Source organism: Enterobacter sp. PL1 (genome assembly GCF_945957325.1).
Lineage (GTDB): Bacteria > Pseudomonadota > Gammaproteobacteria > Enterobacterales > Enterobacteriaceae > Enterobacter > Enterobacter roggenkampii.
In genome coordinates, this window is the sequence record NZ_CAMFKT010000002.1 from 57,672 (window position 1) to 288,357 (window position 230,686).

211 protein-coding genes, 3 tRNA genes, 2 pseudogenes, 1 riboswitch and 1 other annotated feature (2 of these 218 only partly in view) are annotated in these 230,686 nt (G+C 56.5%); of the genes and pseudogenes, 107 read left to right on the forward strand and 109 right to left on the reverse strand.

Going from position 1 to position 230,686, the window contains the following annotated elements:
• On the reverse strand, positions 1 to 1,297 hold the 5' portion of the coding sequence (gene hrpB / locus N6P30_RS02080) for an ATP-dependent helicase HrpB (protein WP_023293243.1). 1,133 nt of this gene lie to the left of the window's left edge; only the first 1,297 of its 2,430 coding nucleotides appear in the window; it begins with the start codon at positions 1,295 to 1,297; the stop codon falls past the left edge of the window.
• Positions 1,298 to 1,370: 73 nt separating this feature from the next.
• Here hrpB and thpR point away from each other — a divergent pair, with 73 nt between their 5' ends.
• From thpR to panD, 9 genes are all read left to right on the forward strand, one after another.
• Positions 1,371 to 1,925 (forward strand): RNA 2',3'-cyclic phosphodiesterase, encoded by a 555-nt coding sequence (gene thpR / locus N6P30_RS02085; RefSeq protein WP_023293244.1) that lies wholly within the window; start codon positions 1,371 to 1,373, stop codon positions 1,923 to 1,925.
• Positions 1,915 to 2,619 (forward strand): DNA/RNA nuclease SfsA, encoded by a 705-nt coding sequence (gene sfsA, locus N6P30_RS02090; protein WP_021240498.1) that lies wholly within the window; start codon positions 1,915 to 1,917, stop codon positions 2,617 to 2,619. Before thpR ends, sfsA begins: the two co-directional genes overlap by 11 nt.
• A 176-nt stretch (positions 2,620 to 2,795) precedes the next feature.
• Positions 2,796 to 3,251, forward strand: coding sequence for an RNA polymerase-binding protein DksA (gene dksA, locus N6P30_RS02095; RefSeq protein WP_001155232.1), 456 nt, complete (start codon positions 2,796 to 2,798; stop codon positions 3,249 to 3,251).
• A gap of 59 nt (positions 3,252 to 3,310) precedes the next feature.
• Positions 3,311 to 4,201 carry a tRNA glutamyl-Q(34) synthetase GluQRS gene (gene gluQRS / locus N6P30_RS02100; protein WP_023293246.1) on the forward strand — a complete coding sequence of 297 codons (891 nt, stop codon included), beginning with the start codon at positions 3,311 to 3,313 and terminating at the stop codon, positions 4,199 to 4,201.
• 42 nt (positions 4,202 to 4,243) lie between these two features.
• Complete coding sequence (pcnB, locus tag N6P30_RS02105; RefSeq protein WP_072203850.1) at positions 4,244 to 5,641, forward strand: polynucleotide adenylyltransferase PcnB; 1,398 nt, start codon at positions 4,244 to 4,246, stop codon at positions 5,639 to 5,641.
• On the forward strand, positions 5,638 to 6,117 hold the full coding sequence (folK, locus tag N6P30_RS02110) for a 2-amino-4-hydroxy-6-hydroxymethyldihydropteridine diphosphokinase (RefSeq protein WP_021240500.1): 480 nt from the start codon (positions 5,638 to 5,640) through the stop codon (positions 6,115 to 6,117). Before pcnB ends, folK begins: the two co-directional genes overlap by 4 nt.
• Before the next feature lie 123 nt (positions 6,118 to 6,240).
• Positions 6,241 to 7,032: a 3-methyl-2-oxobutanoate hydroxymethyltransferase gene (panB, locus tag N6P30_RS02115; protein ID WP_023293249.1), complete on the forward strand. Its 792-nt coding sequence runs from the start codon at positions 6,241 to 6,243 to the stop codon at positions 7,030 to 7,032.
• 11 nt (positions 7,033 to 7,043) lie between these two features.
• Complete coding sequence (gene panC, locus N6P30_RS02120; RefSeq protein ID WP_008501942.1) at positions 7,044 to 7,895, forward strand: pantoate--beta-alanine ligase; 852 nt, start codon at positions 7,044 to 7,046, stop codon at positions 7,893 to 7,895.
• 34 nt (positions 7,896 to 7,929) lie between these two features.
• Positions 7,930 to 8,310 carry an aspartate 1-decarboxylase gene (gene panD / locus N6P30_RS02125; protein ID WP_003856284.1) on the forward strand — a complete coding sequence of 127 codons (381 nt, stop codon included), beginning with the start codon at positions 7,930 to 7,932 and terminating at the stop codon, positions 8,308 to 8,310.
• A gap of 3 nt (positions 8,311 to 8,313) precedes the next feature.
• On the opposite strand, the gene N6P30_RS02130 is transcribed toward panD, so the two are convergent.
• From N6P30_RS02130 to N6P30_RS02145, 4 genes are all read right to left on the reverse strand, one after another.
• Positions 8,314 to 9,561, reverse strand: coding sequence for a polysaccharide deacetylase family protein (locus N6P30_RS02130; protein ID WP_008501943.1), 1,248 nt, complete (start codon positions 9,559 to 9,561; stop codon positions 8,314 to 8,316).
• A 64-nt stretch (positions 9,562 to 9,625) separates the two neighbouring features.
• The gene (locus N6P30_RS02135; RefSeq protein WP_023293250.1) at positions 9,626 to 10,066 is read right to left on the reverse strand and encodes a PTS sugar transporter subunit IIA; all 441 of its coding nucleotides are present in this window, start codon (positions 10,064 to 10,066) and stop codon (positions 9,626 to 9,628) included.
• A 104-nt stretch (positions 10,067 to 10,170) separates the two neighbouring features.
• Positions 10,171 to 10,941, reverse strand: coding sequence for an ABC transporter permease (locus N6P30_RS02140; RefSeq protein ID WP_008501945.1), 771 nt, complete (start codon positions 10,939 to 10,941; stop codon positions 10,171 to 10,173).
• The gene (locus N6P30_RS02145; protein ID WP_008501946.1) at positions 10,938 to 11,864 is read right to left on the reverse strand and encodes an ABC transporter ATP-binding protein; all 927 of its coding nucleotides are present in this window, start codon (positions 11,862 to 11,864) and stop codon (positions 10,938 to 10,940) included. The genes N6P30_RS02140 and N6P30_RS02145 overlap by 4 nt, the downstream gene beginning before the upstream one ends.
• A gap of 107 nt (positions 11,865 to 11,971) precedes the next feature.
• Between N6P30_RS02145 and can the strand changes: the two genes are divergently transcribed.
• Positions 11,972 to 12,634 carry a carbonate dehydratase gene (gene can / locus N6P30_RS02150; protein ID WP_008501947.1) on the forward strand — a complete coding sequence of 221 codons (663 nt, stop codon included), beginning with the start codon at positions 11,972 to 11,974 and terminating at the stop codon, positions 12,632 to 12,634.
• Between the two features lie 91 nt (positions 12,635 to 12,725).
• Here the strand turns inward: can and hpt are convergent, their stop codons facing one another.
• Positions 12,726 to 13,262, reverse strand: a complete 537-nt coding sequence (hpt, locus tag N6P30_RS02155) for a hypoxanthine phosphoribosyltransferase (RefSeq protein WP_008501948.1) — start codon at positions 13,260 to 13,262, stop codon at positions 12,726 to 12,728.
• Between the two features lie 208 nt (positions 13,263 to 13,470).
• Here hpt and N6P30_RS02160 point away from each other — a divergent pair, with 208 nt between their 5' ends.
• Positions 13,471 to 15,861 carry a glucose/quinate/shikimate family membrane-bound PQQ-dependent dehydrogenase gene (locus N6P30_RS02160; protein WP_023293268.1) on the forward strand — a complete coding sequence of 797 codons (2,391 nt, stop codon included), beginning with the start codon at positions 13,471 to 13,473 and terminating at the stop codon, positions 15,859 to 15,861.
• Between the two features lie 86 nt (positions 15,862 to 15,947).
• Here N6P30_RS02160 and cueO read toward each other — a convergent pair whose 3' ends face one another.
• The gene (cueO, locus tag N6P30_RS02165; RefSeq protein WP_032676832.1) at positions 15,948 to 17,516 is read right to left on the reverse strand and encodes a multicopper oxidase CueO; all 1,569 of its coding nucleotides are present in this window, start codon (positions 17,514 to 17,516) and stop codon (positions 15,948 to 15,950) included.
• A gap of 145 nt (positions 17,517 to 17,661) precedes the next feature.
• Between cueO and N6P30_RS02170 the strand changes: the two genes are divergently transcribed.
• The 3 genes from N6P30_RS02170 to speD all read left to right on the forward strand — a co-directional run bounded on the left by N6P30_RS02170 (position 17,662) and on the right by speD (position 19,789).
• Positions 17,662 to 18,009: a YacC family pilotin-like protein gene (locus N6P30_RS02170; protein WP_014882582.1), complete on the forward strand. Its 348-nt coding sequence runs from the start codon at positions 17,662 to 17,664 to the stop codon at positions 18,007 to 18,009.
• A gap of 115 nt (positions 18,010 to 18,124) precedes the next feature.
• Positions 18,125 to 18,994 carry a polyamine aminopropyltransferase gene (gene speE / locus N6P30_RS02175; RefSeq protein ID WP_008501952.1) on the forward strand — a complete coding sequence of 290 codons (870 nt, stop codon included), beginning with the start codon at positions 18,125 to 18,127 and terminating at the stop codon, positions 18,992 to 18,994.
• Positions 18,995 to 19,789 carry an adenosylmethionine decarboxylase gene (speD, locus tag N6P30_RS02180; protein WP_008501953.1) on the forward strand — a complete coding sequence of 265 codons (795 nt, stop codon included), beginning with the start codon at positions 18,995 to 18,997 and terminating at the stop codon, positions 19,787 to 19,789.
• Between the two features lie 31 nt (positions 19,790 to 19,820).
• Here the strand turns inward: speD and yacL are convergent, their stop codons facing one another.
• Together yacL and acnB are read right to left on the reverse strand one after the other, a co-directional pair.
• The gene (gene yacL / locus N6P30_RS02185) at positions 19,821 to 20,183 is read right to left on the reverse strand and encodes a protein YacL (protein WP_008501954.1); all 363 of its coding nucleotides are present in this window, start codon (positions 20,181 to 20,183) and stop codon (positions 19,821 to 19,823) included.
• Between the two features lie 190 nt (positions 20,184 to 20,373).
• The gene (gene acnB, locus N6P30_RS02190) at positions 20,374 to 22,971 is read right to left on the reverse strand and encodes a bifunctional aconitate hydratase 2/2-methylisocitrate dehydratase (protein ID WP_023293270.1); all 2,598 of its coding nucleotides are present in this window, start codon (positions 22,969 to 22,971) and stop codon (positions 20,374 to 20,376) included.
• A 398-nt stretch (positions 22,972 to 23,369) separates the two neighbouring features.
• On the opposite strand from acnB, the gene N6P30_RS02195 reads away from it, so the two are divergent.
• Positions 23,370 to 24,923 (forward strand): DUF3300 domain-containing protein, encoded by a 1,554-nt coding sequence (locus N6P30_RS02195; protein ID WP_023293271.1) that lies wholly within the window; start codon positions 23,370 to 23,372, stop codon positions 24,921 to 24,923.
• A 10-nt stretch (positions 24,924 to 24,933) separates the two neighbouring features.
• Positions 24,934 to 25,725 (forward strand): DUF2950 family protein, encoded by a 792-nt coding sequence (locus tag N6P30_RS02200; protein WP_032676834.1) that lies wholly within the window; start codon positions 24,934 to 24,936, stop codon positions 25,723 to 25,725.
• A 53-nt stretch (positions 25,726 to 25,778) separates the two neighbouring features.
• On the opposite strand, the gene lpdA is transcribed toward N6P30_RS02200, so the two are convergent.
• The 4 genes from lpdA to pdhR all read right to left on the reverse strand — a co-directional run bounded on the left by lpdA (position 25,779) and on the right by pdhR (position 32,816).
• On the reverse strand, positions 25,779 to 27,203 hold the full coding sequence (gene lpdA, locus N6P30_RS02205) for a dihydrolipoyl dehydrogenase (protein ID WP_003856313.1): 1,425 nt from the start codon (positions 27,201 to 27,203) through the stop codon (positions 25,779 to 25,781).
• Positions 27,204 to 27,378: 175 nt separating this feature from the next.
• Positions 27,379 to 29,250 carry a pyruvate dehydrogenase complex dihydrolipoyllysine-residue acetyltransferase gene (gene aceF / locus N6P30_RS02210; protein ID WP_023293273.1) on the reverse strand — a complete coding sequence of 624 codons (1,872 nt, stop codon included), beginning with the start codon at positions 29,248 to 29,250 and terminating at the stop codon, positions 27,379 to 27,381.
• Positions 29,251 to 29,264: 14 nt separating this feature from the next.
• Positions 29,265 to 31,928 (reverse strand): pyruvate dehydrogenase (acetyl-transferring), homodimeric type, encoded by a 2,664-nt coding sequence (gene aceE, locus N6P30_RS02215; RefSeq protein ID WP_008501959.1) that lies wholly within the window; start codon positions 31,926 to 31,928, stop codon positions 29,265 to 29,267.
• A 123-nt stretch (positions 31,929 to 32,051) separates the two neighbouring features.
• The gene (gene pdhR, locus N6P30_RS02220; RefSeq protein ID WP_008501960.1) at positions 32,052 to 32,816 is read right to left on the reverse strand and encodes a pyruvate dehydrogenase complex transcriptional repressor PdhR; all 765 of its coding nucleotides are present in this window, start codon (positions 32,814 to 32,816) and stop codon (positions 32,052 to 32,054) included.
• Positions 32,817 to 33,079: 263 nt separating this feature from the next.
• Here pdhR and N6P30_RS02225 point away from each other — a divergent pair, with 263 nt between their 5' ends.
• From N6P30_RS02225 to N6P30_RS02240, 4 genes are all read left to right on the forward strand, one after another.
• Positions 33,080 to 33,307: a hypothetical protein gene (locus N6P30_RS02225; protein WP_023293274.1), complete on the forward strand. Its 228-nt coding sequence runs from the start codon at positions 33,080 to 33,082 to the stop codon at positions 33,305 to 33,307.
• Positions 33,308 to 33,353: 46 nt separating this feature from the next.
• Positions 33,354 to 34,724: an aromatic amino acid transporter AroP gene (gene aroP / locus N6P30_RS02230; protein WP_008501961.1), complete on the forward strand. Its 1,371-nt coding sequence runs from the start codon at positions 33,354 to 33,356 to the stop codon at positions 34,722 to 34,724.
• 164 nt (positions 34,725 to 34,888) lie between these two features.
• Positions 34,889 to 36,286: a glycoside-pentoside-hexuronide (GPH):cation symporter gene (locus tag N6P30_RS02235; protein ID WP_023293275.1), complete on the forward strand. Its 1,398-nt coding sequence runs from the start codon at positions 34,889 to 34,891 to the stop codon at positions 36,284 to 36,286.
• Positions 36,287 to 36,296: 10 nt separating this feature from the next.
• Positions 36,297 to 37,247: a family 43 glycosylhydrolase gene (locus tag N6P30_RS02240; protein ID WP_023293276.1), complete on the forward strand. Its 951-nt coding sequence runs from the start codon at positions 36,297 to 36,299 to the stop codon at positions 37,245 to 37,247.
• An 18-nt stretch (positions 37,248 to 37,265) separates the two neighbouring features.
• On the opposite strand, the gene ampE is transcribed toward N6P30_RS02240, so the two are convergent.
• On the reverse strand, positions 37,266 to 38,120 hold the full coding sequence (gene ampE / locus N6P30_RS02245) for a beta-lactamase regulator AmpE (protein WP_008501964.1): 855 nt from the start codon (positions 38,118 to 38,120) through the stop codon (positions 37,266 to 37,268).
• 9 nt (positions 38,121 to 38,129) lie between these two features.
• Complete coding sequence (ampD, locus tag N6P30_RS02250; RefSeq protein ID WP_021240513.1) at positions 38,130 to 38,681, reverse strand: 1,6-anhydro-N-acetylmuramyl-L-alanine amidase AmpD; 552 nt, start codon at positions 38,679 to 38,681, stop codon at positions 38,130 to 38,132.
• Between the two features lie 87 nt (positions 38,682 to 38,768).
• Here ampD and nadC point away from each other — a divergent pair, with 87 nt between their 5' ends.
• From nadC to hofC, 4 genes are all read left to right on the forward strand, one after another.
• Positions 38,769 to 39,662 carry a carboxylating nicotinate-nucleotide diphosphorylase gene (gene nadC / locus N6P30_RS02255; protein ID WP_021240514.1) on the forward strand — a complete coding sequence of 298 codons (894 nt, stop codon included), beginning with the start codon at positions 38,769 to 38,771 and terminating at the stop codon, positions 39,660 to 39,662.
• Positions 39,663 to 39,836: 174 nt separating this feature from the next.
• Positions 39,837 to 40,274, forward strand: coding sequence for a prepilin peptidase-dependent pilin (ppdD, locus tag N6P30_RS02260; RefSeq protein WP_023293279.1), 438 nt, complete (start codon positions 39,837 to 39,839; stop codon positions 40,272 to 40,274).
• A 10-nt stretch (positions 40,275 to 40,284) separates the two neighbouring features.
• Positions 40,285 to 41,667 (forward strand): type II secretion system protein GspE, encoded by a 1,383-nt coding sequence (gene gspE / locus N6P30_RS02265; protein ID WP_023293280.1) that lies wholly within the window; start codon positions 40,285 to 40,287, stop codon positions 41,665 to 41,667.
• On the forward strand, positions 41,657 to 42,841 hold the full coding sequence (gene hofC / locus N6P30_RS02270; protein ID WP_023293281.1) for a protein transport protein HofC: 1,185 nt from the start codon (positions 41,657 to 41,659) through the stop codon (positions 42,839 to 42,841). The genes gspE and hofC overlap by 11 nt, the downstream gene beginning before the upstream one ends.
• Positions 42,842 to 42,882: 41 nt before the next feature.
• Here the strand turns inward: hofC and N6P30_RS02275 are convergent, their stop codons facing one another.
• Positions 42,883 to 43,926 (reverse strand): GMP reductase, encoded by a 1,044-nt coding sequence (locus N6P30_RS02275; RefSeq protein ID WP_023293282.1) that lies wholly within the window; start codon positions 43,924 to 43,926, stop codon positions 42,883 to 42,885.
• A gap of 228 nt (positions 43,927 to 44,154) precedes the next feature.
• Here N6P30_RS02275 and coaE point away from each other — a divergent pair, with 228 nt between their 5' ends.
• The 3 genes from coaE to yacG are packed head-to-tail and all read left to right on the forward strand — an operon-like array spanning position 44,155 to position 45,722.
• On the forward strand, positions 44,155 to 44,775 hold the full coding sequence (coaE, locus tag N6P30_RS02280) for a dephospho-CoA kinase (RefSeq protein WP_023293283.1): 621 nt from the start codon (positions 44,155 to 44,157) through the stop codon (positions 44,773 to 44,775).
• Complete coding sequence (zapD, locus tag N6P30_RS02285) at positions 44,775 to 45,518, forward strand: cell division protein ZapD (protein WP_008501972.1); 744 nt, start codon at positions 44,775 to 44,777, stop codon at positions 45,516 to 45,518. Before coaE ends, zapD begins: the two co-directional genes overlap by 1 nt.
• Positions 45,519 to 45,527: 9 nt before the next feature.
• Positions 45,528 to 45,722 carry a DNA gyrase inhibitor YacG gene (gene yacG / locus N6P30_RS02290; protein ID WP_021240519.1) on the forward strand — a complete coding sequence of 65 codons (195 nt, stop codon included), beginning with the start codon at positions 45,528 to 45,530 and terminating at the stop codon, positions 45,720 to 45,722.
• A 25-nt stretch (positions 45,723 to 45,747) separates the two neighbouring features.
• On the opposite strand, the gene mutT is transcribed toward yacG, so the two are convergent.
• From mutT to leuO, 23 genes are all read right to left on the reverse strand, one after another.
• The gene (gene mutT, locus N6P30_RS02295; protein ID WP_021240520.1) at positions 45,748 to 46,149 is read right to left on the reverse strand and encodes an 8-oxo-dGTP diphosphatase MutT; all 402 of its coding nucleotides are present in this window, start codon (positions 46,147 to 46,149) and stop codon (positions 45,748 to 45,750) included.
• 57 nt (positions 46,150 to 46,206) lie between these two features.
• Entirely contained in the window at positions 46,207 to 48,912 is a 2,706-nt protein-coding gene (gene secA / locus N6P30_RS02300) for a preprotein translocase subunit SecA (protein ID WP_260629926.1), read from the reverse strand.
• A gap of 58 nt (positions 48,913 to 48,970) precedes the next feature.
• Positions 48,971 to 49,474, reverse strand: coding sequence for a secA translation cis-regulator SecM (secM, locus tag N6P30_RS02305; protein ID WP_072207144.1), 504 nt, complete (start codon positions 49,472 to 49,474; stop codon positions 48,971 to 48,973).
• Positions 49,475 to 49,752: 278 nt separating this feature from the next.
• On the reverse strand, positions 49,753 to 50,670 hold the full coding sequence (lpxC, locus tag N6P30_RS02310; protein ID WP_008501977.1) for a UDP-3-O-acyl-N-acetylglucosamine deacetylase: 918 nt from the start codon (positions 50,668 to 50,670) through the stop codon (positions 49,753 to 49,755).
• A 101-nt stretch (positions 50,671 to 50,771) separates the two neighbouring features.
• Positions 50,772 to 51,923 (reverse strand): cell division protein FtsZ, encoded by a 1,152-nt coding sequence (ftsZ, locus tag N6P30_RS02315; protein WP_008501978.1) that lies wholly within the window; start codon positions 51,921 to 51,923, stop codon positions 50,772 to 50,774.
• A gap of 63 nt (positions 51,924 to 51,986) precedes the next feature.
• On the reverse strand, positions 51,987 to 53,243 hold the full coding sequence (gene ftsA, locus N6P30_RS02320; protein ID WP_006173845.1) for a cell division protein FtsA: 1,257 nt from the start codon (positions 53,241 to 53,243) through the stop codon (positions 51,987 to 51,989).
• A complete protein-coding gene (gene ftsQ, locus N6P30_RS02325; protein ID WP_023293285.1) occupies positions 53,240 to 54,082 on the reverse strand; it encodes a cell division protein FtsQ in 843 nt (280 codons plus the stop codon). Before ftsQ ends, ftsA begins: the two co-directional genes overlap by 4 nt.
• A 1-nt stretch (position 54,083) precedes the next feature.
• Complete coding sequence (locus N6P30_RS02330; protein ID WP_023293286.1) at positions 54,084 to 55,004, reverse strand: D-alanine--D-alanine ligase; 921 nt, start codon at positions 55,002 to 55,004, stop codon at positions 54,084 to 54,086.
• Complete coding sequence (gene murC, locus N6P30_RS02335) at positions 54,997 to 56,472, reverse strand: UDP-N-acetylmuramate--L-alanine ligase (protein WP_023293287.1); 1,476 nt, start codon at positions 56,470 to 56,472, stop codon at positions 54,997 to 54,999. Before murC ends, N6P30_RS02330 begins: the two co-directional genes overlap by 8 nt.
• Positions 56,473 to 56,528: 56 nt before the next feature.
• On the reverse strand, positions 56,529 to 57,593 hold the full coding sequence (gene murG / locus N6P30_RS02340; protein WP_023293288.1) for an undecaprenyldiphospho-muramoylpentapeptide beta-N-acetylglucosaminyltransferase: 1,065 nt from the start codon (positions 57,591 to 57,593) through the stop codon (positions 56,529 to 56,531).
• A complete protein-coding gene (gene ftsW, locus N6P30_RS02345) occupies positions 57,590 to 58,834 on the reverse strand; it encodes a cell division protein FtsW (protein WP_023293289.1) in 1,245 nt (414 codons plus the stop codon). Before ftsW ends, murG begins: the two co-directional genes overlap by 4 nt.
• Complete coding sequence (murD, locus tag N6P30_RS02350; RefSeq protein ID WP_023293290.1) at positions 58,834 to 60,150, reverse strand: UDP-N-acetylmuramoyl-L-alanine--D-glutamate ligase; 1,317 nt, start codon at positions 60,148 to 60,150, stop codon at positions 58,834 to 58,836. Before murD ends, ftsW begins: the two co-directional genes overlap by 1 nt.
• Positions 60,151 to 60,152: 2 nt before the next feature.
• The gene (gene mraY, locus N6P30_RS02355) at positions 60,153 to 61,235 is read right to left on the reverse strand and encodes a phospho-N-acetylmuramoyl-pentapeptide-transferase (RefSeq protein ID WP_008501985.1); all 1,083 of its coding nucleotides are present in this window, start codon (positions 61,233 to 61,235) and stop codon (positions 60,153 to 60,155) included.
• A complete protein-coding gene (murF, locus tag N6P30_RS02360) occupies positions 61,229 to 62,587 on the reverse strand; it encodes a UDP-N-acetylmuramoyl-tripeptide--D-alanyl-D-alanine ligase (protein ID WP_023293291.1) in 1,359 nt (452 codons plus the stop codon). Before murF ends, mraY begins: the two co-directional genes overlap by 7 nt.
• Entirely contained in the window at positions 62,584 to 64,071 is a 1,488-nt protein-coding gene (murE, locus tag N6P30_RS02365) for a UDP-N-acetylmuramoyl-L-alanyl-D-glutamate--2,6-diaminopimelate ligase (protein ID WP_023293292.1), read from the reverse strand. The genes murF and murE overlap by 4 nt, the downstream gene beginning before the upstream one ends.
• Positions 64,058 to 65,824: a peptidoglycan glycosyltransferase FtsI gene (locus tag N6P30_RS02370; protein WP_008501988.1), complete on the reverse strand. Its 1,767-nt coding sequence runs from the start codon at positions 65,822 to 65,824 to the stop codon at positions 64,058 to 64,060. The genes murE and N6P30_RS02370 overlap by 14 nt, the downstream gene beginning before the upstream one ends.
• Positions 65,825 to 65,839: 15 nt before the next feature.
• Positions 65,840 to 66,205 (reverse strand): cell division protein FtsL, encoded by a 366-nt coding sequence (gene ftsL, locus N6P30_RS02375; protein ID WP_008501989.1) that lies wholly within the window; start codon positions 66,203 to 66,205, stop codon positions 65,840 to 65,842.
• Positions 66,202 to 67,143, reverse strand: a complete 942-nt coding sequence (rsmH, locus tag N6P30_RS02380) for a 16S rRNA (cytosine(1402)-N(4))-methyltransferase RsmH (protein ID WP_021240527.1) — start codon at positions 67,141 to 67,143, stop codon at positions 66,202 to 66,204. The genes ftsL and rsmH overlap by 4 nt, the downstream gene beginning before the upstream one ends.
• 2 nt (positions 67,144 to 67,145) lie before the next feature.
• The gene (mraZ, locus tag N6P30_RS02385; RefSeq protein ID WP_021240528.1) at positions 67,146 to 67,604 is read right to left on the reverse strand and encodes a division/cell wall cluster transcriptional repressor MraZ; all 459 of its coding nucleotides are present in this window, start codon (positions 67,602 to 67,604) and stop codon (positions 67,146 to 67,148) included.
• Between the two features lie 600 nt (positions 67,605 to 68,204).
• Positions 68,205 to 69,212, reverse strand: coding sequence for a catabolite repressor/activator (cra, locus tag N6P30_RS02390; protein ID WP_008501993.1), 1,008 nt, complete (start codon positions 69,210 to 69,212; stop codon positions 68,205 to 68,207).
• Between the two features lie 179 nt (positions 69,213 to 69,391).
• A complete protein-coding gene (gene ilvN, locus N6P30_RS02395) occupies positions 69,392 to 69,883 on the reverse strand; it encodes an acetolactate synthase small subunit (protein ID WP_008501994.1) in 492 nt (163 codons plus the stop codon).
• Between the two features lies 1 nt (position 69,884).
• Complete coding sequence (ilvI, locus tag N6P30_RS02400) at positions 69,885 to 71,609, reverse strand: acetolactate synthase 3 large subunit (protein ID WP_023293293.1); 1,725 nt, start codon at positions 71,607 to 71,609, stop codon at positions 69,885 to 69,887.
• Positions 71,610 to 71,989: 380 nt separating this feature from the next.
• Positions 71,990 to 72,934, reverse strand: a complete 945-nt coding sequence (gene leuO, locus N6P30_RS02405; protein ID WP_025912169.1) for a transcriptional regulator LeuO — start codon at positions 72,932 to 72,934, stop codon at positions 71,990 to 71,992.
• A gap of 606 nt (positions 72,935 to 73,540) precedes the next feature.
• On the opposite strand from leuO, the gene leuL reads away from it, so the two are divergent.
• From leuL to leuD, 5 genes are all read left to right on the forward strand, one after another.
• Positions 73,541 to 73,627, forward strand: coding sequence for a leu operon leader peptide (leuL, locus tag N6P30_RS24610; RefSeq protein WP_071530973.1), 87 nt, complete (start codon positions 73,541 to 73,543; stop codon positions 73,625 to 73,627).
• A gap of 91 nt (positions 73,628 to 73,718) precedes the next feature.
• Positions 73,719 to 75,290 (forward strand): 2-isopropylmalate synthase, encoded by a 1,572-nt coding sequence (gene leuA, locus N6P30_RS02410; protein WP_021240530.1) that lies wholly within the window; start codon positions 73,719 to 73,721, stop codon positions 75,288 to 75,290.
• Positions 75,290 to 76,381 (forward strand): 3-isopropylmalate dehydrogenase, encoded by a 1,092-nt coding sequence (gene leuB / locus N6P30_RS02415; RefSeq protein ID WP_021240531.1) that lies wholly within the window; start codon positions 75,290 to 75,292, stop codon positions 76,379 to 76,381. The genes leuA and leuB overlap by 1 nt, the downstream gene beginning before the upstream one ends.
• Before the next feature lie 2 nt (positions 76,382 to 76,383).
• Positions 76,384 to 77,784 carry a 3-isopropylmalate dehydratase large subunit gene (gene leuC / locus N6P30_RS02420; protein WP_058673393.1) on the forward strand — a complete coding sequence of 467 codons (1,401 nt, stop codon included), beginning with the start codon at positions 76,384 to 76,386 and terminating at the stop codon, positions 77,782 to 77,784.
• Between the two features lie 10 nt (positions 77,785 to 77,794).
• Complete coding sequence (leuD, locus tag N6P30_RS02425; RefSeq protein ID WP_023293295.1) at positions 77,795 to 78,400, forward strand: 3-isopropylmalate dehydratase small subunit; 606 nt, start codon at positions 77,795 to 77,797, stop codon at positions 78,398 to 78,400.
• A 58-nt stretch (positions 78,401 to 78,458) separates the two neighbouring features.
• Here the strand turns inward: leuD and N6P30_RS02430 are convergent, their stop codons facing one another.
• Positions 78,459 to 79,637 carry a sugar efflux transporter gene (locus N6P30_RS02430; protein WP_023293296.1) on the reverse strand — a complete coding sequence of 393 codons (1,179 nt, stop codon included), beginning with the start codon at positions 79,635 to 79,637 and terminating at the stop codon, positions 78,459 to 78,461.
• 120 nt (positions 79,638 to 79,757) lie between these two features.
• On the reverse strand, positions 79,758 to 79,910 hold the full coding sequence (gene sgrT, locus N6P30_RS02435; protein WP_008502002.1) for a glucose uptake inhibitor SgrT: 153 nt from the start codon (positions 79,908 to 79,910) through the stop codon (positions 79,758 to 79,760).
• Positions 79,911 to 79,998: 88 nt separating this feature from the next.
• Between sgrT and sgrR the strand changes: the two genes are divergently transcribed.
• The 4 genes from sgrR to thiQ all read left to right on the forward strand — a co-directional run bounded on the left by sgrR (position 79,999) and on the right by thiQ (position 85,074).
• Positions 79,999 to 81,654 carry an HTH-type transcriptional regulator SgrR gene (gene sgrR, locus N6P30_RS02440; RefSeq protein ID WP_023293297.1) on the forward strand — a complete coding sequence of 552 codons (1,656 nt, stop codon included), beginning with the start codon at positions 79,999 to 80,001 and terminating at the stop codon, positions 81,652 to 81,654.
• Between the two features lie 36 nt (positions 81,655 to 81,690).
• Positions 81,691 to 81,791: riboswitch (TPP riboswitch) on the forward strand.
• 31 nt (positions 81,792 to 81,822) lie between these two features.
• A complete protein-coding gene (thiB, locus tag N6P30_RS02445) occupies positions 81,823 to 82,806 on the forward strand; it encodes a thiamine ABC transporter substrate binding subunit (RefSeq protein ID WP_023293298.1) in 984 nt (327 codons plus the stop codon).
• Entirely contained in the window at positions 82,782 to 84,392 is a 1,611-nt protein-coding gene (gene thiP / locus N6P30_RS02450) for a thiamine/thiamine pyrophosphate ABC transporter permease ThiP (protein WP_023293299.1), read from the forward strand. The genes thiB and thiP overlap by 25 nt, the downstream gene beginning before the upstream one ends.
• Positions 84,376 to 85,074: a thiamine ABC transporter ATP-binding protein ThiQ gene (thiQ, locus tag N6P30_RS02455; protein ID WP_023293300.1), complete on the forward strand. Its 699-nt coding sequence runs from the start codon at positions 84,376 to 84,378 to the stop codon at positions 85,072 to 85,074. Before thiP ends, thiQ begins: the two co-directional genes overlap by 17 nt.
• Positions 85,075 to 85,102: 28 nt before the next feature.
• Here thiQ and N6P30_RS02460 read toward each other — a convergent pair whose 3' ends face one another.
• Both N6P30_RS02460 and araC read right to left on the reverse strand, forming a co-directional pair.
• Entirely contained in the window at positions 85,103 to 85,870 is a 768-nt protein-coding gene (locus N6P30_RS02460; protein WP_008502007.1) for a DedA family protein, read from the reverse strand.
• Positions 85,871 to 85,998: 128 nt separating this feature from the next.
• Positions 85,999 to 86,844 (reverse strand): arabinose operon transcriptional regulator AraC, encoded by an 846-nt coding sequence (araC, locus tag N6P30_RS02465; protein ID WP_023293301.1) that lies wholly within the window; start codon positions 86,842 to 86,844, stop codon positions 85,999 to 86,001.
• Positions 86,845 to 87,181: 337 nt separating this feature from the next.
• On the opposite strand from araC, the gene araB reads away from it, so the two are divergent.
• The 7 genes from araB (at position 87,182) to N6P30_RS02500 (ending at position 101,148) form a co-directional block, all read left to right on the forward strand.
• Positions 87,182 to 88,891 (forward strand): ribulokinase, encoded by a 1,710-nt coding sequence (araB, locus tag N6P30_RS02470; protein WP_260629927.1) that lies wholly within the window; start codon positions 87,182 to 87,184, stop codon positions 88,889 to 88,891.
• Between the two features lie 10 nt (positions 88,892 to 88,901).
• Positions 88,902 to 90,404, forward strand: a complete 1,503-nt coding sequence (araA, locus tag N6P30_RS02475; RefSeq protein WP_023293303.1) for an L-arabinose isomerase — start codon at positions 88,902 to 88,904, stop codon at positions 90,402 to 90,404.
• A gap of 88 nt (positions 90,405 to 90,492) precedes the next feature.
• Complete coding sequence (gene araD / locus N6P30_RS02480; RefSeq protein WP_023293304.1) at positions 90,493 to 91,188, forward strand: L-ribulose-5-phosphate 4-epimerase; 696 nt, start codon at positions 90,493 to 90,495, stop codon at positions 91,186 to 91,188.
• Between the two features lie 74 nt (positions 91,189 to 91,262).
• Positions 91,263 to 93,620 carry a DNA polymerase II gene (gene polB, locus N6P30_RS02485; RefSeq protein ID WP_023293305.1) on the forward strand — a complete coding sequence of 786 codons (2,358 nt, stop codon included), beginning with the start codon at positions 91,263 to 91,265 and terminating at the stop codon, positions 93,618 to 93,620.
• Between the two features lie 128 nt (positions 93,621 to 93,748).
• Positions 93,749 to 96,655, forward strand: a complete 2,907-nt coding sequence (rapA, locus tag N6P30_RS02490) for an RNA polymerase-associated protein RapA (RefSeq protein WP_021240544.1) — start codon at positions 93,749 to 93,751, stop codon at positions 96,653 to 96,655.
• Positions 96,656 to 96,667: 12 nt separating this feature from the next.
• Complete coding sequence (gene rluA / locus N6P30_RS02495; protein WP_008502014.1) at positions 96,668 to 97,327, forward strand: bifunctional tRNA pseudouridine(32) synthase/23S rRNA pseudouridine(746) synthase RluA; 660 nt, start codon at positions 96,668 to 96,670, stop codon at positions 97,325 to 97,327.
• 308 nt (positions 97,328 to 97,635) lie between these two features.
• Positions 97,636 to 101,148: an autotransporter outer membrane beta-barrel domain-containing protein gene (locus N6P30_RS02500; RefSeq protein ID WP_023293306.1), complete on the forward strand. Its 3,513-nt coding sequence runs from the start codon at positions 97,636 to 97,638 to the stop codon at positions 101,146 to 101,148.
• Between the two features lie 60 nt (positions 101,149 to 101,208).
• Here the strand turns inward: N6P30_RS02500 and djlA are convergent, their stop codons facing one another.
• On the reverse strand, positions 101,209 to 102,024 hold the full coding sequence (gene djlA, locus N6P30_RS02505) for a co-chaperone DjlA (protein ID WP_008502016.1): 816 nt from the start codon (positions 102,022 to 102,024) through the stop codon (positions 101,209 to 101,211).
• Positions 102,025 to 102,263: 239 nt separating this feature from the next.
• On the opposite strand from djlA, the gene lptD reads away from it, so the two are divergent.
• Genes lptD through apaH form a run of 6 tightly spaced genes read left to right on the forward strand, consistent with a single transcriptional unit; the run spans position 102,264 to position 109,017 of the window.
• Positions 102,264 to 104,639 carry an LPS assembly protein LptD gene (gene lptD / locus N6P30_RS02510; RefSeq protein WP_023293307.1) on the forward strand — a complete coding sequence of 792 codons (2,376 nt, stop codon included), beginning with the start codon at positions 102,264 to 102,266 and terminating at the stop codon, positions 104,637 to 104,639.
• Positions 104,640 to 104,692: 53 nt separating this feature from the next.
• Complete coding sequence (gene surA, locus N6P30_RS02515; RefSeq protein ID WP_008502018.1) at positions 104,693 to 105,979, forward strand: peptidylprolyl isomerase SurA; 1,287 nt, start codon at positions 104,693 to 104,695, stop codon at positions 105,977 to 105,979.
• Positions 105,979 to 106,965: a 4-hydroxythreonine-4-phosphate dehydrogenase PdxA gene (gene pdxA / locus N6P30_RS02520; protein WP_008502019.1), complete on the forward strand. Its 987-nt coding sequence runs from the start codon at positions 105,979 to 105,981 to the stop codon at positions 106,963 to 106,965. The genes surA and pdxA overlap by 1 nt, the downstream gene beginning before the upstream one ends.
• The gene (rsmA, locus tag N6P30_RS02525; protein ID WP_008502020.1) at positions 106,962 to 107,783 is read left to right on the forward strand and encodes a 16S rRNA (adenine(1518)-N(6)/adenine(1519)-N(6))-dimethyltransferase RsmA; all 822 of its coding nucleotides are present in this window, start codon (positions 106,962 to 106,964) and stop codon (positions 107,781 to 107,783) included. The genes pdxA and rsmA overlap by 4 nt, the downstream gene beginning before the upstream one ends.
• A 3-nt stretch (positions 107,784 to 107,786) precedes the next feature.
• On the forward strand, positions 107,787 to 108,164 hold the full coding sequence (gene apaG / locus N6P30_RS02530) for a Co2+/Mg2+ efflux protein ApaG (protein WP_008502021.1): 378 nt from the start codon (positions 107,787 to 107,789) through the stop codon (positions 108,162 to 108,164).
• 4 nt (positions 108,165 to 108,168) lie between these two features.
• The gene (apaH, locus tag N6P30_RS02535) at positions 108,169 to 109,017 is read left to right on the forward strand and encodes a bis(5'-nucleosyl)-tetraphosphatase (symmetrical) ApaH (RefSeq protein ID WP_021240549.1); all 849 of its coding nucleotides are present in this window, start codon (positions 108,169 to 108,171) and stop codon (positions 109,015 to 109,017) included.
• Positions 109,018 to 109,058: 41 nt separating this feature from the next.
• On the opposite strand, the gene folA is transcribed toward apaH, so the two are convergent.
• From folA to kefF, 3 genes are all read right to left on the reverse strand, one after another.
• Positions 109,059 to 109,538, reverse strand: coding sequence for a type 3 dihydrofolate reductase (gene folA, locus N6P30_RS02540; protein WP_008502023.1), 480 nt, complete (start codon positions 109,536 to 109,538; stop codon positions 109,059 to 109,061).
• A 114-nt stretch (positions 109,539 to 109,652) separates the two neighbouring features.
• Complete coding sequence (gene kefC / locus N6P30_RS02545) at positions 109,653 to 111,518, reverse strand: glutathione-regulated potassium-efflux system protein KefC (RefSeq protein WP_023293308.1); 1,866 nt, start codon at positions 111,516 to 111,518, stop codon at positions 109,653 to 109,655.
• Positions 111,511 to 112,041: a glutathione-regulated potassium-efflux system oxidoreductase KefF gene (gene kefF / locus N6P30_RS02550; RefSeq protein ID WP_260629928.1), complete on the reverse strand. Its 531-nt coding sequence runs from the start codon at positions 112,039 to 112,041 to the stop codon at positions 111,511 to 111,513. Before kefF ends, kefC begins: the two co-directional genes overlap by 8 nt.
• A 716-nt stretch (positions 112,042 to 112,757) precedes the next feature.
• Between kefF and N6P30_RS02555 the strand changes: the two genes are divergently transcribed.
• Positions 112,758 to 115,265, forward strand: a complete 2,508-nt coding sequence (locus N6P30_RS02555; RefSeq protein WP_032664605.1) for an autotransporter outer membrane beta-barrel domain-containing protein — start codon at positions 112,758 to 112,760, stop codon at positions 115,263 to 115,265.
• A gap of 48 nt (positions 115,266 to 115,313) precedes the next feature.
• Here N6P30_RS02555 and N6P30_RS02560 read toward each other — a convergent pair whose 3' ends face one another.
• The 10 genes and pseudogenes from N6P30_RS02560 to N6P30_RS02605 all read right to left on the reverse strand — a co-directional run.
• Entirely contained in the window at positions 115,314 to 115,547 is a 234-nt protein-coding gene (locus N6P30_RS02560) for a YgdI/YgdR family lipoprotein (protein ID WP_021240552.1), read from the reverse strand.
• A gap of 139 nt (positions 115,548 to 115,686) precedes the next feature.
• Positions 115,687 to 118,911: a carbamoyl-phosphate synthase large subunit gene (gene carB, locus N6P30_RS02565; protein ID WP_023293310.1), complete on the reverse strand. Its 3,225-nt coding sequence runs from the start codon at positions 118,909 to 118,911 to the stop codon at positions 115,687 to 115,689.
• A gap of 18 nt (positions 118,912 to 118,929) precedes the next feature.
• Positions 118,930 to 120,078, reverse strand: a complete 1,149-nt coding sequence (gene carA / locus N6P30_RS02570; RefSeq protein ID WP_010427050.1) for a glutamine-hydrolyzing carbamoyl-phosphate synthase small subunit — start codon at positions 120,076 to 120,078, stop codon at positions 118,930 to 118,932.
• A 454-nt stretch (positions 120,079 to 120,532) separates the two neighbouring features.
• Positions 120,533 to 121,354, reverse strand: coding sequence for a 4-hydroxy-tetrahydrodipicolinate reductase (gene dapB, locus N6P30_RS02575; protein ID WP_023293311.1), 822 nt, complete (start codon positions 121,352 to 121,354; stop codon positions 120,533 to 120,535).
• Between the two features lie 205 nt (positions 121,355 to 121,559).
• Positions 121,560 to 122,510, reverse strand: a complete 951-nt coding sequence (gene ispH, locus N6P30_RS02580) for a 4-hydroxy-3-methylbut-2-enyl diphosphate reductase (protein ID WP_023293312.1) — start codon at positions 122,508 to 122,510, stop codon at positions 121,560 to 121,562.
• Position 122,511: 1 nt separating this feature from the next.
• Entirely contained in the window at positions 122,512 to 122,961 is a 450-nt protein-coding gene (gene fkpB, locus N6P30_RS02585) for an FKBP-type peptidyl-prolyl cis-trans isomerase (RefSeq protein WP_003856450.1), read from the reverse strand.
• A 117-nt stretch (positions 122,962 to 123,078) separates the two neighbouring features.
• Entirely contained in the window at positions 123,079 to 123,579 is a 501-nt protein-coding gene (gene lspA / locus N6P30_RS02590) for a signal peptidase II (protein ID WP_008502034.1), read from the reverse strand.
• A complete protein-coding gene (gene ileS, locus N6P30_RS02595; RefSeq protein ID WP_023293313.1) occupies positions 123,579 to 126,395 on the reverse strand; it encodes an isoleucine--tRNA ligase in 2,817 nt (938 codons plus the stop codon). The genes lspA and ileS overlap by 1 nt, the downstream gene beginning before the upstream one ends.
• A gap of 45 nt (positions 126,396 to 126,440) precedes the next feature.
• Complete coding sequence (gene ribF, locus N6P30_RS02600; RefSeq protein ID WP_021240557.1) at positions 126,441 to 127,367, reverse strand: bifunctional riboflavin kinase/FAD synthetase; 927 nt, start codon at positions 127,365 to 127,367, stop codon at positions 126,441 to 126,443.
• Between the two features lie 7 nt (positions 127,368 to 127,374).
• Positions 127,375 to 127,581: pseudogene (locus N6P30_RS02605) on the reverse strand (DUF2575 domain-containing protein); the annotation flags it as partial.
• 115 nt (positions 127,582 to 127,696) lie between these two features.
• Here N6P30_RS02605 and rpsT point away from each other — a divergent pair.
• Positions 127,697 to 127,960 (forward strand): 30S ribosomal protein S20, encoded by a 264-nt coding sequence (rpsT, locus tag N6P30_RS02610; RefSeq protein ID WP_008502037.1) that lies wholly within the window; start codon positions 127,697 to 127,699, stop codon positions 127,958 to 127,960.
• A gap of 59 nt (positions 127,961 to 128,019) precedes the next feature.
• On the opposite strand, the gene nhaR is transcribed toward rpsT, so the two are convergent.
• The 4 genes from nhaR to dnaK all read right to left on the reverse strand — a co-directional run bounded on the left by nhaR (position 128,020) and on the right by dnaK (position 133,472).
• Positions 128,020 to 128,919 carry a transcriptional activator NhaR gene (nhaR, locus tag N6P30_RS02615; protein WP_023293314.1) on the reverse strand — a complete coding sequence of 300 codons (900 nt, stop codon included), beginning with the start codon at positions 128,917 to 128,919 and terminating at the stop codon, positions 128,020 to 128,022.
• A 58-nt stretch (positions 128,920 to 128,977) separates the two neighbouring features.
• Positions 128,978 to 130,153: a Na+/H+ antiporter NhaA gene (nhaA, locus tag N6P30_RS02620; protein ID WP_023293315.1), complete on the reverse strand. Its 1,176-nt coding sequence runs from the start codon at positions 130,151 to 130,153 to the stop codon at positions 128,978 to 128,980.
• A gap of 172 nt (positions 130,154 to 130,325) precedes the next feature.
• The gene (gene dnaJ, locus N6P30_RS02625) at positions 130,326 to 131,471 is read right to left on the reverse strand and encodes a molecular chaperone DnaJ (protein ID WP_008502040.1); all 1,146 of its coding nucleotides are present in this window, start codon (positions 131,469 to 131,471) and stop codon (positions 130,326 to 130,328) included.
• Between the two features lie 87 nt (positions 131,472 to 131,558).
• Positions 131,559 to 133,472 carry a molecular chaperone DnaK gene (gene dnaK / locus N6P30_RS02630; RefSeq protein ID WP_008502041.1) on the reverse strand — a complete coding sequence of 638 codons (1,914 nt, stop codon included), beginning with the start codon at positions 133,470 to 133,472 and terminating at the stop codon, positions 131,559 to 131,561.
• Between the two features lie 296 nt (positions 133,473 to 133,768).
• Between dnaK and satP the strand changes: the two genes are divergently transcribed.
• Positions 133,769 to 134,335, forward strand: a complete 567-nt coding sequence (satP, locus tag N6P30_RS02635) for an acetate uptake transporter (protein ID WP_008502042.1) — start codon at positions 133,769 to 133,771, stop codon at positions 134,333 to 134,335.
• Here satP and N6P30_RS02640 read toward each other — a convergent pair.
• The 3 genes from N6P30_RS02640 to tal form a co-directional block, all read right to left on the reverse strand.
• On the reverse strand, positions 134,312 to 135,634 hold the full coding sequence (locus N6P30_RS02640) for an MFS transporter (protein ID WP_023293316.1): 1,323 nt from the start codon (positions 135,632 to 135,634) through the stop codon (positions 134,312 to 134,314). The two genes, satP and N6P30_RS02640, sit on opposite strands and share 24 nt — an antisense overlap.
• Before the next feature lie 122 nt (positions 135,635 to 135,756).
• Positions 135,757 to 136,344: a molybdopterin adenylyltransferase gene (gene mog, locus N6P30_RS02645; protein WP_008502044.1), complete on the reverse strand. Its 588-nt coding sequence runs from the start codon at positions 136,342 to 136,344 to the stop codon at positions 135,757 to 135,759.
• 110 nt (positions 136,345 to 136,454) lie between these two features.
• The gene (tal, locus tag N6P30_RS02650; protein WP_008502045.1) at positions 136,455 to 137,408 is read right to left on the reverse strand and encodes a transaldolase; all 954 of its coding nucleotides are present in this window, start codon (positions 137,406 to 137,408) and stop codon (positions 136,455 to 136,457) included.
• Positions 137,409 to 137,670: 262 nt separating this feature from the next.
• Here tal and N6P30_RS02655 point away from each other — a divergent pair, with 262 nt between their 5' ends.
• Both N6P30_RS02655 and yaaA read left to right on the forward strand, forming a co-directional pair.
• Positions 137,671 to 139,101: an alanine/glycine:cation symporter family protein gene (locus N6P30_RS02655; protein ID WP_021240561.1), complete on the forward strand. Its 1,431-nt coding sequence runs from the start codon at positions 137,671 to 137,673 to the stop codon at positions 139,099 to 139,101.
• A 66-nt stretch (positions 139,102 to 139,167) separates the two neighbouring features.
• Positions 139,168 to 139,941: a peroxide stress protein YaaA gene (gene yaaA / locus N6P30_RS02660; RefSeq protein ID WP_023293317.1), complete on the forward strand. Its 774-nt coding sequence runs from the start codon at positions 139,168 to 139,170 to the stop codon at positions 139,939 to 139,941.
• 32 nt (positions 139,942 to 139,973) lie between these two features.
• On the opposite strand, the gene N6P30_RS02665 is transcribed toward yaaA, so the two are convergent.
• From N6P30_RS02665 to yjjY, 7 genes are all read right to left on the reverse strand, one after another.
• On the reverse strand, positions 139,974 to 140,255 hold the full coding sequence (locus N6P30_RS02665) for a DUF2502 domain-containing protein (protein WP_023293318.1): 282 nt from the start codon (positions 140,253 to 140,255) through the stop codon (positions 139,974 to 139,976).
• Positions 140,256 to 140,563: 308 nt separating this feature from the next.
• Positions 140,564 to 141,850 carry a threonine synthase gene (thrC, locus tag N6P30_RS02670; protein WP_023293319.1) on the reverse strand — a complete coding sequence of 429 codons (1,287 nt, stop codon included), beginning with the start codon at positions 141,848 to 141,850 and terminating at the stop codon, positions 140,564 to 140,566.
• A gap of 3 nt (positions 141,851 to 141,853) precedes the next feature.
• Entirely contained in the window at positions 141,854 to 142,783 is a 930-nt protein-coding gene (gene thrB / locus N6P30_RS02675) for a homoserine kinase (RefSeq protein ID WP_021240567.1), read from the reverse strand.
• A gap of 1 nt (position 142,784) precedes the next feature.
• Positions 142,785 to 145,247, reverse strand: a complete 2,463-nt coding sequence (gene thrA / locus N6P30_RS02680) for a bifunctional aspartate kinase/homoserine dehydrogenase I (RefSeq protein ID WP_023293320.1) — start codon at positions 145,245 to 145,247, stop codon at positions 142,785 to 142,787.
• Positions 145,248 to 145,271: 24 nt separating this feature from the next.
• Positions 145,272 to 145,389: a sequence feature (Thr leader region), on the reverse strand.
• Positions 145,328 to 145,396: a thr operon leader peptide gene (gene thrL / locus N6P30_RS02685; protein WP_015572623.1), complete on the reverse strand. Its 69-nt coding sequence runs from the start codon at positions 145,394 to 145,396 to the stop codon at positions 145,328 to 145,330. Its footprint overlaps the feature before it by 62 nt.
• Positions 145,397 to 145,607: 211 nt before the next feature.
• Positions 145,608 to 146,294 (reverse strand): tRNA/rRNA methyltransferase, encoded by a 687-nt coding sequence (locus tag N6P30_RS02690; RefSeq protein WP_023293321.1) that lies wholly within the window; start codon positions 146,292 to 146,294, stop codon positions 145,608 to 145,610.
• 399 nt (positions 146,295 to 146,693) lie between these two features.
• On the reverse strand, positions 146,694 to 146,834 hold the full coding sequence (yjjY, locus tag N6P30_RS02695) for a protein YjjY (protein WP_085928893.1): 141 nt from the start codon (positions 146,832 to 146,834) through the stop codon (positions 146,694 to 146,696).
• A gap of 95 nt (positions 146,835 to 146,929) precedes the next feature.
• Between yjjY and arcA the strand changes: the two genes are divergently transcribed.
• Positions 146,930 to 147,646: a two-component system response regulator ArcA gene (arcA, locus tag N6P30_RS02700; protein WP_003856501.1), complete on the forward strand. Its 717-nt coding sequence runs from the start codon at positions 146,930 to 146,932 to the stop codon at positions 147,644 to 147,646.
• 46 nt (positions 147,647 to 147,692) lie between these two features.
• Here arcA and creA read toward each other — a convergent pair whose 3' ends face one another.
• Positions 147,693 to 148,166, reverse strand: a complete 474-nt coding sequence (gene creA / locus N6P30_RS02705) for a protein CreA (RefSeq protein WP_023293322.1) — start codon at positions 148,164 to 148,166, stop codon at positions 147,693 to 147,695.
• A gap of 211 nt (positions 148,167 to 148,377) precedes the next feature.
• Between creA and robA the strand changes: the two genes are divergently transcribed.
• Positions 148,378 to 149,247, forward strand: coding sequence for an MDR efflux pump AcrAB transcriptional activator RobA (gene robA / locus N6P30_RS02710; RefSeq protein ID WP_008502056.1), 870 nt, complete (start codon positions 148,378 to 148,380; stop codon positions 149,245 to 149,247).
• Here robA and gpmB read toward each other — a convergent pair.
• On the reverse strand, positions 149,244 to 149,891 hold the full coding sequence (gpmB, locus tag N6P30_RS02715) for a 2,3-diphosphoglycerate-dependent phosphoglycerate mutase GpmB (RefSeq protein ID WP_008502057.1): 648 nt from the start codon (positions 149,889 to 149,891) through the stop codon (positions 149,244 to 149,246). The genes robA and gpmB overlap by 4 nt on opposite strands.
• A 50-nt stretch (positions 149,892 to 149,941) precedes the next feature.
• Here gpmB and yjjX point away from each other — a divergent pair, with 50 nt between their 5' ends.
• Positions 149,942 to 150,457 carry an inosine/xanthosine triphosphatase gene (yjjX, locus tag N6P30_RS02720; protein WP_008502058.1) on the forward strand — a complete coding sequence of 172 codons (516 nt, stop codon included), beginning with the start codon at positions 149,942 to 149,944 and terminating at the stop codon, positions 150,455 to 150,457.
• Here yjjX and trpR read toward each other — a convergent pair.
• Together trpR and sltY are read right to left on the reverse strand one after the other, a co-directional pair.
• Complete coding sequence (gene trpR / locus N6P30_RS02725; RefSeq protein ID WP_021240574.1) at positions 150,454 to 150,780, reverse strand: trp operon repressor; 327 nt, start codon at positions 150,778 to 150,780, stop codon at positions 150,454 to 150,456. The two genes, yjjX and trpR, sit on opposite strands and share 4 nt — an antisense overlap.
• Before the next feature lie 55 nt (positions 150,781 to 150,835).
• Positions 150,836 to 152,773 carry a murein transglycosylase gene (gene sltY / locus N6P30_RS02730; protein ID WP_023293323.1) on the reverse strand — a complete coding sequence of 646 codons (1,938 nt, stop codon included), beginning with the start codon at positions 152,771 to 152,773 and terminating at the stop codon, positions 150,836 to 150,838.
• A 227-nt stretch (positions 152,774 to 153,000) separates the two neighbouring features.
• On the opposite strand from sltY, the gene ettA reads away from it, so the two are divergent.
• Positions 153,001 to 154,668, forward strand: coding sequence for an energy-dependent translational throttle protein EttA (ettA, locus tag N6P30_RS02735; protein ID WP_021240576.1), 1,668 nt, complete (start codon positions 153,001 to 153,003; stop codon positions 154,666 to 154,668).
• A 92-nt stretch (positions 154,669 to 154,760) separates the two neighbouring features.
• Here ettA and N6P30_RS02740 read toward each other — a convergent pair whose 3' ends face one another.
• On the reverse strand, positions 154,761 to 155,660 hold the full coding sequence (locus tag N6P30_RS02740) for a LysR family transcriptional regulator (RefSeq protein ID WP_021240577.1): 900 nt from the start codon (positions 155,658 to 155,660) through the stop codon (positions 154,761 to 154,763).
• A gap of 108 nt (positions 155,661 to 155,768) precedes the next feature.
• Between N6P30_RS02740 and N6P30_RS02745 the strand changes: the two genes are divergently transcribed.
• Positions 155,769 to 156,770 (forward strand): zinc-binding alcohol dehydrogenase family protein, encoded by a 1,002-nt coding sequence (locus N6P30_RS02745; protein ID WP_023293324.1) that lies wholly within the window; start codon positions 155,769 to 155,771, stop codon positions 156,768 to 156,770.
• A gap of 53 nt (positions 156,771 to 156,823) precedes the next feature.
• On the opposite strand, the gene nadR is transcribed toward N6P30_RS02745, so the two are convergent.
• The 3 genes from nadR to serB all read right to left on the reverse strand — a co-directional run bounded on the left by nadR (position 156,824) and on the right by serB (position 160,520).
• A complete protein-coding gene (gene nadR / locus N6P30_RS02750) occupies positions 156,824 to 158,056 on the reverse strand; it encodes a multifunctional transcriptional regulator/nicotinamide-nucleotide adenylyltransferase/ribosylnicotinamide kinase NadR (protein ID WP_006810194.1) in 1,233 nt (410 codons plus the stop codon).
• A gap of 35 nt (positions 158,057 to 158,091) precedes the next feature.
• Entirely contained in the window at positions 158,092 to 159,477 is a 1,386-nt protein-coding gene (gene radA, locus N6P30_RS02755) for a DNA repair protein RadA (protein WP_023293325.1), read from the reverse strand.
• Between the two features lie 74 nt (positions 159,478 to 159,551).
• Positions 159,552 to 160,520 carry a phosphoserine phosphatase gene (gene serB / locus N6P30_RS02760; RefSeq protein ID WP_021240580.1) on the reverse strand — a complete coding sequence of 323 codons (969 nt, stop codon included), beginning with the start codon at positions 160,518 to 160,520 and terminating at the stop codon, positions 159,552 to 159,554.
• Between the two features lie 117 nt (positions 160,521 to 160,637).
• Here serB and N6P30_RS02765 point away from each other — a divergent pair, with 117 nt between their 5' ends.
• Together N6P30_RS02765 and lplA are read left to right on the forward strand one after the other, a co-directional pair.
• Positions 160,638 to 161,282: a YtjB family periplasmic protein gene (locus tag N6P30_RS02765; RefSeq protein ID WP_008502067.1), complete on the forward strand. Its 645-nt coding sequence runs from the start codon at positions 160,638 to 160,640 to the stop codon at positions 161,280 to 161,282.
• Positions 161,283 to 161,321: 39 nt separating this feature from the next.
• Complete coding sequence (gene lplA / locus N6P30_RS02770; protein WP_023293326.1) at positions 161,322 to 162,338, forward strand: lipoate--protein ligase LplA; 1,017 nt, start codon at positions 161,322 to 161,324, stop codon at positions 162,336 to 162,338.
• A 54-nt stretch (positions 162,339 to 162,392) separates the two neighbouring features.
• Here the strand turns inward: lplA and deoD are convergent, their stop codons facing one another.
• From deoD to deoC, 4 genes are all read right to left on the reverse strand, one after another.
• Entirely contained in the window at positions 162,393 to 163,112 is a 720-nt protein-coding gene (gene deoD / locus N6P30_RS02775; RefSeq protein ID WP_003856538.1) for a purine-nucleoside phosphorylase, read from the reverse strand.
• A gap of 103 nt (positions 163,113 to 163,215) precedes the next feature.
• On the reverse strand, positions 163,216 to 164,439 hold the full coding sequence (deoB, locus tag N6P30_RS02780) for a phosphopentomutase (RefSeq protein WP_014882457.1): 1,224 nt from the start codon (positions 164,437 to 164,439) through the stop codon (positions 163,216 to 163,218).
• A gap of 53 nt (positions 164,440 to 164,492) precedes the next feature.
• Positions 164,493 to 165,815, reverse strand: coding sequence for a thymidine phosphorylase (gene deoA, locus N6P30_RS02785; protein ID WP_021240582.1), 1,323 nt, complete (start codon positions 165,813 to 165,815; stop codon positions 164,493 to 164,495).
• 101 nt (positions 165,816 to 165,916) lie between these two features.
• Complete coding sequence (gene deoC / locus N6P30_RS02790) at positions 165,917 to 166,696, reverse strand: deoxyribose-phosphate aldolase (protein WP_023293328.1); 780 nt, start codon at positions 166,694 to 166,696, stop codon at positions 165,917 to 165,919.
• 262 nt (positions 166,697 to 166,958) lie between these two features.
• On the opposite strand from deoC, the gene N6P30_RS02795 reads away from it, so the two are divergent.
• Positions 166,959 to 168,506 (forward strand): YjjI family glycine radical enzyme, encoded by a 1,548-nt coding sequence (locus N6P30_RS02795; protein ID WP_023293329.1) that lies wholly within the window; start codon positions 166,959 to 166,961, stop codon positions 168,504 to 168,506.
• Entirely contained in the window at positions 168,481 to 169,341 is an 861-nt protein-coding gene (locus tag N6P30_RS02800) for a YjjW family glycine radical enzyme activase (RefSeq protein ID WP_023293330.1), read from the forward strand. The genes N6P30_RS02795 and N6P30_RS02800 overlap by 26 nt, the downstream gene beginning before the upstream one ends.
• Here N6P30_RS02800 and N6P30_RS02805 read toward each other — a convergent pair.
• The 8 genes from N6P30_RS02805 to N6P30_RS02840 form a co-directional block, all read right to left on the reverse strand.
• The gene (locus N6P30_RS02805; RefSeq protein ID WP_072207142.1) at positions 169,336 to 170,118 is read right to left on the reverse strand and encodes a TatD family hydrolase; all 783 of its coding nucleotides are present in this window, start codon (positions 170,116 to 170,118) and stop codon (positions 169,336 to 169,338) included. The genes N6P30_RS02800 and N6P30_RS02805 overlap by 6 nt on opposite strands.
• Positions 170,115 to 171,167, reverse strand: a complete 1,053-nt coding sequence (locus N6P30_RS02810) for a patatin family protein (protein WP_023293332.1) — start codon at positions 171,165 to 171,167, stop codon at positions 170,115 to 170,117. Before N6P30_RS02810 ends, N6P30_RS02805 begins: the two co-directional genes overlap by 4 nt.
• Positions 171,168 to 171,287: 120 nt before the next feature.
• The gene (locus N6P30_RS02815; RefSeq protein ID WP_003856556.1) at positions 171,288 to 171,449 is read right to left on the reverse strand and encodes a DUF1328 domain-containing protein; all 162 of its coding nucleotides are present in this window, start codon (positions 171,447 to 171,449) and stop codon (positions 171,288 to 171,290) included.
• A 127-nt stretch (positions 171,450 to 171,576) separates the two neighbouring features.
• Positions 171,577 to 172,194 carry a molecular chaperone OsmY gene (osmY, locus tag N6P30_RS02820; RefSeq protein ID WP_008502075.1) on the reverse strand — a complete coding sequence of 206 codons (618 nt, stop codon included), beginning with the start codon at positions 172,192 to 172,194 and terminating at the stop codon, positions 171,577 to 171,579.
• A 299-nt stretch (positions 172,195 to 172,493) separates the two neighbouring features.
• On the reverse strand, positions 172,494 to 174,083 hold the full coding sequence (gene prfC, locus N6P30_RS02825; protein ID WP_008502076.1) for a peptide chain release factor 3: 1,590 nt from the start codon (positions 174,081 to 174,083) through the stop codon (positions 172,494 to 172,496).
• Positions 174,084 to 174,174: 91 nt separating this feature from the next.
• Positions 174,175 to 174,852, reverse strand: a complete 678-nt coding sequence (yjjG, locus tag N6P30_RS02830; protein WP_008502077.1) for a pyrimidine 5'-nucleotidase — start codon at positions 174,850 to 174,852, stop codon at positions 174,175 to 174,177.
• 20 nt (positions 174,853 to 174,872) lie between these two features.
• Positions 174,873 to 175,316: a ribosomal protein S18-alanine N-acetyltransferase gene (gene rimI / locus N6P30_RS02835; RefSeq protein WP_008502078.1), complete on the reverse strand. Its 444-nt coding sequence runs from the start codon at positions 175,314 to 175,316 to the stop codon at positions 174,873 to 174,875.
• A complete protein-coding gene (locus N6P30_RS02840) occupies positions 175,285 to 175,698 on the reverse strand; it encodes a DNA polymerase III subunit psi (RefSeq protein WP_008502079.1) in 414 nt (137 codons plus the stop codon). The genes rimI and N6P30_RS02840 overlap by 32 nt, the downstream gene beginning before the upstream one ends.
• Positions 175,699 to 175,800: 102 nt before the next feature.
• Here N6P30_RS02840 and rsmC point away from each other — a divergent pair, with 102 nt between their 5' ends.
• From rsmC to N6P30_RS02860, 4 genes are all read left to right on the forward strand, one after another.
• Entirely contained in the window at positions 175,801 to 176,829 is a 1,029-nt protein-coding gene (rsmC, locus tag N6P30_RS02845; protein WP_023293333.1) for a 16S rRNA (guanine(1207)-N(2))-methyltransferase RsmC, read from the forward strand.
• A 172-nt stretch (positions 176,830 to 177,001) separates the two neighbouring features.
• Positions 177,002 to 177,088: transfer RNA gene (locus tag N6P30_RS02850), tRNA-Leu, on the forward strand.
• 28 nt (positions 177,089 to 177,116) lie between these two features.
• Positions 177,117 to 177,203, forward strand: a tRNA-Leu gene (locus tag N6P30_RS02855).
• A gap of 42 nt (positions 177,204 to 177,245) precedes the next feature.
• A tRNA-Leu gene (locus N6P30_RS02860) sits at positions 177,246 to 177,332 on the forward strand.
• Between the two features lie 40 nt (positions 177,333 to 177,372).
• On the opposite strand, the gene N6P30_RS02865 is transcribed toward N6P30_RS02860, so the two are convergent.
• Entirely contained in the window at positions 177,373 to 177,642 is a 270-nt protein-coding gene (locus tag N6P30_RS02865; RefSeq protein ID WP_072207143.1) for a DUF1435 domain-containing protein, read from the reverse strand.
• Between the two features lie 215 nt (positions 177,643 to 177,857).
• On the opposite strand from N6P30_RS02865, the gene N6P30_RS02870 reads away from it, so the two are divergent.
• Together N6P30_RS02870 and fhuF are read left to right on the forward strand one after the other, a co-directional pair.
• Positions 177,858 to 178,922 (forward strand): GGDEF domain-containing protein, encoded by a 1,065-nt coding sequence (locus N6P30_RS02870; protein ID WP_023293335.1) that lies wholly within the window; start codon positions 177,858 to 177,860, stop codon positions 178,920 to 178,922.
• Positions 178,923 to 179,017: 95 nt separating this feature from the next.
• A complete protein-coding gene (gene fhuF, locus N6P30_RS02875; RefSeq protein WP_021240589.1) occupies positions 179,018 to 179,806 on the forward strand; it encodes a siderophore-iron reductase FhuF in 789 nt (262 codons plus the stop codon).
• Between the two features lie 83 nt (positions 179,807 to 179,889).
• Here the strand turns inward: fhuF and N6P30_RS02880 are convergent, their stop codons facing one another.
• The gene (locus tag N6P30_RS02880) at positions 179,890 to 181,236 is read right to left on the reverse strand and encodes a PTS cellobiose transporter subunit IIC (protein ID WP_008502084.1); all 1,347 of its coding nucleotides are present in this window, start codon (positions 181,234 to 181,236) and stop codon (positions 179,890 to 179,892) included.
• Positions 181,237 to 181,564: 328 nt separating this feature from the next.
• Here N6P30_RS02880 and N6P30_RS02885 point away from each other — a divergent pair, with 328 nt between their 5' ends.
• Complete coding sequence (locus N6P30_RS02885) at positions 181,565 to 182,023, forward strand: YbaK/EbsC family protein (RefSeq protein ID WP_008502085.1); 459 nt, start codon at positions 181,565 to 181,567, stop codon at positions 182,021 to 182,023.
• A gap of 38 nt (positions 182,024 to 182,061) precedes the next feature.
• Here the strand turns inward: N6P30_RS02885 and bglJ are convergent, their stop codons facing one another.
• Positions 182,062 to 182,697, reverse strand: a complete 636-nt coding sequence (gene bglJ / locus N6P30_RS02890) for a DNA-binding transcriptional activator BglJ (protein ID WP_032622978.1) — start codon at positions 182,695 to 182,697, stop codon at positions 182,062 to 182,064.
• Positions 182,694 to 183,431: a helix-turn-helix transcriptional regulator gene (locus tag N6P30_RS02895; RefSeq protein WP_008502087.1), complete on the reverse strand. Its 738-nt coding sequence runs from the start codon at positions 183,429 to 183,431 to the stop codon at positions 182,694 to 182,696. The genes bglJ and N6P30_RS02895 overlap by 4 nt, the downstream gene beginning before the upstream one ends.
• Before the next feature lie 431 nt (positions 183,432 to 183,862).
• Between N6P30_RS02895 and N6P30_RS02900 the strand changes: the two genes are divergently transcribed.
• The 17 genes from N6P30_RS02900 (at position 183,863) to N6P30_RS02980 (ending at position 198,681) form a co-directional block, all read left to right on the forward strand.
• A complete protein-coding gene (locus tag N6P30_RS02900) occupies positions 183,863 to 184,639 on the forward strand; it encodes a threonine/serine exporter ThrE family protein (RefSeq protein ID WP_021240591.1) in 777 nt (258 codons plus the stop codon).
• Complete coding sequence (locus tag N6P30_RS02905) at positions 184,630 to 185,103, forward strand: threonine/serine exporter (protein WP_020885295.1); 474 nt, start codon at positions 184,630 to 184,632, stop codon at positions 185,101 to 185,103. Before N6P30_RS02900 ends, N6P30_RS02905 begins: the two co-directional genes overlap by 10 nt.
• A 67-nt stretch (positions 185,104 to 185,170) precedes the next feature.
• Positions 185,171 to 185,812, forward strand: coding sequence for a TetR family transcriptional regulator (locus N6P30_RS02910; protein ID WP_008502090.1), 642 nt, complete (start codon positions 185,171 to 185,173; stop codon positions 185,810 to 185,812).
• Between the two features lie 41 nt (positions 185,813 to 185,853).
• Complete coding sequence (locus N6P30_RS02915; protein ID WP_023293337.1) at positions 185,854 to 186,306, forward strand: MarR family winged helix-turn-helix transcriptional regulator; 453 nt, start codon at positions 185,854 to 185,856, stop codon at positions 186,304 to 186,306.
• Between the two features lie 84 nt (positions 186,307 to 186,390).
• Complete coding sequence (locus tag N6P30_RS02920; protein ID WP_008502092.1) at positions 186,391 to 186,819, forward strand: organic hydroperoxide resistance protein; 429 nt, start codon at positions 186,391 to 186,393, stop codon at positions 186,817 to 186,819.
• Positions 186,820 to 186,967: 148 nt separating this feature from the next.
• Positions 186,968 to 187,513 carry a primosomal protein DnaT gene (dnaT, locus tag N6P30_RS02925; RefSeq protein WP_021240595.1) on the forward strand — a complete coding sequence of 182 codons (546 nt, stop codon included), beginning with the start codon at positions 186,968 to 186,970 and terminating at the stop codon, positions 187,511 to 187,513.
• A complete protein-coding gene (gene dnaC, locus N6P30_RS02930; protein ID WP_008502094.1) occupies positions 187,510 to 188,247 on the forward strand; it encodes a DNA replication protein DnaC in 738 nt (245 codons plus the stop codon). The genes dnaT and dnaC overlap by 4 nt, the downstream gene beginning before the upstream one ends.
• Before the next feature lie 83 nt (positions 188,248 to 188,330).
• Positions 188,331 to 188,813 carry a DUF2501 domain-containing protein gene (locus N6P30_RS02935; RefSeq protein WP_021240596.1) on the forward strand — a complete coding sequence of 161 codons (483 nt, stop codon included), beginning with the start codon at positions 188,331 to 188,333 and terminating at the stop codon, positions 188,811 to 188,813.
• A gap of 270 nt (positions 188,814 to 189,083) precedes the next feature.
• Positions 189,084 to 191,375, forward strand: coding sequence for a phosphatidylglycerol--membrane-oligosaccharide glycerophosphotransferase (gene opgB / locus N6P30_RS02940; protein WP_023293338.1), 2,292 nt, complete (start codon positions 189,084 to 189,086; stop codon positions 191,373 to 191,375).
• Positions 191,376 to 191,555: 180 nt separating this feature from the next.
• Positions 191,556 to 192,194 (forward strand): EAL domain-containing protein, encoded by a 639-nt coding sequence (locus N6P30_RS02945; RefSeq protein WP_023293339.1) that lies wholly within the window; start codon positions 191,556 to 191,558, stop codon positions 192,192 to 192,194.
• A gap of 178 nt (positions 192,195 to 192,372) precedes the next feature.
• Positions 192,373 to 192,867, forward strand: a complete 495-nt coding sequence (locus tag N6P30_RS02950) for a spore coat U domain-containing protein (protein ID WP_023293340.1) — start codon at positions 192,373 to 192,375, stop codon at positions 192,865 to 192,867.
• Positions 192,868 to 192,869: 2 nt separating this feature from the next.
• Positions 192,870 to 193,646 (forward strand): molecular chaperone, encoded by a 777-nt coding sequence (locus N6P30_RS02955; RefSeq protein ID WP_023293341.1) that lies wholly within the window; start codon positions 192,870 to 192,872, stop codon positions 193,644 to 193,646.
• The gene (locus N6P30_RS02960) at positions 193,567 to 195,855 is read left to right on the forward strand and encodes a fimbria/pilus outer membrane usher protein (RefSeq protein ID WP_225828773.1); all 2,289 of its coding nucleotides are present in this window, start codon (positions 193,567 to 193,569) and stop codon (positions 195,853 to 195,855) included. Before N6P30_RS02955 ends, N6P30_RS02960 begins: the two co-directional genes overlap by 80 nt.
• Complete coding sequence (locus N6P30_RS02965) at positions 195,846 to 196,802, forward strand: spore coat U domain-containing protein (RefSeq protein ID WP_023293343.1); 957 nt, start codon at positions 195,846 to 195,848, stop codon at positions 196,800 to 196,802. The genes N6P30_RS02960 and N6P30_RS02965 overlap by 10 nt, the downstream gene beginning before the upstream one ends.
• 126 nt (positions 196,803 to 196,928) lie before the next feature.
• Positions 196,929 to 197,669 carry a transcriptional regulator gene (locus tag N6P30_RS02970; RefSeq protein WP_023293344.1) on the forward strand — a complete coding sequence of 247 codons (741 nt, stop codon included), beginning with the start codon at positions 196,929 to 196,931 and terminating at the stop codon, positions 197,667 to 197,669.
• Positions 197,670 to 197,671: 2 nt separating this feature from the next.
• Complete coding sequence (locus N6P30_RS02975) at positions 197,672 to 198,145, forward strand: hypothetical protein (protein WP_025912120.1); 474 nt, start codon at positions 197,672 to 197,674, stop codon at positions 198,143 to 198,145.
• Between the two features lie 29 nt (positions 198,146 to 198,174).
• Positions 198,175 to 198,681 carry a GNAT family N-acetyltransferase gene (locus N6P30_RS02980; protein ID WP_032664635.1) on the forward strand — a complete coding sequence of 169 codons (507 nt, stop codon included), beginning with the start codon at positions 198,175 to 198,177 and terminating at the stop codon, positions 198,679 to 198,681.
• A gap of 318 nt (positions 198,682 to 198,999) precedes the next feature.
• Here N6P30_RS02980 and tsr read toward each other — a convergent pair whose 3' ends face one another.
• On the reverse strand, positions 199,000 to 200,664 hold the full coding sequence (gene tsr / locus N6P30_RS02985; RefSeq protein WP_023293346.1) for a methyl-accepting chemotaxis protein: 1,665 nt from the start codon (positions 200,662 to 200,664) through the stop codon (positions 199,000 to 199,002).
• 83 nt (positions 200,665 to 200,747) lie between these two features.
• Positions 200,748 to 201,188: a homoprotocatechuate degradation operon regulator HpaR gene (gene hpaR, locus N6P30_RS02990; RefSeq protein WP_008502106.1), complete on the reverse strand. Its 441-nt coding sequence runs from the start codon at positions 201,186 to 201,188 to the stop codon at positions 200,748 to 200,750.
• A gap of 270 nt (positions 201,189 to 201,458) precedes the next feature.
• Here hpaR and hpaG point away from each other — a divergent pair, with 270 nt between their 5' ends.
• The 14 genes from hpaG to yjiA all read left to right on the forward strand — a co-directional run bounded on the left by hpaG (position 201,459) and on the right by yjiA (position 216,388).
• The gene (gene hpaG, locus N6P30_RS02995; protein ID WP_023293347.1) at positions 201,459 to 202,736 is read left to right on the forward strand and encodes a 4-hydroxyphenylacetate degradation bifunctional isomerase/decarboxylase; all 1,278 of its coding nucleotides are present in this window, start codon (positions 201,459 to 201,461) and stop codon (positions 202,734 to 202,736) included.
• On the forward strand, positions 202,733 to 204,199 hold the full coding sequence (gene hpaE / locus N6P30_RS03000; RefSeq protein WP_023293348.1) for a 5-carboxymethyl-2-hydroxymuconate semialdehyde dehydrogenase: 1,467 nt from the start codon (positions 202,733 to 202,735) through the stop codon (positions 204,197 to 204,199). Before hpaG ends, hpaE begins: the two co-directional genes overlap by 4 nt.
• Positions 204,200 to 204,201: 2 nt before the next feature.
• On the forward strand, positions 204,202 to 205,053 hold the full coding sequence (gene hpaD, locus N6P30_RS03005; protein ID WP_008502109.1) for a 3,4-dihydroxyphenylacetate 2,3-dioxygenase: 852 nt from the start codon (positions 204,202 to 204,204) through the stop codon (positions 205,051 to 205,053).
• Between the two features lie 9 nt (positions 205,054 to 205,062).
• Positions 205,063 to 205,443, forward strand: coding sequence for a 5-carboxymethyl-2-hydroxymuconate Delta-isomerase (locus N6P30_RS03010; protein WP_023293349.1), 381 nt, complete (start codon positions 205,063 to 205,065; stop codon positions 205,441 to 205,443).
• A 106-nt stretch (positions 205,444 to 205,549) separates the two neighbouring features.
• Positions 205,550 to 206,353, forward strand: a complete 804-nt coding sequence (gene hpaH, locus N6P30_RS03015) for a 2-oxo-hept-4-ene-1,7-dioate hydratase (protein WP_023293350.1) — start codon at positions 205,550 to 205,552, stop codon at positions 206,351 to 206,353.
• Positions 206,354 to 206,362: 9 nt separating this feature from the next.
• Positions 206,363 to 207,160: a 4-hydroxy-2-oxoheptanedioate aldolase gene (gene hpaI / locus N6P30_RS03020; RefSeq protein ID WP_023293351.1), complete on the forward strand. Its 798-nt coding sequence runs from the start codon at positions 206,363 to 206,365 to the stop codon at positions 207,158 to 207,160.
• Positions 207,161 to 207,181: 21 nt separating this feature from the next.
• The gene (hpaX, locus tag N6P30_RS03025) at positions 207,182 to 208,534 is read left to right on the forward strand and encodes a 4-hydroxyphenylacetate permease (protein ID WP_023293352.1); all 1,353 of its coding nucleotides are present in this window, start codon (positions 207,182 to 207,184) and stop codon (positions 208,532 to 208,534) included.
• The gene (gene hpaA / locus N6P30_RS03030; RefSeq protein WP_008501306.1) at positions 208,506 to 209,396 is read left to right on the forward strand and encodes a 4-hydroxyphenylacetate catabolism regulatory protein HpaA; all 891 of its coding nucleotides are present in this window, start codon (positions 208,506 to 208,508) and stop codon (positions 209,394 to 209,396) included. The genes hpaX and hpaA overlap by 29 nt, the downstream gene beginning before the upstream one ends.
• Before the next feature lie 195 nt (positions 209,397 to 209,591).
• Entirely contained in the window at positions 209,592 to 211,154 is a 1,563-nt protein-coding gene (gene hpaB, locus N6P30_RS03035) for a 4-hydroxyphenylacetate 3-monooxygenase, oxygenase component (protein ID WP_008501307.1), read from the forward strand.
• Between the two features lie 17 nt (positions 211,155 to 211,171).
• Positions 211,172 to 211,684 (forward strand): 4-hydroxyphenylacetate 3-monooxygenase reductase subunit, encoded by a 513-nt coding sequence (locus N6P30_RS03040; RefSeq protein WP_021240611.1) that lies wholly within the window; start codon positions 211,172 to 211,174, stop codon positions 211,682 to 211,684.
• A gap of 177 nt (positions 211,685 to 211,861) precedes the next feature.
• On the forward strand, positions 211,862 to 212,779 hold the full coding sequence (locus tag N6P30_RS03045; RefSeq protein ID WP_008501309.1) for a helix-turn-helix transcriptional regulator: 918 nt from the start codon (positions 211,862 to 211,864) through the stop codon (positions 212,777 to 212,779).
• Positions 212,780 to 212,970: 191 nt separating this feature from the next.
• A complete protein-coding gene (locus N6P30_RS03050; RefSeq protein ID WP_023293353.1) occupies positions 212,971 to 215,124 on the forward strand; it encodes a carbon starvation CstA family protein in 2,154 nt (717 codons plus the stop codon).
• Between the two features lie 96 nt (positions 215,125 to 215,220).
• A complete protein-coding gene (locus tag N6P30_RS03055; RefSeq protein WP_003856610.1) occupies positions 215,221 to 215,424 on the forward strand; it encodes a YbdD/YjiX family protein in 204 nt (67 codons plus the stop codon).
• A 10-nt stretch (positions 215,425 to 215,434) separates the two neighbouring features.
• Complete coding sequence (yjiA, locus tag N6P30_RS03060; RefSeq protein WP_023293354.1) at positions 215,435 to 216,388, forward strand: GTPase; 954 nt, start codon at positions 215,435 to 215,437, stop codon at positions 216,386 to 216,388.
• Between the two features lie 69 nt (positions 216,389 to 216,457).
• On the opposite strand, the gene N6P30_RS03065 is transcribed toward yjiA, so the two are convergent.
• A complete protein-coding gene (locus N6P30_RS03065; RefSeq protein ID WP_023293355.1) occupies positions 216,458 to 217,816 on the reverse strand; it encodes an esterase-like activity of phytase family protein in 1,359 nt (452 codons plus the stop codon).
• A gap of 411 nt (positions 217,817 to 218,227) precedes the next feature.
• Here N6P30_RS03065 and N6P30_RS03070 point away from each other — a divergent pair, with 411 nt between their 5' ends.
• Positions 218,228 to 218,773 carry a YfaZ family outer membrane protein gene (locus N6P30_RS03070; protein WP_008501313.1) on the forward strand — a complete coding sequence of 182 codons (546 nt, stop codon included), beginning with the start codon at positions 218,228 to 218,230 and terminating at the stop codon, positions 218,771 to 218,773.
• A complete protein-coding gene (locus N6P30_RS03075; RefSeq protein ID WP_008501314.1) occupies positions 218,773 to 219,093 on the forward strand; it encodes a hypothetical protein in 321 nt (106 codons plus the stop codon). Before N6P30_RS03070 ends, N6P30_RS03075 begins: the two co-directional genes overlap by 1 nt.
• 44 nt (positions 219,094 to 219,137) lie before the next feature.
• Here the strand turns inward: N6P30_RS03075 and N6P30_RS03080 are convergent, their stop codons facing one another.
• Entirely contained in the window at positions 219,138 to 220,508 is a 1,371-nt protein-coding gene (locus N6P30_RS03080) for an NAD-dependent succinate-semialdehyde dehydrogenase (protein WP_023293356.1), read from the reverse strand.
• 151 nt (positions 220,509 to 220,659) lie between these two features.
• Here N6P30_RS03080 and N6P30_RS03085 point away from each other — a divergent pair, with 151 nt between their 5' ends.
• Positions 220,660 to 221,403, forward strand: coding sequence for a helix-turn-helix transcriptional regulator (locus N6P30_RS03085; protein WP_023293357.1), 744 nt, complete (start codon positions 220,660 to 220,662; stop codon positions 221,401 to 221,403).
• Between the two features lie 47 nt (positions 221,404 to 221,450).
• A complete protein-coding gene (locus tag N6P30_RS03090; protein ID WP_023293358.1) occupies positions 221,451 to 222,089 on the forward strand; it encodes a LysE family translocator in 639 nt (212 codons plus the stop codon).
• A gap of 30 nt (positions 222,090 to 222,119) precedes the next feature.
• On the opposite strand, the gene N6P30_RS03095 is transcribed toward N6P30_RS03090, so the two are convergent.
• Both N6P30_RS03095 and N6P30_RS03100 read right to left on the reverse strand, forming a co-directional pair.
• Positions 222,120 to 222,422, reverse strand: a complete 303-nt coding sequence (locus N6P30_RS03095) for a BrnA antitoxin family protein (RefSeq protein ID WP_023293359.1) — start codon at positions 222,420 to 222,422, stop codon at positions 222,120 to 222,122.
• Positions 222,409 to 222,696 carry a BrnT family toxin gene (locus N6P30_RS03100; RefSeq protein WP_025912099.1) on the reverse strand — a complete coding sequence of 96 codons (288 nt, stop codon included), beginning with the start codon at positions 222,694 to 222,696 and terminating at the stop codon, positions 222,409 to 222,411. The genes N6P30_RS03095 and N6P30_RS03100 overlap by 14 nt, the downstream gene beginning before the upstream one ends.
• A gap of 168 nt (positions 222,697 to 222,864) precedes the next feature.
• Here N6P30_RS03100 and N6P30_RS03105 point away from each other — a divergent pair, with 168 nt between their 5' ends.
• Entirely contained in the window at positions 222,865 to 224,136 is a 1,272-nt protein-coding gene (locus tag N6P30_RS03105) for a DUF445 domain-containing protein (RefSeq protein ID WP_023293360.1), read from the forward strand.
• Here the strand turns inward: N6P30_RS03105 and N6P30_RS03110 are convergent.
• The 7 genes and pseudogenes from N6P30_RS03110 to N6P30_RS03140 form a co-directional block, all read right to left on the reverse strand.
• A complete protein-coding gene (locus N6P30_RS03110; RefSeq protein WP_023293361.1) occupies positions 224,133 to 225,209 on the reverse strand; it encodes a DUF2955 domain-containing protein in 1,077 nt (358 codons plus the stop codon). The two genes, N6P30_RS03105 and N6P30_RS03110, sit on opposite strands and share 4 nt — an antisense overlap.
• Positions 225,199 to 226,266, reverse strand: coding sequence for an HlyD family secretion protein (locus N6P30_RS03115; RefSeq protein ID WP_085930304.1), 1,068 nt, complete (start codon positions 226,264 to 226,266; stop codon positions 225,199 to 225,201). Before N6P30_RS03115 ends, N6P30_RS03110 begins: the two co-directional genes overlap by 11 nt.
• Entirely contained in the window at positions 226,263 to 226,733 is a 471-nt protein-coding gene (locus N6P30_RS03120; RefSeq protein WP_008501325.1) for a MarR family winged helix-turn-helix transcriptional regulator, read from the reverse strand. The genes N6P30_RS03115 and N6P30_RS03120 overlap by 4 nt, the downstream gene beginning before the upstream one ends.
• A gap of 145 nt (positions 226,734 to 226,878) precedes the next feature.
• Positions 226,879 to 227,574, reverse strand: coding sequence for an ArsR/SmtB family transcription factor (locus N6P30_RS03125; RefSeq protein WP_023293362.1), 696 nt, complete (start codon positions 227,572 to 227,574; stop codon positions 226,879 to 226,881).
• A pseudogene (locus tag N6P30_RS03130) lies at positions 227,567 to 227,683 on the reverse strand (amino acid-binding protein); the annotation flags it as partial. The gene N6P30_RS03125 and the pseudogene N6P30_RS03130, both read right to left, overlap by 8 nt.
• Positions 227,662 to 227,991, reverse strand: coding sequence for an antibiotic biosynthesis monooxygenase family protein (locus N6P30_RS03135; RefSeq protein WP_023293363.1), 330 nt, complete (start codon positions 227,989 to 227,991; stop codon positions 227,662 to 227,664). The gene N6P30_RS03135 and the pseudogene N6P30_RS03130, both read right to left, overlap by 22 nt.
• A gap of 151 nt (positions 227,992 to 228,142) precedes the next feature.
• A complete protein-coding gene (locus N6P30_RS03140; protein WP_023293364.1) occupies positions 228,143 to 229,558 on the reverse strand; it encodes an aldehyde dehydrogenase family protein in 1,416 nt (471 codons plus the stop codon).
• Positions 229,559 to 229,658: 100 nt separating this feature from the next.
• Between N6P30_RS03140 and N6P30_RS03145 the strand changes: the two genes are divergently transcribed.
• Positions 229,659 to 230,561 carry a LysR family transcriptional regulator gene (locus N6P30_RS03145; RefSeq protein WP_023293365.1) on the forward strand — a complete coding sequence of 301 codons (903 nt, stop codon included), beginning with the start codon at positions 229,659 to 229,661 and terminating at the stop codon, positions 230,559 to 230,561.
• Here N6P30_RS03145 and N6P30_RS03150 read toward each other — a convergent pair.
• On the reverse strand, positions 230,548 to 230,686 hold the 3' end of the coding sequence (locus N6P30_RS03150; RefSeq protein WP_023293366.1) for a carboxymuconolactone decarboxylase family protein. The gene runs 341 nt beyond the window's last position; only the last 139 of its 480 coding nucleotides appear in the window; the start codon falls outside the window, past its right edge; it ends in the stop codon at positions 230,548 to 230,550. The genes N6P30_RS03145 and N6P30_RS03150 overlap by 14 nt on opposite strands.

The window sequence follows — 230,686 nt, forward strand, 5'->3', positions numbered from 1 at the left end:
TCTCATCTTCCCCCTGCGCGGCCACCAGCATCGCGGCCAGACGCGGATCGTTGCCCAGTGCCGCCATTTTCTGGCCGCGTACCGTCAGACGTTCGCCTTCCAGCGCACCAAGCTGGGTCAACAGGTTGCGCGCAGCGGTGAGGTTCACGGCTGGCGGGGAATCAAGCCAGGTAAGCTGTCCAGGATCCGGGCAGCCCCACTGCAGCAGATCCATCACCAGGCCAGACAAATCGCTTTGTAAAATTTCCGGTGTGCTTTGCTGCGCCGCGCGTTCCGCCTGCTCTGCGCTGGTCAAATGCAGGCAGATACCCGGCTCAAGTCGCCCCGCGCGGCCCGCGCGCTGCACCATTGATGCCTGGCTGATGCGCTGCGTCAGGAGTTTAGTCAGCCCGGTGCGCGGGTCAAAGCTTGCCACCCTCTCCTGCGCGCTATCGACCACCAGGCGAATACCTTCGATGGTCAAACTGGTTTCAGCAATATTGGTTGCCAGTACCACCTTGCGCTGTCCAACCGGGGCAGGAAGGATAGCTTTACGCTGCTCCTGCAGCGACAGCGCGCCGTAGAGCGGGCAGAGCAGTACATCACCGCCTACGCGAGAGGAAAGCTGCTCCTGCACGCGCTGGATCTCCCCGACGCCCGGCAAAAACAGCAGCAGCGAGCCGGGTTCCTGACGCAGCAGTTCTGCGGTGGCAATGGCGACCGCTTCGTCAAAACGCTGATGGGAGGGAAGCGGTTGATAGCGGCGTTCAACTGGAAACGCCCGCCCTTCAGAGCTGATGACAGGCGCATCGGGTAACGCCTGCCGTAGCCGCGCATTGTCCAGCGTGGCCGACATTATCAGCAGCCGGAGATCGTCACGCAGTCCCTGCTGAACGTCCAGCAACAGCGCGAGGGCCAGATCCGCCTGCAGGCTGCGCTCGTGAAATTCATCCAGGATCACCAACCCGACGCCGGTCAGCTCCGGATCGTTTTGCAGCATGCGGGTGAGAATGCCCTCGGTGACCACCTCAAGGCGCGTTGTCGGACCCACGCAGGTCTCGGCGCGCATCCTGTACCCTACCGTTTCGCCCGGTTTTTCATTTAGCAGTTCCGCGAGGCGCTGCGCTACGTTGCGCGCGGCCAGCCTGCGCGGCTCCAGCAGGATAATTTTCCCGCTGATGTTCCCCTCTTTCAGAATCTGCAGCGGCAGCCAGGTGGACTTACCCGCCCCCGTCGGGGCATTCAGCAAAACCTGCGGGGAATAGCGTAAGGCAGCGAGAAGGTCAGGAAGAACAACGGCGACCGGCAATGAGGACACTAACAGCTCCAGAGGGTTAACATTCGTCGGCGTACATTGTAGCATCGGCGCATATCATTACCGAGTCCTCCGTATGCCTGAGTCGAAACGGCTGTTTTTTGCCATTGAATTGCCCACCCCCTTACAGCGTCAAATTGTTCGCTGGCGCGCTGACCACTTCCCGCCGGAGGCCGGACGCCCTGTCGCGGCGGCCAACCTGCACCTGACGCTGGCCTTTTTGGGCGACGTCAGTGCCGAAAAACAGCGGGCGCTAGCCGCCATGGCAGGGCGTATTGCCCAGCCGGAATTTACGCTGCACCTCGACGACGCGGGCCAGTGGCTGCGTTCGCGCGTGGTCTGGCTGGGTACGCGACAGCCTCCGCGCGGATTATTACAGCTGGCGAACATGCTGCGCGCGCAGGCGGCGCGCAGCGGCTGTTATCAAAGCCCACAGCCGTTTCATCCGCACATCACCCTGCTGCGCGATGCCGGTCAGGCCGTTGCCATCCCGCCGCCGGGTTTTCACTGGGCCTTTCAGGTCAACACATTCGCGCTTTATGAATCCGTCTTTATTCAGGGACGCACCCGCTATACGCCGCTACAGCGCTGGACGCTGGGCGACACCGAAAGGAATTCTGATGAAGTTTAGTCCTCCCCTGCAGCACGCTACGCTTGTCCAACGCTACAAACGCTTCCTCGCCGATGTGATCACGCCAGAAGGCGAACAGCTCACCCTGCACTGCCCCAATACCGGTGCCATGACGGGCTGTGCGACGCCGGGTGACAGGGTCTGGTATTCCACATCAGAAAATACTAAACGCAAATATGCTCATACCTGGGAAATGACCGAAACCCAAAACGGGGCATTTATTTGCGTTAATACCCTGCGCGCCAATCAGTTAGTTAAGGAAGCGCTGACCCATGGCGTTATTCCCGAACTGGTTGGTTATGGCACGCATAAAAGCGAAGTGAAATATGGCGATGAAGGCAGCAGAATTGACTTCATGTTACAGGCGGAAGACAGGCCGGAGTGCTATATTGAAGTAAAATCAGTGACGTTAGCGGAACAGGAAAATGGCTACTTCCCGGATGCGGTAACGCTACGTGGCCAGAAGCATCTGCGAGAGCTAATGAGTGTTGCGGCGGCGGGCAAACGCGCCGTATTGCTGTTTGCGGTATTGCATTCAGCCATTGAACGTTTCTCCCCTGCCCGCCATATTGATCCTAAATACGCGCAATTGTTGAATGAGGCACAAAAGCAGGGGGTAGAGGTTTTCGCTTATAAAGCGGAACTTTCTGCCGATAATATGACTCTGAGATCCTCTCTTCCCATTGTCTTATAAGGGATTAGACGATTGACTATTAAGTGTTCTGGCCGCGTGCGCAAATACGCTTTTCCTCACAGGCTTGTCAAGTGTTACGTTTAGATAATTGCCATACGGAAAAGCATCTGCTATTTATAGCGACCTGATTTTTCCCCCAACACGGGGATCGATAGTGCGTGTTAAGGAGAAGCAACATGCAAGAAGGGCAAAACCGTAAAACATCGTCCCTGAGTATTCTCGCCATCGCTGGGGTGGAGCCGTATCAAGAGAAACCGGGCGAAGAGTATATGAACGAAGCCCAGCTGTCGCACTTCAAGCGTATTCTTGAAGCATGGCGTAATCAACTCAGGGATGAAGTCGATCGCACCGTTACTCATATGCAGGATGAAGCTGCTAACTTCCCGGATCCGGTAGACCGTGCCGCTCAGGAAGAAGAGTTCAGCCTCGAACTGCGTAACCGTGACCGCGAACGCAAACTGATCAAAAAGATCGAGAAAACGCTGAAAAAAGTCGAAGACGAAGATTTTGGCTACTGCGAATCCTGCGGTGTTGAAATTGGCATTCGTCGCCTGGAAGCGCGTCCAACCGCCGATCTGTGCATCGACTGCAAAACGCTGGCCGAAATCCGCGAAAAACAGATGGCCGGTTAACACCAGCGCTGTTTACACACTCCAAAGGCGGGAGTCTCTCCCGCCTTGTTACTGTTGATATGTCTGAATCACACTATATTGGGCGCTTCGCGCCATCTCCTTCCGGTGAATTACACTTCGGCTCATTAATTGCCGCGCTCGGCAGCTACCTGCAGGCTCGCGCCCGTCAGGGAAAATGGCTCGTCCGCATTGAAGATATTGACCCTCCGCGTGAAGTTCCCGGTGCAGCAGAGACGATTCTGCGTCAGCTGGAACATTACGGTCTTCACTGGGATGACGAGGTTCTGTGGCAGTCGACACGTCACGAGGCGTATCGGGAACGTCTGGCCTGGCTTCGCGCTCAGGGGCTTTCCTATAACTGCACCTGCACCCGCGCGCGTATCCAGAGCGCAGGCGGCGTCTATGACGGCCACTGCCGCACGTTGAACAACGGTCCTGAAAATGCCGCCGTGCGAATACTGCAGCGCTCACCGGTGACGCGCTTTCACGATTTACTCTCCGGTGAGATTCATGCCGATGAACGTCTGGCGCGTGAGGATTTTATTATTCACCGTCGCGATGGCCTGTTCGCCTACAACCTGGCCGTGGTGGTGGACGATCATTTCCAGGGCGTGACGGAAATTGTGCGCGGGGCGGATCTGGTCGAGCCGACCGTACGGCAAATCTCGCTGTATCACCAGTTTGGCTGGACGGCACCGGACTACATTCATCTGCCGCTGGCGGTGAATACGCAGGGCTTAAAATTATCAAAGCAGAACCACGCCCCGGCCCTGCCAGACGGCGATCCGCGTCCTGTTTTGATCGACGCGCTGCGTTTTCTCAACCAGAATGTAACCAACGAATGGCAGGATCTGCGTATTGACGAACTGCTGAAAATGGCCATCGCCAACTGGACGCTCAGGGCTGTGCCAAAAATCCAGCATTCTCAAATGCGTTGCGCTGAGCTATGATTAGCCGCTTTTTTCATAACAAAACACACTACGAGGTGTACCATTTTTACCCGAGTCGCTAATTTTTGCCGTAAAGTGCTAAGCCGTGAAGAGAGCATGGCGAATGATGCTATTGCACAGCCACACATGTCGGTTATTCCGCGTGAGCAGCACTCTATTTCCCGCAAAGATATCAGTGAAAATGCCCTCAAGGTACTCTATCGTCTGAATAAAGCGGGCTACGAGGCCTATCTCGTCGGCGGTGGGGTGCGTGATTTACTGCTGGGCAAAAAACCGAAAGATTTCGACGTGACGACCAGCGCCACGCCTGAGCAGGTGCGCAAATTATTCCGCAACTGTCGTCTCGTTGGCCGCCGCTTCCGTCTGGCTCACGTGATGTTTGGGCCGGAAATTATCGAAGTGGCGACCTTCCGCGGCCACCACGAAGCGGGCGCATCCGATCGCACCACGTCGCAGCGCGGCCAGAACGGTATGCTGCTGCGCGACAACATCTTCGGCTCTATCGAAGAAGATGCCCAGCGTCGCGACTTCACCATCAACAGCCTCTATTACAGCGTGGCGGATTTCACCGTGCGCGATTACGTCGGCGGCATGCAGGACCTGAAAGAAGGTCTGATCCGCCTGATCGGCACGCCGGAAACGCGCTACCGTGAAGATCCCGTACGTATGCTGCGCGCCGTGCGTTTTGCCGCCAAGCTCAATATGCGCATCAGCCCGGAAACGGCCGAGCCGATCCCGCGTCTGGCGACGCTGATTAACGACGTGCCGCCTGCTCGCCTGTTCGAAGAAGCGCTGAAGCTGCTGCAGGCCGGCCACGGCTTTGAAACCTATAATCTTCTGCGCGAATACAACCTGTTCCAGCCGCTGTTCCCGACCATTACCCGCTACTTCACCGAAAACGGTGACAGCCCAATGGAGCGGATGATTGCGCAGGTGCTGAAGAATACCGATACCCGCATTCGCAACGACATGCGCGTGAACCCGGCGTTCCTGTTTGCCGCGATGTTCTGGTATCCGCTGCTGGAAACGGCCCAGCGCATTACCCAGGAGAGCGGGCTCGCCTATTACGATGCGTTCGCGCTGGCCGCCAACGATGTGCTGGACGAAGGCTGCCGCACGCTCGCCATTCCGAAACGTATTACCACTCTGGTGCGCGACATCTGGCAGCTTCAGCTGCGCATGTCCCGTCGTCAGGGCAAACGCGCCTGGAAGCTGATGGAGCATCCTAAGTTCCGTGCCGCCTTCGATCTCCTGTCGCTGCGCGCTGAAATTGAACGCAACCAGGAGCTGCAGCGTCTGGCGCAGTGGTGGGCTGAATTCCAGGTCTCCGCCCCGCCAGAGCAGAAAGATATGCTGACCGGGCTGGATGAAGAGCCGGAACCGCGTCGCCGTCATCGTCGCCCGCGCAAACGCGCGCCGCGTCGTGAAGGGACAGCATGACCCTCGCGTATATCGCCATCGGCAGCAATTTAGCCTCACCGCTGGAGCAGGTGAATGCTGCCGTAGAGGCGCTGGGTGAGATCCCGCAAAGCCGCATCGTGGCGGTCTCCTCGTTCTATCGCACCCCGCCGCTGGGGCCGCAGGATCAGCCAGACTACCTCAACGCCGCCGTGGTTCTTGAGACTGAGCTGGGTCCCGAAGCGCTGCTGGACAATACCCAGCGTATTGAGCTTCAGCAGGGCCGCGTACGCAAAGCCGAACGCTGGGGGCCGCGCACGCTTGATCTCGATATTATGCTGTTCGGCCATGAGGTGATTAACACTGAACGCCTCACCGTACCGCATTACGACATGAAAAATCGCGGGTTTATGCTCTGGCCACTGTATGAAGTTGCCCCTTCCCTTACCTTCCCTGACGGGCTCTCGCTAAAGGCCGTTCTCAACAGTCTCGGTGCGGAGAAACCCGCCCGCTGGTAAGGCTGTTTTTTTGGCGATTAACCATAAAATATTTATGGTTAATCGTTTACCTAAAATCATTGTTCCCTCGAATGTTACTGTTAGAATGCGCAAAGATTCGCTTTTGGGCTATCAGGAAACAGTATGAAACCAACCACCATCTCCTTACTGCAGAAATGCAAACAGGAAAAAAAACGCTTCGCCACCATCACCGCGTATGACTACAGCTTCGCCAAACTGTTTGCCGAAGAGGGGATCAACGTCATGCTGGTCGGGGACTCGTTAGGGATGACGGTACAAGGACATGATTCCACCCTGCCGGTAACGGTTGAGGATATCGCTTACCATACCCGCGCCGTGCGCCGTGGCGCCCCAGCCTGCCTGCTGCTTTCCGATCTGCCGTTTATGGCCTATGCCACGCCGGAACAGGCATTCGAAAACGCGGCGGCAGTGATGCGTGCCGGTGCCAATATGGTCAAAATTGAAGGCGGCGCCTGGCTTGTGGATACGGTGAAGAGGCTCACCGAGCGCGCCGTGCCGGTGTGCGGGCATTTAGGCCTGACGCCGCAGTCCGTCAATATCTTTGGCGGCTATAAGGTGCAGGGCCGTGGCGATGCAGCCCAGACGCTGCTGGATGATGCCCTGGCGCTGGAAGCCGCAGGTGCCCAGCTGCTGGTGCTGGAGTGCGTGCCGGTTGAGCTGGCGAAACGCATCACCGACGCGCTGTCCATTCCGGTGATTGGTATTGGTGCAGGCAACGTCACCGACGGTCAGATTCTGGTGATGCACGACGCCTTCGGTATCACCGGCGGACACATCCCGAAATTTGCCAAAAATTTCCTCGCCGAAGCGGGCGACATGCGCGCTGCGGTCAGGCAGTATATTGCCGACGTTGAATCCGGTGTTTACCCGGGTGAAGAACACAGTTTCCATTAAGGAGTCTCGTTGTGCTAATCATTGAAACCCTGCCGCTGCTTCGCCAGCATATCCGCCGCGCGCGACAGGAAGGTAAACGTATCGCACTGGTCCCGACCATGGGCAATCTGCATGACGGCCACATGAAGCTCGTCGACGAAGCCCGTGCACGAGCAGATATCGTGGTGGTCAGTATCTTCGTGAACCCCATGCAGTTTGACCGCGCAGACGATCTGGCACGCTACCCGCGTACCCTGCAGGAAGATTGCGAGAAGCTCAAAAAACGCCACGCGGATATCGTTTTCTCACCTGCACCGGCGGATGTTTACCCGCAGGGTACCGAAGAGGCAACCTACGTTGACGTCCCGGGCATTTCCACCATGCTCGAAGGCGCGAGCCGCCCGGGCCATTTCCGCGGCGTTTCCACCATCGTCAGCAAGCTGTTCAACCTGGTACAGCCGGACGTAGCCTGCTTTGGCGAGAAAGATTTCCAGCAGCTGGCGCTGATCCGCAAGATGGTTGCGGATATGGGTTACGATATCGAGATTGTCGGCGTACCGATTGTACGCGCCAAAGACGGTCTGGCACTCAGCTCGCGAAATGGCTACCTGACTGCCGAACAGCGTAAAATCGCGCCGGGCTTAAGCAAGGTCATGAACACCATGGCAGAGCAGATGCTGGCAAAAGAGTTAACAGCAGAAGAAATTATCGCCCTTGCCGAGCAGGCGCTTAACGATAAAGGCCTTCGTGCTGACGACGTACAAATTCGTGATGCTGATACGCTGCTGGAATTAACCCAGAACAGCAAGCGCGCAGTCATCCTGGTGGCGGCCTGGCTAGGTCAGGCGCGTCTGATCGACAATAAAGTGGTTGAGCTGGCGTAGTTCCCTTCACCCCTGATAATGATAGGTAAACGTAATGATTCGCAAAATGCTGCAAGGTAAGCTTCACCGTGTGAAAGTCACGCAGGCCGACCTGCACTATGAAGGCTCCTGCGCCATTGACCAGGATTTCCTTGATGCAGCAGGTATCCTCGAAAACGAAGCGATTGATATCTGGAACGTGAACAACGGCAAACGCTTCTCTACCTACGCGATTGCCGCCGAGCGCGGGTCCAAAATCATCTCCGTTAACGGCGCAGCCGCGCACTGCGCGGACGTGGGTGATATCGTGATCATCGCCAGCTTCGTGATGATGTCTGACGAAGAAGCGCGCCGCTGGCAGCCTAAAGTCGCCTACTTCGAAGGCGACAATGAAATGAAGCGCACCGCAAAGGCGATTCCGGTTCAGGTTGCATAAGCACTACCCCTGCGGCTGATTGCTGATCAGCCGCGACATCGTCTCCAGCGAATCCGTTCTTAAGATGTACAGGCGTTTCAGTAAGAACGGATTATCCCCCGGCTTCACCTTTCCTTTCACCGTCGTCACCGCCAGATGGAAACCGGCATCATTCGCCGCCTTTATCGCTTTATTGTCGTAGCCGCCGAAGGGGTAAGAGACATACAGCACGCGCGGGTTAAACTGCGCCAGCGCGCGACGCGAGCGTTCAAAATCAAACAAAATCACGTGATAGCTGCGGCTCAGTAAAATCGGATGCTTATTGGCATCCACGCGGTGCAGGAAGTGGGTATGAGACTGAATATCGAACACATCCTGAATCCCCTTAATCTCCTGCACGCTCATAAACTGCAGGGATTTAGGATCCCACTTCTGCGGATGGCCTTTTATGCGGGAAGAGATAATAAACGCGGTAGCCTTGAAGCCGTACTCTTTCAGCACAGGATAAGCATAGCGGCTGACAGATTTCAGGCCATCGTCAAAGGTTATCACCACCGATTTCGCAGGCAGGTTCATTTTGTTACGCACGTACCCTTCCAGCTGGTACATCGTCAGGGTGGTATAGCCCTGATCGCGAAGCCATGCCATCTGGTTATTGAACGCACGTACGCTGGTCGTCGTGGACGTATGTCGAAAGCGCGTGTTTTCTTCATCGCGCAAAATATGATGGTAGGTCAGAACAGGAAGGCCGTTATCTTCCTGCGCATCCAGGCTGCTGATCCACGCCAGACGATTACCGATGCGGATCTGAAACCAGGTCTGGTTTAAACGGTCTTTAAGTTTGTTCAGGATCGGATAGCGAAGATTGGCGCTTAAGGTGCCGAAGGGTGCGCTGCCGTTGTTCGGGGCGTTATAAACGGGCGTGTCTTTCCACGTTATCAGGTTTTGATTGCTCAGCGGTTTGTTCAAATCCCCCAGGCCATCCTCGACGCGCTGTTTGCCCTGAACCGGCTCCAGATGCCCCTTGTCGATAAAGCCCGTGCCAAATCCGAAGCGAAATTCATAGTAGTCCGCCGCCGCAGGCACCACCGCGAGGATCTGCCCTGCCCGCACGTTGCCAACGTTAATGACGCTGTTGCCGATCTGCGCCCAAATCGCCGCATCTTCGGTGGTTTGCATATATTGAGCAGGCAGTCTTTGCTGACTTAATAAACTGGCAGAAACAGTGCCGGACACGAACATCAATAGCAGGAAAACAATACGCGTGAACATGAGGGTCTTATTCGAAGCGGAAATACTTACGCCATTGTAGCAAAAGCGACATCAATACCAATGTTTAATTCTTATACAGGTCATGCAGCAGGACAAAGGGAGGATTTTTTTGCTGTTGATGCCACAAGCTGCTGACGCCCGGGGTACCCAGCGAAACGATAGCGTTACGGAACGCTGCGCTGGTTAAGGTCTCGCGATGGGGATACATCATTTCAAGCAGTGGAAAGCTAATACCGGAGATCACCTCGCAGCAGTCGTGCTTATGGCTCATCAGGGCCGCAGCACGGTACGGCGCCGCGCCGGATTTATCGGTAAGGAAAATCACGCCGTCTCCGGTGTCGGTTTCATGAAGGGCATCGCACATCATCCGGCCAAGCATGTTGGTACTCAAGCCGCGCCAGTAGTTAACCGCGCAACACTGTGGCAGCGGACCAAACCTGGCTTCCAGCTTCAGCAGCATGTCCTGCGCCCGTTCATCGTGGCAGGTGATAACCCATCCCAGCATAACTCTCTCCTTAGCAGGCAAGTAGTTTAGCGGAGTGAAGGTTAGCTTTCGGTGATAACTGTCAAAGAAAGTGCCCGGCAGACAGAATGTCGCCGGGCTGAGGGCTAGCTGCGCAGACCGCGTCCGCGCTGGATCAGATACCAGCACAGCAGGTAGAAGACGATGATGAACACCACCAGCACCGCCACCGTGGTAAACAGCGGCACATCTGTGATGCCGAGGAAGCCAAAGCGGAAACCGCTGATCATGTAGACGATCGGGTTCAGGTGCGACAGCGCCTGCCAGAACGGCGGCAGCAGCGTCAGGGAGTAGAACACCCCGCCGAGATAGGTCAGCGGCGTCAGCACGAAGGTCGGGATCAGGCTGATGTCGTCAAACGTTTTGGCAAACACGGCGTTCAGCAGACCGGCCAGCGAGAAGAGGATCGCCGTCAGGAGCAGGGTCAGGGCCACGAAAAGCCAGGAGTGCACCTGGAACGGCACGAAGAACAGCGAGATGGCCGTCACCAGGATCCCAACACACAGACCGCGCGCCACGCCGCCACCGACGTAACCGGCAATGATCACATGCGTTGGCACCGGTGCCACCAGCAGCTCCTCAATATTGCGCTGGAACTTGGCGCTAAAGAAGGACGACGCCACGTTGGCATAGGCGTTGGTGATCACCGCCATCATGATCAGGCCAGGCACGATAAACTGCATATAGGTAAAGCCGTGCATCTCACCAATCCGGGAACCAATCAGGTTACCGAAGATGATGAAATAGAGCGTCATCGTGATGACTGGCGGCACCAGGGTTTGCACCCAGATGCGCATAAAACGGTTAATCTCTTTCGCCCAGATACTTTTCAGCGCGACCCAGTAAAGATGCGTCATGCCTTGTCTCCTTGTTTATCCTGCACCAGAGAGACAAACAGCTCTTCCAGTCGGTTCGCTTTGTTACGCATACTTAAAACCTGAATACCCTGCGCGCTCAGCTGGGAGAACACGCTGTTAATCCCCTGCTCGCGCAGCACTTCCACTTCCAGCGTTGAGGTATCCACCAGACGATACTGGTACCCTTCAAGCTTCGGTAGCGGGCTCTTTGCCGCCAGATCGAGAATAAAGGTTTCTGATTTCAGCTTGGAGAGCAGGTTCTTCATCGAGGTGTTTTCCACCAGCTCGCCGTGCTGAATGATGCCGATGTTGCGGCACAGCATTTCCGCCTCTTCCAGGTAGTGGGTAGTCAGAATGATGGTGGTGCCTTTGTCATTGAGGTCTTTCAGGAAGCCCCACATGGAGCGGCGCAGCTCAATGTCTACGCCCGCCGTCGGCTCATCGAGGATCAGCAGCTTTGGCTCGTGCATCAGCGCACGGGCAATCATCAGGCGGCGCTTCATCCCGCCGGATAACATCCGGGCGCGTTCGTTACGCTTTTCCCACAGATCGAGCTGCTTGAGGTATTTTTCGCTCCGCTCCAGGGCCTCTTTACGCTCAACGCCGTAATAACCCGCCTGGTTAACGACGATCTGCTGCACCGTCTCAAACGGGTTGAAGTTGAATTCCTGCGGTACCAGACCCAGCTGGCGCTTGGCGTTGACCACATCTTTTTGCAGGTCGTATCCGAACACGCTGACGCGGCCGGAGGTTTTGTTCACCAGCGAGCTAATGATGCCGATGGTAGTCGATTTCCCCGCCCCGTTCGGCCCCAGAAGCGCGTAAAAATCACCGGCCTCTACTTTAAGATCTATTCCGCGCAGCGCCTGAACGCCGCCCGGATAGGTTTTTTTAAGCTGCTCAAGCTCCAGTGCAATTGCCATGAAATTAACTTACCTTCAGTTCTGACACACGTTGTGTGGTTTCATTAAAAGTCGGGTTACCCTATAGTAGCGCAACGCAATTACTCGGTTACAGGTCGCTAACCTCCATGAACAACATAGATACACTCATCAGCAACAATGCACTATGGTCAAAAATGCTGGTGGAGGAAGACCCCGGATTTTTTGGAAAACTCGCGCAGGCGCAAAACCCACGCTTTCTCTGGATTGGATGCTCCGACAGCCGCGTACCGGCGGAGCGCCTGACCGGCCTCGAGCCCGGCGAACTGTTTGTTCACCGCAACGTTGCCAACCTGGTGATTCACACCGATCTCAACTGTCTTTCTGTTGTTCAGTATGCCGTTGACGTTCTGCAAGTCGAGCACATCATCATCTGCGGCCACTACGGCTGCGGCGGCGTGCAGGCGGCGGTTGAAAACACGGAGCTGGGGCTCATTGATAACTGGCTGCTCCACATCCGCGATATCTGGTTCAAACATAGCTCACTGCTGGGCGAAATGCCGCAGGAGCGCCGCATGGATACCCTGTGCGAACTCAACGTGATGGAGCAGGTGTATAACCTGGGCCACTCAACGATCATGCAATCGGCGTGGAAGCGCGGGCAGAAGGTCTCGATCCACGGCTGGGCGTACGGTATTCACGATGGTCTGCTGCGCAACCTGGAAGTGACCGCCACCAACCGCGAAACGCTGGAGCAGCGTTACCGTTCGGGAATTGCCAACCTTCAGCTTAAGCACGTAAACCATAAATAAACAAAGCCGGGTGGCGGCTGCGCCTTACCCGGCCTACATGTGCCCATTCGTAGGCCCGGTAAGCGCAGCGCCACCGGGCAACAAACCGCAATTACTCGTCCAGCAATACCACTTTCCCAACATACGGCAGATGACGATAACGCTGTGCGTAGTCAATACCGTAACCGACGACGAACTCGTCCGGGATAGAGAAACCGACGAACTCCACCGGCACCTGCACTTCACGGCGGTCAGGCTTATCCAGCAGGGTGCAAATCGCCAGCGATTTTGGCTCACGCAGGCTCAGGATCTCGCGCACTTTTGACAGCGTGTTGCCGGAGTCGATGATGTCCTCAACGATCAACACATCTTTGCCACGAATATCTTCATCCAGATCTTTCAGGATTTTCACATCACGGGTGGTGGACATGCCGCTGCCGTAGCTGGAGGCGGTCATAAAATCGACCTCATGGGGCACATGCACCTCACGGCACAGGTCTGCCATGAACATGAAAGAGCCGCGCAACAGACCGACCAGCACCATTTCGCTGCCGCTGTCCTTGTAATGTTCGGTGATTTGACGACCCAGTTCGGCGATACGCGCTTTGATCTCGGCTTCCGGGATCATCACTTCAACAGTATGTTTCATATTACTAACCAAATGATTTTAATGAAAATCTCTCAATACGGATGCGTTAATATCCAGCACTGATACGCAAGCCAGCCATTATATCAGCAAATGGATAACCCTGGCGTATGAGTTATAAAAAGCAAATATTGTGATTCCGATCACACTTGTTAATACCTATAATTAGTTGCTAGCAAATTATTAACAAAAACTGACGAGTACACTTTCTATGGCTGAAACAAACTCTAAACAGCCGCGTCTACTGGTGACATTAACAGCGCTATTCGCCGCCTTCTGCGGCCTGTACCTGTTAATCGGTGGCGTCTGGCTGGTCGCGATCGGCGGCTCCTGGTACTACCCGATTGCGGGCCTGGTTATGCTTGGCGTAACCGTCCTGCTCTGGCGTAGAAAACAATCTGCACTGTGGCTGTATGCCGCACTCCTTCTTGCCACCATGATCTGGGGCGTCTGGGAAGTCGGCTTTGACTTCTGGGCGCTGACGCCGCGCAGTGACATCCTGGTCTTCTTCGGCATCTGGCTGATCCTGCCGTTCGTCTGGCGTCGCCTGATCGTGCCGTCCAGCGGTGCGGTCGCGGCGCTGGTGGTAGCGCTGTTAATCAGCGGCGGTATCCTGACCTGGGCTGGCTTCAACGATCCGCAGGAGATCAACGGTACGCTGAACGCAGAATCGACGCCTGCGGCGGCGATCTCTCAGGTTGCTGACGGGGACTGGCCTGCCTATGGCCGTAACCAGGAAGGTCAGCGCTACTCTCCGCTGAAGCAGATCAACGCGGACAACGTTAAAAACCTGAAAGAAGCCTGGGTATTCCGTACCGGCGATCTGAAGATGCCGAACGATCCGGGTGAACTGACCAACGAAGTGACGCCAATTAAAGTCGGCGATATGCTTTATCTGTGTACGGCGCACCAGCGTCTGTTCGCGCTCGACGCGGCCACCGGTAAAGAGAAATGGCACTTCGATCCGCAGCTGAACTCCAACCCGTCCTTCCAGCACGTGACCTGCCGTGGCGTCTCTTATCACGAAGCGCGCCCGGATAATGCGAGCCCGGAAGTCATTGCCGACTGTCCTCGCCGCATCATGCTGCCGGTGAACGATGGTCGTCTGTTCGCCATCAATGCCGAAACGGGCAAGCTGTGCGAAACCTTTGCCAACAAAGGTATCCTGAATCTGCAGACCAATATGCCGGACACCACGCCGGGTCTGTATGAGCCGACCTCCCCGCCCATCATCACCGATAAAACCATCGTGATTGCCGGTTCGGTAACGGATAACTTCTCCACACGTGAAACCTCCGGCGTTATCCGTGGTTTCGACGTGAACACCGGTAAACTGCTGTGGGCCTTCGACCCGGGCGCGAAAGATCCAAACGCGATCCCATCGGACGAACACACCTTTACCTTTAACTCGCCAAACTCCTGGGCGCCAGCGGCGTATGACGCGAAGCTGGACCTGGTCTACCTGCCGATGGGCGTTACTACGCCAGATATCTGGGGCGGTAACCGCACGCCGGAGCAGGAACGTTATGCCAGCGCTATCGTGGCATTGAACGCGACCACCGGTAAGCTGGCCTGGAGCTATCAGACCGTTCACCACGATCTGTGGGATATGGATATGCCGTCCCAGCCGACGCTGGCGGACATCACCGTTAACGGCAAAACCGTACCGGTGATTTACGCTCCAGCGAAAACCGGCAACATCTTCGTGCTGGATCGCAGCAACGGCAAGCTGGTTGTGCCTGCACCGGAAAAACCGGTTCCGCAGGGTGCGGCGAAAGGCGATTACGTCAGCAAAACCCAGCCGTTCTCCGATCTGAGCTTCCGTCCGAAGAAAGACCTCAGCGGGGCAGACATGTGGGGTGCCACGATGTTTGACCAGCTGGTGTGCCGCGTGATGTTCCATCAGCTGCGCTATGAAGGCATCTTCACGCCGCCTTCTGAGCAGGGCACGCTGGTCTTCCCGGGTAACCTGGGGATGTTCGAGTGGGGTGGGATCTCCGTCGACCCTAACCGTCAGGTGGCGATTGCCAACCCAATGGCGCTGCCGTTCGTTTCCCGTCTGATCCCACGCGGTCCGGGCAACCCAATGGAGCAGCCAAAAGACGCGAAAGGCAGCGGTACCGAAGCCGGCATTCAGCCGCAGTATGGCGTACCGTTCGGCGTGACGCTGAACCCGTTCCTGTCGCCGTTCGGTCTGCCGTGTAAACAGCCTGCCTGGGGTTATATCTCCGGTCTGGATCTGAAAACTAACCAGATCGTATGGAAAAAACGTATTGGTACGCCACAGGACAGCATGCCGTTCCCAATGCCGGTTCCGGTGCCGTTCAATATGGGTATGCCAATGCTGGGTGGCCCAATCTCCACCGCCGGTAACGTGCTGTTCATCGCGGCAACCGCAGATAACTACCTGCGCGCGTACAACATGACCAACGGTGAAAAACTGTGGCAGGGCCGTCTGCCAGCGGGTGGCCAGGCCACGCCGATGACCTATGAAGTGAATGGCAAGCAGTACGTTGTCATCTCCGCGGGTGGTCACGGCTCGTTTGGCACGAAGATGGGCGACTATATTGTCGCGTATGCACTGCCTGACGAAAACAAGTAACTGAAAAGCCCGGTGGCGCTTACGCTTACCGGGCCTATGGATACGCTATGTAGGCCGGGTAAGGCGAAGCCGCCACCCGGCTTTTTTTATACGGTAAAGCCCAGCATCATCCCCGTATCTTCATGCTCCAGCAGATGGCAGTGCGCCATGTAGGCAAACTCCTTCGGCGCATCGTGGTCAAACTTCACCAGCACCTCGCTGACGCCGCCTTCCACCTTCACCGTATCCTTCCAGCCCGCGCGATGCGCGTCCGGGGCTTTGCCGTTCTCAGAGAGAATGCGGAACTGCGTGCCGTGGATATGGAACGGGTGCAGCATCATGTCCCCTTCACCTGAAATCACCCAGCGCTCAAGCTGCCCTTTTGTCGCAGCAAACATCGGCGTGTTCATGTCGAACGCTTTGCCGTTGATCATGTTGGCGTTGTGGAAATCAAAGCCATGGTCGCCGTGATTCATGTTCCCCATGCCGCCCATGTTGCCGTGGTCCATGTTCATGTGACCCATCATCTGCCCGTGATGCATCCCCGCCATCGCCTTATCGCCATATTTCGCCATCAGCGCCTGCATGCCCATCATATCGAGCATCGGGTTCATGGAGAGCTGCAGTTTGCGTTGCGTAAGCCCATCCAGCGACGGAAGTGCCGGCAGCGTGGTTAACGTATCAGGGAGCGTGCCGGAAGCGGTCACCCGTAACGGCTGGATACGCAGCACCGGATGCGGCTTGTCAAACGGCGCGACCGCCATCCCCATCTGGCTAACCGGCAGGGTCACAAGATCGAACGGCTTGCCGTCGCTGATATCCACCAGCACCTCAAAGCGCTCCCCCATCAGCATCGGCAGTTCGTTGACCTTCACCGGCTCAGGCAGCAGCCCGCCGTCGCTGGCGACCACGTACAGCGGACGCTTATCGCTGCTGGCGAAGTTGAGGGAACGCGCGTTACAGCCGTTAAGCAGACGCAGGCGCAGCCAGCCCTTCGGCGCGGCGTGCTGAGGATAAATGGCGCCGTTGGTCAGCAGCGTGTCGCCAAACCAGCCTACCGCCGCGCTCATCACATCCAGCTGGTAGTCAATTTGCCCGTCAGCGGTGAATTTCTTGTCCTGCACAATCACCGGCACATCGTCGATGCCCCACTGCTTCGGCAGGCGCAGCAGGCGGCTTTCGTCGTCTTCAATCAGCACCAGCCCCGCCAGCCCCATCGCTACCTGATGGCCCGTTTTGCCATGCTGATGCGGATGGAACCAGCAGGTCGCGGCGCGCTGGTTGGGCGTAAAGGTGACGCTGCGCGTGCCGCCCGCTTTGATGATGCCCTGCGGCCCGCCGTCTACCTCGCCCGGCACTTCCAGTCCGTGCCAGTGCAGCGTCGTCTCTTCGGCGAGCGTGTTGTGGATATCCACCGTCACCGCTTTACCTTTGCGCAGCTGTAGCGCAGGACCGAGAAGATTGCCGTTATAGCCCCAGGTTGTCGCGTTGTGCGCACCGAACAGCGTATTACCGGACTGAACGACAAGCTGGATACGGCTGCGGGCGTCAGCGGTCAGCAAATCAGGGATGGGTAAGGCAGGCCTGTCAGCCGCGAAAACCGCACGGCTCCAGAGGGGTAAGGCGCTGGCAGCCCCCAGCGCCACGGAATATTTTAAAAAATCACGACGTTGCATGTTCATTTCCTTATTTCCAGCAGGCGATCTTTTGAGCATAAACCCTCCCCTTACCGGAAGGTCAAGTAAAGCGGCAATAATAAAGATCGTCGCACTGGCATCAAGTATGCTAACGTTAATTTTCCGTGAAGAAGTGGTAGAAGCAATGAAGACGTTTTTCAGGACAATTTTGTTCGGTAGCCTGATGGCAATGTGTGCGAACAGCTATGCGCTCAGTGAAAATGAAGCGGAAGATATGGCCGATTTAACGGCGGTTTTTGTATTCCTGAAAAATGATTGTGGCTACCAGAATTTACCCAACGGGCAAATTCGCCGCGCGCTGGTCTTTTTTGCCCAGCAGAACCAGTGGGATCTCAGCAACTACGACAGCTTTGACATGAAGGCGCTCGGCGAAGACAGCTACCGTGACCTAAGCGGTATTGGCATTCCCACGGCTAAAAAATGCAAAGCGCTGGCTCGCGATTCGCTCAGCCTGCTCGCCTACGTCAAATAACCTTCCCGACGCCTCCTGTTAAACCTATAGCCGTGCAACCACGGTTATAGTTAGCTATCATGTTTCGCTCATTTTTTGTGAGCGTAACGGATGTTAACAAAGGAGGAGTCCGCGTATGGCCGACCACACGTTGTGGCATGAAACACTGCATGACCAGTTTGGTCAGTACTTTGCCGTTGATAACGTGCTCTATCATGAAAAAACCGATCACCAGGATCTCATCATCTTCGAGAATGCTGCCTTTGGCCGCGTAATGGCCCTGGACGGCGTCGTGCAAACGACCGAGCGAGATGAGTTTATCTATCATGAGATGATGACCCATGTCCCGCTGCTGGCGCACGGCCATGCAAAGCATGTCCTGATTATCGGCGGTGGCGACGGTGCAATGCTGCGTGAAGTTTCCCGCCATCGCTCGATTGAAACCATCACCATGGTGGAAATCGATGCGGGCGTCGTCTCGTTCTGCCGCCAGTACCTGCCCAACCACAATGCCGGTAGCTATGACGATCCGCGTTTTAATCTGGTGATTGATGACGGGGTTAACTTTGTTAACCAGACAACCCAGACCTTTGACGTCATTATCTCCGACTGCACCGATCCTATCGGCCCTGGCGCGTCGCTGTTTACCTCCTCGTTCTACGAAGGCTGCAAGCGTTGCCTGAACCCGGGCGGGATCTTCGTCGCCCAAAACGGCGTCTGCTTCCTGCAACAGGATGAAGCGCTGGATAGCCATCGCAAGCTCAGCACCTATTTCGAGGATGTCAGCTTCTATCAGGCGGCCATTCCGACGTACTACGGCGGGATCATGACCTTTGCCTGGGCGACGGATAACGACGTATTACGTCATCTTTCCACCGAAATTATTCAGGCCCGCTTCCATCAGGCCGGTCTACAGTGCCGATACTACAATCCGGCTATTCATACCGCAGCGTTTGCTCTGCCGCAGTACCTGCAAGACGCATTATCCACTAAGGGGGTGAGCTAATTGAAAAAGCTTAAACTGCATGGCTTTAACAACCTGACCAAAAGCCTGAGTTTTTGTATTTACGATATCTGCTATGCCAAAACAGCGGAAGAACGCGATGGTTACATCGCCTATATCGACGAACTCTACAACGCCAACCGTCTGACCGAGATCCTGTCAGAAACCTGTTCCATTATCGGCGCCAACATCCTGAATATTGCCCGACAGGATTATGAACCCCAGGGCGCCAGCGTGACCATACTGGTCAGCGAAGAACCGGTCGATCCGAAGCTTATCGACAAAACGGAACATCCGGGCCCGCTGCCGGAAGTAGTGGTTGCTCACCTGGATAAAAGCCATATCTGCGTCCATACCTACCCGGAGAGTCACCCGGAAGGCGGGCTGTGTACGTTCCGCGCCGATATTGAAGTGTCGACCTGCGGCGTGATTTCCCCACTGAACGCACTGAACTATCTCATCCACCAGCTGGAATCGGATATCGTCACGATAGATTACCGCGTGCGCGGTTTTACCCGTGACGTCAACGGCATGAAGCACTTCATCGACCACGAGATCAACTCTATTCAGAACTTTATGTCCGAGGACATGAAGTCGCTGTACGACATGATGGACGTGAACGTGTATCAGGAAAACATCTTCCATACCAAGATGTTACTTAAGGAGTTCGACCTTAAGCACTATATGTTCCACACGAAGCCGGAAGATTTGAGCGAAGAAGAGCGTAAGGCGATTACTGACCTGCTCTGGAAAGAGATGCGCGAGATCTACTACGGCCGCAACATTCCGGCCGTGTAAGTGTTGCCCGGAGCAGGGATGCTTCGGGAAATTACCGCTGTTTCATGAACTCGCGGTAGGCATTCACCACCTGAAGGAAGTCTTCTACGCCGCACAGCGACAGGCTTTCTTCGTCATAGTAGCTCATCCCCTCTTCCATCTCGTCGCCTGAAAACTCGAGCTGGTTGGCACGCACCATGACCTCTTCACCGTCCATCCACAGCGTGTATTCGTGCCCGGCGCGTTGCCAGGAGCGCTCACTGCCTTTCACCGTCTTTGCCGCCTGTTCAACCTCATCAAGAAGGGAGAGATTTTCTTTCACCTCTTCGTTAAACCAGTGTCCAACGGCTTCGTGGCCCATCGACATACGCACTTTCACCACTCCGGTGATGTCGCGCAGAAATTCGTAATCCATAGTGTTTTCCTCTGCAAAGCCATTAAGGTAATTATCGCAGCAGCGAGGAAGAAAAAAAGCGTGGGAGGTGGGAGGAATGAAAATAAAAAGGTGAGAGCAAGACCCTGCGGCCTGATGCCCTCACCCCGTCCCTCTCCCACGGGAGAGGGTGCAAACACTAAAAACCGTCTCGTAGAGACGGTTTTGCTGTTTATACTGCCGTCTGGAAGATAACCCCGTCGGCCTTCTCGGTGTACTGAGAGAGCTGGTCGAAGTTCAGATAGCGATAGGTATCCACCGCGGTCTTATCCACCTGCGCCACAAAGGTCTGGTACTCTTCCGGCGTTGGCAGTTTGCCAATCAGCGCCGCAACCGCCGCCAGCTCCGCAGAGGCCAGGAAGACGTTCGCACCGGTACCTAAACGGTTCGGGAAGTTACGGGTCGAGGTGGAGACCACCGTCGCGCCGTCGGCTACGCGCGCCTGGTTGCCCATACACAGGGAACAGCCAGGAATTTCAATACGCGCCCCGCTCTTACCAAACACGCTGTAGTAGCCCTCTTCGGTCAGCTGAGCCGCGTCCATACGGGTTGGCGGCGCCACCCACAGACGGGTTGGCAGCTGGCCTTTGTGGGTATCCAGCAGCTTACCGGCCGCGCGGAAGTGACCGATGTTGGTCATGCACGAACCAATGAACACTTCGTCGATCTTCTCGCCCTGAACTTCGGACAGCGGACGCGCGTCGTCCGGATCGTTCGGTGCACACAGGATTGGCTCTTTGATATCCGCCAGATCGATGTCGATCACCGCCGCGTACTCTGCGTCAGCATCGGCTTCCAGCAGCTGCGGATCGGCCAGCCATTTTTCCATGCCCTGGATACGACGCTCCAGCGTACGACGGTCGCCGTAGCCTTCTGCAATCATCCACTTCAGCAGCACGATGTTAGAGTTCAGGTACTCAACGATCGGCTCTTTGTTCAGCTTGATGGTACAGCCCGCAGCCGAACGCTCGGCGGAGGCATCGGTCAGCTCGAACGCCTGCTCTACTTTCAGATCCGGCAGACCTTCAATTTCCAGAATGCGGCCAGAGAAGATGTTTTTCTTCCCTTTCTTCTCAACGGTCAGCAGACCCTGTTTAATCGCATACAGCGGGATCGCGTGAACCAGGTCGCGCAGGGTAATACCCGGCTGCATTTTACCTTTGAAGCGCACCAGCACCGATTCCGGCATGTCCAGCGGCATCACGCCCGTCGCCGCAGCAAACGCCACCAGACCGGAGCCCGCCGGGAAGGAGATACCGATTGGGAAACGGGTATGGGAGTCACCGCCGGTACCCACGGTATCCGGCAGCAGCATGCGGTTCAGCCAGGAGTGGATAACGCCGTCGCCCGGACGCAGGGAGACACCGCCACGGTTCATAATGAAGTCAGGCAGCGTGTGGTGCGTGGTCACGTCAACCGGCTTCGGATACGCCGCGGTGTGGCAGAAGGACTGCATCACCAGATCGGAAGAGAAGCCCAGGCACGCCAGGTCTTTCAGTTCGTCACGGGTCATTGGGCCAGTGGTGTCCTGAGAACCGACGGAGGTCATCTTCGGCTCGCAGTAGGCGCCAGGACGAACACCGGCGACGCCGCAGGCGCGACCGACCATTTTCTGTGCCAGCGAGAAGCCGCGGTTGCTTTCCGCAACGTCTTTCGCGTGACGGAATACATCACTGTGCGGCAGACCCAGTGCTTCACGCGCTTTGGTGGTCAGGCCGCGCCCGATGATCAGCGGAATACGGCCACCGGCGCGCACTTCGTCAATCAGCACGTCGGTTTTCAGCTCGAAGCTTGCCAGCAGCTCGTTGGTGTCGTGGTTACGGACTTCGCCTTTGTACGGGTAAACGTCAATCACGTCGCCCATGTTCAGGTTAGAGACATCCACTTCGATCGGCAGTGCGCCCGCATCTTCCATGGTATTGAAGAAGATTGGGGCAATCTTACCGCCCAGGCACAGGCCGCCGCCGCGCTTGTTCGGCACATGCGGGATGTCGTCACCCATGAACCACAGCACGGAGTTGGTCGCGGACTTACGGGAAGAGCCGGTACCCACAACATCACCGACGTAAGCCAGCGGGAAACCTTTTTTCTGCAACGCTTCGATCTGTTTGATCGGGCCGACAACGCCCGGCTGATCCGGCTCAATGCCTTCACGGGCGTTTTTCAGCATCGCCAGGGCGTGCAGCGGGATATCCGGGCGAGACCACGCGTCCGGTGCCGGAGAGAGGTCATCGGTGTTGGTTTCACCGGTCACTTTGAAAACGGTAACGGTGATTTTTTCAGCCAGCGCTGGACGATTCAGGAACCATTCGGCATCGGCCCAGGACTGCATCACCTGCTTCGCATAGACGTTGCCTGCTTTGGCTTTTTCTTCCACATCGTAGAAGTTATCGAACATCAGCAGCGTAGACGAGAGCGCTTTAGCGGCAATCGGTGCCAGCTTGTCGTTATCCAGCGCGTCAATCAGCGGATGAATGTTGTAACCACCCTGCATGGTGCCGAGCAGTTCGATGGCTTTTTCAGGAGTAACCAGTGGGGAGGTGGCTTCGCCTTTGGCGATAGCAGCAAGGAATCCGGCTTTTACGTAGGCAGCTTCATCTACGCCAGGCGGTACGCGGTTGATCAGCAGATCTAACAGGAATTCTTCTTCGCCCTTAGGCGGGTTCTTCAGCAGCTCGACGAGCGCGGCCATTTGGGTTGCATCTAAAGGTTTGGGTACAATTCCCTCGGCGGCACGTTCTGCTACGTGCTTACGGTATTCTTCTAGCACGACGGTTCTCCTCGCTCTCATTGTCATATGCGGCGGGCGTTCTCTTCACGCTCCTGTGAGACAGCAGTTTGTAGGGTAAATGCCCGATACCGCGTCGGGCAGCATAGCAGGATTTCTGCACAGTGTTAATCCGTTTACAAAAAAGCAACATTAAAAAGTTTGCTGAATCGTTAAGCATGGTGTAGCGGGGATTTAGGGCATCATCTTGCGGTTCTTCTGCACCGTGACGCTTCAGTTTTTTCTTCATCAGATATAATTGTGTAATAAATACTCACACTCTTTATCCGGACGTACCGGACGCTTCCCAATAAAAGTCAAAACAGTAAAAGACGGGTGAATAATACTCACGCCAACCGTAACGCCTCACGGCACAGCGCTGGTCTCGTTGGAGTCATTTTATGAAGTTGCCCTTTAAGCCACATCTGCTCATCCTTCTGTGCAGTGCCGGGCTGCTTGCCGCCTCAGGCGTCTTGTTTGTCAAAAGTCGTGCAACGGAACCCGTTGCGCCAGCCCCCGTCGCTCAACAACCGGCGGCACCTGCCGTAGCCCAGCCCGCCCCTGTGGTCGCGCCGACCTACACTGCCGCGCAAATCGATCAGTGGGTTGCCCCCATTGCGCTCTACCCTGACGCCCTGCTTTCACAAATCCTGATGGCCTCGACTTACCCGGCCAACGTGATTCAGGCGGCTCAGTGGTCAAAAGACAACCCTAAAATGGAAGGGGACGCCGCCATTCAGGCCGTTGCCAGCCAGCCCTGGGATCCGAGCGTAAAATCGCTGGTCGCGTTTCCTCAGCTTATGTCGCTGATGGGTGAAAACCCGCCGTGGGTACAAAATCTGGGCGATGCGTTTCTCGCGCAGCCGAAAGACGTGATGGATTCCGTTCAACGCCTGCGCGCGCTGGCACAGAAGACCGGTGCTTTACAATCTACGCCTCAGCAGACGGTCACCACCGTGACAAAGCCAGCACCAGCGAAAACCCGCGCCACCGAGGCAACAACAACAACCGCGTCTGCGCCCGCCCCAACGGTGATCAAAATTGAATCTGCCGATCCGCAGGTCGTTTATGTTCCCACCTATAACCCCAATACGGTTTACGGGACCTGGCCCAACACCGCCTATCCTCCCACCTATCTCCCGCCCACGCCCGGAGAGCAGTTTGGCAACAGCTTCGTCAACGGCTTAGGCTTCAGCCTGGGCGTTGCCACAACCTATGCCATTTTCAGCAATATCGACTGGGATGACGACGATGACTGGGACCACCACCATGACGGTGACTGGGATAATCACGGCGGCTATAACCGCAACGGTGATAACAACATCAATATCAACGTTGAGAACTTTAATAAAATCAGCGGACAGCGTCTGACGGACGCCAACCGTACCTGGCAGCATAACCCGGCCTACCGGGAAGGTGTGCCCTATCCGACTAACCAGCTTAACACCCGTTTCCACTCCACCAGCACAGTCACCGGGCTAAGCTCAACGCAGCAAAAACCGGTTAACCGGGATAGCCAGCGTCAGGCGGCCCTGAGCCAGATGGAGAAATCCACGGGGAAAACCTTCCCGCAAACGGCACGTCCCGGCACGAAAGATGTGCAGCGTCAGGCCTCGAGTGAACAGCTGAAGCAAATTTCGCAGCGCAACAACTACCGTGGCTACGACACCAAACCGCAGACGGCGAAGCGGACCACCACGCAGCAGCGAGAAAATCGTCAGGCTGTAACCCAAAGACAGGAGAAACGCGTTTCACAGCCCGCGCAGCAACGCGCTCTGCAGCAGCGAAACGGTCAGCCCCGGGCCAATGCGCTGAGCGGCAACGACAGCCGTTCCGCGAACTGGCAGGCGCAGCAGCAGCGCGGTGCGCAAAGCAGGCAGCTTGCGGCTCGCCAGCAGCAGCCCCGTCAGGTATCTGGTGGACGCGCTGAACGCCGTGAATTTAGACATCGCTAAGGGAACCGACATGAAAAGTAAACTACTCAGTGGAATGGTGTTGTTCATGCTTTCGGCCTCGGCGATGGCGCAGCAGTACTTTAGCACGCCCGACCAGGCGACCGATGCGCTGGCCAGCGCCATTAGTGAGCATAATGAGCGCGCGATGAGCAATCTGCTTGGAGAGAACTGGCGCGATTTTCTCCCCCCCGAAGGCGTTGATCCGGATGCCGTCGATCGTTTCCTGCGCGACTGGAAAGTTCGTCATAACACCGTTGTCGAAGGAGATACGGCGCATCTTGTTGTTGGAGACAACGACTGGCAGCTTCCCATCCCGGTGATCAAAACCGCCGCCGGCTGGCAATTCGATATCAAAGAAGGGGCTGAAGAGATCCTGACCCGTGAAATCGGGCGTAACGAACTTGCCGCCATTGAAGCCCTGCATGCCTATGTTGATGCGCAGCAAAGCTACTTTGCGATGAACCAGAAATACGCGCAGAAGATTGTCAGCTCGGAAGGGAAGAAAGACGGTTTGTACTGGCCCGTCTCACCCGGCGAAACGCCCAGTCCGCTCGGACCGGCATTTAGCCCGAAAGAGCCGGGTACCGGCTATCACGGCTATCGCTTCCGGATCCTGCCGGATAATAACGGTTTCGCGATGGTGGCGTGGCCGGTCAGCTACGGTCAAACGGGCGTGATGAGCTTTGTGATAAATCAGGACGACAAGGTGTATCAGTCCGATCTCGGCAAGGATTCTGAGCAGAAAGCCCGGGCGTTAACCGCCTATAACCCGGATAAAATCTGGCAACCCGTGGCTCCCTGAACGCAACGCATAAAAAAAGCGGCCTCAGGCCGCTTTTTTTCATCTGAAGAAACTTATTTCTTCTTCGCTTTCGCGTTTGGCAGGTCGGTGATGCTGCCTTCAAACACTTCTGCCGCCAGGCCCACGGACTCGTGCAGAGTTGGGTGAGCGTGGATGGTCAGCGCGATGTCTTCCGCGTCGCAGCCCATTTCGATAGCCAGACCGATTTCACCCAGCAGCTCGCCGCCGTTGGTACCGACAATCGCACCACCGATTACGCGGTGAGTCTCTTTGTCGAAGATCAGCTTGGTCATACCGTCTGCGCAGTCGGACGCGATAGCACGGCCAGAAGCCGCCCACGGGAAGGTGGCGGTTTCGTAGCTGATGCCTTTCTCTTTCGCTTCTTTCTCAGTCAGACCCACCCATGCCACTTCTGGCTCGGTATACGCGATAGATGGGATCACTTTCGGATCGAAGTAGTGCTTCATGCCGGCGATAACTTCAGCGGCAACGTGACCTTCGTGAACACCTTTGTGCGCCAGCATTGGCTGACCGACGATATCGCCGATAGCAAAGATGTGCGGCACGTTGGTGCGCAGCTGTTTGTCAACGCGGATGAAGCCACGGTCGTCCACTTCCACGCCAGCTTTGCCCGCGTCGAGGTTCTTACCGTTGGGCACACGGCCGATCGCCACCAGCACGGCGTCGTAACGCTGTGGTTCGGATGGGGCTTTTTTGCCTTCCATGGAAACGTAAATACCGTCTTCTTTCGCTTCAACGGCAGTCACTTTGGTTTCCAGCATCAGGTTGAATTTCTTGCTGATGCGCTTGGTGAAGACTTTAACGATGTCTTTGTCAGCAGCCGGGATAACCTGGTCGAACATTTCAACCACGTCGATCTCTGAACCCAGCGCGTGGTACACGGTACCCATTTCCAGACCGATGATACCGCCGCCCATCACCAGCAGACGCTTAGGAACGGTTTTCAGCTCCAGCGCATCGGTGGAATCCCACACGCGTGGATCTTCATGTGGAATGAATGGCAGTTCGATTGGGCGAGAGCCTGCCGCGATGATCGCGTTGTCGAAGTTGATCACGGTTTTGCCGTTTTCGCCTTCCACTTCCAGGGTGTTCGCACCGGTGAATTTACCCAGACCGTTTACCACCTTCACTTTACGGCCTTTGGCCATACCCGCCAGACCGCCGGTCAGCTGAGTGATAACTTTCTCTTTCCAGGTACGAATTTTGTCGATGTCGGTTTTCGGCTCGCCGAAGACGATACCGTGTTCAGCCAGCGCTTTGGCTTCTTCGATAACTTTCGCTACGTGCAGCAGCGCTTTAGAAGGGATACAGCCGACGTTCAGACAAACACCGCCGAGGGTGCTGTAACGTTCTACGATGACGGTTTCCAGACCTAAATCCGCTGCGCGAAATGCTGCGGAGTAACCTGCCGGGCCTGCCCCAAGTACTACGACCTGAGTTTTGATTTCTGTGCTCATCATGACCTCTTAGTTTATACCCGTCGTCCACCGGGTCGTTCTATCCGCCCGCAGTTTACAAAATTGTTAACAATTTTGAAACAACAAACGGCTCACGAATTGTCGCTTTCGCCAATAACCTCACAAACGCCATGAGATTATCAGAAAAAAGCCGGCCGACTGGCCGGCTTTTCGATTACATCACCAGGCGGCGAATGTCGCTCAGCATGTTGTTGATGATGGTGATGAAACGCGCACCATCAGCACCGTCGATCACGCGGTGGTCGAAGGACAGAGAGATTGGCATCATCAGACGCGGCACGAACTCTTTGCCATTCCACACCGGCTCCATCGCGGACTTGGACACACCGAGGATAGCCACTTCCGGCGCGTTCACAATCGGCGCGAAGTGGGTGGTACCCAGGCCGCCGATGCTGGAAATGGTGAAGCAGCCGCCCTGCATTTCGCCGGCAGTCAGCTTACCATCACGCGCTTTCTTGGAGATGGTGGTCAGTTCACGGGACAGCTCAGTGATGCTCTTCTTGTTCACGTCTTTGAAGACCGGAACAACCAGACCATTTGGCGTATCAACCGCAACACCGATGTTGATGTATTTCTTCAGCGTCAGCTTCTGGCCGTCTTCGGACAGGGAGCTGTTGAAGCGTGGCATCTGTTCCAGAGCCGCAGCAACCGCCTTCATGATGAAGACCACTGGGGTGAATTTCACGTCCAGTTTACGCTTCTCAGCTTCGGCGTTCTGCTGTTTACGGAACGCTTCCAGATCGGTGATATCGGTCTTATCGAAGTGCGTAACGTGCGGGATCATCACCCAGTTACGGCTCAGGTTCGCACCAGAGATTTTCTGGATACGGCCCAGCTCCACTTCTTCGATTTCGCCGAACTTGCTGAAGTCCACTTTCGGCCATGGCAGCATGCCCGGGATACCGCCGCCAGCGGCTGCAGCTGGTGCAGCTTCGGCGCGTTTCACCGCGTCTTTCACGTAGGTCTGAACGTCTTCGCGCAGGATACGACCTTTACGGCCAGTCCCTTTCACTTTCGCCAGGTTCACGCCGAATTCGCGCGCCAGGCGACGAATCAGCGGGGTCGCGTGGACGTAAGCGTCGTTTTCAGCGAACTCTGATTTTTCTGCTTTTGCAGCAGGGGCAGCAGCTGGTTTAGCAGCCTGAGCCGGTGCAGCAGCCGGTGCTGGAGCAGCCGCGGCAGCCGGCGCAGCGCCTTCCACTTTGAAGACCATGATCAGAGAGCCGGTAGACACTTTGTCGCCGGTGCTGATTTTGATCTCTTTAACGGTACCCGCGAACGGCGCAGGCACTTCCATAGAAGCCTTGTCGCCTTCAACGGTGATCAGTGACTGTTCAGCGGCAACTTTGTCGCCCACTTTTACCATCACTTCGGTGACTTCAACTTCATCACCGCCGATGTCCGGTACGTTAACGTCTTTCGCGCCGCCAGCAGCAGCTGGTGCAGCGGCCGGAGCCGGAGCAGGCGCGGCAGCAGGTGCTGCACCTGCCACTTCGAAGATCATGATCAGAGAGCCGGTAGACACTTTGTCGCCGGTGTTGATCTTGATCTCTTTAACGGTACCTGCGAACGGCGCTGGCACTTCCATAGAGGCTTTGTCGCCTTCTACGGTGATCAGTGACTGCTCGGCCGCAACGGTATCGCCCACTTTCACCAGGATCTCAGTGACTTCAACTTCGTCACCGCCGATGTCAGGCACGTTCACTTCTTTCGCGCTCGCGGCAGCGGCTGGAGCAGCGGCGGCCGGAGCGGCTTTCTTCTCTTCCTGCGCAGGTGCAGCAGCTGCTGCACCGTCGGCGGAATCGAAAATCATGATCAGTTTGCCAGTCTCGGTTTTATCGCCAACAGAGACTTTGATCTCTTTAACGATGCCAGCCTGAGGAGACGGGACTTCCATAGAGGCTTTGTCGCCTTCTACGGTGATCAGCGACTGTTCAGCTTCAACTTTGTCGCCTACTTTGACCAGGATCTCGGTGATTTCAACTTCATCAGCCCCGATGTCCGGTACATTGATTTCGATAGCCATTATTCTTTTACCTCTTACGCCAGACGCGGGTTAACTTTTTCTGCATCGATGTTGAATTTGGTAATTGCGTCTGCAACCACTTTCTTATCGATTTCGCCACGTTTAGCCAGTTCGCCCAGTGCTGCTACAACCACGTAAGAAGCATCAACTTCGAAGTGGTGACGCAGGTTTTCGCGGCTGTCAGAACGACCGAAGCCGTCAGTACCCAGAACGCGATAATCATCAGCTGGAACGTAAGTACGAACCTGCTCAGCGAACAGTTTCATATAGTCAGTAGACGCCACCGCTGGCGCGTCGTTCATCACCTGAGCGATGTACGGTACGCGTGGGGTTTCCAGTGGGTGCAGCATGTTCCAGCGCTCACAATCCTGGCCATCACGCGCCAGTTCAGTGAAGGAGGTCACAGAGTACACATCGGAACCGACACCGTAGTCTTTCGCCAGGATCTGCGCTGCTTCACGAACGTGACGCAGGATAGAACCGGAGCCCAGCAGCTGAACTTTACCTTTGCTACCTTCGATGGTTTCGAGTTTGTAGATACCTTTACGGATACCTTCCTCGGCACCTGCTGGCATTGCCGGCATGTGGTAGTTTTCGTTCAGGGTGGTGATGTAGTAGTAAATGTTCTCCTGCGCTTCACCGTACATGCGCTGCAGACCGTCATGCATGATGACTGCCACTTCATACGCGTAAGACGGGTCGTAAGAGATACAGTTAGGGATAGTCAGAGACTGAATGTGGCTGTGACCATCTTCGTGCTGCAGACCTTCACCGTTCAGGGTCGTACGACCGGAAGTACCACCGATCAGGAAGCCGCGAGCCTGCTGGTCGCCTGCCTGCCAGCACAGGTCACCGATACGCTGGAACCCGAACATGGAGTAGTAAATGTAGAACGGGATCATCGGCAGGTTGTTGGTGCTGTAAGAGGTCGCAGCGGCCAGCCAGGATGCGCCTGCGCCCAGCTCGTTGATACCTTCCTGCAGGATTTGACCTTTCTCGTCTTCTTTGTAGTATGCAACCTGCTCACGGTCCTGCGGGGTGTACTGCTGGCCGTTCGGGCTGTAGATACCGATCTGACGGAACAGACCTTCCATACCGAAAGTACGCGCTTCGTCGGCGATGATTGGCACGAGGCGATCTTTGATCGACTTGTTCTTCAGCATCACGTTCAGGGCACGAACGAAAGCGATAGTGGTAGAGATCTCTTTGTTCTGCTCTTCCAGCAGCTGAGAGAAGTCTTCCAGCGCTGGCAGTTCCAGCTTCTCGGTGAAGTTAGGCTGACGAGCTGGCAGGTAGCCTTTCAGCGCCTGACGACGTTCGTGCAGGTACTTGTGCTCTTCGGAGCCTTCCGGGAAGGTGATGTAAGACAGGTTTTCGACCTGCTCATCGGTCACTGGAACGTTGAAACGGTCGCGGATATAGCGCACGCCGTCCATGTTCATTTTCTTAACCTGGTGAGCGATGTTTTTACCTTCTGCGGTATCACCCATGCCGTAACCTTTGATGGTGTGGGCCAGGATTACAGTCGCTTTACCTTTGGTTTCACGCGCTTTTTTCAGTGCAGCGTAAATTTTCTTCGGATCGTGACCACCGCGGTTCAGGGCCCAGATCTGCTCATCAGTCCAGTCTGCAACCAGGGCTGCGGTTTCAGGATATTTGCCGAAGAAGTGCTCACGCACGTAGGCACCGTCTTTGGATTTGAAGGTCTGGTAGTCACCGTCAACGGTTTCGTTCATCAGCTGGATCAGTTTACCGCTGGTGTCTTTACGCAGCAGTTCGTCCCAACGGGAACCCCACATGACTTTGATCACGTTCCAACCAGCACCTGCGAAGATGCCTTCCAGCTCGTTGATGATCTTGCCGTTACCGGTTACCGGACCATCCAGACGCTGCAGGTTACAGTTGATGATGAAGCACAGGTTGTCCAGCTTCTCACGGGTCGCGATGGTGATCGCGCCTTTAGATTCTGGCTCATCCATTTCGCCGTCGCCCAGGAAGGCGTATACGGTCTGCTCAGAGGTGTCTTTCAGACCACGGTGTTCCAGATACTTCAGGAATTTCGCCTGGTAGATCGCACCGATTGGGCCCAGACCCATTGATACGGTTGGGAACTGCCAGAATTCAGGCATCAGTTTAGGGTGCGGGTAAGAAGACAGACCTTTACCGTGAACTTCCTGACGGAAGTTGTTCATCTGCTCTTCAGTCAGACGACCTTCCAGGAATGCACGTGCATAGATGCCCGGAGAGATGTGGCCCTGGAAGTACACCAGATCGCCGCCGTCTTTCTCGTTCGCTGCACGGAAGAAGTGGTTGAAGCACACTTCGTAAACGGTCGCAGAAGACTGGAAGGACGCCATGTGGCCACCCAGTTCCAGGTCTTTCTTGGATGCGCGCAGAACGGTCATGATGGCGTTCCAGCGGATTGCAGAACGGATACGACGTTCCAGATCCAGATTGCCCGGGTATTCCGGTTCGTCTTCAACGGCAATCGTGTTTACGTAGTTGCTAGCCCCTGCACCTGAAGCAACCTTCACGCCGCCTTTGCGGGCTTCAGAAAGCAGCTGATCAATCAGATACTGAGCGCGCTCAACACCTTCTTCACGGATGACCGATTCGATCGCCTGTAGCCAGTCGCGAGTTTCGATCGGATCCACGTCATTTTGGAGACGTTCTGACATGGGGGTATTCCTTATCTATCTAATACGTTGATTTGTCTGGAACCTGTCCCATTGTGCTCTTGGGCAAGAACACAATAAGACAGGTTCTGCGTTTAGTTGCCGCGCTCTAAAAGTACCTGGCGCTTAATCCTTTCGTTGCTGTATGCGGCGTAATGAACGTTCGCGACGCGATTGTTCACGGCTGCGGTCCAGCAAGATTTCCTCAATGAAAGCCAGATGGCGGTGCGACGCTTCGCGCGCCTGCTCCGGTTCCCCGGCCATTATCGCCTCGAATACTCGGGTGCGATGGTTGCTTACCAGTGGGAGCATGTCCCGACGGGCATACAACAATTCAAAATTTTGACGAACGTTCTGGGCCAGCATCGGCTCCATGCAGCGTAGCAGATGGAGGAGCACCACGTTGTGGGCCGCTTCGGTGACGGCAATTTGATACTGGACGACGGCGCTGGACTCGGCGTCTAAATCACCGGACTGCTGTGCCCGTTCAATGGCCTGATGCAGCTCGCGGATACGCACGCGATCTTCATCAGTGCTGCGAAGGGCGGCGTAATAGGCCGCAATACCTTCCAGCGCGTGACGGGTCTCAAGCAGGTCAAACTGGGATTCTGGGTGGTCAGAGAGAAGTTCTACCAGCGGATCGCTGAAGCTCTGCCACAGGCTGTTTTGCACAAAGGTTCCGCCGCCCTGGCGACGAAGCAGCAAGCCCTTTGCTTCGAGACGTTGAATCGCCTCACGCAGAGAGGGACGTGAAACGTCGAACTGTTTTGCCAGTTCGCGTTCTGGCGGAAGTTTCTCACCCGGGCGCAGAGTCCCTTCGAGGATTAAAAACTCCAGCTGCTGCTCAATCACATCAGATAGTTTTGGTTGGCGAATTTTGCTGTAGGCCATATTCCCTGTCTTACGCCTTTTTGCCCGGAGTCAATTGGTCTTACCAATTTCTATTTCGTATCGCTAAAGTAACAAAGTATTCACCTTCTGTCCATATTGGTTTTGATTGAAATCAGTAAACCCTGCACATTTTAACAACCTTACAGAAATAACGTTTCAGAAATGTAACTTTGCACAAATGAGTTGATTACTCCTAAAGAGGGAGTTTTAACCATAATGAAACGAGGGTTTTTGCAATCTGAAGCGATTCAACAAGGCAAATAATGAAAATTCGCCCACTTAAGGCGCATTTCTATTCTATAGGTTGGGTGAGGAACAACGAGCGGGCCGATTTACAAATGCTTTCTTTTTATTCAAGTCGTCATCACCCCTTCATAAAGCAGGTGCATTCGCAGGCACTTACCACTATTCTGGCGCTTACGGAAGTCATCTCCGCTTTTTTCGGTCTCGTTTACCGTAAAGAAATAAATACAGAATATGGATTTTCATAATTACACACGCTCAGCGTGAACATAACAACCACACACGAGGTTTCAAATGGAAGCTCAACAGCACGGCGATCAGCTAAAGCGCGGGCTTAAAAACCGCCATATTCAGCTCATCGCACTGGGCGGTGCGATTGGTACCGGCCTGTTTCTGGGCAGCGCATCCGTTATCCAGTCTGCCGGTCCGGGCATTATTTTGGGTTACGCGATTGCGGGTTTCATTGCTTTTCTGATCATGCGCCAGCTGGGCGAAATGGTCGTGGAAGAGCCGGTCGCAGGCTCCTTCAGCCACTTTGCCTATAAGTACTGGGGCAGCTTTGCCGGTTTCGCCTCGGGCTGGAACTACTGGGTGCTGTACGTTCTGGTTGCCATGGCCGAACTGACCGCCGTCGGGAAATACATTCAGTTCTGGTATCCCGAAATCCCAACCTGGGCTTCTGCTGCAGCCTTCTTCGTCATTATCAACGCCATTAACCTGACCAACGTTAAAGTGTTCGGGGAGATGGAGTTCTGGTTTGCCATCATCAAGGTCATTGCCGTGGTGGCGATGATTATCTTCGGCGGCTGGCTGCTGTTCAGCGGCAACGGCGGCCCGCAGGCCACGGTGCGCAACCTCTGGGAACAGGGTGGCTTCCTGCCTCACGGCATGACCGGCCTGGTGATGATGATGGCGATCATTATGTTCTCCTTCGGCGGCCTGGAACTGGTGGGCATCACCGCTGCTGAAGCCGACAACCCGGAGCAGAGCATCCCGAAAGCCACAAATCAGGTTATCTACCGCATCCTGATCTTCTATGTGGGCTCACTGGCGGTGCTGCTCTCCCTGCTGCCGTGGACGCGCGTGACTGCTGACACCAGCCCGTTTGTGCTGATCTTCCACGAGCTGGGCGATACCTTTGTCGCCAACGCGCTGAACATCGTGGTGCTGACCGCAGCGCTCTCCGTTTACAACAGCTGCGTATACTGCAACAGCCGCATGCTGTTCGGCCTCGCCCAGCAGGGTAACGCGCCGAAGATGCTGCTTAACGTTGATAAACGCGGCGTGCCGGTGAATACCATCATTGTTTCCGCCATCGTGACCGCCCTGTGCGTGCTCATTAACTACATGGCACCGGAATCGGCGTTTGGCCTGCTGATGGCACTGGTGGTCTCTGCGCTGGTCATCAACTGGGCGATGATCAGCCTGGCGCACATGAAGTTCCGCCGCGCGAAGCAGCAGCAGGGCGTCACCACGCGCTTCCCTGCCCTGCTCTATCCGCTGGGTAACTGGATCTGCCTGCTGTTCATGGCGGCCGTGCTGGTGATCATGCTGATCACCCCAGGTATGGCGATTTCCGTCTACCTGATCCCGGTCTGGATTGCAGTACTCGGCGTTGGCTATCTCTTCAGTCAGAAAAGCCGTAATGCCATGAAGGCGCACTAAGCCTCCCACCGCGGTGCCTGCTTTTGCGGGTGCCGCGCGTTGTTACCTCCTTCACACTTTCACGCCCACAGCGCATTTATCCATATCACCGCCCTGATACTGCAACGCATATATCCCTTCGCCAGCAAATAATTCTCTCCATACCGTAACCCGGAGAGCAGTCTATGGATAACGCAAAGCTGTCAGTAAAAGAAAAGATCGGCTATGGGATGGGCGACGCCGGATGTAACATCATCTTCGGCGCCATCATGCTGTTTGTTAACTATTTTTATACGGATATTTTTGGTCTGGCCCCTGCGCTGGTCGGCGTGCTGCTGCTGTCCGTCCGCGTGATTGACGCCGTTACGGACCCGATCATGGGCGCGATTGCCGACCGCACCCGCAGCAAATATGGCCGCTTTCGTCCATGGCTGCTTTGGATCGCTTTCCCGTACGCGCTGTTCAGCATCCTGATGTTCACCACGCCAGAGTGGAGCTATAACAGCAAAGTTATCTATGCCTTTGTCACCTACTTCCTGCTGTCGCTCACCTACACCGCCATCAACATCCCCTACTGCTCGCTGGGCGGGGTAATCACTAACGATCCAAAAGAACGTGTGGCCTGCCAGTCGTACCGCTTCGTGCTGGTCGGCATCGCCACGCTGCTGCTATCCCTGACGCTGCTGCCGATGGCAGACTGGTTTGGCGGGGACAACAAAGCCAAAGGCTACCAGATGGCCATGACCGTGCTGGCGCTGATTGGCACCTGCATGTTCCTGTTCTGCTTCGCCACCGTGCGCGAGCGCGTGCGCCCGGCAGTCCAGACCAATGACGAGCTGAAAAACGACCTGAAAGACGTGTGGAAGAACGACCAGTGGGTGCGCATTCTGCTCCTGACGCTCTGCAACGTCTGCCCGGGCTTTATCCGCATGGCGGCCACCATGTATTACGTCACCTGGGTGATGGGCCAGAGCACCCATTTCGCCACGCTGTTTATCAGCCTGGGCGTTGTCGGCATGATGCTCGGCAGCGTGCTGGCAAAATTGCTGACCGACCGCTGGTGCAAGCTGAAGGTCTTCTTCTGGACCAACATCGTGCTGGCGATTTTCTCCTGCGCCTTTTATTTCTTCGACCCGAAAGCGACCGTCACCATCGTGGTGCTCTACGTCCTGCTGAACATCCTGCACCAGATCCCGTCTCCGCTGCACTGGTCGCTGATGGCCGACGTGGACGACTACGGCGAGTGGAAAACCGGGAAGCGCATCACCGGCATCAGCTTCTCGGGCAACATCTTCTTCCTGAAGCTGGGGCTGGCGATTGCCGGGGCGATGGTCGGTTTTCTGCTCTCCTGGTACGGCTACGACGCGGGGGCGAAAGCGCAAAGCGCAGACGCCATCAACGGGATTGTGCTGCTGTTTACCGTTATCCCGGGGGTGGGTTATTTGATTACCGCGGGCGTGGTGCGCCTGCTGAAGGTGGATCGTGAAACCATGAAGCAGATCCAGCTCGATCTGGAAAAACGCCGCAACAACTACCACGAGCTGAACGAGTATCAGGAACTGAAAGCCGCTGAGACTAAATAAGGAAAGCCGAATGCAAACCTGGCCAAACCCGTTTATTGAACAACGCGCCGACCCGTATATCCTGCGCCACGATGGGCAATATTACTTTATCGCCTCCGTGCCGCAGTACGACAGGCTGGCGATCCGCCGTGCAGACTCGCTGGAAGGCTTACGTCATGCCGCAGAGGTGGTGGTCTGGCGTAAACCCGACGCAGGCCCAATGAGCCAGCTGATATGGGCGCCGGAACTGCACCACATTGACGGAAAGTGGTATATCTATTTTGCCGCGACGCACACCCAGGCGCTCGACGCGCTCGGGATGTTCCAGCACCGCATGTTTGCCATTGAATGTACCGACAGCGATCCGCTCACCGGCAGGTGGGTAGAAAAAGGCCAGATCAAAACCCCGTTCGACACCTTCGCCCTGGACGCCACCACCTTTGTGCATCAGGGAAAACGCTGGTATCTGTGGGCGCAAAAAGCGCCGGACATCTCCGGGAACTCCAACCTTTATCTGTGCGAAATGGCGAACCCGTGGACGCTGAAAGGCGAGCCTGTGATGCTCAGCAAGCCGGAGTATGACTGGGAGTGTCGCGGGTTTTGGGTCAACGAAGGCCCGGCAGTGTTGGTTCACGACGATAAGCTGTTTATCAGCTATTCCGCCAGCGCCACCGACGAGAACTACTGCATGGGGCTGCTGTGGATAGACCTGAATGCCGATCCGCAAAACCCATTGAACTGGCACAAATTCCCGCGCCCCGTATTCGCCACCAGCTACGAAAATCGCCAGTACGGCCCGGGACACAACAGCTTTACGCAAACGCCGGAAGGGGAAGATGTGCTGGTGTATCACGCGCGGAACTACACCGAAATTGAGGGCGATCCGCTGTACGATCCAAACCGCCATACCCGCCTGAAGCTCGTCCGCTGGGACGAAAACGGGATGCCTGATTTCGGCATCCCGCCTGCGGACACGCTTTAATCGTTACGGCGCGCTGGCTTACACCAGCGTGCCGTAGATCGTCAGCAGCGCCACGATAACCACAACCACAAACGACGTTTTCTTCGCCATGGAGACAGCGGCTTTCGGCGTTTCAATCTTATCGGTATGCGGCTCGCGCGCCAGCGAGAACTGCGCCAGACGCGTTAACACCTGATACTGCGACGTATGGCGATCGGCAAGCGAGGCGAACCACGCGGGCAGCGCTTTTTCACCGTGGCCAATTAACGCGTACACCACGCCCACCAGACGCACCGGAAGCCAGTCAACCACGTGCAGGATGGCATCAATGCCGGACAGCAAACGCTCGTGCGGCGTCAGATAGCGAGCAAGCCAGGTCTGCCAGGCGCGCAGGAACGCATACCCCATCAGCAAGACCGGTCCCCATGGACCGCCCACCACAAACCAGAACAGCGGCGCCAGGTAGTAACGGAAGTTAATCCACAGCAGCGCGTTCTGCAGTTCGCGCAGGAACTCGCGCTCGTCGCAGTCCGGCGGCACGCCGTGGATCATCGTCAGCTCGCTCGCCATGGCATTGCGCGCATGGGCATCGTCACGGGAGGCGGCTTTAAGGTACGCGTGATAGTGCAAACGCACCTTACCCGCACCAATGCACAGCACGCCGAGCAGGATCCACACCACCAGCAGCGGCACGTTGAAAAAGAGTCCATACAGCGCGCGCAGCAGCAGGAACGTAATCACCATCACACCCGCCATCATCAGCAGCGTGCGCAGCATGGAAAAGTGCTTGATACGGCGGAATAACACCTCCAGCCGGTGATCCAGATGCCAGTGCTCACCGAGCTTGAACAGGCGTTCAGCGATGATAACCAGCAGCATGGTAAACAACGTCATGGTATCTCCTTATTCTGACGACGCGGTGAGCATGGCGCGGAACCGCGGCCAGTCAAATGCCGGGCCGGGATCGGTTTTTCTCGCCGGAGCGATATCGCTGTGCCCGGTAATATTGTCGGCGATGGCCGGGTAAAGTCCGATAAGCGTGCGGGTCAGAGCCGCTAGCTGTTGATACTGTGAATCGGTGTAGGGCGTGGTATCCGTGCCTTCCAGTTCGATCCCGATAGAAAAATCGTTGCACCGTTCGCGCCCGTGATACATCGATACCCCGGCATGCCAGGCGCGCTTATCAAAGGGAACATACTGAACCACTTCACCATCGCGACGAATCAGGCAATGAGCCGACACGCGCAGATGCGCAATCTCAGCAAAGAAAGGATGGGCATCGGGATCTATCGTTCCCGTGAATAACGCATCGATCCACGGGCCGCCAAATTCCCCCGGCGGGAGACTAATATTATGAACCACCAGCAGTGTGGGCTTTTCATCCTCCGGGCGGCAGTCGTGGTGCGGCGAAGGCACATGCCGCGCATCCACCAGCCATCCGTTTTCTAACAACATGCTGGAACTCCTTATGTATGGTGCTGTTACTCGGTTCAGAGTAGCATGTTTCAATATTATGATTCGTTACCAATTTGGAGTTTTATCATGCCGCCTCGCCGCTACAACCCCGACCACCGACGTGAAGCGCTTCTGGAACGTATTAATATGGATATTCCGGCAAGCGTTGCCCATGCTTTGAAAGAAGATCTGGGGGGTGACGTCAATGCCGATAAAGATATTACCGCACAATTGTTGCCGAAAGAGACGCGCTCCCACGCGGTCATTATCACCCGCGAAGAAGGGGTTTTTTGCGGTAAGCGCTGGGTTGAAGAGGTCTTTACCCAGCTGGCGGGTGATGATGTGCAGGTCACATGGCACGTGGAGGACGGCGATAGCGTCACGCCAAATCAGCCGCTGTTCGAGCTGGACGGCCCTTCCCGCGTCTTGCTGACCGGCGAACGTACCGCGCTCAATTTTGTACAAACGCTCTCTGGCGTCGCCAGCGAAGTGCGTCGTTACGTTGACCTGCTGGCCGGCACCCGAACCCAGCTGCTGGATACCCGCAAAACGCTGCCGGGCCTGCGCACGGCGCTGAAGTACGCGGTGCTCTGCGGCGGCGGCGCAAACCATCGTCTGGGCCTGTCCGACGCTTTCCTGATTAAAGAGAACCACATTATTGCATCGGGTTCCGTACGTCAGGCGGTGGAGAAGGCCTTCTGGCTGCATCCGGATGTGCCGGTTGAAGTAGAAGTGGAAAACCTGGACGAGCTGGAGCAGGCGATTAAGGCCGGGGCCGATATCATCATGCTCGATAACTTCGAAACCGAGCAGATGCGTGAGGCGGTAAAACTGACCAATGGCCGGGCCCAACTCGAAGTCTCCGGAAACGTCACCTTCGAAACGATCCGTGAATTCGCCGAAACCGGCGTGGATTACATCTCCGTCGGCGCGCTGACCAAGCACGTTCGCGCCCTCGACCTCTCGATGCGTTTTAAATAGTGATTCCTCCCCTCTCCGCCTGGAGAGGGGAATTTCAGCCCCGCTCGCAAATCCGCTGTTCTTTCCTGCAACACCGCATTAATTCTCTGAACGCGCTTTCCCGTTCCCTTTTTTGCCCCTCGTTTCTGCCCTTTTGCGCTGACAGAGTAGCGCCACTTAACGTAAGGAGCAGATATGAACAGACAACACGGATTCACTCTTATTGAGCTGATGGTGGTCATCGGCATTATTGCGATTCTGAGCGCCATCGGCATACCTGCCTATCAGAACTACCTGCGCAAAGCGGCGCTGACCGATATGCTGCAAACCTTCGTTCCCTACCGCACCGCCATTGAACTTTGCGCGCTGGATCACGGTGGTGTGGAGAGCTGCGATGCCAACAGCAACGGCATCCCTTCCCCCACCACGACACGCTACGTTTCCGGAATGAGCGTAGCGAAAGGGATCGTGACCTTAACAGGACAGGAAAGTCTTAACGGGCTGGAAGTGGTCATGACGCCGCAGTGGAGCGATGGTAACGGTATGACGGGCTGGACGCGCGTCTGCAACATCAGTGCTGATAGCGCTCTGAAGCAGGCCTGCGAAGACGTTTTCCGCTTCAGCAATAACTGAGGAGCGGAGAATGAATACCGATCAACTCGTGGCGCTTTGTCTTCGCCATCACGCACTGCTGTTATCCAGCGACAGTGAGAGGATCAACATTGCCGTCGTGGGAAAGCCCGCGGCCGAACTCATGGAGGCGCTGCGTTTCGCGACCCAGAAACGGATTGATATTGAGTGCTGGAGCGCGGAGCGCATGGAAAAACACCGGCAGCTGACGTCTCAATCGCATCTGCCCGGCGTTTCGCAAACACACTCTACGGTAGATGTCCTTAACCACACGCTGCAGCAGGCAATCAACCAGCGCGCCTCTGATATTCATATCGAACCGATGGAGCACGCGTGCCAGATTCGTTTACGTATCGACGGCGTACTTTGTCCGCAGCCTCCGCTTGCCGCTGAACTGGCTAACCTGTTAAGCGCACGTTTAAAAGTGCTGGGTAACCTGGATATTGCAGAACGCCGGCTGCCTCAGGACGGCCAGTTTACGATTGAACTGGCCAATGAGCCGGTCTCGTTTCGGATCGCGACGCTTCCCTGCAGCGGCGGCGAAAAAATTGTGCTGCGCCTCCTGCATCAGGTTCGGCAGGCCCTTGAGCCGAACGCGCTTGGCATGGATGCTGAACAATTGGCCTGTTTTAATGCGGTTCTCCACCAGCCGCAGGGGCTGATTCTGGTCACCGGCCCTACCGGCAGCGGCAAAACCGTGACGCTGTACAGCGCGCTGCAGTCGCGTAACACCCCTGACGTCAACATCTGCAGCGTGGAAGATCCTATTGAGATCCCCCTTGCCGGATTAAACCAGACGCAGATTAATCCCCGGGCGGGTTTAACCTTCCAGAACGTGCTGCGCGCACTGCTACGTCAGGATCCCGACATCATTATGGTCGGCGAAATCCGTGACGGAGAAACGGCCGGGATTGCCATTAATGCTGCCCAGACCGGGCATCTGGTACTGTCGACCCTGCACACCAACTCGACGACGGAAACGCTCATTCGCCTGGAGCAGATGGGCGTCGCGCGCTGGATGATTTCTTCCGCGCTGACGATGGTGATTGCCCAGCGACTGGTCCGGCGTTTGTGCCCACATTGTCGCCGGGAAACCCGCGATCAGGCTCAACTACCTCGCACAGTATGGCCCAGGCCGCTTCCACGCTGGCAGCCCACCGGCTGCGATCGCTGTTATCACGGCTTTTATGGCCGCGTGGCCATTTTTGAAGTACTCGCCATCGACAATGCCCTGCGGCAGGCCATTGCCAGCGGGGCGGGAACTGACGTCATAGAGGCGAGCGCCCGGCAGGCGGGGATGGTTTCTCTTTTTGAACACGGCTGCAGGGCCGTCGAACAAGGGCTAACCACGATTGAAGAGTTGTTGCGCGTCCTGGGAATGCCCAATGGCGGCTAATCAGCTCTGGCGCTGGCGTGCGCTCACCAAAGATGGAGAACCCCGAAGCGGGACACTCTGGGCCACAGACCGCAATGCGGCCTTCACCCGGCTGATGCGTAACGACCTCCATCCTCTGACGCTAACCCGATGCGCGCAGCGACAGCGCTGGCGGCCACACGACTGCGACGAGATGTTTCATCAGCTCGCCTCGCTGCTGCAGGCTGGGCTGACGCTGTCCCACAGCCTGCAAATGCTGGCAGAGCAACATCCGTTAAAACCGTGGCAGGCGCTGCTGCAAAGCATTGCCGATGAGCTCAGTGAAGGATGCCCGTTTTCTGAGTCGCTAAAAAAGTGGCCAGCCGTTTTTAGCCCGCTGCATGTCTCGATGGTGAAAACCGGAGAGCTGACCGGGAAGCTGGAGGTGTGCTGTCGTCAGCTCGCGCAGCAACAAAAAGCGCAGCAGCAGCTCAGTGCAAAAGTGAAAAAGGCGCTGCGCTACCCGGCGATCGTCCTGACGCTGGCTGTGCTCGTCGTGCTGGCGATGGTCACTCTGGTCCTGCCCGAATTTGCCGCGATCTACAAAACGTTTAATACCCCGCTTCCCGTGCTGACACAGATGGTTATGGGGATGGCCGCCTTTATGCAGTCATATGCCCTTGCGTTGTTCACCCTGCTATTAGCCCCCTTAGCCGTCGCCTGGGCTCTGCGGCAGAATCCTCGCTGGCAGTGCATCCTGCTGCATACGCCCGTGATGGGCGCACTGGCAAAAGGTCAAAAGCTGGGACACGTCTTTACCGTGCTGTCACTCACGCAACAGGCGGGTATCCCCTTTTTACAGGGCCTGGAGAGTGCCGAGGAGACCGTTGAAAGTCAGTACTGGCAGGGAATACTGCGCGGCGTGCGGGAGGACATTGAAAAAGGCCTTCCCGTCTGGTCATCCTTTCAAAGAGCGGCAATCTTTACCCCGCTCTGTGTTCAGCTTTTACGAACCGGTGAAATGTCAGGTGCGCTGGATATCATGCTGGCAAACCTTGCCCGCCATCATACGGAACAGACCTTTCAACGTGCAGAGAATCTGGCGGCGCTTCTGGAGCCAGTGCTTCTGATAGTGACGGGGGTCATTATCGGTACGCTGGTGGTGGCAATGTACCTGCCGATATTCCACCTGGGAGATGCAATGAGCGCGGGATAGTACAACAGGGCTGGCGCACGGGCATGCGCCAGCGATAGCCATTACAGGCTGTTGAATACGCGGTTTTCTTGTTCCTGAACGCGAATAAACGTCGTACGCTTTGTCAGCTCTTTCAGGCGGGAGGCGCCAACGTAGGTGCAGGCAGAGCGCAGGCCGCCGAGGATATCGCGTGCGGTGTTTTCAACCGGACCGCGCAGAGGCAGCTTGACGGTTTTACCTTCTGCCGCACGGTATTTTGCCACGCCGCCGACGTGACGGGTCATCGCAGACTCAGAGCTCATACCGTAGAACAGCATAAATTTCTCGCCGTTCTCTTCTACTACGGTACCGCCGCTCTCTTCATGGCCTGCCAGCATGCCGCCGAGCATCACGAAGTCCGCGCCGCCGCCGAAGGCCTTTGCAACATCACCCGGCATGGTGCAACCACCGTCGCTGATGATCTGGCCGCCCAGACCGTGCGCCGCATCGGCACATTCAATGACGGCAGAGAGCTGCGGATAACCGACGCCGGTTTTGACGCGCGTGGTGCATACGGAGCCCGGACCGATGCCCACTTTCACGATATCGGCACCGGAGAGGATCAGCTCTTCACACATTTCACCGGTCACCACGTTGCCCGCGATGATGGTTTTCGTCGGCCAGGCCTCACGCGCCTTGCTGACGAACTGTACGAAGTGCTCGGAGTAACCGTTCGCCACATCAATACAAACGAAGTTCAGCGCCGGGTTAGCCTTCAGGATCTGTTTGGTCTTCTCGAAATCCGCATCGGAGGTGCCGGTGGAGACCATCACGTGCTTCACCACATCAGCAGAGGCGGACGCCACAAACGCATCCCACTCTTCAGGGCTGTAATGTTTGTGTACGGCGGTGAGGATGTCGAACTGTGCCAGCGCGGTTGCCATCTCAAAGGTTCCCACAGTATCCATGTTGGCAGCGATGATCGGCACGCCAGACCAGGTCTGACCGGAATGCTTAAAGGTGAATTGACGTTCGAGTTCAACGTCTGAGCGACTTTTCAGTGTAGAGCGTTTAGGGCGGATAAGAACGTCTTTGAAACCTAACTTCAGATCTTCTTCGATACGCATGTGCGGATTCCTGGGGTTAGAGGCAAATATGTTAAAAGCACAACTCCAGTGACGCTATCATACGCACTAATACCTGCTCCGCAAGACTGCGAAATTCTCTTTTTTTACGCTACAATCCTATAAATTTACCTGGTAAAAAGCCGGTAAACAGGGCTAAACAGTTGCTGGCGCACCTGAGAGTTTTAATCAACTGATTTTAATAATGAATAATTCCCAGGATTTGATTTAATGGGGTATATCGTTGCATTAACCGGTGGCATCGGTAGTGGCAAAAGTACCGTTGCAGACGCGTTTTCTCGTTTGGGTATCACGATTATCGATGCCGATATTATTGCCCGCCAGGTGGTAGAGCCCAATACACCCGCGCTTAAGGCCATCGCAGAACATTTTGGCCAGGCAATCATCAATGCCGATGGCACGCTAAATCGCCGTCAGCTTCGCGAATGCATTTTTTCCGATTCAGCGGAAAAAGCCTGGCTTAATGCCCTGCTCCATCCCATTATCCACCAGGAAACACAGCGTCAGATAGCCGAAGCCCGCTCGCCCTATGTCTTGTGGGTGGTTCCGCTGCTGGTGGAAAATCAGCTGCATCAGAAAGCTGATCGGGTACTGGTGATTGATGTCACACCCGAGACGCAAATCCAGAGAACCATGATGCGAGACCACGTCTCGCGCGAGCATGCTGAACATATTCTCGCCGCTCAGGCCACGCGCGCTCAGCGCCTTGCCGTGGCGGATGATGTTATTGATAATAACGGCGCACCAGATGCTATTGCATCGGATGTTGCCCGTCTGCACGCGCAGTATCTGACGTTAGCCGGGCAGGCCGTTGCACAGGAAAAACCATAATGTCGACTCACATCCTTTTTGAGCATCCGCTCAACGAAAAAATGCGTACCTGGCTACGCATCGAATTCCTCATTCAGCAGCTTTCACAACATCTGCCGGTTAACGATCACGCTACGGCGTTGCACTTCTTCCGCAATGTAGGCGATCTGCTGGATGTGATTGAACGCGGCGATGTCCGCACAGAATTGCTTAAAGAGCTGGAGCGCCAGCAGCGTAAATTGCAGGCATGGGCTGAGGTTCCGGGGGTGGACGTAAGCCGTATCGATTCCCTTCGTCAGCAGCTTAAAACCAGCAGCAGCATCCTGATGGCCGCACCGCGCGTCGGGCAGTTTTTGCGTGAGGACCGCCTGATTGGCCTGGTGCGCCAGCGCCTGAGCATCCCTGGCGGTTGCTGCAGCTTCGACCTGCCGACGCTGCATATGTGGCTCCATATGCCACAAGCGCAGCGTGACGCGCAGGTGAACAGCTGGCTGGCAAGCCTGGAGCCGATGCACCAGACGCTGTCGCTGATCCTCGATCTAATCCGTAACTCAGCGCCGTTCCGCAAGCAAACCAGCCTGAACGGTTTCTACCAGGACAACGGTGATGATGCCGATCTTCTGCGCCTGAATTTATCGCTTGGCGAACAGCTTTATCCGCAAATTTCCGGGCATAAGAGCCGCTTTGCGATTCGCTTTATGCCGCTGGACAGCGAAAATGGCACCGTGCCGGAACGCCTCGATTTTGAACTGGCCTGTTGTTAAGGAGTGCCGATGTCTGATGTCACCACCGTAAACTGCCCGACCTGTGGCAAAACCGTTGTCTGGGGCGAAGTGAGTCCGTTCCGCCCATTCTGCTGCAAACGCTGCCAGCTTATTGACCTGGGCGAATGGGCGGCGGAAGAGAAACGCATTCCGAGTAAAGGCGATCTTTCGGACAGCGATGACTGGAGTGAAAGCCAGCAGTAATCTGTAAAGCCTGCTGGCGCGTCGCTTAGCAGGCCTTCGGTTGTTCGACTAACCGCAGGATCACAGGCTCATTAGCTGGCGGGAATTTTTCGGCATCACTTGCCTGAAGCTCCACCCAGTTACCCGGCTGCCCCTCTTTCCCCCAGGGTTCACCTTCCCAGTTTTCCACCAGCCAGAACCACAGCGTGATGTGTCTGTCCGGAAACTGGTATTCAAGCTTATCAAACAGCGTTGCGCCAAGCGGGGTGATCCCCACCTCCTCCTGAAGCTCGCGAACCAGCGCCGCTTCCGGGGTTTCACCGGCCTCAATTTTTCCGCCAGGAAACTCCCATTTGTTCGCCATATGGGCGTCGGCAGCGCGCTGGGTGATAAAGATTTGGTTTTGCGGGTTGCGAATAATCCCGACGGCAATTTGCAGTATTTTCATATTGTCACTTCCATAAAAAAGGCGCAGAAATCTGCGCCTTTTTGTTTTTTTATGAACTTAGCTCAGACGGCCGTGGCACGCCTTGTACTTTTTACCAGAACCGCACGGGCATGGATCGTTACGACCCACTTTACGATCGCCGGTTTGCGCGGCGATCGCCGCTGCGGCTTCGCTGTCGTCGGTCTGATGGCTCAGCTGTTGCATTTGTGCCAGACGCTCGGCTTCTTCACGACGCTGCTGTTCCATCGCTTCCACCTCTTCCGGCATACGCACCTGAACCTTGCTCAGGGTGCTGATGACTTCATACTTCAGCGACTCAAGCATAGAGGCAAACATGGAGAAGGACTCACGCTTGTATTCCTGCTTCGGATCTTTCTGCGCATAGCCACGCAGGTGGATACCCTGACGCAGGTAGTCCATCGCCGCCAGGTGCTCTTTCCACAGGGAGTCCAGCGTCTGCAGCATCACGCCTTTTTCGAAGTGACGCATCATTTCAGCGCCAACCACTTCTTCCTTGCGCTTGTAGACGTCCAGCGCGGTTTCGTAGATACGCTCGCGCAGGGTCTCTTCGTGCAGCTCAGGCTCTTTATCCAGCCACTCTTTGATAGGCAGATCGAGGTCAAAGTCGTTTTTCAGGCGTTCCTGCAGGCCTTCGATGTCCCACATCTCTTCCAGAGACTGCGGCGGAATGTGCGCATCAATCGTGGCTTTAAACACATCTTCGCGAATGCTGTTGATGGTTTCGCTCACGTCGGACACGTCCAGCAGTTCGTTACGCTGGGTGTAGATCGCACGACGCTGGTCGTTAGCCACGTCATCGTATTCCAGCAGCTGCTTACGAATATCGAAGTTGCGGCTTTCCACTTTACGCTGTGCGTTCGCGATCGCTTTGGTGACCCACGGGTGCTCAATAGCTTCGCCCGGCTTCATGCCCAGCTTGCGCATCATGCCGGACACGCGGTCGGAGGCGAAAATACGCATCAGCGCATCTTCCATCGACAGATAGAAGCGGGAAGAACCGGCATCACCCTGACGACCCGCACGACCACGCAGCTGGTTATCGATACGACGCGATTCGTGACGCTCGGTACCGATAATGTGCAGACCGCCGGATGCCAGCACCGCGTCATGACGCACCTGCCAGTCGGCCTTGATCTGCGCAATCTGTTCAGGCGTTGGGTTTTCCAGCTCAGCCACTTCGGCCTGCCAGCTACCGCCCAGCATAATGTCGGTACCACGACCCGCCATGTTGGTGGCGATGGTTACCGCAGCCGGATAACCTGCCTGCGCAACAATATCCGCTTCTTTGGCGTGGAATTTGGCGTTCAGTACGTTGTGCTTGATGCCCGCTTTCGTCAGCTCGTGAGAAACCACTTCGGATTTTTCAATGGAGATGGTCCCCACCAGAACCGGCTGGCCTTTAGCAGTACGCTCGCGAATGTCTTCGATGATCGCCTGAATTTTTTCCGCTTCGGTCATGTACACCAGGTCCGGCATATCCTTACGGATCATCAGACGGTTGGTTGGAACGACCACGGTATCCAGCTTGTAGATAGAGCTGAATTCAAACGCTTCGGTATCGGCTGTACCGGTCATGCCCGCCAGCTTCTCGTACAGACGGAAGTAGTTCTGGAAGGTGATAGACGCCAGCGTCTGGTTTTCGTTTTGAATATCCACGCCTTCTTTGGCTTCTACAGCCTGGTGCAGACCGTCTGACCAGCGACGTCCCTGCATGGTACGACCGGTGTGCTCATCGACAATGATCACTTCGCCGTCTTTTACGATGTAGTCGACGTCGCGGGTGAACAGCGCGTGGGCACGCAGCGCGGCGGTCACGTGGTGCATCAGCATGATGTTGCTCGGAGAGTACAGAGACTCGCCCTCTTCCATAATGCCTTCAGCCACCAGCAGCTCTTCGATTTTCACCAGACCACGCTCGGTCAGGTTCACCTGGCGCGCTTTTTCATCCACGGAGAAGTGACCTTCACCCTGGAAGGTATCCGAGTCTTCTTTCTCCTGGCGCAGCAGGTGTGGAATGATTTTGTCGACCTTACGGTACATCTCGGAGCTGTCTTCAGCCGGGCCGGAGATGATAAGCGGAGTACGCGCTTCATCGATCAGGATGGAGTCCACCTCATCCACCAGCGCGTAGTGCAGCTTACGCTGGACGCGCTCTTCGGGGCTGAACGCCATGTTGTCACGCAGGTAGTCGAAGCCGTATTCGTTGTTGGTACCGTAGGTAATGTCCGCGTTATACGCTTCACGCTTGGCTGGTGCAGGCAGGCCAGACATGTTGATGCCGACGGTCATGCCGAGGAATTCGAACAGTGGACGGTTGTTTTCGGCGTCACGCTGCGCCAGATAGTCGTTGACGGTAACGACGTGAACGCCTTTACCGGTCAACGCATTCAGGTAAGCCGGCAGCGTTGCGGTCAGGGTTTTACCTTCACCGGTACGCATCTCCGCGATGCAGCGTTCGTTAAGCACCATCCCGCCCAGCAGCTGAACGTCGAAGTGACGCATGCCAAACACGCGCTTACTTGCTTCACGCACGACAGCAAATGCTTCCGGGATCAGGCTTTCTAAGGTTTCACCTTTTTCCAGACGCGCACGGAATTCCGCCGTTTTCGCTTTCAGCTCATCATCAGAGAGCTTCTCCATCGCCGGTTCCATACCGTTGATGACGGCAACAGCTTTGCGCATACGGCGCAGGGTACGATCGTTACGACTACCAAAAACTTTAGTTAATAATTTGATTAGCATAATAAATTCTCAAACGCCCCATCATGGGCAGATAAATTAAGGTATTGAAAAAGTTAATTTAGCTGAGGCGTTGAGGCCCGGCGCGAATGCCGTGAACCTGGCTAATCCAGGTTGAAACAGAGAATGAAACAGGAGGAACGAGCGCGCGTTGCGCCGTCTGGCGAACCATAACCGGCGGCTGGCTGTCCTGCGTGAGCAGCGCGTTGAGCGTGTCCAGCAGGGCAAGATGCTGCGCCTGCACCGGCAGCGCCTCTTCCGCAACAGGCATTGCCTGCGGCGCCATCGCGAAGGAGAGATGGCGGATAACCGTGCGGATAGCGTGCTGGTGCCAGTAATCAACGGAGAAATTCGGGCGGCGACTGGCTTCAAGCCAGGCGAGATTTGTAAAGTTAACCCGCGTATTGAGATCGTGTTTGCTGGTAGAGGTCTTCGTCGGCGTCGCCGCTTCGGCACCGTTGCTGAGCGCAGGCAAGCCGAAACTCGCCGCGACCATCCCTAATAAGAGATGCGGCCAGAAGTAACGTCTGCCAAATTGTCGCCAGCGCGTCAGTATTCCGCTCACTTGCTCCACCACATAAGCCAGCCTGTTACAGGCTATCTTCAGTTATTTTTTTAAGCGCCCAGATATTACCACTAAAGCCAATACACATCAGCAGGAATGAGGCGCCGCCGCGGGGAAAAACGGTCAAGAATGCAGCTAACGCACACACTTTCTGCGCAAGACAGACTAGAAATAACGCAGGGGCAAACAAAGAAGGGTAAAAATAAAAACGACTGGTCTTCCTGGCCGGAGAGAGTACCAGGTTAACCAGTCGATTTTTTACGAAACGGCGTGAACCGTTACGCCAGAACCATGCTTGGCGCTTTGAAAGCCAACGGCAATTCTGCTTCGTCTTCGAAGGTCACATATTCCCAGGCTTCCTGTTTTGCCAGGACGGCCTGCAACAGTTTGTTGTTCAGCGCATGACCGGATTTGAACGCGGTAAATGCACCAATGATGTTGTGACCACACATGAACAGGTCGCCGATAGCGTCCAGCATTTTGTGACGAACGAATTCATCTTCGAAACGCAGGCCGTCTTCGTTCAGTACGCGATAATCGTCAACAACGATGGCACAATCGAAGCTGCCGCCCAGGCACAGGCCGCGGGACTGCAGATATTCGATATCACGCATGAAGCCAAACGTACGGGCTCGGCTGATCTGGCGCATAAACGCATCGGCAGAGAAGTTCATCGCATAGCGCTGGGTGCTGGAATCAATCGCCGGATGGTTAAAGTCGATGGTAAAGTCCAACGAGAAACCATTGTACGGTTTAAATTCAGCCCACTTGTCGCCATCTTCGACGCGAACGGTCTCTTTGATGCGGACAAATTTCTTAGCGCAGTTCAGTTCTTCGATGCCAGCATCCAGTAACAGATAGACGAACGGTGCAGCACTGCCATCCATAATCGGGATTTCTGGCGCATCGACTTCAACAATAATGTTGTCGATACCCAGACCCGCCAGGGCGGCGTTCAGGTGCTCTACGGTAGAAATCCGCACGTCATGCTCGTTCACCAGACAAGTACAGAGCATAGTATCACGCACAGATTTGGCATCGGCCGGAAAATCTACCGGTGGATTCAAGTCGGTGCGACGATAGATGACCCCGGTATTGGCCGGCGCAGGGCGTAACGTCAGCGTGACTTTCTTGCCGGTATGTAAACCGACACCCGTCGCCTGAACGATACGTTTAAGTGTCCTTTGTTTGATCATCGTATAATCTCGCCAAATTAACTATCCAACCGAGAGTGTATATCACTAACGGTGGGCCAGTTTAGCACAAAGAGCGCAAATCCCCTAATTCCAGCCAATTCTTAATCAGCTTGCTTACGCAGGAACGCCGGGATATCCAGATAATCTGGCTCTTTCGCCGTTTGCGGCGTTGGGTCGTTCACCACTTTCGCGGCCGGTTTCTGCTCCTGAGTCAGCGGAGACATACCGTGCTGCTGGTAACGATCCATTACCGGTTGCTGAGTCTGCTTGTTGGTCACTAAGGTGATCTCAGGACGCTTGTCCATACCGATACCGGTTGCAACAACGGTAACACGCAGCTCGTCGTTCATTTCAGGGTCAAGCGAAGTACCGATTACCACGGTAGCGTTGTCAGAGGCGAACGCACGGATGGTGTTACCCACGGTTTCGAACTCATCCAGACGCAGGTCAAAGCCAGCGGTAATGTTGACCAGCACGCCGCGCGCACCAGACAGGTCGATATCTTCCAGCAGTGGAGAAGAGATAGCCATTTCAGCCGCTTCTTCTGCACGGTCTTCACCGCTCGCCACGCCAGAGCCCATCATCGCGTAGCCCATTTCGGACATCACGGTGCGAACGTCTGCAAAGTCAACGTTCATCAGGCCAGGACGGGTAATCAGTTCAGCGATACCCTGAACCGCGCCTTTCAGCACGTCGTTTGCTGCACCGAAGGCGTCCAGCAGGGAGATACCGCGACCCAGAACTTTCAACAGTTTGTCGTTCGGGATGGTGATCAGCGAGTCCACATGCTTGGACAGCTCGGTGATACCCTGCTCCGCGAAGGCCATACGCTTCTTGCCTTCGAAATTGAAAGGCTTGGTCACGACAGCAACGGTCAGAATACCTAAATCTTTAGCAACTTCAGCCACAACAGGTGCTGCGCCAGTACCGGTACCGCCACCCATACCTGCTGCGATGAAGACCATGTCCGCACCTTCCAGTGCAGCGCGCAGGGCTTCACGATCTTCTTCAGCCGCATTGCGACCCACTTCCGGGTTAGCCCCAGCTCCCAGCCCTTTGGTGATGCCACCGCCGATCTGGATAGTCTGGCCTACCGCCGTCTTACGCAGTGCCTGCGCATCGGTGTTAACCGCGAAGAATTCAACACCTTCAATGCGTTCACGCACCATATGCTCTACGGCGTTACCGCCGCCGCCACCGACGCCGATGACTTTAATCACCGCGTCGTTGGTCAGTTCCATAGGTTCAAACATAATTTCTCTCTCCGTTGTGCCTGTCGCCCGAGACCGCTAATTCTCTCCGGTCTCTTAAAAAAATTAAAACTCTTTTCGCAACCAGTTGTTCAGTCGTTTGACCCACGACCCCACTGAGACGCGTTTTTCCACTTCCGCTTCACCACTGAGATGAGATTCCTTCCCGTAGTGGAGCAGGCCCACAGCCGTTGAATAATACGGCTCCTGAGCATAATCCGTTAAACCGGTAATATTCAGCGGCGCCCCAATACGTACCTGCGTATGGAAGACGCGCTGCGCACAGGCCGCAAGACCTTCAATTTGCGCTGCACCGCCGGTTAATACAATCCCCGCCGCAAGATGATGTTTAACACCCTGCTGACGAAGCTGTTCCTGTAACTGTAAAATTTCTTCGTTGACCAGGTTGAGCAGCTCGGTATAGCGCGGCTCAATCACCTCAGCCAACGTCTGGCGCTGCAGGCTGCGCGGTGGACGACCACCGACGCTTGGCACTTCAACGCTCTCATCTTTGCCAACGATAGAACCCAGCGCACAGCCGTGGCGCACTTTAATCGCTTCTGCATCGCTCGGTGGCGTACCAAAAGCGTAAGCAATATCGCTGGTCACGACGTTCCCTGCGTACGGGATCACTTTGGTGTGGCGCAGCGCACCGCCGGTATACACGGCCATGTCCATTGTACCACCACCAATATCGACCACACAGACACCCAGTTCACGTTCATCTTCGGTCAGCACGGAATAACTTGCCGCCAGACCGGCGAAAATAAGTTGGTCAACTTTAAGGCCACAACGTTCAACGGCTTTTACAATGTTCTTCGCCATATCGTTGTGACATGTGATCAGGTGCACTTTTGCCTGCATACGAACGCCTGACAGACCAACCGGGTTTTTGATCCCTTCCTGGTAGTCAATCGCATATTCCTGCGGGATCACGTGCAATACGCGATGCTCATCGCGAACACGCACGGACTTCGCCGTATGCACAACGTTTTCAACGTCTTCCTGCGTCACTTCCTCTTCGGAAATCGGCACCATGCCGATTTCGTTCTGGCAGCTAATGTGCTTACCAGAAAGGGCAAGATAGACAGAAGAAATCTGGCAATCTGCCATCAATTCAGCCTGATCGATGGCGCGCTGGACGCATTTCACCACCGATTCAAGATCGTTTACCCCACCTTTATCCATACCACGTGACGGGCAACTGCCCACGCCAATGATATTGACCATACCGTCGGGCAGAACTTCCCCTACTAAAGCGGCAACCTTCGCGGTGCCAATCTCCAGTCCAACTACCAGTTTTCTGTCCGTCGCCTTGATCATTGTTGTTCTGCCTGTACCTGTGCCTGATTCTGTTGCTGATTAGGTTCCTCGACCGGAGCCGGTACCCAACCGACTGCTGCGCCTGAGTCATAGCGCAAATCAACGTAGCTTATCCGTTTGCCGTCAGTCTGTGCCTGCTGCTGTAAAACCGGGTAAAGTTCGACAAAACGCGCCAGACGCTTCATGGTGTCCCCGCGTCCCAGGTTGAGCTTAATGCCGTTCGTTAACGTAAGCTGCCAGGAGCGGCGCGCCGTCATTGCAGCATCTTTTAACGTAAACCTGTCCTTCGCCAGCACCTGACCCATTTCACGAAAACCCTGTAACACTTCGTTTTCGCTGCCTTCAGGGCCATACAACATCGGTAAATTTTGCTTGTTGACACGATCGGCCGGGACGCTGAAGGAATTTCCGTCGACGTCAACCATGTGCTGATCATTCCAACGCGCAATGGGCACATATTCAACCAGATGAATCTTCAATTCATCAGGCCATTGCTTTCTTACGCTCGCCTGTTTTATCCATGGCAGACGTTCAATCTGGCTCTGGATAATATTGACGTCCTGCGTCATAAAGGTGCCAGGCGAGCCCAGCGCCAGTATTGACTGGCGAATATCGTCGTTACGCGTGTAGTGACGCTCACCGGTGACCACCAGCTTAGAAAGCGGCAACCGCTGCGCATCTTCCATCCAGCCCAGGACCATCCAGCCGCTGATAAACACGGTGCACAGCACCCCGAGCAGGAAAATGATGCCTGCAAGACGCGTTCCATTACTGCGGCGTGAAGAGGTGTATTCTTCCTCGTCATCGCGGTTGCGCGTGTTCAATGCAGCCTGAGACATATCAGCCCGCCTGGTCCAGAATGCGTACGACTAACTGCGAGAAGCTCATCCCCGCCTGACGCGCAGCCATCGGCACAAGGCTGTGGCTCGTCATACCCGGAGAGGTGTTGGCTTCCAGCAGATAAAATTGTCCATCTTTGTCCTGCATCACATCGATGCGTCCCCAGCCCTGGCAACCCAGAACATGCCAGGCTTTAAGTACCAGGGACTGTAAATCGGCTTCACGCTCAGCTTCAAGACCACTTGGGCAGAAATATTGCGTCTCATCAGAGAGATACTTCGCCTCATAATCATAGAAGACTCCGGCGGGTTGGATACGGATTGACGGTAAAATTTCTTCACCAAGCATCGCGACGGTAAATTCCGGCCCGCTAAGCCATTTTTCTATCAGAACTTCATCATCATGTTGAAATGCGAGCGCTAAAGCGGACGCTAAATCGTCAGCTTTGTCGACTTTGGACATTCCCACGCTGGAGCCTTCCCGGCTGGGCTTTACAATAACCGGTAAGCCCAGTTCAGCAATGCGTGCATTAACGCTATCCGGCAGGCCCAATTCAAATTCGCGACGCGTCAGTGCCACCCATGGCGCAACAGGTAAACCTGCGCCCTGCCACAGCAGCTTGCTGCGCAGTTTATCCATAGAGATAGCAGACGCCATCACGCCGCTGCCGGTGTATGGCAGACCGATCAGATCCAGAAGCCCCTGCAGGGTGCCGTCTTCGCCGCCACGACCGTGTAAAGCGATAAAGACTTTATCGAAGCCCATGGCTTTTAACTGCGTCACGTCGACCTCTTTTGGATCGACCAGGTGCGCATTGACGCCACCTTCACGCAGGCCCGCCAGTACAGCGGCGCCTGAATTCAGGGAAACCTCGCGCTCGGCGGAGGTGCCGCCAGACAGGACAGCAATCTTATCAGCCATGATGCTCATCCTCCTGGTTTTGCGGCTTCAGTTTGATTTCAGCTAAGGTACGGGCGATTTTGCCGATATTTCCCGCGCCCTGAATCAGAATCAGATCGTTACCTGTCAGGACCGGTGCCAGAATTTCCGCCACCTGCGCAGGGTCAGAAACCAGAATAGGGTCAACTTTACCGCGTCCACGAATGGTGCGACACAGAGAACGACTGTCTGCACCAGGAATCGGCGTCTCGCCTGCGGCGTACACATCCAGCATTAACAGGGTGTCTACCTGTGATAGGACGCTGGCGAAATCGTCATACAGATCGCGCGTACGCGTGAAGCGGTGCGGCTGGAACACCATCACCAGATTTTTGTCTGGCCAGCCTGCACGAGCGGCTTTAATGGTGGCGTCCACTTCGGTCGGATGATGACCATAGTCGTCCACCAGCATCGCCGTACCGGCTTTACCGTTTACCGGATCCAGCGGAAATTCACCGAGGAAATCGAAACGACGCCCGGTGCCCTGGAAGCTTTCCAGTGCGCGCAGAATCGCATCATCATCAATGCCTTCTTCCGTCGCGACGGCCACTGCCGCTGCGGCATTGAGCGCGTTATGGCGCCCTGGCGCATTCAGCGTCACGTGCAGCAGCTCTTTGTCCTGACGCGCCAGCGTGAAGTGTCCCTGCGCGCCAATCTGTTTGTACTCTTCCACGCGGACGTCAGCGTCTTCGCTGAAGCCGTAGGTGGTGATTTGACGACCCACGCGCGGCAGCAACTCGCGGATCACCGGATCGTCCACGCACATCACCGCGCGCCCGTAGAACGGCAGGTTGTGCAGGAAGTTGATAAAGGTCTGCTTTAAGTTCTCGAAGTCACCCTGGTAGGTATCCATATGGTCAGCTTCGATGTTGGTGACAATCGCCACCATCGGCTGCAGGTGCAGGAACGACGCGTCGCTCTCGTCCGCTTCAGCAATCAGATAACGACTGTGGCCCAGACGCGCATGTACGCCCGCGGCTTTGACTAGGCCGCCGTTGACGAACGTCGGGTCGAGACCCGCTTCTGCATAAATACTGGAAACCATCGCCGTGGTCGTGGTTTTACCGTGGGTCCCGGCAATCGCGATGCCGTGGCGGAAGCGCATCAGCTCCGCCAGCATTTCGGCACGGCGGATCACCGGAATGCGCGCGTCATGCGCGGCAACGATTTCCGGGTTGTCAGAAGAGATGGCGCTTGAGACCACCACCACACTCGCATCGCGCACGTTTTCCGGGCGATGGTTGAAATAGATAGTCGCCCCAAGCGACGCCAGCTGCTGCGTTACAGGGTTTGGCGCCAGGTCAGACCCGCTGATCTGATAGCCTTCGTTAGCTAACACTTCGGCAATACCGCCCATGCCAGCACCACCGATGCCAACAAAGTGAATGTGCCGGACGCGACGCATCTCGGGCACGATTGAACGCAGTTTTGCCAGTTGTTGTGTATTCATTCTCTAAACGCCATCGACTACTTAAAATTCGTGCCGCGCTTCACGCGCTGCGAGGGTTAAGCCTGGGCTGCCAGGCTCACTTCTTTTGCCACCCGTTCCGTCGCATCAGGGATAGCCGCCGCGCGCGCGCGTTCAGCCATCTCAAGCAATACGTCTCTGTTCCAGCCCGCCAGGGTGGTGGCGACCGCGTCGGCGGTAAATTGTGGCTGCTCAAAAATTTTCGCCGCACCGGCTTTCTCAAGCGGCAGGGCATTCCAGTACTGCTGTCTGTCTTTGTGCTGGAAAGGCACAAACAGGGCTGGCAGACCCGCGGCAGCGATTTCGCTTACCGTTAAGGCGCCAGAACGACAGACCACGACATCGGCCCAGGCATACGCTGCCGCCATGTCGTCGATAAATTCCGTCACGTTATGCTGCGGCTGCCCCGCCTCGGCGTAAGCCTGCTCAACGGTCTGCTGAGCGCCTTTTCCGCTCTGGTGCCAGATGGTGACGGCATCCCCCAGCTTTGCAGCAACCTGCGGCATCGTCTGGTTTAAAATGCGTGCCCCCTGAGAGCCACCGACGACCAGCACACGAACCGGCCCTTCACGGCCCGCCAGGCGAGCGTCCGGCAGCGGCAGCGCCAGTACGTCCACACGGACCGGGTTACCTACCACGTCCGCTTTCGGGAACGCGCCGGGAAACGCCTGCATGACTTTGGTGGCGATTTTCGCCAGCCATTTGTTGGTCAGACCCGCAATACCGTTCTGCTCATGCAGGACGACGGGAATACCTAACGACCACGCTGCCAGCCCGCCCGGCCCCGAGACATAGCCGCCCATGCCCAGCACCACATCGGGCCTAAAGCGCTTCATAATGGTGCGCGCCTGACGCCAGGCGTTAAAAATGCGCACCGGAGCCAGCAGCATTGCCTTGAGGCCTTTGCCTCGCAGGCCGGAAATACGAATAAAGTCGATCTCAATACCGTGTTTCGGTACCAGGTCGGCCTCCATGCGGTCTGCGGTTCCCAGCCAGCGTACCTGCCAGCCCTGATCCATTAAATGGTGCGCAACCGCCAGTCCCGGGAACACATGTCCGCCGGTACCGCCTGCCATCACCATTAACCGCTTCGGTTGATTCATCGTGAACCTCGTGTAAACGCCTGAGCTTTTTCCAGACGCGTTTCATAATCTATGCGCAACAACAGCATGATGGCCGTCGACATAATCAACAGACTGGAACCACCATAACTGATCAACGGCAACGTCAGACCTTTGGTCGGCAGCATACCCGCTGCGGCCCCGACGTTAACCAATGCCTGGAAACTAAACCAGATACCAATTGAGCAGGCCAGGAAGCCTGAGAAACGGTGATCGATCTCCAGCGCTTTCCGGCCGATGGACATGGCGCGGAAAGCGACGAAGAATACCATTAATAGCGCTAATACCACACCGATATAACCCAGTTCTTCCGCAATAATGGAGAAGATGAAGTCAGTATGCGCTTCCGGTAAATACTCCAGTTTCTGTACCGAGTTACCCAGCCCCTGTCCCCAGAGCTCACCACGACCAAAGGCCATGAGTGACTGCGTCAGCTGATAACCGCTGCCGAACGGGTCTTCCCACGGGTTCCAGAAAGAGGTCACGCGGCGAATACGGTAAGGCTCGGCGAGGATCAGCAGCACAACCGCTGAAATCCCCATCCCAATGATGGCGATGAACTGCCACAGCTTCGCGCCCGCCAGGAACAGCATGGCCAGCGTGGTCACAAACAGTACTACCACCGTACCGAGGTCAGGCTGCGCCAGCAGTAAGACCGCCAGCACCAGAATCACGCCCATCGGTTTTAAGAAGCCGCGCAGGTTGTTACGCACTTCATCTACTTTACGCACCAGGTAGTTCGCCAGGTAGCAGAACAGGGAGAGCTTGGTAAATTCCGCAGGCTGAATACGCAGCGGGCCAAAGGCGATCCAGCGTGATGCCCCGTTTACGGAGCTCCCCACCACCAGAACGATCAGCAGCATAATGATCGAGGCGATCAGCATCGCCGTACTGTGCCGCTGCCAGAACTCCATCGGTAGACGCAAGGTCACCAGCGCCAGGCAGAATGCCAGGATGATGTACAGACCATCACGTTTGGCAAACAGGAAAGGATCGTTCGCCAGACGCTGCCCGGCGGGCATTGACGCTGACGTCACCATAATAAAGCCGACCGCGGCGAGCCCCATTGTGAGCCAGAACAGCGTGCGGTCGTACATGATCAGGCTGTCGTTATCTTTTTGACGAGAGCCCATCACCCAGCCTTTGAGCGCCGCAAACAACCACACCAGGATCCCAAATCCTGGCAGGCGCGGCATTTTCAGGCGAGGGAGAGATAAACGCATCAGCCTAACTCCTTCGCCAGGCGGGTAAAGACATCACCACGCTGTTCGAAATTCTTAAATTGATCGAGACTGGCACAGGCCGGAGAGAGCAGCACCATGTCACCCGGCTTCACGCGAGGGGCAATCAGCCGCATCGCCTGTTCCATGGTTTCGGTTTGCTCGGCGATCTCAGGGCGCAGTTCAGCCAGCTCGCTGCCGTCACGGCCGAAGCAGTAGAGACGGATGTTATCGCCTGAGAGATACGGCTTCAGGGACGAGAAATCAGCAGACTTACCGTCGCCACCCAGCAGCAGATGCAGGGTACCGTCAACGTGCAGCCCGTTCAGCGCGGCCTCCGTGCTGCCCACGTTGGTGGCTTTGGAGTCGTTGATCCAGCGCACGCCGTTGTGCTCCAGCGCCAGCTGGAAACGGTGCGCCAGGCCAGAAAACGTGGTTAACGCTTTCAGGCTCGAGGAGCGCGGCAGCCCGACAGCATCCGCCAGCGCCAGCGCCGCCAGCGCATTGGTATAGTTGTGCTGACCAGAGAGCTTCATCTCTTTCACGTTCAGCACTTTCTCACCTTTCACGCGCAGCCAGGTTTCACCCAGCTGGCGGTTCAGATGATAATCCCCCATGGTGATGCCAAAACTGATGCAGCGCTCGTCTGCGCCACGCACCGGCATGGTCAGCGCATCATCGGCGTTCACCACGCAGACTTTGGCATTCTCATAAACGCGCAGCTTGGCGGCACGGTACTGCTGCAGACCAAAGGGATATCTGTCCATATGATCTTCAGTCACGTTGAGGATCGTCGCAGCGGCAGCATGCAGGCTGGAGGTCGTTTCCAGCTGGAAGCTGGAAAGCTCGAGAACATACAGTTCACAGCCTTTATCCAGCAGCATCAGAGCAGGCAAACCAATGTTACCGCCAACGCCGACGTTCATGCCCGCCGCTTTCGCCATTTCCCCCACCAGGGTGGTGACGGTGCTTTTACCGTTAGAACCGGTAATCGCGATAACGGGAGCCTGCGCTTCGCGGCAGAACAGCTCGATATCGCCAACAATCTCAACGCCCGCATCTGCGGCAGCGCTCAGGGAAGGATGCGCCAGCGCCATACCCGGGCTGGCGACAATCAGATCGGCTGCCAGCAGCCAGTCATCATTCAGACCACCAAGGTGGCGTTCAACCTGTTCCGGCAGCTTGTCCATACCCGGCGGAGAGACACGCGTATCCATCACGCGCGGCGTCACGCCACGCGCGAGGAAAAAGTCCACGCAGGAAAGCCCCGTAAGGCCCAACCCGATGATAACGACTTTTTTGCCCTGGTAATCTGCCATGATTAACGTACCTTCAGCGTTGCCAGGCCAATCAGCACCAGCATCAGCGAAATAATCCAGAAGCGCACAATGACGCGCGGCTCCGGCCAGCCTTTCAGTTCATAGTGGTGGTGAATCGGCGCCATACGGAAGATGCGCTGACCGCGCAGCTTGAAGGAGCCGACCTGCAAAATCACCGACAGCGTCTCAACCACAAACACGCCGCCCATGATCACCAGCAGGAACTCCTGGCGCAGCAGCACGGCAATAATGCCCAGCGCGCCGCCCAAAGCCAGTGAACCGACGTCACCCATAAAGACCTGAGCCGGATAGGTGTTGAACCACAGGAAGCCAAGACCCGCGCCGACAATCGCCGTACAGACGATCACCAGTTCACCCGCATGACGCAGATAAGGGATGTGCAGGTAGTTCGCAAAATTCATGTTACCGGTCGCCCACGCCACCAGCGCAAAACCGGCCGCCACGAAGACGGTAGGCATGATTGCCAGGCCATCCAGACCGTCGGTCAGGTTAACGGCGTTACCGGTGCCGACAATCACAAAGTACGCCAGCAGAATGTAGAACAGACCCAGCTGCGGCATCACGTCTTTAAAGAACGGCACGACCAGCTCGGTCGCTGGCGTGTCTTTCCCGGCAAGATACAGTGCGAAGGCCACGCCCAGCGCGATCACCGACATCCAGAAATACTTCCAGCGGGCAATCAGGCCTTTGGTATCTTTGCGGACGACTTTGCGGTAATCATCGACGAAACCGATGATCCCGTAACCCACCAGTACCGTCAGCACACACCAGACGTACGGGTTGGACGGGTACGCCCACAACAGCACGGAAACGACGATGGCAGTCAGGATCATGATCCCGCCCATGGTCGGCGTACCGCGCTTGCTGAAGTGCGATTCCGGGCCGTCGTTACGCACAACCTGGCCGAAAGAGAGCTTTTGCAGACGGGCAATCATGCGCGGGCCCATCCACAACGAGATGAACAGCGCAGTCAGCAGGCTGACGATGGCGCGAAACGTCAGATACGAAAAGACGTTAAAGCCTGAGTAATATTTGACCAAATGTTCGGCCAGCCAAACTAACATGTCCCGTTCTCCTGTAATGCGTGCACAACCTCTTCCATGGCGGCACTACGTGAACCTTTCACTAACACTGTCACAATTTGTTTTTCTGTCATTAATGCCTTAAGGCGCTCAATCAACGCGGCTTTATCGGCAAAATGCTCGCCAACGCCGCTGGCCTGGCTAATCGCCTGGCTCAATTTTCCTGTGCTCAGTACACAGTCCAGCCCCGCCGCTTTCGCCGCTTCACCGACCTGGGTATGACAGGCTTCGCTTTCGTCGCCCAGTTCTGCCATGTCGCCAACCACCATGATGCGGTAGCCCGGCATTTCAGATAACACCTGCACCGCCGCCGTCATCGAGCCAACATTCGCGTTGTAGGAGTCATCCAGCAGCAGCTTGTTTTCCGAAAGCTGAATCGGGAACAGGCGTCCCGGTACGGCTTTCAGGTTCGCCAGCCCGGCTTTGATTGCCGCATGTGAAGCGCCCACCGCCGTTGCCAGCGCAGCCGCCGCAAGGGCATTGGCGATGTTATGGCGACCCGGCAGCGGCAGCAGCACCTCCACGCCACCCGTTGGGGTAGTGAGGGTGAACTCGGTGCCGTGCGACGTCACATGGATATTGGTCGCCGTAAAATCACTGTTGGCCGCATTTGGTGAGAAGCGCCAGGTTTTACGCGCACCAATGATGCTCTGCCAGTTAAGCCAGTCGTTGTTATCGGCGTTCAGAATGGCAATACCGTTATCCGGCAGGCCGGTGTAAATTTCACCTTTCGCTTTCGCCACGCCTTCCAGCGAGCCAAAGCCTTCCAGGTGCGCAGCCGCGAGGTTATTCACCAGCGCCGCTTCCGGGCGAGTCAGGCTCACGGTCCAGGCGATTTCACCCTGGTGGTTTGCGCCTAACTCGATCACCGCATAGTCATGCTCTTTGGTCAGGCGAAGCAATGTCATCGGCACGCCGATGTCATTATTGAGGTTGCCCGCGGTATAAAGCGTATTGCCGCACTGGCTGAGGATCGCCGCCGTCATCTCTTTCACTGACGTTTTGCCTGATGACCCTGTCAGCGCGACGACGCGAGCCGGCACCTGCTGACGAACCCAGGCAGCCAGCTCACCGAACGCGAGACGTGTATCTTTCACCACAACCTGCGGCAGATCGATATCAAGCTTGCGGCTGACCAGCAGCGCACCGGCGCCGTTCTCTTTGGCCTGCTCGGCAAAATCATGCGCGTCAAAACGCTCGCCTTTCAGCGCCACAAAGAGACAGCCTGCGGTGACTTTACGGGTGTCCGTCGTCACGGCATCGATGGTCAGGTCTTGCCCGTGCAGGTCGCCGTGCAGTACTTCTGCGGCCTGGCTTAAGGAGAGGCTAATCATGCGACAACTCCCAGCAGGCGAGCTGCCGTTACGCGATCCGAGTAGTCCAGACGGCGATTGCCAACGATCTGATAATCTTCATGGCCTTTGCCCGCCAGCAGAACAACATCATTCTCCTGTGCCTGCATGATGGCGTTTGTCACGGCTTCAGCACGGCCTTCCACGACGCGCGCGTGGCCTGCGTCCAGCATACCCGCCAGAATGTCATTAATGATGGCGCGCGGCTCTTCCGTACGCGGGTTGTCATCGGTGACAACCGGAATATCCGCGAACTGTTCCGCAATCGCCCCCATCAGCGGGCGTTTGCCTTTGTCGCGATCGCCGCCGCAGCCAAACACGCACCAGAGCTTACCGGTACAGTGCAGGCGCGCCGCTTCCAGCGCTTTTTCCAGCGCATCCGGCGTGTGGGCATAATCAACCACAACGGTCGGCTTACCCGGCGCGCTAAATACTTCCATACGGCCACAAACCGGCTGCAGTCGCGCGGCGGTTTTCAGCAGTTCAGCCATCGGGTAACCCAGCGCCAGCAGCGTTGCCAGGGCCAGCAGCAGGTTGCTGACGTTAAACGCCCCCATCAGGCGACTTTCAATTTCGCCTTCCCCCCAGGAAGAGGCAAAGCGGATGGTCGCCCCGCTGTCGTGATAATTCACCTCAACCGCCTTCAGCCAGCGGCCGTGGCAGTTCGGATTGATATGGTCTTCCATCGAGACGGCAACCGCATCCGGCAGCTTCGCCAGCCAGCGGCGGCCCACTTCGTCGTCGGCGTTGATGATGGCCTGACCGTAATGGTGAGTAGAGAACAGCAGCCATTTCGCGGCTTCGTAGTGCTCCATATCGCCATGATAATCAAGATGGTCGCGGCTCAGGTTGGTAAACACGGATGCAGCAAATTTCAGCGCCGCGACGCGGTGCTGTACCAAACCGTGCGAAGAGACCTCCATCGCGGCGAAGGTTGCGCCCTGCCCTGCCAGACCGGCAAGCACGTGCTGTACGTCAACCGCCGAGCCGGTGGTGTTTTCCGTCGGGCTCACTTTGCCCAGCAGACCGTTACCCACGGTTCCCATCACCGCACCGGTTTCACCCAGTAGCTGTGCCCACTGCGCCATCAGCTGCGTGGTGGTGGTTTTACCGTTCGTACCCGTTACGCCAACCAGACGCAGCTGGTCGGAAGGTTCGTGATAAAAACGTCCCGCCAGTGCGGAAAGACGTTCGTTTAACTGGCTGAGATAGATGACCGGCACGCCGTGCATTTCACGGATCTCACCGTCGGTTGCCTCATCTTTAGCCTCAGCAATAATGGCAGCCACACCTTGCGCAATCGCCTGCGGGATATAACGACGCCCGTCCGCCTGATGACCGACCACCGCCACAAAAAGATCGCCAGAAGCCGCTACGCGGCTGTCCAGAACCATCTCTCGCAGTGCTCGCTCCGGTGCATTTGGCACCCACGGAGCGAGAAGGTCGCGCAAATTACGATCTGCCACCTGTACCCTCGCCTTGATTAATTACAAATTCACTTTTTTCGCCCGTCGCCAGCGCATCCGGTTCAATGTTCATGGTGCGTAACACGCCGCCCATGATGGCCCCGAACACAGGCGCGGAGACGGCGCCGCCGTAGTATTTACCCGCCTGTGGATCGTTTATCACGACCACCAGCGCAAAACGCGGATTGCTTGCAGGCGCAACGCCTGCGGTATAGGCAATGTATTTGTTGATGTAGCGGCCGTCTGGCCCCACTTTTTTCGCTGTACCGGTTTTAATGGCGATACGATAGCCTTTAATCGCCGCCTTCACGCCGCCGCCGCCCGGCAGCGCCACGCTTTCCATCATGTGCACCACGGTACGAACGATGGATTCCGGGAAGATACGCTCGCCCGGGACCGGTGGATCAACTTTGGTAATCGACAGCGGGCGATAGACGCCATAGCTGCCAATCGTTGCGTAGACTCGCGCTAACTGTAACGGGGTTACCATTAGCCCGTAGCCGAAAGAGAAGGTGGCCCTCTCTATGTCAGACCACCGTTGTTTTTGAGGATATAAGCCACTGCGTTCTCCGACCAACCCCAAATTGGTCGCCTTTCCCAGTCCAAAACGTGAGTAAGTCTCTACTAACGCTGAGGACGGCATCGCTAACGCCAGCTTTGAAACACCGACGTTACTCGACTTCTGTAACACCCCGGTCAGGGTCAATTCGCTGTAGCGCGCCACGTCTTTTATCTCGTGGCCGTTAATACGGTATGGGACAGTGTTCAGGACCGTGTTTTCATTGACAATACCGCGCTGGAGCGCGGTCATCACCACCATCGGCTTCACCGTGGAGCCGGGTTCGAACACGTCGGTAATTGCCCGGTTACGCATGGCATCTTTTGCGGTGCCGGTAAAGTTGTTCGGGTTGTAGGACGGGCTGTTGGCCATCGCCAGCACTTCACCGGTGCTGACATCCACCAGCACGGCGCTGCCTGACTCCGCCTTGTTGAACGCCACCGCGTTGTTCAACTCGCGGTAGACCAGCGCCTGCAGGCGCTCGTCGATACTCAGGGCCAGGTTATGCGCTGCCTGACTGTCCGTGGAAGAGATATCTTCGATGACGCGCCCGTAACGGTCCTTACGCACGATTCGCTCGCCCGGCTGGCCGGTGAGCCACTTATCGAAGCTTTTCTCAACGCCCTCAATCCCCTGGCTGTCGACGTTGGTAAAACCAATGAGGTGAGCGGTTACTTCGCCGGATGGGTAGTAACGGCGGGATTCTTCACGCAGATGAATACCCGGCAGCTTCAGTTTGCGAATGTAGTCCGCCATGTCAGGGTTAACCTGACGCGCCAGATAGATAAAACGTCCTTTCGGGTTCGCGTTAACGCGGGAAGCCAGCTGATCCAGCGGCATTTTCAGCGCATCAGACAGGGCTTTCCAGCGGTTATCAAGGGTAATGCCACCGGCGTCGTGCAGCTCTTTCGGATCGGCCCAGATCGCTTTCACCGGCACGCTCACCGCCAGCGGACGACCGGAGCGGTCGGTGATCATCCCGCGGGACGTGGAAACCTCCTGAACGCGAAGAGAGCGCATATCGCCCTGGCGTACCAGCATGTCAGGGGCGACGATTTGCAGCCAAGCCACGCGGCCCAGCAGAAAACCCAGCGCCAGTAAAATGCAGCCGCAAAGCAACGCAAAACGCCAACTGATAAAGTTGGCCTGTTCTTCCTGACGTTTTGGTTTTAGCGTTTTTGCCGCTGCTTTCATGCGTCGCGTTTTCCCTTATTTTTGTACTACGATATTTTCCTGTGAAGGATCAACATGCTGCAGCTGCAGCTTTTCCGTTGCGATCCGTTCAACCCGGCTGTGATCGCCGAGCGCGTTTTCTTCAAGGATCAGATTTCGCCATTCAATATCCAGCGCATCGCGTTCCAGTACCATCTGCTCGCGTTGCGCAGTCAATAAACGTGTGTGGTGGGCGGTGGTGACCACCGTCACAGCCGTGACAATGATGCAAATGAACAGACAGAGTGGCAGTTTCCCAAACCGCAAAAGATCGTCGCCGATCACGCCAGGCAAGGCATGGCGCTCGTTGCTTCCTAACGAATCCTTAACTTTGCTTAGGGTCTCTGTCACTCTGCCGATCATGCGTTCGTCCTCTCTGCAACACGCAGCACTGAACTACGGGCGCGTGGATTCTCTGCCACCTCTTCTTCGCCCGGCATCAACTTGCCTAATGCTCGCAACTGACGGCCACCCAGCTTCCTGAGTTGTTCTTCCGTCATCGGCAGCCCCGCGGGTACCTGTGGACCGCGGCTTTGTTCACGCATAAAGCGTTTAACAATACGGTCTTCCAGCGAATGGAAGCTGATGATGGATAACCGCCCACCCGGGGCCAGCACGTCGAGCGAGCTTTTTAGCGCCAGCTCTATTTCCTCCAGTTCACTGTTTACCCAGATGCGAACCGCCTGGAAGGTACGGGTCGCGGGATGTTTGTGCTTATCCTTCACCGGCGTTGCCGCCGCGATCACCTCGGCCAACTCTTTGGTGCGGGTCATCGGCTCAATGCGATTGCGCTCAACAATGGCGCGCGCAATACGTTTGCCAAAGCGCTCTTCGCCGAAGGTTTTGATGACCCATGCAATATCCGCTTCGTCAGCGGTCTGTAACCACTCGGCGGCAGACTGGCCGCGAGTCGGGTCCATACGCATGTCCAGCGGACCATCGCGCATAAAGGAGAAACCGCGTTCAGCATCATCAAGTTGGGGTGAAGAGACGCCAAGATCGAGAAGAATCCCGTCGATTTTGCCCGTCAGGCCGCGCTCAGCCACATAGTCCGCGAGCGCAGAAAAAGGTCCATGCACGATGGAAAAGCGTGGGTCATTGATAGTCTGTGCAACGGCAATTGCCTGCGGATCGCGATCGATTGCCAGCAGACGCCCCTCCTCACCCAGTTGGGAGAGGATCAAACGCGAGTGACCACCGCGACCAAAAGTGCCATCAATGTAGATGCCATCCGGACGAATATTCAGGCCGTTAACGGCCTCGTCCAGTAACACCGTTTTATGTTTATAATTTTCCATCATATTTATAGAGACAAGTCCTGCAGCCGTTCCGATAATGTCGCGGAATCAGACTGCTCAGCGTCGATATCTTCCTTGACCTGTTGATACCAGGTCGTTTCATCCCACAGTTCAAATTTGTTGAACTGCCCGACCAGCATCACTTCTTTGGTCAGACCGGCATGTTGCCGTAACACAGGCGCGATCAGTAATCGCCCTGCGTTATCCATCTGACATTCACTGGCATGTCCCAATAACAACCGCTGCACGCGGCGTTCCTGCGGGTTCATGCTCGACAGTCGCGACAGCTTTTGCTCAATAATTTCCCATTCAGGCAGGGGGTAAAGCAGCAGGCAGGGGGAGTTAATGTCAATGGTGCAAACCATTTGACCCGCAGCGTTCTCAATCAGCTGGTCGCGGTATCGGGTTGGTACCGATAAACGCCCTTTACTGTCGAGATTGACTAACGTAGCTCCACGGAACATGCCAGTCTCACCCCTCCTCACCACTTTAACCCACAAATTCCCACCTAAAGGAGTTTACGGAGCGAGGGAAAAGCTTGTCAAGCCAGGACTCTCGGCATAAGGACTCGAAAGCCCTCTATTTACAGAGATAAACAGTCCTGGTTAATAACTGCACAACTGGCGAGGCAAAATTAACGTTATGAATATTTGTAAGAAAAAAACCGAATATGCACACTAGCGTTAAGGCTCACTCAATATCATCGCAGATAAATATAAAGTGTCAGTTTGCGACGCGGGCAGCATTTTATGACAGATTCTCAGGGGATGACAGCGCCAGATTCATTCAGGCGAGCGGTAAGCGCAGTGGTTATCGCGTAAACTGTCAAAGGAAGAGGAAAAAACGTCTGAATATTCATCGACCGTAGAGGGTTTGTAACAAAATAATACAAAGAGTGCCGTTTAAAATCGCTGAGATGTTGTTTAAAGGGCAATTTAAAAGCCAAAATGAATAAAGAAAAATAGGCGATTATGATCTCCCAAGAATTATCCTAATTTCTCTCCGGGAATTATCTGCACGAATTATTGCAGCAAAAAGGGGCAGATTTCGCCGCCCCGGTCATTTCATTTTTGGCGGCTTAAAATTCCGCGATGGTAGAGATTACGTTTGATACGCGTCAGGCCCGGCTTCGGTTTGCGGGGTTCATCCAGACTTGCCAGCACAATCTCCAGCACGCGTTCAGCCACATCGCGATGGCGCTGTGCAACCGCCAGCACCGGGCACTGAAGGAAGTCGAGCAGCTCATTATCCCCGAACGTGGCAATCGCCAGATCGGAAGGCAGTTTACCTTCACGACGTAAGGTCACATCCATGACACCCTGCAAGAGCGCAAACGAGGTAGTGAACAGCGCCTGAGGCATCGGATGCGTTTCCAGCCATTTTTCGAACAGCTGCGCGGCGGCTTCACGTTCGTAGCTGTTGGCATAGAGGTAGTGAACCTCGCGCGGATCGTCTTTCCAGGCCGTTCTGAATCCCTGCTCGCGCAGGAAGCTCACGGAAAGTTCAGGCAGCGCGCCCAAATACAGCACCGTTTCCGCCGGGAACGTCCGCAGCTCTGCGGCCAGCATTTCGGCATCGTCCTGATCGGCACCCACCACGCTGGTGAAATGCTCGCGATCGAGGGCACGGTCAAGCGCAACGATCGGGAACGGATCATTCGCCCAGCGCTGGTAGAAAGGATGCTCCGGCGGTAAGGAGGTCGAAACAATAATGGCATCCACCTGGCGCTGAAGCAGATGTTCAATGCAGCGCATCTCGTTATCAGGCTGATCTTCCGAGCAGGCAATCAGCAATTGATAGCCGCGCTGACGCGCCTGACGTTCAAGATAGTTGGCGATACGGGTATAGCTGGTGTTTTCCAGGTCCGGGATTACCAGACCAATAGAGCGGGTGCGCCCGGCGCGCAGACCGGCTGCGACAGCATTCGGATGGTAGTTATGTTCACGAACCACCGCCATAACTTTTTCAACGGTCTTGTCGCTGACACGGTACTGCTTTGCTTTACCGTTAATCACATAGCTGGCCGTTGTTCGTGACACGCCGGCTAGCCGGGCGATTTCATCCAGTTTCACAATTGCCCCTTAAAAAAAGAAAAGAGTCCATGGCCCTGTCAAGGTTATGGTTAAATCTTTTAACATCTAAACGCAGAAAAGCCTTCGCGGCAACCGCTTTTATCTGCGTTGTCGGCTGATTACGCAAAAAAAAGCCCGGCTTTGGTGACCGGGCAGAAAGAGGCGAACCTTTTTGACAACTAACGCATGATTTTCTCGCCGCGTGACAGACCCACAACCCCCGATCTCGCCACCTCGACAATTTTTGCGACATCCCGTACGGACGCCAGGAACGCATCCAGCTTGTCGCTCGTCCCGACCAGCTGAACGGTATAAAGAGAAGGCGTGACGTCGATAATCTGTCCGCGGAAAATATCCGCATTGCGTTTGACTTCTTCACGCCCGTAGCCGCTGGCCTGAATTTTCACCAGCATGACCTCGCGTTCAACGTAGGCCCCTTGCCCCAGCTCGCTCACGCGCAGCACGTCGACCAGCTTATGCAGCTGTTTCTCAATCTGTTCAAGCACCTTAGCGTCGCCGACGGTTTGGATCGTCATGCGCGACAGCGTTGGGTCTTCCGTCGGGGCGACGGTCAGGCTTTCAATGTTATAACCGCGCTGCGCAAAAAGGCCAATGACGCGCGACAGTGCGCCAGACTCGTTTTCCAGTAAAACTGATAATATCCGGCGCATATCAGGTTCTCTCCGTTTTGCTTAACCACATTTCATCCATACCACCACCCCGAATATGCATCGGATAGACGTGCTCGGTTCCATCAACAATCACATCCATAAAGACGAGGCGGTTGTTTTTAACGTGCTCAAGCGCTTGTGCGAGCTTCGTTTCCAGCTCGGCCGGATCGGTTACCCGCATGCCAACATGGCCGTAAGCTTCAGCAAGACGAACAAAATCCGGCAGCGATTTCATGTATGACTGCGAGTGACGGCCAGAATAAATCATATCCTGCCACTGCTTCACCATGCCGAGGTAGCCGTTATTCAGGTTCAGCACGAGAACCGGCAGTTCATACTGCAGCGCGGTAGACAGCTCCTGAATGTTCATCTGGATACTACCGTCTCCGGTCACGCAGACGACGGTTTCATCCGGCAGCGCCAGCTTCACGCCCAGCGCGGCAGGCAGACCAAAGCCCATGGTGCCTAAGCCACCCGAGTTGATCCAGTGTCGCGGTTTATCAAACGGATAATACAGGGCAGCAAACATCTGGTGCTGGCCCACGTCTGAGGTCACATACGCTTCACCTTTCGTCAGTCGCCACACCGCTTCGATGACCGCCTGCGGCTTAATGTTTTCGCTCTGCGTGTCATATTTCAGGCACTGACGCGCGCGCCACTGTTCAATCTGCTGCCACCAGTCGCGGATCTCATCCAGCGGCTGGGTCGCTTTCTCCTGGGCCAGCAGATCCAGCATCTGTTCCAGAACCTGACGGGCATCACCGACGATCGGCACATCAGCCGACACCGTTTTAGATATTGACGTCGGATCGATATCAATATGCAGCACGGTGGCATTCGGGCAATATTTCGCCAGGTTGTTGGTGGTACGATCGTCAAAACGCACACCGACGGCAAAGATCACATCGGAGTGATGCATCGTCATGTTGGCTTCATAGGTACCGTGCATACCCAGCATACCCAGCGCCTGGCGGTGGGTGGCGGGAAACGCCCCCAGCCCCATCAGCGACGACGCAACAGGAAGGTTGAGTTTTTCAATCAGTTCACGAAGCTGGGCTTCACAGGCTGCGTTGATCGCTCCGCCCCCGACATAGACGACCGGTTTTTTGGCTGCCAGAAGCGTTTGCAACGCCCGCTTGATCTGACCTTTATGCCCCTGCGTTGTCGGGTTGTAAGAACGCATGCTCACCGATTCCGGCCAGACGTAAGGCAGCTTGTTTGCCGGGTTCAGAATGTCTTTAGGCAGATCGACCACCACCGGTCCCGGGCGTCCGCTTGCCGCCAGCCAGAAGGCTTTTTTCAGTACGCCGGGAATATCTTCGGTTTGCTTAACCAGGAAGCTGTGCTTCACCACGGGACGCGAAATCCCGACCATGTCGCACTCCTGAAAAGCATCGTAGCCAATCAGCGAGGTTGCTACCTGCCCGGAGAGGATCACCAGCGGGATTGAGTCCATATACGCCGTCGCAATGCCGGTAATGGCGTTTGTCGCGCCGGGGCCGGACGTGACCAAGACCACGCCCACTTCACCCGTCGCACGCGCCAGGCCGTCGGCCATGTGTACGGCCGCCTGCTCGTGACGTACCAGAACATGGTCAATGCCCCCTACCGTATGGAGGGCATCATAAATATCGAGGACCGCGCCGCCAGGGTAGCCGAACACTTGCTTTACGCCCTGATCGATCAGCGACCGCACGACCATTTCCGCGCCAGACAACATCTCCATGCTTTGCCTCCAGGCATTTTGTTATAGACGGACTGCCGAATTCATTTCCGCACCGTCTTACGATTGGGATGAACCAATCTTATATTTTGCAGAGTGTTCTTTACCTTAACCGCTCGTTATGAGGCAGGCAATTAGCAAACCCGGGGAGATAAACGGTGCGTAAAGCAGAAAACGCAGCCGTTAACAGAAGATATGGTTAATTCCTCTGAGAATAGAGGACGGTGTGATAAATCATCACTGAAAAGCGCGACAATGCAGGAAATCATCTATTTTTGCGTGCCGAAGAGCCGCCCGAAAAAAAGACTCACAGAACAAAATAGCAACTATCCAAAAAAACTCAGGATAAATCACATGATCCGATGCGATTTATCCCGATGCGTTTACCGGCGACAGATACCAACCAGCAACTCTTCCATCCACTGGTGTCCTTTATCCCGTCCGGCCGCTTCATGCCAGGAGAGATAACAGGTTCGGCTATTTAACTTAAGCGGCAATGGCAAAATTTGCAGATTTAATGGGTCAGAAAACTCTTCTGCCAGCCAGCGCGGTGCAATCGCCACCAGCTGTGTCTGGGAGACCACGTTTAATACGCTGACCATAGCCATGCCCTGATAAGCCACGCACGCCTGTTTATCCGCAGTGTCATACCACGGCAGGCTAAAGGAAGCATATCTGTCGAGAGCAACAACGGCGTGCTGTTCGTTATAAACATCGTGTTCTCGCAGCGGAGAATTCAGACGTGGGTGTTTTTTACTGGCGACAAGAACCATTTCATCTTTAAAGAGCGGCACGCAGGAAAATTCCGGACGACGGAACTCTTCATACCCCAGCACGAATTCGATCTCCTGATAGCGTAACTGATGTTCCGTGTTTTGATTCAGGGATGATTTAAAAACCAGATTGATATTTGGTGCGATTTCTTCAACTTTATTATAAATAATCGACGTTAAATAATTATCTAATGGACTGCAGACACAAAGATGGAATACGCGCTCGCTGCTCAAGGGTTCAAAGCCCGATCCCGGCAGCTCATTTTGCACCAACTGCAACGCCTGGCGGATGGAACCGAACAGCTGGAATGCGCGTGCCGTAGGCTGGATCCCCCTCCCGTAACGAACGAATAATTCGTCGTTAAACATGAGCTTGAGTCTGGCAACGGCATTACTCACAGCAGGTTGCGACATCCCCAACGCCTGGGCGGCGCGGGTGATATTCTGTTCCTGCATGACCGCATCAAACACCGTCAGAAGATTAAGATCCACCGTGCGTAACTGCGGTTTAATCCCATCAGTAGCTTGAGGTTGTTTAATATTATTTTCTGGCACTTCTGACTCCACTGTCACGCTAAACTCCCTTTGCCAACGTACGCTAATCATCTCGAAAAATATGATTTATCATGCAAATACGATCAGCGAAAGAGAATTATTTAAAATTCAGAATATATAAAGACGCTATATAAACGAAAAGAAAATAGCGCAAATGATATGTTTGACTTTAGGATTCAAATGAAACCATAAACCAAACAAATACACAATGACCGCCAGGTTAATGATGACTTAAGTATTATTAAACTGTTATCGCCACCGCTCTGCAGTTAGTTAATAACATGTTATCTCTTTTCGTTTTTCAGCGAAGCGCAATAGATTCACCATAATTATAACTTAATGATATTAAAACCCTTTACGTACAGAACATTCTCAGTAACGCGCGTCACTCATTTGAAACAATTATATTTATTTGTTTCTGCAACTGTTTTCTTCAGTCCAAAATTAGACAATTAGTCGGGTCGTAAAAGCCAAAACCAGCACAATTAGCTAAAGTAATTATCCTGCTGATTACGCCCGTCGGGCCCGTTTTTATCATCAGGGGTTGACATCAACTGGCGTATCCAGTACCACTAAAAGCATATTGAATTTAACGGAGCACGATTCATGATTCGCACCATTCGTTTCACCGGTCTACTACTACTAAACGCATCCACTGTGCGCGGTAGACTGGCGGGCGAAATTCAGCGTTGAATCGTCACCAGTAAGACTAAAAACCCGCGCCACTGCGCGGGTTTTTTTATGCTCGTAGCAAGGCGCCCTAAGACTGACAAGGACCTAACCCATGAGCCAGCAAGTCATTATTTTCGATACTACTTTACGTGACGGTGAACAGGCATTACAGGCAAGCCTGAGTGTAAAAGAGAAACTGCAGATCGCGCTGGCTCTCGAACGTATGGGTGTCGACGTGATGGAGGTGGGTTTCCCGGTCTCGTCTCCGGGTGATTTCGAATCCGTCCAGACTATCGCCCGCACCATTAAAAACAGCCGCGTGTGCGGTCTGGCACGCTGTGTTGAAAAAGATATCGACGTTGCAGCCGAGTCGCTGAAAGTGGCCGAAGCGTTCCGTATCCACACCTTTATTGCCACCTCACCCATGCACATCGCCACCAAGCTGCGCAGCACGCTGGATGAGGTGATTGAGCGCGCGGTATATATGGTGAAACGCGCACGCAACTACACCGATGACGTTGAATTCTCCTGTGAAGATGCGGGCCGCACGCCGATTGAAGATCTGGCCCGCGTGGTGGAAGCCGCCATCAATGCCGGCGCCAAAACCATCAACATCCCTGATACCGTCGGCTACACCATGCCGTTTGAGTTCGCCAATATCATCACCGGCCTGTATGACCGCGTACCGAACATTGATAAAGCGATTATCTCCGTCCACACCCACGATGATTTGGGTCTGGCCGTGGGCAATGCCATCGCAGCCGTCCACGCCGGCGCGCGTCAGGTAGAAGGCGCGATGAACGGTATCGGTGAACGCGCGGGCAACTGCTCGCTGGAAGAAGTGATCATGGCGATCAAAGTGCGCAAAGACATCATGGACGTGCACACCCGCATCAATCACAACGAGATCTGGCGCACCAGCCAGACCGTCAGCCAGATTTGCAACATGCCGATTCCGGCCAACAAAGCGATCGTCGGCACGGGCGCCTTTGCGCACTCCTCCGGCATTCACCAGGATGGTGTGCTGAAAAACCGTGAAAACTACGAAATTATGACTCCGGAATCCATTGGCCTGAATCAGGTCCAGTTGAACCTGACCTCGCGTTCCGGCCGTGCGGCGGTGAAGCACCGCATGGAAGAGATGGGTTATAAGGACAGCGATTACAACATGGATCAGCTGTACGACGCTTTCCTGAAGCTGGCCGATAAAAAAGGTCAGGTGTTCGACTACGACCTGGAAGCGCTGGCCTTTATTAACAAGCAGCAGGAAGAGCCAGAGCACTTCCGTCTGGATTACTTCAACGTGCAGTCCGGCTCCAGCGACATCGCCACTGCCTCTGTCAAGCTGGCCTGCGGTGATGAAATTAAGGCCGAAGCGGCGAACGGAAACGGCCCTGTGGATGCCATTTATCAGGCGATCAACCGCGTCACCGAGTACGACGTTGAGCTGGTGAAATATGACCTGACGGCCAAGGGCCACGGCAAAGATGCGCTGGGCCAGGTCGACATTGTTGTGACCCACAATGGCCGCCGTTTCCATGGCGTGGGCCTGGCGACCGATATCGTTGAATCCTCCGCGAAAGCGATGGTGCATGTGCTGAACAACATCTGGCGCGCCGCCGAAGTCGAAAAAGAGTTGCAACGCAAAGCTCAGAATAAAGAGAACAACAAGGAAACCGTGTAATGTCGAAGAATTACCATATTGCTGTGTTACCGGGCGACGGTATTGGCCCGGAAGTGATGGCACAGGCGCTGAAAGTACTGGAAGCCGTTCGCGCGCGTTTTGCGATGAAAATCACCACCAGCCACTACGATGTGGGCGGTATTGCGATTGATAACCACGGTACGCCACTGCCGAAAGCGACCGTAGAAGGCTGTGAAAATGCCGATGCCGTGCTGTTTGGTTCCGTCGGTGGCCCGAAGTGGGAACACCTGCCGCCTGCAGAGCAGCCAGAGCGCGGCGCGCTGCTGCCGCTGCGTAAACATTTCAAGCTGTTCAGCAACCTGCGTCCGGCGAAGCTGTACCAGGGCCTGGAAGAGTTCTGCCCGCTGCGCGCGGATATCGCCGCCAACGGCTTCGACATTCTGTGCGTGCGTGAACTGACCGGCGGGATCTATTTCGGTCAGCCAAAAGGGCGCGAAGGCAGCGGCCAGCATGAGAAGGCGTTCGACACTGAAGTGTATCACCGCTTCGAAATTGAACGTATCGCCCATATCGCCTTTGAGTCCGCGCGCAAGCGCCGCCATAAAGTGACCTCCATTGATAAAGCGAACGTGCTGCAGTCTTCCATCTTGTGGCGCGAGATCGTCAGCGAAGTCGCGAAGCAGTACCCGGACGTTGAGCTGTCGCACATGTACATCGACAACGCGACCATGCAGCTGATTAAAGATCCGTCCCAGTTTGACGTGCTGCTGTGCTCCAACCTGTTCGGCGATATTTTGTCAGACGAGTGCGCGATGATCACCGGCTCTATGGGCATGCTGCCATCCGCCAGCCTGAATGAAGAAGGTTTTGGCCTGTACGAGCCGGCAGGCGGTTCCGCGCCGGATATTGCGGGCAAAAACATCGCTAACCCGATTGCGCAGATCCTCTCTCTGGCCCTGCTGCTGCGCTACAGCCTGGATGCAGGCGATGCAGCAACCGCAATTGAAAATGCCATTAACCGGGCGTTAGAAGAAGGCGTTCGTACCGGTGATTTATCACGCGGCGCGGCGGCAGTCAGTACCGATGAAATGGGCGACATTATTGCCCGCTATGTCGCTGAAGGGGTGTAATCATGGCCAAAACGTTATACGAAAAATTGTTTGATGCGCACGTTGTCTACGAGGCACCAAACGAAACCCCACTGCTGTACATTGACCGTCATCTGGTACACGAAGTGACCTCTCCTCAGGCATTTGACGGCCTGCGCGCGCACAAGCGCCCGGTACGTCAGCCGGGTAAAACCTTCGCGACGATGGATCACAACGTTTCCACCCAGACCAAAGACATTAATGCCTCGGGTGAGATGGCGCGTATCCAGATGCAGGAGCTGATCAAGAACTGCAACGAATTTGGCGTTGAGCTGTACGATCTGAACCACCCCTATCAGGGCATCGTTCACGTGATGGGTCCAGAGCAGGGAATTACCCTGCCGGGCATGACCATCGTCTGCGGCGACTCCCATACCGCAACCCACGGCGCGTTTGGCGCCCTGGCGTTCGGGATTGGCACGTCTGAAGTTGAACACGTGCTGGCGACGCAGACCCTGAAGCAGGGCCGCGCCAAAACGATGAAGATTGAAGTGAAGGGCAAAGCGGCACCTGGCATTACCGCGAAAGACATCGTGCTGGCGATCATCGGTAAAACCGGCAGCGCAGGCGGTACCGGCCACGTCGTTGAATTCTGCGGCGACGCGATTCAGGCGCTGAGCATGGAGGGTCGCATGACCCTGTGCAATATGGCCATTGAGATGGGTGCCAAAGCCGGTCTGGTCGCGCCAGATGAAACGACCTTCAACTATGTGAAGGGCCGTCTGCACGCGCCGAAGGGCCAGGATTTTGACGACGCGGTAGCATACTGGAAAACCCTGAAAACCGACGACGGGGCAAGGTTTGATACCGTTGTCACGCTGCAGGCAGAAGAGATTGCCCCTCAGGTGACCTGGGGAACCAACCCGGGCCAGGTAATTTCCGTCAACGACGCCATTCCCGATCCGGCCTCCTTCGCCGATCCGGTCGAGCGCGCCAGTGCGGAAAAAGCGCTGGCCTATATGGGGCTGAAACCCGGCGTACCGTTGACCGACGTGACCATTGATAAGGTATTTATCGGCTCCTGCACCAACTCCCGTATCGAAGATTTGCGTGCGGCGGCAGAGATTGCCAAAGGCCGTAAAGTCGTACCGGGCGTGCAGGCGCTGGTGGTTCCAGGCTCCGGTCCGGTGAAAGCCCAGGCGGAAGCCGAAGGTCTGGATAAGATCTTTATCGAAGCAGGATTCGAGTGGCGCCTGCCTGGCTGCTCCATGTGCCTGGCCATGAACAACGATCGCCTGAATCCGGGTGAGCGCTGTGCCTCCACCAGCAACCGTAACTTTGAAGGCCGTCAGGGCCGCGGTGGGCGTACCCATCTGGTCAGCCCGGCAATGGCCGCCGCTGCGGCAGTCACCGGCCATTTCGCCGACATTCGCAGCCTGAAATAAGGAGACAATCATGGCAGAGAAATTTACCCAACATACGGGCCGTGTTGTCCCGCTGGACGCCGCTAACGTTGATACGGACGCGATCATTCCTAAGCAGTTTTTGCAGAAGGTGACCCGCACCGGCTTTGGCGCGCACCTGTTCAACGACTGGCGTTTCCTGGACGATAAAGGCGAGGTGCCTAATCCGGAATTCGTTCTGAACTTCCCGGAATACAAAGGCGCAACCATCCTGCTGGCGCGGGAAAACTTTGGCTGCGGCTCGTCGCGTGAACACGCCCCCTGGGCGTTGACAGACTACGGCTTTAAGGTGGTCATTGCCCCCAGCTTCGCGGATATCTTTTATGGCAACAGCTTCAACAACCAGCTGCTGCCGGTGACGCTGAGCGACGAACAGGTCGATGAATTGTTCGCGCTGGTTAAGGCAAATCCGGGCATGTCGTTTGAAGTGGATCTGGAAGGGGAAGTGGTGAAAGCCGGGGATAAAACCTACAGCTTCAGCATTGATGCCTTCCGTCGCCACTGCATGCTGAACGGTCTGGACAGCATTGGTTTAACGCTCCAGCACGAAGACGCCATCTCCGCGTACGAGAAAAAACAGCCTGCATTTATGGGCTAAAGACAATGGCCCGCAAAAAGCGGGCCATTGATTTGTTTCGTGAAGCCGCCTTCCAGAATCAGACATCCTTAACCCGGCAAGTCAGCCCAAGCGTAACCACCGAAATGGCGGCAATCATCCAGTAAACTGAGCCATGCCCGTAACTTTGCGCCAGAGCCCCCTGAATCACGCCTGCCAGAATCACTCCGGTCGAAATACTGTTGGTAAAAAGCGTGGTCGCCGAGCCGGCACGACCGGGCATGAGATCCTGAAACCATAGCATGCCGATCCCGGCAACAATCCCGATAAACACGGCGTTAAACAGCTGCAGCGCCAGCAGCGCTTCGCGCGAATGGAAAAGGATCAGCCCCGCGTAGAACAGCACCCCGGCCGCCACGGCGACGATCATCATCCGACGCTTTCCAAAGCGCTTAACGTAGTAACCCGCCAGAATCATCGCCGGAATTTCCAGCCCGGCAGCGGTCCCCATTAAGATCCCCGCGAGCTTGTCCGGTAAGCCCAGATCGCTGCTGATCCACAGCGGCATGTCGATGATGTACATGGTGTTGCAGGTCCACATCAGCGTGGAGGCAATAAACAGCATGCGGACGTTTTTGTCCTGCCAGCCGCTCACCTGGGTGAGCGGTTTATCCGCTGTCTGTTCGACGCGCGCCACGGACGGCAGTGCGAAGGCAATCAGCGCCAGGCTGATGACAAAAATCCCGGCCGCGATGGAGAACATCGCGGTAAAGCCGTAGTTCAACGCCAGCATGAAGGCCAGCGGCGGGCCAATGACCCACGCCAGCGAGAGCTGGGCACGCATCACCGAGCTGAACATCACCACTTCCCGCGCCGAGCTATCCGCATATTCCCGGGCCAGCGCGAACAGCTGCGGCATGGCGGTGTTCGCCAGCGACGCCAGCAGCACGCCGCAGGTAATGAGCGTCAGGTAATGGCGGTTAAAGGCAAAGAGCAGCGCGTTGCCCACGGCCATGGCGCAGCAAAAGAGGATCAGCTTACGACGATCGCCCTGGCTGTCCGATCGTTTCGCCAGCGCGAGGCTGACCAGGATCCCGGCAATCGCGTTGACGGTATAAAACAGCCCCACCCAGAACGGCTGTGCCCCCACCTCGCGGCTGAGAAACAGGCTCAGCGTCGGCGCCTGCAGCGCTCCCGCCACGCCCATCATAAAGGCCACCAGCATAAAAGCGGCATACACGCCGTTCAGGCGTCGCCCCATCGTCATCAACCACAGCATGCGCAAGTCCTTGTGAAAGCGAATCGAAATTGGGTGAAAGAATAAACGAAAAAAGCCAGCAAAAACATTTTGCTGGCGGGTGATTAGCACCAATACTCAGTCACACATGATCGAGGCGAGTCAGCGAGAAGAGGCCGGTTTCGTAACGTCCCACTGCATCAGTTCTTCTAACATTTTCAGCCGTTGCTCTGCACACGGGCGGGCCAGCCAGGACGATCCTTTTGTCGCTGAAAAGTACTGCTGATAAAACTGACGTGCGGTAGACCTCTTCATCATTTACCTCCTCGCTTCATCGGGAAGCATTATTGGCCTAATATAGGGATTAATAAATTGCTGGTTTTTTGTCAGGAGTTCCTCTTTTATGCCTTCCGGTCGTCTGCAGCAACAATTTATCCGCCTCTGGCAGTGCTGTGAGGGGCAATCGCAGGAAACCACGCTCAACGAGTTGGCTGACCTGCTTAGCTGTTCCCGCCGCCATATGCGCACGCTGCTCAATACCATGCAGCAGCAGGGGTGGTTAAGCTGGGAAGCGGAGGCGGGACGCGGGAAACGCTCGCGGCTGACCTTTCTCTACACCGGGCTGGCATTGCAGCAGCAGCGTGCAGAAGACCTGCTCGAGCAGGACCGTATCGATCAGCTGGTCCAGCTGGTGGGCGACAAGGCCGCCGTGCGCCAGATGCTGGTCTCCCATCTCGGACGTAGTTTTCGTCAGGGCCGACACATTCTGCGGGTGCTCTACTACCGTCCGATGAAAAATCTGTTGCCCGGCACGGCGTTACGGCGTTCTGAAACCCACATGGCCCGACAAATCTTCAGCGGCCTGACGCGGATAAATGAGGAAAACGGGGAACTGGAGGCGGATATCGCGCACCACTGGCAACAGCTTTCCCCGCGCCACTGGCGCTTCTTCTTACGCCCGGGCATCCACTTTCACCACGGTCGCGAACTGGAGATGCACGACGTCATCGCCTCTCTGGAACGCGCCCGCAGGCTGCCGCTCTACTCGCATATTTCGCGCATCCACTCCCCCACGGCCTGGACGCTGGATATCGAGCTGGCGCAGCAGGACAAGTGGCTTCCCTGGCTGCTGGGCTATGTGCCCTCAATGATTTTGCCCGCCGAGTGGGAGTCGATGAACAATTTTGCCAGCCTGCCGATTGGCACCGGGCCCTACTCCGTCTCCCGCAATAACAGCAACCAGCTGAAAATCCGCGCGTTCGATGACTACTTTGGCTATCGGGCGCTGATCGACGAAGTGAACGTGTGGGTATTACCGGATCTCAATGAAGACCTGAGCTGCGGGCTGACGCTTGAAGGCCCCACCACCGGAGAAAAGGCCGTGGAGAGTCGCCTGGAGGAGGGCTGCTACTATCTCCTCTTTGACCGCCGCACCCACCGTGGGGCAAACCCGGCTGTCCGCAAGTGGATCAGCCACGTGCTGTCTCCTTCCAATCTTATCTACCATGCGGAAGAGCAATACCAGACATACTGGTTCCCGGCGTACGGCCTGCTTCCGCGCTGGCACCATGCCCGACCAACGCGCTGCGACAAGCCCGCAGGGCTGGAGTCCATCACCCTGACCTACTACCGCGATCATGTTGAGCATCGTTTTATCGCGAGGATCATGACCCGCCTGCTGGCAGCGGAGGGAGTCAGGCTGGACATCAGGGAAGTGGACTATGACGAATGGCATCAGGGGGAAATCGCCAGCGATATCTGGCTGAACAGCGCCAACTTCACCCTGCCGCTCGATTTTTCCCTCTTCTCGCATTTGTATGAAGTCCCGCTGATCCAGCACTGCATCGACCGGGACTGGCAGCAGGATGCCGCTCAGTGGCGTGCGGGCGAGATGAATCTTGCCGTATGGTGCCAGCAGCTGCTGGCCGAGCAGGCGATCGTCCCGCTGATCCACCACTGGCTGATGATCCAGGGCCAGCGCAGCATGCGCGGCCTGCGGATGAACACCCTGGGCTGGTTTGATTTTAAATCCGCCTGGTTTGCGCCCCCGGAGCCATAACGCTTTCGTAATATTCACCAAATCATTACAATAGCGCCGTTCTCAACGGGGTGCTGCATCACAGATGTGCGCTGAGATAATACCCGTCGAACCTGATCCGGATAACGCCGGCGAAGGGATTTGAGGCTGTCGCTCAAAATCCTTTGCCACTCAACCCTGAGGTGCAAAGTGTTAAAAAAAGTTCTCCCCCTGCTGGCGCTGTTCGCGCTGCCCGCTTTAGCCAAGCCCGTTCTGACGGTCTACACCTACGACTCCTTCTCCGCCGACTGGGGCCCTGGCCCGGTTGTCAAAAAAGCCTTTGAAGCCGACTGCAACTGCGAGCTGAAGTTCGTGGCGCTGGAAGATGGCGTTTCGCTGCTCAACCGCCTGCGCATGGAAGGCAAAAACAGCAAGGCCGACGTGGTGCTCGGACTGGATAACAACCTGCTGGAAGCCGCCTCGCAAACCAACCTCTTTGCCAAAAGCGGCGTCGCGGCAGAGGCCGTTAACGTGCCGGGCGGCTGGAAGAACGACACCTTTGTGCCGTTCGACTACGGCTACTTTGCTTTCGTCTACGATAAAAACAAGCTGAAAAACCCGCCGAAGAGCCTGAAAGAGCTGGTGGAAAGCGACCAGAAGTGGCGCGTGATTTACGAAGATCCGCGGACCAGTACGCCGGGCCTGGGCCTGCTGCTGTGGATGCAGAAAGTCTACGGCGATAAGGCGCCGGAAGCGTGGCAGAAGCTGGCCGCCAAAACCGTCACCGTGACCAAAGGCTGGAGCGAAGCCTATGGCCTGTTCCTGAAAGGTGAAAGCGACCTGGTGCTGAGCTACACCACCTCCCCGGCCTACCACATTATCGCCGAGAAGAAAGACAACTATGCTGCCGCTGATTTTGCGGAAGGGCACTATCTGCAGGTGGAAGTGGCCGCGCGTACCGCCGCCAGCAAACAGCCGGAACTGGCCGAGAAGTTCCTGAAGTTTATGGTTTCACCGGCATTCCAGAATGCCATTCCAGCGGGCAACTGGATGTATCCGGTCACCAGCGTTGCGCTGCCCACTGGTTTTGAGCAGCTGACCAAGCCGAAAACCTCGCTGGAGTTTACGCCGCAGCAGGTCGCCGCGCAGCGTGCCGCATGGGTAAGTGAATGGCAACGCGCCGTCAGCCGTTAATTCCCGGCTGGTTACTCCCCGGATTGCTCGCCGCCGTCGTGATGGTGGCGGTCAGTCTGGGAGCCTTTCTTGCGCTGTGGTTTAACGCACCGGAGAGCGACCTGCTCGCCCTCTGGCACGACAGCTACCTCTGGCACGTTATCCGGTTCTCCTTCTGGCAGGCGTCTCTTTCTGCCCTGCTGTCGGCGATCCCGGCTATTTTTCTTGCACGCGCGCTCTATCGGCGGCGTTTCCCCGGCAGGCAGGCCCTGCTGCGCCTGTGCGCCATGACGCTGATCCTGCCCGTGCTGGTAGCGGTATTTGGTATTCTGAGCGTTTACGGCCGCCAGGGCTGGCTGGCTTCGCTGTTCGGCCAGCTTGGTATTGAGTGGTCATTCTCGCCTTACGGACTGCAGGGCATTCTGCTGGCGCACGTGTTTTTCAATATGCCGATGGCAACGCGCCTCTTTTTGCAGGCGCTGGAGAACATTCCCGGCGAGCAGCGGCAGATTGCCGCCCAGCTCGGCATGCGCGGCTGGTCGTTCTTCCGCTTTGTCGAATGGCCGTGGCTGCGCCGCCAGCTCCCGCCCGTGGCGGCATTAATCTTTATGCTCTGCTTTGCCAGCTTTGCCACCGTGCTGTCACTCGGCGGCGGGCCGCAGGCCACCACCATTGAGCTGGCGATTTACCAGGCGCTGAGTTACGACTACGATCCCGGTCGCGCCGCACTGCTGGCGATAGTCCAGATGGCGTGCTGTCTGGTGCTGGTGCTGTTGAGCCAGCGGCTGAGTAAAGCCATTCCCGCAGGTAGTCATCAAATAACCGGCTGGCGCGATCCGCAGGACAGCCTGCACAGCCGCATCAGCGATGTTATCCTGATCGCGCTGGCGCTGCTGCTGTTGCTGCCGCCGCTGCTGGCCGTTATCGTTGACGGCCTGAACCTCAATCTTATGTCCGTCCTGCAACAGCCCGTTCTCTGGCAGGCGACCTGGACCTCGGTACGCATAGCGCTGGCTGCCGGATTGCTGTGCGTTATGCTGACCATGATGCTGCTGTGGAGCAGCCGTGAGCTCTACGCCCGCCAGGCGCAAAAAGCCGGACAAATGCTGGAACTGACGGGCATGCTGATACTGGCGATGCCGGGTATCGTGCTGGCAACGGGCTTCTTTTTACTGTTCAACAGCACCCTCGGCCTGCCGGAAAGGGCCGATGGCATTGTGATTTTCACTAACGCCTTAATGGCCATCCCCTACGCGCTTAAGGTGCTGGAAAACCCGATGCGCGACGTCAACAGCCGCTACGGTTTGCTGTGTCAGTCGCTGGGCATGCAGGGCTGGCAGCGGCTGAAGGTTGTGGAACTGCGCGCGCTAAAACGTCCGCTGGCTCAGGCGCTGGCGTTTGCCTGCGTGCTCTCCATTGGAGACTTTGGGGTCGTGGCGCTGTTCGGTAATGACGATTTCCGCACGCTGCCGTACTGGCTTTATCAGCAAATCGGCTCTTACCGCAGTCAGGACGGCGCGGTTACCGCGCTGTTACTGCTGCTGCTCTGCTTTGCCTTATTTACCGTTATCGAAAAACTCCCGGGGCGTGATGTTAAAACTGACTGATGTAACCTGGCTCTATCAGCATCTGCCGATGCGCTTTACGCTCTCCGTTCAGCAGGGCGAGCGGATTGCGGTGCTTGGCCCAAGCGGTGCCGGGAAAAGCACCTTGCTCAATTTGATCGCCGGTTTTCTGCAACCTGCCAGCGGGTCGATAGCCATCGATAATCGTGATTTCACCGACGCCCCTCCGGCTAAACGCCCTGTGTCGATGCTGTTTCAGGAAAACAACCTGTTTACCCATCTGACGGTGCGGCAAAACATCGCGCTGGGAATGCATCCGGGGCTCAGGCTGAACGATGCCCAACGCGAAAAACTTGAAGTGATTGCCGCACAGATGGGGATCGCTGAATTCATCGACAGGCTCCCGGGCGAGCTCTCCGGCGGCCAGCGTCAGCGCGTGGCGCTGGCGCGTTGTCTGGTGCGCGAGCAGCCGCTGCTGCTGCTGGATGAGCCGTTCTCGGCGCTCGATCCCGCGCTGCGCCAGGAGATGCTCGCCCTGGTGCAGGACGTCTGCCAGCGCCAACAGCTTACGATGCTGATGGTTTCGCACAGTATCGAAGATGCCGCACGGATTGCGCCGCGATCGGTGGTGATCGCGGAGGGACGCATTTTGTGGGATGGAGCAACAGAAGCATTAATGAGCGGAAAAGAAAGCGCTTCTGGATTATTGGGTATAAAACCGTAGGCCGGGCAAACGCAGTGCCGCCCGGCGCTTAACGGCTCACAACTTTCAACAGGATCTCACCGTACACCGGCATCAGCGGGTGGCGAATCAGCGCCACAAGCGCCACCACGGCCACACCCAGCGTCAGCGGGGCCAGCCACAAAAGACGAGAGCGCGGGAGATAGCGCGTCAGGCGATCGACGCTCGCTTTCGCGCTGCGCCACAGGCGCCAGCAGAGCCAGACCGCCAGCCACAGCAGCACCGCCGTGCCCAGCAGCAGCCACTTGAACTCACCGCTTTGCATACCGTCAGGAATATCGATGGCCGCGCCCGCCAGAATACCCGGCAGGAAGTAGAACGGCGGCCAGAAGACGCAGCCGATGATGTTCGGCACCACAAATTTCGCGACGGGGAGATCCAGCATCCCGGCCACCATCGGCACCAGCGGACGCGTTGGCCCAACAAAGCGGCCCACGAGGATGGTAAACATGCTGTGCTGGTGCAGCGCATGCTCGGTTTTATCCAGCAGCGCTTTGTTCTTTTTCATGAACGACCAGCGGTGCAGCGGCTTCTTAAAGCGCCAGCCCAGCCAGAAGGAGATCCAGTCGCCCAGCAGACAGCCGATAATCCCGGCCAGCCATGCCTGCCAGAAATTGACCTCACCGCTGCCGATAAGCGCCCCAAGCCCCGCCATCATCACGGTGCCGGGCAGGATTAACCCGACGAGCGCCAGCGATTCCAGAAACGCCACCAGCGCCACGGCGATGAGCGAGTACATAACGGACTGGGTAATAAAGTGTTCTAGCAATGCCTGCATAACTATTCCGGTCAGAAAACGAATCAGCGATTCTGCTTAGCGCCCCGCACCGCGTCAAGGCAACAATTGTCTGAATAGTTTACAGGTTGCTTTCCGCATTCACCTGTTTGTTTATCTTTTTTTACCGTTTATTCACATCCCGCGCGAAATTCACTGGGGCTGGCACCGGTGCATTTTTTAAATACGCGGGAGAAATAGAGCTGATCCTCAAAGCCCACGTTGCGCCCCACGGTGGCGATGGGCATCCGGGTGGTGCTGAGCAGCAGCTTCGCCTGGCTGATGCGCTGATCCTCGCGCCAGCTCAGTACGCTGACGCCAAGCTGCTGGCGGAACAGGTGCGACAGCCGCGACGGCGACAGGCAGACGTGCTGGGCGACGCTGGCAATATCAAACTGGCTATCGGCCAGGTGGTCGCTGATGTACTGGCAGGCGTCGCGCACGCGGTTATCCAGCGGCGGATTCAGCGACGCGTTAATCGCCTCCATCCGCCGCAGCAGCAGCTGTTCAAGGAGGTTTATCGCCAGCAGTTCGGCATAGCGTCCACCAGCCTGCCCCGCCTCGATTATCTGGGCAAAAAGCTCGCGAAACTGCGCCAGATGCACCTCATCCGGGCGATAAAACCCGGTGTGTGCAAAAATAGCCGGCCAGGAAAGCCACTCCTGCCAGTAGGCGCGCGGACGGAAGTAGACCCACTGGTGATACCACTCTTTGGCATCCGGATGACGGCCATAGTGGTGGATCTCCCCCGGCGGGAACAGCAGGATATCCCCCGGGCGGCAGACGAACTGCTGGTCACCGTTCTTGATGATCCCTTCCCCCCGCACGGTCAGGTTGAGGATATACCCTTTCATCCCGAGCGGTCGGTCGACGTAAAAGTCGAGATATCCCTCAGCCTCGATAGGGGTCAGCCCCGCCACAAGGTGCGCGTTAAACGAGTATCCCGGCAGCAGGGGATCGTTCTGCGTTTCGGCCATAGATTCAGTTCTCCCAAGGGTCCTGAAGGAAACCAATTGTCCATATCACTAAATGCAGGTTAAAAATGGCCCGCGAAAAGATCCAAAAAGCATCACGCCGCTTTTACGTCCGCCATGTTTCAGCCTTTCCCCCTGATTTCTCCGCCAGAGCAGGCAGATAACCAGTAACAAAAGTGTCTATAAGTGCGGCAGAAATGTCCACATTGAATATTTGCACGGCGTCACACTTTCCGTTGTAACAGCAATTTAGTCCATAAGATTAGCGGATCCTGCCTGACGACTTTTGTCCCCAGTCTCTAATGTTCTTCCATACCTGTTTTTTCGATGGAGCAACACCATGGCAATTGCGATTGGCCTCGATTTTGGCAGCGATTCAGTTCGCGCGCTGGCAGTGGACTGTACGTCCGGCCAGGAGATAGCAACCAGCGTTGAGTGGTATCCGCGCTGGCAAGAGGGGCGCTACTGCGATGCGCCAAACAACCAGTTCCGTCACCACCCGCGGGACTACATCGAGTCGATGGAAGCGGCGCTCAAAACCGTTCTGGCGGACCTGACCGACGCCCAGCGGGCCGATGTTGTTGGGATTGGCGTCGACAGCACCGGCTCTACGCCTGCCCCTGTGGATGCCGAAGGCCGCGTGCTGGCGCTGCGTCCTGAGTATGCCGACAACCCGAACGCCATGTTCGTGCTGTGGAAAGACCATACCGCCGTGGAAGAGGCCGAAGCCATCACCCGCTTATGCCATCAGCCGGGCAAAACCGACTACTCACGGTATATCGGCGGGATTTACTCCAGCGAGTGGTTCTGGGCCAAGATCCTGCACGTCACCCGCGCGGACGCGTCTGTCGCACAGGCAGCGGCGTCATGGATTGAGCTATGCGACTGGGTTCCCGCCCTGCTCTCCGGCACCACGCGCCCGCAGGATATCCGCCGCGGCCGCTGCAGCGCCGGGCATAAATCCCTGTGGCATGAAAGCTGGGGCGGTCTGCCTCCGGCCGCGTTCTTTGATGAGCTCGACCCGATCATTAACAAGAGCCTGTCATACCCGCTGTTTACCGACACCTTCACCGCCGATATTCCCGTCGGCACCCTCTGCGAAGAGTGGGCGACGCGTCTCGGCCTGCCGCAGAACGTAGCTATCTCCGGCGGCGCGTTTGACTGCCATATGGGCGCCGTGGGCGCGGGCGCACAGCCAAACACGCTGGTAAAAGTGATCGGCACCTCCACCTGCGACATCCTGACGGCAGATAAATCCACCGTCGGCGACCGCGCGGTAAAAGGCATCTGCGGCCAGGTTGACGGCAGCGTGGTGCCAGACTTTATCGGCCTCGAAGCCGGTCAGTCCGCGTTTGGCGATATCTACGCCTGGTTTGGCCGCGTGCTCGGCTGGCCGCTGGATCGGCTGGCGGCGTCACATCCTGAACTGAAAACCCAGATCGCCGAGAGCAAAAAGCAGCTCCTGCCGCAGCTTACCGACGCCTGGGCTAAAAATCCGTCTCTCGACCACCTCCCGGTGGTGCTGGACTGGTTTAACGGCCGCCGCACGCCGTTTGCCAACCAGCGCCTGAAAGGGGTGATTACCGACCTCAACCTGGCGACCGACGCGCCTGCGCTGTTCGGCGGTCTGATTGCCGCCACCGCCTTCGGCGCCCGCGCGATTATGGAGTGCTTCACCGAGCAGGGCATCGACGTGAACAACGTGATGGCGCTGGGCGGCATCGCCCGTAAAAACCCGGTGATCATGCAGGCCTGCTGCGACGTGCTGAACCGTCCGCTCCAGATTGTGGCCTCCGATCAGTGCTGCGCGCTGGGGGCGGCAATTTTCGCCGCCGTAGCCGCTGGCGTCCATGCGGATATCCCCACCGCGCAGCAGCATATGGCGAGTGCCGTCGAAAACACCCTTCAGCCGCGTGCCCAGCAGGCACAACGCTTTGAACAGCTTTATCAGCGCTACCAGCAATGGGCAAAAAGCGCCGAACTTCACTATCTCCCTGTCGCCGCCCCGGCCAAAAGCACCGCGGACACTACGGCAACCCTGACCCATTAAGGACACGATGATGACCATTTTTAATAACTATGAAGTGTGGTTTGTGATTGGCAGCCAGCATCTTTACGGACCGGAAGCGCTGCAGCAGGTAACGAAACACGCGGAGCATGTCGTTAACGCGCTGAACGCGGAAGCCAAACTGCCGTGCAAACTGGTGCTGAAACCGCTGGGCACGACGCCGGACGAAATCACCCACATCTGCCGCGACGCCAACTACGACGATAAATGCGCCGGTCTGGTGGTGTGGCTGCACACCTTCTCACCGGCAAAAATGTGGATCAACGGCCTGTCTATCCTCAACAAACCGCTGCTGCAGTTCCATACCCAGTTCAACGCCTCCCTGCCGTGGGACAGCATCGACATGGACTTTATGAACCTGAACCAGACCGCACACGGCGGCCGCGAGTTCGGCTTCATCGGCGCGCGTATGCGTCAGCAGCACGCGGTGGTCACCGGCCACTGGCAGGATGGCAAGGCGCAACAGCGTATCGGCGCCTGGATGCGTCAGGCGGTCTCTAAGCAGGATACCCGCCACCTGAAAGTGGTGCGTTTCGGCGACAACATGCGTGAAGTGGCGGTCACCGACGGCGATAAAGTCGCCGCGCAGATCAAGTTCGGCTTCTCAGTGAATACCTGGGCCGTGGGCGATCTGGTGCAGGTGGTGAATGACATCAGCGATGGCGACGTGAGCGCGCTGGTGGACGAGTACGAAAGCAGCTACCGCCTGACGCCTGCGGCACAAATCAACGGCGACAAGCGTCAGAACGTGCTGGATGCGGCGCGCATCGAACTGGGCATGAAGCGCTTCCTGCAACAGGGCGGTTTCCACGCCTTTACCACCACTTTTGAAGATCTCCACGGTCTGAAACAGCTGCCGGGTCTGGCAGTACAACGCCTGATGCAGCAGGGCTACGGCTTTGCCGGCGAAGGCGACTGGAAAACTGCCGCTCTGCTTCGCATCATGAAGGTGATGTCGACCGGTCTGCAAGGCGGCACCTCCTTTATGGAGGATTACACCTACCACTTCGAAAACGGCAATGACCTGGTGCTCGGCTCGCACATGCTGGAAGTGTGTCCTTCCATCGCGGTAGAGGAAAAACCGATCCTCGACGTGCAGTACCTCGGCATCGGCGGTAAAGCCGATCCGGCGCGTCTGATCTTCAACACCCGCACGGGCCCGGCCATCAACGCCAGCCTGATCGATCTGGGCGATCGTTTCCGCCTGCTGGTGAACTGCGTCGATGCGGTTGAAACGCCACACTCCCTGCCGAAACTGCCGGTCGCCAACGCCCTGTGGAAAGCACAGCCGGATCTGCCGACCGCGTCAGAAGCCTGGATCCTGGCCGGCGGCGCGCACCATACCGTCTTCAGCCACGCGCTGGATCTGAACGACATGCGTCAGTTCGCCGAGCTGCATGATATCGAGCTGACCGTCATTGATAACGATACCCGCCTGCCCGCATTTAAAGACGCGCTGCGCTGGAACGAAGTCTATTACGGTTCAAAACGCTAAGCCCTGAATGCCCGGTGGCACCGCGTTTACCGGGCCTACGGTTCTGTAGGCCGGATAAGCGAAGCGCCATCCGGCACTGGAGACAACAATGTTAGAAGAGCTCAAACGCCAGGTGCTCGAAGCCAACCTGGCGCTGCCGAAACATAATCTGGTCACCCTGACCTGGGGCAACGTCAGCGCCGTTGACCGCGGAAAAGGCGTGTTCGTGATCAAGCCTTCCGGCGTCGATTACACGGTGATGACGGCGGACGATATGGTGGTGGTCAGCATCGAAACGGGTGAAGTGGTGGAAGGGAACAAAAAGCCCTCCTCCGATACGCCAACCCACCGCCTGCTGTACCGCTCATTCCCAACCATCGGCGGTATCGTGCATACCCATTCACGCCATGCCACCATCTGGGCGCAGGCGGGCCAGTCCATCCCGGCGACCGGCACCACCCACGCGGACTACTTTTACGGCACCATTCCCTGCACGCGTCTGATGACCGATGCGGAGATCAACGGCGAGTACGAGTGGGAAACCGGCAACGTCATTGTCGAAACCTTCGAAAAACAGGGAATCGACGCCGCGCAGATGCCCGGCGTGCTGGTGCACTCCCACGGCCCGTTCGCCTGGGGGAAAAACGCGGAAGACGCGGTGCATAACGCCATCGTGCTTGAAGAGATCGCCTATATGGGGATCTTCTGTCGACAGCTGGCGCCGCAGCTGCCGGATATGCAGCAAACCCTGCTGGATAAGCATTATCTGCGCAAGCACGGCGCGAAGGCCTACTACGGGCAGTAAACTGTATATAAACCCAGCATTAAAATCTTAACCAGGCTATAATCAGGCCTGGTTTTGTTTTATGGGATAACGGCGTGGCGCAGGCGCAAGAAGGCTTTTTACTGACCCGACACTGGCGGGATACGCCTCAGGGCACCGAGGTTGAATTCTGGCTGGCAACGGACAACGGCCCGCTGCAGGTGACGCTGCCGCCGCAGGAGTCCGTGGCGTTTATCCCAGAGCCGCACGTCGAAAAAGTGAAACAGCTGCTGCGCGGTGAAAACGGCTGGCGCATTACCCCGCTTGAACTGAAAGATTTCCACCGTCAGCCGGTTTACGGCCTCTACTGTCGCGCCCATCGTCAGCTGATGCGCTATGAAAAACTGCTCCGTGAAGCAGGCGTGACGCTCTACGAAGCGGATATCCGCCCACCCGAACGCTTTCTGATGGAGCGGTTTATTACCGCGCCCGTCTGGGTCGATGGTTCTCCGCAAAATGGCGGTCTCATCAAGGCGCGGCTAAAGCCGAACCCGCACTACCGCCCGCCGCTGAAGTGGGTCTCCCTGGATATCGAAACCACCCGTCACGGCGAACTGTACTGCATAGGACTTGAAGGCTGCGGCGATCGGGTTGTCTATATGCTCGGGCCACCGAATGGTGATGCCTCCGCGCTGGATTTCCGGCTTGAGTATGTTACCAGCCGGCCGCAGCTGCTGGAGAAGCTCAACCAGTGGTTTGCCGACTTCGATCCCGACGTTCTGATCGGCTGGAACGTGGTGCAGTTCGACCTGCGCGTGCTGCAAAAACACGCCGAGCGTTATCGCATCCCGCTGATGCTCGGGCGCGGCAACAGCGAGCTTGAGTGGCGCGAACACGGTTTTAAGAACGGCGTTTTCTTCGCACAGGCGAACGGCCGCCTGATTATCGACGGCATCGAGGCGCTCAAGTCCGCCTTCTGGAACTTCTCGTCATTCGCCCTCGAAGCGGTGGCGCAGGAGCTGCTTGGCGAAGGCAAATCCATCGACAACCCCTGGGACAGAATGGACGAGATCGACCGGCGCTTTAACGAAGACAAGCCCGCGCTCGCCACCTATAACCTGAAAGACTGTGAGCTGGTCACGCGGATTTTCCACAAAACCGAAATCATGCCCTTCCTGCTGGAGCGCGCGACGGTAAACGGCCTTGCGGTCGACAGGCACGGCGGCTCCGTGGCGGCCTTTAGCCACCTCTATTTTCCCCGAATGCACCGGGCAGGATACGTCGCCCCCAACCTCGGGGACGTGCCGCCGCAGGCCAGCCCCGGCGGCTACGTCATGGATTCCCGACCAGGACTGTATGACTCCGTTCTGGTCCTGGACTACAAAAGCCTCTACCCGTCGATAATTCGCACCTTCCTGATCGATCCCGTCGGGCTGGTTGAGGGGCTGGCCCAGCCGGATGATGAACACAGCACCGAAGGCTTCCTCGGCGCACGCTTCTCGCGGGAAAAACACTGCCTGCCCGACATCGTGGGCAACATCTGGCACGGCCGCGACGAGGCCAAGCGCCACGGCAACAAGCCCCTCTCACAGGCGCTGAAAATCATCATGAACGCCTTCTACGGGGTGCTGGGCACCAGCGCCTGTCGCTTCTTCGACCCGCGGCTGGCGTCGTCGATCACGATGCGCGGGCACGAGATCATGCGCCAGACTAAAGCGCTGATTGAATCCCGGGGCTATGACGTCATCTACGGCGACACGGACTCTACCTTTGTATGGCTTAAGAGCGCGCATTCCGAAGACGATGCCGCGCAAATCGGCAAAGCGCTGGTTGCCTTCGTGAACGACTGGTGGCAGGAACATCTGCAGAAAGCGCGCTTAACCAGCGCGCTGGAGCTAGAATTTGAAACCCATTTTGCCCGCTTCTTAATGCCCACCATCCGCGGTACCGATCAGGGCAGCAAGAAGCGCTATGCCGGGCTGATTCAGGAAGGCGACGCGCAGCGGATGGTCTTTAAAGGGCTCGAGACAGTGCGTACCGACTGGACGCCGCTGGCCCAGCAGTTCCAGCAAACGCTCTATCTGCGGGTATTTCGCAATGAGCCGTATCAGGACTACGTGCGCGAAACGATCGCCAGCCTGATGGCAGGCGAACTTGACGCGCAGCTGGTGTATCGCAAACGCCTGCGCCGCCCGCTCGCGGAGTACCAGCGTAACGTTCCTCCGCACGTTCGCGCCGCGCGCCTCGCGGACGAAGAAAACGTCCGCCGTGGCCGCGCGCCGCAGTATCAGAATCGGGGAACCATCAAATACGTCTGGACGATAAACGGTCCGGAACCGGTGGATTATCAGCACTCGCCTCTGGATTATGAACACTATCTGACGCGTCAGCTTCAGCCGGTTGCCGACGGAATTTTGCCCTTCATCGACGATGATTTTGCTACACTAGTGACAGGGCAACTTGGCCTATTTTGACGCGTGACGAAATGGCTGCCATCCAGTACCATAGCGCCCTTTCCATTCCCGGACCCATTTTTCGATGACCGTCTTTTTTGACGGTGGTCGAACTATTGCCTGCAATTAAAGATTAGAGCCGAACAACTATGCCTTTTACACTTGGTCAACGCTGGATCAGCGATACAGAAAGCGAACTTGGATTAGGAACCGTCGTTGCCGTTGATGCGCGCATGGTTACCCTCCTCTTCCCTGCCACCGGTGAAAACCGCCTGTACGCCCGCAATGACTCCCCTGTAACCCGCGTGATGTTTAATCCGGGTGACACCGTGACCAGCCACGACGGCTGGCAGCTCAAGATTGAAGACGTAAAAGAAGAGAATGGACTGCTCGCCTACATCGGCACTCGCCTGGACACCGACGAGGCCAATGTCATCCTGCGCGAAGTGCTGCTCGACAGCAAGCTGGTGTTCAGCAAGCCGCAGGACCGCCTGTTTGCCGGGCAAATCGACCGTATGGATCGCTTCTCCCTGCGCTATCGCGCGCGTAAGTTCCAGAGTGAACAGTACCGCATGCCCTGGAGCGGCCTGCGCGGCCAGCGCACCAGCCTGATCCCCCACCAGCTGAACATCGCCCATGACGTGGGCCGTCGCCATGCGCCGCGCGTGCTGCTGGCAGATGAAGTGGGCCTGGGTAAAACCATCGAGGCGGGCATGATCCTGCACCAACAGCTGCTTTCCGGCGCTGCCGAGCGCGTGCTGATTGTGGTGCCAGAAACCTTACAGCACCAGTGGCTGGTTGAGATGCTGCGCCGCTTTAACCTACGCTTCTCTCTGTTCGATGACGAACGCTACGCCGAAGCCCAGCACGATGCGGACAACCCGTTTGAAACCGAACAGCTGGTGATTTGCTCTCTCGACTTCGTGCGCCGCAGCAAGCAGCGTCTTGAGCATCTGTGCGATGCCGAGTGGGACCTGATGGTGGTCGACGAAGCGCACCACCTGGTCTGGAGCGAAGACGCGCCGAGCCGCGAATATATGGCTATCGAGCAGCTTGCCGAGCGCGTGCCTGGTGTCCTGCTGTTGACCGCTACGCCGGAACAGCTGGGTCTGGAAAGCCACTTCGCCCGTCTGCGCCTGCTCGATCCAAACCGTTTCCACGACTTCGGGCAGTTTGTGGAAGAACAGAATAACTACCGTCCGGTTGCGGATGCCGTCGCGCTGCTGCTGGCGGGCAAGCGTCTTTCTGATGATGAACTCAACACCCTGAGCGATCTGATCGGCGAGCAGGATATCGAGCCGCTGCTGCAGGCCGCTAACAGCGACAGCGACAACGCGGAATCCGCGCGTAAAGAGCTGATCGACATGCTGATGGATCGCCACGGCACCAGTCGCGTCCTGTTCCGTAACACCCGTAACGGTGTGAAAGGGTTCCCGAAACGCGAACTGCATACCATTAAGCTGCCGCTGCCGACGCAGTATCAGACGGCAATTAAAGTTTCCGGCATCATGGGCGCGCGCAAAACGCAGGAAGAGCGCGCCCGCGACATGCTCTACCCGGAACAAATCTACCAGGAATTTGAAGGCGATACCGGCACCTGGTGGAACTTCGATCCGCGCGTAGAGTGGCTGATGGGCTACCTGACCGCGCACCGCTCCCAGAAGGTGCTGGTGATCTGCGCCAAAGCCGCCACCGCGCTGCAGCTGGAACAGGTTCTGCGCGAGCGCGAAGGCATTCGTGCCGCCGTGTTCCACGAAGGCATGTCCATCGTTGAACGCGACCGCGCTGCGGCGTGGTTTGCCGAAGAGGACAGCGGCGCTCAGGTTATGCTGTGTTCTGAAATCGGTTCTGAAGGCCGTAACTTCCAGTTCGCCAGCAACCTGGTGATGTTCGATCTGCCGTTCAACCCGGATCTGCTGGAGCAGCGTATCGGTCGTCTGGATCGTATCGGTCAGGCGCACGATATTCAGATCCACGTGCCGTATCTGGAAAAAACGGCCCAGTCCGTGCTGGTGCGCTGGTTCCACGAAGGTCTGGATGCGTTTGAACATACCTGCCCGACGGGCCGCACCATTTACGATCAGGTGCACGGCGATCTGATCGGCTATCTGGCCGCGCCGGAAAACACCGACGGCTTTGACGATCTGATTAAGTCCTGCCGCGAGAAGCATGACGCGCTGAAAGCGCAGCTTGAACAAGGCCGCGACCGTCTGCTGGAGATCCACTCCAACGGCGGTGAAAAAGCCCAGGCGCTGGCTGAGAGCATTGAAGAGCAGGATGATGACACCAGCCTCATCAGCTTCTCCATGAACCTGTTCGACATCGTTGGCATTAACCAGGACGACCGCGGCGAGAACCTGATTGTCCTGACCCCGTCCGATCACATGCTGGTGCCAGATTTCCCGGGCCTGCCGGAAGATGGCTGCACCATCACCTTCGAGCGTGATGTGGCGCTGTCCCGCGAAGATGCTCAGTTCATCACCTGGGAACACCCGCTGATCCGTAACGGGCTCGATCTGATCCTCTCTGGCGATACCGGCAGCAGCACCATCTCGCTGTTGAAAAACAAGGCGCTGCCCGTAGGCACGCTGCTGCTGGAGCTGATCTACGTTGTGGAAGCGCAGGCGCCGAAACAGCTGCAGCTCAACCGCTTCCTGCCACCAACGCCGGTGCGTCTGCTGCTGGATAAAAACGGCACGAACCTCGCAGGACAGGTTGAATTTGAGAGCTTCAACCGCCAGCTGAGCGCGGTGAACCGCCATACCGGCAGCAAGCTGGTCAATGCGGTGCAGCAGGACGTGCATGCCATTCTCCAGCAGGGTGAAACCCAGATTGAAAAAGCGGCCAGAGCGCTGATTGACGCCGCGCGCGGTGAAGCCGACGAGAAACTGTCTGCAGAGCTGTCGCGTCTGGAGGCGTTGAAGGCCGTGAACCCGAACATTCGTGACGACGAGCTGGCGGCGATTGAAAGCAACCGTCAGCAGGTGCTGGAAAGCCTGGATCAGGCAAGCTGGCGTCTGGATGCCCTGCGTCTTATCGTTGTGACGCATCAGTAAACGGAGCGCAAGATGGTGATGGAGCCGTACAATCCGCCGCAGGATCCCTGGCTGGTCATTCTGTATCAGGATGAACACATTATGGTGGTCAACAAGCCCAGCGGGCTGTTGTCCGTGCCGGGTCGTCTGGACGAGCACAAAGACAGCGTGATGACGCGCATTCAGCGCGATTATCCTCAGGCGGAGTCGGTCCATCGCCTGGACATGGCGACCAGCGGCGTGATTGTGGTGGCGCTGAACAAAGCGGCAGAACGCGAGCTGAAGCGCCAGTTCCGCGAGCGCGAGCCGAAGAAGCAGTATGTCGCCCGCGTCTGGGGTCACCCGGCGCAGGCGGAAGGGCTGGTGGATTTACCGCTGATCTGCGACTGGCCGAATCGGCCAAAGCAGAAGGTGTGTTATGAAACCGGCAAGGCCGCGCAAACCGAGTATGAAGTGCTTGAGTACGCGCCGGATAATACCGCGCGCGTCCTGCTTAAGCCGATTACCGGACGTTCACACCAGCTGCGCGTGCATATGCTTGCGCTGGGTCATCCGATTCTGGGCGACCGCTTTTACGCGCCGCCTGAAGCGCTGGCCTTAGCGCCACGTCTGCAGCTGCACGCGCAGACGCTTACCATCACCCATCCGGCCTTCGGTAACGCGATGACGTTTAAAGCCCCGGTCGATTTTTAAATTCCTGATGTGAATATTTACTGTCAGCTCACTGTCGACGGTAAATATTCACACAGCATATATATCTCCCCTGCTCATCTGAAAACCCGCCCAAGTTCATTCACGATAATTATCTCTTCCTTAAATAACACTCAGTATTTTTAGAAAGACTAAGGTTTGGATTAAAAAATATTAAATTGAACACGATGCAATTTATTACTGATAATCCAGCTCATTTTAAGGAAATACTAACTCTACCCTATCCAAACGGAGTTATTTTTCTACTCAACAGCCACACTTATTTTACTCATTGATTCACAAGGAAGTGTATGAACCGTTCGTATAACATCGTCTGGAATTGCGCCAGAAATATGTACATCGTTGCCTCGGAGTTTTCAAAAGGAGACAGCAAAGTCAAATCCTGCGTACGCGCCGGAAGCGCGATCGCAACGTTTATCTTGTCAGGTGTTGTGAGTACCGCACACGCCAGTGACACGACGTTTGTTGCAGTCCCGGGTAATAACACCATCAGTGGTGAATATTCAACGACGAGCCCTAATACCTCGGCGGTATCCGCCTCTGGCTCTGATGTCATCGTCACCGATAACGGCGCCTTAACGATATCCACAACCGGGGATGCAGGCATGGGGCTATCCGTGTCGAATGGAGCGAAAATCACGCTCGATGATTCGGGTTCCACAATCCGCACTTCCGGGGAAGGCAGTCATGCGATAACCATTGTCGGTGATAACTCAGAAGCCATGTTGAACAACCTTACCGTTTCGACGGAAGGCGAGATCGCATCTGCCGCATTGTTTAGCTCTAATGCAAAAGGCACCATTGACGGGGGGAGCTATACGGCGACGGGAGAGGGTTCTTATGGTGTTGAGATATTGAATGGCGCAGACCTGACGATAAAAAACGCGACCATTACGACTTCCGGGTATGGCATGGCTCGGGCTATTGTTAACCGATATGCCACCCTTTCATTAGACAATGTGAATATAAACACCACGGGAGATTTTGGTAATGCAGGTATATATAACGACGGTGAATTGACCGGCTCAAACGTCACGATTACCACTACCGGAAGCCAGAGCTTTGGTATTCAAAACTATACCAACACATTTAATTTAGCGGCATCCCACGTTGAAACTTACGGTGAGCAGTCAGTTGGCATAATGAATACCGGACGCGCAGAACTCACTGACACTCATATCGTCACTCATGGGAAAAATGCTGACGCAATATCCTCTGACGGGGCAAAGAGCACATTCGTACTGAATAACGGTTCAACGATCGCGTCCGGAGAAAATTCGCGGGCAGTGGCGATGACTAACGGTGGAGCCCTTGAGGCGAACAGCACAGATATCACCAGCGAACAATCTGCTGCCATTGCCTTAGAAAGCGCCAGCAGCGCGACCGTCACCCACAGCAACGTTTCCGGTAGCAATGTCGCCTTCTCGTTCAGCGGTGGAAAAAATGTCGCTACGATTGACGGAGGGAGCATTACGGCAACCGCGTCAGGAGGGAGTGCTTTTGCGGTGGATTCCGGATCTGCCGATATTAACGTGAAGAATGTGCAAACGATGAACGCAGACAATCTGCTCACCGTGGCCAATACCACTGATGCAGTCACCCTTCGCGCTGAAAACAGCAAGCTGTCCGGCGCCGTTAAGGCCAGCGGTGATAACGTCAGCATGACGCTGGATGCGAACAGCCAATGGCTGCTGACGGCCGATTCCAGCGTCGGTAATCTTACCAGCAGCGGACGCATCACACTCGGCGATGAAAACGGCAGTACTGGTACACTCAATGTCGGTAATTTCACCCTTCTGGCTAACAGCCAAACTGATGTCTATCTTGACGCAAACGCGACCAGTGCGCCTATTGTCGCTCAGAATGCGACGCTTGATGGCACACTAAATATTACAGGTTACGGTAGTGCCAGCACGCTTTCCGCGGATAGCGCCTTCACGGTGATTGACGCTGAAAATGCAATCAATGGCAATTTTACCAACCTCACCGTCGCGGGCATGGCATCTGGCTCCGTTGACTTCATCACCTTTAGCGGCACCATTGATCCCGCCGACGTGACCAATTACGTCCTGACACCGTCATTAACCTGGTATGCCAGCCAGAACCCAGCGGCAACAGCGGCTCACGGCACATTCACTCTGAACAATCCTGACGGCAGCTTTACGCTGAGCACGGCGCTTGTCGATCAAAACGCCGAAGCCACGACCGGATGGGACGGAAAATCGCTGACCAAAGAGGGGCAAGGTACGCTGATCCTTAATGCCGCAAACAGTTACAGCGGCACAACGGATGTGAACCAGGGCACGCTCTGGCTGGACGAGGCTGGCGTTATCGGCGTACAAAACAGCGAGCAGGCCGTGAATGTCGCGGCAGGCGCCACGTTTGGCGGTTCCAACGGTGTGGTGAACGGCAATGTTAATAGCAAGGGTACCGTTCAGTTCAACGACACGCTAACGATCAATGGTGATCTGAGCAACGCAGGCAGCATTGTCAGCGGCAATATTGAGGGAACCAATGGTGCGACGACCGGCAACACGCTGATCGTAAACGGCGATTACACCAGCAACCAGGGTTCTGTGACGCTAAATACGCAGTTAGGCGACGACACGTCTCCAACCGATATGCTTAACATTACGGGGAATACGTCCGGGAACACCACCCTGTACATTAATAACGTTGGCGGTCAGGGCGCACTGACCCAAAACGGTATTGAAGTGATTCAGGTCGGCGGTGCATCAAACGGTACCTTTGTTCAGGGTAATCAGGTCCAGATTAACGCCTACGAATACCGCCTGTATCAGGACTCAGGGGACTGGTATCTTCGTTCCCAGGCCACGAGTGATAATGGCGACGTAACGCCTCAGTATCGTGCCGATATCGGTACATACCTCAGCAACCAGTGGCTGGCTCGCGATCTGCAAATGCAGACCCTGTCAGACCGAGAAGGCAGTCAGTTCAAATCGGAAAACGGCACGACATGGGCGCGTTTCAAAGCAGGTAAGAACCAGTCTACTGCAGCAGAGAGCAATATTGATATCGACAGCAACTACTCCCAGTTCCAGATTGGGGGCGATGTTGCCGCCTGGAACAACGGCGAACAAAGCCTGGTGGTCGGGGTTATGGGTAGCTATATCAACGCCAGCAGCGACAGCACTGGCAATAAAGGTGCTGACGGCAGCCGCTTTAGCGCTGACGGTAAAGTCGATGGCTATAACCTCGGAGTCTATGCAACGTGGTTTGCCGATGCCCGACAGCATCAGGGTTTTTATGTCGACAGTTGGTATCAGTATGGGATGTACCACAACAGCGTAGATAACGGTGACGTTGGCTCAACGGATTACGATTCAAACGCCAACGCCGTTTCGCTGGAAACAGGCTACCGCTACGATATCGCACTCGGCGACAACACGCTGAGCCTCACGCCGCAGGCACAGGTCGTCTGGCAGGATTACAGTGCGGATGATATCAAAGACAGCAGCGGCACGACGATTGATGGGCAAAACGGCGAAAGCTGGACCACCCGTTTAGGCCTGCGCATTGACAGCAAGATGAATAAGTCAAACGACGCGGTTATCCAGCCGTTTGCGGAGGCCAACTGGCTGCATACCTCTGAAGACACGGCAGTCAACTTTGGTGACACACAGATCAAACAGGACCTTCCTGCCGATCGTGCGGAGCTGAAAGCGGGTATTCAGGCAAATATGAGCAAGCAATGGAGCGTTATTGCCCAGGTCTCCGGACAGAAAGGTGATAATGATTACAGCGATGTAAACGGTAGCCTGAACGTGCGCTACAGCTGGTAACGCTGTATAAAGGGCCTGGCAGCTCATGCTGTCAGGCCCTTCATCATTCTAAAAAGGGGCTTATTTGAAGCCTTTCTTCTCTTTAATCAGCTCGTACGCTTTCTGAATTTCCTGCGCTTTTTGCTTCGCCATCTCCATCATTTCAGGCGGTAAGCCTTTTGCAACCAGCTTGTCTGGATGGTGCTCGCTCATGAGCTTACGATAGGCACGTTTGATGGTGGTCTGATCGTCAGAGGGTTTTACGCCAAGCACGTTGCAGGCATCTTCCAGCGTCGGACCACGCTGCGCCTGCTGCCAGGCGCCGCCAGAAGACTGCTGGTGATACCCGCCGCCAAACTGCGCGCCACCCTGCATCATGCGCAGGAACTGATCGAACTGCATACGGGAGATACCCAGCTCTTCCGCAATCACGTATAAAACATCGCGTTCGTTAGGGTGAAGCGAGCCGTCGGCGAAGGCCGCCTGAATCTGAATTTCCAGAAACATCCGAATTAAATCAAAACGGCCGAAGCAGATGCTGCGGAACTGGCGCATTTTTTCGCGAAGCGGGTAGTTATCGGATTTCCCAATGCGAAACGCATTTTGCGCCTCCAGGCGGGAGTCACCGTGCAGATTCATGCGATCCATAAAGACGCTGGCAATCTGAATATCGGCTTCCGTGACGCGCCCTTTGGATTTGGTTAAATGCCCCATCACCTCAAAAGTGGTGGAGAAAAAGAGTGACTGGCGCTCGCGCTGGTTGGCAAACCAGGCCATTTTACGGCTGCGCGCCTTATCAAACATATGGCCAATAATAAGCCCCAGCACTATTCCCCAGAACCCGGCACCCATGATGATGGCGAACGCAACGCCGATTATTTTACCCCAATACTGCATATACTCCCCGGATAGTCATATTCCTGGCCGACGCAACGTCATCATCACTGTGTTCAAGTCACGGTCAATTGAAGGACATCGCCTATAATTTGCTTTATCATACTCGTCATTCGATAGCGAGCCTAACACTCTGGCACGCAAACGGGCAGGATTAACGCTGGTACTGCGCAGATGAGTAAGATAGTCTCTGAGCGTTTGTAAGCCGTAGCCACTGATGACGGAACAATAAAATACAACGTATGAAAAAACGTATCCCCACCCTCCTGGCCACAATGATTGGCACCGCCCTGTACAGTCAACAGGGGCTGGCGGCCGATCTCGCCTCGCAGTGCATGCTTGGCGTCCCAAGTTATAATCGCCCACTGGTGAGTGGCGATACAAATAGCTTGCCGGTAACCATTACTGCCGACAGTTCAAAAGGGACTTACCCTGACAATGCCACCTTTACAGGCAATGTCGATATTAACCAGGGCAATAGCCGCCTGCAGGCAGATGAAGTGCAGTTGCACCAGAAGCAGCCGGAAGGTGCGGCCGAGCCGGTCCGAACGGTGGATGCGCTGGGTAATGTGCACTATGACGACAATCAGGTCATCCTGAAAGGTCCGAAAGCCTGGTCAAACCTGAATACCAAAGACACTAACGTCTGGAAAGGTGATTACCAGATGGTGGGTCGCCAGGGGCGCGGTGACGCAGACCTGATGAAACAGCGCGGTGAAAACCGCTATACGATCCTGGAAAATGGCACGTTCACGTCGTGTCTGCCGGGTTCAAATACCTGGAGCGTGGTCGGGAGCGAAGTTATCCATGACCGCGAAGAGCAGGTCGCAGAGATCTGGAACGCCCGCTTCAAGGTGGGTCCGGTCCCCATATTCTACAGCCCTTATCTGCAGCTTCCCGTGGGTGACAAACGTCGCTCCGGTTTCCTGATCCCGAATGCCAAATACAGCACCACGAACTACTTTGAGTTCTACCTGCCGTATTACTGGAACATCGCGCCTAACATGGATGCGACGATCACGCCGCACTATATCCACAAGCGCGGTAACGTCATGTGGGAGAACGAGTTCCGCTATCTGACCCACGCCGGTGCGGGTCTGATGGAGCTGGATTATCTGCCGTCGGATAACGTTTACAAGGACGACGCCAGAAACGTTTCTGGTGATAACCGTCACCGCTGGCTGTACTACTGGCAGCATTCCGGGGTGATGGATCAGGTGTGGCGCTTTAATGTTGATTACACCAAAGTCAGCGATTCGGCTTATTTTAATGACTTTTCGTCCAAATACGGCTCGAGTACTGATGGCTATGCTACGCAGAAATTCAGCGTAGGCTATGCGGTGCAGAGCTTTGATGCAACCGTCTCGACCAAGAAATTCCAGGTGTTTTCTGACCAGTCCACGCCTACCTATGGTGCTGAGCCACAGCTGGACGTCAACTGGTACCAGAATGACGTAGGTCCATTCGACACCCGGATTTACGCTCAGGCAGTGCATTTCGTTAACACGAATTCGGATATGCCTGAAGCCACGCGTGTTCACCTTGAGCCGACGATCAATCTGCCGTGGTCTAACGACTGGGCAAGCCTGAATACCGAAGCCAAGCTGATGGCGACTCACTATCAGCAAAAAAATCTTGATAATTACAACTCCACTAACAGTGCGCATCTGGAAGAGTCGGTCAACCGAACGCTCCCTCAGTTTAAAATGGACGGCAAGCTGATTTTCGAGCGTGATATGGCCCTGCTGGCGGATGGTTATACCCAGACGCTTGAACCGCGTATGCAGTATTTGTACGTGCCATATCGCGACCAGAGCAACATTCAGAACTACGACTCCTCTTTACTGCAGTCTGACTATAGTGGTCTGTTCCGTGACCGTACCTACGGAGGTCTGGACCGTATCGCCTCAGCGAATCAGTTAACGACCGGCGTCACAACACGTGTTTATGATGATGCAGCCGTTGAACGTTTTAACGTTTCTGTGGGTCAAATCTACTACTTCACAGAGTCTCGCACGGGCGATGACAATATTCAGTGGGAGAAAGACAACAAAACGGGATCGATAGTTTGGGCGGGAGATACCTACTGGCGTATGACTGACCGTTGGGGCCTGCGTGGCGGTGTGCAATATGACACTCGTCTCGACAACGTTGCTAACAGTAGTGCCGCCATAGAGTATCGTCGTGATGAAGATCGCATGATTCAGGTAAGCTATCGCTACGCTAGCCCGGAATACATTCAGGCAACGCTACCGAAAAGCAATGACCAGAACAGCATCAACTACTGGAAATCACCGCAATATTCGGATGGTATTTCTCAGGTCGGTGCGGCAACGAGTTGGCCTATCGCCGACCGTTGGTCAATCGTAGGCGCTTACTACTTTGACACTAACGCCAATAAAGCTGCTGACCAGATGGTAGGTCTGCAATATAACTCCTGCTGCTACGCGCTGCGTGTCGGTTACGAACGTAAGCTTAACGGCTGGGAAAACAATCAGAGCAAATACGATAACGTGATTGGCTTTAACTTCGAGTTACGCGGCCTGAGTTCCAACTACGGTCTGGGTACGCAGAAAATGCTGCGCTCGAACATTCTGCCTTACCGCAGTTCCTTGTAATGTGCTTGATTTGCAACGTAATCCGCTTTGCGGTTAATTGAAATGGAAAAAGTATGAAGAACTGGAAAACGCTGCTGCTCGGTGTCGCTATGGTTGCGAATACCAGCTTCGCGGCCCCCCAGGTTGTTGATAAAGTCGCTGCTGTGGTTAACAACGGCGTCGTGCTTGAAAGTGACGTTGACGGTCTGATGAAATCGGTGAAGCTCAATTCGGGCGAAGCGGGTCAACAGCTTCCGGATGACGCCACGCTGCGCCACCAGATCCTGGAGCGTCTGATCATGGATCAGATCGTTCTTCAGATGGGGCAGAAAATGGGTGTGAAGGTTACTGACGAGCAGCTCGATCAGGCGATCGCTAACATCGCGAAGCAGAACAATATGTCTTTAGACCAGATGCGCAGCCGTCTGGCCTATGACGGCATCAGCTACGCTACCTACCGTAACCAGATCCGTAAAGAGATGCTGATTTCGGAAGTGCGTAACAACGAAGTTCGTCGCCGCGTCACTATCCTGCCTCAGGAAGTAGACGCGCTGGCAAAACAGGTGGGTAACCAGAACGATGCAAGCACAGAGCTGAACCTGAGCCACATTCTGATCCCACTGCCAGAGAACCCTACGTCCGATCAGGCTGCGGAAGCAGAAAGCCAGGCACGTTCAATTGTCGAACAGGCGCGTAACGGCGGTGACTTTGGCAAGCTGGCCATCACCTACTCCGCAGACCAACAGGCGCTGAAAGGCGGCCAGATGGGCTGGGGACGTATTCAGGAGCTGCCATCCCTGTTTGCTCAGGCACTGAGCACGGCTAAAAAAGGCGATATCGTCGGTCCAATCCGTTCAGGCGTGGGCTTCCACATTCTGAAAGTGAACGATCTGCGCGGCCAGAGCCAAAATATCTCCGTTACCGAAGTTCACGCTCGCCACATTCTGCTGAAGCCGTCACCAATCATGACTGACGATCAGGCGCGTGCGAAGCTGGAACAGATTGCGGCAGATATTAAGAGCGGTAAAACCTCGTTTGCGAAGGCAGCAAAAGAGTTCTCTCAGGATCCTGGCTCTGCTAACCAGGGTGGCGATCTGGGCTGGGCAGCGGCGGATATTTACGATCCTGCCTTCCGTGACGCGTTGATGAAGCTGAACAAAGGCCAGATCAGCGCGCCGGTCCACTCTTCGTTTGGCTGGCATCTGATCGAGCTGATGGACACCCGTAACGTTGATAAAACGGATGCAGCACAGAAAGACAGAGCCTACCGCATGCTGTTTAACCGTAAGTTCTCTGAAGAAGCAGCCACCTGGATGCAGGAACAACGCGCCAGTGCTTACGTGAAAGTGCTGAGCAACTAATGAAACAGCATCGTGTTGTTATCACGCCCGGCGAACCCGCCGGGATTGGGCCTGACCTCGTTGTCCAGCTTGCCCAGCGCAGCTGGCCAGTAGAACTGGTTGTCTGCGCCGATGCAACACTGTTACAAGACCGGGCAGCGCTGCTCGGTCTGCCTTTAACGCTCATCCCTTACGTTGAAGGTCAACAGCCTGCACCGCAGCAAGCCGGTACCCTCACCCTTCTTTCTGTTCCCCTTCGTACGCCGGTCATTCCCGGCCAGCTCAGCACGGAAAACGGCCACTATGTCGTTGAAACCCTTGCGCGCGCCTGCGACGGTTGCCTGAAGGGCGAATTTGCCGCCCTGATTACCGGCCCCGTCCACAAAGGCGTCATCAACGAAGCGGGTATACCGTTTACCGGTCATACGGAGTTCTTTGAAGAGCGCTCGCACAGTCCGAAAGTGGTGATGATGCTGGCGACGGAAGAAATGCGCGTTGCGCTGGTGACCACCCATCTGCCGATCAAAGCGATTCCGGATGCGATCACGCCTGAACTCCTGCGCGAGATCATCGGGATTTTGCATCACGATCTGCAGACAAAATTTGGGATCCCGCAGCCGCATGTGCTGGTCTGTGGCCTGAATCCGCACGCCGGCGAAGGCGGGCACATGGGTACCGAAGAGATCGACACCATCATTCCGGTACTCAACGAAATGCGGGCGAAGGGGATGAATCTCAGCGGTCCGCTGCCTGCTGATACCCTTTTCCAGCCGAAATACCTGGATAATGCCGACGCCGTGCTCGCGATGTACCACGATCAGGGCCTGCCCGTGCTAAAATACCAGGGCTTTGGCCGCGGCGTGAATATCACCCTCGGTTTACCCTTTATTCGAACGTCCGTTGACCACGGTACTGCGCTGGATCTGGCAGGCCAGGGGAAGGCGGATGTCGGCAGTTTTATTACGGCGCTTAATCTCGCCATCAAAATGATTGTTAATACTCAATGACTAATCGAGTCCATCAGGGCCACTTAGCCCGTAAACGTTTCGGGCAAAACTTCCTAAACGATCAGTTCGTGATCGAAAGCATTGTCTCGGCTATTAATCCGCAAAAAGGCCAGGCGATGGTCGAAATCGGCCCGGGTCTTGCCGCGCTGACCGAACCGGTAGGCGAGCGCCTCGACGAGCTGACCGTCATCGAACTGGACCGCGATCTGGCCGCACGCCTGCAAACGCACCCGTTCCTCGGGCCGAAGCTGACCATCTATCAGCAGGACGCCATGACCATGAACTTCGGCGAACTGTCAGAAAAAATGGGTCAGCCGCTGCGCGTATTCGGCAACCTGCCGTATAACATCTCCACGCCGCTCATGTTCCACCTCTTTAGCTATACTGATGCCATTGCCGACATGCACTTCATGTTGCAAAAAGAGGTGGTTAACCGCCTGGTTGCAGGCCCGAACAGTAAAGCGTATGGTCGTTTAAGCGTGATGGCGCAATATTACTGCAACGTGATCCCGGTACTCGAAGTACCGCCGTCAGCGTTCACACCACCACCGAAAGTGGATTCAGCGGTTGTGCGCCTTGTGCCGCACAAAACGAAACCGTACCCGGTAAAAGATCTGCGTGTACTGAGCCGCATCACCACTGAAGCCTTTAACCAGCGTCGTAAAACGATCCGTAACAGCCTCAGCAATTCCTTCACCGTTGAGGTGTTAGCTGAGCTTGGGATCGACCCGGCAATGCGTGCGGAGAACATCTCCGTAGAGCAGTACTGCAAGCTGGCTAATTACATCAGCGAAAATGCGCCGCCGAAGGAGAGTTAAGCCATGATTGATTCGCCCCGCGTATGTGTCCATGTACAAAGCGTTTATGTTGAATCACAGTCCTCACCGGATGAAGAACGTTTTGTCTTTGCTTACACCGTGACCATTCGCAATCTGGGGCGGACGCCCGTGCAGCTGCGCGGTCGCTACTGGCTTATCACCAACGGCAATGGCCGCGAAATCGAAGTCCAGGGGGAAGGTGTGGTCGGTGAACAGCCTCATATCGCCCCTGGCGAAGAGTACCAGTACACCAGCGGCGCGGTGATTGAAACGCCGATGGGTACCATGCAAGGCCATTATGAAATGGTCGACGTCGATGGCAATGATTTCCGCGTTGCCATTCCGGTGTTCCGTCTCGCCGTAACCACACTCATTCATTAATCTAATGTCTACATATCTGATTGGCGACGTTCACGGTTGCTACGATGAACTGATCGCATTATTAAAACAGGTCGACTTTACGCCAGGACAGGACACACTCTGGCTGACGGGCGATTTAGTCGCGCGTGGCCCCGGCTCCCTTGAAGTATTACGTTTCGTCAAATCGCTAGGCGACAGCGTGCGCATGGTGCTGGGCAATCACGATCTGCATCTGCTGGCGGTGTTCGCCGGGATCAGCCGCAACAAGCCTAAAGATCGCCTCACCCCGCTGCTGGATGCGCCAGATGCCGACGATCTGATTAACTGGCTGCGCCGTCAGCCGCTGCTGCAGGTCGACGAAGAGAAAAAGCTGGTCATGGCGCATGCCGGGATCACGCCACAATGGGATCTTGAGACGGCGAAAACCTGTGCGCGTGACGTTGAGGCGGTGCTGGCGAGCGACTCCTATCCTTTCTTCCTCGATGCCATGTACGGCGATATGCCGAACCACTGGAGCGAGGATCTCAGCGGTCTGGCGCGTCTGCGCTTTATTACCAACGCCTTCACCCGCATGCGTTTCTGCTTCCCGAACGGACAGCTGGACATGTATTCCAAAGAGACGCCGGAGAGCGCGCCCGCTCCGCTCAAACCGTGGTTTGCCATTCCCGGGCCGGTGACCAGCGAGTACAACGTGGTATTTGGTCACTGGGCTGCACTGGAAGGAAAAGGAACGCCAGAAGGGATCTACGGCCTGGATACCGGATGCTGCTGGGGCGGAGAGTTAACCTGCTTACGCTGGGAAGATAAAACTTACTTTGTTCAGCCGTCCAACCGACAGCTGGACTTAGGGGAAGACGAGGCGGTTGCCTCCTGATATGCACTTCCCTCTCCCGGCCGGGAGAGGGAAAAAATCACTTAACGACGTTCCAGAATCTCGAAGCAGTAGCTGTGGGAGTTCTGTGCATCCGCGTCGTGGAATTCACTAAATACCGATTCCCACTCGTCCGGATCGTAGTCAGGGAAATGGGTATCCCCTTCCACTTCCGCATCAATGTGGGTCAGATACAGCTTCTGCGCTTTTGGCAGGAACTGCTCGTACACGCGCCCGCCGCCAATCACCATGATCTCTTCGGCATTGCCGCATGCAGCAATCGCCTCGTCGACTGATTTTACCCATTCGACGCGATCGTCAGTGCCCGGTTGGCTGCTGATAACGATATTTTTACGGCCCGGCAATGGACGACCAATCGACTCCCAGGTCAGGCGGCCCATCACTACCGGCTTGTTTAACGTAGTACGTTTAAACCATGCGAGATCGGCAGGCAGGTTCCACGGCATGGCATTTTCCATACCGATAACGCGGTCCACCGCCAGCGCTGCAATCAGACTGATCATTGAAAATTTCCCGGATGCAAAAAATTGCCGCCACTATACGGAAAGCTTAATCTTTCGTCGACTGGCGGCAGGGTAAAGATAAAGAAATTTTTTATTATTGCTGGCAACTCCACTTCACGCGGAAGGTTTACTCTCCGGCTCGTCAGCCGGATCCCCGGTATGCTTGCCCTCTTCCGTTCCCTGCCAGCCGTGACGCTGGATAAGCGACAGGTGATTACGGTCCTCGTTAATGATTTCCGTCAGCATCGCGCTGGTGCGTTTAAACACCGCCGCGCGCTCGGTGGCCGTACTGCCCGCCATCGCCGCCATCTCTTCCACCATCTCAGTATTAAAGCGACGGAACAGGTCCGCACGCTCGCGCGCTTCGTACGCGCCGAGCCCCAGATTTTCCAGCGCCATGCGGCCAGATTTCAGCGCACCTTCAAAGGTTTCACGCTCCGGTGCTTCTACCCCCGCCTGCCGCAGCCGGATATAGTGATCCACATCGCGGGCGCGGGAAATGATGGTCAGATTCGGGAAATGTTCTTTCGCCATTTCCACCATCTGCATGCTGGTCTCCGGATCGTCAATGGCGTTAATCAACACCTCCGCTTTTGCCGCCCCGGCAGATTCCAGCAGATCGACGCGGGTCGCATCGCCGTAAAACACCTTCATATCAAATTTTCGCAGGGTATCGACATGGTCGGGGTCGTGATCGAGGATAACCATTTTCACCCCGCTGGACAGCAGCAGACGGCCAACGATCTGCCCGTAGCGGCCAAATCCGGCAATAATGACGCGCGGCTGCTCTTCGTCAATTTCATCGGCTTCGCGCTCCTGCTCGCTACCCGATTTTTCCAGACGCGTCAGCACCACCAGCAGAATAGGCGTCGCGGCCATCGACAGTGCGACCGCGAGCGTCAGCGCTTTCGCCCATTCTGGGTCGAGGACGTTTGCCATCTGTGCTGCGCCAAAGACCACAAACGCAAATTCACTCCCCTGCCCCAGCAGAACCGCAAACCAGCTGCGCTGCTTATTCGGCACCTTCAGCGGACGCGCAATCAGCCACAGCATCGCCATTTTAATGATCAGGAAGCCGACCAGCAGGACGACGATCCGCAGCGGGTGCGTCACCAGCGTGCCGAAGTCGACGGACATCCCCACGCCGATGAAAAACAGCCCCAGCAGCAAGCCTTTAAACGGCTCGATATCGCTTTCCAGCGCGTGACGGTATTCGGAACTCGCCAGCAGAACGCCGGCCAGGAACGCCCCCATCGCCATCGACAGCCCGGCTTCCTCCAGCAGCAAACCAAAGCCAAACACCAGGAAGAGCGCCACGGCGCTGAACACTTCGCGAAGGCCCGAGCGGGCAACGAACCGCAGCAGCGGACGGGTGACGTAGCGACCAAGCAGCACCACCAGCGCCAGCGCCCCCACCACTTTTAATGCCGACAGCGCGAACGCCCCCAGCGTCGTGGCGGAACCGCTGGCCGCCAGCAGTGGGATCATCGCCACCAGCGGGATAGCGGCAATGTCCTGGAACAGCAGCACCGAGAACGCGCTGCGTCCCATCTGGGAGACCGTCAGATTGCGCTCGTTCATGGCCTGCATGGCAATGGCGGTCGAGGAGAGCGCCAGCGTCATGCCGATAAGCTCTGCCACTTTCCAGTCCATGCCCAGCAGGATGCAGAACCCACCCAACAGCAGGCCGCAGGCCACCATCTCCAGCGCCCCGCCGCCAAACACCGAGGCGCGAAGCTTCCACAGGCGCTGCGGATCGAGTTCAAGACCAATCACAAAGAGCATCAGCACAACGCCGATTTCAGCGAAATGGAGGATTGCCTCTGCATCCGTCACCAGTCGAAAGCCCCACGGCCCAATGACGCAGCCCGCAATCAGATAGCCGAGAACAGAGCCCAGTCCCAGGCGAACCGCCACGGGTACAATCAGCGCAGCCGCGCCGAGGTATATCAGCGCCTGTATCAGCGTATGGCTATCCATGGTGCGCCTCCTGCCACTCAAGTAAGCGTTGTTTATAATGGCGCGCCTGCGCCTGCAGCGTTTCATCGTCGCAGACAAAGGTGCAGTGCATCGCAAAAGGCGGGAGCCAGTTCAGCCCGCAATAAAGTGCGGTCGCCTGCAGCGGCTGTGCCAGAATCTCAAACCCCGGGAAGGAACCAATATCAAAGTGGCTTTCCCCTCCCCCCGTGGTGACCGCCCACATCAGGCTTTTCCCTTTTAGCGCATGGCCATTGTGGCCATACGCCCAGCCGTGGGAGAAGACTTTATCAATCCACAATTTCAGGAGCGGGGGCGTGCTGTACCACTGCATGGGATGCTGCCAGACGATCAGATCGGCACGGGAGAGCGCCTCCTGTTCGGCGGCAATATCGATGTTGAAATCGGGATAGAGTTGATAGAGGGAACGTATCTCGACGTTTTCAAGCGTCCTTACCTGCTCAAGCATCCGCTTATTCGCATGCGAGTGCTGCGGATAGGGGTGCGCATAAATTATGAGTATCATCAAATGGCCTGTCTTATTCTCTTCTTCTAGCAATGAGTGTAGACAGTTAACCCGCCCGGTGAAAGGGGCGCAGCAGCCATGAAAAGGAAAGCGCAGCTATTGGTAATCATCATTCGTTGGACGATTTTTCCTCCCCAAAAAATCCAGGATGTGAATACCTCACTTCAATCCATATAGGAATGAGATATTTTAAGAAAATCTAAAATAATTATTTAATAAATCGATCTATACATAAAACATTGAAAAAATAATAATTTTACGCTCTTTGTAGCGAGCTCATTCTTTTTCTCCGCATACTGACGTGATTTTAATACGTCGTATCGCGCCTTTCTAATTCAAATGGATGTGTAAATGAGCAATAAACATTTCAGACTTAATAAAACGACTAAAACTCTGGGAAGTCTCTTTCCTGCCCTATTGTTATTCACCCCGCCGTCGCTTTTGCCAGCACGATTGACCAATCAACCTCAATTCCACAAAACTTCTCCACCGACGCTGAATACGTCATTAATAAAGACGTTACGATAACCTCTTCCGGGAATGAAGCTGCCGTGTCGGTCAATGGGATTGATGTTTCAAACGTTGAAAATATGGGAAATATTTCTGGTTACGGGAATGGACTTGATATTAGCACTGGAGCACAACGTTTAGTAGTGAATAACGAGGAAGGGGCGACAATTTCCTCTACTTCAGCGACAGGTGTTAATATTGATACCATGCAAGGGGACCTGATTAACAAAGGGAATATTACTGCGGCTGAAAATGGTGTTTTCGTCAGTAAAAACTCATCTGCTGTCAGTATTTCCAATACCGCTACCGGTCTTATTAAAGGCAAATCAGGTCTTAATGCTGAAGTAGGTGTTGCCATTCATAACGCTGGCACCATCAAGGGTACAGAAGTTGACGGTATTACCCTGAGCGATGGCAATATTAAGCTCACGAACACGGGTACCGTAGAGGGCCTTCAGCACGGAATCAACGTAACGAATACCGCTAAAGTCGACATCATAAACAGTGGTTCAATCGGTGGCGGCAATACGGCAATCTCCTTTGCCAGTAATAAAAATAATACGCTGGTACTCAATACCGGCTCCTCGCTCAACGGTGATGTGATCTCTACCGGCTCAACGGGAAATAGCCTCACGCTAGTTGGTGCCGGAATAGAAGACAGCAATTTTGTTGGCCTGAATAAGGGAGACGGTTTTGCCTCTGTCAAAATGGAGGGTGAAAGCTGGACGCTGACGGGTGATCTCGACGTGATCGGTTCTGGCGATTCCCTTCAGGTTAACAGCGGTGATTTAACGCTGGCGGGAACCGTCTCTAATAGCGGCAATACGCTGGTTACTAAAGATGCCTCTCTACAATTAGGCAATGGCCAAAAAACAGCTTCGCTCAGTGGCGGTCTGAAAAACAACGGTACGGTAATATTTAATCAGGGCAACAATTCCACTTTCGCCACCGATATGACCGGTAGCGGCAAGGTTGAGAAAGTAGATTCACACACCCTGACCCTCACCGGCAAGAACAGCTACACGGGCGATACTGTTCTGCACGGCGGCACCACCCTGGTCGCTAATGGTGCTACGCTCGGCGTAAAGAACAGTAACGCCACCGTCACCATTGAAAATGGCGCTACGTTTGCTACTGCGGGTGAAGTGAACAATAACATTCATGTTCTGGCGGGCGGTACGCTGGCGGCATGGAATGCAGTCCAGGGTAACGCCACGCTCAGCGCTGCCGGCGTTGATACTATCAACGGCAACGTGGCTAATGGCGGCAAACTGTTGCTCAGCGCCGCCAATAACAGCGTTGGCAACAATTTCACCATTAACGGCGACTATACCGGCTCCGCGGGCAGCCAGATCGTGTTAAACAGTACGCTCGGTGAGGATAATGCACCAACCGACCATCTCACCATCACCGGGAGCAGCTTTGGCCAATCCGGGGTCAGCGTCAGCAACATGGGGGGGCTGGGCGCGCAAACCGTAAACGGGATGGAAATTGTCAGAGTTGGCGGCAGTTCAGAAGCTCAGCTCACCCTGGCAAAACCGGTTGTTGCGGGTGCGTATGAGTATAATCTTTATCAGCACGGCGACGGAAACTGGTATCTGGAATCGAAGGCAACGCCATCAGACATTCCGGCAGACGATACCGATACCGACAACGGCAATAATACCGACAACGGTGGTAATACCGACAACGGCAGTAACACCGACAATGGCGGTAATACCGACAACGGCAGTAACACCGACAACGGCAGTAACACCGACAACGGCAGCAATAGCGGTCCCGAAGTCATGGCTCCTGAGGTCGGCGCTTACTTAGGTAACTACCTTGCCGCGCAGAGCATGTTCCTGCACAAGCGTGACGATCGCGATCAGATCACCTTCCGTAACGAGGAAGATCTCAACACCTGGATGTACGTCAAAGGCCGCTACCATGAAAACAATGCGGGCGGTGACAAAGTCAGCTATGACACCACCACCACTGTCCTTCAGGTAGGCAGCGACTTCATGAGTAAGCCAATGGACAACGGCATCCTGCGTGCGGGTGGCATGTTCGGGGCAGGTCAGGCGAAGACCCACTCTGATGCAAAACACAACGTACGTGATGCGCAGGGCAAAGTGGATGGCTTTAACGTCGGCCTGTATGCAACCTGGCAGGAAGATCAGAAGCTGCGTCTGGGCAGCTACGTTGATACCTGGGCCGCCTATAGCTGGTACAACAATAAAGTGACCAGCAACCGTAATGATGAAGATTACGACAGTGAAGGCTTCGCGGCATCCGTCGAAGTGGGCCATGCATGGGTGATTGATTCAGAAAATGAGCGCACCTGGAAAATCGAACCTCAGGCGCAGGTTATCTACAGCTATCTGGATCAGGAAAACCATACCGATCGCGACGGCGTGCGGATTACCACGCTGGACAACGACGGTCTGTTTGGTCGTCTGGGCGTCAAATCAAGCTACTTCGAACAGAAAGACGTGAAAGCCTGGCAGCCGTACATTGCCGTGAACTGGCTGAAAGGCGCAGGTCAGAACGATCTGGCGTTTAACGGCGAGACCGTCAGCAACGATACGCCGGAAGATCGCGGTCAGTTAGAGTTGGGCGTCACCGGCAACCTGAACGAAACCACGACGCTCTCCCTGCGCGCCAGCGGCGAGTGGGGTGAGAACAGCTATGCTGCTTATGGCGGTCATATCCTGCTGAACCACCGCTGGTAATCGTTCCTGAAAGACTAAAAGCCGTGGCAAACGCCACGGCTTTTTTTATTAGTTATCCAGCTCGCCCATTGATTTCACCTGATCGCGGTTGATCTGCTCGGTCTGACCCGTTTCCGCATTTTTATACGACACCAGACCGGTATCGTCATCGACCTGTGGTTTTCCGTCGGTGACAATGGTTTTGCCATCGGTGGTTTTCACTGCCTGGTTAGAGGAACAGCCTGCGACGGTAAACGTTGCAGTGGCGGCAAGAAGGGTGGCGATCAGTAATTTATTTTGCATGGTGTTTTCCCCTGCTCTCAGTTGAATTTCGTTATCGACCTAACAATTTTAGGCTAACTGACTGAAAGGGGATGAAAAACCAGAAGGTTCTGAAGATGGGGTGAATGCCCGGCAACCGAACGGCACCGGGCATTTTTACTTACTTGCTAATCTGCGCGTGCATTTCCTGAACCGAAATCACCTTCTCGGTGGCATCCGCGTTCAGCGCCATGGCCGTTGCGAAACCGCCGTTCAGGGTGGTGTCGTAGTGCACTTTGTACTGCAGCGCGCTGCGGCGAATCAGCTTGGAGTCTTCAATCGCCTGGCGGCCTGCGGTGGTGTTGATGATGTAGGTGTATTCGCCATTCTTGATACGATCCTGAATGTGCGGACGACCTTCATGCACCTTGTTCACCAGACGCGGGTTGATACCCGCTTCGCCCAGCACAATTGCCGTACCGTGGGTCGCGTCCAGCTCAAAGCCCTGCTTCAGCAGCTTGGCCGCAAGGTCAACCACGCGCTCTTTATCGCCTTCGCGAACAGAGAGCAGCGCACGGCCCGATTTTCTCATGGTGGAGCTGCTGCCCAGCTGCGCCTTCGCGAATGCTTCTGCGAAGGTGCGGCCCACGCCCATCACTTCCCCGGTGGAGCGCATTTCTGGCCCTAAAAGCGGGTCAACGCCCGGGAATTTGTTGAACGGCAGCACCACTTCTTTCACCGAGTAGTACGGTGGAATGATCTCTTTGGTCACGCCCTGCTGCGCCAGCGTCTGGCCTGCCATCACGCGCGCCGCCACTTTCGCCAGCGGAATACCGGTGGCTTTAGAGACGAACGGTACGGTACGTGCCGCACGCGGGTTGACTTCAATCAGGTAGACTTCGTTATCTTTCACCGCAAACTGGACGTTCATCAGGCCGCGAACCTGCAGCTCGAAGGCCAGCTTCTGCACCTGCTGGCGCATCACATCCTGAATCTCCTGGCTCAGGGTGTACGCTGGCAGAGAACAGGCGGAGTCGCCGGAGTGCACGCCCGCCTGCTCGATATGCTCCATGATGCCGCCAATCAGCACCATTTCGCCGTCGCAGATGGCGTCAACGTCCACTTCTACCGCATCGTCGAGGAAGCGGTCGAGCAGCACTGGCGCATCGTTGGAGACGCTCACCGCCGTCTGGAAGTAGCGACGCAGGTCGGCTTCGTCGTAGACGATTTCCATCGCGCGGCCGCCCAGGACGTAGGAAGGACGCACCACCAGCGGGTAGCCAATCTCTTTCGCCTTCTCTACGGCCTGTTCGATGGCCGTCACCGTGGCGTTCGCCGGCTGTTTCAGCTTCAGACGGTCAACCGCCTGCTGGAAACGTTCACGGTCTTCCGCGCGGTCAATCGCATCCGGGCTGGTACCGATAACCGGTACGCCTGCCGCTTCCAGCGCGCGCGCCAGCTTCAGCGGCGTCTGGCCACCGTACTGCACGATAACGCCTTTTGGCTTCTCGATGCGCACGATTTCCAGCACGTCTTCCAGGGTCACCGGCTCGAAGTAGAGGCGGTCAGAGGTGTCGTAGTCGGTGGAGACGGTTTCCGGGTTACAGTTGACCATGATGGTCTCGTAACCGTCTTCACGCAGCGCCAGCGAGGCGTGTACGCAGCAGTAGTCGAACTCGATGCCCTGGCCGATACGGTTTGGACCGCCGCCCAGCACCATAATCTTGTCGCGGTCAACTGACGGATTCGCTTCGCACTCGTCTTCATAGGTGGAGTACATGTACGCGGTGTCGGTAGAAAACTCTGCCGCACAGGTGTCGACGCGCTTGTAAACCGGGTGCAGGTCGTACTGGTCGCGCAGCTTGCGGATCTCCGCTTCGCGCACGCCCGCCAGTTTAGCCAGGCGCGCATCGGCGAAGCCTTTACGCTTCAGCATGCGCAGGAAGTCTGCGTCCAGGCCGTTGATGCCCAGCTCTGCCACTTTCTCTTCCAGACGCACCAGCTCTTCAATCTGTACCAGGAACCAGCGGTCGATGTTGGTCAGGTTGAACACGCCGTCGACGGACAGGCCGGCACGGAAGGCATCGGCGATGTACCAGATGCGCTCCGCACCCGCGTCTTTCAGCTCGCGGCGGATTTTGGTCAGCGCTTCAGGGTCGTCCAGGCTCACTTTCGGGTCAAAGCCGGTCGCGCCCACTTCGAGGCCACGCAGCGCTTTCTGCAGGGATTCCTGCTGCGTGCGGCCAATCGCCATCACTTCACCGACGGATTTCATCTGGGTGGTCAGACGGTCGTTCGCGCCTGCGAATTTCTCGAAGTTAAAGCGAGGAATTTTAGTCACAACGTAGTCGATGGACGGCTCGAAGGACGCAGGGGTGCGGCCACCAGTGATGTCGTTCATCAGCTCGTCGAGGGTATAACCCACCGCCAGTTTCGCCGCCACTTTCGCAATCGGGAAGCCGGTCGCTTTAGAGGCCAGCGCGGAGGAACGGGACACGCGCGGGTTCATTTCGATAACAATCAGACGGCCGGTTTTCGGGTTTACGGAGAACTGTACGTTAGAACCGCCGGTTTCCACACCGATTTCACGCAGTACCGCCATCGAGGCGTTACGCATGATTTGATACTCTTTGTCGGTCAGCGTCTGGGCTGGCGCAACGGTTATGGAGTCGCCGGTGTGGATACCCATCGCATCGAAGTTTTCGATGGAGCAGACGATGATGCAGTTGTCGTTTTTATCACGCACCACTTCCATCTCGTACTCTTTCCAGCCAATCAGCGATTCATCAATCAGCAGCTCTTTGGTTGGGGAAAGATCCAGACCGCGTTCGCAAATCTCTTCGAACTCTTCGCGGTTGTAGGCAATACCGCCGCCGGTGCCGCCCATGGTGAACGATGGACGGATGATGCACGGATAGCCCACGTCAGCCGCAACGGCCAGCGCTTCTTCCATGTTGTGTGCGATACCGGAGCGCGCGGTGTCGAGGCCGATTTTCTTCATCGCCACGTCGAAGCGGCGACGGTCTTCGGCTTTATCAATCGCGTCGGCGGTCGCGCCAATCATGGTCACGCCGAACTCGGCCAGCACGCCCTGACGCTCCAGCTCCAGCGCGCAGTTCAGCGCCGTCTGGCCGCCCATGGTCGGCAGCACCGCGTCCGGGCGCTCTTTTTCGATGATTTTACGCACCACTTCCCAGTGAATCGGCTCAATGTAGGTTGCATCAGCCATTTCCGGGTCGGTCATGATGGTCGCCGGGTTAGAGTTCACCAGGATAACGCGGTAACCCTCTTCACGCAGGGCTTTACACGCCTGCGCGCCGGAGTAGTCGAATTCGCAGGCCTGGCCGATAACGATCGGGCCAGCGCCAAGGATCAGGATGCTTTTTATGTCTGTACGTTTTGGCATTGTCTTCTCGGCTCCTGATTATTTAGCGGTCTTACGGTATTGCTCGATGAGTTCGATGAAGTGATCGAACAGCGGCGCGGCGTCGTGTGGGCCCGGGCTCGCTTCCGGGTGGCCCTGGAAGCTGAACGCTGGCTTATCGGTGCGATGAATCCCCTGCAGGGTGCCATCGAACAGCGACTTATGGGTCACGCGCAGGTTAGCCGGCATTGAGGCTTCATCCACGGCGAAGCCGTGGTTTTGCGCGGTGATCATCACCGTGTTGTTATCGATATCTTTCACCGGGTGGTTACCACCGTGGTGGCCGAACTTCATCTTGACGGTGTTCGCACCGCTCGCCAGCGCCAGCAGCTGATGGCCGAGGCAGATGCCGAATACCGGGATATCGGTTTCCAGGAAGGACTTGATGGCAGCGATGGCATAATCGCACGGCGCCGGGTCGCCAGGGCCGTTGGACAGGAAAATACCGTCCGGATTCATCTTCAACACGTCTTCGGCAGACGTTTGTGCAGGCACCACCGTCAGGCGGCAGCCGCGGTCAACCAGCATGCGCAGGATGTTGCGCTTGGCGCCAAAATCGTAGGCCACCACGTGGAACGGCAGCTCGCTCTCTTTTTTCGCTTCCGGCAGGTCGCCTTCCAGCGTCCAGCTACCCTGAGTCCAGCTGTAGGCTTCAGCGGTAGTCACTTCTTTCGCCAGGTCCATGCCGTTCAGGCCCGGGAAAGCTTTCGCTTTTTCCAGCGCCAGCGTCGCATCGAGGTTATCACCTGCGATGATGCAGCCGTTCTGTGCACCCTTCTCGCGCAGCAGACGCGTTAACTTACGGGTATCGATATCGGCAATCGCCACGATGTTATGGCGCTTCAGGTAAGAAGAGAGATCTTCAGTGTTGCGGAAGTTGCTGGCAATCAGCGGCAGGTCACGAATGACAAGGCCTTGCGCATGTACCTGAGAGGATTCTTCGTCAGCCGCATTGGTGCCGACATTGCCGATATGAGGATAAGTAAGAGTAACGATTTGGCGAGAATAGGAAGGATCAGTGAGGATTTCTTGATAACCGGTCATTGAAGTATTGAAAACGACTTCCCCAACCGCCGAACCCGTTGCCCCTATGGCCCGACCGATAAACTGGGTTCCGTCTTCCAGAACCAATAGCGCTGACTTAATCAAAACACCCTCCAGAGAATATTCACTCACTTTATTTGCATATTAATTCATAACCATGTCATGGATCAATGCAAATGTGTTGCCAGCGGATTTTTGGCAAACGGCGGCATTCTGGAGATTTGGTGGGTAAAAGTCAACTTAAAACCGACATTTTGTTTAGTCTTTTGCGTATCTGACGAGGTGAGTGAAGCTTAAGCGACAAAAAGATCAGGTAAATCACTACGGAAAACGCTTGCGCACCGGGTTTAATGAAAAATGAGTCGGCACAGCATCAAAAAGTGGACCAAATGGTCAAAATTTACATTTCAGTAACGATAATCAAGGGGAATAACTATACTTTCAAGGCTAAAAAAACAAAATGAGCACGAAACAGATAAAATAAAAGGGCAATAAATTATTGCCCTATGCAATCAAATGATTACGACTGCAATAACCACATCACGATGGGTAATAATGCTTACAAATTGTTGAGATCCAGCACATCTCTCATATCAAAAAGACCATTTTTCTTCTCTTTCAACCACAAAGCGGATCGAACGGCACCATTGGCAAACGTCATTCGGCTGGACGCTTTATGCGTAATTTCGACGCGCTCGCCAATATCGGCGAACATCGCGGTATGTTCGCCGACGATGTCACCCGCCCGGACGGTTGCGAAACCAATGGTGCCTGGCACGCGCTCCCCGGTGTGGCCTTCGCGGGCATAGACCGCACAGTCTTTTAAATCTTTATCAAGTGCATGAGCAATCGCTTCGCCCATCGCCAGCGCCGTGCCGGATGGCGCATCAACCTTATAGCGGTGGTGAGCTTCAACAATCTCAATATCGGTGTAGTTGCCCATCACCTTCGCGGCCTTCTCCAGCAGCTTCAGCATGACGTTAACGCCCACGCTAAAGTTTGCGGCGAAGACGATCGCAATCTCTTTGGATGCATCCTGGATAGCCTGCTTGCCCGCATCGTCAAAACCGGTGGTGCCGATCACCATCCCCTTGCCGTGCTGGCGGCAAAATGCCAGATGCGCGAGCGTCCCTTCCGGGCGGGTAAAATCGATGAAGACATCGAAGTCCTCTTTAACCGCCTCCAGGCTGCTTTGCACGGTGACGCCGGTCTTTCCCGCGCCCGCCAGCTCACCAGCATCGGTCCCCAGAAGTGATGAACCGTCACGCTCCAGCGCCGCGCCAAGTGCTACGCCATCCATCTGAAGTGCCGCCTGAATCAGCTGACGGCCCATACGTCCACCCGCGCCCGCAATGGCGACACGGATCTGTGCATCATGCATAGTTATTCTCTTACGTTAAAATGATGTAAACCGTTTTCAGATTAACCAGCCTTTCTGAGCACTGCCAACTGAAAACACCAATAATTAGAATTTAACGTGAAACCGACTTAAATATCAGTAAAAGACATGATTTTGTCGTCACGATAAAGTAACGGGTAAAAAAAAGGCCAGCACAGGAGGTGCTGGCCTTTCATCAGAAAAGGGACTATTCGACTTCGCGGGCGTCGATGCGCAGCTCTTTCGGCACTTCGAAAACAATGTTCTCTTCACGTCCTTCCAGCGGCACCGCTTCGCCGCCGCCCAGCTCCTGCAGACGGGAAATGACGTTTTGTACCAGAATATCCGGCGCGGACGCCCCGGCCGTCACGCCAACGCAGGCCGCGTCTTTAACCCACGCTTCCTGAATATCCGTGGCATCGTCGATCAGGAACGCCGCTTTGCCCATTCGCTGTGCCAGTTCAGCCAGACGGTTGGAGTTAGAGGAGTTTTTAGAGCCGACCACCAGCACCACGTCCGCCTGTTCAGCCAGCGCGCGCACCGCTTCCTGACGGTTAGTGGTGGCGTAGCAGATATCATCCTTACGCGGCCCGACGATTTTCGGGAAGCGCTGGCGCAGGGCGTCAATCACGTCTGAGGTATCGTCGACGGAGAGCGTGGTCTGGGTCATAAACGACAGACGCGCTTCGTTTTTCACGTTCAGCGTCAGGACATCTTCCGGCGACTCCACCAGGTACATTCCCCCTTCCGGGTTGCTGTACTGGCCCATGGTGCCCTCGACTTCCGGGTGGCCAGCATGGCCAATCAGGATCGACTCTTCACCACGGCGGCTGGCGCGCGCCACTTCCATATGCACTTTTGTCACTAATGGACAGGTGGCATCGAATACGGTCAGATCGCGGCTTTTCGCTTCGTTACGGACCGCCTGAGAGACGCCGTGCGCGGAGAAGATCAGGATCGCACCGTCCGGCACTTCGCTGATCTGCTCGATAAAGATGGCACCGCGATCGCGCAGGCTGTCGACCACGTAGCGGTTATGCACCACTTCGTGACGCACATAAATCGGCGCGCCGTAAATCTCCAGCGCGTTTTCAACAATGCTGATAGCGCGGTCTACACCGGCGCAGAAGCCGCGCGGGTTAGCCAACAGGATCTGCATTTCAAGCCTCCAGTGCCGGATCGATTTCCAGCACTTCAACATCAAAATGAACGGTACGCCCGGCAAGCGGATGGTTGAAGTCAACGGTAATCGAGTCACCGTTGATTTCGCGGATCACGCCAGGCATTTCGCTGCCGTCCATAGCGGTAAAGAGCATAATTGCCCCGATCTCCGGTTCACCCGCGTCCATAAACTCACGACGGGAGAAGTACTGGATCAGATCCGGGCTTGGCACGCCAAACGCGGCATCCGGCTCCAGCGAAAAGGCTTTTTTTTCACCCTCTTTCAGACCGAGAAGCTGCTGCTCAAGACCTTCAGACAGGGAGGTATCGCCAAGACGAAACAGGGCCGGTTTGCCGTTGTTGCGGGTGGATTCGGCCGTGGAGCCGTCATCCAGCTTCAGCGTAAAGTGAACGAGAACCGCGCTGTTGCTCTGTACGGATTTAGACATGCAAATTGCTCGCTTGTTTTGGGTCACCTGTTGCCCGGTGGCGCTACGCTTACCGGGCCTACGGGAAGCCACAAATTCGGTAGGCCGGGTAAGCGTAGCGCCACCCGGCATTGATGCTTACGCCTGCTCTTTCGCGGCCGGTTTCGGCAAGAAGCCTTCCAGCACGATTAACGCCGCACCGATGCAAATGGCGCTATCGGCGAGGTTAAAGGTCGCGAAGTGCCAGTCGCCGACGTAGAAGTCGATCATATCGACCACAAAGCCGTGCCACAGGCGATCAAACAGGTTGCCCAGCGCGCCGCCAATGATCAGCGCGTAGGCGATGTTATTCAGCTTTTGCGTTGCCTTCGAGCGGTACATCAGCACCGCCAGGATCACGCAGATACCGAGAGCGATACCCGCAAAGAACCAGCGCTGCCAGCCACCGCTGTCGGCAAGGAAACTGAACGCCGCACCGTAGTTGCGCGCGTAGTGCAGGTTAAGCGACGGGAACAGCGGCACCGTCTCCCCCAGAGCGAAATTCTGGAGGATCAGGAACTTGCTGCCCAGATCGATAATCAGCACCACCACAACCAGCCACAGCCAGCGCAGTCCTGTTGAACAGAGAGTTTTACTCATCAGGCAAACTTACGTTTTTCGCCGTCACCGGCGACGTTGCTTACACAGCGTCCGCAGATGTCTGCGTGTTCCGCCACCTGACCGACATCGGTGGTGTAATGCCAGCAACGCGGGCATTTCTCACCGTCGGCTTTGCTCAGCGCGACTTTCAGTCCTTTGAGCAGTTCGCTCTGCTGAGCATCAGCAGACGCGTCAGCATAATCCGCAACTTTCGCACCGGAGGTCAACAGGACAAATCGTAATTCATCGCCCAGCGCCGTCAGCTTCGCCGCCAGCTCTGGCTCCGCGTACAGGGTCACTGCCGCTTCCAGAGAGCCGCCGACTTTCTTGTCAGCACGCGCCTGCTCGATAACCTTGTTCACTTCGCCACGCACTTTCAGCAGCTCGTCCCAGAAGGCATCGTTCATCGCTTCGGTGCTGGAGAGATCGAACAGACCTTCGTACCACTCGCCCGTGAAGACATACTTTTCACGATCGCCCGGCAGGTAACCCCAGATTTCATCCGCGGTGAAGGACATGATCGGCGCCATCCAGCGTACCAGCGCCTCTGCGATATGGAACAGCGCGGTCTGGCAGCTACGACGCGCCACGCTGTCCGCTTTCGCGGTGTACTGACGGTCTTTGATGATGTCGAGGTAGAACGAGCCCATCTCGATGGAGCAGAAGCGCATCAGGCGCTGCACCACTTCGTGGAAGTCATAAGACTCATAGGCCTTCAGGATATCTTCCTGCGCCGCTTTCGCGCAGCCTACCGCCCAGCGGTCCAGCACCACCATCTCTTCCGGTTTCACCATGTCTTTTGCCGGATCAAACCCGTTCAGGTTCGCCAGCAGGAAGCGCGCGGTGTTACGGATACGACGATAGCTGTCGGCAGCGCGTTTCAGGATCTCGTCAGACACCGCCATTTCGCCGGTGTAGTCGGTCGACGCCACCCACAGACGCAGAATGTCTGCGCCCAGCTTGTTCATCACATCCTGCGGAGAAACGGTATTACCGATAGATTTAGACATCTTACGGCCCTGACCATCCACGGTGAAACCGTGAGTCAGTACCTGACGGTAAGGCGCTTTACCCTTCATGGCGGTGGAGATCATCAGAGATGACATGAACCAGCCGCGGTGTTGGTCAGACCCTTCCAGATACATATCGGCAGCGTGACCGGCAAATTCCGGACGCACGTCAACCACGGAGGAGTGGGTAGACCCGGAATCGAACCATACGTCCAGGGTATCCGGCACTTTCTCGTAGTTATCCGCATCAGCGCCCAGGATGTCACGGGCGTCGAGATCCCACCACGCCTGGATGCCGTCAACTTCGACGCGCTTCGCCACTTCTTCCATCAGTTCCAGGGTGTTCGGGTGCAGCTCCTGCGTCTCTTTATGCACGAACAGCGACATCGGCACGCCCCAGGTACGCTGACGGGAGATACACCAGTCAGGACGGTTAGCCACCATGGATTCGATACGCGCCTGGCCCCAGTCCGGGATCCACTGCACGCCTTTGATCTCTTTCAGAGACTGCTCGCGCAGGCCTTTCTGATCCATGCTGACGAACCACTGCGGGGTCGCACGGAAGATGATTGGCGTCTTGTGACGCCAGCAGCACGGATAGCTGTGCTGCATTTTCTCAACGTGCAGCAGCGCGCCGCTGGTGCGCAGCATGTCGACAATAATGTCGTTCGCTTTGAAGACGTTGATACCGTCCAGCGCCGGGTAGGTGCCAGGCAGGTAGGAGCCGTCCGGCCCCACCGGGTTAGCGATTTCCAGACCGTACTTCAGGCTGATGTTGTAGTCGTCAGGACCGTGGCCACCGGCGGTATGTACCGCACCGGTACCCGCGTCCAGCGTTACGTGGTCGCCCAGGATCGCCGGAACGTCGAAGTCCAGGAACGGGTGTTTGAAGCGCATCAGCTCCAGCGCGTCGCCTTTTACTGTGCCCAGCACGGTGTAATCGGCGATGTTCGCGCGCTTCAGCACGCTTTCAACCAGATCTTTCGCCAGGATAACCGCCTGGCCGTCAATCTGCACCAGCGCGTATTCGAATTCACCGGACAGGGAGATCGCGCGGTTGGCTGGCAGGGTCCACGGGGTGGTGGTCCAGATCACCAGCGAGATCGGGCCGTTAACGGACGACACGCCAAATTTGGCTTTCACCGCATCCTGATCGACGGCATGGAAGGCTACGTCGATAGATGGAGAGGTTTTGTCGTAATACTCCACTTCCGCTTCTGCCAGCGCAGAACGGCAGTCCACGCACCAGTGCACCGGCTTCGCGCCTTTGTGAAGGTGGCCGTTACCGATGATTTTGCCCAGCGCACGGATGATGTTGGCTTCGGTTTTGAAGTCCATGGTCAGGTACGGATGCGACCAGTCGCCCAGTACGCCCAGACGGATGAAGTCAGCGCGCTGACCGTCAACCTGGGTGGCTGCGTATTCGCGGCACTTCGCACGGAACTCAGCGGCGGTGAATTTCTCACCAGGCTTGCCAAATTCCTGCTCAACTTTCAGCTCGATTGGCAGGCCGTGGCAGTCCCAGCCCGGAACGTAAGGCGAGTCATATCCCGCGAGTCCTTTGGACTTCACGATAATGTCTTTCAGAATCTTGTTTACAGAGTGACCAATATGAATGCTGCCATTCGCATAGGGAGGGCCATCATGCAGAATGAAGGTTTTTTTGCCTTTTTTGGCTGCACGAATGATACCGTACAGGTCATCATCGGTCCAACGCGCCAGCATTCCCGGTTCACGCTTGGCGAGATCGCCGCGCATCGGGAACCCTGTTTCCGGCAAATTCAGGGTTGATTTATAGTCACTCATCAGATTCTCGGTTCCGTATTTATCACGTAGGCAGTTAAGCCGGGTTCAAAGCCCAAAAAACTCGCGGGCTGTTAATTCATCTCGCGCAATTTGCGCTTTGAGTTCATCCAGCGAACCAAATCGCTGCTCGTTGCGTATTTTTTTACGCAGTATCACATCTATATGGCGACCATACAGGTCCATTACAACGTCCAGCAGGTGCACTTCTAGCTGTTGACGCACACCGGCAACGGTCGGACGCGTGCCAATATTGGCGACGCCGTAGAACGGCTTATCGCCCAGTCCTGCCACTTCTACCGCATAGACCCCTTTAACCGGGGAAACCTGACGACGCAGCGGTATATTCGCCGTCGGGAAACCTATCGTGCGGCCCAGCGCATCGCCATGGACCACGCGACCAGAGATGGTGAACGGATGTCCCAGCAGGTTTTCTGCCGTATCCAGTTCATCGTTGGCCAGCGCCTGCCGCACTGCCGTGCTGCTGACGCGCACGCCGCCTTCACAGAAGGTCATCGCGCTGGTGACGTCAAAACCGTACTCCAGACCAGCCTTCTGTAATAGCAAGAAATCACCCTGACGACCAGCGCCAAAGCGGAAATCATCGCCCACGGCAAGAAACTGCACGCCAAGACGCTTCACCAGCAGGTCGCTGACGAAATTTTGTGCTGTCAGCGCGGCAAAGCGGCGATCGAAACGTACGCACAATACATAGTCCACGCCGGACTCAGCCAGATAGCGCAACTTCTCGCGCAGGCGTGTAAGACGGGCGGGAGATTTATCGCCCGCGAACAGCTCCAGCGGCTGCGGTTCGAAAATCATCACTACAACGGGCAGGCCACGGGCCTCCCCTTCTTTACGCAATCCCTGCAACAGCGCCTGATGACCACGATGCACGCCGTCGAAATTACCAATGGTCAGCACGCACCCGTGCGGGGCTCTGCTGAGATTATGTATGCCGCGTATCAGCTTCATGTCTGGCTCAAAACAGTGAAAATCGCCAAAGTATACCTTGTACAGCGGTTAAGGTTAACCGGCGATTGTTCGTGCAAAACAGAAAGCCGTAATGATTTCATCAGGCTGACCTTTCGCAGCGAAAAAATCTGCTCGCGAACTGCGATTTTTATGCCGAAAAGCTGTATTCACGGACAACAAGCTGGTAGAATCCTGCGCCATCACTACGTAACGTAGCGTCGCCACATTAACGGCGCTTATTTGCACAAATCCATTGACAAAAGAAGGTATAGAGGGCATATTCCTCGGCCTTTGAATTGTCCACATAGATCATATTTGGGAGTTGGACCTTGGCTAATATCAAATCAGCTAAGAAACGTGCTATTCAGTCTGAAAAGGCTCGTAAGCACAATGCAAGCCGTCGCTCTATGATGCGTACTTTCATCAAGAAAGTATACGCAGCTATCGAAGCTGGCGACAAAGCTGCTGCGCAGAACGCATTTAACGAAATGCAACCAATCGTGGATCGTCAGGCTGCTAAAGGTCTGATCCACAAAAACAAAGCAGCGCGTCATAAAGCAAACCTGACCGCGCAGATCAACAAACTGGCTTAATCGCCGCTTGTTGTTGCTTGTTTTAAAAGAACCCGCTTAACGCGGGTTTTTTTATATCTTCAGATTGCCGGTGGCGTAAACAGCGCCGAGTAGTCACGGTTACAGATTCGCTGTACCGCCGGATGCTGAATCATCCTTTCAGCAAAGATGGCGTGATACTCCTCCATCACGTTATCCACTCTGCCTATCTCCGTAATCTTGTCGTCCGAATAGAGATCGTGCGCGTAGAGCGTCGGCGCAACGAAGATGGCGTTGTGCGCTTCACCAAAGGCTTTCATCAGCGCCGCATCGTCAAATTCGCCGAGGATTTCCACGTTCAGCCCCTGCGAGTTAAACCAGTTCAGGAGCTTGCGCCCCAGCATGGAACGTCTTCCCGGCACCAGCAGTCGACGCTCTTCCAGGCAGGCCGGGAAGGGTTTCTCCGGCGGCGGATTAATGCACCAGAAGCTCACGCCGCATTCCCCAATTTTCACCGAGAACAGCCCTTCCTGCTGCGTCGAGTCGATCGGACAATCCGAGATAATCATATCCAGCTTGTGCTGGCTCAGCTGTTCCAGCAGCATCTCGTGGGTGGATTCAAAGCAGCGAAGATGAATTTGTTCATCTTCAACCACCGCCGCATCCAGCACGCCGCTCACCAGCCGTTTGGACAGCGCATCCGCCACGCCAACATCCAAGAGCAGGTTCGACTCTTTGCGGTAGTTGACGATATCCAGCATCTCCTGGCTAAGGGTAAACATTTTGTCCGCGTAGCGGAAAACCAACTCACCCAGTTCGCTGGGTTCAATCCCGCGCCCCTTACGCTTGAACAGCTTGCCCTGCAAACGTTCTTCCAGCGCCTTGATTTGCCCGGTGATGGTTTGCGGCGTCAGGTAGAGCGCCTCTGCAGCCCCGACCACCGAGCCCTGTCTGTAGACGTGCCAGAAGTAGTAAAGATGGTTGTAATTCAAATGAGACATCGCGTCTTCGCTCCTTGAGTGTGTTTCGGGAGAAGGATCGCCTCCTCCCGGTGTTCCGTTATGCCTGGACGGCCTGTCCGGACAATTTCACCTTCAACAAGGTATAACCAATTACGGCGGCCAGTAATGACCCGATGAGAATGCCGAGTTTCGCCCAGACGATCAGCTCAGGCGCATGCGCGCCAAACGCCAGCGTCGAGATAAAGATCGACATCGTAAATCCTATTCCACACAGCACGCCGACGGCCATAATCTGCTTAAACGTGGTGCCGTGCGGCAATGACGCCAGCTTCAGTTTCGTCGCCAGCCAGCAAAAGAGGCTAATACCCAGCGGCTTACCGATAAACAGACCGGCAATAATGCCCAGCGGCAGCACGGACGTCAGCCCGTCCAGCGTCACGCCGCCCAGCGAAACCCCGGCGTTAGCAAACGCAAACAGGGGCAGGATCATAAAGGCGACCCACGGGTGCAGCATATGCTCCAGCTGTTTGGCCGGCGACTTGCCGTCCTGCGGCTTAAGCGGTACGAAGAAGCCGACGATCACCCCAGCCAGCGTGGCGTGCACGCCGGATTTCAGCACCGCCGTCCACAGCACCATCCCCACGAGGATGTAGATACCGATGCGGCGCACGTTAAAGATGTTCAGCAGCGCCAGCACCGCAATCGCTCCGGCAGCCACGCTCAGAGACAGGATCGACAGATCGCTGGTGTAGAACAGCGCGATAATCACAATGGCGCCAAGGTCATCGATGATCGCCAGCGCCATCAGGAAGATTTTCAGCGCAACCGGCACGCGGCTTCCCAGCAAGGCCAGCACCCCGAGCGCAAAGGCGATATCCGTCGCGGCCGGGATCGCCCAGCCGTGACGTGCAACCGGATCCTGCCAGGTGAACGCCAGGAAGAGCAGCGCCGGCACCACCATCCCACCGAGCGCGGCAATGACCGGGAACGCCGCGCGCTGGCGGCTGGCAAGCGAGCCCAGAACCAGCTCACGCTTAACTTCAAGCCCCACCAGCAGGAAGAACACCGCCATCAGCGCATCGTTGATCCACAGCAGCATGTTCTTGTTAATTTCCAGCGCCCCGACCTTCAGCTCAACGGGCGTTTCCAGAAATGCATGATAGAGATCCCGCGTGATGCCAAGATTAGCCAGCACCATCGCGGCCGCTGCGGCAATAATCAGGAGCACGCCACCGGACGCCTCACTGCTAAAGAAACGGTGTAGTAATTTCATTTAAGTTCTCTCTTTTACAACAATACCTCGATAAAACCATAATACCAAGCCAAATAGCTCGGCAAAAACAGATTAATATTGAGTATAGATTCACTTTTACCGAGCAATAACCGTAAATAAAAAAAGCCCGGAATCGCTTCCGGGCTTTTGAAGATGAAAACCAGCTAACGGATTAGCGGGTCAAATCATCGAAGAATTTTTTGACGCCATCGAAGAAGCTTTTGGAACGCGGGCTGTTTTTCTCACCCGTCGGACCACCAAAGCTCTCCTGCAACTCTTTCAGCAGCTGTTTCTGCTTATCGTTCAGGCCAACCGGCGTTTCCACGACGACGCGGCACAGCAGGTCGCCCTGCGCACCACCGCGAACGGATTTAACGCCTTTCCCGCGCATGCGGAACAGCTTACCGGTCTGGGTCTCGCCCGGGATCTTCAGATTGACGCGACCATCCAGCGTCGGCACTTCGATTTCGCCGCCGAGAGCCGCCATCGCGAAGTTGATCGGCACTTCACAGTACAGGTTGTTCCCTTCGCGCTCGAAGATAGCGTGCTGTTTCACCTGCACCTGAACGTACAGATCGCCTGCCGGTGCGCCGTGCTCGCCAGCTTCACCCTCACCCGCCAGACGGATGCGGTCGCCCGTATCCACGCCAGCCGGGATTTTAACGGACAGGGTCTTGGTTTTCTCAACGCGACCGTGGCCGTGGCATTTGGTGCACGGATCTTTAATCAGCGTACCGCGACCGTGACAGTGCGGACAGGCCTGCTGTACCGCGAAGAAGCCCTGACGCATCTGGACCTGGCCGGAGCCGTGACAGGTTGGACAGGTCTGAGGCTGGGTACCCGCTTTCGCGCCGCTGCCGTGGCAGACGTCACACTCTTCCAGCGTCGGAATACGGATCTCTTTGGTAACACCGCGAACGGCCTCTTCCAGCGTCAGATCCATGTTGTAGCGCAGGTCCGCGCCGCGCGCCGCGCGCTGACGACCACGCCCACCGCCGAAGATGTCGCCGAAGACATCGCCAAAGATATCGCTGAAGTCGGCACCGCCGCCAAAGCCGCCGCCACCGAATCCACCGCCGCCCATGCCGCCCTGTTCAAAGGCTGCGTGACCGTACTGGTCATAGGCTGCACGTTTTTGTGCATCGGTCAGGACTTCGTAGGCTTCTTTGATCTCTTTAAATTTGGCTTCAGCCTCTTTGTCACCCTGATTACGGTCCGGGTGGAATTTCATGGCCAGGCGCTTATACGCCTTTTTGATTTCACGCTCTTCCGCAGTTTTCGGAACGCCTAAAATCTCGTAATAGTCTTGCTTTGCCATTGGTTTTTTTAAGCCCCTTAACATGCGAGCACGGGCGTGGAGAGTTCTCCTACGCCCGTGCCGATTAATTACCCTGCATCAGGGCGATTATTTTTTATCTTTAACTTCTTCGAACTCAGCGTCGACAACGTCGTCGTCTTTCGCATTGTTCGCCGAAGCGTCAGCGCCCGCCTGCTGTTGAGCGTGCTGCTGCTGAGCGATTTCCATCAGCTTCTGAGAAGCCTGTGCCAGTTCCTGCATCTTCGCTTCGATGTCCGCTTTATCTTCACCTTTCAGTGAGGATTCCAGCGCACTCAGTGCAGCTTCGATAGCAGTCTTGTCTTCCGCTGGCAGTTTATCGCCTGCTTCTTCAACCTGCTTACGGGTGCTGTGCAGCAGATGGTCACCCTGGTTGCGGGTCTGAACCAGCTCTTCGAACTTACGGTCGGATTCCGCATTAGCTTCGGCATCGCGAACCATTTTTTCGATTTCCGCTTCGTTCAGACCAGAAGATGCCTTGATGGTAATCTTCTGCTCTTTACCGCTGTTTTTGTCTTTCGCAGACACGTGCAGGATACCGTCAGCATCGATGTCGAAGGTGACTTCGATCTGTGGCATGCCGCGCGGTGCCGGGTTAATACCGTCCAGGTTGAACTGACCCAGAGATTTGTTATCCGCCGCACGCTTACGCTCACCCTGCAGCACATGGATGGTTACCGCAGACTGGTTGTCTTCAGCGGTAGAGAACACCTGGCTGTGCTTGGTTGGGATGGTGGTGTTTTTGTTGATGAGCGCAGTCATCACACCGCCCATGGTTTCGATACCCAGAGACAGCGGGGTAACGTCCAGCAGCAGTACGTCTTTCACTTCACCGGTCAGTACGCCACCCTGAACCGCAGCACCGATAGCCACTGCTTCGTCCGGGTTAACGTCTTTACGTGGCTCTTTACCAAAGAACTCAGCCACTTTCTTCTGCACCATTGGCATACGGGTCTGGCCACCAACGAGGATAACGTCGTTGATATCAGACACGGACAGGCCAGCGTCCTGCAGAGCAACTTTCAGCGGCTCGATAGAACGGTTCACCAGGTCTTCTACCAGGCTTTCCAGTTTCGCACGGGTCACTTTGATGTTCATGTGTTTAGGACCGGTCGCGTCTGCAGTGATGTACGGCAGGTTCACGTCGGTCTGCTGAGCGGAAGACAGTTCGATCTTCGCTTTCTCAGCGGCTTCTTTCAGGCGCTGCATAGCCAGCGGATCGTTACGCAGGTCAATGCCCTGATCTTTCTTAAACTCGTCAACGAGGTAGTTGATCAGACGGGTATCGAAGTCTTCACCACCCAGGTGGGTATCACCGTTGGTTGCCAGAACTTCGAAGGTTTTTTCGCCGTCAACTTCGTCGATTTCGATAATAGAGATATCGAAGGTACCACCACCCAGGTCGTAAACCGCGATAGTACGGTTGCCGACTTCTTTATCCAGACCGTAAGCCAGAGCAGCCGCGGTTGGTTCGTTGATGATACGTTTTACTTCCAGACCTGCGATACGGCCAGCATCTTTGGTTGCCTGACGCTGAGCATCGTTGAAGTATGCAGGAACGGTGATAACAGCTTCAGTTACCGGCTCACCCAGGTAATCTTCTGCGGTTTTCTTCATTTTTTTCAGCACTTCAGCAGAAATCTGCGGTGGTGCTGTTTTGGTGCCTTTCACATCAAGCCATGCATCGCCGTTATCTGCCGCGATGATTTTGTAAGGCATGATGGAAACGTCACGCTGAACTTCTTCGTCCTGGAAGCGGCGACCGATCAGGCGTTTAATCGCAAACAGAGTGTTTTGCGGGTTTGTCACTGCCTGACGTTTAGCCGGCTGACCAACCAGAGTTTCACCGTCCTGGGTATAAGCAATGATAGAAGGCGTGGTGCGATCGCCCTCGGCGTTCTCCAGCACGCGTGCAGTAGTGCCATCCATAATCGCTACACAAGAGTTGGTAGTACCCAGGTCGATACCAATAATTTTACCCATCTAAACGTCTCCACTAAAAATTCAGTCAACATGTGGTTGTGTACCTGTAATAAGGGCAGAACGTGCTTTTTCAACTGCCCAGATTTGATTTTTTTCAGGTCCACACACTGCGGTTGACTACAAGATGGGGTCGCGACGGCATCCATCAAGGGGCAAGCATAAAAAAAATTTTAATTTCACCCTGATGAGATCATAGACGTCATCGATTGCGCCCATTATGATGCCGCGCCCCGTCAGGGAGAACTGACGCGGGTTTAACCATTTCACCATATTAATGATGATTTTTTTGAGGACTTATGGGCAACACTAAGTTGGCTAATCCGGCTCCGCTGGGCCTGATGGGTTTTGGCATGACCACTATTCTGCTGAACCTGCACAATATCGGGATGTTCCCGATGGATGGCATCATCCTGGCGATGGGCATTTTTTATGGCGGTATCGCGCAAATCTTTGCGGGCCTGCTGGAATATAAGAAAGGCAATACCTTCGGCTTAACCGCCTTCACCTCTTACGGTTCTTTCTGGCTGACCCTGGTCGCCATTCTGCTGCTGCCTAAAATGGGCATGGCAGACGCGGCAAACGCCCACTTCCTGGGCGTCTACCTGGGCCTGTGGGGCGTCTTCACCCTGTTCATGTTCTTCGGTACCCTGAAAGGCAACCGCATGCTGCAGTTCGTCTTCCTGAGCCTGACCGTGCTGTTTGCCCTGCTGGCAATCGGTCACCTGGTGGATAACGAAGGCATCGTTCACGTTGCCGGCTGGATTGGTCTGGTTTGCGGCGCAAGCGCTATCTACCTGGCAATGGGTGAAGTGCTGAACGAGCAGTTTGACCGCACCGTGCTACCGATTGGTGAAAAACACTGATCCCTCTGTCGTGTCCGCCTCGCGGGCACGACATCCCCCCGCCTGACGAAGCCAAAATCCCAATACCAGCCCCATCACCGACAGCGCCAGCACGTACCAGGCCGGAGCCATGGGAGACACGCCCATCAGGACCGTCACCGCAATCGGCGTCAGCCCACCGAAAATGGCATACGACACGTTGTAGGAAAATGAGATCCCGGTGAAGCGAACCTCCGGCGGGAACGCGCGCACCATGACGTAAGGCACCGCGCCGACAACGCCCACGCACAGCCCTACCACGCCGTACAGCAGGAACAGCTGTTCAGGATGGCTGCCAGCCAGATGGTAAAACGCCCAGCTTGAAGCGGCCAGTAACAGGCTGCCGACAATAAAGGTAACGCTGGCCCCGAAACGATCTGCCGCCAGCCCGGCGGCCAGACAGCCAAAGCAGAGCATGATTGTCGCGATACTGTTTGCCTGTAGCGTCACGGCAGGGGCGAAACCGTACTGCTTTTGCAGCCACACCGGAGACATCAATATCACCACCACAATCCCGGCCGAGAGTAGCCAGGTGAGCAGCATCGACACCACCACCGCCTTTTTATGACGTACCACAACCGCCTTCACCGGCAGCTCCTGCGCCAGCGCTTTACGCTGCTGCATCTCCAGGAAAATCGGTGTCTCCTGCAGCCAGCGGCGCAGGTACATCGCCACCAGGCCGAACGCCCCACCCAGCAGGAACGGAATACGCCAGCCCCAGTCGTGTACGGCCTGCTGCGTCATGCTGGTATTCACAATGGTGGCGACCACCGAGCCGAGCAGGATCCCGACCGTCAGCCCCGCGGTTAAGGTTCCACAGGCGATACCAATGCGGCGCGCCGGAACATGCTCTGCGACAAACACCCACGCGCCCGGCACTTCACCGCCAATCGCCGCGCCCTGAAGCACGCGCATCAGCAACAGCAGCAGCGGCGCGAGAATGCCCATCGAGGCATAGGTGGGCAGCAGACCAATGGCCAGCGTGGGGACCGCCATCAGCAGGATGCTGAGGGTAAACATCTTTTTACGCCCGACCAGATCGCCAAAGTGGGCCATGATAATGCCGCCCAGCGGACGCGCCAGATACCCGGCAGCAAAAATGCCGAAGGTTTGCACCTGACGCAGCCACTCCGGTATATCTGCCGGGAAGAAAAGCTCCCCCACTACGGCAGCGAAGAAGACGAAGATAATGAAGTCGTAAAACTCCAGCGCACCGCCTAAGGCCGCGAGCGTGAGGGTTTTGTAGTCCTGTCGATTCAGAGGTCGGGTGTTATGTGACATAGCGAACCATTATGCGTGTATTGTGGATTTATTTTTACAGCAATCGTAAAGAAAAAATTACTATACCGTAAAACCGTTACCACGCTATCGCCGCTTCAGCTTATGTCACATATTGATTAATTTCAGGAGATTGTTTCGCGACGCGCGTTTTTAGGACGAAAAGCTGCTACCACTTTCTCATCGGTTTCGACATACGGGCCGTCAAGCAGCTGTATACAATACGGTACACTTGCAAAGATGCCGTGAACGATGACGCTGCCGTCTTCCGCTTTTAGCCCTTCCAGCGTCTCTTTGATCGACTTCGGCTGCCCCGGGAGGTTCAGAATCAACGCCTGCTTGCGGATCACCCCTACCTGGCGGGAAAGAATGGCCGTCGGGACAAAGTGTAGACTGATCTGGCGCATCTGTTCGCCGAAGCCCGGCATTTCACGATCGGCAATCGCCAGCGTCGCGTCCGGCGTCACATCACGGCGCGCGGGCCCGGTTCCGCCGGTGGTTAACACCAGGTGACAGCTCATCTCATCCACCAGCTCACACAGGGTCTGCTCGATAATCGGCTGTTCGTCGGGAATAAGGCGAGTCTGGATCTCAAACGGGGTAGTCAGTGCACTGGCCAGCCACGCTTCCAGAGCGGGGATGCCTTTATCCTGGTAAACACCGCTGGAGGCGCGGTCAGAAATCGACACTAAGCCGATGCGTAAGGTATTCATATCCATTCCATTCAAAGAGTACTGATTAAAGGGAATGATACACGCAGAGAGGAAATTCAGACAGGGTACGAAAGCAGTCGCGTGACCGGGAGCCCGGTCACGCGGAATGATTACAGCAGGTCGCCGATCATTTTTTCCAGTTTTTCCTGGTCAACAGCAAACTTACGGATACCGTCCGCCAGTTTGTCTACTGCCATTGGATCCTGGTTGTGCTGCCACAGGAACTCGGATTCAGTGATGCGCTCTGGGCGTGCTTTCACTTCACCGGTGTAGGACAGTTTACGCTCCAGGGTGCCTTCGCTTTCTGCCAGCTCTTTCAGCAGCGCTGGCGCGATGGTCAGGCGGTCACAGCCAGCCAGCTCGATGATTTCACCGACGTTACGGAAGCTTGCGCCCATAACCACAGTCTCATAGCCATGCTGTTTGTAGTATTCGTAGATTTCAGTCACAGAAATCACGCCTGGATCTTCAGCCGGTGCGTACTCTTTCTTATCGGTGTTGGCTTTGTACCAGTCCAGAATACGGCCCACGAACGGAGAAATCAGGTATACGCCAGCTTCTGCACATGCACGCGCCTGCGCGAAGGAGAACAGCAGGGTCAGGTTACAGTTGATACCCTCTTTTTCCAGCTGCTCTGCCGCGCGGATACCCTGCCAGGTAGAAGCCAGTTTGATCAGGATACGATCGTTGCTGATGCCCGCATCGTTGTACAGTTTGATCAGACGTTTTGCTTTCGCGATAGACGCTTCGGTGTCGTAGGAGAGACGCGCGTCCACTTCGGTAGAGATACGGCCCGGAACCAGTTTCAGGATCTCGAGACCGATGTTCACGGCCAGTTTATCAGTAGCGTCCACAACCTGCTGCGCGCGGTCGTTGCTCTGCGCTTTCGCCCAGGTCACAGCCTCGTCAATCAGTTTGCGATACTCAGGGATCTGTGCGGCGTTAAGGATCAGAGAAGGGTTAGTTGTGGCATCCTGCGGCTGGTACAGCTTCATTGCCGCGATATCTCCGGTGTCAGCTACGACAGTGGTGAACTGACGAAGGGAGGTCAATTTATCCGTCATGATAGTGTTTCTCTTTTAACGTGCCCTGGATAATTCACGCTACCGACAGCATGCCTGCAGCGGAAAAATGACAGGTTTACTTGTTAGGGGGATGTAACCGGTCTGCCCTGATGATAACACGACGGAGGGGTAGCGCAACCGCAGACAGTGCGCTTAGGCAGAGTATGATAAACTCAGAATATTAACAGGCTGCTAAGCAACAGCATGCCCAATCAGTGGTAGCGCTTACATATTCACGTTGGCATCAACAAGAGGGACGTTAATGCCTGATTTCTTTTTCTTTATTAACGAAGTCCTCTGGGGTTCGATAATGATTTACCTGCTTCTGGGAGCAGGTATTTGGTTTACGCTACGCAGTGGGTTTATCCAGTTTCGCTATATTCGCAAGTTTGGCAGAAGTCTGAAAAACAGCGTCACGCCCCAGCCGGGCGGATTAACGTCGTTTCAGGCGCTCTGTACCAGCCTTGCGGCACGCCTGGGCAGCGGGAATCTGGCGGGGGTAGCACTGGCCATCAGCGCCGGTGGGCCAGGCGCGGTCTTCTGGATGTGGATGACGGCACTTCTCGGTATGGCCACCTCCTTTGCCGAAAGTTCGCTTGCGCAACTCTATAAAGAGAAAGATAAGCGCGGCCAGTTTCGCGGTGGTCCAGCCTGGTACATGGCGCGTGGCCTGGGGATGCGCTGGATGGGCGTCCTGTTCTCGCTTTTTTTACTGCTCGCGTACGGTCTTATTTTTAATACCGTCCAGGCGAACTCGGTCGCCCATGCCATGCGCTATGCCTTCTCCTGCCCCGAGTGGCTCGCGGGTCTCGCTTTAGCTTCGATCGTTCTGCTTACCATTTCATTCGGTCTCAAGGGTATCGCTCGCCTGATGCAGTGGCTGGTGCCCATTATGGCGCTGCTCTGGGTTGCCGCGAGCCTGTTCGTCGCCGCACTGCATCTCGACCAGGTGCCGGGCGTGCTTGCCACCATCGTCAAAAGCGCCTTTGGCTGGCGCGAAGTGGCATCCGGCGCGCTGGGCTACACCTTCAGCCAGGCGCTGATGGCGGGTTTTCAGCGGGGCATGTTCTCCAATGAAGCCGGTATGGGGTCAACCCCCAATGCGGCAGCCGCCGCCTCTTCCTGGCCGCCACACCCAGCCGCACAAGGCATTGTGCAGATGATTGGCGTCTTTACCGATACCATTATTATCTGTTCCGCCAGCGCCATGATTTTGCTGCTGGCAGGCCCCGTACCCCACGCGTCGGGAACCGTCGGGATACAGCTTCTCCAGCAGGCGCTGGTGACACTGACCGGCGGCTGGGGAGCCGGATTTGTCTCGCTCATCCTGATCTTGTTTGCCTTCAGCTCGATTGTGGTGAATTACCTCTACGCCGAAAATAACCTTATTTTCCTGAAACTCGACTCCCGCGCCGCGATCGGAACCCTGCGTCTTGGGGTTATCCTGATGGTGGTAGCAGGCTCCCTGCTCAGTATGCCGCTGGTCTGGCAACTGGCCGATATCATTATGGCGCTGATGGCAATCACTAACCTCACGGCGATCCTGCTGCTCTCGCCCGTGGTGACCCTGATTGCCAGAGACTATCTGCGCCAGCGCAAACTCGGCGTTCCGCCGGTCTTTGATCCCGCCCGCTATCCCGATATCAAGGCGCAGCTTGCCCCCGGCACGTGGGATGATTTGCCACGGCAATAACAGCTATCGATCAATTCAGGGCGATTTTTTGCTAAAGTCGCTCTAAATTTCCTGCAAGGACTGGATATGCTGATTCTGATTTCACCTGCAAAAACGCTCGACTACCAGAGCCCGCTCGCCACCGAGCGCTATACCCAGCCTGAACTGCTGGACTACTCGCAACAGCTGATCCGCGAAGCGCGTAAGCTCTCAGCACCGCAAATCGCCTCGCTGATGAGCATCAGCGACAAGCTGGCCGATTTGAACGCGACCCGCTTTCACGAGTGGCACCCGGATTTCACCCCTGCCAACGCTCGCCAGGCGATTCTGGCGTTTAAAGGCGACGTGTACACCGGCCTGCAGGCGGAAGATTTTAGCGAAGCCGATTTTGATTTTGCCCAGCAGCATCTGCGCATGCTGTCGGGCCTGTACGGCGTACTGCGCCCGCTGGATCTGATGCAGCCTTATCGTCTGGAGATGGGGATTCGCCTGGAGAATGCCAACGGCAAAGACCTGTACCATTTCTGGGGCGATATCATTACCGATAAGCTGAATGCGGCGCTGCGCGCGCAGGGCGATAACGTGGTGATTAACCTGGCATCCGATGAATACTACAAGTCGGTGAAGCCGAAAAAACTGGATGCCGACATCATCAAGCCGGTGTTCCTCGACGAGAAAAACGGCAAGTTCAAAGTGATCAGCTTCTACGCCAAGAAAGCGCGTGGCCTGATGAGCCGCTACATCATTCAGAACCGCCTGACGAAGCCGGAGCAGCTAACCGCCTTCAACAGCGAAGGCTATTTCTTTGACGAAGAAGCGTCGGGGAAAGGCGAGCTGGTATTTAAGCGCCACGAGCAGTAAAAACAAACCCCGCCGGCTGGCGGGGTTTTGCATTAGTGGTGTTTCCAGTCCGGACCTGGACGATGATCGTCATGATGATGGTCACGCTCGCGATGCTCATCGTGAGGACGCCAGCGGTTATCGCGCCAGTCATAATGCGCCTTCCACCAGTCATGGTCGCGCCAGCGGCCACCGTCCCAGTAGTGCCCGTTATTATCCCGGTCGCCAATCTGCAGTTTGACCGCAGGTACGAGGGTGATTTCGGATGCCTGAACCGCCATGGGAGCGACCAGCATCAGTGAAAGCGCAATCAGCGCAGGTTTCAGTTTTGACATCGGTGACTCCTTATTATCGTTGCCCAACGTGGGCCGTTGTAAGGAGAGTACGCGAGGGGAACGGGGGATGTTATTCTCTGCAATCCTAAACGCTAAGTGACCGCATTTATTGGGAATTTCTGCTTTTTCCCTGCTATTTTTCTCCTTAATTTCTTCACAAAAAAAGCCGGGTGGCGCTTCGCTTACCCGGCCTACGGTTTGTTCGTCTTTGTTGGCCCGGTAAGGCGAAGCCGCCACCGGGCAACACAATCACGCATGCGTCATCATCAGTTGTAGGTCGGGTAAGGCGTAGCCGCACCCGACAAAAATCACGCGCGGGTCATCATCAGCTTACGCAGCGCCGCAAAGTCCGCCGGCAGCTCATGGGACAGCAGCTGCAGGTCGGCACGCTCGGCCAGTTCTTTCGGCAGCGGCAGCGTTTCGCCCAGGATCGCTTCCACGCTCTCTTTGAACTTCGCCGGATGTGCGGTCCCCAGGAACAGGCCGTATTCACCCGGGTTAAGCTGGTCGCGCAGCGCACGATAGGCAATCGCCGCGTGCGGTTCAGAGGTATACCCCACCGCCTTCAGCTCGCGCATGGTGGATTTGGTGGTCTCATCCGTCACCGCAGCATAGCCCAGGTCACCCAGGAGCCAGATCTTACGGCGGAACAGCTCTTCCACGCGCGGCCAGTTGTTCGGCTGAGACACATCCATCGCATTGGAGAGGGTCGCCTGCGTGGCGTTCGGCGCCCACTTCCCGTCTTTCAGGAAGCGCGGCACGGTGTCGTTAGCGTTGGTGGCGGCGATAAAGCGTTTCACCGGCAGACCCAGGGATTTCGCCAGCAGGCCAGCCGTCAGGTCACCGAAGTTACCGCTCGGCACGGAGATCACCAGCTGATTGCGCGCGTCCTGCGGCAGCTGCGCCACCGCTTCGAAGTAGTAGCAGATCTGCGCCAGCAGACGGCTGATGTTGATGGAGTTGGCGGAGTTCAGACCCAGCGCCACCTTCAGCTCTTCGTCGTCGAAGGCCTGCTTGACCAGCGCCTGGCAGGCATCGAAATCGCCGTCAATTGCCACGGTTTCAATGTTGCCGCCGAGGGTGCAGAACAGTTTCTCCTGCAGCGGGCTGATTTTGCCTTTCGGATAGAGGATCACCACGCGGACGTTTTTCAGGCCGTAGAACGCGTGGGCTACCGCCGCGCCGGTATCCCCGGAGGTCGCGGTCAGGATGGTCACCGGCTTGTCGCCACTGATGTGGGTCAGCATCTGCGCCATAAAGCGGCCGCCGAAGTCTTTGAACGCCAGGGTCGGGCCGTGGAACAGCTCCAGGCAGCCAACATCGGGCTCAACCTGCTGAACCGGCGCCGGGAACGCGAATGCCGCGCGTACGCGCTCTTCCAGCAGCTCCTGCGGAATTTCATCGCCGATAAACGCGGACAGAATTTTGGTACTGCGGGTGACAAAATCCTGCTTCAGCAGGTCATCAATCTCGGTCAGCTGGAATTCCGGCAGGTCATGAGGGAAAAACAGCCCCTGATTTTTGCCCAGTCCCTGAGTCACCGCCTGCGCGAAGCTGACCTGCTCGTTATGATCTTTAAGGTTGTAGAGTTTCATTAATTATCCCAGTACTCGTGCGCCAGCCGTGTCCAGACGGCAAATATGAACAAAGCCTTCCTGATTTTGCAGGTAGTGTTTAGAGAGCCAGTCCGCCACGCGCTGCGCAGTGTCAGGCTTGTCGCACAGGGCGAACAGCGTCGGGCCGGAGCCGGAGATGCCACACGCCTGCGCGCCGATATCCATGGACGCCTGTCGCGCCTCGTTAAAGCCGGGCAGCAGCTTCGTGCGATACGGCTCGGCAATGACGTCCTTCATCAGTTTGGCCGCCAGCTGCGGCTGACGGGTGTAGCAGGCGTGGATAAAGCCCGCCAGATGACGCCCGTGGGCGATACAGTCCTGACGGCGATACTGCGCGGGCAGGATCGCACGAGCTTCCGCGGTTGATACCTTGATACCCGGATAGGCCAGCACCCACAGCCACTCATCAAACCCTGGCACCTGCTGGCTGATGATGCCATTTTCTTCGATCATCAGCTGCATGCCGCCGAGGAAGCATGGCGCGACGTTGTCATAATGAATGCTGCCGGAGATACGCCCTTCCAGCTCGCCCATTAAGGCAAGCAGGCGGTTGTTGTTCAGCGGCTTGCCGCAGTGCTCGTTCATCGCCACCAGCGCGGCGACCACCGAGCAGGCGCTGGAACCCAGCCCGGAGCCAATCGGCATACTTTTTTCCAGCGTCATGGCAACCGGCACGTTTTTACCGATCTCCTGACAGAAACGCTCCCAGCACTGATAGACGATATTCTCGCGTGGCTCAGACGGCAGTTTGCTGGCGAAGCGGCCCACGTTATTCAGGCTGAAGCTGTCTGCCGCTTCCACCGTCACCGTATCGCCCAGCAGCGAACCGTCCACCGGCGTCACCGCCGCACCCAGCACGTCAAATCCGACGCTCATATTCGCGCTGGAAGCCGGGGCATAAACTTTGACCATGTTAAACTCCTAACTTCCATGACAGGGTACGCAGCAGATCGGCAAAGACACCCGCCGCCGTAACGTCGTTCCCTGCGCCATAGCCGCGAAGCACCAGCGGCAGTGGCTGATAATAGTGGCTGTAAAACGCGAGGGCGTTTTCGCCGTTTTTGACTTTGTACAGCGGGTCGTTGCCATCCACTTCGGCAATCTTCACCCGGCACACGCCATCTTCTTCAATGTTGCCAACATAGCGCAATACCTTACCTTCATCACGGGCTTTCGCCACGCGGGCGGCAAACGCGTCGTCAAGCTGCGGCAGCCTGGCCATAAAGGCGCTGACGTCACCGCTGCTGTCAAATTCTGCCGGCAGGACCGGCTCAATCACAATATCGGAAAGCTCAAGCTCACGGCCCGTTTCGCGCGCGAGGATCAGCAGCTTGCGCGCCACGTCCATACCGGAAAGGTCGTCACGCGGATCCGGCTCGGTATAGCCCAGCTCGCGCGCGGCGCGGGTGGCCTCCGAGAGGCTCATCCCTTCGTCCAGCTTGCCGAAGATAAACGACAGCGATCCGGAGAGAATGCCGGAGAAACGCTGCAGCTCATCGCCCGCGTTAAGCAGGTTCTGCAGGTTCTCGATAACCGGCAGGCCTGCCCCCACGTTGGTGTCGTAGAGGAACTTGCGGCGCGACTTGCTCGCTGCCAGACGCAGCTGGTGATAGTAATCCATCGACGAGGTGTTGGCCTTTTTGTTCGGCGTCACCACGTGGAAACCTTCGCGCAGGAAGTCCGCGTACTGGTCGGCCACCGCCTGGTTCGAGGTACAGTCGACGATGACCGGGTTAAGCAGATGATACTCTTTTACCAGACGGATCAGGCGCCCCAGGTTGAACGGCTCTTTTGCCTCATTCATCTCGGCCTGCCAGTTTTCCAGGTTCAGGCCGTGGACGTTGGTCAGCAGCGCTCTGGAATTCGCGATCCCGCAGACGCGCAGGTCGATGTGTTTCTTCTTAAGCCATTCCTGCTGACGCTTCACCTGCTCCAGCAGCGCGCCGCCGACGCCGCCCACGCCAATCACGAACAGCTCGATAACCTGATCGGTGTTGAACAGCATCTGGTGAACCACACGAACGCCGGTGGTGGCATCGTCGTTATCCACAACAACAGAAATTGAACGCTCTGACGAGCCCTGGGCAATCGCCACGATATTGATATTGGCGCGCGCCAGCGCGGCAAAGAATTTGGCGGAGATACCGCGCAGGGTGCGCATACCGTCGCCCACCACGGAGATGATCGCCAGACGCTCCTGAATCGCGAGCGGCTCCAGCAGCTCTTCTTTCAGCTCCAGATAGAACTCTTCCTCCAGCGCGCGGCGGGCGCGCAGGCAGTCAGCCTGCGGCACGCAGAAGCTGATGCTGTATTCGGAAGAGGACTGGGTGATCAGCACCACCGAAATACCGTTGCGGGACATGGCCGCAAACACGCGTGCCGCCATGCCGACCATCCCTTTCATCCCCGGACCCGAGACGCTGAACATCGCCATGTTGTTCAGGTTGGAGATGCCTTTCACCGGCAGTCCGTCCTCATCGGTACTCGCGCCAATCAGCGTACCCGGCGCCTGCGGGTTACCGGTGTTTTTAATCAGGCAAGGGATCTGGAACTGGGCAATCGGGGAAATGGTACGCGGGTGAAGTACTTTGGCGCCGAAGTAGGAAAGCTCCATCGCTTCCTGGTACGACATCGACTTCAGCAGCCTGGCGTCCGGTACCTGGCGCGGATCGCAGGTATACACGCCGTCAACATCAGTCCAGATCTCACAACAGTCCGCGCGTAAGCAGGCGGCCAGCACGGCGGCGGAATAGTCGGAGCCGTTACGGCCCAGCACCACCAGCTCGCCCTTCTCGTTACCGGCGGTGAAGCCTGCCATCAGGATCATGTGGTCAGCGGGAATTTTGCTGGCGGCGATACGGCGGGTTGATTCGGCAATATCAACGGTGGATTCGAGGTAGTGGCCCACCGCCAGCAGTTTTTCAACGGGATCGATCACGGTCACGCTATGGCCGCGCGCTTCCAGCACGCCGGCCATGATGGCGATAGAGAGTTTTTCACCGCGACAAATCAGCGCCGCGTTGATGCTGTCCGGGCACTGGCCGAGAAGGCTGATGCCGTGCAGGACATGTTTAATTTGCGCGAATTCTTGTTCAACAAAAGACTTCAGCTGCGCATGCGGGAAGCCAGGCAGCGCTTCTGCCAGGCCTTGCAGTAAGTCAGCGAAGATACGCTCTGCGTCGCTGATGTTCGGAAGTGCATCCTGACCACCGATGGTTTTTTCAATCATCGCCACCAGATGGTTCGTGATTTTTGCCGGGGCAGAGAGCACGGTCGCAACCTGCCCCTGCCTGGCGTTGCTTTCCAGGATATCGGCAACACGCAGAAAACGTTCTGCATTTGCCACTGATGTACCGCCGAACTTCAACACTCGCATGGTTCTACCTCGTTTCCTTTAGCCGAAAAAAAAGCCCGCACTGTTCAGGTGCGGGCTTTTTTCTGTTTTTCCTGTACGCGTCAGCCCGCATCGTTACCTGTGGTAATGATGATGGTTGTGGTAATGGTGGTGATGCTGATGCGTTTCATGGATGTTGTGTACTCTGTCATTATTATCTGTCTGTGCTGTATTCTTTTAGGGTTAAAGGATCGGGCCCCTTAAGTCAATGGATTTTTAATTTGATCACATTTTGGGAGACTCTCAGGTCCCGCTGCGTGCCGCTTTATTTTCATCCGATTACCCCAAACGCAACCCGTTCAGACAGACTTATTCGCCATAGTAAAAACTTATGGCAGTATTTTACTCGGCCAATTTTTTTTCAATATCGTGCAGCAAACGATGCAACATGGCGGTGTCCCGTTGCTCAAGACGACCAAGACGCTGCTGCAGCCAGTCGGCCATTTTCTGATCGTCCGCGACGCCAAGGCTCGATAACAGCCCCTGCACGCGAGTTCGCAGCGCGGCCAGCTGATTTTCATTTGCCGCTTCTGGCTGAGGTTGAGGGATTTGCATTAGGGAGGCTAATTGATAGCAATAGACCATGACCGCCTGGCCCAAATTCAGGGAAGGATAATCGGCCACCATCGGCGCACCGGTAAGAACGTCCGCCAATTCCAGCTCTTCGTTGGTTAATCCGGAATCTTCACGTCCAAATACCAGCGCGGCTTTCTCCAGCCACTGGCTTTTCTCTTCGAGCATGGGTACCAGTTCAGCAGGCGTGGCGTAATAGTGGAACTTCGCCCGGCTGCGCGCGGTGGTTGCAACGGTAAACGAAATGTCATGCAGCGCGTCGGCAAGCGTAGCGTAAGTGGTTATATTATCGAGAATATCTCCCGAACCATGCGCCACCCACCGGGCGGCTGACTCCAGATGGGCCGTGCTGTCCACAATACGTAAATCGGTAAAACCCATGGTCTTCATCGCACGCGCCGCTGCGCCTATATTTTCTGCTCTGGCTGGTGCAACCAGTACAATCGACAGATGCATTTATGCTCTCTTTTTAATCAGTTAGCCGGTAAAAATGTGATGCACTTCAACATATTACGCAGCGCGAATTTACAAAATTGCAACACAAATCACCGAAATAGCGTTTCATAACAAATTAAAAACGCTAAACTATTCTGTGTCTGAACAATCAGTTAGAATGTTAACAGAACACTATTATCCCTATGTTTTATAATGATAATAGTAACATGAATACTCTATTCTGATTGGATTCGCTTCGTTTATAAATCAATGTCTGCAACTAGTTGGTTTATTGAAAAATTGTGACAAAGGCTAGCATTCGGCTACGATGATTTCATCAAACTGTTAACGTGCTACAATTGAACTTGATATATGTCAACGAAGCGTAGTTTTATTGGGTGTCTGGTGTCACTTAGCCTGTTATGTTGCTGTTAAAATGGTTAGGATGACAGCCGTTTTTGACACTGTCGGGTCCAAAGGGAAAGTACCCAAGACCAAGCTAATGATGTTGTTGACGTTGATGGAAAGTGCATCAAGAACGCAATTACGTACTTTAGTCACGTTAAGCCGATCATGTTAATTTGCGACATGCATCAGGCAGGTCAGGGACTTTTGTACTTCCTGTTTCGATTTAGTTGGCAATTTAGGTAGCAAACATGCAGACCCCGCACATTCTTATCGTTGAAGACGAGTTGGTAACACGCAACACGTTAAAGAGCATTTTCGAAGCAGAAGGCTACGATGTCTTTGAAGCGACCGATGGCGCAGAGATGCATCAGATCCTTTCTGAAAATGATATCAACCTGGTGATCATGGATATTAACCTGCCGGGCAAAAACGGTCTTCTTCTGGCGCGCGAACTGCGCGAGCAGGCGAACGTCGCGTTAATGTTCCTGACGGGCCGTGACAACGAAGTTGATAAAATTCTTGGCCTGGAAATCGGTGCGGATGATTACATCACCAAGCCGTTCAACCCTCGCGAGTTAACCATTCGTGCACGCAACCTGCTGTCCCGCACCATGAACCTGGGCACGGTCAGCGAAGAGCGTCGTAGCGTCGATAGCTACAAATTCAACGGCTGGGAACTTGATATCAATAGCCGTTCGCTGATTAGCCCGAACGGCGAGCAGTATAAACTGCCGCGCAGTGAATTCCGCGCGATGCTGCACTTCTGCGAAAACCCGGGCAAGATCCAGTCCCGTGCAGAGCTGCTGAAGAAAATGACCGGCCGTGAGCTGAAGCCGCACGACCGTACCGTAGACGTCACCATCCGTCGTATTCGTAAGCACTTCGAATCTACGCCAGATACGCCGGAAATCATCGCCACGATCCACGGCGAAGGGTACCGTTTCTGCGGTGACCTGCAGGAGTAATCCCGCAGTTAACGCATTAAAAAACGGCGCATTTGCGCCGTTTTTTTTATTCCCGCCACGGCATAATCGGCACCGCGCTGATCGCGTTTTTCGGTGAACCTTCTACCACTTTATCGGAATAGGCCAGGTAAGCCAGCGTATTGCGTTTGGCATCATAGAAACGCACAACCTGCAGCTTTTTGAACACCAGCGAGGTTCGTTTCTGGAATACCACGTCGCCCTGCGCTTTGCCGTTTTTAATTTTATCGCTCAATTCAACCGGGCCCACCTGCTGACAGGAGATCGCCGCATCGGAGGTGTCTTCCGCCAGCCCCAGACCGCCCTTGATACCGCCCGTTTTCGCACGGCTGACATAGCAGGTGACGTTTTTCACGTCCGGATCGTCAAACGCCTCCACCACGATTTTGTGGTCCGGGCCAAACATTTTGAACACGGTGTCGACAGAACCTATCTGTTCCGCCTGTGCCACGCGCCCGGCCATCAACATCAGCGCGGTGAAGAGCAAAGTCTTGTATTTCATATTGTTACCATTCTTTAAAATTACACTGAGCGATTATTCAACACTTTAGACAAAAATGTAGCAAGATCACAGGATTAGAATATATTTGCCCATAATGCCCTACAAAAAGCATGAATGCGCAAAAAAAACACTGAATGCTAAAACATCAAAAAATGCTATTATCCGCTAACCTGTTATCAGGCACCTGCTGTTTTAAGGATGAGGATAGTATATGGATCAGGCTGGAATTATTCGCGACCTGCTCACCTGGCTGGAAGGTCATCTCGACCAGCCTTTGTCACTGGATAATGTGGCGGCTAAAGCAGGCTATTCCAAGTGGCATCTGCAAAGGATGTTCAAGGATGTCACCGGTCATGCTATCGGGGCCTATATTCGCGCACGTCGTTTATCGAAATCTGCTGTGGCTCTGCGCCTGACCGCGCGCCCGATTCTGGATATTGCCCTGCAATATCGTTTCGATTCGCAGCAGACCTTCACCCGCGCCTTTAAAAAACAGTTCTCGTTGACGCCAGCGCTGTATCGTCGCTCGCCTGACTGGAGCTCGTTTGGCATGCGTCCGCCGCTGCGTCTGGGCGAGTTCGCGATGCCGAAGTATGAAATTATTACCCTGCCGGAAACCCATCTGATCGGCACGACGCAGAGCTACTCCTGTTCGCTGGAGCAGATTTCCGAGTTCCGTCATCAGATGCGCGTCCAGTTCTGGCGCGACTTCCTGAGCCACGCACCGGCGATCCCGCCTATTCTGTATGGTCTCAACGAAACGCACCCAAGCCAGGAAAAGGACGACGAGCAGGAGGTGTTCTACACCACCGCGCTGACGCCAGAGATGGCCAATGGCTACATTCAGGGTTCAAAACCTGTCGTGCTGGAAGGCGGTGAATACGTGATGTTCGCCTATGAAGGGCTGGGAACGGGCGTTCAGGAGTTCATCCTGACCGTTTACGGAACCTGCATGCCGATGCTGAATCTGAATCGCCGTAAGGGTCAGGACATTGAGCGCTACTACCCGGCGCAGGATGCCAAACCGGAAGAAGGCCCAATCAATCTGCGTATGGAATTCTTGATTCCGATACGTCGTTAACGCTGCAGTTCGTCAAGCGCAGGGGCATCGAGATGCGAAATGTCCCCCGCCATCTCCACCACCCAACCTGACGCCAGCCACGCGCTCTCCTGATAATCAATTCGGGAAATGGAGCAGTTGCGCAGACGCAAACGGCGCTCAGCGTAAGCCGGTAGTCCCAGAATGGTGCTCACCAGGCATCCCAACGCAATCCCATGACTCACCAGCAGCGGACGGCTTCCCGCCGGGAGCTTCAGACATTCCGCCAGGGCGGCATGCATACGTACGCTGAGCTCCTGCATGGATTCGCCCTCAGGAATACGGCCATCTTCGGTACCGTTTACCAGCGTGCGGCGCCAGCCCTCTTCCGTTTCCGTCAGCGTATCGATATGGCGTTTTTCCAGCACGCCCATATCCAGCTCGCGCAGGCGCGGCTCAAGCATGACGTCACAGCCGCAGGCGTCCGCGATGATGCGCGCCGTCTGCTGTGTGCGACCTAAGTCGCTGGTAATCACGTGGGTAATGCCCAGCGTTCTGGCGCGTTCCGCCACCTGCCACGCTTGCTGCACACCCTTCTCAGTGAGAGGACTGTCTGACTGGCCTTGAATACGTCGCTCGGCGTTCCACTGCGTTTCACCGTGGCGAACAAGGTATACCTGTAACATGCTTTTTTTCCGTTATACTGCGTTGAGTTTTTTTTGAATCGAGCTTAATTATGCACCATGTTGTCTCTGCTACCACTAATCCTGCCAAAATTCAGGCAATTCTAAGGGCATTTGACGAGATCTTCGGCGCAGGATCCTGCCATATTGAGGCCATCGGCGTCGAGAGTGGCGTTCCTGAACAGCCGTTTGGCAGCGAGGAAACGCGCGCTGGCGCACGAAATCGCGTGGCAAATGCCAGAGCTGCGGCCCCGGATGCGGACTTTTGGGTGGCGATTGAAGCCGGTATCGACGAAGGCGCAACCTTTAGCTGGGTGGTGATCGAAAGCCGCGAGCAGCGCGGCGAGGCGCGTTCGGCCACCCTGCCCCTGCCGGAGATCATTCTGGAAAAAGTGCGTGCGGGTGAAGCGCTTGGGCCGGTGATGTCGCAGTACACCGGCATTGATGAGATTGGCCGTAAAGAAGGAGCGATTGGCGTCTTTACCGCCGGTGCGCTGACGCGTTCAGGCGTTTATCACCAGGCGGTGATCCTGGCGTTAAGCCCGTTCCATAACGCGATCTATCGTTAGGCGTTTTTCAACAACACCGCTTCCAGCCACTGGCGCAGCTCAACGGGCGCCGACTTCAGGCTGTTCGATCCGCGGGTAATCGTTGCGATGCCCGCGCCGAGCTCATTTTTCAGCTCGCGCTGGCTCATCTCGCCGCGCAGTAACTCTTCAATGATCCGCACGCGCGTGCCCAGCGCCTCACGCTCGTCCGGCGTGAGCATTAGCTGCATCAGGGGTAAATGCAAATCCTGCTCGTAAGACTGACGAAGCAACTCCACAAAACGAAGCCACTCCTGATGACGTTGTTCGGCCATTGCCGAGGAATACGGGGAATGCTGGGTCATGTTATGCTGCCTCTTGTACTCATTAGCGAGTACAGCATAACACAACCCACGCCGATCAGTAACGTCTCTGCCACTCGGCATCGCTCATCAGGGTATCTTTCTGCCCCATGAAGTAGCGATAGTAGGCATCATAGGCCAGCACGTTCTTCACGTAGCCGCGCGTTTCCGAGAACGGGATGCTCTCGACAAACGCCACGGCGTCGATGCGTCCGGCGCTGTTGCCGAGCCAGGTGCGCACGCGACCCGGCCCCGCGTTATACGCCGCCGACGCGAAGATGCGGTTGTTGCCGAACTGCTGATACACATACTGCAGGTAGCTGGTACCGATGTTGATGTTGGTATCCGGATCCAGAAGCTGTGACGGACTGCTGTAGCCAGGAATATTAAACATCTTCACCGTGTGCGTCGCCGTGCCCGGCATAATCTGCATCAGGCCGCTGGCACCCACCGGGGAACGGACTTTCGGGTTCCAGGCGCTTTCCTGACGGGCAATCGCCATCGCGTAACTTTGCGGGATATCTTTGCCGCTGGTGTAGCGATCGAACAGATCCTTGTAAGCCAGCGGGAAACGCTCTTCGAGATGATCCCACAGCTTACCGGCGATCGTCGCCTGCACGCTCAGATCCCACCAGTGGTTATCAAACGCATAGCGGGCAAGCTGAGCTTTTTCATCGGTGGTGCGGCTGGTCACCAGATTCGCCCACTCGCTGCGCGCGGTGTTGTCCATATTCCAGTACATCAGCTCGCGAACGCGCGCCATTTCTGGCCCCTGGGTCAGCGCCGGATTCGCGTTAGCGGGCGCTTTATCAATGCGGAAGGTGTACTCCTCGCCCAGGCGCTGCGCGGCCGCCATCGGGTAGAACCCGCGCTGCTGCATCAGCGTATGAAGAATTTCTTTGGCCTCATCATCACGACCGCGCTCCAGCAGCAGATCGGCCTGCCAGTAACGCCATTCGTCCTTCTCTTTGGCCTCCATAGGCAACCGCGCAAGCCAGGTATTCAGTCCACGGCGATCGCCCGTACCCAGCGCCATTCGCACGCGGCGTTCCACCAGCGACGTGGAGTTCGAACGCATAATCGCATCGTCTCGCCAGCGCGCCTGCTCGTCGGTCACATCGGTGCCCATCAGTCGCCACGCCACGATATCGCGCAGCTCCTGCGTTTGCTCCTCATTAAGCTGCTGCGCCTGCACCAGCTGCGGGATCATCAGCCGCGCGTTTTCCACATCGTCACGCGCCACGCTGGCAAAAGCCACCGCCGCCATCTGGCGGGTAAAATCGGTCGCGCCCGTACTGCGGGCAAAGGTCAGGACGCTGTTGGGATCGTTTGCCAGCGAGATAACTGCCGTGGAGATCGTCTGGTAATCGGACGGCATCTGCCCCGCCAGCGCAGTCACCAGACGCGTATTACCGGCTTTCATCGCCAGGCGGATACGCTCGAGGTAGGACAGCGGATCCTGCTTGCCGGAAGCACGCCACGCGCCAAACAGGGAATCACAGGCGTTCGGCTGGTTTTTCCCGGTCAGCCAGAGCTCTTTCGCCCCGGCCCAGGCCTCTTCCTGCTGGCCGGTCACCCATTTTGCGTAGTAGTAGTTACACTGCGCTTCGGTGGTATTCGGCTTTTCAGGGCTAAACGCCAGCAGCCCGCGCCAGTCTTCGCGACGCGCCAGTTCGTTCACAAAACGAGACTGAAGATTCCGGGCTGGCGGCAGGGTCGGGTTCGCCTGAATGAAGTTATTCACGGTAACGGTGGGCTGGTTCATGAGATCGTCCGTAATTTGACGATACTCCAGATACGGATACAGCGGATAATCCTTGAGCGTCGGCATCAGCGCCTGCACGGTATCCATCTGCTTGTTGTCCCATGCCTGTTTAATCTGGGCATACCGGTTACGTTGTTCATCCAGTGAATCGGCATGCACCGCCTGGCTTACCGCCATTACGCATACGCTGGCAGCCAGCAGACGCCAGACCACCCGTTTGGCTTTTTCCACAAGCTCTTCCTCTTTGTTTTTTCGTCAATTGCAGCGTCTTGCCACGTCAAAATCTCATTAACTTATGCTAACCAGGCATCCTGCAACGCGCCACGTCATGGACACTTTTTTACCTTTCTTGCGCGTTTTAACACTCCCGACGTTCCTGGCTGGGATTAGGGCGGGAAAAAGGCTACACTTCGAGGCTGAAATTCCTTCTCATTACGATAAAAGAGGCGAAGTCCAACGTGGCTCAATTCGTTTATACCATGCATCGTGTCGGCAAAGTTGTCCCGCCGAAACGTCATATTCTTAAAAATATCTCGCTGAGCTTCTTCCCGGGCGCAAAAATCGGTGTTCTGGGTCTCAACGGTGCCGGTAAGTCCACCCTGCTGCGCATCATGGCCGGCATTGATACAGACATCGAAGGTGAAGCCCGTCCGCAGCCTGGCATCAAGATTGGCTACCTGCCGCAGGAACCTCAGCTGAACCCGGAACACACCGTTCGCGAATCCGTTGAAGAAGCGGTGTCCGAAGTGGTTAACGCCCTGAAAGGTCTGGATGAAGTGTATGCCAAATATGCCGAACCGGATGCGGACTTCGACAAGCTGGCCGCACAGCAGGGCAAGTATGAAGAGATCATCCAGGCGCACGACGGTCACAACCTGAACGTGCAGCTGGAGCGCGCGGCGGATGCCCTGCGTCTGCCGGACTGGGATGCAAAAATCGCGAATCTCTCCGGGGGTGAACGCCGCCGCGTGGCGCTGTGCCGCCTGCTGCTGGAAAAACCAGACATGCTGCTGCTCGACGAACCGACTAACCACCTGGATGCGGAATCCGTGGCGTGGCTGGAGCGCTTCCTGCACGACTTCGAAGGCACCGTTGTGGCGATTACCCACGACCGTTACTTCCTCGACAACGTCGCCGGCTGGATCCTGGAGCTGGACCGCGGTGAAGGTATTCCGTGGGAAGGCAACTACTCCTCCTGGCTGGAGCAGAAAGATCAGCGTCTGGCTCAGGAAGCGTCTCAGGAAGCGGCGCGCCGTAAGTCTATCGAGAAAGAGCTGGAGTGGGTGCGTCAGGGCACGAAAGGCCGTCAGTCTAAGGGCAAAGCCCGTCTGGCACGCTTCGAAGAGCTGAACAACACCGAATACCAGAAACGTAACGAAACCAACGAACTGTTTATTCCACCTGGAGCACGTCTGGGGGATAAAGTGGTTGAAGTGACCAACCTGCGTAAGTCCTACGGCGACCGCGTGCTGATCGACGATCTGACCTTCTCCGTACCGAAAGGCGCTATCGTGGGCATCATCGGTCCGAACGGCGCGGGTAAATCGACCCTGTTCCGCATGATGTCCGGTCAGGAACAGCCAGACAGCGGCTCTATCACCCTGGGTGAGACCGTGAAGCTGGCCTCCGTTGACCAGTTCCGCGACGCGATGGATAACAGCAAAACCGTGTGGGAAGAAGTTTCCGGCGGTCTGGATATCATGCGTATCGGCAACACCGAGATGCCAAGCCGCGCCTACGTTGGCCGCTTTAACTTTAAAGGCACCGACCAGGGCAAACGCGTGGGCGAGCTGTCCGGCGGTGAGCGCGGTCGTCTGCACCTGGCGAAGCTGCTGCAGGTGGGCGGTAACGTTCTGCTGCTCGATGAACCAACAAACGACCTGGATATCGAAACCCTGCGCGCGCTGGAAAACGCCCTGCTGGAGTTCCCGGGCTGTGCAATGGTTATCTCGCACGACCGCTGGTTCCTGGACCGTATCGCGACCCACATTCTGGACTACCAGGATGAAGGTAAGGTGGAGTTCTTCGAAGGTAACTTCACCGAATACGAAGAGTACAAGAAACGCACGCTGGGCGCCGACGCGCTGGAGCCGAAGCGTATTAAGTACAAGCGTATTTCTAAGTAAGTGCCCAAAAGCCGGGTGGCGCTCACGCTTACCCGGCCTACGGTTCTGCGCTGTTTGTAGGCCGGGTAAGGCGAAGCCGCCACCCGGCTTTTTTATTTACCCACGTAATACCGCTTCACCTCATCAAACTGCATTGCAAAGTCGATATAGCTCATCAGCGCGGGTGAGTTGAGCTTACGGCTCGGATAGGCCAGCCACAGGTCGTTTCCTTCAACGTTCCACTCCGGCAGTACCTGCACCAGCGCCCCTTTCTCGACCTTATCTTCCAGCAAAAAAGCCGGAAGGAGCGTAATCCCCGCACCGGCAATCGCACATTCGCGGGCGTATACCAGGTTATCGGTCATGTGCGCGTTATCCGGCAGGTAGCGGTAATCCTCGCTCTCGCTTCGCAGAAGCCACTCTGACCACGCCCGATGCGTAATGCTGCGGTGCTCCACCAGCTGACGGGGATGCGTTAGCGGCCCACGGCGCGCCAGATAGTCCGGCGAGGCCAGCATGTAGCGCGGGCAGTGCCCGATCATGCGGCCAATCAGGGAGGAGTCCTGCGGCTTGCCGGTACGCAGCGCCACGTCAAAGCCGGCCTCGACCAGATCCACCACGTCATCAGAGATCGACACGTCCAGCGAAACCTCGGGATAGCGAAGCTGGAACTCGGCATTCATATGCGCCAGCAGCGTCGCGCCAATCCCCGCCGGGCAGGTGATGCGCAGCCGCCCGCTGGGGTTTTCGCGCAGGCGCTGAATGGCGTACTCCGCCCGCTCGCTGGCCGCCAGCATTTCGCGGCAGTGCACCAGATAGTGCTCACCCGCAAACGTCAGGTTCAGCCTGCGCGTGGTGCGGTTAAGCAGGCGAATGCCCACCTGCTGCTCCAGCTGGCTAATCCGCTGGCTTACGCTGGATTTTGGCAGCTCCGCCTTCTGGGCTGCCGCGGTAAAGCTGCCCATCTCGGCCACCAGCGCGAATAGCGCCATATCCTGCAGCTGTTTAAACATGATTGTTCATCCTGTACGAACGCTGAGTTCTTGATTGTCCATCTTATCACGCAGATGGCCACTTAATAGACTAGCCTCAACAAAACGCATGCCATTGAGGAGCACACCATGTCAGTTAAAGCCATCGCCGTTAACCCTGAAAATCCCTCTACTTTCATTGAAATCACTCCACCGATGCCGCAGCCCGGCGAGCACGATCTGCTGGTGGAGGTGAAAGCCGTCTCCGTTAACCCGGTCGATACCAAAGTCCACGCGGGCATTGCTAAAAGCGGGCTGAAGGAGCCGCGCGTGCTGGGATGGGATGCCAGCGGGATCGTCAAAGACGTTGGGGCTGGCGTGACCGGATTCAAACCGGGAGATGAAGTGTGGTACGCAGGCGACATCACCCGTCCGGGCAGCAACACCACACATCAGCTGATCGATGCGCGCATTGTCGGGCACAAACCGACAAGCCTCGGCTGGGCGGCTGCCGCTGCGCTACCGTTGACCGCGCTCACCGCGTGGGAAGGCCTGTTTGAACGGCTGAACATTCAGGACGCCGGTGCGGACAAAACCCTGCTGATCATCGGCGGTGCGGGCGGGGTGGGATCGCTGGCGATCCCGTTTGCGAAGCACAACAGCAAGGTAAAGGTGATCGCAACGGCGTCCCGTGAAGATTCCGCCCGGTGGTGCCGCGATCGCGGTGCAGATGTGGTGGTGAACTACCGCGATCTGAAAGGCGAACTGGCGAAGCACGGGCTGCCCTTTGTGGATTACATTTTCATCCTCAACGACACCGACGGGCACTGGGATGCGGTCAGCGACCTGATTGCACCGCAGGGGCATATCTGTTCTATCGTGGAGAATGAACACCCGCTGAACCAGGACAAGCTGAAGTCCAAATCCGCCGCGCTGCACTGGGAATTTATGTACACCCGCAGCATGTACCAGACCGCTGATATGGCGCGTCAGGGTGAGATCCTCAATGAGGTGGCGAAGCTGGTGGATAACGGCGTGGTGGAAAGCTCACTGAGTGAAACGCTGAACGGGCTGAGCGTGGAAAGCATTACCGAGGCGCACCGCAAGGTGCTGGACGGGCATATGCGTGGGAAAGTGGTGGTTGAGTTCTGAGTGGACTGATTCCCTCACTCCGGCCCTCTCCAAAGGGAGAGGGCGGTTAACGCTTACCCCTGCTCCCCCATCATCTCCTTCACCAGCTCGACGCAGCGCAGGAAACGGGAGTCGTAGTCTGACTCTTCAACGTGCACAAACTCAACGTTGTTTTCGTTGAGCATCTCCACCAGCATGGACTGGAATTCCCGCCTGTCCACCGAGCTGCCGAGGCTGCGCATGCCGTCGGCCACCCACGGGGTGTTGTTTTCCAGCAGGATCACCAGGTCAAAGCGGTATTCGTCAATCAGCGCCTGCACGAACGGGTGCTCGCGCCCTTCGTATTTTTTGCAGAACGCCTGGGTTGTGACAAAATCGGTATCGATAAATGCCACCTTGTTGGCGTATTTCACCGCGAAATCAATGTACTGAGCGTGACCGAGCGCGATTTTGTCGTAGTCGGAATACTGCAGCGCCATCTCATCGCCGCCCAGATGGGAAAAGACATAGTCGCGCCCGTACTCCCACGCGCTGGTGGTATTGAAGATATTCGCCAGCTTGTTGACCAGCGTCGATTTACCGCTCGACTCGCCGCCCAGGATCGCGACGGTGCGCACGAAGAACGGCTTCACCTCGGTCGGGATGTAATCCCAGTAGCGGAACGGGTTTTCGCGGATCTGCGCCCCGCTGATGTTCATAAAGGTGCGTTTCGGGTCGATCAGCACCGTCTCGATGCCCAGATGCTCGCGGAACTGCGGCGCGTCGGACTCTTCAGAGGTGTAGATCCAGTTCGGCGCAATGCCCTTCTCTTCCATAAACGCTTTGATGCCGTTGCTCCACACGTCCCAGCCGTGCGGGTACGGCTCCATACCCTCTTCGTTAAAGGCATGAATGCGAATGTTTTTCTGGTACTTGAAGGTCTGAAGCAGCCAGCGCAGACGGTCCGGCACGGTCGGCTGCTGCGACATGGCGCTGTCTTCAAACAGCTGACGATCGCGGGTTTCGTCGTACCCCATGATGATGTGCAGCTCGTCCACCTGGCTACAGGCGCGCTGGATCAGATAGATATGCCCGGTATGTAGCGGGTAAAACTTGCCAAACACCACGCCGATGTTCTTTTGCATACGCGGGAATTCCAGCCCCAGAAAGCGGTGCAGCGCTTCCAGCTTCTGCGCGCTGGGGCTTTTGATTTTGGCGTTCAGCAGTTGGCTCAGGTAGCCTTTGGTCATGCCGCTGGCGTCTGCCACCTGCTGCAACGTGCAGCCTTTCTGGCGGATAGCGGTCTTGATGTAGTCAAATGATGACATAAATTACGGTGCCTCCTGCAAAATCGAATACGTAATTATAAGTCGTCAAAGACATTTAACGCATCTGCGAGTTTCTTCACGCCAAAGACCTGCATCCCTTCCGGGATTTTTTTCGGCACGTTGGCAGCGGGAACGATAGCCCGACGGAAACCGTGTTTTGCCGCCTCGGAGATACGCTCCTGGCCGCTCGGCACCGGACGGATTTCCCCGGCGAGGCCCACTTCGCCAAAGACGACCAGATCCTGCGGCAGCGGTCTGTCGCGCAGGCTGGAGACCATCGCCAGCAGCAGCGCCAGGTCTGCGCTGGTCTCGGTGACTTTGACGCCGCCGACCACGTTCACGAAGACGTCCTGATCCGCCATCTGCAGCCCGCCGTGACGGTGCAGGACCGCCAGCAGGATTGCCAGGCGGTTCTGTTCCAGACCGACCGCCACGCGCCGCGGGTTGCCCATCATCGAGTGATCCACCAGTGCCTGAATTTCGACGAGCAGCGGGCGCGTCCCTTCCCACAGCACCATCACCGAGCTGCCGGAGGTGATTTCATCTCCCCGGCTCAGGAAGATGGCCGACGGGTTGCTGACTTCGCGCAGCCCCTGTTCGGTCATGGCAAACACGCCTAACTCGTTCACCGCACCAAAGCGGTTTTTATGGCTGCGCAGGGTACGGAAGCGAGAGTCCGCGTCGCCGTCGAGCATCACGGAGCAGTCGATACAGTGTTCGAGCACCTTCGGTCCCGCCAGCGAGCCGTCTTTGGTCACGTGACCCACCATCACAATCGCCACGCCGCGCGTTTTGGCAAAGCGCGTCAGGTAGGCCGCCGTTTCACGCACCTGCGCGACGCTGCCCGGCGAGGACTGGATGTCCGCCATGTGCATCACCTGGATGGAGTCGATCACCATCAGCTTCGGCTGCTCTTCTTCGGCGATCATGCAGATCTGCTCGATGCTGGTTTCCGACAGCATATTCAGGTTGCCGGTCGGCAGGCCCAGGCGGTGCGCGCGCATAGCAACCTGCTGGAGTGATTCTTCGCCCGTGACGTACAGGGTTTTCATCTGCTCGGCGAGCTTGCAGAGCGTTTGCAGCAGCAGGGTTGACTTGCCCGCACCGGGATTACCGCCGATCAGGATGGCGCTGCCCGGCACCACGCCGCCGCCGAGCACGCGGTCAAACTCTTTGAACCCGGTGGAGAAGCGCGGCAACTCTTCGAGGCTGATGTCCGAGAGCTTCTGGACTTTCGCTACGCCCGCATTGCCCGCGTAGCCGCTCAGGCGTTCATTGCGGGCTACGCTCGGCGAAGCCGCCACACCACGCACTTCGGTGATGGTGTTCCAGGCATGGCAGGCGCTGCATTGCCCCTGCCAGCGCGGATAATCCGCACCACATTCATTACAGACAAATGCGCGTTTTGGAGCTTTCGCCACGGTTTACCTCGTTATTTCTGTGCAGCCTGCGTGCCGGGTGGCGCTTACGCTTACCCGGCCTACAAAGCAGACCGTTATTTCTGATTAAGGCTGCCGGAGAGAATGCAGAACACCCCCATCAGGTCAGCGTGACGGATAGTCACTTCCGTCTTTTCATTCACTTTTGGCTTGGCATGGTAGGCAATGCCCAGACCGGCCGCTTTGATCATCGGCAGGTCGTTCGCGCCGTCACCGATGGCGACGGTCTGGACAACCGGAATTTCATATTTTTCCGCGAGGCGCGTCAGCGTATTGGCTTTGTACTGGGCATCCACAATATCGCCGATCACCTGACCGGTCAGCTTGCCGTCCATGATCTCCAGCTCGTTGGCCACCACGGTGGTCAGATGCAGTTTTTCCCGCAGATAATCCGCGAAGAAGGTGAAGCCACCGGAGGCGATCGCCACCTTCCAGCCGAGGGACTGCAGCTTCAGCACCAGCTGCGTCAGCCCGGGCATCAGGGGCAGTTCATCGCGCACCTGACGCAGAATGTTGGCATCGGCCCCTTTCAGGGTCGCCACGCGCTGTCGCAGGCTGGCGGTGAAATCCAGCTCGCCGCGCATCGCACGCTCGGTGACTTCAGCCACGAGCTCGCCGCTGCCCGCCAGCTTCGCAATTTCGTCGATACACTCGATCTGAATGGCGGTAGAGTCCATGTCCATGACCAGCAGGCCAGGCGTTTTCAGGTGCGGAATTTTACCCAGCGGTGCGACATCCAGCCCGGCGTCATGCGCCAGGCGCGTGGCGCGCTGGGTCAGAGAGCCCGCCAGGCGAATGACCTGGTAGTCTTCCACGCACCAGGCGGCGACGATGACCATCGCGGCCCCCAGTTTGGTTTGATACTGGGTCAGGCGTTGCTTATCCAGACCGCGTCCGTACAGCAGCCAGCCGCTACGACCGGCGTGGTAATCCAGAGGCATCACCTCATCGCCACTTAAAGAGAGCGGCAATCCTGGCCATAAAGAGACATCCGTTGGCAGGTCACACCAGGTAATGTTCGGCATTAAAGCTCCTGTAATTTCGTTCGCGCCGGAAGGTTGCAGAGGGAAAATAACGCATGAGGCTACCCTGTAACCATCACTTCTGGCAACATTAAGCCGTAAATTTTCAGCAGGTGGAATATGGCTCGCGCAAAACTGAAATTCCGGCTCCATCGCGCCGTGATTGTCCTTTCCTGTCTCGCACTCTTAGTGGTGCTGATGCAAGGGGCATCGTGGTTTAGCCAGAACCATCAACGGCAACGCAACCCGCAGTTTGAAGAACTGGCCCGCACGCTGGCACGCCAGGTCACGCTCAACGTCGCGCCGTCCATGCGTAACGAAACGCCTGACGAGAAGCGGATAGGCCAGGTTTTACGCCTGCTCACGGAGAACAGCCGCATTCTTGATGCCGGTGTCTATGATGAGCAAGGCAATCTGATTGCCCGCGCGGGTGAGCACGTCGACGTGCGAGACAGGCTGGCGCTGGACGGCAAAAAAGCCGGCGGCTACTTCAACCAGCAGCTTGTTGAACCTATTCAGGGGAAGAATGGCCCGCTGGGCTATCTGCGCCTCACCCTTGATACCCACACCCTGCCCACTGAAGCTAAACAGGTCGATAATACCACCAATATTCTGCGCCTGATGCTGCTGCTTTCACTCGCCATCGGCGTTGTGCTGGCGCGTACCCTGCTTCGCGGCAAGCGCACGCGCTGGCAGCAATCCCCGTTCCTGCTGACCGCCAGCCGGTCAGTCCCCGAAGACGAAGAGAGCGAGAAGAAAGAATAGTGATAAAGTAGGCGGATGATTCGGAAAAGGAACTCTGCCATGTCGACGTTACGCCTGCTTATCTCTGACTCTTACGATCCCTGGTTTAACCTGGCGGTGGAGGAGTGCATCTTCCGCCAGATGCCTGCCACCCAGCGCGTACTGTTTCTCTGGCGCAATGCCGATACGGTGGTTATTGGTCGTGCGCAAAACCCGTGGAAAGAGTGCAACACCCGCCGTATGGAAGAGGACAACGTCCGTCTGGCGCGCCGCAGCAGCGGCGGCGGCGCGGTATTCCACGATCTGGGCAATACCTGCTTTACCTTTATGGCGGGCAAACCGGAATACGACAAAACCATCTCAACGTCCATCGTCCTCAACGCGCTCAATTCGCTCGGCGTGACGGCTGAAGCCTCCGGACGTAACGATCTGGTGGTCAAAACGCCCGACGGAGATCGCAAAGTGTCCGGCTCCGCCTATCGCGAAACGATGGATCGCGGGTTCCACCACGGCACTCTGCTTCTTAACGCCGATCTGAGCCGCCTAGCGAACTACCTGAATCCCGACAAGAAAAAACTCCAGGCCAAAGGGATTACCTCCGTGCGCGGCCGCGTGGCAAATCTGGTCGAACTGCTGCCGGGCGTTACACACGAGCAAATCTGTGAGGCCGTGCGCGAGGCGTTCTTTGCGCATTACGGCGAGCGCGTGGAAGCAGAAGTGATTTCACCGGACAAAACCCCGGACCTGCCAAACTTCGCGGAAACCTTCGCCCGCCAGAGCAGCTGGGAGTGGAACTTCGGTCAGGCACCTGCATTTTCCCATCTGCTGGATGAGCGTTTTACCTGGGGCGGCGTGGAGCTGCATTTTGACGTCGAGAAAGGTCATATCACCCGCACGCAGGTGTTTACGGACAGTCTGAATCCGGGGCCACTGGAAGCCCTTGCGGCACGCTTGCAGGGCTGTTTGTACCGGGCGGATATGCTGCAGCAGGAATGTGACGCGTTAATTGGGGATTTCCCGGAGCAGGAAAATGAGCTGCGGGAGCTGTCAGCGTGGATTGCGCAGGCCGTGCGCTAGCTGGTGTCCTCACCCCAGCCCTCTCCCACAGGGAGAGGGAGGGAAGAGACAGAATTACTCTTTATCGCCCAGCAGAACGGATTCCAGCGCGATTTTGATCATGTCGTTGAAGGTGGTCTGACGCTCGGCAGCGGTAGTCTGCTCGTGGGTACGGATATGGTCAGATACGGTGCAGATGGTCAGCGCTTTCGCACCGAATTCAGCCGCTACGCCGTAGATACCGGCCGCTTCCATTTCCACGCCCAGGATGCCGTATTTTTCCATCACGTCGAACATGTCGCCTTCTGGCGAGTAGAACAGATCGGCAGAGAACAGGTTGCCCACGCGCGCGTCAACGCCCAGCGCTTTTGCCGCGTCAACCGCGTTACGCACCATGTCAAAGTCAGCGATGGCCGCAAAGTCATGATCCTTAAAGCGGATGCGGTTGACTTTAGAGTCGGTACACGCGCCCATGCCGATCACCACGTCACGCAGCTTAACGTCCATACGCACCGCACCGCAGGAGCCCACGCGGATGATTTTCTTCACACCGAAATCGGTGATCAGCTCTTTGGTGTAGATGGAGCAGGATGGGATACCCATGCCGTGGCCCATAACGGAGATTTTGCGGCCTTTATAAGTACCCGTGAAGCCCAGCATGCCGCGAACGTTGTTCACTTCACGCACGTCTTCCAGGAAGGTTTCTGCAATGTGCTTCGCGCGCAGCGGGTCGCCCGGCATCAATACGACGTCAGCGAAATCACCCATTTCTGCATTAATGTGAGGAGTTGCCATCTTCAGTTCCTTTTAACTTGTTGTTTTTGCCGGGTGGCGGCTACGCCTTACCCGGCCTACAAAACCGTAGGCCCGGTAAGCGAAGCGCCACCGGGCAATGACATCAGAACATGGCCTTGCCATATTCCATGTCAGACGTACCAAAGTATTTCGCCAGGGTCTGGCCAATGTCCGCGAAGGTTTCACGGTGACCCAGCGAACCCGGCTTCACTTTCGGGCCGTACACCAGCACCGGAATGTGCTCACGGGTGTGGTCGGTACCGGTCCAGGTTGGATCGCAGCCGTGGTCCGCGGTCAGGATCAGAATGTCATCTTCACCCACCAGCTCCATCAGCTCCGGCAAGCGGCGGTCGAACAGCTCAAGACCCGCAGCATAACCCGCGACGTCGCGACGGTGACCCCAGGAGGAGTCGAAGTCCACGAAGTTGGTGAAGACAATGGTCTTGTCGCCCGCTTCTTTCATCTCTTTGATGGTGGCATCGAACAGCGCATCGAGACCGGTCGCTTTGACCTTTTTGGTAATACCGCAGTTAGCGTAGATATCCGCGATTTTACCCACGGACACCACGTGACCGTCTTTCTCATCGACCAGCTTCTGCAGCACGGTTGGCGCCGGCGGCTCAACGGCCAGATCGTGACGGTTACCGGTACGCTGGAAGTTACCCGCTTTGTCACCAATAAACGGACGCGCGATCACGCGGCCGATGTTGTAGCCGCCTTCGGTCAGCTCTTCGCGGGCGATTTCGCACAGCTCGTAGAGTTTATCCAGGCCAAAGGTCTCTTCGTGGCAGGCAATCTGGAACACGGAGTCAGCAGAAGTGTAGAAAATCGGCTTGCCGGTTTTCATGTGCTCTTCGCCGAGCTGGTCCAGAATCACGGTACCGGAAGAGTGGCAGTTGCCGAGGTAACCCGGCAGGTTGGCACGCTTCACCAGCTTATCGAGCAGCTCCTGCGGGAAGCTGTTCTCGTGATCGGAGAAGTAACCCCAGTCGAATAGCACTGGCACACCGGCGATTTCCCAGTGGCCAGACGGGGTGTCTTTACCGGATGAGAGCTCGTGCGCCCAGGCATAGGCGCCCACGACTTCCGCGTTGCCGTCCATACCGGCTGCGATTTTACCGGTAGAGCCTTCATGCGCTTTCACCAGCCCAAGGCGGGTCAGGTTTGGTAGAGTCAGAGGGCCTTTACGACCGTTATCCGCTTCGCCTTTCGCACAGGCTTCCGCGATGTGACCCATGGTATCGGAACCCACGTCACCAAAACGTTCTGCATCTTCGGTTGCGCCGATGCCGAATGAGTCCAGCACCATAATAAATGCACGTTTCATAATTGTTCTCCGTACGTAGTGCTTCAAAAATTATCGATCAGATCAGTATACCGCTATTCGGTGATACGGCGATAGACAGTCGGTGTGGTTTCCGGCGCTTTATTGTCAAGCGTAATAGCCGCCTTCACCGCTTTCGCCGCTTCCTGCCAGCTGGCTTCATCTTTGGCGTGGATCACCGCCAGCGGACGTTGGCCGTCAACGCTGTCGCCCAGACGGGCCATATCGGTGAAGCCGACGCTGTAATCAATGGTATCTGACGCCTGACGACGGCCGCCGCCCATAGACACGACCGCCATACCCAGCGCGCGGGTATCCATTGCCGAGACAAATCCTTCGCTGTCGGCATACACCGCTTTGCTGAGCGTCGCGGTCGGCAGGTACTTCGCATAGTTTTCGACGAAGTCGGTCGGGCCTTTCTGCGCCGCAACCATGCGGCCAAAGATCTCCGCCGCTTTGCCGTTGTCCAGTACCGCCTGTAGCTTCGCGCGGGCGTCGGCGTCGTCTTTGGCCAGCTTGCCGGAGATTAACATCTCCACGCACAGCGCCATGGTGACATCGAACAGACGCGGGTTGCGGTATTCGCCTGTCAGGAACTGGACGGCTTCGCGCACTTCGACGGCGTTACCGGCGCTGGAAGCCAGCACCTGGTTCATGTCGGTGAGCAGTGCGGTAGTGCGCACGCCCGCGCCGTTGGAGACGCCAACGATCGCTTCGGCCAGCGCCTCAGAGAGTTCATAGGTTGGCATAAACGCGCCGCTGCCTACCTTCACGTCCATCACCAGCGCGTCCAGCCCTTCTGCCAGCTTCTTCGCCAGGATAGAGGCGGTGATCAGCGGGATGGAGTCAACGGTCGCGGTGATGTCGCGGGTCGCGTAGAAACGCTTGTCTGCCGGAGCAAGAGAGCTGGTCTGGCCGATAATCGCCACACCAACGTCTTTAATAATGTCGCGGAAGCGGTTGTCATCCGGGAAGATATCGAAGCCCGGAATAGCTTCCAGCTTGTCGAGCGTACCGCCGGTGTGGCCCAGGCCGCGCCCGGAGATCATCGGGATATAACCGCCACAGGCTGCCACCATGGGGCCAAGCATCAGGGAGGTCACGTCGCCCACGCCGCCGGTGGAGTGTTTATCCACAATCGGGCCGTTAAGGTTGAGGCTTTTCCAGTCCAGAACGGTTCCTGAATCTCGCATCGCCATGGTCAGCGACACGCGCTCAGGCATCGACATATCGTGGAAGAAAATGGTCATCGCCAGAGCCGCAATCTGCCCTTCAGAGACGGTGTTATCACGAATGCCGTTGATGAAGAAGCGGATCTCTTCGTCGCTTAATGCATGACCATCACGTTTTTTACGAATAATTTCTTGTGCGAGAAACACGGTAACCCCCATGAGGAATCGGGTGAATGGTGGCGGGTACGGTTTACCCGACCACGATCCGGGTAGGCCGGGTAAGCGTAGCGCCACCCGGCAATTCAAACTTAGTAGCTGCTTGCGCTCTTACCGTCGCCGTGACCCAGCGCTTTCAGCAGGCTGGCCAGCAGGCTGGAGGCGCCGAAGCGGTAGTGACGGGAATCGGCCCAGTCGGCGCCAAACAGCTCGTCGGCAATCGCCAGGAACTGCTGCGCGTCTTCCGCGGTACGCACGCCGCCCGCAGGTTTGAAGCCCACGGTTTTGGACACGCCCATGTCGCGGATCACTTCCATCATGATACGCGCGCTTTCCGGGGTCGCATTTACCGGTACTTTACCGGTAGAGGTTTTAATGAAATCCGCACCGGCTTTGATGGAGATTTCAGAGGCTTTACGAATCAGCGCCTCTTCTTTCAGCTCGCCGGTTTCGATGATCACTTTCAGCAGCACGTTTGCCGCCGCACACGCGTCTTTACAGGCCTTCACCAGGTCAAAACCGACCTGCTCGTTGCCGGCGATCAGCGCGCGGTACGGGAACACCACGTCCACTTCGTCTGCGCCGTAGGCAATCGCCGCGCGGGTTTCTGCCAGCGCAATCTCGATATCATCGTTGCCATGCGGGAAGTTAGTGACGGTAGCAATGCGCACGTCCGGGGTGCCCTGCTCGTTCAGCGTCTTACGGGCAATCGGGATAAAGCGCGGGTAGATACAGACGGCTGCGGTGTTGCCCACCGGCGTTTTCGCCTGATGGCACAGGGCGATGACTTTCTCATTGGTGTCGTCATCGTTCAGGGTGGTCAGGTCCATCAGTTTCAACGCGCGCAGGCTGCTTGCAGTTAAATCGGTCATAACATTCTCCAACGGCAGTGCCGTATAAATTTTACCTTGCGGGTCTGTGAGTATTCTAACATCCACCCGCATCCACACTTCGACATTCATCACAGTTAATGAAAACTGCGTGCAAATTTGCATTACTGTAATGCGATCTTCTTCAAACTTTAGCGCGCATATTGCCGACTAAAGCAGCGATACCCCCTGTCGGATCAAAAGTGCCGACAGGCAGGCTTTCTACAATCCGTTCATCATCCGCAGAACACTCAAGGAAGCGAACATGTCCCACTCCAGCCCCGACGCCCTGCAACAACGTTGCCAGCAGATTGTGACAAGCCCGGCGTTATCCCCGGAACAAAAACGTCATTTTCTGGCGCTGGAAGCGGAAAACAACCTGCCGTATCCGGCACTTCCTGAAGCTGCGCGCGCCGCGCTGGACGAGGGGTTCATCTGCGACATGTTCGAAGGCCATGCGCCTTACAAACCCCGTTACGTTCTGCCGGATTACGCAAAATTTCTGGCTAATGGTTCAGATTGGCTGGAGCTGGAAGGGGCAAAAGATCTCGACGACGCCCTCTCACTGTTAACCATCCTCTACCACCATGTTCCGTCCGTCACATCGATGCCGGTCTATCTCGGTCAGCTTGATGCGTTGCTGCAACCTTATGTTAGAATTCTAACACAAGAAGAAATCAATAGCCGAATAAAACGTTTCTGGCGCTATCTCGACCGTACGCTGCCCGATGCCTTTATGCATGCCAATATCGGGCCGGAAGATACCCCCGTCACGCGTGCCATTCTGCGTGCCGATGCAGAGCTGAAGCAGGTCGCGCCGAACCTGACCTTTATTTATGATCCAGCGAACACCCCGGATGATTTGCTGCTTGAGGTGGCGAAAAACCTATGTGAATGCAGCAAACCGCATATTTCTAATGGCCCGGTGAATGATAAAATTTTCACAAAAGGCCATTACGGCGTAGTGAGCTGTTACAACTCCCTGCCTCTGGCAGGCGGTGGCAGCACCCTGGTGCGCCTCAACCTTAAGGCCATCGCCGAACACAGTACGTCAATGGAAGACTTCTTCAGCCGCGCCCTCCCGCATTACTGCCAGCAGCAAATGGCCATCATCGATGCCCGCTGCGATTTCCTGTATCAACAATCCGGCTTCTTTGAGAATAGCTTCCTGGTGAAAGAGGGGCTGATTGATGCCGATCGGTTTGTGCCGATGTTTGGCATGTACGGCCTGGCAGAAGCGGTAAACGTGCTCTGTGAGAAAGCCGGGATGACTGGGCGTTACGGCAAAGACGAGCAGGCCAACGCGCTGGGCTATCGCATCAGCGAACAGCTTGCGGCGTTTGTCGAAAACACGCCGGTGAAACACGGCTGGAAGCAGCGCGCGATGCTGCATGCGCAGTCGGGGATCAGCTCTGACTCGGGCACCACGCCGGGCGCGCGCCTGCCCTACGGCGACGAGCCGGATCCCATCAGCCACCTGCTGGCGGTGGCGCCGCATCACAAGCACTACGCTTCCGGGATCAGCGATATTTTGACGCTGGATGAGACGGTAAAACGTAACCCGCAGGCGGTGGTCCAGCTCTGTCTCGGCGCGTTCAGGGTGGGGATGCGCGAGTTTACCGCCAACGTCGCGGGCAACGATCTGGTGCGCGTCACCGGTTATATGGTGCGGTTGTCGGATCTGGAGAAGTACCGGGAAGCCGGATCGCGCACCAATACCACCTGGCTGGGTGAAGAAGCCGCGCGCAATACCCGTATTCTGGAACGTCAGCCGCGCGTGATAAGCCATGAACAGCAGATGCGCTTTAGTTAGTCAGGTCATCCCTTTTTCCTGCGTGGACGGGCCGGGCAGCCGCCTGGCCCTGTTCCTGCAAGGCTGCAACCTGCGCTGTAAAACCTGCCACAACCCGTGGACGATCGGCCGCTGCAACGACTGCGGGGACTGCGTGCCCCACTGCCCGCACGACGCACTGACCATACAGGCGGGACGCGTCTGGTGGCAGGAGAGTGACTGCCAGCAGTGCGACACCTGCCTGCACCTGTGCCAGCAGCAGGCAACGCCTATGGCGCACCGCCTGAGCGTGGAGGAGATCCTTTCACAGATCCGCAAATCCGCACCGTTTATCGAGGGGATCACCGTGAGCGGCGGTGAGGCCACAACGCAATTACCGTTTTTAGTGACGCTATTCTCAGCGATCAAAGCCGATGCCGCCCTGAATCATCTGACCTGCCTGGTCGACAGCAACGGTTTGTTAAGCGAAACCGGCTGGCAAAGGCTGCTGCCGGTACTGGATGGCGCGATGCTGGACCTGAAAGCATGGGGGAACGAACACCACCGCTTCCTGACCGGGCGCGAAAACCCGCAGATCAAGCAGAGTATCCGCTGGCTGGCAGATCGTAATCGTTTAACGGAGCTCCGCCTGCTGGTGATTCCGGAACAGTGTGATTATCTGGAACATCTGAAGCCGCTGACGGCGTTTATCCACGGGCTTGGAAACGTGCCGGTGCGCCTCAACGCGTTTCATGCGCATGGCGTGTACGGTGAGGCGGCGTCATGGCGCAGCGCCACGCCGGAAGACGTTGAACCGCTGGCGCGGGCGCTGGAAAAACAGAAGATAACGGTGATCCGTCCGGCGCTTTATCTATAGCGTGATGCCAAATACCGAACGCGTATTTTCCAGCAGCGCACCGGCTATGGCCTCTTCAGTCTCTTTTCGCAGTTCGCACAGGGTGGCAAATACGCGCGCCGCCTGTTCCGGACGATTCGGCTGGCCCTGAAAACCGTTCAGCGGCATGTCCGGCGCGTCGGTTTCCAGCAGAAGCGCCGACAGCGGCAGCTGTGCCATCACGTCCCGGGTTTTGCTGGCGCGCGGATAGGTGATGGTGCCCCCAACGCCGATTTTGTAGCCCAGCTCGATAAAACGCTGCGCCTGCTGCAGGCTGCCTGAGAAACCATGCACGACGCCCTTACGCGGCAAATCGATACGCTTCAGGTGCATTGCCAGCTTATCGTGTGTGCGTCTTGAATGAAGGATCACCGGCAGATCGTGACGCTTCGCCAGCCTGAGCTGCGCGTCGAGGATCGTCTGCTGGCGCTCAAAATGCGGATGCTCGCGATAAAGATCGAGGCCGATCTCACCGATGGCGACAAGCTTGTCGCCTGCGGTCTGCACTATCTCATCAAGTCGCTCAATGTCCTCATCCCGATGCCGCTCAATCACGATCGGATGCAGGCCGAACGCCGCATAGAGCGCGGGGTGCTGTGCAGCAAGATCCAGCACCCGGGAAAAGTAAGCCGCTTCCACTGAAGGCACAATAATGGCCTGAACGCCTGCCTCGGCCGCTTTCGCAATGCTTTGCTCTTCATCTCCCGTAAACGGCGGGAAATCAAAGTGGCAATGGGTATCGACAAAGCGGTGCATCACGCCAGATCCTCGTTATCCAGTAAAGCGTCATTCGCCTGCGGAATGTCCACCAGCGGCACCGTCAGGGCGTCGTTGGCGACAATCGCAGGCGGCGTAATAATGCGTTTATGGCGATGAAGCGGCGGCTGCTCTGCCAGCATTTTCCCCACCGTCGCCAGGAAGTAGCGCCCGCACAGCCGCCCCGTTTTGTAATCCATGCGCAGCGCAGGAACGCGGCTGCCCAGCGCCATGCTCAGCAGCGGCTTAGGCGGATAAATTTCAAAAATACGCAGCTTGCCCGGCGGTTTCTCAATGAAGCGCTGCATCGCGCCGTAGGTGGTTTCATGCTGCTTCGCGATGTTCACCAGCGGCTGCAGGCTGCTGTCGCCCAGCCAGCGCTCCATCCGCTTAAACCACTGCGGGGTGTAATACATTTGCGACGGTACGGTACGGATCACCACAATGGTTTTCGCCCCGCGACGGGCGGCTTCCTGCACCGGCACCGCGTCACTGATCCCCCCGTCCAGATAGCTAATACCGTCCAGCAGGGCGCCGGTACGATAAAAGCCGGGGATCGCGCTGGAGGCGCGGATGATGTCCAGCCAGTTCTCTTTCTGAGGCGAAAAATAGCCCGGGGAATAGTCATCGCCCCGGCTGGCGCACATCCAGAATTGTTTACCGCTATCAAACAGACGGGCGGCAGTATCCATGGCCAGCGGCATCTGGCTGGAGGTTGACTCCAGCAGCCAGTCGAGATCGATCAGGTTGCCGCCGCGCACAAACCGCACCGGGTTAAAAAATTCTTTCGCCGTGGTGTAGCGCATGATGACCTTTCGCGCGTAGCCGGGCTGGTTACAGACATAGGCAGAGAGGTTCTGCGCCCCGGCAGAGGTGCCGAAGTAAAGGTCAAAGGGGTTGAACTGCGCGCGCATAAATTCGTCCAGCACGCCAGCGGTGAAAATGCCGCGCTGTCCGCCACCCTCGCAGACCAGCGCGAGTTGACCCGCGCGAAACGGTTTTAACGTCAGCGGCGCAATATTGCCGAGCGTAACGGGAATTCGTTGCCCCACCTCTGCTTTCCTGTTTTGATTATTTTATAACACCACAGTAACGCACCCGACCTGTTACGCAAATAAGAAAAAGCCAGTCACAGTGACTGGCTTTATTTTGTTGAAGGAATATTGCGTTTGCTACGGACGTCTACGACCCGTAAACAGGCTGACCAGGAACAGAATAATACCCACAACGAAGACAATTTTAGCTGCCCATGCCGCTGTACCTGCCAGACCACCAAAGCCCAATGCGGCGGCAATTAACGCGATAACCAGAAATATAATGCCCCAACGAAACATAAGCTTCTCCTTTACCATAGTTAATGTCGGCCGCTAAACGTGAGCGCTCAGGTCACTCACCGGCGTTTTTCCAGAGTCGTTCTTATTTCGCCCGCAGGGTTTAGCCAGACGGGCGAATGGTCGAGATTTACTTCGTTTTCAGATCGTTTTTAACACTTTTCACACCATCAATCGCTTTCGCGATGGACTCGGCACGTTCACTTTGCGCCTGCGAATCTACCGTACCGGAAAGCTGAACCACGCCATCGGTGGTTTCCACTTTCACCTTACGGGACGGCACGATGTCATCTGCTAAAAGTTTAGCTTTGATTTCGCTGGTGGTGGCTGCATCACCGGCATAACCTTTCACCGACGCGTTTTTGCCGTCACGGACGTGCAGCTTATCGCTGACGGAGGCGACGCCTTCGACGCCTTTCGCCACTTTCACCGCCTGTTCAGCCTGAGCCTGGCTTTCAACAAAGCCGCTCAGCGTGACCACTTTCTTGTCGGTCTTAACGGAAATATCGGTGCTCTTGATGGCTTCATCATCCACCAGTGCGGCCTTCACTTTTGCTGTGATAGAGCTGTCATCCATGAAATTGCCGACTTTATTCATAGAGCTATCGATTTTTTGCCCTGCGCTATCGGCCGTGGATTGTGCTTTATCCATGGTGCTGCTTTCCGCCAGGGCGGAGCCGCTCACCAAAACGCTACCCAGTGTTACAGCCAGCAGAGTTTTAGAAATCTTCAGTCTTGTCATATTCATCGATCTATTCCTGTGTTGACCCGTTATTCGGGCTACGTACTTCCTTAGTAGTGATATATATTGCGAATAAACACGCGAGCAAAATGGATAACCTAAAGTCATGCATTGAACAGTTAATTTATCCACGCCCGGTGTTAAACACTGAGTTAAATATAGATCACTCTCACAGAGCCGCTTTCAGAATTGGGTAAAAAATGGGCGAATAGCGTGAAATTGCGTTGAATTAAGAACATTCCGCAAGGGATTAATAAGACAGGAAATAAAGAAGAGCACGGCGAATGCCGTGCTCTGAGAGGGGATTAGTGCTCGCGGGTTTTACGGAACTGAACGTCCGGATAACGTTCCTGCGTCAGGTTCAGGTTGACCATCGTTGGCGCGATATAGGTCAGGTTATCGCCGCCATCCAGCGCCAGCTGAACTTCATTCTTACGCTTAAATTCTTCGAATTTCTTCACGTCAGAACACTCAACCCAGCGCGCGGTCGCGACGTTCACCGATTCGTAAATCGCTTCTACGTTGTATTCGCTCTTCAGGCGCGCAACGACCACGTCAAACTGCAGCACGCCGACCGCACCCACGATTAGATCGTTGTTCGCAATCGGGCGGAACACCTGCACGGCGCCCTCTTCGGAGAGCTGAACCAGGCCTTTCAGCAGCTGTTTCTGCTTAAGCGGATCGCGCAGACGAATGCGACGGAACAGCTCCGGCGCGAAGTTCGGAATACCGGTGAACTTCATCATTTCACCCTGGGTGAAGGTATCACCGATCTGGATGGTGCCGTGGTTGTGCAGCCCGATGATGTCGCCCGGATAGGCCTCTTCAACGTGCGAACGGTCACCCGCCATAAAGGTCAGCGCGTCGGAGATGACAACGTCTTTCCCGATACGCACCTGGCGCAGCTTCATGCCCTTTTCATATTTACCGGACACCACGCGCATAAAGGCCACGCGGTCACGGTGTTTCGGGTCCATGTTGGCCTGAATCTTAAACACGAAGCCGGTGAACTTCTCTTCTTTCGCTTCCACTTCACGGGTGTCGGTTTTGCGCGGCATCGGCTGCGGCGCCCACTCCACCAGACCGTCGAGCATGTGGTCAACGCCGAAGTTACCCAGTGCGGTACCGAAGAAGACCGGGGTAATTTCGCCGCTCAGGAACAGCTCTTTGTCGAATTCGTGAGACGCGCCCTTGACCAGCTCCAGCTCGTCGCGCAGCTGCGCGGCCAGCTCTTCGCCGACCGCCGCGTCCAGATCCGGGTTGTCCAGACCTTTCACGATGCGCACTTCCTGAATGGTGTGGCCTTTACCGGTCTGATACAGGTAGGTTTCGTCTTTATAGAGGTGGTAAACGCCTTTGAACAGCTTACCGCAGCCAATTGGCCAGGTGATTGGCGCACAGGCGATCTTCAGCTCGTTTTCCACTTCATCCATCAGCTCCATCGGATCGCGGATGTCACGGTCGAGTTTGTTCATAAAGGTGAGGATCGGCGTATCGCGCAGACGGGTAACTTCCATCAGCTTACGGGTACGATCTTCTACACCTTTCGCGGCGTCGATCACCATCAGACAGCAGTCTACCGCCGTCAGGGTACGGTAGGTATCTTCGGAGAAGTCTTCGTGGCCCGGGGTGTCCAGCAGGTTCACCAGGCAGTCATGATACGGGAACTGCATCACGGAGGTGGTAATCGAAATACCACGCTGTTTTTCCATCTCCATCCAGTCGGATTTTGCATGCTGGCTGGAGCCACGGCCTTTAACGGTACCTGCAGTCTGAATCGCCTGTCCGAACAGCAACACCTTCTCAGTGATGGTCGTTTTACCGGCATCCGGGTGCGAGATAATGGCAAAAGTGCGGCGCTTGGCCACCTCTTGCAGATAAGGAGACAACGTCATAATTAAATCTTCTTTTATAAGCGCGGCAGCACGCCACGCATCATGGAATACAAAATTGCGGCTATTTTACCCATCAACGGGGGGCAGGCAATCATTGTTTACACAGGAGTTGCTCCAGTTCGTTCAACGACGTCACGGTCCAGGTCGGCTCGATGCCTTCAGGCTTCACGCGGCCATGCGCATTGAGCCAGACGGTCGACAGACCAGCCTTCATGCCGCCCAGAATATCTGACTCTGCGGTATCCCCCACCATCAGGACACGATCGCGGTCGGGATTGCCGGCCTGCGCCAGCGCATAGTCGAAAATTCGCGGATCCGGCTTCGGCACGCCCACCTCTTCCGAGATCACCAGCGCGTCAAAATGATCGCGCAGGCCGGTGCGCTCAAGGCGGATCTGCTGCAGGGCGGTAAAACCGTTGGTGATGATCCCCAGTTTCACCTTACCTTTCAACGCATTCAGCAGGGAAACCGCGCCCGGCAGGGGCGCACAAATATCGGCCATGGCGTTGAGAAAAGCCTCGTTCAGCGTTCCCGGACTGACCTTTAAGCGTTCCGCCCAGACGTCAAAGCGCTGGTGCTGAAGCTGTAACGCGGTGATGGCACCGTTCTGGTAATCCACCCACAGCGGTTTGTTGACCGCCTGATAGTCCTGAAAATCTTCAGCGGTGAAGGTTACGCTATAGTCGAGAAACATCCGCTGCAGGCCGCCGAACGAGTCGAACGTAAACAGCGTTTCGTCGGCATCAAAGAAAATCCAGTCCCATTTCATCGTTACAACCTTATTTTTTATTATCCAATCGGCAGAGCCATTATGATGGCGTCTTCACGTCCCTCTGCGGTGGGGTAGTAGTTACGGCGGATTGTCGCCTCGTTAAAGCCTAAGCTTTCATAGAGCGCGATGGCGGCGACATTCGACGCGCGCACCTCCAGCCACAGGGTGAAAACGTCACGGGTTTCGAGCTCACGGATGAGATGCTCAAGCAGTTCTCTTCCCAGCCCGCGGCGCTGAAACGCGGGATCAACCGCGATATTAAACAGCGTCGCTTCATCAAGAACAACCTGCGTGATCGCGAAAGCGGCCATGGTGCCGTCAACGTCCAGGCGGTAGTTCAGATACCGTTCGCCCTGATTGCTGGCGAAGGTTTTTTCGCTCCACGGAAACGCGTGGGCGCGTGTTTCAATCGCGAACGCGGTGGACAGGTCAGGCGTCGTGAGGGAAGAAATCGTGTTCATATTCGCAGATTTGTTGCCATAGCGCGCTGCGCGCTTTTGGGTTGGCTTTCAGTTCGTCCAGCGCTGGCGAGCAGATCTGGCTCCCCTGAAGAGAAATCTCATTTGCCTCTCCGATACGCCAGCTGTTACAGCGGCTATCAGGAGGCAGCATCGCGACACGCTCTGGCGTCAGCGGTAAAACCTGGTCGGCCGTCAGCTTCAGGCTGCGAAGAACATCACCGATCAGGGGGTCATTCAGGGCAGGCAGTTCTTCCGCCACCATCACCAGGCGAACGTGCGCCGGTATGGAGATGGCGATTTCGCCCTGCAACGCCGTCGGGCGACGCAAAGCCCACTGGGTAATGCCCAGCTGCTGCAACTGCCAGTCTCGTCGGGATGTCATAGGGAAAACTCCTGTCTCTCAGGCGCGCAAATATAGCAAATGTGTCGAAAGTGCGCCATCTACCTACTATAATCCCCGCCTGAGTTTATTGAGGAACAATTCATGTCTGCATTTACCCCGGCAAGTGAAGTCTTGCTGCGTCACAGTGATGATTTCGAAGAAAGCCGTATTCTGTTTGCCGGAGATATGCAGGATGACCTGCCCGCGCGTTTCGACTGTGCTGAAAGCCGTGCCCATACGCAATACTACCACCACTGGCAGGTGCTGAGCCGCCAGATGGGCGAGCGCGCGCGCTTTAGCCTGGTGGCAGAACAGGGCAACGTTGCCGACTGCGACACGCTGATCTACTACTGGCCGAAGAACAAACCGGAAGCCCAGTTCCAGCTGATGAACCTGCTCTCCCTGCTGCCCGTTGGCTGCGATATTTTCGTGGTCGGTGAAAACCGCAGCGGCGTGCGCAGCGCAGAACAGCTGCTGGAAGGCTATGCGCCACTGAACAAAGTCGACAGCGCTCGCCGCTGTGGCCTGTACCATGGCCGTCTGGAAAAACAGACAACGTTTGATGCGCAGGCATACTGGGACGAGTACCAGCTTGACGGCCTGACCATCAAAACCCTGCCGGGCGTGTTCAGCCGTGACGCGCTGGATACGGGCAGCAAGCTGCTGCTTTCCACCCTGACGCCGCACACCAAAGGCAAAGTGCTGGACGTGGGCTGCGGCGCGGGCGTGCTCTCTACCGTGCTCGCCAGCCATTCGCCAAAAGTCCGCTTAACCCTGTGTGACGTGAGCGCCCCGGCGGTTGAAGCCAGCCGCGCAACGCTTGCCGCAAACGGCATTGAAGGCGAAGTCATTGCCAGCAACGTCTTCTCCGACATCACCGGTCGCTTCGACATGATCATCTCTAACCCGCCGTTCCACGACGGTATGGAGACCAGCCTGGAAGCGGCACAAGCGCTGATCCGTGGCGCAGTTCGTCACCTCAACAGCGGCGGTGAGCTGCGTATCGTCGCGAACGCCTTCCTGGCATACCCGAAAGTGCTGGATGAAACTTTTGGCTTCCACGAAGTTATCGCCCAGACCGGCCGCTTTAAGGTGTACCGCACCGTGATGACGCGTCAGGCCAAAAAGTAATCGCCTCCCCTGTAGGCCGGATAAGCGAAAGCGCCATCCGGCTATACACGGCGCGTCCATCGGCCATTTTTGCATCAATCAAGGCATCACGCGCACTTTTCTGTTGACGTAAAGCTGAAAACATCTAGAATGCGCCTCCGTGGTTACGATACTTTTACAGTATCGATGGTATGCGAAGGTGGCGGAATTGGTAGACGCGCTAGCTTCAGGTGTTAGTGTCCTTACGGATGTGGGGGTTCGAGTCCCCCCCCTCGCACCATAAATCACGATGATATTGCTCGCACTGGGCGAAGGTGGCGGAATTGGTAGACGCGCTAGCTTCAGGTGTTAGTGTCCTTACGGATGTGGGGGTTCGAGTCCCCCCCCTCGCACCAACGAGGCGATATCAATATAGCAATAAAGAGTAAGATGACTGTGCGAAGGTGGCGGAATTGGTAGACGCGCTAGCTTCAGGTGTTAGTGTCCTTACGGATGTGGGGGTTCGAGTCCCCCCCCTCGCACCAATTATCTTACAACCCCCTCTGAATTTCTTCTTTTTCCCTGTTATTTCAAACTCATCAGTATCACCAGAATTCCGCTGACCAGCGCGACACAGGATGGCAGTAAAACAAAGTGACGTAGCTGCTTATGCCAGATCATGCCTGACGTGGCTAACAGTCCTGACGCGATGATGGCTTTCCAGGTATCGAGAGAGAGATCGGCAAACGTCAAACCGCCGAGAATGGTTCCCGGTAGCAGTACCCCCCAACCACTGCCCAGCGCTCTGTTCAACATGATTTCCCCTCTTTCAACGATAATGATAACCAATATCATATAACAAAAATTATCATTTGCCAGCTGAATGAATCAAAATCCATCGACCTTTACCTTTCCCGTAATGACAGGAATTGTCTAAGGTGATAAATTGCGCACCTGTTAACAACGTCTAAAGATTTTCTGATAATTACTCTTTGAGTTTTTTGCATATTTTATTGCGAAATAACACCTATTTATCTGTTTTAATTAAATTTTAATAAAAACACGCGACTATGACATCACAATCCTGGCGGTCTTTGGTTCACAGAAAATATCAATTATCGTTACGTTTATTTTTATTTCTGAACGCAACCTCGGCAGTGTTCTCGGTAACAAATCCGCTCAATTCTGTACGCCTGTTTTCTGCCCCTCTGATTGCTATTTTCGCCATCAGTACTGGCCTGTTCGTCTGGCACTGGAGAAAGCGCGCGCGGAAGATAAATATTCCTGTCGTTTCAGCGATCTTCGGTATTTTATGGGCCTGGCAAATTGTCTCCAAATTCGCCTTAATTACTCAGGACCATGCGACGTATTTGCTAATTGCTCTTTTAACGGTACTTTTTATCGGCACGCTGGCGTTCGCCAGTAATATCAAAGCGTTTACGCTGCATTCATTGCCCACCTTTATTGTCTGCCTGTGGTTAAGCGATCACGATATATGGCTGCGAATGACCTATTCTTTCGCACTTCCTGTGGTGGCAATTGCTATTCATAACATTTTGCAAAGACGCAACGACCGTTTCGCTCAGGAGCTGCTCTCTCGCCTTCTGGAAGAACGAGAAACCCTTACCGACCTCAGCATGATGGACCCGCTTACCGGGCTCTATAATCGTCGCGGTCTGCAAAGCCGTCTGGAGAATCTGCCCACGGTAGAAAATGGCGAACACTTTGTCCTGCTGATGGATATCGACCACTTCAAAGCCTATAACGACCATTACGGCCATATGATGGGCGACCAGGCGCTGAAGCGCGTCTCTGCGGCAATCCGTGACGCCGTGCGTTCTCGCGATATTGTGGCGCGTTTTGGTGGGGAAGAGTTTATGGTGCTGCTGACCAACATTTCACTCGAACACGCTCGCCAGACGGCCGAGCGGATCCGTCAGAAAGTGTATGATTTGAAAATCCCGCATCTGTTTAACGAAAGCGTCGCGACAAACGTCACTATCAGCATTGGCATCGCCATTTTCGAGGATGAAGACGTGGAAGGCGCGCTGGAAAAAGCGGACAAAGCCCTCTATGAAGCAAAGCATATGGGACGCAATAACATTCTGTTAAGCGAAGAGATTCAGACGGCATAAACCTACCGACGAGGTCACCAGGACAAAAGTCTTGCCATTGGTATGAGCAATAGTTAGGATTGGCAATCATTATCATTTAGATTTCTATCTATACTATGGCCACGCATACCGCACACATCGTCGAACCTCTCCTCTGGCGAGCGCCGCTCACCAGCGGGAATGCTTCGCTTGCAGATGCGATACGGGAAAAGATTGCGGAAACGCGCGCCCACCTTCTGGACTTTATCCGGCTTGATGAAGCGCCCCCGTCCCACGCGATGACGCTCTCAGAGTGGCGCCAACCGTCTAAGCTGCAATCACTGCTGGCCACCTATTCCGACCATATTTATCGCAATCAGCCTACCCTTACGCGGGAAAATAAACCCCTGCTCTCCCTCTGGGCGCAGTGGTATATCGGGCTGATGGTGCCTCCGCTCATGCTGGCGCTGTTAACACAGAAGAGCATGCTTGAACTTTCGCCGGATAATTTCCACGTCGAGTTTCACGAAACCGGACGTGCGGCCTGCTTCTGGATTGATCTCCACGAAGACCACAGCGCTGAACGCCTCACTGCTCAGGAACGTATGGAGCGGCTCATCACGCAGGCCCTGATCCCGGTGGTGGAAGCGCTGGAAGCGACGGGAGAGATTAACGGGAAGCTTATCTGGAGCAATACGGGCTATTTAATCCACTGGTATTTAACGGAAATGAAGCCGCTTCTCGGTGATGAGAACGTTGAGGCCCTGCGTCAGTCTTGTTTCTTTGCAAAGCAGCTTTCCGATGGCCGTGACAACCCGCTATTCCGTACCGTCGTGCTCCGTGATGGGCTTCTGGTTCGCCGCACCTGCTGCCAGCGCTATCGCCTGCCGGACGTTAAGCAGTGTGGGGATTGCACGCTGAAGTAGAGCAGTGATTTGCCCGGTGGCGCTTCGCTTACCGGGCCTACAAAAACAAAAAACGGCAACCTGGGTTGCCGTTTTGTTTTTACCTATGCCACCTGCTGATTGTCCTCTTCCGCGCTACGCTGCGCTTCTTCCGCTTCCTGCTCCAGCAGCTGCTTCTCATACACTTTGAAGAACGGGAAGTAGATGATCGCCGATACGCAGGCCAGAACCACAACCAGAATCGCCGCGCGGAAATCCCAGCCCAGGGCCCACGCTGCGCCTATCGGCGCCGGTGCCGTCCAGGGAACCACGGAGATAACGCGGCCTATCAAATCAAACGTCATCGCCGCCCACGCCAGAACGGCGTTAACCATCGGTGCCAGCAGGAACGGGATAAAAAACACCGGGTTCATCACGATTGGCGTACCGAAAATGACCGGCTCGTTGATGTTAAAGAAGCTGGGTACCACGCTCAAACGCCCGATAGAGCGTAAATGCGCTGAACGGCTACGCAGATAGCAAATCACCAATCCCATCGTGGCGCCCGACCCGCCAATCACGATAAAGAACGTCCAGAACGCTTCCATAAAAATATGCGGCAAAGGCTGACCGGCGGCCAGCGCGGTCTGGTTTGCGCCAAGGTTCGTCAGCCAGAACATCTGCAGCATCCCGGAGACGATGGCGGCGCCGTGGATCCCGGCGAACCAGAGCAGATGACCAATCAACACGGCCAGCAGGATCGCAGGCAGGGAATCTGCCGCGGAAACCAGAGGTTTAAAGACCGACATAATGGCCTGCGGGATCAGCATGCCAAACTGTGACTGAATCACCAGGCTCAGAGGATAAAGGGTCACCACCACCACCAGCACCGGGATCAGCAGATCAAAAGAGTTTTTGATCATCGGCGGGACCTGGTCCGGCAGACGAATGCCGATGTTATGCGCTTTGAGGAAACGCATCATCTCAACGCAATAAATCGCCACCAGAATCGCGGTAAAAATGCCCGTTCCCCCCAGGCTGTCGACAGGGAGCGTGCCTTTGGTTTTCGGTGCCGCGACCAGCAGAAACGCCATCAGCGACAGCATGGCGCACATAAAGGGGTCCAGCTGATGAGATTTGACGTAGTGTTTGCCAAGGTTATAGGCAATGGCGGCACAGATATAAATGGACATGATGCCCATCGTCATATCAAACGGCGTCAGGATTTGGCCTTCAAACTGCTTCGCCATATCCAGCCAGGCGCGGGCGAAACCCCAGGTGGTATCAGGCGAAAAAGGTGGGTAAGCAAAGACTAACAAAAAAGAACCCACAATCATAAACGGCATCGCGGAGATGAACCCGTCACGAATAGCCATAACGTGACGCTGGGAAGAGATCCGCCCGGCTATCGGGCTGACGTAATTTTCGACGAAACGGAATATCAGATTAAACGCAGCATGGTTGGCAGACATGGCAGATCTCCTGTCAGACGTTTGTTACGGGCACATACGCGCCGCACGTTGTTCCATACATCAGCTTCACAACCTTGCTGGCTTGCCAACCAGCGGTACTGCTCAGACGAAATGGTTTCATATTTGGCTCTTATTATTGGATACAGGGGACGTTACGTACTCAGTATTAATCTACGCTCCGCGCTCTGCAACCGGTTACTGTAACCGGTTTCTGTGATTGTGAAGAGGATCCAGAAATCAGCCGTTTGGGGTATTTGTTACTTAAGAGATATTTACAGAGCATAAATTCTTATGACAGATTACGCAGGATATTTGTCAGGAGGAAACAATGAGTTTGCAGTCTGTACAGCAGTTTTTTGCCGACAACGCGCCGGATATAGACGTTATTGAGCTTAGTCAAAGTACTGCTACCGTTGCGTTGGCTGCTGCCGCCCATCGTGTCGAGCCGGGACAAATCGCCAAGACCCTGTCACTCAAGGTTAAAAATGAGGTGATCCTGGTGGTGGCGAAAGGCGACGCGCGTCTGGATAACAAAAAGCTCAAAGACACGTTCGGTGCGAAAGCGCGCATGCTCAGCAGTGATGAAGTGGTGACCATTACCGGTCATCCCGTTGGCGGTGTATGCCCGTTCGGACTGGAAAACCCGCTCGCGGTATATTGCGATATCTCTTTGAAGCAGTACGCCGAAGTGCTGCCCGCCGCAGGCGCAATTCACAGCGCTGTGCGCATTTCACCTGACAGAATGGCAGAACTGACTTCCGCAAAATGGGTGGATGTCTGTATCTGATTGACGCGCCAGAGTATATCTGGCGCGCAAAATACGGGTTATAAAAATGTGGGCGTGAGGAGAGCCAAACATTGCGGCTCTCTTGCAGGAAGATGCGTAATAATATCTGCCGCATCGAGCAACCCTACGTCTGAATTCACGCCCAGTTTCACCATCGCATTAAACTTATGTGCCCGAATGGTCTTAATATTTCGTTCAAGCTGTGCCGCGATTTCAGGGATGGAATACCCGCAGGACATATAACGCAATATTGCCCGCTCTGTGGGGCTTAGCATCCTGTTCTGACTCCGGTACCAGTGATTCAGCATATTGTCATTGATGCGCAGCGTTTCGCTCAGCAACTCCACGAGTTCCTTCTGCAGATGCTCAAGCGTCACCGATTTACTGACTACTCCGTGCAGGCGCGATGGCGAAAGATGGCTAATTAGCCGTGCTTCCATCTCGTCAGAAACCAAAATGATGCGCTGGATATGACCGTGCGTAAACGCCAGATCCCGCAGGTGCGCCAGGCAGTTACGGCGCTCCTCTCGCGCATCGGAAAGGGAGTAGATCAGCGAGAAAAAATTAACGTGATGAAGTGCATTCTTAAAACTGTCAAATTCACTAAACAGGTGTAGCTGATAATGGCTCAGGCCGGGCATCGCAAAAAGATGCTGTAGCCCGACGGCACTCATCGCGCAATTTTCGATGATGGCGATATGTCTTGTTGAATCGGTTTTTTCCATTCCTCGAACTCTCCATAGGCTGATAGCAAACTCAGCTCTCTCATTCCCTGTGTACTGTTGATCCAGGCATACATATCCGCATTACTTCGTAATGACAGCCGTCGCATCGCACTGTTTTTCTGCGCACTGATGGTTTTATTGCTCTTCTTGAGCAATGTGGCGATTTGGTTAATCCCCCATCCTTTCCCTAACAGACGCAGGACCTTACGTTCGGAGTGCGTGAGCGCGATAACGTGTTCATTTTCATTCTCCGTACTCTGAGGTTCCGGAGTTAATAACGTCTGGCTAATCCGCTCTGCCCGCTCGCTACCGGCCCGAATAGCGTTAACCACGCCTTCAATAGGCTCCATGTCAGAAAGCAACGTGCTTTCCGGGCGCATAAGTAACTCAACCGCAATAGGGTAAAGCGGCCGCGAGACTAAAAAGATCCAGTGAATATCCCGGTATTGATTCAATAAACCGTAATACTCTTCAAGCGCACCCCGAGGGTTTCTGTATTCGCCTGAAATATCGGCAATAATGACGTCCGCGCGGCGCAACTGGAGCAGCGTTAATTCCTGCAATGAGCGGCAATAGCTCAATTCAAATTCGGGGAAATGACGTGCCATCAGGCCCCCTAACCCGTTTTGCATCACGGGCATCCGGCTAATGACAACGCCATGCTTACCATGCAATGACAACATAGACCCTCCGTGTACATTTTTCATTTGATGAGTAACGTTAAAACGCATCAACGTATGAGTATTTTCGTCCCTGAGTGTAAGACTGGTTAATACAAGCAGAAGATGAGATGTATGCTTAGTTTAAGAAATGCCTAAACAGCAGTAATATCTCACAAAGCGAAACAAAAATTAATTGTGGAGACATTAAAATAACGACAATATAAAATTAGAATAACTAAATACAAATATTTTATATTTTGGTATTTATAATTCACGGTATTGATAAATTAATCCCTTCCCCCTTCCCCCTTCCCCCTTCCCCCTTCCACGACACGGACTGCAACTGTTTGCACAAACCTTGATCTGGCCCACAGCAAGAGGGACTGCACTCTGTGCTAAAAGTACCCACTATGGGTTAACAGATAGCTATCCATCTTTTTTCAGGACAATACATGCAGGCAGAGCGGTCAACGCAGCGTGCTATCACGCGGCTATGTATTCAGTGCGGTCTTTTTCTGCTCCAGCACGGCGCGGAAAGCGCGCTGGTTGAGGAGCTTTCCACCCGGCTGGGGCTGGCGCTAGGGATGGACAGCGTCGAAAGCGCAATCTCATCCAACGCCATTGTGCTGACCACAATCAAGGACGGTCAGTGCCTGACCTCCACGCGCAAAAACCATGACCGCGGCATCAACATGCACGTCGTGACCGAAGTGCAGCACATTGTCATCCTTGCAGAACATAAGCTTCTCGATCTCAGTGACATTGAAAAACGGTTCAACCAGATCAAGCCATTACGTTATCCGCGCTGGCTCGTCGTGGTGATGGTAGGGCTCTCGTGCGCCTGCTTTTGTAAGCTCAACAAAGGCGGCTGGGACGGTGCAATCATCACCTTTTTCGCCAGCAGTATCGCCATGTATGTTCGCCAGCTGCTGACGCATCGGCAGCTGCATCCGCAAATTAACTTCTGCATTACCGCGTTTGTCGCCACCACGGTTTCCGGTCTGCTGCTGCGCCTGCCGCAGTTTGCCAACACGCCGACCGTTGCCATGGCCGCCAGCGTGCTTCTGCTGGTCCCGGGCTTTCCGTTGATCAACGCCGTCGCCGACATGTTTAAAGGGCACATCAATACCGGCCTGGCTCGCTGGGCTATCGCCAGCCTGCTGACGCTGGCGACCTGCATCGGCGTGGTCATGGCCATGACACTTTGGGGGTTACGCGGATGGGCGTGATCGATTTTCTGCTGGCGCTGGCGCAGGACATGCTTCTGGCCGCCATTCCTGCCGTCGGCTTCGCGATGGTATTTAACGTACCGCAACGCGCGCTGCCGTGGTGTGCGCTGCTGGGCGCGATAGGCCATGGCTCGCGAATGGTGATGATGACGGCGGGTTTTAATATCGAATGGTCAACATTTATGGCATCCATGCTGGTCGGCAGTATCGGCATCCAGTGGTCGCGCTGGTATCTGGCGCATCCCAAAGTATTCACCGTTGCGGCCGTAATCCCCATGTTTCCGGGGATATCGGCCTATACCGCGATGATTTCCGCGGTGAAAATCAGCCATTTCGGCTATACCGAGCCTCAGATGATCCTTCTTCTCAGCAACTTTCTTAAGGCGTCATCCATCGTCGGCGCGCTCTCCATCGGGCTGTCGATCCCCGGCCTGTGGCTGTACCGTAAACGCCCACGCGTTTGATATTTGTGTTATTTCGCTGCCGTGGAGATAATCCGTCTGGTCCGTTTGGTGAAAATAAGGAAAGGATGTGGCTAACCCTGGCAGCGAACACCCCGAGCACAGTGAAGAATCCAGCCTGAAAGAGAAAATCTTTCAGAGCGCCATCGCGCTTTTTGCCGAGTATGGATTGAACGGTGCACGGATGGAGCAGATCGCAGAGAAAGCGGGCACCACCAAACGCATGGTGGTTTACCATTTCAAGAATAAAGAGAACCTCTATCTCCTCGTACTTGAACATGTTTACACCCAGATTCGCGCCAGCGAAAAAGCGCTAAGCCTGACGGGAATGCCCCCGGTCGAAGCGCTGGTCAATCTGGTTGAAGCCACCTTTGACTATCATGCCGACCACCCTGACTACATCCGGATTATCTGCATGGAAAACATGCAGCGCGGCCGCTTTATGCAGCAGTCGAGCTATCTCCGCCAGGTCAACCGCAGCGCGCTCGATCTGCTGGAGGAGATCCTGCGCCGGGGGAAAGAAAAACAGCTCTTCAGTGAGACGGTTGACGCCCGCGATCTTCATCGTCTGATAAGCAGCTTCAGCTTTCACTACGTTGCCAACAGCTACACCTTTACGCTGCTGTTTGAAGAAGGCGCAGACGAGCAGGCGCAGCGCCAGCACTACCGTAAAATGGCCGTTCAGGTGGCGCTCCGTTACACCTGCCCATAAAATTGCTTGCAATTAAATCGCACACTATCTATATTCATATCATGAACGCGAAAACGAACGATGCAACCGCTGCGCTCAAGCTGGATAACCAGCTCTGCTTTGCCCTCTATTCGGCAAACCTGGCGCTTAACAAGCTGTACCGGCAGCTGCTGGCACCGCTGAACCTGACCTACCCGCAATATCTGGTGATGCTGGTGCTGTGGGAGCAGGATGATATGACGGTGTCGGACATCGGTGAACGGCTGTTCCTTGACTCTGCGACCCTGACGCCGCTGTTGAAACGTCTGGAAAGCGCCGGGCTCATCAACCGCCACCGTTCGCGCAAAGACGAACGTCAGGTCGCCGTCACCCTGAGTGAAGCGGGACGTGAACTCCAGCAGCAGGCATTGGGTATCCCCCATGCGGTGGGTTGCGCAGCGCAGTGTGATACAGACACCTTGCTGGCACTCAAACAGCAGCTCGAACTTTTGCGACAACAGCTACACCGCGCGTAACGCTATACTTTACGCGTCATTATTTACCTATATATATCGCACGCTATTTAATAGCACGCATCTAAACAAAATGAGGAACCTGCCATGTCTTTAGAAAAAGTTGTTTATACCGCCAAAGCAAAAGCCACCGGTGGCCGTGACGGTCGTGCCACCTCCTCCGATGGCGTACTGGACGTCAAACTGGGTGTGCCAAAAGAGATGGGCGGCATGGGGGGAGACGTGACCAACCCTGAGCAGCTGTTTGCCGCGGGCTACTCTGCCTGCTTCCTGGGCGCGATGAAGTTCGTGGCCGCACGCGACAAATTTACCCTGCCAAAAGATGCCTTTATTGAAGGCGAAGTGGGTATTGGTCCGCTGCCTACCGGTTTTGGTATCGAAGCAAAACTGAACATCCATGTTGAAGGTATGGATCCTGCGGAAGCTAAAAAGCTGGTCGATGCGGCACACATTGTTTGCCCGTACTCTAACGCGACCCGCGGCAACATCGACGTCACGCTGAACATCATTGCGTGATAACTGCCTGATGGCGTTGCGCTTATTCGGCCTACGACTGTAGCCCCGGTAAGCGCAGCGCCACCGGGGAAATCCCCTCCTTTCCTTTCCCCTCTCTGTGCTACCATAAGCCCCTATCACGCCCGTAGTCATCAGTAGAGTAAGCGTTATGTCCTCCAGAATTCTGACCACCAGCATTGCTGGTATTGATGCCTTTATGCGCGACCCACGCGGTGTGTTGACCCACGCCGAAGGCGGCACGGTTGCGGTTTTTGCCGACAACGCGCCAGCGTTTTACGCAATCACACCGGAACGTCTGGCACAGCTTCTGGAGATCGAAGCGCAATTGGCACGCCCGGCAAGCGATGTCACGCTGGATACCCAGTTCTTTGATGAACCGGTTAACGTTCCCGTGACCGTTCCGATGGGTAAATTTGCCCTCTATGCGGGCTGGCAGCCAGATGCAGATTTTCAGCGGCAGGCCGCGCTGTGGGGCATTGCGTTAACCCAACCCGCCACAGCGGAAGAGCTTGCCGCGTTTACCGCCTGGTGGCAGGCGGAGGGTAAAGTGTTCACCCATATTCAGTGGCAGCAAAAGCTCGCGCGTCATCTTCAGATTACCCGCGCCGGCAACAACGGCCAGCCAAAACGTGATATCAATGCCTTTTCAGAACCGGATAAACAGATCCCCAGCGGATTCCGAGGTGCGAAATGAAGAACGTCGGCGACCTGATGAAACGTTTGCAAAAAATGATGCCTGCCAACGTGAAGCCTGCTTTCACCACCGGTGAAGAGCTGCTGGCGTGGCAAAAAGAGCAAGGCAAGATCCGCGCCGCCGCGCTCGCCCGCGAAAATCGGGCGATGAAAATGCAGCGCACCTTTAACCGTTCCGGTATTCGTCCCCTGCACCAGAACTGCTCGTTCGATAACTATAAAATTGAGACCACCGGGCAGATGAACGCGCTCGCCGCCGCGCGTCAGTACGTGGATGAATTCGACGGCAATATCGCCAGCTTCATCTTTAGCGGCAAGCCGGGCACCGGCAAAAACCACCTTGCTGCCGCCATCTGCAACGAGCTGCTTCTGCGCGGTAAATCGGTCCTCATCATCACCGTGGCCGATATCATGTCCGCGATGAAAGACACCTTCAGCAACCGTGAAACCAGCGAAGAACAGCTGCTTAACGATCTGAGTAACGTCGACCTGCTGGTCATCGATGAGATTGGCGTTCAGACGGAATCCCGCTATGAAAAAGTCATCATCAACCAGATTGTCGATCGCCGCTCCTCGTCCAAACGCCCGACCGGCATGCTGACGAACCACAACATCGACGAGATGACCCGCCTGCTGGGGGAACGCGTCATGGACCGCATGAAGCTGGGTAACAGTCTCTATGTCATCTTCGACTGGGACAGTTACCGCAGCCGCGTCACCGGGAAAGAGTATTAAGACAGTTCCAGGAATCGCCGACAGGTCGCAGGTATATACTGGAACCCCTTTGGCCCAAAACGGACCTTTTTGAGAGAGCCATGATGAAAAAACAGATTCTAATCAGCACCTTTTTAGGCGCGCTGCTGGTAACCGGCGCAGCGCAGGCGGCGTCCTGGCAGGAATCCCTGTCAAGCGCAGCAAATGAGCTGACCAAAGAGAGCAGCAGCACGCAGGGCGGACTCTCCGCCTCTTCCCTCACCAGCCTGCTGGGCAACAGTTCCCAGAGCCTGAGCGCGGGGACGATGAACAACGCGGCGGGGATTCTGGAATATTGCGCGAAGCAAAAGCTGGCCTCCGTGACCGACGCGCAAAATGTAAAAAACCAGGTGCTGGGTAAACTGGGTCTGGATACTCAGGAGCAAAAAGCGGACACCAACTACATGGACGGCATTCAGGGCCTGCTTAACGCGCAGAACGGTCAGCAGCTTAACCTGAGCACCCTCGGCAACTCTTCTCTGGCCAAACAGGTGAAAACCAAAGCCTGCGATCTGGTGCTGAAACAAGGCGTTAATTTCATCTCCTGATCCACCCCATTTTCTGCCACAACACGCCGCGTTTAGTGCGATAGTCTTGAAGCGCGGCGCTAAATGAGCGTTTTTCCTGCCTGCCACCGTCTCAGCGTCCGTTTGTCAGGATGTGCACATCTTCATAAAAACGATTTTCTAAACCAAATCCTAACAACAGCACACTTTCGTGACACTAAAATTGCAGCTTAACGACATCGCAATTACATTGTATCACCCAAAAAATAAACAGTTAGCCAGCGAAGCACCTGGCGTCATGAGGATATGCTGTTGTCAGAATTCTTGTCTCTTATCCTTTTTCTGGCTTCTGTCGGCGTTTACGCCTGGAAAGCCGGCCGTCACACCTGGTGGTTTATCGCCACGCTGGTGGTGCTCGGCATTTTTATTATTTTAAACATTACCTTATACGCCAGCGATTACTTTACCGGTGACGGTATTAACGATGCGGTGCTCTACACCCTGACGAACAGCCTGACGGGCGCAGGTGTGGGTAAGTACATACTTCCGGGGCTCGGCCTTATCGTCGCGCTGGTGATGATTTTTGGCGCGCTGGCCTGGGTGCTGCGTCGCCGTCGCCATCATCCACACCATCATGGCTACAGCCTGCTGGCGTTATTCCTGGCGCTGGCCTCCGTCGACGCCAGCCCGGCGTTCCATCAGATCACCGAGCTGGTGAAATCCCAGTCGCGCGACGGCGATCCGGATTTCGCGGCTTACTACAAAGAGCCGTCGAAAACGATCGCCAACCCGACGCTCAATCTGGTCTATATCTATGGTGAAAGCCTGGAGCGCACCTACTTTGATAACGATGCCTTCCCGGACCTGACGCCAGATTTGGGCGCGCTGAAAAATGAAGGTCTCGATTTCAGCCACACCATGCAGCTGCCCGGCACGGATTATACGATTGCCGGGATGGTTGCCTCCCAGTGTGGTATCCCGCTGTTCGCGCCTTTTGAAGGTAACGCCTCAGCCTCCATGTCGACCTTCTTCCCGCAGAATATTTGCCTCGGCGATATCCTGAAAAACTCCGGCTACGAAAACTATTTTATGCAGGGAGCAAACCTGCGCTTCGCCGGAAAAGATGTGTTCCTGAAATCCCACGGTTTTGACCACCTGTACGGCTCAGAAGAGTTAAAAACGACGGTTGCCGATCCGAACTACCGCAACGACTGGGGCTTCTATGACGATACGGTACTCGACGAAACCTGGAAGAAATTCGAGGAGCTGTCCCGCGCGGGCAAGCGTTTCTCTCTCTTTGCGCTGACGGTGGACACCCACCATCCGGACGGGTTTGTCTCGCGCACCTGCAAGCGCAAAAGCTATGAGATTGATGGCAAAAACAACAAATCGTTCAGCGCCGTCACCTGCAGTCAGGAGCACATCGCCGCACTGGTCGAGAAAATCAAAGCCTCGCCCTGGTTTAAAAATACCGTCATCGTCGTCTCATCTGACCATCTGGCGATGAAAAACAGCGCGTGGGATCAGCTCAACAAGCAGGATCGCAGCAACCTGTTCTTCGTCCTGCGCGGCGACAAGCCGCAGCAGGAGGAGATCGCCACCAAACGCAACTCCATGGATAACGGCGCCACCGTGCTGGACATTCTGGGCGGCGACAACTTTATTGGCCTGGGCCGCAGCACGCTGTCGGGGCAATCCCTGTCGGAAGTGTTCCTCAACATGAAGGAAAAAATTCTCGCCTGGAAGCCAGACATCATTCGCCTGTGGAACTTCCCGAAAGAGATGAAGGACTTCACCGTCGATCGGGATAAAAACACCATTGCCTTCTCGGGTAGCAACTTCCGTCTGCCGCTGCTGCTGCGCGTATCGGAAGGACGCGTTGAGCCGTTGCCGGAAAGCGAGTATTCCGCGCCGCTGCGCTACCAGCTGGCCGATTTTGCGCCACGCGATAACTTCGTCTGGGTCGACCGGTGCTACAAAATGGGCCAGCTCTGGTCGCAGCCGCTGGCGCTCTCGACCGACTGGTGCGTCTCGCAGGGCCAGCTTGGCGGAGAACAAACCGTGCAGCACGTGGATAAGGCGCAGTGGAAGGGCAAAACCGCCTTTAAAGATACGGTGATAGATACCGCGCGCTATCAGCGTAACGTCGACATGCTGAAAATCGTCGACAACGATATTCGCTACAAAGCGGACAGCTTTATCTTTAACGTGGCCGGCGCGCCGGAGGAAGTGAAACAGTTTAGCGGCATCTCGCGGCCGGAGTCCTGGGGACGCTGGTCCAACGCGCAGCTGGGCAATGAGGTGAAAATTGAGTACACCCATCCCCTGCCGGAACAATTTGATCTGGTGATCACCGCCAGGGCCTATGGGCCTAATGCTAACAAGCCCGTACCCGTGCGCGTGGGCGATCGGGAGCAGACGTTAACGCTTGGAAACGACGTTAGCACACAAACGCTGCATTTTGAGAATCCTTCACGCAGCAATACCCTGGTGATTGTACCGCCGGACCCGCAGTCCACGAATGAGGGAAATATCCTTGGGCATTCGCCGCGCGAGATCGGAATTGGCATGGTCGAAATCAAAATCATCAGCAAAGCGGGTTAATGCGCGTCGCGCCCGGCGTTCTGCCGGGCGCTTATGAAAATAAATAATCCTTTATAAATCTTATAAAATAGATAAAAACACTTTATATAAGCCATTTTTATCTATAAATATCCTGTCAAAATCCAAATCCATAAAATGTGCAGCTCCTGAAATCACCACGGAGCGTTACGCACTTTTATCATGCTAACCGGCTATAAGTTCGAATCCATCCGGGCACTGCGCAGTGAAAATGTGATTGCCTGGGAGGTATTGTCCACGGCAAAGCCCCACGTCAATCTTGAAGATTACTTTGGCTCGATGACCGCGACCCAGCGTAAAGCGCACTTCTTTGCGCAGCTTCGTCACGCCATGTTTTGCAAGGATGGCGACAAGTATTACCTCAATGCGACATCGGATTTACTGCTGGACACGGACTTCCTCGACAGGCTCAAAGAAGAAACACCCTGCCCGGAGAGACTTGCTATCGAGATCACCGATCTCCATTCGATGGTACAACTCGACGATACGCAAAGCCGGGCGCTGCGGAAATGCATCGCAACGCTCCATCAGTGGGGGATAGAAGTGTGGGCAGACGATGTTTGCGAAGACCTTCTTCCCGAACTTCTGACCAGCCAGATCCGCTTCTGCGGCATCAAAATTGACAAACATACCTTCTGGAACGGACGGACCGAGCAGGCGAAGTTTCTGCATCTCACCCGCCAGTGCAAGCGCGTCGCCAGCAAGGTGCTGATCGAAGGCATTGAAACCGCAGGTGATTTCGCACTGGCCCGCGCCAGCGCGGCCGATTACGGCCAGGGCTATCTGTGGGGCAGAAAATGACCCCTCTCATTCCGAATGCTGGCGATAAGGCCATCGTTCTGCGCGGCAATGCCTGCTTATGGCCTTGCCCCACTTGTTGCTGCCACAACCTGGCGGCATTCCATCAAAAACGCTGCCTGCTGGACGCTCAGTCATTCGCTTTGTAATTGCACTGTTACTCACGTCAGGAAATAAGATCATGAAAATTATTCCCACCGTTGTATGTTGTTCCGTTCTCCTGCTTCCTGCTGCTGCGATCGCCGCAGACAGCACCGCAAGCGCGACGATGCACGTATCACTTGAGGTCGTGAAGTCGTGCACCCTCAAAGCCAACGACCTCAACTTCTCGCGTCACGGCTCCGATGAGTCGAGCGAAATCCAGGCCAAAACGCAGGTCGATATCGTCTGTACCAACGGCACGCCGTTCACTCTGACCGCCACCAGCAACGACGGCGAAAATGGAACCTTCTGGCTGAAGCCGGAAAACGGCGACACGGGCGCGCAGAAGATTGCGTGGAAGCTCTTTGCTGACGAAGGCAAACAGACGCAAATCACCGGCACGAATGGGCTGGACGATACCGGCAACGGTGCGGAACAGGAAGAAACGCTGTATGGCGTGATTGACGCCGGGGCGCTGACAACCGCCCAGGCAGGTACCTACAGCGACGATATCACGTTAAAACTGGAGTACTGATCGTGCGTCGCTATCTTTCCTGCTTCATTCTGTGGCTCATGATGCTGGCGCTGCTGTCACGCTACGCGCTGGCCGCCACGCTTCAGGTGGCCCCGGTAACGCTCGATCTGCGGAGCGACCAGCGGGCAGCGGCTATCTATCTCACTAACAGTGGGAAAGCGGCCATCCATGCGCAGATTCGGGTGTACGAATGGACGCAAAAAAACGGTAAAGATGTTCTGGTGGCCACCGGGGAGGTGGTCAGCAGCCCGGCGATGACATCACTGGCGCCGGGCCAGCAGCAGCTGGTGCGTATTATCGTCATGCAGCCCGGCATCCGTGCACAGGAGCAAAGTTACCGGCTGGTCATCGACGAACTGCCGGACGCTACGTCCCGTGCCGCCAATCCCACCGCGGTGCACTTCCTGCTGCGCTACTCGATTCCGGTGTTTATTGCCGGGAACCAGAGCGCGCCCGTCAGCCACGATGCCCTGAGCTGTGAGCAGTCTGAAATACCGGCCACCCTTCGCTGCTTTAATGCCGGAAACCGCCACATCCGTCTCAGCCACCTTGAGGCCCTGACGGCCGATGGGCAGGTTGTAGGGTCGATTAAAGGCCTGGCGGGCTATGTGCTCCCGGGACAAACCGCCCTTTTGCCGCTTAAACACGCTTCACGTCACGCGCTCAGCACGCTGCGCGTCTATCTCAATGATGACCACCATGCCAGCCAGATACCCCTGCGCCCGCTCGCTTCTCGCGCTCCTGTTTTGGCTACCGCTCATGCTGTCAGCCCGGACTGAACCCGCCGACACCGTACAATGGCTGGCCATTACCGTAAACCACGCCCCGCGAGGCGAGCTCTGGGCCTGCCGGGTGGTGGATAATGCGTTATGGATAAGCCGCAGCGACATGAAAAAGCTGGGGCTTCACGCCCCGGACGATCGCGCCGAATGGGTTGAGCTGACGTCCCTGCCGGGCCTGAAGGTTAATCTCGACGTGCTGTCCCAGCAGGTGTCGATTACCGCTGAGGCCGATGCGCTCGAGGGCCAGCAGTATCTCACCGCCTCAAAGCCCGCGCCGATGTATCGCTACCCTGATGCGCAACCCGTCAGCGCCTATACGCTCGGATACGCGCTCTACGCCAGCGATGCGCAGGGGAAGCGCCAGCTCAACGCCCAGACCATGCTGACCGCATCCGGAGGATTACCCGGAACGTTCAGCAGCAGTTTCTCAAGCCATGCCGGGGAGGAAAACAGCGCCGGTCGACCGACCCACACGCGTCTCGAAACCCGCTGGCAGTGGGACAACACCGACTCGCTGACCACGCTGGCGCTGGGCGACAGCATCACCACTGGCGCCCGCTGGAGCCGACAGGTGCGCTTTGGCGGGCTGCACTGGGCACGTAATTTTGAGCTCAATCCGCAACTCAATACTGAACCGCGCAGCCGCTACAGCGACACGGCCGTACTGCCTTCCACGGTCGATTTGTATATCGACGGCCTTAAGCAGAGCAGCCAGCGCGTCACGCCGGGTGACTTTCTGCTGGATACCCTGCCCTCCTTCACCGGAAGCGGGCAGGCGGAGGTGGTCATTACCGATATCAACGGCCAGCGTCGCACCGTACAGCTCGATCTCTACGGCGCGCCGGGCATGCTGGCGGAAGGGCTCAGCAGCGGTTCGCTGGACATCGGCTGGATGCGGGAAAACTACGCCCTGCACTCCGACGACTATGCCGCCTCGCCGCTGCTGGACGCGGGCTGGCGCTATGGGGTGAATAATCACCTGACGCTGGCACTGCATACGGAGCAGCAGCGCAGGCTGCACAACGTGGGCACGGGCGCTGACTGGCTGGTCTCTCCCGCCGTAGGGGTGGTTAGCCAGCACGTTGCCGTGAGCGACAGCCCTTACGGTCAGGGCGTTCAGTGGGGCCTCGGCTGGCAGTGGAACGGCAGAGGAACGGGCATTTCTGCCAGCACCGTCCGCACCGAGGCGGATTTCGCCGACAACGCCCGCATGAGCGGTGCCGCCCCCGTCAGACGCAGCGACAGCGTGTGGGTAAGCCAGTCCGTCCCCCACTTCGGCACCGTGGGCGCGGGCTGGGTACAGCAGAACATTCAGGGCAGCACGCAGCGCTACCTCAATGCCTCCTGGTCGGTGTCGCTGCCGGCACACATCTCCACCACGCTGAGCTATACCCGCTCGTTTACGGATGCGTCGAGTCAGGTTCAGCTACTGCTTTCCGTCCCATTGGGTCGCGAGGACATGCTCTCCGTTCAGGCCAGCCGGGATAAACCACGCATGGATTACCGCCACCAGCCGGACGATGAGGCCGGCGGCTGGTCATGGGAGCTGGGCCAGGGCTTTGGCGAACGACGTGAAAGATATGCAGACGCAGGCTATCTGGGCCGCGCGGGCGAATGGCACGTTGGGCTGCAGCAAGGTGCCAGCCAGCGCAACCAGTACGCCTCAGCCGAAGGGAGCCTGACGCTGCTGGACGGCAGCCTGCACGCACTGCGCTACATCCAGCAGGGCATGGCGCTGGTCTCCACGCACGGCATTGGGCACGTACCGGTGATGCTGGAAAACCGCCCGGCCGGTGAAACGGATGAGGACGGTTATCTCCTGCTGACCGACCTGCCGCGCTACCACAACAGCAAAGTCAGCATTAACCCGCTCGATCTGCCTGCCGATGTGATCGCCCCCGTCACCGACATGCATGCCAGGCCGGGCAACAACAGCGCGGTCAAAGTCGATTTTAACGTCCATCACGCCGTCACGGTTCAGGCCCGGCTGGTCGACAGCCTCCGCAGGCCGCTCCCGCTGGGCAGCGTCGTGTCAACGCCGCAGGGTGCCACCATCGTGGGACGCGACGGCTTTATCTGGCTTGAAGATCCGCCCCTGCCGGGTGAACTGGTGGTGAAGACCGGTGAGGGAGAGTGCCGGGTCGCGCTTCCGGCGCCCCGTACCGCGTCATCTATACAGAATATCGGAGAACAACTGTGTCATTAAGAGCACCGTTATTATTGCTGCTCGTCCTGTCCGTAAAGGCGATGGCGGCAGCCTGCTGGATAACCTCCATGCCCGCCATTAACTTTGGCAACGTCGTGGCGGGCAATACCACCTCCGTCAACACCGAGGTCAAGTTTAGCTGCCAGGCCGACAACGAGGGCAGGACGGAATATCTCAACGTCTGCCTGAGCAGCGTAGACGCCCCGCCCTTTGAGATGATCTCGCCGGGGGACCAGGAGGGAAAACAGTACACCCTCCTCTTCCGCCTGCTGAACGGCGCAGCACGCTCTCAGGAGCTGGGGCCTGCCAGCAGCGGGAACCTGATTCAGCAGACTCTGGCCGCGCAAAGCAATGCCAACGTCAGCGGTACCTTTCCGCTTATCGCTACCATTCCGGCAGGGCAAAGCCAGCTTCCGGCCTACCACTATTACAACTACAACATGAATCTGCGCATCGCCTGGCACAGCGCCCTGCGTCAGGATGCCCTGCAAAACTGCTCGGACGGTTCCGCAGAGGGGGAGCAGGTGCAGGGCGGCACCAGCGCGCAGGCCGAAATTAGCCAGGGATGCTACATCGAGCGCGTGACACCCCTTAACTTCGGCACCCTGACCAGCACCGCGACCCTGCGTCCGACGCGTTCCACCGCCACCCTGACAACGCGCTGTCCGGCCGGAACCGCATTCACCCTTGCCATGGGCAAAGGCAACCATGCCAGCGGTAATCAGCGGCAGCTCTGCAACAACGAGGGCCAGTGCCTGCGCTACGGGCTCTGGCAGAATGAGGCGGCCACGCAACGCTGGGGAGATCAAAGCAGCGGCGATGCGCTGCAGGTCACCAATCCCGCTGGCGGCACCCAGAACTACACCGTTTACGGCGAGGTCCCGGCACAGCCGCTAACCGGTACCGGGGAATTTATTGATGACGTGATTATCACGCTGACTTATTAAACCACCCAAAATCCTGTCTGGATCAATGTTATCGGTAACAGTGGCGTTAAAATAGCCAGCAATGCAGCCCGGAAGGCGTAGACCTTCTCTTTTTATTTTTTATCTCTGTTTTTATTACAACAACTTATGAAATACCTGCTTGCTGACGCCATCGTCTATAACGACGAGGACGGTTCTGTTTCTCTTATCAATGCGCCGGATGAGGATGCGCAGCTCCTCACCTGTACGGCCAATACCATCATGAAGCTGCTGGTACAGCATCATGGGAACGTGGTTGAACGGGAAACCTTTCTCCAGGAAGTCTGGGATCGGCGAGGGCTTCAGGGGTCTAACAACTCCTTAAACCAGTACATCAGCATTCTGCGCAAGCTGCTCGCGGCCCTGCTTCCCGACGCGCTGCTTATCGTTACCGTACCGAAAACGGGCTTTATGCTCAGCGCGGACGTTACGGTCACTCCGCTGGAGGAGGCCCCGCCGACCGCCGAAACGGCGAAACCTGCATGGCGCGTTCGCCCTGAATGGCTGTTCTGCGGCGCGCTCACGCTGGTCGTCGTTGCGCTATGCCTCTGGATCGCGCTAACCAAGCCAGAAAATTCACAAAGGGAGATCCATCTGCTGACGCATATCGGCACCTGCCCGGTCTACACCTTTACGCCGCTGGCGGACGTATTTCACGGGAAGGCAATAGCGCTGGCGCAAACGCTTCAGAAGGACGGCCATCTTCCGTGCCTGAAAAATTCAATTTTCTACATGCACATTCAGAGAACGCTTTTCTACGGCCACGAAGGGCGGCTGGTGCTCTCCCAATGTTCCCTCACGCAGGGTAAAGCCAGCGCCTGTCGTACGCTTTACTATTACGAGTGGTGATGATGAGACACAAAAAAGTTTGGCTAACCCTGATCCTCAACCTGCTGCTGCTGGGCACCGTGCTGGCGTGGTACTTTCACACGCCCCCGCTGTCGGTGGCCTGCGACGGAAACCTGACCTTTTCCGACCGGCGCGACAACCACGATTTCACCTTTGACGGTGAGATCATTATGCGTTTTCATCCCGACAAAACCGGGTACATCACGGTTAACGGCAGCGTGGTAAATGCCCCACGCAGCTGGGAGGTTTCCCGCCAGGAGATGTTTAAATGGCGTCACGTGGAGGGCGAACTGTATGAGATCGCTATTCAAAAAGTGGAGCGTTTTAGCCATGACGCCATGCCGCCCGGGGTCTTTGAAAAATACGTTGCCGGCCTGACGCTGGGCAATAAAAGGCTTCTGACGATCGAGCGCACGCCGGAAGACGCGCTGGTGATCAGCAATTTCTATTCGCCGGTGCTGATCTGCTCGGAATAATGTCGACGGGTCAGGCTATACTTGCCGCCATGACTCTTCGCATTCGCCCCACCACCCTCAACGACATTGCCGCCCTGCCCGCCATTGAACGCGCGGCGGCCGGGCGCTTCCGTGACTTCCCGGCACTCGCCTGGCTTGCCGATGGCGAGGTCATTTCCGCTGAGCAACACCTCGACTATGTCGAACGCGGGTTAAGCTGGCTGGCGCTGGCAAACGACCAGCCCGTCGGGTTTATCCTTGCCGAAGCCCATCCGTCTTCACTGTTTATTGTCGAACTCTCGGTTGATCTGGACTGGCAGGGAAAAGGGATCGGCAGGCAGCTCATCGCCTGCGTGGCAGACCATGCCCGTAACAGGGGGCTGACAGCGCTGACGTTGACGACGTTCAGGGACGTCCCGTGGAATGCGCCGTTCTATGCGCGGCTGGGGTTTGAAAAAATAACGACGCTGACGCCTGAACTGCGTCAGAAAAGGGAAGAAGAGACAGCGCACGGTTTCGCGTATGAAACGCGCTGCGCCATGCGCCTGCCTCTGTAATATCGCCCGGTGGCGCTGCGCTTACCGGGCCTACAAAACCCTGAACCGTAGGCCGGGTAAGGCGTAGCCGCCACCCGGCAAAAGCCACAAACCGTAGGCCGGGTAAGGCGCAGCCGCCACCCGGCACAACCACGAACCGTAGGCCGGGTAAGGCGCAGCCGCCACCCGGCAAAACCACAAACCGTAGGCCGGGTAAGGCGCAGCCGCCACCCGGCACAACCACGAACCGTAGGCCGGGTAAGGCGCAGCCGCCACCCGGCACAACCACGAACCGTAGGCCGGGTAAGGCGCAGCCGCCACCCGGCACAACATACGGCGTTAGAACGTTTCCCAGTTATCACCAGCATCAGCGGTAACCGTTTTACGCGCCATCGCCGGTGCTGCAACGGTTTTCGCAGAAGCGAATTCGCGCGCTTTCATCTGCTCCTGCTGAATGCGGAACACCGCCACGGCCTGCGTCAGACGGCTTGCCTGCTCTTCCAGTGCGGCTGCCGCTGCGGCAGACTCTTCCACCAGCGAGGCGTTCTGCTGGGTCACGCGATCCATCTCTGCCACCGCCAGACCGACCTGGTCGATACCGCGGCTCTGCTCGTCAGACGCAGAGGCGATTTCGCCCATGATGTCCGTGACGCGGGTGACCGCATTCACGATCTCACCCATGGTTTCACCGGCACTTTCGACCAGCGTTGAACCCACTTCCACGCGACCCACGGAGTCTTCGATCAGGCTCTTGATCTCGCGTGCCGCCTGGGCGCTGCGCTGGGCCAGGTTACGCACTTCACCTGCTACCACCGCAAAACCACGGCCCTGCTCGCCCGCACGCGCCGCTTCTACCGCCGCGTTCAGTGCCAGGATGTTGGTCTGGAAAGCAATACCGTCGATCACGCTGATAATGTCGGCAATTTTCTGCGAACTGCCCGCGATATCGCGCATGGTCTGCACCACGTTGTCCACCACTTTGCCGCCTTTCTGCGCGGTTTCAGAGGCGCTCAGCGCCAGGTGGCTCGCCTGACGGGCGTTCTCGGCGTTCTGCTTAACGGTCGCCGTCAGCTGCTCCATGCTGGCAGCGGTCTCTTCCAGGGAAGCGGCCTGCTGTTCAGTACGGGAGGAGAGGTCGTTGTTGCCCATCGCGATTTCACTCGCGCCGCTGTAGATCGCATTCGCGCCGTTACGCACGTCGCCAACGGTACGCACCAGTTCGCCCTGCATATGACGCAGCGAGTCGGCCAGTTCACCCATCTCGTTGGTGCCCTGAACCTCAATGCGCTTCACCAGGTCGCCGCTGGCGATATGGCGAATGTTGTCGATCAGACGATTCAGCGGAGAGATCAGCGTCTGCTTGATGTTCAGCCAGACGGCCACGATCACCACCAGCACGGCAATCAGGACGCCGATCAGCACCCAGATAGCCTGGCTGTAGGAGCTGTTGCTGTCTTCGACCGCCATCTGGTACAGCTTGTCGTTCTGCTGCAGGTAGCTCACGTACTGCTTCTCAAAACCGTCCTGGTAACTCTGGGTCGGCTGGTCGAAGAAGGCGTTGATTTTGCCCGCGCCCAGCAGCTGGATCAGCTCCGCCAGCGCGCCGTGGTAAATATCATAGTTACGCTTGATCTCCATGGCATCCGCATCGCTTTGACGCGGATCGCGCGGCAGGGCTTCGTAGGCAGCCCAGTTTTTTTCCGCCTGTTTCAGAGACGCAGACGCGATTTGCATCAAATCGTTCACGGTCGCGCCGCTACCGATATTGCTCTGATCCATCATGTAGCGGATACCCGCGCGGTTCAGGGTATTACGGGTTTGCAGCAACGCAACCCAGCTGCCGTTCAGCGTGGACTGTTGCTGGCGAATGGTTTGCAGGACGGTGAAATTCTCTTTGTCATTCTTCAGAGCATTAAAGAAAAGACCACCGGATGTGAGTTGTAAAAGGCCAAATATCGCTAAAACCAGCATTAAGCTGGTGACAATCTTGATACGGTTTAACATGTTTTCTCTTTCCTCAGACAGATACAGAATTTTCGGCCTGGAAAGGGAAAACTTTACGAAATTCATCCTGAAATTTGTGGTTTTTACTCTTCTTCCCGCGCTGCGTTATGTCGGTTTCCGAGTTCAATAAACTCTTCCAGCAGCGCCGTCAGCTGTTTCATCTTCTCCGGCGTATATTCCGCCTCAATCTGCTGATACGCCTCCTCCACCTGCGCCTGGGCGTGCTCATACAGCGCATTGCCCTCTTTGGTCAGCGAGACGTACAGCTTGCGCTGGTCGTTCAGCGGCTTTAAGCGCAGCACCAGGCCGTCGCGCTCCATGCGCGTCAGAATGCCGGTGAGGCTCGGGCGCAAAATGCAGGTGCGAAACGCCAGATCGTGAAAATCCATCGACGGATGTTCAGCCAGCACGCGCACAATGCGCCACTGCTGCTCGGTCAGGTTATGGCGCTTCACGATCGGACGGAAGTAGGACATCGCCGCTTCCCGCGCCTGCAGCAGCGCGATGGTTAATGAATCATGCATAGCCTCTCCCCTTCACATCATTAACACGTAAACAATTCATAAAAGATGCTTTTATAAACAACACGTTTTCCGTCAAAAAGTCTAACAGAAACCCACTAATTTTATTAACCCTCTGATTTTAATATCAATAAAAACCAATATGTAAATTTATTGTTATTCATATCACAAATCTTTCACTTCTGATTGCGAAATAATCAGCAAAAGCATAAAACCAGGTCATTAACATATTAATGAAATCCAAACCGGACCTCCGGCCTGAGGAGTATGTGAATGAAAGGTACCGTCTTTGCCGTCGCCCTCAACCATCAGAGCCAGCGCGAAGCCTGGCGAGAGGCGTTTGAAAAAGCCCCCTACAACACGCCGCCGAAAACGGCGGTGTGGTTTATCAAACCGCATAACACCGTGATTCGCGCGGGCGAGCCCATTCCGTTCCCGCAGGGGGAAACGGTGCTGAGCGGCGCCACGGTGGCGCTGGTCGTGGGCAAAACCGCCAGCAAGGTGCGCGTGGAGGACGCCGCGGAATATATTGCGGGATACGCGCTCGCCAACGAGGTGAGCCTGCCGGAAGAGAGCTTCTACCGCCCGGCCATCAAGGCCAAATGCCGGGACGGATTCTGCCCGCTTGGCGAACCGGTCGCCGTTGATAACGTGGATAGCCTGACCATCATCACCGAGATCAACGGCCGCGAAGCGGACCACTGGAACACCGCCGATCTGCAGCGTAACGCTGCCGAACTGCTGAGCGCCCTGAGCGAGTTCGCCACCCTTAATCCCGGCGATGCGATCCTGCTCGGTACCCCGCACAGCCGCGTTGAGATCCGCCCGGGCGATCGGGTGCGTATTCTGGCGGAAGGATTTCCACCGCTGGAAAACCCGGTGGTGGACGAGCGCGACGTCGCTAGCACGCACCGCACGCCGCCGCACGCCACGCTGTTTGCCCTCGGCCTGAACTATGCCGATCACGCCAGCGAGCTGGACTTCAAGCCGCCCACCGAGCCGCTGGTCTTTATCAAAGCGCCGAACACCTTCAACGGCGACAACCAGACCTCGGTGCGCCCGAACAACGTCGAGTACATGCACTATGAAGCGGAGCTGGTGGTGGTCATCGGCAAAACCGCCCGCAAGGTGAGCGAAGCCGAGGCGATGGACTATGTTGCGGGCTACACGGTCTGCAACGACTACGCCATTCGTGACTATCTCGAAAACTACTACCGCCCGAACCTGCGGGTGAAAAGCCGCGACGGGCTGACCCCCATTTCCCCCAACATCGTGCCAAAAGAGGCCATTCCGGACCCGCACAACCTCGCCCTGCGCACCTTCGTCAACGGCGAGCTGCGTCAGGAAGGCACCACGGCGGATCTGATTTTCAGCATCCCGTACCTGATTGCGTACCTGAGCGACTTTATGACCCTGCAGCCGGGCGACATGATTGCCACCGGCACGCCGAAGGGGCTCTCCGACGTGGTGCCGGGCGATGAGGTGGTGGTGGAAGTGGAAGGCGTGGGACGCCTGGTGAACCGAATTGTGAGTGAGGAGACGGCAAAATGAAAAAGATAAACCATTGGATCAACGGTAAAAACGTCGCGGGCAGCGACTACTTCCAGACCACTAACCCGGCCTCCGGCGAGGTCCTGGCAGAAGTGGCCGCCGGCGGCGAAGCCGAAATCCATCAGGCCGTTGCCGCCGCCAAAGAGGCGTTTCCGAAGTGGGCCAACCTGCCGATGAAGGAGCGCGCGCGCCTGATGCGTCGCCTGGGCGATCTGATCGACCAGAACGTACCGGAGATCGCCGCCATGGAAACCGCCGACACCGGCCTGCCGATCCACCAGACCAAAAACGTGCTGATCCCCCGCGCCTCGCACAACTTCGAATTCTTCGCCGAGGTGTGCCAGCAGATGAACGGCAAGACCTACCCGGTCGACGACAAGATGCTCAACTACACCCTGGTGCAGCCGGTGGGCGTCTGCGCGCTGGTGTCGCCGTGGAACGTGCCGTTTATGACCGCCACCTGGAAGGTCGCACCCTGTCTGGCCTTAGGCAATACCGCGGTGCTGAAGATGTCCGAGCTCTCCCCGCTGACCGCCGACCGTCTGGGCGAACTGGCCCTCGAAGCGGGTATTCCGGCGGGCGTGCTCAACGTGGTGCAGGGCTACGGCGCGACGGCAGGCGATGCGCTGGTGAGGCATCACGACGTGCGCGCGGTCTCCTTCACCGGCGGCACCGCCACCGGGCGCAACATCATGAAAAACGCCGGGCTGAAGAAGTACTCCATGGAGCTGGGCGGCAAATCCCCGGTGCTGATTTTTGAAGACGCGGATATCGAGCGCGCGCTGGACGCCGCCCTGTTCACCATCTTCTCCATCAACGGCGAGCGCTGCACCGCGGGCTCGCGCATCTTTATCCAGCAGAGCATCTACCCGGAATTCGTCAAGCGCTTTGCCGAGCGCGCCAGCCGCCTGCGCGTGGGCGACCCGACCGATCCGAACACCCAGATTGGCGCGCTCATCAGCCAACAGCACTGGGAAAAGGTCTCCGGCTATATCCGCCTCGGCATTGAGGAAGGCGCAACCCTGCTGGCGGGCGGCCCGGACAAACCGACCGATCTGCCTGCGCACCTGAAGGGCGGCAACTTCCTGCGCCCGACCGTGCTGGCGGACGTCGATAACCGCATGCGCGTGGCGCAGGAGGAGATCTTCGGGCCTGTGGCCTGCCTGCTGCCGTTTAAGGACGAAGCGGAAGGGCTGCGGCTGGCCAACGACGTGGAGTACGGCCTGGCATCGTATATCTGGACCCAGGACGTCAGCAAGGTGCTGCGCCTGGCGCGCAGCATTGAAGCCGGCATGGTGTTCGTCAACACCCAGAACGTGCGCGACCTGCGCCAGCCGTTTGGCGGCGTGAAGGCCTCCGGCACCGGCCGCGAGGGGGGCGAGTACAGCTTCGAGGTCTTCGCGGAGATGAAGAACGTCTGCATCTCCATGGGCGACCATCCGATTCCAAAGTGGGGGATCTGAAAATGGGCAAATTAGCGTTAGCGGCAAAAATCACCCACGTGCCGTCGATGTATCTCTCCGAACTGCCGGGCAAAAACCACGGCTGCCGCCAGGGCGCCATCGATGGGCATAAAGAAATTAGCAAGCGCTGCCGGGAGCTGGGCGTCGACACCATTATCGTCTTCGACACCCACTGGCTGGTGAACAGCGCGTATCACATCAACTGTGCGGACCATTTTTCGGGCGTCTACACCAGCAACGAGCTGCCGCACTTTATCCGCGACATGACCTACGACTACGACGGCAACCCGGAACTCGGCCAGCTGATCGCCGACGAGGCGGTGAAGCGTGGCGTGCGCGCCAAAGCGCACAACATTCCGAGCCTCAAGCTTGAGTACGGCACGCTGGTGCCAATGCGCTACATGAACGCGGATAAGCACTTCAAGGTGGTCTCCATCTCGGCGTTCTGCACGGTTCACGACTTCGCCGACAGCCGCAGGCTGGGCGAGGCCATCGTCAGCGCCATCGAAAAATATGACGGCACCGTGGCGGTGCTCGCCAGCGGCTCGCTGTCGCACCGCTTTATCGACGACCAGCGCGCGGAAGAAGGGATGAACAGCTACACCCGGGAGTTCGACCGACAGATGGACGAGCGCGTGGTGAAGCTGTGGCGCGAGGGTCAGTTCAAAGAATTCTGCAGCATGCTGCCGGAGTACGCCGACTACTGCTACGGCGAGGGCAACATGCACGACACGGTGATGCTGCTGGGCATGCTCGGCTGGGACAAATACGACGGCAAGGTGGAGTTTCTCACCGAGCTGTTCGCCAGCTCCGGCACCGGCCAGGTCAACGCCGTTTTCCCCCTGCCCGCATAAGGAGCCACCATGCCGCACTTTATTGCTGAATGTACCGACAACATCCGCGAGCAGGCCGACCTGCCGGGGCTGTTCGCCAAAGTGAACGAGGCGCTCGCCGCCACGGGCATCTTCCCTATCGGCGGTATCCGCAGCCGCGCCCACTGGCTGGACACCTGGCAGATGGCCGACGGTAAGCACGATTACGCCTTTGTCCATATGACGCTGAAGATTGGCTCGGGGCGCAGTCTGGAGAGCCGGGAAGAGGTCGGTGAAATGCTGTTTGCGCTGATTAAAACGCACTTCGCGGCGCTGATGGCGAGCCGCTATCTGGCGCTGTCGTTTGAGCTGGACGAGCTGCACCCAACGCTCAATTACAAACAAAACAACGTGCACGCGTTGTTTAAGTAGACATCTTTTCCGCCCGGTGGCGCTTCGCTTACCGGACCTACAACGGCTCGAACGTAGGCCGGGTAAGCGCAGCGCCACCCGGCAACAGCCGCATAAAGGATACGCCATGCTCGATAAACACACCCATACCCTGATCGCCCAGCGTCTGCATCAGGCGGAGCAGTCCCGGGAGCAGATCCGCCAGATCTCCCTCGACTACCCGACTATCACTATCGACGACGCCTACGCCGTCCAGCGCGAATGGGTCAGCCTGAAAATTGCCGAAGGCCGCGTGCTGAAGGGCCACAAGATCGGCCTGACGTCCAAAGCGATGCAGGCCAGCTCGCAGATTAGCGAGCCGGACTACGGCGCGCTGCTGGACGACATGTTCTTCCACGACGGCAGCGACATCCCGGTTGACCGCTTTATCGTCCCGCGCATTGAAGTGGAGCTGGCCTTCGTGCTGGCAAAACCGCTGCGCGGCCCGAACTGCACGATCTTCGACGTCTACAACGCCACGGACTACGTGATCCCCGCGCTGGAGCTGATCGACGCCCGCTGCCACAACGTTGACCCGGACACCCAGCGTCCGCGCAAGGTGTTCGACACCATCTCCGATAACGCCGCCAACGCGGGCGTGATCCTCGGCGGCCGTCCGATTAAGCCCGACGAGCTGGACCTGCGCTGGATCTCCGCCCTGCTCTACCGCAACGGCGTGATCGAAGAGACCGGCGTCGCCGCAGGCGTCCTGAACCACCCGGCCAACGGCGTGGCGTGGCTGGCAAACAAGCTCGCCCCGTACGACGTGCAGCTTGAGCCTGGCCAGATCGTTCTCGGCGGCTCGTTTACCCGCCCGGTGCCCGCCAGCAGAGGCGACACCTTCCACGTCGACTACGGCAACATGGGCTCCATCAGCTGCCGCTTTGTCTAGGAGATAACCATGCAAAACGCATTCAAAGCGGCGCTGAAGGCGGGCCGCCCGCAAATTGGCCTATGGCTGGGGCTGACCAGCAGCTACAGCGCCGAACTGCTGGCCGGGGCAGGCTTCGACTGGCTGCTGATCGACGGCGAGCACGCGCCGAACAGCGTGCAGACCGTCCTGACCCAGCTGCAGGCCATCGCCCCTTATCCCAGCCAGCCGGTGGTCCGCCCGTCGTGGAACGACCCGGTGCAGATCAAACAGCTGCTGGACGTGGGCGCACAAACCCTGCTGGTGCCGATGGTGCAAAACGCCGACGAAGCGCGGCAGGCGGTACGTGCCACCCGCTACCCGCCCGCGGGCATTCGCGGCGTCGGCAGCGCCCTGGCGCGCGCCTCGCGCTGGAACCGCATTCCGGATTACCTGCAGCAGGCCAACGACGCCATGTGCGTGCTGGTGCAGATCGAAACCCGTGAGGCGCTGAAAAACCTGCCGCAGATCCTGGACGTGGACGGCGTCGACGGCGTGTTTATCGGCCCGGCGGATCTCAGCGCCGACATGGGCTTTGCCGACAATCCGCAGCACCCGGAGGTGCAGGCCGCCATTGAACAGGCGATCGCACAGATACGCGCTGCGGGTAAAGCCCCCGGCATCCTGATGGCGAACGAGCCGCTGGCAAAACGCTATCTTGAACTCGGCGCGCGGTTTGTCGCCGTCGGGGTCGACACGACCCTGCTCGCCCGCGGCGCGGAAGCGCTGGCGGCACGCTTTATCGAAAAACCGGTTACGTCAGTTAATAACAATAAATCCGTCTACTAAACGTAAGATCTGGAGCGCACCATGACGACCTCTACCCTGCAAGCCCATGATAATAAAGACGTTGAACACCGCGTCATTCACAAGCTGTTCCGACGCCTGATCGTCTTTCTCTTTATCCTGTTTGTTTTCTCGTTTCTCGATCGCATCAACATCGGCTTCGCCGGGCTGACGATGGGCAAAGATCTGGGCCTCACCTCAACCATGTTTGGCCTGGCCGCGACGCTCTTTTACGTCACCTACGTGCTGTGCGGGATCCCGAGCAACATCATGCTGGCGAAGATCGGCGCGCGCCGCTGGATCGCCGGGATCATGGTAGTGTGGGGTATTGCCTCCACCTGCACCATGTTCGCCACCAGCCCCGAAACCCTCTACGTCCTGCGCATGCTGGTGGGCATTGCCGAAGCGGGCTTCCTGCCGGGGATTCTGGTCTACCTCACCTGGTGGTTCCCCGCCTATCACCGCGCCCGCGCCAACGCGCTGTTTATGATTGCCATGCCGGTCACCATGATGCTCGGCTCAATCCTCTCCGGGTACATTCTGGCGATGGACGGGCTGTGGAACCTCAAGGGCTGGCAGTGGCTGTTCCTGCTGGAGGGTCTGCCATCGGTGGTGCTCGGCGTGGTGACCTGGTTTTACCTCAACGACACCCCGGATCAGGCCACCTGGCTGGATGAGGACGAAAAGCTGGCGCTCAAAACGATGATCGCCCGCGAGCAGGAGGTTGCCATTGCCCAATCCGTCACGCCGCGCTCGACGCTGCGCGAGGTGCTGACCCCGGCGGTGCTGCTCTACACGCTGGCCTACTTCTGCCTGACCAATACGCTGAGCGCGATCAACATCTGGACCCCGCAAATCCTGCAAAGCTTTAACACGGGGAGCAGCAACATCGTCATCGGCCTGCTGGCGGCGATCCCGCAGTTCTGCACCATCCTCGGGATGATCTGGTGGAGCCGCCGCTCCGACAGGCTGAAAGAGCGAAAAAAGCACACCATCCTGCCGTACCTGTTCGCCGCGGCGGGATGGATGCTGGCCTCCGCGACCGATCACAGCCTGATCCAGCTGCTTGGCATCATCATGGCCTCAACCGGATCGTTTACCGCCATGGCGATATTCTGGACCACGCCGGATCGGGTGATTAGCCTGCAGTCCCGCGCGGTGGCGCTGGCGGTGATCAACGCCATCGGCAACGTCGGCTCCGCCGTCAGCCCGCTGCTGATTGGGATCCTGCGCGACGCGACCGGCAGCTTCAGCTCGGGGCTGTGGTTTGTGGCCGGGCTGCTGGTGGTCGGCGCGCTGGTGCTGACGCGTATCCCGATGACGCAGCGGGATCAACAGAGGAACGATCGTGTGCCAGAGCCCTATCGCCAACATTGATATCAGCAAGGAGTACGACGAAAGTCTGGGCACCGACGATGTGCACTACCAGTCGTTCGCCCGCATGGCGGCCTTTTTTGGCCGCGACATGCAGGCGCATCGTCACGACCAGTACTTTCAGATGCACTTTCTCGATACCGGGCAGATTGAGCTCCAGCTCGACGATCACCGCTATTCGGTGCAGGCCCCGCTGTTCGTCCTCACGCCGCCGTCGGTGCCGCACGCGTTTATCACCGAATCCGACAGCGACGGACACGTGCTGACGGTGCGCGAGGATCTGATCTGGCCGCTGCTTGAGGTGCTCTACCCCGGCACGCGGGAGGCGTTTGGCCTGCCGGGGATCTGCCTTTCGCTTGCCGACAGGCCGGACGAGCTGGCGGCGCTGAAGCACTACTGGCAGCTGATTGCCCGGGAATCCACGGAGCAGCTGCCCGGGCGCGAGCATACGCTGGTCCTGCTGGCCCAGGCAGTTTTCACCCTGCTGCTGCGCAACGCGAAGCTCGACGACCACGCGTCAGGCGGCATGCGCGGCGAGCTGAAGCTGTTCCAGCGCTTTACCCAGCTGATCGACACCCACTACCACCAGCACTGGACGGTGCCGGAATACGCCAGCGAGCTACACCTGACCGAATCCCGCCTGACCGATATCTGTCGCCGCTTCGCCAACCGGCCGCCAAAACGGCTGATCTTCGACCGCCAGCTGCGCGAGGCCCGACGACTGCTGCTCTTCTCCGACAGCACGGTCAGCGAGATTGCCTGGCAGCTGGGGTTCAAAGATCCGGCCTATTTCGCCCGCTTTTTTAATCGCTTAGTGGGGTGCTCGCCGAGCGCATACCGGGCCCAGAAAGTACCGGTTTCCTGAAGGCATCACGGTTCGTAGGGCGGGTAAGCGCAGCGCCACCCGCCGAAAAGCCGCACAGATCACAAAACCACAACCCACCCGAAAAGTACCCGTCGTTGTCCCAATCGTCCCTTCACGTTACGCCCCTCTCAGGCTTCAATTAAACAACAAAAACAAAACATAAATTTAACAACACAATTCCGATACGAGGTCCCTATGAAGCCTGAAGAGTTCCGCGCTGATGCCAAACGCCCGTTAACCGGTGAAGAGTATTTAAAAAGCCTGCAGGACGGACGCGAGATTTACATCTACGGCGAGCGCGTCAAAGACGTCACCACCCATCCGGCGTTTCGCAATGCGGCGGCCTCCATCGCGCAGATGTACGACGCGCTGCACAAGCCGGACATGCAGGACACGCTGTGCTGGGGCACCGACACCGGCAGCGGCGGCTATACCCACAAGTTCTTCCGCGTGGCGAAAAGCGCCGACGACCTGCGCCAGCAGCGCGACGCCATCGCCGAGTGGTCGCGCCTGAGCTACGGCTGGATGGGCCGCACGCCGGACTACAAAGCCGCGTTCGGCTGCGCGCTGGGCGCCAACCCGGCCTTCTACGGCCAGTTCGAGCAGAACGCCCGGAACTGGTACACCCGCATTCAGGAAACCGGCCTGTACTTCAACCACGCCATCGTCAACCCGCCGATCGACCGCCACAAGCCAGCGGACGAGGTGAAAGACGTCTACATCAAGCTGGAGAAAGAGACCGACGCCGGGATTATCGTCAGCGGCGCGAAAGTGGTGGCCACCAACTCCGCCCTGACCCACTACAACATGATCGGCTTCGGCTCCGCGCAGGTGATGGGCGAAAACCCAGACTTCGCGCTGATGTTCGTCGCGCCGATGGACGCCGAGGGCGTGAAGCTGATCTCCCGCGCCTCCTACGAGATGGTGGCAGGCGCAACCGGCTCCCCTTACGACTACCCGCTCTCCAGCCGCTTTGACGAGAACGACGCCATTCTGGTAATGGATCACGTGCTGATCCCGTGGGAAAACGTGCTGATCTACCGCGATTTCGACCGCTGCCGCCGCTGGACGATGGAAGGCGGCTTTGCGCGAATGTACCCGCTGCAGGCCTGCGTGCGCCTGGCGGTGAAGCTCGACTTCATCACCGCCCTGCTGAAGAAATCCCTGGAGTGTACCGGCACCCTGGAGTTCCGCGGCGTGCAGGCGGATCTCGGCGAAGTGGTGGCCTGGCGCAACATGTTCTGGGCGCTGAGCGACTCCATGTGTTCCGAAGCCACCCCGTGGGTCAACGGTGCGTATCTTCCTGACCACGCGGCGCTGCAGACCTACCGCGTGATGGCCCCGATGGCCTACGCCAAGATCAAGAACATCATCGAGCGTAACGTCACCTCCGGGCTGATCTACCTGCCGTCCAGCGCCCGGGATCTGAACAACCCGCAGATCGACCAGTATCTGGCGAAATACGTGCGCGGCTCCAACGGCATGGACCACGTCGAACGCATCAAGATTTTGAAGCTGATGTGGGACGCCATCGGCAGCGAGTTTGGCGGCCGTCACGAGCTGTACGAAATTAACTACTCCGGCAGCCAGGATGAAATTCGCCTGCAGTGTCTGCGCCAGGCGCAGAGCTCCGGCAATATGGACAAGATGATGGCGATGGTCGACCGCTGTATGTCCGAATACGACCAACACGGCTGGACGGTGCCACACCTGCACAACAACAGCGATATCAACATGCTGGACAAGCTGCTGAAATAGCGCAGCGGGAGGTTGCAATGCATTCAGATGAACAACGCCTGCGTTTTCGCGACGCAATGAGTAGCCTGTCGGCGGCGGTTAACGTGGTCACCACCGAGGGCGAGGCGGGCCGCTGCGGCATCACCGCCACCGCCGTCTGCTCGGTCACGGACACCCCGCCGTCGGTCATGGTATGCATCAACGCCAACAGCGCCATGAACCCGGTATTCCAGGGCAACGGCAGGCTGTGCGTTAACGTGCTGAACCACGAGCAGGAGATCATGGCGCGCCATTTCGCCGGGATGACCGGTATGACGATGGAGGATCGTTTTGCCCTCTCCTGCTGGCAGAAAGGGCCGCTGGCGCAGCCGGTACTCAAGGGCGCGCTGGCCAGCCTTGAAGGCGAAATAAGCCAGGTGCAAACCATCGGCACGCATCTGGTTTATCTGGTTGAAATTAAAAACATCATTCTGAGTGACGCGGGCCACGGCCTGATCTACTTCAGGCGCCGCTTCCACCCGGTCATGCTGGAGACGGAAGTCGCCGTGTGACCCCCCTCGCGCTGGCCTTTTTTCCGGCCAGCGCCGCTTTCTGCAAAAACTCCTAAGGTTTCCGCTAAATCACGCCGTTATATACCCATAAGAGAAATTTTCTGTGCCTGAATACTGACGCCGCCTGTCAGTGCACCCGCATCATTCAGCGCATACCTATATATACAGGATGACCTTATGGCTAAAACGACGCGGAGCCGCTCGGCTGAACGTCTGGTCGATATTCTCCTTGAGCTACATTTAAACGGTGTGGTAAACCGCGGTGCGCTAATGGAGAAATTTAAAATTACCGAACGCACCGTCTACCGGGATTTAAATGCCCTCTCGCCCATTGTTGAACATACCGGTAACGGTCTATATCGGCTGATTCATTCCGCACAATCGCCGGGTGGGCAAGGATTGCATCACACTCTGGCTAACTTTCTGAATGCCGACAGCTTTTTCCCTGAAAGAAATATGGAATTCTGGCAAAAGCTTGAAACGCGCGTAGACGAAAACCATATTCTTATTCTTGGCAATGAAGCGGAACATACGGTAGAACGCGATATTCGCCGTCATTTAACGAAAATCGAGAAATCGATTAAAAACCATAATGTTTGCCAGATCGTTTATAAGGGTAAAACCCGCCTGATTAATCCCTATAAACTCATTAACAAAAAAAATATATGGTATTTACAAGCCACCGAAAATAGCCGGCTGAAATCCTTCTCATTGAGCCAGATTAGCTGGTTTGATATTCAGAAAACGACCTTCACTCCCGAAGAAAATGTTCTTGAGCTGCTGGAGAAAAGCCTCGATCCCTGGGTGTCCGAAGATACTTTCGCGGTGAAAATATTCATCAAAGATAATATTTCACATTACTTCCTGCGCCGGGATCTTCTGCCGGAACAGGAGCTGCTGGAGGAGCAGCAGGACGGCGTCACGCTGCGCTGCCAGGCGGCCCACGAGAACCAGATCCTGCCGCTGCTATTCTACTGGCTCCCCCATATTCAGATCCTGGAACCGAGCTGGCTGAAGGAGAAACTCATCAGGACGCTGGAGAGCTATCTGGCCGTAGAGCGCAACCCGAATAATCAAGTGATCTCAATCACATAATTTCGCCCTCTGGCGGCGCGCCGAAACCGCTCGTCGCCGCCTTTGACCGCTCACCCGGCACTTTCAACCACTCATTCATTTACCGTCCTTTACGCGCGCGGGGATCTGGCACGATCGCTCCAGCATTAATCAATACCTCCTCACAACGAACCCTGACCCTTTTTTCTTTACATAAAAAACCAGGTCTTACTATGGATACTAAAAAACTACTGAAGCACGTGCCCTGGGCCTTACTCGGGATCCTCGGTGCTTTCTGTCTGGCGGTTGTCGCATTACGCCGGGGCGAACACGTCAGCGCCCTGTGGATCGTGGTCGCGTCGGTTTCCGTCTACCTTGTGGCTTATCGCTACTACAGCTTATACATCGCGCAGAAGGTCATGAAGCTCGACCCGACGCGTGCCACCCCGGCGGTCATTAACAATGACGGCCTGAACTACGTGCCTACCAACCGCTACGTGCTGTTTGGTCACCACTTTGCCGCCATCGCAGGCGCTGGCCCGCTGGTCGGCCCGGTACTGGCCGCGCAGATGGGCTACCTTCCGGGTACGCTCTGGCTGCTGGCGGGCGTGGTGCTGGCGGGGGCGGTGCAGGACTTTATGGTGCTGTTTATCTCCTCGCGCCGTAACGGTTCGTCGCTGGGTGAGATGATCAAAGAAGAGATGGGCCGCGTGCCGGGCACCATCGCCCTCTTTGGCTGCTTCCTGATCATGATCATCATCCTCGCGGTGCTGGCGCTGATCGTGGTGAAAGCGCTGGCCGAAAGTCCGTGGGGCGTCTTCACCGTCTGCTCTACCGTACCGATTGCGCTGTTCATGGGCATCTACATGCGCTTCCTGCGCCCTGGCCGCGTTGGCGAGGTATCGGTGATCGGTATCGTGTTGCTGGTCGCCTCTATCTACTTCGGCGGCGTGATTGCGCACGACCCGTACTGGGGCCCGGCGCTGACCTTTAAAGACACCACCATCACCTTCGCGCTGATCGGTTACGCATTCGTTTCTGCCCTGCTGCCGGTGTGGCTGATTCTGGCTCCGCGCGACTACCTGGCGACCTTCCTGAAAATCGGCGTGATCGTCGGGCTGGCAATCGGGATTGTGATCATCAACCCTGAGCTGAAAATGCCGGCGGTAACCCAGTACATTGACGGTACCGGTCCGCTGTGGAAAGGCGCCCTGTTCCCGTTCCTGTTTATCACTATCGCCTGCGGTGCCGTGTCTGGCTTCCACGCGCTGATCTCCTCCGGCACCACGCCGAAGCTGATGGCCAATGAAACCGACGCGCGCTTCATCGGTTACGGCGCAATGCTGATGGAGTCCTTCGTGGCGATCATGGCGCTGGTTGCGGCGTCGATTATCGAGCCTGGCCTGTACTTCGCGATGAACACGCCACCAGCGGGTCTGGGCATCACCATGCCTAACCTGCATGAGATGGGCGGCGAAAATACCGCGCTGATCATGGCGCAGCTGAAAGAGGCCAGCGCACACGCGGCGGCGACCGTCAGCTCCTGGGGCTTTGTGATTTCGCCTGAGCAGATCATGCAGACCGCGAAAGACATCGGCGAACCGTCCGTGCTGAACCGCGCAGGTGGTGCACCGACGCTGGCGGTAGGTATCGCACACGTGTTCCACAAAGTGCTGCCGTGGGCGGACATGGGCTTCTGGTACCACTTCGGTATTCTGTTCGAAGCGCTGTTCATCCTCACCGCGCTGGATGCCGGTACCCGTGCGGGCCGCTTCATGCTGCAGGATCTGCTGGGTAACTTCGTGCCGTTCCTGAAGAAAACCGACTCTCTGGTGGCGGGCGTACTCGGCACCGCGGGCTGCGTAGGCCTGTGGGGTTACCTGCTGTATCAGGGCGTGGTTGACCCACTCGGCGGCGTGAAGAGCCTGTGGCCGCTGTTCGGTATCTCTAACCAGATGCTGGCGGCCGTGGCCCTGGTGCTGGGTACCGTGGTCCTCGTGAAGATGAAACGTACCAAATACATCTGGGTCACCGTGGTGCCTGCGCTGTGGCTGCTGCTCTGCACCACCTGGGCGCTGGGTCTGAAGCTGTTCAGCACCAACCCGCAGCTGGAAGGCTTCTTCTTCATGGCTAACCAGTACAAAGAGAAGATTGCTGCAGGCGGCGCGGATTTAACCGCGCAGCAGATTGCCAACATGAACCATATCGTGGTGAACAACTACACCAACGCGGGTCTGAGCATTCTGTTCCTGGTGGTGGTGTACAGCATCATCTTCTACGGCATCAAAACCTGGATGAAAGTGCGCAACATCGAAGGCCGCACGGATAAAGAAACCCCGTACGTGCCGGTACCGGAAGGCGGCGTGAAGACCTCTTCACACCACTAAAACAATGGCGGGCGGCGCTGCGCTGACCCGCCCTACAACGGTACTGTAGGCCCGGTTCGCTGCCCGCCACCGGGCTTTTTCTTATTAGGACACGTTATGTTTGGTAACTTAGGCGAAGCAAAAAAATACCTCGGTCAGGCGGCGAAAATGCTGATTGGCATCCCGGACTATGACAACTACGTTGAGCACATGAAGACCAACCATCCGGATAAGCCGTACATGACCTACACCGAATTCTTCCGCGAGCGTCAGGAAGCGCGCTACGGCGGAAGTGGAGAAGGCGGCGTCCGCTGCTGCTAAAGGAGAGACCATGACCCCGATTGCCGTTACCCTGCTGACCGGTTTCCTCGGCGCCGGTAAAACCACCCTGCTGCGCCATATTCTGAACGAGCAGCACGGCTTCAAAATCGCCGTCATCGAAAACGAATTTGGTGAAGTCTCCGTAGACGACCAGCTGATTGGCGATCGCGCCACGCAGATCAAAACCCTGACCAACGGCTGCATCTGCTGCACCCGCTCTAATGAACTGGAAGACGCCCTGCTGGACCTGCTCGACAGCCGCGACCGCGGCGACATCGACTTTGACCGCCTGGTGATCGAGTGCACCGGCATGGCCGACCCCGGCCCGATTATTCAGACCTTTTTCTCTCACGAGATCCTTTGCCAGCGCTACCTGCTAGACGGCGTCATTGCCCTGGTCGATGCGGTCCACGCCGACGATCAGATGAACCAGTTCACCATCGCCCAGTCTCAGGTGGGCTACGCCGACCGCATCCTGCTGACCAAAACCGACGTGGCGGGCGAAAGCGTTAAGCTTCGCGAGCGCCTGACGCGCATCAACTCCCGCGTGCCGATTTATACGGTGACGCACGGCGATATCGACCTGTCCCAGCTGTTCAACACTAACGGCTTTATGCTGGAAGAGAACGTCACCACAAAACCGCGCTTCCACTTTATGGGAGACAAGCAAAACGACGTGGCGTCGATTGTGGTGGAGCTGGATTACCCGGTGGACATCAGCGAGGTCTCCCGCGTGATGGAGAACCTGCTGCTGTCGTTTGCCGACAGGCTGCTGCGCTACAAAGGGATGCTGTGGATTGACGGCGAGCCGAACCGCCTGCTGTTCCAGGGCGTGCAGCGCCTGTACAGCGCCGACTGGGACCGACCGTGGGGCGATGAAGCGCCGCACAGCGTGATGGTGTTTATTGGCATCCAGCTGCCGGAGGAGGAAATTCGGGCGGCGTTTGCGAGTCTGAAGAAATAGCCTCCCCGCTTAACTATGCGCTCCGAACAATCCCCCTCTCCCCTGTGGGGAGAGGGGTGAGCGGTAAACTTATTTCACCGCCTCCGGCAGCGTCACAATCCACAGCTCGCTGTCGGACTCCGGCTTCTTCAGCGGCTTCACGCTGAGCGTGGTTTCCACCGGTTTATCCTCCAGCGTCAGCTTGCCTTCCGCGTTCACCCGGTAATCCTTAAGCTTCTTGCCCTCGACCGGGTTTTGCATCGCGACCTTCACGCCAAAGTCGTTATCGTTCGCCACCGCAAGCGTTTTGCTGTCGATCAGCGCCAGTCCTTCAGCCTTCTCCTGCTGCCAGCCCAGCGCGCGGAGATCGACCACCTGCGTTTTTGCCGCAAGGGTAATGCCGCGCTGCGCCAGGGTTTTCTCATCATCAAACTCCGGGTACTCGCCCGGCTTGTCAAAGGCGGAAAGATCGCTCGCCTTGCTGAGATCCACCTTGTAAATCAGGTTACGCATTCCGTCGTTTTTATCGCTTCCCTGCTCAATCAGCAGGATGTGCTGATTATCGAGCGCCACGATGTCGCCGATTTTGGCGTCGCTGTTTTTGTCGTAGGCCGCGCTGTCGATAGGGTAACCGTACATCGCGGTTTTGCCGGTCGCCGGGTCAAAGCTCACCAGACGGGTGAACAGCGCCTGCTTTTTGCTCTTACCGTCGATGTCCAGCGTGCTTTGCACGGCGGCGATAATGCGTCCGTCCGGCATCCGGGTCAGGCCTTCAAAGCCCCGGTTGGGCTGGCGCCATTTGATGATGTTTGGCAGACCGCCCGCGATGGATTTTTCCCCTTCCGCGGCCTGCGGCCCGTGGATCGCGAGGATTTTCCCTTTGCTGTCGACGTTAATCAGGAACGGGCCGTACTCGTCGCACAGCCAGTAGCCGCCTTTGCCGTCAGGCGTGATGCCTTCCGTATCCAGTCCGCGGTTATCACCTTTCAGGACCTTGAGGGTGTCGCTGAACGCCACTTCATTGGTGGAGCCAATCACGCCGCTTTGCAGCGGGAGACCGTTAATCTCGCCTTTATCGTCATGCAGCGGGCGGGCATCAACCGCCTCCGCTTTGCCGTTCTGGACGCGGATGGTCATCAGGAGCGGCGCGAAATCCGGCGTAACAAAGATTTTGGCTTCGTTTTTACCCATTTTTGGCGCATCGGCGTTGGGACCGCGATCGGTCACGGTCGCAAACGTCAGGGCATCGCCCTGCTTGCCCGTAAACAGCAGGCCAGAGCCAATCCCCACCGGAAGCCCGTTCGGGAACGCATCGGCAAACGCGCCGCTGTATTTCACATGGGAGCCGTCAGGGAAGCTGACGATATAGCGCTCAGCGGTAGGCTGCGCAGCCAGGCCAGAGAAAGAGAGCGCACAACCGATAAGCACAGGAATAATTTTTCTTTTCATATTGTTAGTGTCCAGTGAGTGAAGCCAACAACGTAAAGAATAAACGTGTCAGAAAAATGACATAGAAAGGCAACCGACGTGCGCGGGTGAACGTATATTCATTGCCCTGAAATGTAAGGTTGTGTTGTATTGTGTGACATCTGAAATACCTCTGGAAATTATTAGAAACCCAATTAATTCACCTCTAATCACTATCCCTTCCTCGTTCAGTTTATGTTTAGTCAAAAAATTAAACGGTGCCTAAACGTCCAAACATCACGCGTTGACACCTCGACAATCAAACATCAATGCAACATTTCAAATAAAAAAGTTAACAATATCAGCATAAAACAGCGACCTTCATCACATTTGCAGTCATAAACATCGCTTGTTAAGGTGCCCCCAGATGAATTTAATGACGAGGCATAAAACATGAAAAAACTGAATATCCTTCTTCTTTCTGCTCTGACCGCCCTCTCGGGTTCCGCTCTGGCAATGGGCGGCAGCATTGAGCAGGGTAAAAACTTTACCAACCTTAACCTCGAGATGGGGAAATCCTCATCCGGCCTGTATGCCGAAAGCAACTGGCTTAAAAACACCGATGACGGTACCCAGACCGGCGGCGTGGGCGCAGGCTACAACCTGGAAGTGGGCCCAGTGATGCTGAATGCGGGTGCCAAAGCCATTTACATCGGCCCGAAGAAAGGCGATAACGGCGTGGCGTTCCCGATCGGCGGCGGTGTGAACGTTGCCCTGACCGACAGCATCCACGTGTACGGTGAAGGCTACGTGGCGCCAGAAGGGCTGAACAACAGCGTGAAAAACTACGTGGAAGCCAACGGCGGCGTAAGCTGGACGCCAATTACGCCTGTGACCCTGAAAGTGGGTTACCGCCACGTGAGCGTTGATGGCAAGGACGGCCGCCCTGGCCACACGCTGATTGACGGCGCATATGTAGGCGGTGGAGTCACCTTCTGATGAAACACCGCATGACCGCGCTTTGCGTTCTGAGCCTCACGCTGATGCTCACCGGCTGCGTCCAGTACAAATGGGTGAAACCGGGCGTCAGCGATGCGGAAATGAATAAAAAGCTCACGGAATGCGAAGCGCAGGCGCTGATCGATCTTCCCCCGGATAACGTGGTGACCGGTTCGAGCTCGGAAAAAACGGACAAATCGAAAAAGAAAAAGGATATTTCCACGAGCTACACGGTTGAAGACGCGAATGAATATCGCCGGGATACGCTGGTTGACAGCTGCATGTTCAAAAGCGGCTGGGACAAGATCGAAGTGCAATAACCCCATAAAAAACCTGCCGGCTGGCAGGTTTTTTTTATGGCCTCTTACTGACGCACCACCACCAGCTTCTGGTTCACAAACTCTTTGATCCCCAGATCCGACAGCTCGCGTCCGTAACCGGAGCGCTTCACGCCGCCGAACGGCAGCTCTGGCGCGGTATCGGTGAGCCAGTTGATATACACCATCCCGGTCTCAATCCGCGACGCCATTTTTTTCGCGCGCTCGATATTCTGGCTGAATACCGCCCCACCCAGGCCGTAGTGGGAGTCGTTCGCCAGCGCGACCGCCTCGTCGTCGTTTTTTACCACGTACATCTGCGCCACCGGGCCGAAAAACTCTTCAAAGTACGCCGGGTTGTCGCGCGAGATATTCGTCAGGATCGTCGGTTCGAAGAAGCTCCCCTCACGCTGCACCGGCTTGCCGCCATAGTGCAGCGTCGCGCCGTTTTTCACCGCCTCGTTGACCTGTTTGGTCAGCGTTTCCAGCGCATCTTTCGACGACAGCGGCCCCAGCGTGGTGCTTTCGTCGAGCGGATCGCCAATCTTCACCTGTTTAAATGCCTCGGTGAATTTGCTCAGGAAGGCGTCGGCAATCTTTTCATGCAGGATAAAGCGCTTCGCCGCGGTACAGACCTGCCCGGCGTTGTTGAGCCGCGCATTCACGCCAATCCTGACGGCTTTGTCCAGGTCCGCATCGTCCAGCACCACGAACACGTCGTTACCGCCCAGTTCAAGGGTGGATTTCTTGATGTGCTTCGCCGCCTGCGCGGCCACCACGCTGCCGGCTTTTTCAGAGCCGGTCAGCGCTGCACCCTGCACGCGATCGTCAGCAATGATGTTCGCCACCTGCTCGGACGAGATAAACAGGTTGGTCCATGCGCCTTCCGGCGCCCCCGCCTCGCGCACCAGGTGGGCAAAGGTCTCGGCGCAGTGCGGCACGATGCTGGCATGCTTGGCGATAACGGGGTTACCCGCCGCCAGGTTTGGTGCCAGGACGCGCATCAGCTGGTAATACGGGAAGTTCCACGGCTCAACGGCCATCAGCACGCCGATGGGGTGATGCTCCACCCACGCTTCCCCGAGTTCGGATTGATACTTCACCGGGGCCAGGAACTGCTTCGCATTGTCGGCGTAGTAGCGGGCGATCTGCGCGCACAGCTTCACTTCGCCACGGCTCTGTTCGATGAGCTTACCCATCTCCTGACTGGCAATTTTCGCCAGCTCCTCGGTGCGCTCGTCGATCAGGTCGGCAAGCTTATGCAGCACCGGCAGGCGCTGGCTGATGTCGCCTTTCGCCCAGTCAGAATGGTAAAGCGCATCGGCCGCCTTCAGCGCCGCGTCGATATCCGCGTCGGTATGCGAGGGGTATTCTTTGATGAGCTGGTTAGTGGCAGGATTTACTGTCTGATAAGCCATGTCGAATCTCCTTGTTTTACCGCTTAGGGTATTAAGGGTAGTCAACATGACTGGCTGTGGACGTAAAGTTGGGTATATCCGGAAGGTTCTTAATGAAGCGCTGCAAGACGGTTCGCTGACGTGGTATAAAAAACGTCCAGAAGGAGTGCTTATGACCGATACCCGACACATCCGGCAGACTTTTCACCGCGCCTCAGGCCTTGAGCTGCGCAGCACGTGGCAGAGCACGCAGCCGTACAAACGGCACAGTCACCCTCAGCTCTCTATCGGCGCGATTATGGAAGGCCAGACCTGCTGCATTTGTCATGACAAAGAATACATCCTTAACCCCGGGGACCTCATTGTGATCCCGGCCTCTGCGCCGCACAGCTGCAACCCCGTCGCCGGGCAACCGCGCAGCTACCATATGCTCTATATCGACACCGATATTCCTCTGGCGTTACAGGTGATTCGCGACCCTGCGCTGTTTAAGCGCTACCTGGATATTGTTGAGGCGATGTCGCCTGTATCCGTGGACACGCTGCTTTCAGCCCTGCCCCGCTGCGTGACAAACGCCGACGCGCTTCGCTCAACCAGCCAGCACGTGCGGCAGGCGTTTCTTGCCGACCTGGCCGCACCGCCTTCGCTTGACGAACTTGCCCAACGATTCTCGCTGCGCAAGGAGACGCTGATCCGCACCTTCCGGCAGGATACCGGCCTGACGCCGGGCAGCTTCCTCAACATCTCCCGCGTGGAGTTCGCCAAAGCGCGACTGCGTGCCGGGGACAACATCGCCGACGTTGGCTACCAGAGCGGGTTTGCCGACCAGAGCCATTTTCATAAGACCTTCGTCAGCTATACCGCCGCCACGCCGCGCCAGTACGCGACGGGCCGATCAATATCTGACAATAAATAACGTTGGCATCACCGTAGCCTGACCTCAGATTGTTAACCGAGGTTGCTATGGAACTGTTCTTCCCTTCCGCTTTTCTCGCCCTGGCGCTGGCGCATTTTGTCGCCCTGTTAAGCCCGGGGCCGGACTTCTTCCTGCTGGTGGGCTACGCGGCGCGCTACCGACTGCGCGGCAGCGCCGGATTGTGCGTCGGCATCGCCGCGGGTAACGCGCTTTATATTGTTCTGGTGATTATCGGCTGGAGCGCGCTGCGCCAGTTTGCCTGGCTGTTTACGCTGATAGAGCTTTGCGGGGCGCTGTACCTGCTGTGGATCGGCTCGCATCTGGTACGAAGCCAACCGCAGGCACTGGCGCTGAATGAACCCCGTCAGCGCTGCCCCTCGCTGCGCAAGCAGATCCTGCTGGGGCTCGGCTCGGCGCTGCTTAATCCGAAGAACGCGCTGTTCTATCTGGCGCTGATGACGGCATTGCTGGGGCCGGACGTGACGCTGCTTCAGCAGGCAACGTGCGGCGTCTGGATGGTGACGGTGGTGCTGGCGTGGGATCTGGCGCTGGTGACGCTGATGGGTTTGCCCGCGGTCCAGCAGAAGCTCAGCCGTGCGCTGTGGCTGATAGAGCGCACGGCGGGGGTGGTGCTGATGGGGTTTGGCGGGTGGGTGCTGTGGCGGCTGCTGGAAAATATACGCTGAGATAGCGGGCAGCCAAACGCTGCCCGCTATTTATTTTTTGTTTTGATCGCGCAGCATTGCTTCACGCAAAATGGCATTGAGCCGCGTCTGATAACCTTTCCCAGGCCGTTTAAGCCACTCCATCACATCGGCGTCAATGCGTACAGATGCTTGAGTTTTGAGTGGTCGATAGAACTTCCCTCGCACCGCCCCTGACCACTGTTCATCGTCCGTGGCAGGAATATCGCTGTAATCAATCTCCGCATCTGGTTTTTCAGCTAATGCTTTGAGCTCAGCCACACGACGAGCGCTTACCTCAGGCGCACTACCGCGTTTATGTTTAACGATGCTCATAACGGCTCCTCTCTTTGCGGTCCGCCTTTCGTGCGCTAATGATACGGATGATTTCTCCTCCGCTTTCAAAACGTACCGTATGTGCGACCAGAATAACAAGAAGACCTTGCACAAGGCCGATGGTTTGCCAGCGAAATTCACCGTTCTCATAGCGATCCTGAACAGACAAATGATAAGGATCGTCGAAAACCATAACCGCATCCTCAAAGCGTATGCCATGTTTTTGCAGGTTACTTTTCGCCTTATTGCTATCCCACTCATACTCCGTTGGCATAGTGTACCCTTCCCTGATTGTATATACAAAAAAGCATATACAAATTACGCAAGGATTTAACCAAATATGTAAAAAGGTGTTTAATTCCGGAAGGCAGGTTCCAGAAGCGGGAATGACATAACGCTCCCTGCTTTGCACTTTCCCCCCGCTTCCCTCTATCCTTAACCCATGGAAAAAATAGCTGAACTCAAACGCGCCAAGCTGCTGGCGCTGTCGCTGCTGCTGGTTGCCGCCGCGGCCTTTATCACCACCCTGTTCCTGCCGCAGACCTTCTGGGTGCGCGGCGTCAAGGCCATTGCCGAGGCGGCGATGGTCGGCGCGCTGGCGGACTGGTTTGCGGTGGTCGCGCTTTTCCGCCGGGTGCCGATTCCCTTTATCTCGCGCCATACGGCGATCATCCCGCGCAATAAAGACCGGATTGGCGACAATCTCGGCCAGTTCGTGCAGGAGAAGTTTCTGGATACCCAGTCGCTGGTGGCGTTGATCCGCCGCTATGAGCCCGCACAGATGATTGGCGCCTGGTTCAGCAAGCCCGACAACGCCCAGCGCGTCGGGCTGCATCTGATGCAGGTGATGAGCGGTTTTCTTGAGCTGACTGACGACGGGCGCATTCAGCGCCTGCTCAAACGCGCGGTGCATAAGGCTATCGACAAGGTCGATTTCACCGAGACCAGCGCCGTGATGCTGGAGAGCATGACCAAAAACAACCGCCACCAGGTGCTGCTGGACGCCATCATCAACCGGTTGATTACCCTGATTCAGCGGGAAAGCACGCGAGAGTTTATCTCTGACCAGATCGTCCACTGGCTGAAGACCGAACACCCGCGCAAGGCAATGGTGCTGCCCACCGAGTGGCTGGGCGATCAGAGTGCGGAGATGGTATCGAACGCGGTCAACACGCTGCTGGACGATATCAGCCACGACCGCACGCACCAGATCCGCCAGGCGTTTGACCGCGCCACGCTGAAGCTTATCGACAACCTGAAAAACGATCCGGAGATGGCGGCAAAAGCCGGCAACATTAAGCACTACCTGAAAAACGACGAGGCGTTTAACCGCTATCTGGGGGAGATGTGGGCCGACCTGCGCCAGTGGCTGAAGGCGGATATGCAGAGTGAGGACTCGCGCGTGAAGCAGCGCATCGCCAACGCCGGGCTGTGGTTTGGCGAAACGCTGACAAACGACGCCAGCCTGCGGGCATCTCTGAACGAGCATCTGGAGCAGGCGGCGCACCGCCTCGCGCCGGATTTTGCCGCGTTCCTAACGCGCCACATCAGCGACACGGTGAAAAGCTGGGACGCCAAAGACATGTCCCGCCAGATTGAGCTCAACATCGGAAAAGATCTTCAGTTCATCCGCGTCAACGGTACGCTGGTGGGCGGGACGATTGGCCTGATCCTGTTTTTACTCTCGCAGCTGCCTGCCGTGCTGGGACATTAATCTACTTTGGGCGGCGCGATGACGTAGCGCGTCGCCTCGAAGCGGTTGAGGATCAGGTGCACCAGAAAGACCATCGTCAGCGTCGCCACCAGCGAAAAGGTGACGGAGGTGATGCGATAGAGATCGCTGAACACCAGGTCGGTGTCCGGGTGCATGTTCTGCCCGAACATAATGCCGATGGTGGTGATGCTGGAGAACCCCACGCCCGCCCCGACCTTCTCCATTACGTGCAGCCGCGCGCCAAACGCCAGCCCAAGGCCGATCAGCGGCATCATCAACAGCATATGGCTGCTGTGATCGTAGAGGATCAGCTGCACCACCAGAATATAGAGGCAGCCCAGCACCACGCCGACCACGCGCCAGATGGAGCTCATCACCGCGCCGCGATAGTGCATCGGGAACAGGATCAGAATCCCTGCCATCAGCGCCGAAAGCGAATCGCTTAAGTCGCTAATCTGAAACACGACGAATATCAGCGTCGCGACGGTGCCGGAGAGCAGCGACTCGTGGCGCACGCGGGCGTCGTCTTTCTCAATCAGCGGCGGCGGCTTGCGGGGCTCCACGTCAGGCAGGAGGTAGTTCATCAGCGCGCTCAGGCATACCGCCATCACGCTGGCTTCGATGTTCGAGAACAAAAGCGTATGCCAGTTGGTGGTGGGGTAGCTCATAAAGTTGAGCATCACGCTCTGGCACACCACGCCCATGGACCCGAACAAAAACAGCGGCCCTTTACTCATAAAGCGAAAACGCATCACGTAGAGGGCGAAGACCACCAGCGTCATGATCGCCGGCCATTGCGACAGATAGCCGATGATAATCACCATTTCGACGCAGTTAAGCGATGCGCTGAAGATAAACTGCTTCGCCACGTGGCGGTTAAACACCGGCACCAGCGACAGCAGCATGATCGGGTAGACCACGAAAAACACGCCGTAGCGGGTGTTGTAGAAGCTCGAGATGCTCAGCGCAATCATCCCAGCAAAGACGATGCGCAGGGTCTGGCGAAAGTCGTTTGCCGTATAGACGATGTTACCGTGCGGGGTAAAGACCCGCGCCAGGGTGCTAATAGACATAGTGAAGCAGGCTCACCAGGTGGATTTGCATCCCGGAGAAGAAGCGCGCAAACGGCCCTTCGCTGTTATAGAGCTGTACGGTCGCGCGGGCGCCGGTCGGCAGATGCTTCGGCAGCGGCTCGTCCAGCGAGACGTGAATGCGCATGCGCTGGGCATCGCGCACCCAGCGGTTAGAGGTCTCCGGCTCGGAGAGCTGGCCATTAACGGCCTCCTGACCGGCGAGGATCCCCGCGTCGCTGCTGGTGACGTGAGCGCGGAAAACGTGTCCCGGGAAGGCGTCAAACACCACGGCCGCATCGGTGCCCTGATGGGTATGGCGCAGGCTCTTCTCACGGAAATCGGCCACGATATCGGTCTGGTTGTTTACCAGCGCCAGCGCGGCCGAACCGGAGGAAGCGTAGAAGCCCGGGCTCAGCTGCAGGTTACTGACCGTGCCGTCCGCCTGGGCGTAGACCTTCGTCCAGCCGAGATTCAGCTCTGCTTCATCCAGCGCGTTACGGTATTTTTGCAGCGTCACGTTGCGGTGTTCTTCGCGCTCACCACGCTGGATGCGCAGGTTCCGGATGTTGGCCTGAATCGTGCTGACGGACTGCTCGCTGCTCTGCCAGGTGGTGCGAACCTTATCCAGATCCGCCTGCGAGACGTTCTGCAGGGTGCTCAGCTTCTGGTAGCGATCAAAGGTCACTTTGTCGTTACGCGCGGTCAGCACGGCGGTTTTCAGGCTGGCCTGCGCGGCAGCGATCTGCGCATCCAGCTGTTCGTTAGACAGGCGAGCCTGCTCGAGCGCGATTTGCGCCGCTTCTACCTTATTGCGAAACGGCGTGTCGTCGAGTTCAAACAGCAGATCGCCTTTCTTCACCTGGCTGTTGTTATGGACATGTACCGCCGCCACGTAGCCGGAGACGCGCGGAGACACCGGCGTCACCACGCGCATCACGGTGGAGTCCGGCGTAAGCGGGATCCAGATATCCGCGACGATAAAGTAGACAAACATCAGCAGGAAAGAGGCAATACTCACCCTTACCCAGCGGGCAAACTTTTGTTCAGGGGTCATTATTTTTCGGTCTTGTTATCTTCTTCGCGGATTGTCCGCAAATTGCAGGCGATTTGATTCAACGTGGCGCTGAAAATATCGAGATGTTCCGGCGCGATGTTTTGCGATACGCGCGCCTGATACGTCTCAATCACCTGAGTAAGCCTTTTTAATATGGCTTTTCCCTCAGGCGTCAGCGTCAGAAGCCGGATGCGCTTGTCATAAGGCGATGTGGTGCGCAGCAGGTAACCCTGTTTTTCCAGCTGTGTGAGGGTGCGCATCAGCGGCGGCAGTTCAATGCCCTGCACCTCCGCAAGCTCACTCATTGAGACGTTATCCCCGAGCTGATGAAGCTGCATCATCACCGTCCAGCTCGACTGGGTTAACCCGGTATCGAGAATGGCGTCGTCGATGACGGCACGCCACTGGCGCACGATCATCGCCATCCGCATGCCCATCGGCCTGCGGCAGAACAGTTCTTCTTCACTCATGGGGAACCTCTCGTCACACGCGGTCAAGATAATAGTTATCAGGGTAACTATCAAGAAACGAGAAGTTAAAGCGCAGGAATTGCGAAAGGTGTTACTGGAGGCGATGTACGCGTAGGCCCGGTAAGCGCAGCGCCACCGGGGGTTTTTAGCGGCTAAAAAGCCTCTTAACAGCAGCCTTTCCCGACGCCGTCACCACCACCTCCCGATACCCCGCCACCCGCTGGATCCAGCCTTTACTTTCCAGATGGTCGAGCAACAACGCACCGGCTTCTCCGCCCAGGTGAAACCGTCGCTCGCTCCAGTCCAGGCAGGCGCAGCAGGCCTTCCGGCGCGGATGCGCGCTTAACGGAATACCGAGCGCCAGGAACTGCTCCCGGCCATAGAGTGTCAATGCGGAACCGTCAGCCTCCAGCCAGCCTTCCGCCTGCATGAAATCATAGATCTGCACCGCCACCGCGCCTGCGAGATGGTCGTAGCAGGTCCGGGCGTCACGCATGGCTTTCGGCGCGCTGGTTTCCGGCGGGGTAATGCGGCTCCACGAAAGCCCCATCATCTGCTCCACCAGCGCCGCCACGTCGTGCCCGGCAAGACGATAATAGCGATGCCGCCCTTGCGACAGGCAGGTTATTAGCTGTCCTTCAACCAGCCGGGCAAGATGCCCGCTGGCGGTCGACGGCGCAACGTCTGCCGCCGCGCTCAGTTCAGTGGCCGTCCACGCACGCCCGTCCATTAGCGCACAGAGCATCTTCACGCGCGACGGATCGGCCATGGCAGCCGCCACCGCGGCAATCGCCTTTTCCAGCATCGCGCTGTTGTCAGGAGGTAAACTTGTCTTAAGCATGGGCCGCCCAGGGTTCGGTGATCTCTGCGGCCAGCTTATCATCATCCGTCAGCAGAATAAGGTGATTCGCATGGTCGCTGTACTGAGTCAGGATAGACACGCCGCGTGCTCTCCGGTTTCGGAACTGTATTCCCGCACCAGCTGCGCCACCCGAATACGGTAGAAAGAAAAAATCGACGCCCGCCCTTCGGCCTGCGCCGCCTGATGAAAGACGTTCTGCTTCCAGCGGCGGACGGCCTCTTCATCCCGCCACCAGGAAAGGGACAGGATTTTGCCGTCGGTGGTCAGGCTCTGGAACCGTTCGATATCAATAAAGCCGTCGATGTCGGCCAGTAAAGGCTTAAGCTCTGCGGCAAGCTGAAGATAGCGCGCCTGATGGGCAGGCTCGGCTTTGGCTTCGAAAAGGACTGCGATCATGGTTTTCTCTCCGTTGTGATGTTGGGGAGAGAATGCAGAATGGAGAGATACAATGCTTCGGCAAGGAGCGAAGCGTTGTGCCGGATGGCGCTGCGCTTATCCGGCCTACGGCTCATGTAGGCCCGGTAAGCGCAGCGCCACCGGGCGGGTTTTAGCCCACCATCGACCTCGGCTCCATAAACGCCCGAATTCCCCACTCGCCCATCTCGCGCCCCACGCCGGAGTGTTTGAAGCCACCAAATGGCGCTTTCGGTTCATGAGCCAGGGTGTTCACCAGCACGCGACCGGAAACAATCTGCTGTGCCACGCGTCGCGCGCGGTCCACATCGCCGCCCAGCACCATCGCGCTCAGGCCGTATTCTGTGTCGTTGGCAATGGCGATCGCCTCCGCCTCGTCCTGATAAGGGATGACGCACAGCACCGGGCCGAAGATCTCGTCGCGGGCAACCGTCATCCGGTTGTTCACGTCGGCAAACAGCGTCGGACGCACGAACCAGCCCTCCTGCGTGCCGTCCGGTCGCCCTTCGCCGCCCGCCAGCAGGCGCGCCCCTTCTTCGATTCCTTTGCGGATATAGCCCTGCACCCGCAGCCACTGCTTTTCGCTGACCATCGGGCCGACGTCTGTCGTGCTGTTGCGCGGGTCGCCGGATTTCACCGCCGCCACGGCCTGCGCCAGCGCGGTTTCGATCTCCGCCTTGCGCGAGTGAGGCACCAGAATGCGCGTCCCGGCCACGCACGCCTGACCGCTGTTCATAAACCCGGCCTGGATCACCAGCGGGATCGCCTGCACGAGATCCACATCATCCAGCAGGATCGTCGGCGATTTACCGCCCAACTCCAGCGTGACGCGCTTAAAGCTTTCCGCCGCGTTGCGCAGGATCGCCTTGCCGGTATTCGTGGAACCGGTGAACGAGATTTTCGCGACGTCCGGATGGCGGCTGAGGGTTTCGCCCACCGTCTCGCCGCGTCCGGTGACGATGTTAAACACGCCCGGCGGCAGCGCGGCGTCGCGCAGCGCTTCGGTGACAATCTGCGTTTGCAGGGCGCTCATTTCGCTCGGCTTGATGACCGCCGTGCAGCCCGCCGCCAGCGCGGCCGCCAGTTTGCCGCAGATAAACCCCGCATCGCTGTTCCACGGCGTAATCAGCCCGGCCACGCCGAGCGGCGTCATCTGCACCGTTGCGGCACCTGCTGGAGTGACAAACTCAAACGCCTCAAGCGCCTCGATGGCCTGAGCAATCACCTCTGCCGGATAGCTGGCCATCCACGCCGAGCGCGAGGCGGGCGCGCCGTACTCCTCAACAATCGCATCCAGCAGCGCATCGTGACGGGCGGCCACGGCGGCGTGCATGCGCTTCAGCGTGGCGATGCGTTCCTGCTTTGTGGTCCGGGACCACGCCGGAAACGCCGCTTTCGCCGCCGCAACGGCGCGCGCTGCGTCAACCTCATCCGCCAGACGAACCTGACCGATGACCTGCGCCGTCGCCGGGTTGTACAAATCAAACCACTCGGCACCGTGCGGGGTAACAAATTCGCCGTTAATAAAGATCTGTTCGATGGTGTGCATATAAACCTCCTCAGGCTGTGTGAGCCCAGTCTGTCACGGCTTCTCCGTTGCGATAATCCACGCTATGCTGCAAGGGTTGTTTCGATTTTCAGGATAATCTATGCATCGTTCAGGTCTGACAGAGCTGGAAGTGGTGATGGCGGTGGTGCGGCGCGGCAGCTTTCGCGGCGCGGCGCAGGAGCTCGGCATGTCCGCCACGGCGGTCAGCAACGCCATCGCCGGGCTGGAGAGCAGCCTTCAGACGCGACTTTTCAACCGCACGACCCGCAGCGTGGCGCTCACCGACGCCGGGCAGCGCTACGTGGCGCGTATCGGCCCAGCGCTACAGGAGATCCGCCTCGCCAGCGAGGAGATCCACAGCGACACCGGGGAACCCGCCGGCACGCTGCGTCTGAACGTGCCGAACCATATCGGCACCCTGTTTCTGGACCAGCTGCTGATCGACTTTATGATCCGCTACCCGAAGATGCGCGTGGAAACCGTCAGCGAAGCGCGCATGATCGACATCGTTGCCGAAGGCTATGACGCGGGGATCCGCCTTGAGGAGTCCGTGCCGCAGGACATGATCGCCGTGCCGCTGACCGGTGAGATCCGCCAGCTCGTCACCGCCACGCCGGACTATTTCGCCCGTCACGGCATACCCGAGACGCCGGACGATCTGCTTTCACACCAGGGGATCGGCATGCGTATGGCCCACGGCGGGATCTACCGCTGGGAGCTGGCCCGTCGGGGTGAAACGTACGCGCTTGCCGTGCCGCCGCGCTTTGCGACGTCCGATCTTTTTGCCTCGATCCGCGCCGTAAAAGCGGGGTTAGGGGTGGGATTTTTACCGGAACTCTATATTCAGGACGAGCTGAAAAGCGGGGAGCTGGTGAGCGTCTTAAACGACTGGGCGCAGCCGTTTGCCGGGCTGCGCCTGTACTACCCGGGCCATCGCCACGTCCCGCCGGGACTGCGGGCGCTGGTGGCGATGATCCGCGAGCGCGGGATTATTCCAGGTTAGCCTTATTCAGCCCGTACGCCGCGTCCAGCGCGCCGGGCGCCATGCGGGAGGTGATCCCCAGACGGTTCCAGGCGTTGATCGCCACGATGGCGAAGTTCAGCTCTGAAATCTCGACATCCGAGAAA

Bases quoted from the DNA above. Each gene is read 5' to 3' on its own strand.
- thpR (WP_023293244.1), top strand. From the start codon at position 1,371: ATGCCTGAGTCGAAACGGCTGTTTTTTGCCATTGAATTGCCCACCCCC.
- sfsA (WP_021240498.1), top strand. From the start codon at position 1,915: ATGAAGTTTAGTCCTCCCCTGCAGCACGCTACGCTTGTCCAACGCTAC.
- dksA (WP_001155232.1), top strand. From the start codon at position 2,796: ATGCAAGAAGGGCAAAACCGTAAAACATCGTCCCTGAGTATTCTCGCC.
- gluQRS (WP_023293246.1), top strand. From the start codon at position 3,311: ATGTCTGAATCACACTATATTGGGCGCTTCGCGCCATCTCCTTCCGGT.
- folK (WP_021240500.1), top strand. From the start codon at position 5,638: ATGACCCTCGCGTATATCGCCATCGGCAGCAATTTAGCCTCACCGCTG.
- panB (WP_023293249.1), top strand. From the start codon at position 6,241: ATGAAACCAACCACCATCTCCTTACTGCAGAAATGCAAACAGGAAAAA.
- panD (WP_003856284.1), top strand. From the start codon at position 7,930: ATGATTCGCAAAATGCTGCAAGGTAAGCTTCACCGTGTGAAAGTCACG.
- N6P30_RS02130 (WP_008501943.1), bottom strand. From the start codon at position 9,561: ATGTTCACGCGTATTGTTTTCCTGCTATTGATGTTCGTGTCCGGCACT.
- N6P30_RS02135 (WP_023293250.1), bottom strand. From the start codon at position 10,066: ATGCTGGGATGGGTTATCACCTGCCACGATGAACGGGCGCAGGACATG.
- N6P30_RS02140 (WP_008501945.1), bottom strand. From the start codon at position 10,941: ATGACGCATCTTTACTGGGTCGCGCTGAAAAGTATCTGGGCGAAAGAG.
- N6P30_RS02145 (WP_008501946.1), bottom strand. From the start codon at position 11,864: ATGGCAATTGCACTGGAGCTTGAGCAGCTTAAAAAAACCTATCCGGGC.
- can (WP_008501947.1), top strand. From the start codon at position 11,972: ATGAACAACATAGATACACTCATCAGCAACAATGCACTATGGTCAAAA.
- hpt (WP_008501948.1), bottom strand. From the start codon at position 13,262: ATGAAACATACTGTTGAAGTGATGATCCCGGAAGCCGAGATCAAAGCG.
- N6P30_RS02160 (WP_023293268.1), top strand. From the start codon at position 13,471: ATGGCTGAAACAAACTCTAAACAGCCGCGTCTACTGGTGACATTAACA.
- cueO (WP_032676832.1), bottom strand. From the start codon at position 17,516: ATGCAACGTCGTGATTTTTTAAAATATTCCGTGGCGCTGGGGGCTGCC.
- N6P30_RS02170 (WP_014882582.1), top strand. From the start codon at position 17,662: ATGAAGACGTTTTTCAGGACAATTTTGTTCGGTAGCCTGATGGCAATG.
- speE (WP_008501952.1), top strand. From the start codon at position 18,125: ATGGCCGACCACACGTTGTGGCATGAAACACTGCATGACCAGTTTGGT.
- yacL (WP_008501954.1), bottom strand. From the start codon at position 20,183: ATGGATTACGAATTTCTGCGCGACATCACCGGAGTGGTGAAAGTGCGT.
- N6P30_RS02195 (WP_023293271.1), top strand. From the start codon at position 23,370: ATGAAGTTGCCCTTTAAGCCACATCTGCTCATCCTTCTGTGCAGTGCC.
- N6P30_RS02200 (WP_032676834.1), top strand. From the start codon at position 24,934: ATGAAAAGTAAACTACTCAGTGGAATGGTGTTGTTCATGCTTTCGGCC.
- lpdA (WP_003856313.1), bottom strand. From the start codon at position 27,203: ATGAGCACAGAAATCAAAACTCAGGTCGTAGTACTTGGGGCAGGCCCG.
- aceF (WP_023293273.1), bottom strand. From the start codon at position 29,250: ATGGCTATCGAAATCAATGTACCGGACATCGGGGCTGATGAAGTTGAA.
- aceE (WP_008501959.1), bottom strand. From the start codon at position 31,928: ATGTCAGAACGTCTCCAAAATGACGTGGATCCGATCGAAACTCGCGAC.
- pdhR (WP_008501960.1), bottom strand. From the start codon at position 32,816: ATGGCCTACAGCAAAATTCGCCAACCAAAACTATCTGATGTGATTGAG.
- N6P30_RS02225 (WP_023293274.1), top strand. From the start codon at position 33,080: ATGAAAATTCGCCCACTTAAGGCGCATTTCTATTCTATAGGTTGGGTG.
- aroP (WP_008501961.1), top strand. From the start codon at position 33,354: ATGGAAGCTCAACAGCACGGCGATCAGCTAAAGCGCGGGCTTAAAAAC.
- N6P30_RS02235 (WP_023293275.1), top strand. From the start codon at position 34,889: ATGGATAACGCAAAGCTGTCAGTAAAAGAAAAGATCGGCTATGGGATG.
- N6P30_RS02240 (WP_023293276.1), top strand. From the start codon at position 36,297: ATGCAAACCTGGCCAAACCCGTTTATTGAACAACGCGCCGACCCGTAT.
- ampE (WP_008501964.1), bottom strand. From the start codon at position 38,120: ATGACGTTGTTTACCATGCTGCTGGTTATCATCGCTGAACGCCTGTTC.
- ampD (WP_021240513.1), bottom strand. From the start codon at position 38,681: ATGTTGTTAGAAAACGGATGGCTGGTGGATGCGCGGCATGTGCCTTCG.
- nadC (WP_021240514.1), top strand. From the start codon at position 38,769: ATGCCGCCTCGCCGCTACAACCCCGACCACCGACGTGAAGCGCTTCTG.
- ppdD (WP_023293279.1), top strand. From the start codon at position 39,837: ATGAACAGACAACACGGATTCACTCTTATTGAGCTGATGGTGGTCATC.
- gspE (WP_023293280.1), top strand. From the start codon at position 40,285: ATGAATACCGATCAACTCGTGGCGCTTTGTCTTCGCCATCACGCACTG.
- hofC (WP_023293281.1), top strand. From the start codon at position 41,657: ATGGCGGCTAATCAGCTCTGGCGCTGGCGTGCGCTCACCAAAGATGGA.
- N6P30_RS02275 (WP_023293282.1), bottom strand. From the start codon at position 43,926: ATGCGTATCGAAGAAGATCTGAAGTTAGGTTTCAAAGACGTTCTTATC.
- coaE (WP_023293283.1), top strand. From the start codon at position 44,155: ATGGGGTATATCGTTGCATTAACCGGTGGCATCGGTAGTGGCAAAAGT.
- zapD (WP_008501972.1), top strand. From the start codon at position 44,775: ATGTCGACTCACATCCTTTTTGAGCATCCGCTCAACGAAAAAATGCGT.
- yacG (WP_021240519.1), top strand. From the start codon at position 45,528: ATGTCTGATGTCACCACCGTAAACTGCCCGACCTGTGGCAAAACCGTT.
- mutT (WP_021240520.1), bottom strand. From the start codon at position 46,149: ATGAAAATACTGCAAATTGCCGTCGGGATTATTCGCAACCCGCAAAAC.
- secA (WP_260629926.1), bottom strand. From the start codon at position 48,912: ATGCTAATCAAATTATTAACTAAAGTTTTTGGTAGTCGTAACGATCGT.
- lpxC (WP_008501977.1), bottom strand. From the start codon at position 50,670: ATGATCAAACAAAGGACACTTAAACGTATCGTTCAGGCGACGGGTGTC.
- ftsZ (WP_008501978.1), bottom strand. From the start codon at position 51,923: ATGTTTGAACCTATGGAACTGACCAACGACGCGGTGATTAAAGTCATC.
- ftsA (WP_006173845.1), bottom strand. From the start codon at position 53,243: ATGATCAAGGCGACGGACAGAAAACTGGTAGTTGGACTGGAGATTGGC.
- ftsQ (WP_023293285.1), bottom strand. From the start codon at position 54,082: ATGTCTCAGGCTGCATTGAACACGCGCAACCGCGATGACGAGGAAGAA.
- N6P30_RS02330 (WP_023293286.1), bottom strand. From the start codon at position 55,004: ATGGCTGATAAGATTGCTGTCCTGTCTGGCGGCACCTCCGCCGAGCGC.
- murC (WP_023293287.1), bottom strand. From the start codon at position 56,472: ATGAATACACAACAACTGGCAAAACTGCGTTCAATCGTGCCCGAGATG.
- murG (WP_023293288.1), bottom strand. From the start codon at position 57,593: ATGAATCAACCGAAGCGGTTAATGGTGATGGCAGGCGGTACCGGCGGA.
- ftsW (WP_023293289.1), bottom strand. From the start codon at position 58,834: ATGCGTTTATCTCTCCCTCGCCTGAAAATGCCGCGCCTGCCAGGATTT.
- murD (WP_023293290.1), bottom strand. From the start codon at position 60,150: ATGGCAGATTACCAGGGCAAAAAAGTCGTTATCATCGGGTTGGGCCTT.
- mraY (WP_008501985.1), bottom strand. From the start codon at position 61,235: ATGTTAGTTTGGCTGGCCGAACATTTGGTCAAATATTACTCAGGCTTT.
- murF (WP_023293291.1), bottom strand. From the start codon at position 62,587: ATGATTAGCCTCTCCTTAAGCCAGGCCGCAGAAGTACTGCACGGCGAC.
- N6P30_RS02370 (WP_008501988.1), bottom strand. From the start codon at position 65,824: ATGAAAGCAGCGGCAAAAACGCTAAAACCAAAACGTCAGGAAGAACAG.
- ftsL (WP_008501989.1), bottom strand. From the start codon at position 66,205: ATGATCGGCAGAGTGACAGAGACCCTAAGCAAAGTTAAGGATTCGTTA.
- rsmH (WP_021240527.1), bottom strand. From the start codon at position 67,143: ATGATGGAAAATTATAAACATAAAACGGTGTTACTGGACGAGGCCGTT.
- mraZ (WP_021240528.1), bottom strand. From the start codon at position 67,604: ATGTTCCGTGGAGCTACGTTAGTCAATCTCGACAGTAAAGGGCGTTTA.
- ilvN (WP_008501994.1), bottom strand. From the start codon at position 69,883: ATGCGCCGGATATTATCAGTTTTACTGGAAAACGAGTCTGGCGCACTG.
- ilvI (WP_023293293.1), bottom strand. From the start codon at position 71,609: ATGGAGATGTTGTCTGGCGCGGAAATGGTCGTGCGGTCGCTGATCGAT.
- leuL (WP_071530973.1), top strand. From the start codon at position 73,541: ATGATTCGCACCATTCGTTTCACCGGTCTACTACTACTAAACGCATCC.
- leuA (WP_021240530.1), top strand. From the start codon at position 73,719: ATGAGCCAGCAAGTCATTATTTTCGATACTACTTTACGTGACGGTGAA.
- leuB (WP_021240531.1), top strand. From the start codon at position 75,290: ATGTCGAAGAATTACCATATTGCTGTGTTACCGGGCGACGGTATTGGC.
- leuC (WP_058673393.1), top strand. From the start codon at position 76,384: ATGGCCAAAACGTTATACGAAAAATTGTTTGATGCGCACGTTGTCTAC.
- leuD (WP_023293295.1), top strand. From the start codon at position 77,795: ATGGCAGAGAAATTTACCCAACATACGGGCCGTGTTGTCCCGCTGGAC.
- N6P30_RS02430 (WP_023293296.1), bottom strand. From the start codon at position 79,637: ATGCTGTGGTTGATGACGATGGGGCGACGCCTGAACGGCGTGTATGCC.
- sgrT (WP_008502002.1), bottom strand. From the start codon at position 79,910: ATGAAGAGGTCTACCGCACGTCAGTTTTATCAGCAGTACTTTTCAGCG.
- sgrR (WP_023293297.1), top strand. From the start codon at position 79,999: ATGCCTTCCGGTCGTCTGCAGCAACAATTTATCCGCCTCTGGCAGTGC.
- thiP (WP_023293299.1), top strand. From the start codon at position 82,782: ATGGCAACGCGCCGTCAGCCGTTAATTCCCGGCTGGTTACTCCCCGGA.
- thiQ (WP_023293300.1), top strand. From the start codon at position 84,376: ATGTTAAAACTGACTGATGTAACCTGGCTCTATCAGCATCTGCCGATG.
- N6P30_RS02460 (WP_008502007.1), bottom strand. From the start codon at position 85,870: ATGCAGGCATTGCTAGAACACTTTATTACCCAGTCCGTTATGTACTCG.
- araC (WP_023293301.1), bottom strand. From the start codon at position 86,844: ATGGCCGAAACGCAGAACGATCCCCTGCTGCCGGGATACTCGTTTAAC.
- araB (WP_260629927.1), top strand. From the start codon at position 87,182: ATGGCAATTGCGATTGGCCTCGATTTTGGCAGCGATTCAGTTCGCGCG.
- araA (WP_023293303.1), top strand. From the start codon at position 88,902: ATGACCATTTTTAATAACTATGAAGTGTGGTTTGTGATTGGCAGCCAG.
- araD (WP_023293304.1), top strand. From the start codon at position 90,493: ATGTTAGAAGAGCTCAAACGCCAGGTGCTCGAAGCCAACCTGGCGCTG.
- rapA (WP_021240544.1), top strand. From the start codon at position 93,749: ATGCCTTTTACACTTGGTCAACGCTGGATCAGCGATACAGAAAGCGAA.
- rluA (WP_008502014.1), top strand. From the start codon at position 96,668: ATGGTGATGGAGCCGTACAATCCGCCGCAGGATCCCTGGCTGGTCATT.
- N6P30_RS02500 (WP_023293306.1), top strand. From the start codon at position 97,636: ATGAACCGTTCGTATAACATCGTCTGGAATTGCGCCAGAAATATGTAC.
- djlA (WP_008502016.1), bottom strand. From the start codon at position 102,024: ATGCAGTATTGGGGTAAAATAATCGGCGTTGCGTTCGCCATCATCATG.
- lptD (WP_023293307.1), top strand. From the start codon at position 102,264: ATGAAAAAACGTATCCCCACCCTCCTGGCCACAATGATTGGCACCGCC.
- surA (WP_008502018.1), top strand. From the start codon at position 104,693: ATGAAGAACTGGAAAACGCTGCTGCTCGGTGTCGCTATGGTTGCGAAT.
- pdxA (WP_008502019.1), top strand. From the start codon at position 105,979: ATGAAACAGCATCGTGTTGTTATCACGCCCGGCGAACCCGCCGGGATT.
- rsmA (WP_008502020.1), top strand. From the start codon at position 106,962: ATGACTAATCGAGTCCATCAGGGCCACTTAGCCCGTAAACGTTTCGGG.
- apaG (WP_008502021.1), top strand. From the start codon at position 107,787: ATGATTGATTCGCCCCGCGTATGTGTCCATGTACAAAGCGTTTATGTT.
- apaH (WP_021240549.1), top strand. From the start codon at position 108,169: ATGTCTACATATCTGATTGGCGACGTTCACGGTTGCTACGATGAACTG.
- folA (WP_008502023.1), bottom strand. From the start codon at position 109,538: ATGATCAGTCTGATTGCAGCGCTGGCGGTGGACCGCGTTATCGGTATG.
- kefC (WP_023293308.1), bottom strand. From the start codon at position 111,518: ATGGATAGCCATACGCTGATACAGGCGCTGATATACCTCGGCGCGGCT.
- kefF (WP_260629928.1), bottom strand. From the start codon at position 112,041: ATGATACTCATAATTTATGCGCACCCCTATCCGCAGCACTCGCATGCG.
- N6P30_RS02555 (WP_032664605.1), top strand. From the start codon at position 112,758: ATGCAAGGGGACCTGATTAACAAAGGGAATATTACTGCGGCTGAAAAT.
- N6P30_RS02560 (WP_021240552.1), bottom strand. From the start codon at position 115,547: ATGCAAAATAAATTACTGATCGCCACCCTTCTTGCCGCCACTGCAACG.
- carB (WP_023293310.1), bottom strand. From the start codon at position 118,911: ATGCCAAAACGTACAGACATAAAAAGCATCCTGATCCTTGGCGCTGGC.
- dapB (WP_023293311.1), bottom strand. From the start codon at position 121,354: ATGCATGATGCACAGATCCGTGTCGCCATTGCGGGCGCGGGTGGACGT.
- ispH (WP_023293312.1), bottom strand. From the start codon at position 122,510: ATGCAGATCCTGTTGGCTAACCCGCGCGGCTTCTGCGCCGGTGTAGAC.
- fkpB (WP_003856450.1), bottom strand. From the start codon at position 122,961: ATGTCTAAATCCGTACAGAGCAACAGCGCGGTTCTCGTTCACTTTACG.
- lspA (WP_008502034.1), bottom strand. From the start codon at position 123,579: ATGAGTAAAACTCTCTGTTCAACAGGACTGCGCTGGCTGTGGCTGGTT.
- ileS (WP_023293313.1), bottom strand. From the start codon at position 126,395: ATGAGTGACTATAAATCAACCCTGAATTTGCCGGAAACAGGGTTCCCG.
- ribF (WP_021240557.1), bottom strand. From the start codon at position 127,367: ATGAAGCTGATACGCGGCATACATAATCTCAGCAGAGCCCCGCACGGG.
- nhaR (WP_023293314.1), bottom strand. From the start codon at position 128,919: ATGTCTCATTTGAATTACAACCATCTTTACTACTTCTGGCACGTCTAC.
- nhaA (WP_023293315.1), bottom strand. From the start codon at position 130,153: ATGAAATTACTACACCGTTTCTTTAGCAGTGAGGCGTCCGGTGGCGTG.
- dnaJ (WP_008502040.1), bottom strand. From the start codon at position 131,471: ATGGCAAAGCAAGACTATTACGAGATTTTAGGCGTTCCGAAAACTGCG.
- dnaK (WP_008502041.1), bottom strand. From the start codon at position 133,472: ATGGGTAAAATTATTGGTATCGACCTGGGTACTACCAACTCTTGTGTA.
- satP (WP_008502042.1), top strand. From the start codon at position 133,769: ATGGGCAACACTAAGTTGGCTAATCCGGCTCCGCTGGGCCTGATGGGT.
- N6P30_RS02640 (WP_023293316.1), bottom strand. From the start codon at position 135,634: ATGTCACATAACACCCGACCTCTGAATCGACAGGACTACAAAACCCTC.
- mog (WP_008502044.1), bottom strand. From the start codon at position 136,344: ATGAATACCTTACGCATCGGCTTAGTGTCGATTTCTGACCGCGCCTCC.
- tal (WP_008502045.1), bottom strand. From the start codon at position 137,408: ATGACGGATAAATTGACCTCCCTTCGTCAGTTCACCACTGTCGTAGCT.
- N6P30_RS02655 (WP_021240561.1), top strand. From the start codon at position 137,671: ATGCCTGATTTCTTTTTCTTTATTAACGAAGTCCTCTGGGGTTCGATA.
- yaaA (WP_023293317.1), top strand. From the start codon at position 139,168: ATGCTGATTCTGATTTCACCTGCAAAAACGCTCGACTACCAGAGCCCG.
- N6P30_RS02665 (WP_023293318.1), bottom strand. From the start codon at position 140,255: ATGTCAAAACTGAAACCTGCGCTGATTGCGCTTTCACTGATGCTGGTC.
- thrC (WP_023293319.1), bottom strand. From the start codon at position 141,850: ATGAAACTCTACAACCTTAAAGATCATAACGAGCAGGTCAGCTTCGCG.
- thrB (WP_021240567.1), bottom strand. From the start codon at position 142,783: ATGGTCAAAGTTTATGCCCCGGCTTCCAGCGCGAATATGAGCGTCGGA.
- thrA (WP_023293320.1), bottom strand. From the start codon at position 145,247: ATGCGAGTGTTGAAGTTCGGCGGTACATCAGTGGCAAATGCAGAACGT.
- N6P30_RS02690 (WP_023293321.1), bottom strand. From the start codon at position 146,294: ATGCATCTGTCGATTGTACTGGTTGCACCAGCCAGAGCAGAAAATATA.
- arcA (WP_003856501.1), top strand. From the start codon at position 146,930: ATGCAGACCCCGCACATTCTTATCGTTGAAGACGAGTTGGTAACACGC.
- creA (WP_023293322.1), bottom strand. From the start codon at position 148,166: ATGAAATACAAGACTTTGCTCTTCACCGCGCTGATGTTGATGGCCGGG.
- robA (WP_008502056.1), top strand. From the start codon at position 148,378: ATGGATCAGGCTGGAATTATTCGCGACCTGCTCACCTGGCTGGAAGGT.
- gpmB (WP_008502057.1), bottom strand. From the start codon at position 149,891: ATGTTACAGGTATACCTTGTTCGCCACGGTGAAACGCAGTGGAACGCC.
- yjjX (WP_008502058.1), top strand. From the start codon at position 149,942: ATGCACCATGTTGTCTCTGCTACCACTAATCCTGCCAAAATTCAGGCA.
- trpR (WP_021240574.1), bottom strand. From the start codon at position 150,780: ATGACCCAGCATTCCCCGTATTCCTCGGCAATGGCCGAACAACGTCAT.
- N6P30_RS02740 (WP_021240577.1), bottom strand. From the start codon at position 155,660: ATGTTTAAACAGCTGCAGGATATGGCGCTATTCGCGCTGGTGGCCGAG.
- N6P30_RS02745 (WP_023293324.1), top strand. From the start codon at position 155,769: ATGTCAGTTAAAGCCATCGCCGTTAACCCTGAAAATCCCTCTACTTTC.
- nadR (WP_006810194.1), bottom strand. From the start codon at position 158,056: ATGTCATCATTTGACTACATCAAGACCGCTATCCGCCAGAAAGGCTGC.
- serB (WP_021240580.1), bottom strand. From the start codon at position 160,520: ATGCCGAACATTACCTGGTGTGACCTGCCAACGGATGTCTCTTTATGG.
- N6P30_RS02765 (WP_008502067.1), top strand. From the start codon at position 160,638: ATGGCTCGCGCAAAACTGAAATTCCGGCTCCATCGCGCCGTGATTGTC.
- lplA (WP_023293326.1), top strand. From the start codon at position 161,322: ATGTCGACGTTACGCCTGCTTATCTCTGACTCTTACGATCCCTGGTTT.
- deoD (WP_003856538.1), bottom strand. From the start codon at position 163,112: ATGGCAACTCCTCACATTAATGCAGAAATGGGTGATTTCGCTGACGTC.
- deoB (WP_014882457.1), bottom strand. From the start codon at position 164,439: ATGAAACGTGCATTTATTATGGTGCTGGACTCATTCGGCATCGGCGCA.
- deoC (WP_023293328.1), bottom strand. From the start codon at position 166,696: ATGACCGATTTAACTGCAAGCAGCCTGCGCGCGTTGAAACTGATGGAC.
- N6P30_RS02795 (WP_023293329.1), top strand. From the start codon at position 166,959: ATGTCCCACTCCAGCCCCGACGCCCTGCAACAACGTTGCCAGCAGATT.
- N6P30_RS02800 (WP_023293330.1), top strand. From the start codon at position 168,481: ATGAACAGCAGATGCGCTTTAGTTAGTCAGGTCATCCCTTTTTCCTGC.
- N6P30_RS02815 (WP_003856556.1), bottom strand. From the start codon at position 171,449: ATGTTTCGTTGGGGCATTATATTTCTGGTTATCGCGTTAATTGCCGCC.
- osmY (WP_008502075.1), bottom strand. From the start codon at position 172,194: ATGAATATGACAAGACTGAAGATTTCTAAAACTCTGCTGGCTGTAACA.
- prfC (WP_008502076.1), bottom strand. From the start codon at position 174,083: ATGACGTTGTCTCCTTATCTGCAAGAGGTGGCCAAGCGCCGCACTTTT.
- yjjG (WP_008502077.1), bottom strand. From the start codon at position 174,852: ATGAAATGGGACTGGATTTTCTTTGATGCCGACGAAACGCTGTTTACG.
- rimI (WP_008502078.1), bottom strand. From the start codon at position 175,316: ATGAACACGATTTCTTCCCTCACGACGCCTGACCTGTCCACCGCGTTC.
- N6P30_RS02840 (WP_008502079.1), bottom strand. From the start codon at position 175,698: ATGACATCCCGACGAGACTGGCAGTTGCAGCAGCTGGGCATTACCCAG.
- rsmC (WP_023293333.1), top strand. From the start codon at position 175,801: ATGTCTGCATTTACCCCGGCAAGTGAAGTCTTGCTGCGTCACAGTGAT.
- N6P30_RS02865 (WP_072207143.1), bottom strand. From the start codon at position 177,642: ATGATATTGGTTATCATTATCGTTGAAAGAGGGGAAATCATGTTGAAC.
- N6P30_RS02870 (WP_023293335.1), top strand. From the start codon at position 177,858: ATGACATCACAATCCTGGCGGTCTTTGGTTCACAGAAAATATCAATTA.
- fhuF (WP_021240589.1), top strand. From the start codon at position 179,018: ATGGCCACGCATACCGCACACATCGTCGAACCTCTCCTCTGGCGAGCG.
- N6P30_RS02880 (WP_008502084.1), bottom strand. From the start codon at position 181,236: ATGTCTGCCAACCATGCTGCGTTTAATCTGATATTCCGTTTCGTCGAA.
- N6P30_RS02885 (WP_008502085.1), top strand. From the start codon at position 181,565: ATGAGTTTGCAGTCTGTACAGCAGTTTTTTGCCGACAACGCGCCGGAT.
- bglJ (WP_032622978.1), bottom strand. From the start codon at position 182,697: ATGAGTGCCGTCGGGCTACAGCATCTTTTTGCGATGCCCGGCCTGAGC.
- N6P30_RS02895 (WP_008502087.1), bottom strand. From the start codon at position 183,431: ATGTTGTCATTGCATGGTAAGCATGGCGTTGTCATTAGCCGGATGCCC.
- N6P30_RS02900 (WP_021240591.1), top strand. From the start codon at position 183,863: ATGCAGGCAGAGCGGTCAACGCAGCGTGCTATCACGCGGCTATGTATT.
- N6P30_RS02905 (WP_020885295.1), top strand. From the start codon at position 184,630: ATGGGCGTGATCGATTTTCTGCTGGCGCTGGCGCAGGACATGCTTCTG.
- N6P30_RS02915 (WP_023293337.1), top strand. From the start codon at position 185,854: ATGAACGCGAAAACGAACGATGCAACCGCTGCGCTCAAGCTGGATAAC.
- N6P30_RS02920 (WP_008502092.1), top strand. From the start codon at position 186,391: ATGTCTTTAGAAAAAGTTGTTTATACCGCCAAAGCAAAAGCCACCGGT.
- dnaT (WP_021240595.1), top strand. From the start codon at position 186,968: ATGTCCTCCAGAATTCTGACCACCAGCATTGCTGGTATTGATGCCTTT.
- dnaC (WP_008502094.1), top strand. From the start codon at position 187,510: ATGAAGAACGTCGGCGACCTGATGAAACGTTTGCAAAAAATGATGCCT.
- N6P30_RS02935 (WP_021240596.1), top strand. From the start codon at position 188,331: ATGAAAAAACAGATTCTAATCAGCACCTTTTTAGGCGCGCTGCTGGTA.
- N6P30_RS02945 (WP_023293339.1), top strand. From the start codon at position 191,556: ATGCTAACCGGCTATAAGTTCGAATCCATCCGGGCACTGCGCAGTGAA.
- N6P30_RS02950 (WP_023293340.1), top strand. From the start codon at position 192,373: ATGAAAATTATTCCCACCGTTGTATGTTGTTCCGTTCTCCTGCTTCCT.
- N6P30_RS02960 (WP_225828773.1), top strand. From the start codon at position 193,567: ATGCCAGCCAGATACCCCTGCGCCCGCTCGCTTCTCGCGCTCCTGTTT.
- N6P30_RS02970 (WP_023293344.1), top strand. From the start codon at position 196,929: ATGAAATACCTGCTTGCTGACGCCATCGTCTATAACGACGAGGACGGT.
- N6P30_RS02975 (WP_025912120.1), top strand. From the start codon at position 197,672: ATGAGACACAAAAAAGTTTGGCTAACCCTGATCCTCAACCTGCTGCTG.
- N6P30_RS02980 (WP_032664635.1), top strand. From the start codon at position 198,175: ATGACTCTTCGCATTCGCCCCACCACCCTCAACGACATTGCCGCCCTG.
- tsr (WP_023293346.1), bottom strand. From the start codon at position 200,664: ATGTTAAACCGTATCAAGATTGTCACCAGCTTAATGCTGGTTTTAGCG.
- hpaR (WP_008502106.1), bottom strand. From the start codon at position 201,188: ATGCATGATTCATTAACCATCGCGCTGCTGCAGGCGCGGGAAGCGGCG.
- hpaG (WP_023293347.1), top strand. From the start codon at position 201,459: ATGAAAGGTACCGTCTTTGCCGTCGCCCTCAACCATCAGAGCCAGCGC.
- hpaE (WP_023293348.1), top strand. From the start codon at position 202,733: ATGAAAAAGATAAACCATTGGATCAACGGTAAAAACGTCGCGGGCAGC.
- hpaD (WP_008502109.1), top strand. From the start codon at position 204,202: ATGGGCAAATTAGCGTTAGCGGCAAAAATCACCCACGTGCCGTCGATG.
- N6P30_RS03010 (WP_023293349.1), top strand. From the start codon at position 205,063: ATGCCGCACTTTATTGCTGAATGTACCGACAACATCCGCGAGCAGGCC.
- hpaH (WP_023293350.1), top strand. From the start codon at position 205,550: ATGCTCGATAAACACACCCATACCCTGATCGCCCAGCGTCTGCATCAG.
- hpaI (WP_023293351.1), top strand. From the start codon at position 206,363: ATGCAAAACGCATTCAAAGCGGCGCTGAAGGCGGGCCGCCCGCAAATT.
- hpaX (WP_023293352.1), top strand. From the start codon at position 207,182: ATGACGACCTCTACCCTGCAAGCCCATGATAATAAAGACGTTGAACAC.
- hpaB (WP_008501307.1), top strand. From the start codon at position 209,592: ATGAAGCCTGAAGAGTTCCGCGCTGATGCCAAACGCCCGTTAACCGGT.
- N6P30_RS03040 (WP_021240611.1), top strand. From the start codon at position 211,172: ATGCATTCAGATGAACAACGCCTGCGTTTTCGCGACGCAATGAGTAGC.
- N6P30_RS03045 (WP_008501309.1), top strand. From the start codon at position 211,862: ATGGCTAAAACGACGCGGAGCCGCTCGGCTGAACGTCTGGTCGATATT.
- N6P30_RS03050 (WP_023293353.1), top strand. From the start codon at position 212,971: ATGGATACTAAAAAACTACTGAAGCACGTGCCCTGGGCCTTACTCGGG.
- N6P30_RS03055 (WP_003856610.1), top strand. From the start codon at position 215,221: ATGTTTGGTAACTTAGGCGAAGCAAAAAAATACCTCGGTCAGGCGGCG.
- yjiA (WP_023293354.1), top strand. From the start codon at position 215,435: ATGACCCCGATTGCCGTTACCCTGCTGACCGGTTTCCTCGGCGCCGGT.
- N6P30_RS03065 (WP_023293355.1), bottom strand. From the start codon at position 217,816: ATGAAAAGAAAAATTATTCCTGTGCTTATCGGTTGTGCGCTCTCTTTC.
- N6P30_RS03070 (WP_008501313.1), top strand. From the start codon at position 218,228: ATGAAAAAACTGAATATCCTTCTTCTTTCTGCTCTGACCGCCCTCTCG.
- N6P30_RS03075 (WP_008501314.1), top strand. From the start codon at position 218,773: ATGAAACACCGCATGACCGCGCTTTGCGTTCTGAGCCTCACGCTGATG.
- N6P30_RS03080 (WP_023293356.1), bottom strand. From the start codon at position 220,508: ATGGCTTATCAGACAGTAAATCCTGCCACTAACCAGCTCATCAAAGAA.
- N6P30_RS03085 (WP_023293357.1), top strand. From the start codon at position 220,660: ATGACCGATACCCGACACATCCGGCAGACTTTTCACCGCGCCTCAGGC.
- N6P30_RS03090 (WP_023293358.1), top strand. From the start codon at position 221,451: ATGGAACTGTTCTTCCCTTCCGCTTTTCTCGCCCTGGCGCTGGCGCAT.
- N6P30_RS03095 (WP_023293359.1), bottom strand. From the start codon at position 222,422: ATGAGCATCGTTAAACATAAACGCGGTAGTGCGCCTGAGGTAAGCGCT.
- N6P30_RS03100 (WP_025912099.1), bottom strand. From the start codon at position 222,696: ATGCCAACGGAGTATGAGTGGGATAGCAATAAGGCGAAAAGTAACCTG.
- N6P30_RS03105 (WP_023293360.1), top strand. From the start codon at position 222,865: ATGGAAAAAATAGCTGAACTCAAACGCGCCAAGCTGCTGGCGCTGTCG.
- N6P30_RS03110 (WP_023293361.1), bottom strand. From the start codon at position 225,209: ATGTCTATTAGCACCCTGGCGCGGGTCTTTACCCCGCACGGTAACATC.
- N6P30_RS03120 (WP_008501325.1), bottom strand. From the start codon at position 226,733: ATGAGTGAAGAAGAACTGTTCTGCCGCAGGCCGATGGGCATGCGGATG.
- N6P30_RS03125 (WP_023293362.1), bottom strand. From the start codon at position 227,574: ATGCTTAAGACAAGTTTACCTCCTGACAACAGCGCGATGCTGGAAAAG.
- N6P30_RS03135 (WP_023293363.1), bottom strand. From the start codon at position 227,991: ATGATCGCAGTCCTTTTCGAAGCCAAAGCCGAGCCTGCCCATCAGGCG.
- N6P30_RS03140 (WP_023293364.1), bottom strand. From the start codon at position 229,558: ATGCACACCATCGAACAGATCTTTATTAACGGCGAATTTGTTACCCCG.
- N6P30_RS03145 (WP_023293365.1), top strand. From the start codon at position 229,659: ATGCATCGTTCAGGTCTGACAGAGCTGGAAGTGGTGATGGCGGTGGTG.